Here is a 222,477-nt window from a genome sequence, read left to right on the forward strand (position 1 = left end):
TGTGGTGGAGCAGTCGTTCCAGCGCGCCGCCGAGCGCACCGGCGTCGCCGACCGCATGCCCTGGGACGACGCGCTCGCCTACGTGCGCGAGACCATGGGGCAGTCCAAGATCGACGTGTTCACGCACCTGTCCGGCGGAGATCGTGCCGCGGCGGAGCGAGCCACGGCGGCCTTCGAGGGCGCCTACGAGGAGATCATCGCCGAGCAGGGCGCCACCGAGATCCCTGGCGCGCGGGCGGCGATCGAGTCGCTGAAGGACGCCGGCCTGCAGGTCGCGCTCACCACCGGCTTCGCCCCGGTGACCCGTGACGCGATCATCGCCGCCCTCGGCTGGGCGGATCTCGTCGACATCGCGCTGTCGCCGGCGGATGCCGGACGCGGGCGCCCCGCACCCGACCTGGTGCTCACCGCGCTGCTCCGTGCGGGGGCATCCGACGTGCGCGCCGTCGCCGTCGCCGGCGACACCGCGAGCGACGTGCGCTCCGGCCGCAGCGCCGGCGCCGGGTTCGTCGCCGGCGTGCTGACCGGCGCGCACGACCGCGTCGCGCTGACGGATGCCGGAGCGGATGCTGTGCTCGCATCCGTCGTCGACCTGCAGCCCGCGCTCGCGGCGCAGGGCCTGCTGCCGCTCGCGGCCGTCGTGTGATGGGGCGCGGGAAGGTCGTGCTGCCCGCGAGTGCACCACTTGCCGACGAATGCACCGGCTGTCGACGTCGATGCGTGGTGCGGTCGGCGGCAAGCGGTGCTCTCGTCGGTCGCGGCAGGGGAGGGCACTGACATGCGGGCGACTCTGACCCGGCCTCCCGGTGTGCACCGCGACGTGGTGCTGCGCCCGCCCGCCGTGGCGATGGCGTTCCTCGGCGAAGGGCTGCCGCATGAGGCCGTCGCCGTACCCGGCGTCGCGCTCGGCGAACATGACGTGCTCGTCGCCGTCGAGCTGTCCACGGTGTGCGGCTCCGATGTGCACACCGTGCAGGGCCGGCGCTCGGCGGCGGTGCCGCTCGTGCTCGGGCACGAGAGCGTGGGGCGGGTCGTCGCCGTCGGCGACGGCGGGGTGCGCGACACCGAAGGTGCGGACCTGAGCGTGGGCGACCGCGTGGTGTGGTCGGTCACGGCCTCGTGCGGGGAGTGCGACCGCTGCACTGCCGGCTTCCCGCAGAAGTGCCGCTCACTGCTGAAGTACGGGCACGAGCGCATCGCCCCGCACCGGGAGCTGACCGGCGGGTTCGCCAGCCATGCGCAGCTCGGTGCAGGCACGACGATCGTGCGCGTGCCGGAGCAGCTTGCGGCGGCCGTCGCCGCCCCGGCATCCTGCGCCACGGCGACCGCCTGGGCTGCGGTCGCACGAGCGCGCGCGATCCGGCCTCTCGACGGCGTGCGCGTGCGCGTGCACGGTGCGGGGCTGGTCGGCATCTCGGTCGCGGCGATCGCTGCAGAGCACGGCGCCGTCGTCGATGTGCGCGATCCGGATGCCCGTCGCCAGGCACTCGCCGAGGAGTTCGGCGCGAGCGGCTTCGACGACGCTCCGGACATCGTCATCGAGTGCTCCGGGCACGCGGTGCAGACCGCCCTGGACGAGGTCGAGGTCGGGGGAGTGGTCGTGCTGGTGGGCAGCGTGTTCCCCGCGCCTCCGGTGCCGCTGGACGCGGAGAGCATCGTGCGCCGACTGATCACCGTCGCCGGCGTGCACAACTACACCGGTGCGGAGCTGGCCGAGGCGGTCGGATTCCTCAGCGGTGCGGGTCGGGCGTACCCGTTCGCCGGCGCGGTCGGCGCTGTGCATCCGTTGGCATCTCTGGACGAGGCGATCGCGGCCGCGGCCGCACCCGGCGCACCGCTGCGGATCGGCGTCGTGACGCGCTGACCGCATCGCGGATGCCGGTGCCGGGGCGGCATCGCGGTGTCACACTGGAATCAGGAAAGGAGGCGACCATGTCCGATCCTGAGATCCACACGTGGTGGCCGCACCTGCACGCTGCGACGAAGGACCTGCTCGACGACATCGGCGACGGCCCGCTGCCCGCGCACGTGCTCGATGAGATCGCCGAGATCACCGGTCAGCCCGTCGCGGAGGACTGTCATCTGACGCCGAGCGACCACGACTTCATCCGCACGCAGCGCGAAGAGGTCGACTGACCGCACCGATCAGTGGTGGTAGTCGGGACGATCCGGCTGCCGGTGCTGGTGCGTGCCCTCACCGCCTTCGCGCCCGCCGTACGGGCGGCCGTGATCGGCGAACTCGGCGCGCATGTACACGATCCGCCAGGGGCCCATCGTGAACCGCGCCCCGGTGCGCAGCACCTCGGTGCGGTCGTCCGAGCCCTCGATCGGTCGCGCGTTCATATCGCCCGGCCCGTGCATCGTCAGCAGGTACTCGTCCTTCTCGTCATGCCGGATCGTGGCGTGCAGCGGCTTCGTGCCCTCGAGCACGACGTGATTCCCGGCATCCGAGCCGATCGTGATGAGGTCTTCCTGGATGAGGAACACCCGCCGATCGTCCTCGCCGACGATGAGCAGGTGCGGTTCGCCCGCGCCGTACTCGGCATGCGTCGTCGTGGGTTGCGGCGGGTGCACGTCCTGTGTCTCGGTGAACATGGCGTCCTCCTCGGGCTCGCCGTCGGCGGCCCTTCGAGACCCGCTCCCGCCATGGGGGCGTGGCCGCCGACGGGTTCAACTCCGATGCTACGCCGCGGCGGGACGCCGGGCTCCGGTTCCGCGAAACACGGTGGTGTCGCGGGCGTAGCCTCGGGAGCATGACTGATCTGCGCGAACTGCTCGGCATCCGGCATCCGATCGTCCTGGCACCGTTCGGCGGGTTGTCGTCGGTGGCTCTGACCGCGGCGGTGAGCGAAGCGGGCGGACTCGGTTCGTATGGACTGTACGGGTACGACGGCGAGCGGATCGCGCGCACGGTGGCCGCGCTGCGGGAAGCCACGGACGCACCGTTCGCGCTGAACATCTGGCTGCCGACCGGCGACGAGATCGCTCCCGGTCCCGAGCACGACGGCTACGCGCAGGCGCTCGCGCCCTTCTATGCCGAAGTCGGCATGGATGCCCCGCCGCGGCCGGATCGGTACCTTCCGACGCTCGACGAGCAGCTCGACGCGATCTGGGATGCCGCGCCCGCGGCGCTCAGCGTCGTGTTCGGTGCGCCTTCCGCCGCGCTCGTCGAGGAGGCGCATCGGCGGGGCATCCGGGTGATCGGCACCGCGACCACCGTCGCCGAGGCGATCGCCCTCGAGCAGGGTGGCGTCGACGCGGTCGTGGCCACCGGGGCCGAGGCAGCCGGCCACCGGGTGTCGTTCCTGAAGCCGGCCGAGCAGTCGCTGGTCGGGCTGTTCTCGCTGCTGCCGCAGGTGGCGGATGCCGTGTCGGTGCCGGTGATCGCGGCCGGCGGCATCGCCGATCGCCGTGGAGTCGCCGCGGCCTTCGCCCTGGGCGCCGACGGCGTGCAGGTCGGCACCTCGTTCCTCGTCACCACGGAGTCCGCGGCCAACGACGCGCATCGCGCCGCGATCCGCAGCACCGCGGGGGACGAGAGCGTGCTCACGCGCGCGATGAGCGGGCGGCTGTCCCGCGGCGCCGCGAACCGAGTGGTCCGCGAGATCGAGGCATCCGGTGCCATCGCTCCGTTCCCCGCACAGAACTGGCTCACCGGGCGCTTCCGAGCGGTCGCGGGTGAGCGCGGCCTGGGCGAACTCCAGTCGCTGTGGCTCGGGCAGTCCGCGCCGCTCGCGCGCGGCACCGCGGCATCCGATGTGTTCGCAGAGCTGCTGGCGGGCGTTCCCGCCTAGAGGATGACGGTTGACTTCCCGTGCACGATCACGCGGTCCTCGGCATGCCACTTCACGGCGCGTGCCAGCACGAAGCGCTCCACGTCGGCACCGCGGCGCTGCAGCTCGGCGGCGGACTCCGCGTGGGTCACCCGGGTGACGTCCTGCTCGATGATCGGCCCCTCGTCGAGGTCGGCCGTGGCGTAGTGCGCGGTCGCGCCGATGAGCTTCACGCCGCGCTCCTTCGCCCGCGCGTACGGGTTCGCCCCGATGAAGGCGGGCAGGAACGAGTGGTGGATGTTGATCACCGGCGCCCCGAGCGACTCGATGAACGAGTCGGTGAGGATCTGCATGTACCGTGCCAGCACCACGAGATCGACGTTGCCGCGCAGCAGATCGAGCTGCCGCTGCTCCATCTCGGCCTTGTCGTCAGCGGGGATGTGCACGAAGGGCACGCCGAACGCCCGCACCGAGTCGGCCAGGTCGGGATGGTTGGACACCACCATCGTCACGTCGATGTCGAGCTCGCCGCGCTGCGTGCGCCAGAGCAGCTCGAGCAGGCAGTGGTCGTACTTCGACACGAAGATCGCGACGCGCTTGCGCAGCGACGCATCGTGCAGCGACCACTCCATGTCGAAGCGCTCCGCGACCGCGGCGATCGACGCCTCGAGCGCCGGCCGCTTCGCGGCCAGACCATCCAGGTGGATCACGGTGCGCTGGAAGAAGCGTCCGCCTGCGGCATCCGTCGAGTGCTGGTCGAGCGAGATGATGTTCGCGCCGTGCTCTGCGAGGGCGCCGGCCACGGCGGCGACGATTCCGGGCTGGTCGTCGCAGGCGATGAGGAGGCGGGCGGTGTCGGGCTGGGCCATGCATAGATTCTGCCGCGCCCTCGTCGCAGCCCGCTAATCATGACGTCCGGCGCGCACTACGCTGAGCGGGTGGAAGAGAGTGCCCTCGGACTTGTCCTGATCCCGCTGCTGGCCGTCATGGCCCCGCTGCTCGCACGACTGATCGGCCCCGTTCTCCGGATCCCGGTGGTCGTCTTCGAACTCATCCTCGGCATCCTCGTCGGACCGGCACTGCTCGGCTGGGTGCACCCGACGGAGATCCTGCACGCGCTCAGCGAGTTCGGACTCGCGATGCTCTTCTTCCTCGCCGGCACCGAGATCGACTTCGCGGGCATCGGACGCAAATCGCTCACCCGGGCGTCTTTGGGCTGGCTGTTCAGCATCGTCCTCGGGATCGGGGTCGGCTTCCTGATCGCGCCCGGTGATGGCATGATCGTCGTCGCGATCGCGCTCAGCTCGACCGCGCTCGGCACGCTGATGCCGATCCTGCGGGATGCCGGTGAGCTGGGCTCTCCGTTCGGCAAGGCGGTCACCGCGATCGGAACGGTCGGGGAGTTCCTGCCGCTGATCGCGATCTCGATCTTCCTCAGTGTGCGCTCCGCACCGCTCGCGACCGTCATCCTGCTGGTGTTCGTGGTCCTCGCGCTGCTCGCCGTGTACGCGGCTCGTCGCATCCCGCACGGCCGCTTCCACGCGTTCGTCAATGCGACGCTGCACACCTCCGCGCAGTTCGGCATCCGTTTCGTCCTGCTGCTCGTCGCGTCGCTCGTGGCGCTCAGCGTGGTCCTCGACCTGGACATGCTCCTCGGCGCATTCGTGGCGGGTGCCGTGTGGCGGATCGTGATGTCCAGCGCATCCAAGGAAGATGCCGAACAGGTCGAGAGCAAGCTCGAGGGCATCGCATTCGGCTTCCTGGTACCGATCTTCTTCATCTACACCGGGGTGACGTTCGACCTGAAGGCGCTGCTCGCCTCGCCGATGGCGATGGCGCTCGTCCCGCTGCTGCTCATCGCCCTCCTGGTGATCCGCGGCCTGGCCGCGCAGTTCTCGGCGACCGAGGGGATGAGCCGCCGCGACCGCTCTGCTCTGGCGCTGCTGGCAGCGACCGGCCTGCCGATCATCGTCGCGGTGACCGGGATCGGCGTGGACAACGGGATGCTGCAGTCCGACATCGCCGCCGCCCTGGTCGGCGCCGGAATGCTGTCGGTGCTGCTGTACCCGCTGATCGGCATGACGATCCGGGGTGAGCGCGCGGCCGTGCAGGCGAAGTCGTTGCAGGGAGAACTGTGACGACAGCCGCACTGCTCGCTGCGACCAGGGAGCGCCTTGCCGATGCGCCGATGCAGGGGCTCGGGGTTGCGAAGGTCTCGCGGTGGCGGGCGGCGCGCATCGTGCGTGCTGGGGAGGCCTGGCACTTGGGCGTGCTGCTTCTCACCCGCGGCGGCGTGCTCGCGACGGGCGAAGTGCTGCGTGCCGCCGAGGAGGTGCGCCGCGGCTACGCCGCGGAGTCGGCCAGGGCGCGCGCTGATCGGCGTGCGCAGGCGCGCCGCGGCGGGTTCGGCGAGGGCGAGGTCGTGCACGTCGGCTGGGCTGAGCTGGATGATGACGCGGTGGAGTCGGGTCCGCTGGTGACCGTCGACGGCGTGCCGATGGTGCGCTGGAGCGCAGGCGGGATCATGCCGCTCGAGGCCTACCTGGACGAGCAGATCGAGTTGCGGTACCCGGGGTACTGATCCTGGACGCGGGGTCGAGGGACTCGTCGCGCCGTAACGGGCAAGCGTTGTCCAATCGACTGAAATGGCATACCATTTCCGAAACACACCACCCGCTGACGAGCACGGAGCTCGTCGTCGAGTGTGCACGCCGGAGGTCCACTCTGCTTGCCTGCTCGCCTCGGACGTCTCCGGAAGGCTCGCCGGCATGAGCCGATCCGGTATGTCCGGAGGAAGCGAGCACTCATGGTCATCAGCACCAGTACGCCCGGGCGTGGCACTGTCTTCGTCGTCACCGAGAGCTTCGGCGACAAGATCGCCTTCGTCGACCTGGCCGAGTCGGATGCACCGGTCCAGTCTGAGACCGTCGTGGGTGCGGCGCCGTGGGCCGTCGCCGTCCACGAGGGAACCCGTCGCGCGTACGTGAGCACCGCGGTCGGTCTCGCCGTGGTCGATCTCGACTCACGCGAGCGACTCGCGCTCGTTCCGTACCTGGCGCAGCCGACCGTGATCGAGTACGGCGAGGAGCGCCCGGGTGGCACCGGTGTCGTCGTCACGCCGGACGGCGGATCGGTCTACGTCGCGATCACCCGTACAGGAGAGGACTCGGTCGTGGAGCGGTTCGATACCGCGACCGGTGTGTTCACCGACTCCGTCGAGGTGGGACTGCGTCCGTTCGACGTGCAGATTTCCCCTGATGGAGGGGAAATTTACACGATCGATCACGACTCGTTCACGTTGCACACGATCAGCGTTCCCGAGCATGTCGTGACCCGCGTCGAAGTGGCGCCGTTCGGCACCGAGGGCGGCCTGATGTCGCACTACAAGCCGCACTACGCTGCGGTCGCAGAGGACGGCACGCTGTACCTGCCGTACCAGGGGCAGGGGCTCGTGGTCTACTCGCCGAAGACACGGACCTACGTGACGCAGCCAATGACTGCGGACTCGCACCAGCACGGCGTGGGGCTCACTACGGACGGCCGGCTCCTGGTCGTCGGCGTCGGGGCGATCGGGGGCGCGACGAAGGGCCCGAGCCTCACGATCCGTGATCTCGAGTCGGGTGACGAACGGCTGCTGCCGCTCGAGAAGGGGCACGAGAACGTCATCGAGTGGCTGGATTCGCCCGACGGTCGACGCAAGGCGATCTTGACCGGAGGGACGACCAGCCGTGGCCCGTGGAACGGGCTCGCGATCGTCGACCTGGAGTCGCTCGAGCTCACCGAGATCAATGTCGCCGATCGGCCGCAGATGGGTGTGCTGCTCGCATCCTGACAGATTCTCGGCAGACGAGAATTACCCCTTGACAAACCGATTTACGGTATACCAAACTCGGGTAGCGAAGGTGATGTATTACATATTACTTTCGCTACCCGATCCGTTTTCCCCCGCGACTGCACCTGTTCTGCGGAGGACGAAAGGAACCCACAGAATGTCAACGAAGACACAGCGACGCGGGCGTCTCGCTCTCCTCGGCGCTGCCCTCGCGGTCGGCTCCCTGCTGCTGGCCGGCTGCATGGGCAACGCCGCCACGAACGGTGGAGGCGGAGGCACAGCCGACACCGAAGGCGCCGCAACGCTCGCGATGCCGACCGAACCGGCCAACATCGATCCGATCATGATGCGTTCGCTCTCGGCCTGGAACATGTACTACGCAGTGTTCGACGGACTCACCCGGATCGACGCGAAGGGCGAAGTCCAGCCCGGCCTCGCCACGGAGTGGACGTCGAACGACACCCAGGACGTCTGGACGTTCACGATCCGCGATGGTGTGAAGTTCCAGGACGGATCAGATCTGAAGGTCTCGGACATCGTCTACACCTATGAGAAGATCCTCGCCAGCGACACCTCCACGAACCGAGTGGCGATCGCGATGGTCGACAAGGTCGAGGCGGTCGATGACCACACGGTGAGGTTCACCCTCAAGAACCCGTTCAGCGCCTGGCTGAGCCAGGTGGCCACCATCGGCATCGTGCCGGAGAAGGTCTACGAGGCCGAGGGGCCGGAGAAGTTCCCGAACGCTCCCGTCGGCACCGGACCCTACTCGTTCGTCGAGTGGAAGCATGGCGTCGACTACAAGGTGACCCGCAACGACGACTACTGGGGCGACAAGGCGAAGATCAAGGACATCACCTTCGCGTTCGTCGGTGCCTCGGACTCGCGCGTCACCGGCGTGGAATCCGGATCCCTCGACACTGCGATCATCCCGTCCAACCAGGTGCCCGTGTTCGACGGGTCTGCGAACGCCAAGATCATCGAGGCCCCGACGAATCAGGTCACGTTCGTCGGCGTGAACACCACCGCCGGTGCGCTGAAGGATCTCAAGGTGCGGCAGGCGATCGCGGTGGCCATCGACCGGAAGTCGATCATCGACAACCTGCTGGACGGCTACGGAACGCCCACGGGACAGACCGTCGCGAAGGGCGTCACCGGCTACGTCGACGGATTCCCGACTCCGAAGCACGACCTCGAGGCAGCGAAGGAGCTCGTCGCAGAGTCCGGCTACAACGGCGAGGAGATCACCCTGCAGTACGCGAGCACCGGCGGGCTGCCCACCGACCCCGAGGTCGCGCAGGCGATCGCCGCCGATCTCGGCAAGGCGGGACTGAAGGTCAAGCTCGTCGGCTCCGAACAGTCCAGCCTGAGTCTGACGCTGGCGAACCACCAGGTCACCGGCCTCTACCTGGGATACTGGTCGCCCTCGAGCATGGACGGCGATGTCGTGGTGAGCCAGCTTCTCGCCGGCGGCCCGGAGGACTACGCACGCAGTCCGGAGATGGCCAAGGCTTACCTCGAGCAGCAGGCTGCGGCGCCGGACAAGCGCACCGACGTGTTCGAGCAGATCTGGGAGTGGAACGCGACCAACGTTTCCAACGTGCCGCTCTGGCAGAACACGAACACCTATGCGGCGGCGAGCACGATCGACTGGGCACCTGCGGTCGACGGCATCTACCGCGCAGCCGAGATCGGCCGTACGGCCAAATGACATCAGCGCGCGGGCCGGTCGCGGCCCGCGCGCTGATCCCATTGTTCTGGAGAACGCATGTCCTATGTGATCCGCCGCCTGCTGCAGGCTCTGGCCACGATGTTCGTCGCGATCACCATCGCGTTCGTGCTCGGCCGGGCCTCAGGCAAGCCTGCCGCTCTGATCCTCACCGAGGGTGCGACGGCGCAGCAGATCGACGAGCTGAACGGCAAACTCGGATTCAACGATCCCATCCTCGTGCAGTACGGCCGATACCTCGCCGGGCTGCTCCACGGCGACTTCGGGGTGTCCTACCGAAATCCCAGCCAGTCGGCGATCGGGATCATCCTGGACCGCCTCCCTGCCACTGTGACGCTTGCGCTCGCATCGTTCGCGATCGGACTGGTGCTCGCGGTCGTGGCGGCGGTGCTCATCCACATCACGGGCAGCCGTGCCCTGCGCGCGCTGTTCGTCTGGAGCGGCGCCCTGCGCCAGTCCGTGCCCGACTTCTTCTTCGGTGTGCTGCTGGTGCTGATCTTCTCGGTCGGACTCGGATGGCTGCCGAGCCTCGGCTACTCGGGCATCTCGTCGTTCGTCCTCCCCGTGGCCACCATCGCGACGGCGCAGTTCGTGCTCTACGTCCGTCTGCTGGACTCCTCGCTCAGCGAGCAGACGACGGCCGAGTACGTGCGCACTGCCTACGCCCGCGGGAAGAGCCATGGCGCCGTGGTGAGTACGGAGATGCTTCCGAACGCCTTCCTTCCGATCCTGACGGTGGCCGGTCTCAACCTCGCGGGCCTCCTCGGCGGCACGATCATCGTCGAGCAGGTCTTCTCGTGGCCCGGCGTCGGCGTCGCGCTGATCGGAGCCGTGAGCCAGCGCGACTTCGCGGTGGTGCAGGCCGGCCTCCTCGTCGTGGCGTTGATCTTCGTCGTGGTCAACGTCATCGTCGATCTCCTCTATTCGATCATCGACCCGAGGGTGAAACTCGCATGACTGACACAGTGGCAATGGCACGAGTGGACGCAGCCCTGTCCCTCCGCCGTCGTGCCAGGCTCCGCCCGGGGCAGGGACTCTGGCTTTCGACCATCGGCGGCGCAGTCGTCTTGCTCGTGATCATCGCGATCGTCGCGGTGCACTTCTGGCCCGGCTTCGACGCCTACACGCAGGACCTGGCAAGCACCAGGCTCGGCCCGTTCATCGATCCGGCGCATCCGCTCGGCACCGACGTCGTGGGTCGCGATCTGCTCAGCCGGATCGCCGCTGGCGGCCAGACCACCTTGCTGATCACAGCGGCGATCGTCGTCGTCAACTTCCTGGTCGGCACCGTGCTCGGGCTCTTCGCCGGCTTCTTCGGCGGCTGGGCCGACAATGTGATCGCTCTCGTCACCGACGTCAGCCTGGCGCTCCCCGCCGTGCTGCTGCTCATCGCATTGTCCGCGATCTTCGGGCCGAGCGCTCTGTTGATGATCCTCGTCCTCGGCTTCACCCACTGGATGAGCTTCGCCCGCCTCGCGCGCGCAACGGCGCTCTCGCTGCGCAACCGCGACTTCGTGATGGCGCCCCGGATGCTCGGGGCGTCCTCCGGCCGGATCATCTGGACCCACATCCTGCCGCACGTGCTGCCGCAGATGTTCATCGTCGCCGTGACCAGCATCGGATCCGTGATCTTGCTGCAAGCGGGCCTCGACTACCTCGGGCTCGGCATCCAGGCGCCCGCGCCGACCTGGGGCGGGATGATCCTGGAGGGTCAGAAGTTCATGCGCCTCTCCCCGTGGCAGGTCATACTTCCCGGTCTGGCGATCTTCCTGGTCGTCGGCGGCACCACATTCTTCAGCCAGCGGTTCACGGCTGAGAGCACTCAGCCCCTCCGGAAGGTGCGATGACATGCCTGCAGAGCTGATCACTACGCCACCACTCCTCGAGGTGCAGAACCTCGTGGTGACCACCACCGACGCCGAAGGCAAAGTCATCCGCCTGATCGACGACGTCTCGTTCACTGTCGGCGACGGTGAGGTCGTCGGGATCGTCGGTGAATCCGGTTCGGGCAAGAGTCTCACCGTCCTCGCCGTCATGGGCCTGCTGCCGTACGGTCTCAAGGTCGCACAAGGGGCGATCAGATGGCGCGGAAAGGACATCGTCGGGCTGCACGAGCGCGAGATGAAGCAGCTCCGCGGGCGGGAGATGGGGATGATCTTCCAGGATCCGATGACGGCACTCAATCCGCTCCGTCGAATCGGAGCCCAGCTGGCCGAGGCGATTCGGCTGCACCAGAACGTGTCGCGTTCCGACGCGCGCACGCGCGTGCGGGACCTGCTCAGCCGGGTCGGAGTGAAGGACGCGGCCACCCGGTCGCGCGCCTACCCGCACGAGTGGTCAGGCGGCATGCGTCAGCGCGCGGTCATTGCAATGGCGATGGCGAACGACCCCGCGCTGCTCATCGCCGATGAGCCGACCACGGCGCTCGACGTCACAGTGCAGGCGCAGGTCATGCGCAACCTTGAACAGGCGCGAGCCGAGCTCTCATCTGCGCTCATCCTCATCACGCATGACCTCGGCCTCGCCGCGCAGAATGCCTCGCGCATGCTCATCATGTACTCCGGCCGGATCGTGGAGAGCGGTGCCACGCGCGACATCTTCCTCTCGCCGACACATCCGTACACCCAAGGCCTGCTGAAGAGCCAGCTCACGGAGCGAGACGAGCGGGCCTACGCGATCCCTGGCAATCCGCCGTCGCCGCGATCCCGCCCTGTCGGATGCGCGTTCGCACCGCGCTGCGAGCTCTCTCGCGGACGGGAGATCTGCGTCGATGAGCGTCCAATGCTTGAGTTGCGAGTGAACGGCTCATGCTCCGCATGCCATTTCGCGGATGAGGTCGGCAAAGTCACGTCCGCGGAGCCCGTGGGATCGGAGAAGTGATGTCGCAACCGCTGATCGAGGTCACGGACCTCCATGTCACCTACGGTCGCCGTGGAGCGATTCGCCGCGGAGGAGGGGTGAAGGCCGTGCGGGGCGTGAGCTTCACGCTGACAGCCGGTCGAACGCTCGGTCTCGTGGGTGAGTCCGGATGCGGCAAGTCGACGCTGATCCGCTCGCTGTTCGGATTGAGCCCGGTCGTCTCGGGGAGCATCCATGCGTTCGGGCAGGACATCACCAGCATCCCTGCGCGCCATCGTCGCCACTTCGGCGGACGGATGCAGATGGTGTTCCAGGACCCCTATTCGGCGCTGGACCCGCGCATGACTGTGCACGAGATCGTCGCGGAGCCCCTGCGGATCACCGGCGGATACGACCGCAGGGCCGTCGACGAACTGCTGGACAGGGTCGGCGTGAGCGCGGAGATGGCCGCGCGTAAGCCCGGGGAGTTCTCCGGAGGGCAGCGGCAGCGCGTCGGCATCGCCAGGGCGCTGGCTCTGAACCCCGACGTGCTCGTGCTCGACGAGCCGGTCTCCGCCCTGGACGTCTCCATCCAGGCGCAGATCCTGAATCTGCTCGACGACCTTCAGTGCGAACTCGACCTCTCCTACCTGTTCGTCTCGCATGACTTGTCGGTGGTGAGGCACGTGGCCGATGACGTGGTCGTGATGCAGGCGGGGCAATTCGTCGAGGAGGGATCGATCGAGAAGGTGTTCGACCACCCGGAGCATCCGTACACGCGCACGCTGCTGGAGTCGATCCCGCACGTGGAGTTCGGCTGATCGATTCCGTTCAGCCGACGAGCGCCGCGAAGCGCCGGAGCAGGTCGGTGCCGGTCGGCGCGGTGGCGAGGATCTCGGCCTCGACGCGGTCGAACTCCTCGGGGTCGAAGTACCCGGTGCTGCGGTAGAAGTCCATCCGGTGAGCGAAGTCCTGCGGCGTCGGCTCGGGGTGGAACTGGGTCGCATAGAGCCGGTCGCCGACGCGGTAGGCCTGCACCGGGCAGTCGTCGTTGGTCGCGAGCAGCACCGCTCCGGCCGGGGGCTCGGACGAGCCCTCCTTATGGGCCGTGAGGACATCCATCTGCGGGGCGCTGGGCCCGAAGAGCGGATCGTGGGCGCCGGCGGCAGTGATGCGGATGCTCGTCTCGCGCGTGAACTCCGGAGTCGCGGTGCCGACCGTGCCGCCCAGCATCCGCGTGACGACGCCGATGCCGTAACAGGTGAACATTGCTGCCGGGCCGCCGTCGATCGCGGCACGCGCGATCTCCTCGAGATCGGCCTCGACGCGCAGCTGCTCGGGGGACTTCTCCTCGTCGCCGACGTTGAACGGTGATCCGCCGACGACGATGCCGTCGTAGGCCCGCCAGTCGATCTCGTCGAGTGGATGCCCGATCAGATCATGCCGGTCCAGCGTGTCCACGCCGAGGCCGCGCCGGAACGACAGGTGCTCGGCCGTCGCCGCGCCCTGCTCCGGACGCACGCAGACGTAGAGGAGAGAGACCACAGGGCGAGTTTAGTGCGGCCGGCGGGAATACCAGCACCGCGCCGATGTTGAACTTGACAGAAGTACACTCAACTTCTTCAGAATCTTCAGGAGGACATGATGCCCAGCGACATCAACGGCGCAGGATCTTTCGACGACTTCCTCGCCCGCTACCTCGCCGGGGAGCAGGCCCGGCAGGCGCGATCGATCGATCTCGGTCGCTTTCTCACTGCACGCACACAGCAGATCCTGCAGCGCGCGGGCCGCTTCGCGATCGAGCGCGGACAGATCGAACTCGACGCCCTGCACATCCTGCGCGTGATCGTCGACGACGACGCGGTCGCGAGCGCCGTGCGGCACATCGGCGTCGATCCGGCGACCCTCGTCGCGGCCGTCGACGCGCGGCTGCCCGAGCCCCGCGACGCCGGCGACGTGGATGCGGCGACGCTCACCCCGAGCGCTTCGCGCGCCCTGTTCCACGCCTACCAGGTCGCCCGTTCGTCGGGTTCGACCTACATCGACCCCGAACACCTCTTCTTCGCGCTGGTGCTCGGCCAGGACGTGCCCGCCGGACAGATCCTCGCGCAGGCCGGCGTCACCGCCGAGGCCCTGACGCAGGGACTGCGCGAGGGCGTGACCGCGCCGGCGGGGGCTCCCGCCGAGCAGGGGTCCGCGGATCCGGCATCCGAGACGCCGATGCTCGACCAGTACGGCCTGGACCTCACCGCTCGCGCCCGCGCGGGCGAACTTGACCCGGTGATCGGCCGTTCCGATGAGATCGAGCAGACCATCGAGATCCTGAGCCGCCGCACGAAGAACAACCCCGTGCTGATCGGTGAGGCCGGCGTCGGCAAGACGGCGATCGTGGAGGGCCTGGCCCGCGCGATCGTGGAGGGCGCGGTGCCCGAGCAGCTCAAGGACCGCCGCGTGGTGGCGCTGGACCTGCCCGGAATGCTCGCCGGAACCCGGTACCGCGGCGACTTCGAGGAGCGCCTCACCAAGACGATGGACGAGATCTCCGCCCACAAGGGTGAGACGATCGTGTTCATCGACGAGGTGCACACCGTGGTCGGCGCCGGAGGGTCCGGCGAGTCCGGCGGCATGGACGCCGGCAACATCCTCAAGCCGCGCCTGGCGCGCGGTGACCTGCACATGATCGGCGCGACCACGCTCGACGAGTACCGCCGCATCGAGAAGGACCCGGCGCTGGAGCGCCGCTTCCAGCCGGTGCGGGTCGGCGAGCCGTCGGTCGCCGACGCCGTGCGCATCCTCGAGGGCCTCAAGCCCGCCTACGAGGAGCACCACAGGGTCACGTTCACGGATGCCGCCATCCGCGCCGCCGTGCAGCTGAGCGACCGGTACCTGACCGACCGTGTGCTGCCCGACAAGGCGATCGACCTGATCGACCAGGCCGGTGCGCGGCTGCGCCTGCGGCTCGGCGTGCCCGTCGACGTCAGCGACCTGATGGCGCAGCTCGCCGACCTCGAGGCGCAGAAGAACGCCGCCGTCGAGGCCGAGCACTACGAGGAGGCCTCGCGCATCCGCGACGAGATCGCGGGCGTGCAGGAGAAGATCGAGTCCGCGTCGACGACCGTCGTCGGCAGCACGATCGTGGACGAGCCCGAGATCGCCGCCGTGATCTCGCGTGCCACAGGCATCCCCGTCAGCCGTCTGACCGAGGGCGAGCGCGAGCGTCTGCATGACCTGGAGACGGACCTGCACGCTCGGGTCATCGGTCAGCACGACGCCGTCGCGGCGGTCGCGCGCGCGGTGCGCCGCAACCGCACCGGCATGGGCGACGCTCGTCGTCCGGTGGGTTCGTTCCTGTTCCTCGGCCCGACCGGCGTCGGCAAGACCGAACTCGCCAAGGCCCTCGCGGCCCGGCTGTTCGACGACGAGGACGCGGTGATCCGCTTCGACATGAGCGAGTTCGGCGAGCGGCACACGGTGTCGCGCCTGGTGGGCGCCCCTCCGGGATACGTCGGCTACGACGAGGCCGGTCAGCTCACCGAGCGCGTGCGGCGCAACCCGTACTCGATCGTGCTGTTCGACGAGATCGAGAAGGCACACCCGGACGTGTTCAACCTGCTGCTTCAGGTGCTCGACGACGGCCGCCTCACCGACGGCCAGGGCCGCACGGTCGACTTCCGCAACACGGTGGTCGTGATGACCTCGAACATCGGCTCGGAGTTCCTGGCCTCGCGGTCGGGCGCGCTCGGCTTCGTGGCGTCCCGCGACGAGTCCGGGTTCTCCTCGCAGGAGGACCTGAAGGCACGTGTGATGGGCAAGCTTCGCGAGGCGATGCGCCCGGAGTTCCTGAACCGCATCGACGAGATCGTGATCTTCCAGAAGCTGTCGCTCGCGGAGATCTCGCAGATCGTGCGGCTGGTGCTCGGTGCGACCGCCGACCGGCTGTCGCTGCGTGACGTGACGCTCGACGTCACCGATGCCGCGGTGGTCTGGCTCGGCGAGCACGGTTACGAGCCGGAGTACGGGGCGCGTCCGCTGCGCCGCCTGATTCAGCGCGAGGTCGACGACCGCATCGCCGATCTGTTCGTCGCGGGCGATCTCGTCGACGGCGGACACGTCGTCGTGGATGCCGCGGATGGCGAGCTCACGGTGGGCGCGAAGCTGCCCGTCACGGTCTGACCCCCGCCTGGAACGGCCCGTCGCTCACGCGGCGGGCCGTTCTGCTGTGCTCAGGGGAGCGCAACCCGGGTGGGTGCCTCCCACGGGAGCCGAACGCTGTCCTGCGGGGCGGCTGGGCCACGTTTGGCTCCCATGGGGTGTCGCGCTGGGCGTCGGCGCCGGCTTGCGCGGCGCTCCCACGGCGGACCAGATCACTGACGCGCTGCCCCGGCTCCCCGGTCGCCCCGCGAGCGGAGCGAGACGAAACGCTCTCAGCAGGCCGAGTGTTCTCAGCGCGATGAGTTCGCGGTGCGGCCGCGCACGATGCCGACGAAGGCCTCGACGTCGGGGGTGGTGCGATCGCGCGGCCATGCCAGGGCTACGGTCGACGTCGGGCCGCCCTCGAGCAGTCGGTGATCGGCATCCTTGCGGTGGTGCAGGCGCGCGAGCGACATCGGCACCACGACCACGCCGATGCCCGTCGCGACGGTCGCGATGGCGTCCGCGGTCGTGGGGACCGGGGCGAACCGCGGCGCGACGGTCGGCAGGTCGAGCGGGCCGAGCACGTCGTCGAGCGGGGTGACCAGCACCTCGCCGTCGAGGTCGGCGGCGGAGAGGGTCTCGGCCGCCATGAGGTGCGATTCGGCGGATGCCACGACGACGGGCAGTTCGTCGTAGAGCCGGATCACGTGCAGGTCCCCGGACTGCTCGATCGGCAGACGCACCAGGGCGGCGTCGAGGTCGGCCAGGGCGGTGCGCTCGTCGGCGACCTCGATCGGCACCAGTTCGAGGGTGACGTGCGGCATCCGGTCCTTCCAGGCGTCGATCCACTTGCCCGGTGTCGCACCGGGGATCGCGCCGAGACGGAACGTGCGCGGAGTCTCGTCGACGACCTCGGCGGGTGCGACCTTCTTCTTGGGCTGCGGATGCTTCGCGGGCATGGACTTTTTGGCGGCAGGTCTGCCGCGGCCGCCGCTCGGCCGCTTGCCCGGGGCGGGTCGTCCGCTCTTCTTCGCCACGCACTCACGCTACCGTCTGGGCGGGCAGGGCGCGGCCGCTCCCTCGCTCGGCTAACGGGGAGGGCCGATGCCGGTGGGTCACGCCTCCCGCGTCACAGTCACGCAGCAGCGGCCTTCGGCGGGGTCGAGGCGCGCGCAGACGTGGTCGCAGCCGAGCCCGTCGACGACTCCCTCGACGTAGGCGTGGTTCATGCCGCAGACGAGGCCGGTGTGCTCGCGCGCGAGCGAGTCGAAGGGGCAGTTGGCGAGGATCAGTCCGTCATCCGTGCGGCGCGGCTCGTACCCCTGCGTGGCCAGGGCCGCGGCGGTGCGGTCGAGTTCGTCGCCGTCCGCGAGGGGCGCCGATTCGCCCAGCATCCGCCCCGCCTCCTGCGCCACGGCGTCGAGCGCAGTCGGCAGCGCCGTGCCGTCGGCGGTGCGCTCGATCGCGCCGGCGAGGAGGTGTCCCACGAGGTCGTACCGGCGCTCCGGCAGCGAGACCGCCACGGTGCCGGGTGCCCGCCGGTACAGCTTCGATGGCCGCCCGGCGCCGGGGCCCGTGCGCCCGCTGAGCCGGCGGAACTCCACCTCGAGCAGTCCCGCGTCGACGAGGCGGTCGAGCTGGAACCGTGCCACGTGCGGCGGCAGGTCGAGAGCGGATGCCGCCGCTTCGCGCCCGACGGCGTCGGGCTGCACGGCCACGTATTCGTACAGCGCCTGCCGCGTGGGATCGGCGAGTGCGCCGATCCGTCCTGCCTCTGCGCTGACGTCCATGCTCTAAGTGTAGCTTCCGTTGTATTTAGAAGCTCCAGAGCAACGGAGGCTCATCCGAGGTCAGGCCGCGAGCCAGAGTCCCTTGTAGTCGGTCGCGACCATCATGCCGGCGGCGACGGTCTCGTCGTCGCCGATCCGGGCCCCGCGGGCGATGCGTGCCCCCGCACCGATGTCGGTGCGGACGCCGATGTGCGCGCCGTCACCGATCACTGCGCCCTCGCCGACGTGCGCGTGCGCGTCGATGTAGGCGTTCTCGCCGATCACGGCATCGGGCTCGATCCAAGCGCCGCGCGAGATGTGCGCGCCGGCGCCCACCCGCGCTCGCGGTTCGATATAGGCGCCGGACTCGATCAGAGCCTTCGGGTGCACCTTCGCGCCGTGCGCGACGAGGCCCCGGCCGTTCGCGTGCTTGCGGTATCGCAGCGTCGCGCCCTGGTCGTCCTCGATATCGATGTAGTTCTTGCCCACGATTCCTCCCGTCCGGACACTGCCGGATATAGCAACAACCATGTGGTCGGCGGATATATTCCCGCATTCACCTCTGACAGCGCGGACACCAGAACGTGACGCGCTCGCGGGTCGGATCCGCGCCCTGCGCGCCGGTGAGGATGGTGACTCCGCAGCGTCGGCAGGGCCGTCCGGCGCGGCCGTACACCCAGGTGTCCTGCCCGCGTCGCGCGACTCCGGTGAAGGTGCGAACCGGGCGGTCGCGATTCATGCGGATCGTCCGCGCGCCGAGGTCGAGCAGCGCCGCAGCGTCGACGTCGGATGCCGGGGTGTCGGGCAGGATTCCGCGCAGGAACAGCAGTTCCGCCGCGTACTCGTTGCCGAAGCCGGCGACGTTGCGCTGATCGAGCAGGGCGACATGGATGCTGCGCTCGTCGGCCTGCACTCGTCGCGCGGCCTCGGCCGCATCCCAGGTCTCGGAGAGCGGATCGGGGCCGAGGTGACCGACGAGCTTCTGCTCGTCGCGGGTGGGCACGACGTCGATGTCGTGGATGTCGACGCCGATCGCCTCGGCGGCGGAGGTGCCCACGATCGCGCGCACCTTGAACGCCGGATGACGCCATTTCTCACCCGGTCGGTAGACGAACCAGGTGCCGTCCATGCGCAGATGGGAATGAACCGTGAACTCACCGATGCGCATCAGGATGTGCTTGCCGCGCGGAACGACCTCATGCACCGTCTCACCGGTCAGATCGACGGTCGCGGCCTGCGGAACGCGCAGATCGAATCGGGTGACCTGCTGACCGTGCAGTGCGGTGTCGAGGCGGTGCGCCGCCTGATAGACGGAGTCGCCCTCAGGCATCCGTCGTCTGCCGCTCGGTGAGCGCTCGCGCGAGCATGGTAGACCCCGCGACCGCGGCGGGCATCGTGATGATCGCGCCGAGCGGGATCATGAAGCAGAGCTGGGTGGCGACGCCGAAGCCGAGCACCCGGGCGCGGCCGGAGCCGAGCAGTCGTGATCTCGTCGCGGCGTCGAGACCGCGCGCGTCGAAGGCGCGGCCGGTGAGTTCGCGGGCCAGCAGGCGGCCCGACAGCACGACTCCGGTCACCGAGGCGATCACGCCGCCCACGACGGGGATGAAGCCGATCACGAGCGTCAGGAGCGCGACCAGGATGCCGAGCACGACAAGGCGCAGGCCCTCGCCGACCGTGGTCCAGAATCCGGTCTCACCGGTCGGCTCGTCACCGCCGAGCGACTGCTCGACGCCGCGCCAGATGCGCTGGTAGAACGGGTCGCCGATCGTGAGCGCGAGGGCGGTGAACACGAGGCCGGCGAGAACCGCCGCGGCGACGAACAGCACGATGCCGAGGGCGGTGCGCAGGGCGATCTGCCAGCCGGCGTCCCAGCCGTCGGCGAACGGCGTCATCCACGAGGTGATGCCGCCGAGCGAGAGGCCGAACGGGATGAGCAGTGCGGCGAGAACGATGAACGCCAGGGCCGCGGGGATCAGGCCGAGCGCGAGCAGCTTCGGATGGGTGCGCCACATGCCGAAGCCGCGCAGCAGCGTGCCGAACCCGGCGGCGAACTCGCGGATCATGTCACAAGGGTATTCGGCACCGCCCCGCGCCGGGTGTTCCGGTCGCACGAATGGCGCGTACCCAGGGGCGGGCCCGCGAACCGTGCGACCGGAGACGATCATCGACGCACGTCGAGACGGGTCCACCTTCGCCTGCCGGTGCGCAGGATGCTGCCGTCGCACACCGTCAGCACGGCATCCGGCGCGCTGACAGTGCGGCCGTCGAGCCGCACCGCTCCCTGCGCGAGGAGGCGACGCCGTGCCGAGCCGCTCAGGTCCGGGCGGGCTCGTTCCAGCAGCCCGAGGGCGGTGACGACCGGAGTGGTCAGCTGCACCGCATCCGTGGCCTCCGGCGTCGCGCCCTGCGAGAAGACGGCGAGGAACGCCTCCCGCTCACGCGCGGCCTCGACGGCACCGTGGTAGCGGGCGACGAGCGCCTCCGCCATTGCGAGCTTCGCGTCGCGGGCTTCACGGCCTCCATGTGCGGCGTCGGCTGCGAGATCCACCACGCGATCATCGTCGAGGGTCGTGTACGCGCTCGCCCACACGCCAGTGAGGTCGTCGGGAAGGCTCATCGCCTTGCCGAACTTGTCGGACGCCGTGTCGGTCAGCGCGATGTAGTTGCCGAGCGATTTCGACTGCTTCGGACCGCCGTCGAGGCCGGGCGTGATCACGGTCGTGATGAGCGACTGCGGGCGGGCGCCGAGACGCTGCTGGTACTGGCGGCCCATCATCTCGTTGAACAGCTGGTCGGAGCCGACGATCGTCAGGTCGCTCTCCATCGCGAAGCTGTCGTACCCCTGCAGCACCGGGTAGGTCAGCTCGTGCAGGGCGATCTCGCGACCCTGCGCGAGCCGATCGCGGAACATGTCGCGGGCCATGAGCTGTGCGTGCGTCGTCATGCTGAACAGGCTGAGCAGCTCGGACACGGGCATGCGGTCGAACCACTCCGAGTTGCGCCGCACCTCGAACGCCTCCGGCGAGGTGTCCAGCACCAGCGAGACCTGCGCGAGGAACGCACGCGCGTTGTCCTCGATCTGCGCGTCGGAGAGCACCGGACGCGTCTCGCTCTTGCCTGTCGGGTCGCCCACGCGGGTGGTGAGGTCTCCGAGCAGGAACACCACCCGGTGCCCGTGCTCCTGCAGGTGGCGCATCAGCCACAGGTTCACCGCGTGGCCCAGGTGCAGGTCGGGAGCGGTGAGGTCGACGCCGTACTTGATCCGCAGCTGCTCCCCGCTGTCGAGTCTGGCCCGCAGCGCCTCCTCATCGACGATCGTGTCGATCGTGCGCCGCATCGGCTTCAGGATGTCTTCTGCCGTCGTCATGGTGGTCCTCTCGTCGGGTCGAGAGGATGGCAGGGCCAGAGCCTCTCGCGGATACGCGAAAGGCAAGGACAGGTGTCCTTGCCTTGAGCTCTGGCCAGTGTGTGGGGCGCTACAGACCGCCGGCTCTGGCCAGAGCCGGGCGATACGAATACAGACGCGCCGTCATGTCGAGCACCGTATCACGCTGGATGCTCAGCCGTACGATGGCCGGGTGTGGTGGTCCGAAGCGGAGCAGGCGGCGCTGGCCGATCCGGCGACGTGCGGCATGTGCGCGGACGCGGATCTCGACGAGAACCCGCACAGTGTGCTGATCGCGTCGACGTCGACCACGCATCTGCGACTGGCGCGCAACCAGGCCCATCCCGGCTACTGTCTGGTGATCCTGCGCGAGCACGTCACTGATCTGGCTGATCTCGACGCCGGCGCGCTCGCCGCGTTCTGGACCGACGTGCAGCGTGCCGGGCGCGTGATCGGCGAAGTGCTCGACCCGCGCAAGGTCGACTATCTGGTGATGGGGCACCGGATGCCGCACCTGCACTGTCATCTGCTGCCGCAGCATGAGGACGACGACCCGTTGCGGAACGTGGACATCTCGGACGGGCCGGTGCTGCTGCCCGATGAGGAGCTGCGCGCACGGGCGGAAGCTCTCAGAGCGGTGTGGAATCGGTAGCTCCGGTCAGCCGGCGGCGAGCAGCGCGAGCTCCTCGTGCGAGGTCGATGAATAGATGATCCGGGGCGCATCGGGGCCGTCGGACCAGACCGACAGCTGCTGCTGCATCCGCTCGAGTTCGAGAGCCCCGCCCGCTTCTGCGAGCAGAGCCAGGATATGGCGATCGATGGAGCCGGGTGCGGAGCTCTGGGCCCGATCCTCGACCCGCCGCCAGCACTCCTCGGCGCCCTCGTGCAGAAGCGTGCGCACGACGCGTCCGCCGCTCGCGACGACGGCTTCCTCGAACGGAGCAGCCTCCTCCGGAGTGAAGAACAGCTGAGGGAAGAACACGTTCCCGCCGCGCCCGATCTGCTCGCGCAGCATGGCCAGAGCGAGCGGCTGCACCTCGGCGCCGGCCTGCACGAAGTCGATCGATGCGGTGCCCAGCAGGCCGCGCAGCAGGTCGACGTCGAGGTTGAGCCAGCCGCGGCGGGACTCCACGAACCTTCGCGCGAAGGTCGACTTGCCCGAGCCGGGGAGGCCGTTCACGAAGATGCAGGTTCCGCCGCCAGTCATCTCTGATCAGACCGCCTTTCGCAGTGCATATCCGCGCGGGGTGACCACGAAGCCGGCCTCCTGCAGGATGCGCGCGATGGCGGTGCCGTACACACCCTCGCCGTTGATCTTCTCGATCGTCAAGGTCTCGAGCCGGCGCAGCCGCGAGGTCGCCGCGAGGTCGGACACCGCGGCGCGCAGGGTCTCTTCGTCGTCGGTGAAGGCGAGCACGGTGCGACCGCCGCGCTCCAGGTAGAGCACGAGCGCACCGTCGACGATCACGACCAGGCCGCCGGCCTTGCGGCCCGGGCGGTGCGACACCTCGTCGACGCGCGGCCACGGCAGCGCCGCGCCGTACGGGTTGGCCGGGTCGGTTGCGGCGAGCGTGACCGCGACACGGGGCGGCGGATCGGCGAGGCCGGCGAAGGTGCGCAGCCGGTCGACGGTGGTGGATGCCGCGAACTGAGCGGCACCGAGACGCTCGATGACGTAGCCGCGGCGGGCATGCCCGGCTTCCTCGAATCCGGCGAGCACCCGGTAGGCCTGCGCGAAGCCGCCGGGTACGCCTTCGGCCTGCACCGCGCCGCGAGTGACGACGCCGTATCGATCGAGCAGCAGGCCGGCGGTGACGGTCGCGCGGCGCGCGGCATCCGGGTCCGTCTCGGGGAGCGCGGACCAGCGGCCACCGATCGTCGTGGGGCGAGCGCTCGCCGGGCGAGCGAGCGAGACGCCGCGATAGGTGCGGGTGCGCGGTGCGCGCCGCGTGGTCTTGTGCGCCTGCGACCCTCCGGCGATCAGCGCGCGCACCGGCGCGAAGGTGTCGTTGGTGATGTGTCCCTGCCAGGTGAGTGCCCAGAGCGCGTCGAGCACGGACTGCGGTTCCTGAGCCTGACGAAGGGCGTCGGCATCGGTCATCGCGCGCAGGGCGCCGGCGAACTGCGCGCCGCTGAGCCGCAGCGCGTCGAGCAGCTTCTCCTCGAGCGATCCTGGTGCAGGAGGCTCCTCCGGGAAGGGCAGTGTGAACGGCGCGAGATCCACCGGATGCAGCGACACCCAGCCGTCGCGGCCCGGCAGCGAGCCGTGCCCGGCCCAGACCACCTCGCCGGCGGCGGTGAGCTCGTCGAGCAGCGCGGGCGTGTAGTCGCGCACCCGGCTCGGCAGCACCAGCGACTCCCAGGCACTCGCCGGGATCGGCACTCCGGCGAACTGCTCCACCACCGAGAGCACGCCGTCGACGCCCTCGAGCGGACGGCTCAGGTGCTGCCAGTCGGGCAGGAACCGCGCGTACGCCTCGGCAGGGACGGGCTCGACCGAACCGCGGATCGCTGCGAGAGACCGCATCCGCAGTCGGCGCAGCACCTCGGCGTCGCACCACTCCTTCTCGTCGGATGCCGAACTCCCGGTCCCTGAGCCCGACGAAGGGTTCGCGGGAAGGAAGTATCCGCTGTTCAGCCGTCCGGCCGACTCGAGCCTCTGCAGGGTGTGCCGGGCGACGGCGCTGCCGAGCCCGAAGCGGGCCGCGACGGCATCTGTCGTGAACGGGCCGTGCGTGCGCGCATGCCGCGATACCAGGTCACCGAGCGGGTCGGCGACGGGTTCGAGGAACGCCACGGGGATCCCGACCGGCAGCGCGGTGCCCAGGCCGTCGCGCAGGCGCCCGGCATCCTCGATCGCGGCGAACCTGCGCATGCCGGCGATCGTCACCTCGATCGCGCGGTGCGCGGAGACCAGGTCGGCCAGATGCGCGGAGGCCTCGGCGTCGGATGCTGCGGCATCCGACGTTTCGTCTCGGTCGCTGGCGCTCCCTCGCTCAACGGGCGGGGAACCGGACTGCAGCCGGACGGCGACCTCCGCGGCATCCATCGGGCCGAGCATGCGCAGCAGGTCGGCGACGCCCTCCGATCCCCGTGCGCGACGCGACGGATCGAGCCGCTGCACCTCGAGCTCGAACTGGGCGATCACGTCGGGATCGAGCAGCTCCCGCATCTCGACCGTGCCGAGCAGCTCTCCGAGGAGCGCGGGGTCGACGGACAGGGCCGCCGCGCGGCGCTCGGCGAGCGGCGAGTCGCCCTCGTACATGAACGCGCCGACGTACCCGAACAACAGGTCGCGGGCGTACGGGGACGGCTGTGCGGGCTCGGTCTCGACCAGCCGCACGCGGCGCTCCGCGATGTCGGTCGCCAGACGCCGGAGCGAGGGCAGGTCGTAGACGTCCTGCAGCACCTCGCGCAGGGTCTCGAGGATGACGGGGAAGGTCGGATGCCGCCGCGCGACCTCGAGCAGCTGCGCCGATCGCTGCCGCTGCTGCCACAGCGGGGTGCGCTTGTTCGGGTTCATCCGCGGCATCAGCAGCGCCCGTGCCGCGCACTCCCGGAACCGCGACGCGAACAGCGCCGATCCGCCGACCTCGGCGGTGACGATCTGCTCGAGCTCGTCGGGGTCGAAGACGAACAGCTCGGCCCCCGGAGGCTCAGCATCGGCATCCGGCACGCGCACGATGATGCCGTCGTCGCTCGCGACGGCCGAGCCGTCGACGCCCAGGCGCTCGCGCACCCGTGCGCTGATCGCCAGAGCCCAGGGCGCATGGACCTTCATGCCGTACGGCGAGTGCAGGATGATGCGCCAGTCGCCGACCTCGTCGTGACCGCGCTCCACGGTGAGGGTGCGGTCGGTCGGCAGCGTGCCTGTGGCCTCGCGCTGCTCGTGCAGATACCCGAGCAGGTTGTCCCGCGCGCGCTCGTCGAGGCCCGCGTCGATGAGGCGCTGCTGCGCCTTGCCCGGCTCGGCGGTGGACACCTCGCGCGAGAACGCCCCGAGGGCCTCACCGAGCTCGAACGGTCGTCCGAGGCCGTCGCCATGCCAGAACGGCACCTTGCCCGGCTGCCCGAACGCGGGGATGACGTTCACCCGGTCGTGGGTGATCTCGGCGATCCGCCAGCTGGTGGTGCCGAGCGTGAACACATCGCCGACGCGGGACTCGTAGACCATCTCCTCATCGAGCTCGCCCACCCTGGCGCCGGTGGTCTCGCCGGCGACGAACACGCCGAAGAGACCGCGGTCGGGAATCGTGCCGCCACTGGTCACCGCGATGCGCTGCGCACCGGGCCGGCCGGTCAGCGTTCCGGCATCGCGATCCCACACCAGTCGCGGACGCAGCTCGGCGAACTCATCGGAGGGGTACTTGCCCGCCAGCAGATCGAGCGTCGCCTCGTACGCGGAGCGGGGGAGAGAGGCGAACGGCGCGCTGCGCCGCACCGTCTCGAACCAGTCCTCGACATCGAGCGGATCCAGCGCGCAGGCGGCCACGGTCTGCTGGGCGAGGATGTCGAGGGGGTTGCGCGGCACGGCGATCGCCTCGATCCTGCCGGCCAGCATCCGCTCCGTGACGATCGCGGTGTGCAGCACGTCACCGCGGTGCTTGGGGAACAGGTCGGCACGGCTGATCTCACCGACCTGGTGTCCTGCACGCCCCACCCGCTGCAGTCCGGATGCCGCGGACGGCGGCGCCTCGACCTGGATCACCAGGTCTACCGCGCCCATGTCGATGCCGAGCTCGAGGCTGCTCGTGGCCACAACGCAGCGCAGCACGCCCGACTTCAGCTCATCCTCGACCAGGGCCCGCTGCTCCTTCGACACCGAGCCGTGGTGCGCCTTGGCGAGGACAGGATCGGCGCCCGCGGTCGACCCGGCCTGGGCCATCATCGCCGCCGGCGGTCCGGAAGCGTCGGGCAGAGGCACGCCGATGCGCTCGGAGTAGATCTCGTTCAGCCGCCCGGTGAGCCGCTCGGCGAGGCGTCGCGAGTTGGCGAACACGATCGTGGAGTTGTTCTCGAGCACCCGGTCGACGATCGCCTCCTCGACGTGCGGCCACACCGAGCCGGTCACCTCGGTGTACTCGGCCGGCTCGTCGGTGGCTGCAGCTGCGCCCGGCGGCGGGGGAGGGTTGCGCATGTCGTCGATCGGGACGACGACGCCGAGCTCGAAGGTCTTCGTGGCGCGCGGCGCGACGATCTCGACCGGCGCCGAGCCGCCGAGGAAGCGCGCGACCTCGTCGATCGGACGAACGGTCGCGGACAACCCGATCCGCTGCGCAGGAGCATCCGCTCCCCGAGCCGCGCGCAGGGCATCGAGACGCTCCAGGCTCACCGCCAGATGCGCGCCGCGCTTGGTCGCGGCGACCGCGTGCACCTCGTCGATGATCACGGTGTGCACGCCGCGCAGAGTCTCGCCGGCGCGACTGGTCAGCATGAGGTAGAGCGACTCGGGCGTGGTGATGAGGATGTCGGGCGGATCGCTGACCAGCCTGCGGCGGTCGCTCGAGGTGGTGTCGCCGGACCGCACGCCCACCGTGATCTCGGGCACCGACACGCCCAGCCGCCGGGCGGACTGCCCGATCCCGACCAGCGGCGAACGCAGGTTGCGCTCGACGTCGACACCGAGCGCCTTCAGGGGTGAGATATAGAGGATGCGCGTGCGCGGCAGTCCCTCGTCCGCGGCATCCGCCGTCGCGGTCCGCTCGCGGAAGACACTGTCGATCGCCCAGAGGAACGCCGACAGCGTCTTGCCCGATCCCGTCGGGGCGACGACGAGGGCGTGCCTGCCCGCCGAGATCGCGTCCCACGCGCCCGCCTGCGCAGGCGTGGGCGCATCGAAGGCACCCCGGAACCAGTCCTGCGTGGCGGGGGTGAACCGATCGAGCACGCGGTGCGCTGAGCCTCTCGAAGCGTCGCTCATCCCTCCATCATGAAGCAGGCCCCGGACACTTCGACAGGCTCAGTGCATCGCACCCGGGCCCGGTAGCGTCGGATGCATGGACGACGCCGAGTTCACCCGTCTGTACGGAGCGTGGGAATCGCGCACTCCCGAAGACGTCCGCGCCCTCTTCGACGGATACCGCGGTGTGTGGTGGATCGCCGGCGGCTGGGCGCTGCAGGCCTTCACCGGCGTCGTTCGTGAGCACGACGACATCGACCCAGGCGTCCTCCGCGCCGACCTGCCGCTGCTGCGCGCACATGTCGCCGGCCGGCTCGATCTGTGGGGCGCCTCCTCAGGCGCGCTCAAGCCGGTGAGCTCCGACGATCCGGCGGACCTCATGGAGGGCTGCGGCCAGGCCTGGGCGCGCCGCAGCGCGGCCGACCCGTGGGAGTACGACATCCTGCTCGGCCCCGGCACGTCGGACGAGTGGCGCTACAAGCGCGACGAGTCGGTGCGGATGTCGATGAGCGAGGCCCTCTGGGCGCGTGACGGCATCCGGTATCTGCAGCCGGAGATCCAGCTGCTCTACAAGGCGAAGGGTCTGCGTCCGAAGGACGAGGCCGACTTCGCGACGACGCTGCCCTTTCTCGACGCACGGCGTCGCGACTGGCTGCGCGCGGCACTCGAGCACACGCTCCCCGGGCATCCCTGGGCCGCACGGTTGGACTGATCGGGCGCCGGTGTCGGTGGCCGGGTGCAAGCTGGGTTCATGGCCGACCACACCACGAACTACGTCTCGACGTTCATCGAGGTCGCCGAGGACTGCCCGGCGGATGCCGCGCAGGAGCCGCCCGCCGACAAGCCGACGATCGCCGCTCTGCATTACCGGCTGATAGCCGAAGAGCCGTACGGACGCACATCCGACGACGTGATCTTCCAGACCCAGGCGCTGCGCCAGGGCACCGAAGACACGGAGGACGCGAGGGAGGCCTTCTTCTCGAAGGGGCAGGCCTGCCTGCGGTCATCGCCGCTCGGCAAGCGCTACGGCTGGGGCATCCTCAGCGACGCCGAGGGCCGCGTGACGCTCGTGCCGCGCGAGTCGGAGGAGTACGCGCGCCTCGCCGCCGATCCGACGATCGGGCACACGAGAGCGATGCGCTCGAAGCGCGCCTGAGGCTCACTCCTCGTTCGGGATCACGATCCAGAGCAGGATGTAGGCCCAGATCGACAGGCCTGCGAGCAGGACGAGCAGCACGGTCAGCACGCGCACGGTGGTCGGCGTGAGGCCGAAGCGATGCGCGACGGCCGCACACACTCCAGCGATCCAGCGATCCTGGCGGGGACGGGCGAGAGCAGTCATGCTCCCATCCTCCCCGCCAGGCGCCCGGATGTCACCCGACCTCGGTCAGCTGCCCCTCGGAGTCGAGCTCCAGAGTGAGGTCCAGCCCGAGCCGTCCGAGGAACACGTCGTCGTGGCTCACGACGAGCACCGCCCCGCGGTAGGCCCGAAGGGCGTCGACGAGCTGGCCGACCGTGTCGAGGTCGAGGTTGTTCGTCGGCTCGTCGAGGATCACCAGGTGCGGTGCCGGATCGGCCAGCAGCAGCGTCGCCAGTGCGACGCGGAAGCGCTCGCCGCCGGACAGCGCACCCACCGGCCGGTCCGTCGCCGCCCCGCGGATCAGGAACCGGGCCAGCCGGTTCCGCAGCTCCTTCTCCGGCACGTGCGGTGCGGCCTTCGCCACGTTCTCCACCACGGATGCGGCATCGTCCAGACCGTCCACCCGCTGTGACAGGTAGCCGATCCGGTCGGTGTGCGCGTGCGCCGTGAGATCCGGGTTCAGCACGAAGTCGGATGCTGCGGCATCCTGCTCCTGCGCCGGCACGAGCTTCCGCAGCAGCGTGGTCTTGCCCACGCCGTTGCGTCCGATCAGCGCGACACGCTCCGGACCCTGGATCACCCAGGAGTGCGATGAGTCACCGAGCGTGGCGATGCGCCGCGCATTCGACACATCCGGATCCGGCAGGTCGATCTTCATCGACGCGTCGTCACGCACGCGGTGTCCGGCTGCGTCCATGGCCTCGCGGGCGTCCTGCTCCTTTCCGGCGACCTCGGTGCGCAGCCGTCCGGCGGAGACCTCAGCGGCCATCTTCCTGCCGTGCGCGACGATCTTCGGCACCCGCTTCTCGACTTCGGCCTTGTTGGCCATCCGCGCCCGGGTGGCCAGCTTCGCCTCGGCCTCGATGCGCTGCCGCTTCTCCTTCTTGAACGCCTGCTTGGCATCCTTCTCGGCCTGCCGTGCCGCGTCCTGTTCGGCGTCCAGCCAGGCGCGCCATTCCGAGTACGGACCGCCGAACACGCTCAGCGTGCTGCCGTACAGCTCGGCGGTATCGTCCATCAGCTCCAGCAGGGTGATGTCGTGGCTGACCACGATCAGGGTGCCGCGCCAGCCGCGCACCATCTCGCCGAGCCGCGCACGCGCGTCACGGTCGAGATTGTTGGTCGGCTCGTCGAGCAGCGTGATCGGCGCACGCCGCAGCCGGATGCCGGCCACCGCGACCAGCACGGCCTCGCCTCCGGACAGTTCCCCGACCGTGCGGTCGAGGAACGACGGGTCGAGTCCGGCGTCGGCGAGCGCGACCTGCGCGCGGGCCTCGACGTCCCAGTCGTCGCCGACCGCGTCGAAGTGCGCGGGGTCGACGTCACCGGCGGTGATCGCGCGCACGGCGTCGAGGGCATCCTGCACTCCGAGGAGCGCCGCGACCCTGGCATCCGTGTCGAGCGTGAGCTGTTGCGGCAGGTACGCGACGTCGCCCGTGATCGAGAGGGACCCCGATGTGGGGGTCAATCGGCCTGCGATCAGGCGCAGCAGAGTGGACTTGCCGGAACCGTTCCGGCCGACGAGACCGGTGCGCCCGGTGCCGAAGGCGCCGGAGACCGAGTCGAGGGCGACGGAACCGTCTGGCCAGGCGAAGGTGAGTCGGTCGAGCACGACCGAGGAGGTGATTGTGGGGGTTGACATGAGCGGCTCCCGAGAGTGTGCGGGTGCGCTGAACAACGGTTGTTCCCGAGAGGACTCGAGGGAACGGATGCCTGCGGGCAGGAAGGATCGTCAGATCAGCGCGTTGGTGATTTACGCGGAGAGGCGACGATTCAGATCAAAGGACTTCCAGACACGGCGGACAGGACTCGTCGAGGTTACCGGTCTCGGATCGATCGCGCAACCCGGGCGTGTCGTGACATCGGCGTACTGTTGAGCTCATGGAACAGCGGCAGCCGAGCTCTCACGAGATGCGCGCCCGGATGGGGTTCGCGGGGAGCATCGTGATCGGTCTCGGCATCGCGGCGGCGCTCTGGTCGGCCACGCACAACATGGGCGTGACGGTGGGCGTCGCGGTCGCGATCACGATCGCGCTGATGGTCGCGTTCACCGGAGCGTTCCGGAAGCGGGGGCCGAGGCCGCCGCACGACGACGCTCAGGACGCTGAGGACCCGGGCCCTTCGGCCTGACCCGCGGCATCCCGCCAGGTCGTGAGGAACACTCCCACGTCGTTCAGCTCGGCCTCCGAGATCGAGTGCGTGAGGCCCTGATAGACCCGGCCGGACAGCTCGGAGTGATCGGGCAGCCACTGCGCGGTGTGGTCGATCAGATGCGGGGGGATGACGTCGTCGTGCGTTCCCCTGCCCCAGAAGACCCTCGGGCGCTCCTCCTGCAGCACAGGATCGTTCGGAAGCGCGCCCGGCGCGGCGTAGCCGCTCAGGGCGACGACCGCGTCGAACTGAGACGGATCCAGTCGCAGGGCCTGCAGTGAAACCGCGGCACCCTGTGAGAAGCCGAGGAGGGCGACGGACGCGGCATCCGCTGCCTCCTCGTCGAGCCAGCGCAGCAGCGCCTCGGCGGCCGTCGTGACGTGCGTCGCATCACGGGTCTGCAGATCGTCGATGGGGTACCACGAGCGGCCGGGCATGGGCCACGGCGGAGTGAGGGGAGCGGCGACCGCCGCTACGGCGACGCCCTCCGGGAGGTAGGGCGCCAGGCCGAAGAGGTCGTGCTCATCGGCGCCGTACCCGTGCAGCAGCACGAGCAGCGGCAGCCCGGCGCGGTCCGCGGTCGACCAGAGCGTGGCGTCGGCGTCGATCGTGAGGGTCATGCAGCCATCCTGCCAGCGGGCGCCGACGCGGACCTCCCGCGTTCGTGTGCCCCTGCTGGTAGAAAGGTCTCATGGCGGTGCGCACACCCGATCCCGACCCCGATGGCGACTTCGGTTTCGAGGGCGTGCCCCAGCCCGATTCCAATCCGGGCTGGCTGACCGAGATCGAGCTCGCAGAGGCACGACGCCGGCTGCCGATGCTCTACGTCGAGGCCGTCCCCGTGCGCACCGACGGCTCAGGGCAGGTCACCTCCCTCGGCGTGCTGCTGCGCTCCACACCGCTCGGCGAGATCACGCGCACCGTCGTCTCCGGGCGCGTGCGCTACGGCGAGACCATCCGTGACGCCCTGTTCCGGCACATCGAGAACGACCTCGGTCCGATGGCGTTCCCGCTGCTGCCGCCCTCGCCCGACCCGTTCACCGTGGCGGAGTACTTCCCGATCCCCGGAGTCAGCGCCTACAGCGATGACCGCCAGCATGCCGTGTCGCTGGCCTTCGTGGTGCCGGTGACCGGCACCTGCGAGCCCCGGCAGGACGCCCTCGAAGTGACCTGGTTCACGCCGGAGGAGGCTGCGTCCGATGCGGTCTGGGCCGAGATGGAGGGCGGCCGAGGCACCCTCATCCGGCAGGCGCTCGCGCACCTCGGCCTGCTCCGCTGAGCTGCGTCGACACCCGGGTCTAGGCTCGTTCGGGTGACCGAACCCATCGCCTTCCCGACCACGTCCGCCGACTGGCTCACCTTCGCCGGCACCCGATCCGATGACAGGCTCGCGCACGCCGATGAGCTCGTCGCCGTCCTCAAGGACGGCGCCCAGCGCACGACGCTCGAGACGCTGGCGATCTGGAACGACATCCGGCTCGACGTGCACCGCGTGCTCGCCGAGGCCGAGGTGCTCAGCGAGGTTCACCCCGACCGTGAGGTGCGAGAGGCCGCCGAGGCCCGCGTCGCCGCGGGTGAGGCGAAGAGCGCGGAGTTGATGGCGGATGCCGAGCTGGCCGCGATCTTCGCCGCGACCGATCCCGAGGGGCTCGACGCAGGTGCCGCGCGCGTGCGCGACCACCTGCTGCGCGACTTCCGTCGTGGCGGCGCCGACCGCGCCGAGGCGACTCGCGAGAAGGCACGGGAGCTCGCCGCGCGCGACAGCGACCTCAGCCTCGCGTTCTCGCGCAACATCCGTGAGGGCCGCCGCGAGATCCGCGTCGCACCAGAGGGGCTCGCGGGCATGCCGGAGGACTTCGTGGCGCAGCATCCGGTCGGCGACGACGGACTCGTGGTGCTGTCCACCGACGCGACCGACGTGATGCCGGTCAGCAACTACGCCTCCGATCGCGCGACCCGCATCGCCCTGACAGCGGCGCGCGCCGACCTGGCCTGGCCTGAGAACGACGCCGTGCTCCCCGAGCTGCTCGATGTGCGCCAGCAGCGCGCCGACCTGCTCGGCTACGGCAACTGGTCCGACTACGAGACCGAGGACCGGATGGCGGGCTCCAGCGCCCGCGTCGCGTCGTTCCTCGACGAGGTCGACGAGGCCTCGGCCGCGGCATCCGCCCGGGAGTACGACCTCCTCCTCGCGCGCCTGCGCGAGGAGGAACCGGATGCCGAGGCCGTGACCGCCGCCGACCAGCTGTACCTGCTGACCCGGATGCACGCCGAGCGCTTCGCCGTCGACTCGCAGGAGGTGCGCTCGTACCTCGCCTTCGATCGCGTGCTGGGCGGCCTGCTCGCCACCACCGCACGGCTGTTCGGCATCGTCTACGTGCCCGTCGACGTGCCGACCTGGCACGAGGACGTCCGCTCCTACGACGTGCTGCGCGACGGCGCCAGGATCGGCCGGATCCACCTCGATCTGCACCCGCGCGAGGGCAAGTTCAACCACGCGGCCTGCTTCGGCCTCGCACCCGGCCTGCGCGGACGGGTGCTGCCGGAGGCTGGTCTCGTGTGCAACTTCCCGACCGGGCTGATGGAGCACCGCCAGGTGCAGACCTTCTTCCACGAGTTCGGGCATCTCGTGCACGAGATCCTCGGCGGCGACCAGGAGTGGGTCGCCTTCTCGGGCGTGGCCACCGAGTGGGACTTCGTCGAGGCGCCCAGCCAGATGCTCGAGGAGTGGGTCTGGGATGCCGAGGTGCTGCAGGCCTTCGCCCTGAACGACGCCGGTGAACCGATTCCCGGCGGGCTGGTCGAGCGGATGCGCGAGGCCGATGCCTTCGGACGCGCTCTGCTCGTGCGCACCCAGCTGGGGCACGCGCGCGTCTCGTACCACCTGCACGTCGACCGCCCGGCGGACCTCGCCGCGGCGACCGATCACTGGTACGAGGTCTCCACCCCGGTGACCAGGCTTCCCGGCACGCACCACTACGCCGGGTTCGGGCACCTGACCGGCTACGGCTCCTGCTACTACACGTACCAGTGGAGTCTCGTGATCGCCCGCGACCTGCTGACCGGATTCACCGGTCTGCTCGACCCCGGGTCGGCCGCACGCTACCGTCGCGAGATCCTCGAGCCGGGCGGCAGCAGGGATGCCGCGGATCTGGTCGAGTCCTTCCTGGGCCGCCCGTTCACCGTCGACGCCTACCGGGAGTACCTGTCCGGCCGCTGAGCCGCCGGCTGCGCCTCGGTGGTCCAGGCGGGTCTGCGTCAGGCGCCGGCGATCATGGCGACGGCGACCACGACGGCCAGCACGATGTCGAGTGCTGCGCAGAACAGCGCGTAGGAGCGCATCACGACGGCGTCGAGGTGATGATGCCAGAGGTCCCATGCGCCGTGCGCGAGCAGGGCGATGACCGTGACGACGCCGGCCCATGGCGCGGCTCCGGCGGCCGCGGCGACGGCGAGCGCGCTGAACAGCACGGCGCCCACCAGCTGCAGGAGGTTGATCCTGGTCCGCCAGACACCACGCACCAGGCCGACGATCACGAGCGCGATCTGGATCGCGCCGAGGGCGATGATCGGGATCCACGGGTCGTGGAGCACGAACCCCGGAGCGAGCACGAGGAACGAGATGGCGAAGCCCGCCCACGAGGCCCATCGGCGTCCGATCGCGGCGGCGAACAGGTAGATCGCCGCGCACACCATGATCACAGGGGCGACGCCGGTCTGCGATCCTATGGCGAAGGCCGCGATCACGCCGGCGGCGAGGGGGAGGACGACGCCGAGGATGACGCGTGAGCGGCGGGGTGCCACCACCGGGGTGCTCATGGCCGCCTCCATTCCCATACACGAGTGTTCGGGTTACAAGGGGAGAATAACTCGTACACTGGCGTACGACAAGAGGAGTCGTGATGACGGACGAGAGCCCTCCGCGTGCCCGCCGCGCGGACGCGCAGCGCAACATCACGGCGATCGTCGACGCCGCGATCCGTGTCTTCTCCACTGCTCCGGATGCCCGGATGGCGGACGTCGCCGCGGCGGCCGGTGTCGGCCGTGTCACCGTGTACGCCCACTTCCCCTCCCGGCCGGACCTGCTGCGAGCGGTCGTGGCGCGGGCGATGGCGGAGGGGGACGAGGCGCTCTCGGCGGTCGACACGTCCGGTGATCCCCGCGATGCGCTGGGGCGGCTCATCGCAGCGAGCTGGCAGCAGATCGGCCGCATCGGCGCCGTCGCCACGGCTGCCCTCGACGTGCTCGACGACGACGAGCTGCGCCGGCTGCACGAGGCTCCGGCGGCGCGGGTGCTGGCACTGGTGCGTCGCGGACGCAGCGAAGGCGTGTTCCGCACCGACCTGCCGGAGGACTGGCTGGTCGCGGTGCTCCGCATGATCATGCAGGGAGCCTCGGTCGAAGTAGAGTCCGGGCGGCTCCGTGCGGAGGACGCGGCCGACACGATCACCGCGACCGTGCTCGGGGCCTACACCGCGCGCTGAGCGTCCGGCATCGGCCCAGGCTCCGCTCTCAGAGCGAGACCCCGGTCCGCGCGTGCGCGGGCCGGGGTCTCGATGACAGGGGATGCTCGGCTCAGGCCGTGGTCAGGCGCCCCAGCTCCGCGACGAACGCGTCGACATCGGACTCCTGGGTGTCGAAGCTGCACATCCAGCGCACCTCGCGCTTGGCGGCATCCCAGTCGTAGAAGCGGAAGCTCTTGCGCAGCTCGTCGGCGACGCCCTCGGGCAGCACGGCGAAGACGCCGTTGGACTGCGTGGGCTGCGAGAACGAGACGCCGCGCACCGTGCCGTCGGCGAGGCCCGCCTCGACCTCGGAACGCAGGCGCTGAGCCATCGCGTTCGAGTGCCGCGCGTTGCGCAGCCACAGGTCGCCCTCGAGCAGCGCGATCAGCTGCGCCGAGACGAACCGCATCTTCGAGGCCAGCTGCATGTTGAACTTGCGGCCGAAGATCAGCCCGTCGGACGCTTCGGGGTTCAGCACCACGACGGCCTCGCCCAGCATCGCGCCGTTCTTGGTGCCGCCGAAGCTGAGCACATCGACGCCGGCGTCGCGGGTGAAGGCCCGCAGCGGCAGGTCGAGGGCGGCCGCTGCGTTCGAGATGCGGGCACCGTCCATGTGCAGCTTCATGCCGTGGCCGTGCGCGTGGTCGGCCAGGGCGCGGATCTCGTCGGCGGTGTAGAGCGTGCCCAGCTCGGTGGACTGCGTGATCGACACGACCAGCGGCTGTGCGCGGTGCTCGTCGCCCCACCCCCAGGCCTCGCGATCGACCAGCTCGGGGGTGAGCTTGCCGTCGTCGGTGGGCACGGTCAGCAGCTTGAAGCCGCCGACCTTCTCGGGTGCGCCCGCCTCGTCGACGTTGATGTGCGCGGTGGATGCCGCGATCACGGCGCCCCAGCGCGGCAGCATCGACTGCAGCCCCGTGACGTTGGCCCCCGTGCCGTTGAACACCGGGAAGGCCTGCACACCGTCACCGAAGTGGCCGCGGAAGACCTCCTGCAGGTGCTCGGTGTACTGATCCTCGCCATAGGCGATCTGGTGGCCGGCGTTGGCCTCCGCGATCGCCTGGAGCACCTCGGGGTGGATGCCGGAGTAGTTGTCGGATGCGAAGCCGCGCACGGCGGTGTCATGCAGAACGCTCACCGGACAAGCCTACTTCTCAGCGGATGTGCATCGCGTAGTCGCCGGAAGCGCAGCCGGTCAATATCCATCCGCCGTCGACCTGTTCTGAGGCGACGTTCGTGAGGCCGGTGGACTCCGTGACCTGCGGCTTCGCGGCGCCGGGAACCCACACGCGCAGCCCGCATCCGCGCTCGGCCGTCGTGCCGGCCAGCGCGAGCCGGCCGTCTGCGCCGGTCTCGGCGGATGCCAGCGACGAGATCCGCCCCGGAGCCGACTGCGGGTACGCGCGGCTGAGCAGGCGCAGCAGAGCCTCGTTGCCCGGGGCGTCCTCGCCGGTCTCGCAGTCCTCCGGCACCAGCGCCAGGCCGAGCGGACCGATGCCGTTCTGCGGGTCGCCGCAGGACTGCTTCCAGACCCAGTACGCGCTGCCCAGCATCCGCCGGTCCTCCTCGGCCGCATAGCGGGTCATCCGCTCCTCGATCGACCCGTCGTCGCCCCAGTAGCCGTACTCGCCCGACCACAGGATCATGGCGTGCTCTTCGGCGACCCGCTGTGCGGCCTCGAACTGGCGCTCGATGCCGACGATTGTGGGCAGGCCGAGAGAGTGGTCCATCGTGATCGACTCGGCGTACAGGTGCGGCGAGAAGGCCACGTTCGGGTCTTCCGTGAAGCCGAGTGCCGGGCCACTGTCGATGCCCAGACCCGACCACAGGATGCTGGGCTCGACGAACACGATCTGGGGTGCGCCGGCGTCGCGGATCGCGTCGATCGTGCGTGACCAGAACCGGCCGAGCCTCGCCGAGGTGGTCACCGGCGCGGTCTCACCGAAGCCGGGCTCATTCAGCAGGTCGAATCCGGCGACGGCGGGCTCGTCGGCGAAGACGCCCGCCAGCTCGCCCCAGGTGCGTACCAGTGCGGACTGCACGCCGTCGGTGTCGAACCAGAAGTGCTCGAAGGCGCGGTCACCGGCGGGGGAGATGTCACGCCCGGTGAAGGAGCAGCGCGGAGTGCCGTCGAACTGCGTCGCCCACTCGGGCGCCCCGTCGTAGCCCCACATCGGATCCGTGCCGGGCCGGCACACGTCGCCGGGCTGCGTCGGGGCGTTCGACCAGCCGTCCTGGTGCATGTCCAGCACCGTGCGGATGCCGTGCGCCTTGCCCCAGGCCACGGCCTCTTCGATCTTGCCGAGGTAACCAGGGTCGAGCCTGCCCTGCTCCGGTTCCAGCGTCGACCACGAGATGTTCAGTCGCACGACGTCGAAGCCGAGCGCGGCCATGTCGGTGTAGTCCTGCTCGGTGAGCGGACGAGTGGCCGGCACCTCGGGGCGCGCCTGGTAGAAGTCGGCCAGCTGATTGACGTTCACACCGCGCAGCAGCACCTGGTTGCCCTCGCCGTCGGCGATGCGCCCGTCCTGGACGCGCAGGAAGCCGGCGGGCACATCCGCGGCCTCGGCGCGCGTGATCGGAGCGTTCAGCAGCGCGCCGACGGTGGTCGCCACCGCCAGTACCGCGACGCCCGCGAGCACAGGGACAGGGCGGATGCCGGGGCGCCGTGCGTCTCCCGCGGGCTCGTGCTCTTCGTGCGGAGCATGCGATCCGCACGAGGCGCTCTCGTCCGCGACGCCGGCACGGCGCGCGGCGACTCGATCGGCGAGCAGCGCGACGAGGGCCGCGATCCAGCCCGCGCCCGCACCGAACGACAGGCCGTCGGCGATGAGGATGTAGGTGTTCAGCAGCGGGGCGAGGTCGCCGGTGAACCCGTTGTCGACGAAGAGTGCGATCAGGGCGAGCGCGAGACCGAACAGTCCGCCTCCGACCATCGCGCCCAGCCAGGTGCCCAGGAATCCCGGCACTCGCCGGCGGCCCCAGCGGATGCCGAGCCAGGCACCCGCGCAGAGAAGCAGGACACCGACCGCCATGAGCCCGCCCCCGTGCTCGACGCGCGGTACCGGCAGAAGTGGGGCGTAGGCGCCGCCCGTCCACCACGAGCCCGCCAGAATCGGCGCGAGCGCGGCGATCACGATTGCGGCCGGCCACGCCGTGACGGCCGATGGCCGCGTCGCTCCGGTCGGGGCGGATGCGGGGTGTTCAGTGTCTCCGGGCCGTCCGCCGGCGAGCCGGGTGACGGCCGCGATGATCAGGGCAGCCGGCACAGCCTTGGCCGTCACGTAGCCCGCCGACCAACCGGCGAGCAGCGGGTCGCCTGTCATCGCGAGCACGGTCGCGGCCTGCGCGATCAGCACGGAGAGGGTTGCGACGGCGGTCATCGTCCAGAAGCGTCCGCCGGTGCGGACGGCGCCCCACCACAGCATCCCGAGCATCACGGGCACGAAGACGACGTACCGCGCGATCGGCCACCAGAGGTCCACTCGCGGCGTGCCGCCGGGCCAGCCCACCAGGGCGAGCAGCCCGGTCGGATCGGTGATGGCTTCCAGCGCGATCAGTACGGCGGCCGTCAGGGCGGCGGCCAGGGGGCGGCGGATCCGCATGCGGCACTCCTTCGTGTGGCATCGACTCCCACCGATCCTAGGACTGAATACCAAATTGCGTACGGTTCGAAGCCGGATGTCGGTGTTCCCGCCTACCCTCGACCCATGCGCACTTTCCTGCAGGTGCTGGTGAACACGATGGTGGCGAACGTCACCACCAGCTTCCTGTGGTTCGCGCTGACCTTCTGGGTGTACCTCGAGACCAGGAACGTCATGGCGACCGGCATCGTCGGCGGCGCCTACATGCTGCTGATCGCGGTGTTCTCGATCGTGTTCGGCACCTTCGTCGACCGGCACCGCAAACGCGCGGTGTTCGTCTTCTCGAGCGCGGTCACCGCCGTCGCGTTCGTCGCCGCCGGTGTCGTCTATCTCTGGCAGCCCGAGAGCGCCCTGATCGATTTCGGCGGCCCCTGGTTCTGGGTGTTCTGCGGCTTCATCCTGTTCGGGGCCGTGGTCGAGCAGATGCGCAACATCGCGCTGTCCACCACCGTCACTCTGCTGGTGCCGGTCGAGCGCCATGCCAACGCGAACGGCATGGTCGGCACGGTGCAGGGCCTCGCCTTCCTCGTCACCAGCGTGTTCAGCGGGCTTGCGGTCGGCTTCCTCGGCATGGGCGGCACCCTCGTGATCGCCGTCGGCCTGACGGTGGTCTCGCTCGTGCACATCCTGTTCGTGCAGATTCCGGAGGAGAAACCGACCATCGATCCGGACGCCCCTTCGGCGATGGATGTGCGTGGCAGCATCCGCTCGATCCGCGCCGTGCCCGGACTGTTCGTGCTGCTGTTCTTCTCGATGTTCAACAACCTCATCGGCGGCGTCTATATGGCGCTGATGGACCCCTACGGGCTCGAGCTGATGTCGGTGCAGCTGTGGGGCATCGCGCTCGCCGTGGCATCCACCGGCTTCCTGGTCGGCGGCGCCATCGTCGCGGCCAAGGGCCTGGGGCGCAACCCGATCCGCACCATGCTGGTGCTCGTCATCGGCATGGGCGCGCTCGGCGCGGTCTTCACCATCCGGGACTGGTGGCCGCTGTACGTGGTCGGCATCTGGGTGTACATGGCGCTGATTCCCGCGGTCGAGGCCTCCGAGCAGACCGTCATCCAGAAAGTCGTCCCCTTCGAGCGGCAGGGGCGCGTGTTCGGGTTCGCCTCGGCGATGGAGGCGGCGGCGGCGCCGATCACGGCATTCCTCATCGCCCCGATCGCGCAGTACGCGATCATCCCGTTCGTCGAGTCCGAGCAGGGGCAGCAGACCTGGGGCTGGCTGGTCGGCGACGGCCGGGCGCGCGGCATCGCGCTGATCTTCTTCTTCGCGGGACTGGCGACGATCGCGCTCGCCCTGTTCGCGTTCACGACCCGCGCCTATCGCCGCCTGAGCGCGTCCTACGCGGAGGAATCCGACGACGGCGACATGCCCGCACCGGGCGCGGGCGCCGATGAGGTCGCGGCTGATGGCACTCCGCTGACCGCCCGCGGCGGTCTGGTCGACCCCGCTGCGCCGGCCGGGCACCCCGAACGCGGTGGCGCGGATGCTTGAGGCGTGCGCGCGCCGTCCTTGACGGCGCTTGAATGGCGCGAGAGCATTCCCGGGTGACCGAGACCGACGCCCCGCGTACGCTGCTGCCCGCCGATCGGCTGAAGGCCTTCACCGACGGGGTCGTCGCGATCGCGATGACTCTGCTGATCCTGCCCCTCATGGAGGGTGTGATCGACCTCGGCCGCGAAGGGCATACCGTGCTCGAGTTCCTGCAGGAGGACACCGGTCAGCTGATCAGCTTCGCCATGAGCTTCGTGCTGATCGCGTCGTTCTGGGTGACGCACCATCGCATCTACGACCGCGTCGAGCGCACTTCGCCGGTGCTGATCTGGATCACGATCGCCTGGATGTTCACGATCGTCTGGACGCCGGTGCCCACAGCGATGATCGGGTCCATGCCCGATGACGCCGCACAGAAGTCGCTGTACGTCGGCACGCTCATGGTCACGTCGCTGGTGCTGATGATCACCAGGATGTACCTGCTGCGGCATCCGGAGCTGCACGGCATCTCCGGGGAGAACCTGCGGGCCGGGATCGTCTCGGAGATCGTCGTCGTCGTCCTGTTCGCGATCGCCCTGACCGTCGCGATCGGCGTGCCGTCGATCGGCTACCTCGCAATGTTCCTGCTGGTGCTCACCGCGCCCGCGATCCGCCTGGTCAGGCGGCTGGGCCGAGGTCGACGATCCGATCGTTGAGATCCTCGGCGGGGGTGTCCCACATTCCGACGACAGCGGACGCCAACAGGCCCGGCTCCAAGGCGCCCTTGGCGCGGAACACGACGGATGCCGCGCGCAGCGGCTCCCCGGCATCCCGCGCGGCCTTCGAGAGTCCCTGTGCGACCGCCCGCGCCCATGTCTCGCTCGCGGCCTTGACGCTCGCGTAGTTCGCTCCGCCGGCCAGGGGGCGGGCGACGGCCGTGGAGGACACGATGGCGAAGCGACCGGCATCCGACGCCCGAAGCGCCGCGTCGAAGGCGCGGCTCGTCGCGCGCACGGCCGCGAACGCCGGCAGCAGTGCCGCGAGGTCGTCGTCGCTCTGCCCGGCGAGTCCGCCACCGCCGCGCCAGCCGCCCACCAGCGGCAGCACGCCGTCGACGGGGCCGAGACGCGCGGCGAGCTCGGTCATCTCCTCGAGGGAGGTCGCGTCAGAGATCTCGGTCTGCGCTCCGGCATCCGCCAGAGGTGCGAGCCGCTCGGCCGAACGGCCGGTGGCGAACACGCGCGCGCCCGAACCGATCAGCGCCTGCGTGACGGCGAGGCCGGCGGCGCTCGTCGCGCCTGCGATGAGAACGGACTTTCCTGATGCAGTCACGGGAGCACTCCTTCTGATGGCGGACGGAACGACGAATGGCGGGAGGTCATCGGTCTGCTCTCCCGCCAAACGTATCGCTCGATGTCAGTCGTCAGTGCCGCGGATACCCACGGTGGACTCGATGACCGGCTTCATCTTCTTGTCGAGGGTCTCGAAGAACATCGACAGAGGGAACTCGTCGTCCATCACCGCGTCGGTGTAGCCCTTCGGGGCGCCGGCGAGGATCTCGTCGGACAGTCCGCGGGCCCACTGCGACGCGGGGTGCGGCGTGAGCGTGCCGCGGACCAGGTCGTACGCGGCCAGCCAGTGCGCGACCTTGGGGCGGTCGATCGAGTGCCAGTACAGGTCGTCGATCGCGTCGCCGAGCGCGACCACCGCGTCGGGGACGTTCTCCCAGTCGAATGCGAGGGCCGTGTCGGTCCAGTGCAGTACGCCGTGCTGGTGCAGCCAGGCGAACAGCAGCTGACCGCCGACGGCGTCGTAGTTGCGCACCCGGGTGCCGGTGATCGCGAACCGGAAGATGCGGTCGAAGATCACCGCGTACTGAACGAGACCCGCGTAGTCGTGCATCTCGAGTTCGCTCGGGGTCAGCTGCTCGCCGGCCTCGATGCGGGCGCCGAGCGCGCGCTCGATCTTCACGGCCTCGCGGAACGCCGTCATGTCGCAGCGCATCTCCTCGAGGGAGTACAGGAAGAACGGCATCCGCTGCTTGATCATGAACGGATCGAACGGCAGGTCGCCGCGCATGTGGGTGCGGTCGTGGATGATGTCCCACATCACGAACGTCTTCTCGGTGCGGGCCTGGTCGTCGAGCATCGCGGCCGCGCGCTCGGGCAGGTCGAGGTTCGTGATCGCGGTCGCCGCGCGCACGACGCGGCGGTAGCGGGCGGCCTCGCGGTCCTGGAAGATCGCGCCCCACGTGAACGACGGGATCTCGCGCATCGCGACGGTCTCGGGGAACAGCACGGCCGAGTTGGTGTCGTAACCGGGCGTGAAGTCGATCAGGCGCAGCGAGACGAACAGCTTGTTGCCGTAGTCGCCCGCCTCGAGGTCGGCGATGAACTCCGGCCAGATCGTCTCGACGATGAGCGCCTCGACGAGGCGGTCGCTCGAGCCGTTCTGGGTGTACATCGGGAAGATCACCAGGTGACGGATGCCGTCGACGCGGTGCTGCTGGGGCTGGAAGGCCATCAGCGAGTCGAGGAAGTCGGGCACGCCGAAGCCCTCGTCGGCCCAGCGGTCGAAGTCCTTGACGGATGCCGCGAGGTACTCGGCCTCGTGCGGGAAGGCGGGGGAGAGCGCGCGGATGCCGGCGGTGATGACCGAGACGAGTTCCTTTGCCGTCTCACGATCGGCGGCCTCGGGGATCGAGCCGTCCTTGATCTGCAGCGTGCGCATCGCGATCGCGGCGTCCTTCAGCTGCAGCCAGGCGGTGCTGGTCTCGGCGACAGCGGCATCCTCGACGACCCCTTCGGCTCGCTTCGCTCGCTCAGGGCGGCGCTCGGCCTTATCGCCGATGATGGCGTGAGTGGTGGGAGTGAGAGTGGACATCGGGACCTCCGATCGTCGATGAGGCGGAAATTTTCCGGCAAGGGCCGGTATCTACCGCTATTATTCCACGTATGGATGATGCCGTCGACCGTGCGATCGTTGCTGAGGTCTCCGCTGACGGCCGGGTCACTCTGGCCCAGCTCTCCGAGTCGGTGGGGCTGTCGACCTCGGCCGTGCAGGCGCGCCTGAAGCGCTTGGAGTCCCGCGGCGTGATCACCGGGTACCGGGCGCTGCTCGACGCCGAGCAGGTCGGCAAGCCGCTCTCGGCGTTCATCGAGATCACACCTCTCGACCCGGCGCAGCCCGACAATTCGCCGGAGATGCTCGAGCACCTCGACGCCATCGAGGCGTGCCACTCGATCGCCGGCGACGCCGCCTACATGCTCTTCGTGCGGGTGTCGTCACCGCGGGCGCTGGAGCAACTCGTCCGCGACATCCGGCTCGCGGCGAACGTCAGCACGCGCACGACCGTCGTGCTGCAGACCTTCTACGAGAACAGGCCCATCGTCCCCGCGGGGGACTGAGCGTCAGGCCTGCGGGGTCCGTGCACCGAAGAGCCGCTGGCCGACGCGCACCACGGTCGACCCCTCCTCGATGGCGGCCTGATAGTCGCCGGACATGCCCATCGACAGCTCGCCGGGGCCGACCAGGTCGCGCTCGCGGGCACGATCGCGCACGTCGCGAAGGATGCGGAAGCACTCGCGCACCCGTTCGGTCTCGTTCGTGAACAGGGCCAGGGTCATCAGGCCCTGCACGCGCAGGCTGTCGCGGTGCTTCAGCTCCTCGAGGAAGGCGAGTGCCTCCTCCGGCTCGATGCCGGACTTCTGCTCCTCGGCTGACGTGTTCACCTGCACGAAGACGTCGAGCGACCGGCCGGCGGCCTGCAGACGCTTGTCCAGCGCGTCGGCGAGGCGGATGCTGTCCAGCGCCTGGAACTCGTCGGCGAAGGCCGCGACATCCTTGGCCTTGTTGGTCTGGAGGTGTCCGATCACCGACCAGCGCAGGTCGAGGTCAGCGAGGTTCTCGGCCTTGCGCTTCGCCTCCTGAACCTTGTTCTCGCCCAGGTCGGTCGCACCCGCCGCGACGGCCAGGCGCAGGCGTTCCTCGGGGACTGTCTTGCTCACGGCCAGCAGGCGGATGCCGGAGGCGTCGCGCCCCGCACGCTCTGCGGCGGCGGCGATGTTCGCCCGCACCTCGGTGAGGTTCTGCGCGAACTCCGCCACGGAGGTCGCCTGCGGATAGAGGGGGCGCGCGGGCTGATCGGTCACCCTTCGAGGGTACCCGTCGCGCGGATCGGGACGGGGGCTTCCGCCTCAATGCCGAACACCGATAGCATTCGAATACCGAACGTTGTTTTGTTTTCCGAACCTGCCGTATCGAAGGAGATACCATGCCCGACCTGTCCCGCCGCACCGCTCTCATCTCGCTCGGGGCTGCCGCCCTCACCGGTGCTGTCGTCACCGGAACAGCGGCCTCGGCGAGTGCCGCCACGGCCCCGACCTCGCAGCCGAATCGCACCGTCACCGTCCACCTCGTGCGGCACGGCCAGACCTGGATGAACCGCGCCGGCCGCATCCAGGGCTGGGCCGACTCGCCGCTCACCGAGGCAGGCGTCGATGTCGCACGGAAGGTCGGTCGCAATCTCGCCGCCGAGATCGGCGGGTTCGACGCCGCATACTCCGCCGACATGACACGCCACTTCGACACGGCCTCCGGGATCCTCTCCGCAGCAGGCTCCCCGCACACCGCGACTCGCATCGCGGGGCTGCGCGAGGTCGCCTACGGCGGGTGGGAGGGCGAGAAGCAGTCGACCGCCTACCCGACCCTGTTCGGCGCGGTGAAGGGCGACACCCTCGCCGACCTCATCGACGCCTTCGGCACGACCAACCCCGTTCCCTCGGCGGCCACGGAGAGCTGGCAGGAGGTCGCCGATCGCATGAACGCCGCGCTCACGTCCGCCGTGACCGACCGCCGACTGCCGATGCGCCACGGCGGCAGCATCCTCGCCGTGTCCAGCGGGATGTCGATCATGTGCCTGCTGGAGTCGCTGGGCGCCGAGGTGCCCGAGCCTCTCGAGAACGGTGCGGTCAGCCGCATCGTGTACGCGCGGGGCGTGTGGAGTGTCGAGAAGGTCGGCGACACGAGCTACGCCGAGTGACCAGGCGTCGAGCGGGGGCTCCGGCACCCGCTCGATGGGGAGCCATTGACGGAGTCAGTAGGATTCGGGACGTGGCATCCGGCAAGAGCAGCAAGAGCAAGAAGAGCGGCACCAGCGGAAACCCGGCCAAGCGTCCGGTGATCGAGCAGGGACCCGTCCGCGTCGGCGACTGGATCGGCGCGGCTCGACTGCGCACTCTGCCGCTGGCGGTCGCGCCGGTCGTGATCGGCACCGGCGCCGCGCAGACCGTGGACCACCATTTCCACTGGGTGATCGCTCTGGCCTGCCTCGCCGTCGCCGTGCTGCTGCAGATCGGCGTGAACTTCGCCAACGACTACAGCGACGGCATCCGCGGCACGGACGCGCACCGGGTGGGACCGGCGCGGCTCACCGCCTCGGGCCGGGTGACGGCGAAGCGCGTGCTCCTGGTCGCGCTGGTGTTCTTCGCGCTCGCCGCGCTGGTCGGCCTCGCGATCGTCATCCGCACGCAGCAGTGGTGGATGCTGGCGGTCGGTGCCGTCAGCATCGTCGCCGCCTGGTTCTACACGGGCGGCAAGCGCCCCTACGGCTACAACGCGATGGGCGAGCTGTTCGTCTTCGTGTTCTTCGGTCTGGTCGCGACGCTCGGCACCACGTGGGTGCAGGTGTACACCCTGCCGCTGGAGGCCTGGATCGGCGCGGTCGGCGCCGGACTGTTCGCCTGCGCCGTGCTGCTGGCCAACAACCTGCGCGACATCGACCAGGACCGCGAGGTGGGTAAGCGCACACTCACCGTGCTGATCGGCAAGGCGGCGACGCGCGTGATCTACACGCTCTTCGTCCTCATGCCGTTCGTGTTCTCGGTGCTCTACGCGCTGCTGTATCCGATCGCGTGGATCTCGCTGCTGGTGCTGCTGGCGGTGCTGCCGGCGATCCTCATCGTGTGGACCTACCGGCAGGCCCGCGAGCTGATCATCGCCCTGAGCCTCACCTCGCTGTCGTCTCTGGCCTGGGCCGGTCTCATCTATTGGGCCCTGGTCGGCTGAGAGGCAGGCGCCGGCTGATGGACCTCTTCGCTCTTCCCGCCGAACCCGGCCGCGAGAGCGAGGACGCCTGCGCGATCGGCGACGGCATCGCCGTCGTCGTCGACGGCGCGGGGCTCCCCAAGACGATGCGGCAGGGCTGCGGCCACTCGGTCGCCTGGTACGCCCGGACGCTGGCCGAGGCCCTCCGCGTACGCCTGGAGGACTCCACCGCAGTCATGACGGATGCCCTTGCCGGTGCGATCGCCGAGGTCACCGCCGCGCACCGCGGCACCTGCGATCTGGATGCCGGCTCGCCGAGCGCCACGGTCGCGGCCTGGCGCATCGACGGTGACGATGTGGAGCATCTCGTGCTCTGCGACGCCTCGGTCGTGCTCGCTCACCGCGACGGCACTGCCATGGAGGTCACCGACGACCGCATCAACCTGGCGGTCGCTCGCCGCGCCGCCGAGCTGCTCGGCGATGGCGCGCACACACACGCCGACATCGCCGCGGCCCGGTTCCGCGCGCTCGACGAGACGCGCAACGTCGAGGGCGGTTTCTGGTGCGCGCAGACCGATCCCGATGCCGCGCAGCACGCCCTCACCGGACGTACGCCGATCGCGGAGCTCGCTGCGATCGTGGCGTCCTCCGATGGAGGCACCCGGGGCTTCCAGCTGGTCGGCGCGCACTCGCTCGAGCGGTTCGCCGAACTGGCGATCGCCGGTCGGCTGGCCGAGATCGCGGGGGAGATCCGCGCTGCGGAGGATGCGAAGCACGACTGGGTCTTCGCCAAGCCGCACGACGACATCGCGCTCGTGGCTCAGCGCTTCGCTCCGGAGCGCTGAGCGCTCAGAGCCCCGCGCCGACAAGACCCTCGCCGAGCGGGGTGCGCAGATGCAGCATGCGGTTCCCCTCGCGGGAGCTGGTGAGCAGACCGGCGTCGCGCAGCACCGTCAGGTGATGGGATGCGGTGGATACGGCGATTCCGGCATCCGCGGCGACCTGCGAGGTGGTGCGCGGGACGTGCGCCTGCAGCAGGATGCCGGCGCGCACCGGCCCGACCAGGGCACCGAGGGACTGCGCCAGGTCGGCGGAGTCCCTCGCCCAGCCGGCGGTGACGCCCCTGGCGGGATAGAACAGCGTGGGCTGCGCGGGCGGCTCCGTCAGAACCATGCACCCCCATGACGACATCACCGACGGCACCAGGACGAGCCCGCTGCCGCGGCAGTCGACGTCCTCGCTGTGCCTGCGCAGCTGCACCCGCACCGCACCGTCGCTCCAGCGCACCGAGCGGTGCAGCTCCCCGGCCATGGCGGCGAGGCCGTCGGCGGTGACGGTCCTGGCGCGCACGGCGATGTCGGCGCGCAGCATCCGCTCCAGCTGCGGCCAGACCGGGGCGAGGGCGGCATCCCACACCTGCTCCCAGGCGTCCGCGATCAGGGCGCGTGCGCGCTCCGGGTCGGCCCGCATGCGACGAAGCGCCTGCTGCCGCTCGCCCGATGAGCGCTGGATCATCTTGCCGAGGTCGACGAGGATGCCGGGCAAAGGCGCCACCCGCAGAGCGGCGACCTCGTCGGCGGGCGTCAGATCCCAGCGGGCGTCGGTGGTGAGGAAGTCCGGCATGTATCCGTCGGCGCCGATCACCTGAGCGAGCAGGCTGAACGGTTCGCGGGGAACCGAATCGCGCACCTGTTTCAGCCATCCCCACTGCAGCGGATGCTCCGCGGGCCGCAGCAGCACACGAACGGCGTGCGCGAACTCGTGCCCAGGCGAGACTCCGAACCGCACCGCCTGGATGTCGCCTGGGCTCAGCCGGAAGTCGACCCGGTGATCCGGGCTCTCGACGCCCTCGCGTGGGCGGGTGTTTCGATCCACATCGAAACTCTAGGGGCTCTTCTCCACGGGCGAAAGAGTGGAACCACCGCAAGAGAAGGAGCACATCATGGTCGAGACACTCGCCGTTCCCACCCTCGTCGCGCCGGATGAGATCCGGCTCGGCACGGGGAGCAGCCGTCGGTTCCCGGGCAGCGAGCACGGGGCAGGCATCTCGTACTTCTACATCGACAATCAGCCGGGCCAGGGCGCCTCGCTGCACTGGCACCCGTACCCCGAGACCTGGGTCGTGCTCGAGGGCGACGTGACGTTCGTCGTCGGCGACGAGCAGATCCTCGCGACCGCCGGCGACACCGTCACCGGCCCGGCCTACGTGCCGCACAAGTTCACCAACACCGGTACCGGCACGATGCGCCTCATAGGCATCCACGCCTCTGCCATCATCATCCAGACAGACCTCGATCCTTCGTCAGGCTCAGGAACCGAATAGGAGTCAGATGTCCTTCCAGGCATACCTCGACAACATCGAGACCAAGACCGGTCTCACCCCGCGCGAGTTCATCGAACTGGCATCCGACAAGGGCTTCGGGCCTGGCACGAAGGCCACCCCGATCCTTGAGTGGCTGAAGGCCGACTACGACCTGTCCCGCGGCTACGGGATGGCGCTCGTGCACGTGATCACCAAGGGGCCGCAGATCAGCACCAAGCACGTCGGCACCGACGGCACGCACGCGGATGCCTCCGACACGCTCTGGCTGGACGGCGCAGCCAGCAACCCCGCGAACGCCTGAAAGGAACACGATGACCGTACGAGTCGATTTGAACATCTCACTGGACGGGTATGCCACCACCACCGACCAGACGCCGGAGAACCCCTTCGGCGAGGACTGGGGTCGCCTGGTCGCGGCCTACACCGCGACCCGCACCATGCAGCAGCGCGTGTTCGGCGACACCTCGGGCGCGGGCACCACCGGCGTCGATGAGAAGTACGCCGCCGCCTACTTCGAGGGCATCGGCGCCGAGATCATGGGCGCGGGCATGTTCGGCCTGCACGACCACGGCGACGACCCGGGCTGGCGCGGCTGGTGGGGTGAGGAGCCGCCGTTCCACGCACCCGTCTTCGTGCTCACACACACCCCGAGACCGTCGATCTCCTTCGAGAACGGCACCGAGTTCCACTTCATCGAGGCCACGCCCGACGAGGCGCTGCGGCGGGCCACCGAGGCGGCCGCAGGCAAGGACGTGCGCATCGGCGGCGGCATCGAGACGGTCAGGCAGTTCCTGGTCGCGGGGCTCGTCGACCGGCTGCACGTCGGGATCGCGCCGATCCTGCTGGGCCGCGGCGCAAACCTCTGGCAGGACCTGCGCGGGCTGGAGGACAGCTGCGAGGTGACCAGCGAAGTCGCCGAGAGCGGTGTGATCCACGTCACGTTCCGCAGGCGCTGAAAGAGAGGAGCGGATGCCGAGAACCGGCATCCGCTCTGTCATCGTCAGTTCTCGGAGGGCCTCTCCGACGCTTCGGGAGTCGCGTCGTCTTCGACGTCCTCGTCGGTCGGCTTCTCGGAGTTGCGCGCAGCGCGACGCTCGTAGATGTCACGCGAGGTGGCCGACAGCGGCGTGCGCAGGAACAGCAGCGAGATGCTCATGCCGATGAGCGCGGCGAACAGGGCCGCCAGCCACCAGAACTCCTGGAAGATCGGGAAGAAGAAGTACAGGATCGCCAGCGGCACCAGGAACGCCAGGAGACGCAGCACGGTGTACACGAGGAGGGGCGGCAACTTCTTCACCCGAACAGCTTAGGCGGGGCGCTTAGGACTGGGCTGGGCGCCGGATTCCGCGCCTACACTGGAGACATGGCGCGGGTTCTCATCGTCGGCGGTTTTCTCGCCGTCGTGTTCTGGGTGTTCAGCATCGTCGACTGCGCAGCGCAGCCGGCGACGCGGCACCGTGGTGTGTCGAAGGGCGCCTGGGTCGCGATCGTCGTCCTGATCCCGGTGATCGGCGGCATCCTCTGGTTCCTGCTCGGGCGGCGACGCAAGGGCGACCGCTCGGACACCCGACCGTACGCACCGGACGACGACTCCGAGTTCCTGCGCGGCATCAACCGCAAGGAGCAGGACGCACGCATCCGCGAGCTCGAAGAGGAGCTCGCCCGGCTCGACGACGACGGCGACCACCCGGACCCTCGGTCGTGACGACGGATGCCGGGTCGCCGGCGAGCGCGGCCGCGGTCGATCTGCTCGCCGAGTTGATCGCGCACGGCGTGCGCGATCTCGTGCTCTCGCCGGGCTCCCGTTCGCAGGCCCTCGCGCTGGCCGCGACAGCGCTCGACCGCGCCGGGCAGCTGCGCGTGCACGTGCGCATCGACGAGCGCGTCGCCGGATTCACCGCCCTCGGCATCGCGCGCGAGACGCGCGTGCCGGTCGCCGTGGTCTGCACCTCGGGCACCGCGGCGGGCAACCTGCTGCCGGCCACGATGGAGGCCTTCCACTCCGGCGTGCCCCTGCTGCTGCTGACGGCCGACCGCCCGCCCGAGCTGCGCGGGGTGGGCGCCAACCAGGCCACCGTGCAGCCGGGCATCTTCGGACCGTTCGTGCGCTGGGCGGTGGACGCCCCGGTGCCGGGCGCGGCGCCGGTGCCGGTGCCCGCGTCGGATAACACGGACGAGATTCCGTCCGCCCGGCATGCCGACGGCCAACACGCCGTCCAGGTGCCGGACCGTCTGTCGATTCCGACGGCGGAGGCCGTGGACGTCCGGATGGCCGGCCGCGCGCCGGCGCCGGATGCCACGGATGAAGCGCGTGCGGCACGGCACGGCGCCGCCGGACACGCCGGGCATCGCGCGGATCGCCTGTGGGTTCCCACGGCGGATGCCGTAACCGCCTGGTCCGGTCTCGGTACCGAGGCCGTCCGGGCCGCCATGGGCATCGCCGGCACCGGCCTTCCGGGCGTCGCCGGCCCCGTGCATCTGAACCTCCCGGCCCGCGAGCCGCTCTCCGCGGCGATCGACGTGGACGCCGTCGCCGGACCGGCTCCGCAGCTCCCGGCACCTGAGCCGCTCGTGCTCCCGCGCGGTCCGCGCACCGTCGTGATCGCCGGTGCCGATGCGGGCGCCGACGCGGAGGAGGTCGCCTACGCCGGCGGATGGCCGCTGATCGCCGAGATCGTGAGCGGGGCGCGCTACGGACGGCTGGTCGTGCACGGCTATCGCGGGCTGCTCCGCGACGAGAGCCTCGGCGGCCGCGTCGAGCGCGCTGTCGTCCTCGGGCATCCGACTCTCAGCCGAGAGGTGACCGCGCTGCTGTCGCGCGACGACGTCGAGGTGGTCGCGGTGCACGGCGGGGGAGAGCCGCTCGATCTCAACGGCCGGACGACGGCGGCATCCGCCGTGTCCGTCGAGCCGGGCGCGACCGACCGGCAGTGGCTGGGCGCCTGGATGACGGTGTCGCAGGCCTCTGTCGTCGACCTCTCCGAGGCCGCGCCCGACCAGGCCGGCCTCTATTCCGACGATCATGCCGCTCGGCTCGGCGCGGTGAAGGCCGAACTCGACGCCGTGCGCCGCCCCGTCGACCGTGCGCTGCTCGCCGACGCCGTCTGGCGGGCGACCTGGCCGCACGACCGTCTCGTCTTCGGGTCCTCACGGCTGGTGCGCGTGGCCGATCAGGTGCTCGGCGGCAAGAAGGTGCCCGTGCACGCCAACCGCGGACTGGCCGGCATCGACGGGACGATCGCCACGGCGATCGGTATCGCCATCGCCAGCCAGGACGACGGCGCCCCCGGTGTGACCCGCGTGCTGCTCGGCGACCTCGCCGCACTGCACGACGTCGGCGCACTGCTGCTGCCCGCAGGCGAGACGGCGCCCCGCATCCAGGTCGTGGTCGGCAACGACGGCGGCGGCACGATCTTCGACGGACTCGAGGTCGCGGCATCCGCACCGCAGGAAGACCTGGACCGCGCCTTCTACACGCCGCAGGCGGCGCGCTTCGCCGACCTCGCGGCGGCCTACGGGTGGGAGTACCAGCGGGTCTCGACCCGCTCGGCCCTCGACCAGGCTCTCACCTCGCCGGTGACCGGGCCGCAGCTCATCGAGGTGCCGCTCGAACGCTAGGCTCGACCGGATGGATCAGGACACAGAGCGATTCGCCGCCTGGAGCGACGAACTCCGCCGGGTGCACGCCCGCCTGCGTGAGGCCCTGCGCGTGACCCGCGAGACGCTCGCCGCGGGCGAGCAGGCGGCGCCGGCGACCCGCGACCTGCTGCTGTACTGCCGTGGATTCTGCAGCGCGCTCGACGCGCACCATCGTGGCGAGGACCGGTCGCTGTTCCCCGCGATCGAGCGGGAGCATCCGGACCTGGCGCCGGTGCTGCGCAAGCTCGAGCAGGACCACTCGATGATGGCGCACCTGATCGGCGGCCTGCAGTCGGCCGTCGACTCGGATGCCGCGCCGGCCGATCTGGCCGGCCACCTGGACGGTCTCGGCGCGATCATGGAGAGCCACTTCCGGTACGAGGAGCGGCAGCTGCTGACCGTGCTGGAGACCCTCGCGGAGGATGCCGCGCCGCGCGACGCGCTCGGCACGCTCTGACGCGCTTCCGCATGCGGCAGGATGTCACCATGGCGAAGCAGCTGTGGCAGGAGCATCCTTCCGAGATCCTGCGCGTGGGCGAGGGATTCCGCCTCGCCGACGTCGATCCGGAGTCGACGCCTGGCTTCCCGCACGGGAAGTCGCACGGCGAGAGGGAGCTGGAGAAGCGCCGCGAGGCTCTCGGGGACCTGCAGGAGCGGCTCTTCGCCGCCAGCCGCGTCGGCAGCGACACGGATGCCGTGCTGCTGGTGCTTCAGGCGATGGATTCCGCCGGCAAGGGCGGCATCGTGCGGCACGTCGTCGGCGGCGTCGACCCGCAGGGTGTGGAGCTGGCCGCCTTCAAGGCGCCCACCGCGGAGGAGCGCGCCCACGACTTCCTCTGGCGTGTGGAGAAGCGGCTCCCGCAGCGCGGGTTCATCGGCGTCTTCGACCGTTCGCACTACGAGGATGTGCTGATCGGGCGGGTGCGCTCTCTCGCCCCCGGCACCGAGATCGAACGCCGGTACGGCGCGATCCGCGAGTTCGAGCAGCAGGTCGCGGCATCGGACACTCGCATCGTGAAGGTCATGCTGCACATCTCGCCCGACGAGCAGAAGGCCCGACTCATGGAGCGGCTCGACCGCCCCGACAAGCACTGGAAGTACAACCCCGGCGACGTCGACGAGCGGATGCTCTGGGGCGACTACATGGACGCCTACCAGACCGTCTTCGACCGAACCTCGACGGCGGATGCCCCGTGGCACGTCGTCCCCGCGAACCACAAGTGGTACGCGCGGCTGGCCGTGCAGGAGCTGCTCATCGCGGCGCTGGAGGACATCGACCCGCAATGGCCCGCGGCCGACTTCGACGTGCCGACCGAGAAGAGGCGCCTCGCGGAGAGCTGAGGAACGGCACGCGTCCGAGGCCGCGGATGGATTTCGCATGCTCGCGCGCGCCTTGCGAGGCGTTTTCCATCCGCTCGTCTGCGGCGCGGATGGATTTGGCCGCTGCAGGCGCCTGCTGAGCGGCGTTTTCCATCCGCGTGCGCTCGAACAGAGGCTGCCTCAGCGAAGACTGACCCCGAGCGTCCCCCGAATCTCAGGCCAGCGCGTCGACGATCGGGCGGAACTTCACCCGGGTCTCGAGCAGTTCGGTCTCGGGATCGCTGCCCGCGACGATGCCGGCGCCGGCGTAGGCGGTGACCGGGATCGTGTCGGTGCGGGTGCCGTCCTCATCCGGTGCGCCGCCGCCGAACTGCGCACAGCGCAGGGCGACCGCCCACTCGCCGTTGCCCGTGGCATCCACCCAGCCCACCGGTCCGGCGTACCGGCCGCGGTCGAAGGGCTCCAGACGCCGGATCGCTTGCACCGCGAGGTCCGTCGGCGTGCCGCCGACCGCAGCGGTGGGATGCAGCACGCCGACCAGGTCGAGCGCGGAGGCGCCGTTCGACAGCTCCGCCTCCACGTCGGTCGCGAGGTGGAACAGGTTGGGCAGCTTCAGGATGAACGGCTCGTCGGCCGCTGCGAGGGCGCGCACGTGCGGTCGCAGCGAGGCGAGCAGGCTCTGCACCGCGTACTCGTGCTCGTCGAGGTCCTTCGTGCTGGAGGCGAGGTAGGCGGATGCCGCGGTGTCGGCGTCCGCGTCGGCGCCGCGGCCGATCGTGCCGGCGAGCACCCGCGCGGTGACGGTGCCGCCCTGCACGGTGACGAGCGTCTCCGGGCACGCGCCGATGAACCCGTCGACCGAGTAGGTCCAGGTGTCGGGGTAGCCGGTCGCCAGGGCACGGACGAGCCGGCGCAGGTCGGAGCCCACGGGGACGGTGCCGGTGAGGTCGCGGGCCAGTACGACCTTCTCGTAGTCGCCCGCGGTGATCTCGGCGACGGCGCGGCGCACCGAGTCCTGGTAGCCCTCCGGCGTCTGCGCGCCGGGGCCGAGGGTGCCCGCCCAGTGCGGGCCGTACTCGCGCGGTGCGACATCCGCCGGCGCGTCGTCCTCCGCACCGCGGATGCGGGTGATCCAGCCGCGACCGTCGCGGCGGCCGATGATCGTCGCGGGCACGATCAGCACGGCGTCTCGTGCGGAGCCCTCGTCGAAGGTGAGGGTGCTGAAGCCCACCAGGCCGGTGCCGGGCAGCTTCACCTCGTCGTCGATCTTCGCGGCGGATGCCAGGTCGCGCCACGCATCCGCGATCATCGCGGCGCGCAGCGGTCCTGCGCCGGCAGGCACGCGGATCGTGATCACGTGCTGGTCTCCGGCGGCGACCATGCCGTCGCCGCGGCGCAGCCAGGCGACCGGATCGTCGGGGTCCGCGTACACCAGCAGATCCTCGACCGGGTCGATCTCACGGGTCTCCACGACCAGTCGGGTAGTCACCGGATCAGTCTATTCGCGCGAATTCAACGCAGTGGGCGGTCCAGCCCCAGAGCGACGAGCCTGTCGATCCAGGCATCCGCCGTGGCGTCGTCGAACGGCGCCTGCTGCGCGCGCACCTGCGTCTCGAGCTCGGCCGCGCGGGCCTCGAGCTGGGCCATGATGTCGGCGGGGTAGCCGAACTGCGCGCTGTGCTCCTGCCACTCGTCCTGGTCCACGGTGCGGGTGCCGCGCTCGTCGAGGTGCCGCACCACGTCGAGATCCATGTCGATCGCGGTCGCGAGCAGCGGGTCGTCCTCCGACCAGCGCACGTCCCAGGCGAGGTCGATGTAGATGCGCATCGCCCGCGGATGCCCGCGGTGCACGGTGAGCGCGTAGTCGGAGGCATCCCGCGGCACGAGCGTGACGTTCGGGCTCTCCGCCACGAACGACCTGCCGGGGCGGGAACTGGTCCAGCCGACCGGCTGGCCGATCCAGTCGCCCCACTGGTCCGCGCCGAGGTACACGCCCTCGCCGCCCCAGTGCTCTGAGCCGTCCCACTTGCGCCACTGGAAGATCATCGTCTGGCCGGGTTCAGGACGCTGTGCACTCACTCGGCCGAGTCTACGACCGCCGTGATGCCGCCCCGTAGTATCGAAGGATGACCGCAGAGCCCAACCGCGCCGACCTCGGCAAGGACCCGGCCCGCGTCAGCGGGATGTTCGACCAGGTCGCCGCCGGATACGACCGCACCAACACGGTGATGACCGTCGGCAACGACGCGCTCTGGCGCGCGGCGACCACGCGGGCCGTCGCGCCCCGGCGCGGCGAACGGATCCTCGACCTGGGTGCGGGCACGGCATCCTCCTCGGCCTCGCTCGCGGAGAGCGGCGCCGACGTCGTCGCCGCAGACTTCTCGCCCGGGATGCTGGCCGAGGGCGAGCGCCGGCACGGCGATCTGCCGAACCTCAGCTTCGTCGAGGCGGATGCCACCGATCTGCCCTTCGGGGACGCCGAGTTCGATGCGGTGACGATGTCGTACAGCCTGCGCAACGTGCAGGACCCGAAGAAGGCGATCGCCGAGCTGTTCCGCGTGACCAAGCCCGGCGGGCGCCTCGTGATCAACGAGTTCTCCACGCCGCCGTCGCCGATCTTCCGCGCGTTCTTCGGCTTCTACAACTCGCAGGTGCTGCCGCGCGTGGCTCGGGTGGCAGGAACGAACGGCGAGGCATACGACTATCTGAACGAGTCGATCCGGGAGTGGCCCGACCAGAAGACGCTCGCCGCCTGGCTGCGCGAGGCGGGCTGGATCGACGTCGCCTGGCGCAACCTCTCCTTCGGCATCGTGGCACTGCACCGGGCTCGCAAGCCGGTCGCCTGATCGCAGGTAGGCTGGATGCGTGACTTCGAGCCCCGACGCCCCGGGCACGCGCCTTGCGAGCCTGCTGGGCTTCAGCGACCGCCTGTTCCTCGGGCCTTCAGCGCGCCGTCTGTCGCGTGAGGTCGAGGCAGGCCTCGAACTCGTCGAGTCCGGCCTCGCCGAAGACCTCAAGGCCACGGACTCGGTCGCCGATGCCGCCAGCCGCTATCTGTACGAAGCGGGCGGCAAGCGCATCCGACCGATCCTCACCCTGCTGACCGCACAGCTCGGCGACGGCAACATCCCCGCCGTGATCGACATCGCCAAGGCGCTCGAGCTCACACACCTCGGCTCGCTGTACCACGACGACGTCATGGACGGCGCGGACAAGCGCCGCGGTGTCCCCTCCGCCCACGAGGTGTGGGGCAACAATGTCGCCATCCTCACCGGCGACATCCTGTTCTCGCGCGCCAGCCAGCTCATGTCGCACCACGGCGATCGCGCCATCCGACTGCAGTCCGACACCTTCGAGCGGCTCGTTCTCGGCCAGCTGCACGAGACCGTGGGGGCGCAGCCGGGCGACGACCCGATCGAGTTCTACCTGCAGGTGCTCTCCGACAAGACCGGTTCGCTGATCGCCGCCGCCACACAGGGTGGTGTGATCTTCTCGAACGCTCCGGCCGAGTACGAGGAGCCCATGCGCATCTTCGGCGAGAAGATCGGCGTCGCCTTCCAGCTGCTCGACGACGTGATCGACCTGTCTGCGAACCCGGCAGACACGGGCAAGGTGCCTGGCACCGACCTGCGCGCCGGCGTGCCGACCATGCCGCTCCTGCTGCTCCAGCAGGAGGACTCCGGCGATCTCGCGCACCGCATCGACGAGGGCGTCTCCCGCATCGCCGACGGCGAGGACGCCGCGCTGCTGGACGGCCCGCTCGCCGAGCTGCGCGACCACCCGGCCACGCAGCGCACTCGCGAGCTCGCGCACTCCTGGACGAAGGAGGCGATCGCCGCTCTCGGCGTGCTGCCGAAGGGCTCCGTCCGGGAGGCGCTCACCCGATTCGCGGAGAGCCTCGAGGAACGCTCGCGCTGAGCGGCGTCCTGCTCGCAGGCCTCTGATACCGACCTCACGGAAGGACACTCATGACCAAGCTCAGGCTGGCTATCGTCGGCGCAGGCCCGGCAGGCATCTACGCCGCCGACCTCCTGCTGAAGGCGGAGCGCAAGTTCGACGTGTCGATCGACCTGTTCGAGCAGCTGCCGGCGCCGTACGGCCTGGTGCGCTACGGCGTCGCCCCCGACCACCCGCGCATCAAAGGCATCATCAACGCACTGCGCGACGTGCTCGACCGCGGCGACATCCGCCTGTTCGGCAACGTGCGCTTCGGCGAGGACATCACGCTCGAAGACCTGAAGCGGCACTACAACGCGGTGATCTTCGCCACCGGCGCGGTCCGCGACACCTCGCTCGACATCCCCGGAATCGACGCGCTCGGCTCCTACGGCGCTGCCGACTACGTGAGCTGGTTCGATGGGCACCCGGACGTCCCGCGGGAGTGGCCGCTGGTTGCGGCATCGGTCGGCGTGATCGGCAACGGCAACGTCGCACTCGACGTGTCGCGCATGCTCGCCAAGCATGCCGAGGACCTGCTGGTCACCGAGGTTCCGCGCAACGTCTACGAGGGCATGAAGGGCAGCGCCGTCACCGACGTGCACGTCTTCGGCCGTCGCGGCCCCGCGCAGGTGAAGTTCACGCCGCTCGAACTGCGCGAGCTCGGCGAGCTGCGCGATGTCGACATGGTCGTCTACGACGAGGACTTCGACTACGACGAGGCCTCGAAGGACGCCGTGGCCAGCAACAAGCAGGTCATGGTGATCGACCGCATCCTGCAGTCCTGGCGCAAGCTCGACTCGGTGAACAACGCGGGCGGCACGGCGTCGCGCCGGCTGCACCTGCACTTCTGGGCCCGGCCCGTCGAGGTGCGCAAGGACGAGCAGGGACGCGTCGCGGCGCTGGTCTACGAGCGCACCAAGTCGGACGGTGCGGGTGGTGCGGTGGGCACCGGCGAGATGCGCGAGGTGCCGATGCAGGCGCTTTACCGCGCGATCGGCTACTTCGGCTCGCCGCTGCCTGACGTGCCCTTCGACAAGAAGCACGGTGTCATCCCGAACCGCGAGGGCCAGGTGCTGGAGAACAAGTCCAACCAGCGCGTGCCCGGCATCTACGCCACGGGGTGGATCAAGCGCGGTCCGGTCGGCCTGATCGGGCACACCAAGTCCGACGCGATGGAGACCGTGCGGCACCTCATCAACGACCAGGGGTCGTGGTGGCAGCCCGAGGTCCCCGGCGAGGACGCGATCCCGGCCCTGCTGCAGGAGCGCGGCGTGCTGTGGACCGATCTGGACGGCTGGCACCGTCTGGACGCGCACGAGATCGCACTGGGTGAGCCCGAGGGACGTGCCCGTGTGAAGGTCGTTCCCCGCGACGAGATGGTCCGCGTCTCGCGCGACTGACGCGTCCGGTCCCAGCGCCTTCGTCTCGTCGCTTCGCTCCTCGCTCAGGATCCGCGGAGCGAGACGAAAGGCGGATACGCTGACCCCATGGGGGAGTGGACGCCGGACGTGCTGGGCGACGAGTTCGTCCAGCAGACCCTGCCGCTCGGTCACGACGACGAGGGCGAGGTCGTCGCCACGCTGGTGCGCGCCCTGCCGGATGCGCCCGAGCCCGTGCCCGCGCCGACGTTCTGGCAGCGGCTGCGCGGCATCCGTCCCATGCCGGCCCCGGTGCCACCGTTGGCCGACGTCGACGTGCTCTACGTGCATGGCTGGTCGGACTACTTCTTCCAGAAGAGGCTCGCCCGTTTCTGGACCGCGCGCGGAGCGCGCTTCTTCGCGCTCGACCTGCGCAAGTACGGCCGCAGCCTGCGACCGGGCCAGACGCCCGGCTACATCGACGACCTCGCGACCTACGACGAGGACATCGCTGCAGCGCTCGCGGTGATCAGAGAGGGACAGGATGCCGAGCATCGGCGCCTCATGCTCTTCGGACACTCGACCGGGGGACTGATCCTCAGCCTGTGGGCCGACCGGCATCCGGGTGAGGCCGCCGGGATGGTGCTGAACAGCCCCTGGCTGGAGTTCCAGCTGCCTCGCTTCCAGCGGGAGACGATCGCGCCACTGGTGGGGATGCAGGCGAAGTACTGGCCTCTGGAGAAGGCGCCGCAGGTGGATCTCGGGTTCTACACGCGCGCCCAGAACGCGGTCGCCGACCCCACCGACCCGATGGACGTGAACCTGGACTGGCGTCCGGAGCAGACGATGACGGTCTACGCCGGCTGGCTCAACGCGATCCTCACCGGGCATCGGCAGATCGCCGCCGGCGTGCGGATCGATGCACCGGTTCTCGTCCTGCTGTCCGCGCGCACGGCCATGCCGACGGCATGGTCGGAGGCACTCACGAGCGCCGACACCGTGCTCTGGGTCGACGACATCGCCAGGGCTGCGCTGAAGCTCGGTCCGTCGGTGACCGTGGCGCGCATCGACGGCGCCCTGCACGACGTGTTCCTGTCGCGCCACGAGGCGCGGGAGGACGCCTATGCGCGCCTGGCGCAGTGGGTCACGGGATGGGATGCCGCGACGCGGCAGCGCTGACTGTCAGAGCGAGCCGCTCTGGTTGTTCCGCACCCCGGCGTCGCCGGTCCAGGGCGGAGCGCCCTCGATCGTTCCTGATCCGGAGCGGCGCACGCCCAGCGCGATGGCGACGCCGACGAGTACGGTGACAGCGACTCCGATGATGACCCCCGGCAGGAGGTCCTGGAGGAGGAAGCCGAGCGCGAGCCCCGCGGCCGCGCCGATCGCCAGTGCGAGAAGCCAGGCGCCGATGAGATAGCCGCGGCCGGCTCGAGGAATGCGCGTCTCGTCCATGGCGGGAGAGTATCGGTCGCCGTGGGAAAGCGCCAGAGGTCCGCCGCCGGTGGCCGCTGAACCGTCGGTGATCACGCCTGCTCCGGCTGCTCCTCGACCCCATCGACCTCATCGACCTCATCGACGAGCTGGATTCCGCCCGTCGTGTTCGCGGAGTGCATCAGCCGCTCGATCCAGGCGGCGTTGAGTTCCGGCGGCTGCGCATCATCGAACACGAAGCGCAGCGGGATCGAGGGATGCAGCCAGATCGTCGTCCTGCCCACGGGCTGACCGTCGGCATGCCGCCAGCTCAGTGTGAAGCTCTCCTGCCGGCGCAGCTTGGTTGAGATCACGACCTTCAGATGAGCGAGTGTCCGGTCCTCGATGAAGATCGGGTGTTCGGAGTCGTCGTAGATGAGCGCGCCCATCCTCCGACGCTACGCGCAGTCCGCGCCCGGCGGCACCCCGAATCGAGTGCGTGCACCGGGCGCGGGAGCGATGATCAGCGGTAGTTGATGAACTGCAGATCGATGTCGAGGTCGCTGCCCTTGAGCAGCGCGATGACGGCCTGCAGATCGTCGCGGCTCTTGGACTGCACGCGCAGCTCGTCGCCCTGGATCTGGCTCTTCACGCCCTTGGGGCCCTCGTCGCGGATGATCTTGCCGATCTTCTTCGCGTTCTCGCTCGAGATGCCGTCCTTGAGCGAGGAGACGATGCGGTACTCCTTGCCGCTGGCGAAGGGGTCGCCGGAGTCGAGGCTCTTCAGCGAGATGCCGCGCTTGATGAGCTTGGACTGCAGCACGTCGAGGACCGCCTTCGCGCGCTCCTCGGAGTTCGCCTTGATCAGGATCTGCTCGCCGCTCCACGCGACAGAGGCGTCGGTGCCCTTGAAGTCGTAGCGCTGCTCGATCTCCTTGCGGGCCTGGTTCACGGCGTTTTCGGCCTCCTGGTGATCAACCTTGGAGACGATGTCGAATGAAGAGTCAGCCATGCCGCCAAGTGTAACGAGTGCGGCCCCGAGGCATCCGATATGGAAGCGCTTCCATGAAGTGGAACCCAGCGACTGTAAGGTCACAGCTAGATATCACCGCTCCGGGGCATTGCGCGGGGCGGCTTCTTCCATGCATACTGTAAGCGCTTGCAGTTTTGCAGGCCACACGCATCGAGAGAGGCACACCACCAATGAAGGTGAACAAGAGGAGCATCGCGGCCTTCGGCGCGATCACCGTTCTGACCTCGCTGGCGCTCGCCGGCTGCAGCAGCGGTTCCACGGACGACAAGGGCTCGGACGCGGGCGCGAAGAGCGGCAAGCTGACCGTCTGGGTCGACGCCGAGCGCGTCGACGCCCTCACCGGCGCCGCCAAGGCCTACGAGAAGAAGACCGGCGTCGAGGTCGACATCGTCGGCAAGGACGTCGACACCATCAAGGACGACTTCATCCAGCAGGTGCCGACCGGCAAGGGCCCTGACATCACCATGGGTGCGCACGACTGGCTCGGCGAGCTCTCCACGAACGGCGTCGTCGCGCCGATCGAGCTCGGCGACTCCTCGAAGGACTACCTCCCCGTCGCGCTGCAGGCGTCGACCTACGAGGGCACCACCTACATGCTCCCCTACGCGGTCGAGAACATCGCCGTGCTGCGCAACGCCGACCTCATCAAGGAGCCGGCGACCAGCTTCGACGACATGATCGCGAAGGGCAAGGCCGCCGGCCTCGCCCAGCCGTTCGTCGTCGAGCAGGGCAAGGAGGGCAACCCCTACCACCTGTACCCGTTCCAGACCGCGTTCGGCGCCCCGGTGTTCGGCACCGACGACACCGGCTCCTACGACCCGACCGACCTGCAGCTCGGCAGCGCCGGCGGCTTCGAGTTCGCGAACTGGCTGTCCGCTCAGGGCAAGGCCGGCACGCTGAACACCGACATCGACGGTGAGATCGCCAAGCAGCAGTTCATCGACGGCAAGGCCGCCTTCTGGCTGACCGGTCCGTGGAACGTCGGCGCCGCGAAGGACGCCGGCATCAACCTGGCGATCGACCAGATCCCCAGCCCGACCTCCGAGGTCGCCTCGCCGTTCGCCGGCGTGAAGGGCTTCTTCGTCAGCGCCGAGTCGAAGAACAAGGTCGCCGCGAACGACTTCCTGGTCAACTACATCGGCACCGAGGACGTCCAGCTCGAGCTGTTCAAGGCCGGCAACATCCTGCCCGCCCTGACCGCGGCTGCCGACACCGCGGCATCCGACCCGATCATCGCGGGCTTCCAGAAGGTCGGCGCGGACGCCGTGCCGATGCCCGCGATCCCCGCGATGGGCTCCGTGTGGCAGTACTGGGGCATCGCCGAGGCCGCCATCATCAACGGCGCCGACCCGAAGACGACGTGGCAGAAGCTCGTCGACGACGTGACGGCCGCGATCAAGTAATTCGAGTCCACCTCTGCCGGGGCGGAGCATCCGCTCCGCCCCGGCAGCCGTGCACGACGGGGTGAGGGATGAGCCAGACCACGACTGAGCAGGGGGCGCCGCAGGCGCCGCCCACGAAGAAGCAGCGCCAGGCTGCGCGGATCGCGGAGGCGGCATCCGGCAGCATGCGCTGGATGCTGCTGAAGATCCTGCTGCTGGCGATCGTCGACGCGATCGCGCTCTATGCGGCGTTCGTCCTGGTCTCGCACCGGGAATGGCTGGTGCTCGGCGTTGTCGTCGTCGTCGCGGTGCTGGTCAACTGGATCTACTTCAGTCGCAAGCGCATCGCGGCGAAGTACCTCACGCCCGGTGTGATCTTCCTCATCCTGTTCCAGGTGTTCACGCTGCTGTACACGGGCTACATCGGCTTCACCAACTACGGCACCGGACACAACGGCAGCAAGGACCAGGCGATCTCGTCGCTGATGGCCTCGGCGCAGGAGCGCGTCGAGGATTCGCCCACGTTCCCGGTCACCGTCGTCGAGAGGCTGGGCACGCTCGGCCTGCTGGTCACCGATCCCGAGGACGGAGAGGCGAGCGTCGGCACCGACGAGCAGCCGCTGCAGGATGCTCCGGACGCGACCATGGAGGGCGGCAAGGCCGTCGCGGTCGACGGCTGGACCACCCTGAGCTTCGCGCAGGTCATCCAGCGCTCGAGCGAGATCGAGAAGCTCTCGGTGCCGTTCAGCGACGATCCCAACGACGGCGCGATCCGCACCCCCGACGGGCAGAACGGCTACCTCTACGTTTCCACCCTCGTCTATGACGCGGGCGCCGACACCATGACCGACACCCGCACCGGCGCGGTCTACAGTGACACGGGCGTCGGCGCGTTCACCGCCGAGAACGGCGACCAGCTGATGCCGGGCTGGCAGATCACGGTCGGCTTCGACAACTTCGTCCGCGCCATCACGGACGCGTCGATCCGCGGCCCGCTGATCTCGGTCACCATCTGGACGTTCGTGTTCGCCCTCATCTCCGTGGCATCCACGTTCTTCCTCGGCCTGCTGCTGGCGCTGGTGTTCAACAACACCCGGATGCGGTTCCGCAACGGCTACCGCATCCTGCTGATCCTGCCCTACGCGTTCCCGGCCTTCCTGTCGGCGCTGGTGTGGGCGGGCATGATGAACGAGAGCTTCGGCTTCATCAACCAGGTGATCTTCGGCGGAGCATCCATCCCGTGGCTCACCGACCCGACGCTCGCCAAGGTGTCGGTGCTGATCGTGAACCTGTGGCTGGGCTTCCCGTACATGTTCCTGGTCTGCATGGGCGCCCTGCAGGGCATTCCGGACGACGTGAACGAGGCCGCCGCGATGGACGGCGCCAACCCGTGGCAGATCTTCCGGCGCATCAAGCTGCCGCTGCTGCTGGTGACCGTGGCCCCGCTGCTGATCTCGTCGTTCGCGTTCAACTTCAACAACTTCAACCTGATCTACATGCTCACCGGCGGCGGCCCGCGCTTCGAGGACGTGTCGATCCCGGTCGGGCACACCGACATCCTGATCTCGATGGTCTACAAGGTGGCCTTCACCGGGCAGACCCGCGACTACGGTCTGGCCTCGGCCTTCACCATCCTGATCTTCATCGTCGTCGCGGTGATCTCGATCGTGAGCTTCCGCAAGACCAAGGCCCTCGAGGAGCTGAACTGACATGAGCACCGCAGTCTCTTCCCGCCGCTCGATCGGCAAATGGTTCGCCGACACCGGATGGCGGCACGTGGTCGCCATCGTGGTGAGCGCCTTCGCGATCTTTCCGCTGCTGTACGTGGTGTCGGCCTCGCTGAATCCGAAGGGAACGCTGACCGGCTCGAACCAGCTGTTCTCCGCGATCGGCTTCGACAGCTACGTGCGCATCCTCACCGACCCGAAGAACCCGTACCCGCTGTGGTTCTGGAACACGCTGGTGATCGCCACGGTCACGGGCTTCGTGACGGTGTTCCTCGGTGCGCTCGCGGCCTATGCCTTCTCGCGCATGCGCTTCTCGGGCCGCCGCGTGGGCCTGGTGACCATCGTCGTCGTGCAGATGTTCCCGCAGCTGCTCGCCGTGGTCGCGATCTTCCTGCTGATGTCGACGATCGGGGACTGGTTCCCGGCGATCGGCCTGAACACGCACACCGGCCTGATCCTGGTGTATCTCGGCGGAGCGCTCGGCGTGAACACCTACCTGATGTACGGCTTCTTCAACACGTTGCCGATGGAGCTCGACGAGGCCGCCCGCATCGACGGCGCCGGCCACGCGCGCATCTTCTTCACCATGATCCTGCCGCTGGTCGCGCCGATCCTCGCGGTCGTCGCCCTGTTGTCGTTCATCGGCACGGTGAACGAGTACGTGATCGCGAGCGTCATGCTGATCGACCCCGACAAGCAGACGCTGGTGGTGGGCCTGACCAAGCTGGTGTCGAACCCGCGATACGCGGACTGGTCGGCGTTCTCCGCCGGCGCCGTGATGGCAGCAGTCCCGGTGATGGTCCTGTTCCTCTTCCTGCAGAAGTACATCGTCGGTGGTCTGACCGCCGGCGCCACGAAGGGCTGATCTCCTCTCCCGGGCGGCGGCCCGAAGTGTCTTGCGTCGCATGCTAGCTTGTGACGCATGACAGTCGACATCGGTGCGCAGATGCGCAAGGGCGTCGTCGAGTACTGCGTGCTCGGTCTGCTCGTACGCGAGCCGATGTACGGCTGGCAGCTGTCCGAGGCTCTGACCGAGTCCGGGCTCATCGCGAGCATCGGCACTCTGTATCCGCTGCTCGCGCGCCTGCGCGAGAACGGCTGGGTGTCGACGTTCGAGATGCCCGGCGAGTCAGGTCCGGTGCGCAAGTACTACCGGCTCACGGATGCCGGGATCGCGCAGCTCGCAGAGTTCCGCACGCACTGGATGCCGTTCGCCCGCACCGTGACGGGTCTCATCGGGGAGGACCGACCATGACCATCGACACCGCCGACTACCTTGCCAGGCTCGACGCCGCGCTGCGGGACGTGCCGCACGGGATCGCCTCTGACATCCGTGCCGGTATCGCGGAGGAACTCGCCGGGCTGGCGACGGATGCCGCGGCCGCGCGGATCGCGCAGCTCGGCGATCCCGAGACGATCGCGCGCGAGGCGCTGGAAGCCGGTGGCGCCCAGCGCACGGCGCCGGCAGTGCCCGAGGCTCCGCTGAAGCCCGTTGCGACGGGGACGAAGGGCTTCGCGATCACTGCAGCGCTCGTGCTGTCCTTCGGCGGCTTCGTCATCCCAGTCGTCGGCTGGTTGGTCGGAGCCGTGCTGGTGCTCATGTCCGGGCTGTGGCGCTCGTGGGAGAAGGCCGTCGCTCTCGCGGCCGTGCCGATCGCGGTCCTCGGATTCGGGCTCGCGTCCCTCCTCCCGCTCGCCGCGGTCGAGAGCTCAGGCGAGGACGCGGTGGCGAACCCTCTGCTGCCGATGGGCTTCAGTGCATGGCACCTCGCGTTCATCCTGGCGTTCGTCCTCATGCCGGCATCGGGCCTCTGGCTGCTCTGGCGCCTGCGCGGGAGGACCACGCCGTCGGCATCCTGATCCTGTCGATCGGCGGGCGTGTCGAGCGGGCAGGAGCGGCGGAAGCGGGCGTACGGTGGCGGCATGAGCGCTCGGGTGGGAGGGCGGAATCGGGCGATCGCCTGGATCGCCGGCTTCTTCTGCGCGTGCGTGGTCGCCGTGCTGCTGTGGCTGGCGCAACCGGCGGGCCCCGCTCTGATCCAGCTCATCGGCGACGGGCTGCGCAACTCGATGCCCTGACACGACGGCACGCCTCCTCGGGTCATCGTCCGCCGCGCGCTAATCTCGCACCGAACCCACCGATGAGAGGCGGCACCATGAGCGACCCCGAGGTTCCCCAGCCCGAGAAGCCCGGCGACGTCGACGACGTCGTGGACAGCGCCAAGGCCGGACTCGCAGACGCCGAGGCCGCTGCCGCAGGCGCCGCGGAGCCGAAGGGCGACGCGCTGGATGCTGCGGCCGAGGCCGCAGAGGATGCCGCGACCGCCGACGAGTCCGCTGCGGATGTCGCGGCCATCGACCCCGACGCCGCCGCCTTCGAAGAGGCGGAGAAGTCGTTCCCCGGCACCTTCACTTCGGCGGCCACCGCCGACGCGTCAGATGTCGCCGATGACCACGAGCCCCCGACCGCGATCACGTACTCCGCGACCGACGACGTCGCGACTGCGGCCTACGGCGCCTCGGCGACCGCCGCTGCCGCGGCCGCCGCGGAGACGCAGGTCGTCCCCACCGAGCCGGTGGTCGACGCTCCGCCGCCTCAGCCGCAGCCGATCTTCGTGCAGGCGCCCGAGCCACCCCGCCCGCTGGGCAACCGCGGCACGGCCGGCGCGATCGGCCTGCTCGCGACGCTCTGCTTCGCGATCCTGCTGCTGGGCGTGACCCTCGGGATCGGCGCCGCCGGCGGAAAGGTCACCGGCGAGAACATCGGTGACAAGGCACTCGCACCGCTGACGACCTGGGGGTTCTGGACTCCCGTCGTGGTCTTCTTCATCGCATTCTGGCTGCTCGGCGCGATCATCAACCGCGGCCGCTGGGGTCACTGGGTGATCTGGGGTCTGCTGGTCGGCGTCGCCGCCTGGGCCGGTCACCTGCTCGGCCAGCTGTTCGAGGCTCCGTTCTGGATGCTCTCCGCGCAGCAGGGCGTCGACCTGGTGCAGGACCAGCTGTTCGCCCCGCTGGCGATCGCCGCCTTCATCATCGGCCGCGAGCTGACGATCTGGTTCGGGGCGTGGGCCGCGCGTGCCGGCGCACGCAAGACCGAGCTGAACATCGAGGCGCAGCGCGAGTACGAGCGCACCCTCGAGGCCGGCCCGAGCCTGTCGAGGTAACCACGTCCACGACGCCGTCAGACCCCCGCGAGCCTCCGGCCGCGGGGGTCTCGGCCGTCCTGGCGACGGTGCTCGCGACGGTCCTGTTCTTCGGGCTCGTGATTCTCGGGCTCGGGATGCTGAGCTACTTCACCGACTCGGACATTCTCAGCGTCCCTGATCTCGGCCAGTACCCGGGCGTCGTGGGGATGGTCGCCGCGATCATCGGGTTCGTCGCGATCCTGGTGCCGTCGCTCCGCCTGCGCAGGCCGACGTACCCGGCATCCGTCCTGGTCGGGGTGGCGACCGCGCTCGCTCACCTGGCGGGCGTGTGGGTCGCAGCGCTGTTCGGCGGCGCCGGAGTGGCGGCGGCGACCGCAGCGGTGATGCAGCTGGTCGTCGGCGGGGCATCCATGGTGGTGGCGCTCGCGGCTCTGGCGGCCGCCTGGATCGGCGTCGCGCTGCGTCGCACCCGTTCGAGGAAGCCGCACTGGCCCTGGGAGGACCAGCCGCCGGAGGAGTGACGCCCTCACACCTGGCGACGACGCCACCGGACGGACCGGATTCCGCGCGGTTCCGCGCCCCTGCGGCATCCTCCGCTTACGCTTGTCCCGTGGAGCGCTCGCTGGAGACGCAGGTGGACCAGGCCGTCGAGGCCTGGTTGCGCTGGGTGCCGCGCTGGGAGCCGGCCACCCACCGCGGCCGAGTCGCGCCGTGCCGCCGTTGCCTCGGCTCGCCCGTGCTCTCCGCCGTAGGAATCGGCGGCAACGTGCCGCACGGTGTGCAGCACGGTCTGTCCACGCGCATCAAGACCATCGTCGATCGTGCCGTCGCCGAGTACACCGCCCGCAACCTGCCGATGCTGCAGCGCGAGCTCGACCAGCAGGCCGATCGCAACAGGTCGCGCAGTTACCGTCCGGGGGAGGACCTCGAGCCGGAGTACGACGGGATGCCGCTGGACCCCGACCCCGTGCCGGGCGCCCCCTTCCTGTTCACCGTCGCGGGGATGGCGGATGACGCCGCCGCCGACCTTCCCCCGCTCCCGCCGCTGAGCGAGGAGGCGAAGGCCGCGCTGCGGCAGGAGGTCTCGCTCGCCGACGAGTACGCGAACATGGTCGGCCGTGAGATCTGCGGCATCCTGCTTCGGCATCGCCTCGCCGTGCAGGCAGCCATCTCGCAGTACGTCGAGCCGCAGATCGAGGCGATGCTCGCCGAGCTGAGCGAGGCGCTGGACTCGCCGTTCGACCCCGACACGCTCTGACGGGCGCCCGCAGCGCTGTCGGCGATTGCGTTGCCGCCATCGCAACGGCTATCGTTTTTCGATAGATATACGCCGTCTATCGATAGGATGCCTCATGCAGCCCCGTGCCACTCTCGCTCTCAAGGCGATGATCATCGTCATGCTCGCGCTGCTGCTCGTGGCGCAGATCTTCATGATCCCCGGGGTTGCCGCCAGCACCGCGGAGCGGAACCCCGAGGTGGCGTTCCTCGAGATCCCGGGTGTCGTCGGTGCGGTGCTCTTCCTCGTGCTCATCGAGATCGTGCTGGTGTGCGTGTTCCAGCTGCTCGGGCTGGTGCGATCCGACCGCATCTTCAGCTCCGACGCCTTCCGCTACGTCGACGTCATCGCCATCACCATGCTGGCCTCCGCCCTGCTGATCGCGGTGAGTTACGGTGTCGTTTTCGCCGCCCGTGCGGCGAATCCCGGTATCACGATCCTGGCGCTGCTCGGGGTCACCGTCAGCATCGCATTGGCCCTTCTGGTTCGGGTCATGCGCGGACTGCTGCGCAAGGCGCTGCAGCTCGAGCAGGACCTGTCCGAGGTGGTCTGATGCCCATCGCCATCGACATCGACATCATGCTCGCCCGCCGGAAGATGAGCGTGCAGGACTTCGCCGACGCCATCGGCATCACGCCCGCCAACGTCGCTGTGCTGAAGAACGGGCGGGCCAAGGCGGTGCGGTTCACCACCCTCGACGCGATCTGCCGCGTGCTGGACTGCCAGCCCGGCGACATCCTGCGCTGGGTACCGGAGGGGGAGTGATGGGGAGTTCTCCACAGCGGGCCGTGGGGCTGTCGCCGCGGCCGTTAGCGTTCTGTCGGGCCCACGAGGGGGAGAAGCGATGAGCACCACGAACGAGCGCGGCATCGACTGGAGCGAGCGGGCCGCGGCGCACCTGCTCGACGCGAAGTCCTGCCCGGTCTGCGCGAGCGCGCAGCTGATCGCGGGCGTCTGCCCGCAGTGCGCCGTCGATCTCACCGGACAGACCGGAGCCGACCTCTGGGCGGCGTCCGTGGAGGCCGCTCGAGTGCTGCGCATCCGGGCGGACCTGCAGCGCCGTGCGCTGCTCACCGGCAGACCCGCGCAGGTCCGCACGCCCGCCCAGGTGCCGCAGGCCGGAGCCGCGCCGATCGCGGCCCCGGCACCGGATGCCGCGGTGGCGACGCATCCGGTGTCCGCCATGGCAGCTCCGGTCGCCGTCGCGCAGCCGCCGGCGCCCGTGGGGCCGCCGGCCTCCTCGTTCCCGCCGGCGAAGGGGGCGGGGGCGAATCCCGGCGCGAGCCTGCAGTCCGTGCTCGCCACCGCCGGCGCCGGACTGTTCGCCGTCGCCGCGATCGTGTTCACCTTCTTCAACGCCGACCTCGCCGATCGCACCGTGCGCAGCGTCATCATCGGGCTGGTCACCCTGGTGTTCCTCGGCGGTGCCTGGCTGCTCGCGCGCCGTCGGCTGCAGTCCTCCGCGGAGGCGGTCGGCGGGCTCGGGCTCGTGTTCGTGGGGCTGGACGTACAGGCCGTGGCCGGCGTCGCGCAGACCGATTCCGGAGCTTGGGCCGCCGGGGCGATCGCCACCGCCGTCGCAGGCGGGCTGATGCTCGTGGTGGCGCTGCGCGCCCGCATCCGCATCTGGCTGTGGGCTTCGCTTCCGGCGTTGAGCGCGGTGCCGGCCATGCTCGGCTTCGCCGCGGACGATGCACTTGTCGGTGCGCTGCTGCTCGCGGGTTCCGCGTTCGCGGGCATGGGACTGTGCGCGCTGCTTCCCCGCTTCGCGGTCCAGTTCCCGCCCAAGAAGACTGATGCCGCTGAGCAGTCGCCGGCGCCGACCGCGCGCTCGAGACGGCCGCTCGCGGCTGAAGCCGTGGTGCTCACGGCGGCTCAGCTCATCGCGACCGTCCTCGCCATCGCGCGCATCGGCTTCGCGGGGCGCGGGGAGATGCTCATCGCGCTGGTGCTCGCGGTGCTCGCCGTGCAGGCGGTTCTGGCTGCGCGGCATGCGATTCCGCGGATCTGGGCCTTCCTCGGCGGCATCCTCGGCGCTCTCGGCGGCACGTTCGCCGCGATGGGCCTGATGACCGACGGCGCGCTGGACTGGACGATTGCGGTGGCCGTCATCGGATCGACCGTCGTCCTCGTCTGCGCTGCCGTCGTGCCGCTGCCCTCGCGCACGCCGCGCTCCCTCCTCGCGGCCGGTGCGGCCGCGACGGTCGCCCTGATGAGCGTGCCCTCGGTGCTCGGAGGCCTGATCATCGGCTCGTCGCTGCTGCGCGATGTCGCAGACAGCTCCCAGCCGTACCCCCTCTCGGAGACGACGCTGCCTGCGGTCGTCGCACTCGGAGTCGTCGCGCTCGGCCTCGTCGCGTTCGGGCTGCTGGCAGTGGCCCGCCGCGACATCGCCCGACTCGCCGTGCCGGCTCACGCCACAGCGGTGCTGTACGGCACGGGCGCCGTCCTCGCCCTCGGCTGCTCGGGGCTGCTCGTATTGCCGCTGAGCATCGCCGTCGTCGTGCTGTCATCCGTCGCGGTCGGAGCGATCCTGCTCCGGGCCGGAGGGCGGGGTGCGAAGACGATCCGCCTGCTGCTCATCGTGGCCGTGCACGTCGCGCTGCTCGTCGCCGTGCTGCTCTCGTGGCAGGACCGGACGCTGGTGCCGCCGGCCGGAGTCGGGATCCTCGTCGCGCTCGCCGTGGCGGCCAGGACGCTCCCCGAAGAGGTCAGGTTCATCCACGTCGGAGCGGGGTGCGCCTACGCGCTCGCGCTGTTGGCCACCGCGCTGTCGCAGGTCGGGATCACCGGCATCGCGCAGTTCTCGCTGACCGCATCCGCTGGTCTGCTCGGAGCGATCGTGGCGACATTCCTGCCCGTGATCGGTGCTCGCAACTGGTATGCGGTGCTCGGCGTGGCGACGGTGCCCTTCGTGATCGGCATCGTCCAGGTGCTCGTCGAGCGCAGTGGCTGGACGGCGCTGTCGACGGGGGCCATGTTCGCCCTCGCACTGGTGCTGCTGCTGACGCGCAGGCCCGGTCTCACGGGGCCGGTGCGCATCGCCGCCGCCGGGCTCCTCGTGCCGACGCTCTCCGTGACCGTCGTCTGCTTGTGCGCGCAGCTGCTCGTGCAGAGCGGGTCGCCGGTGGCGCTGCCGATCGTCGCCGTGCTGGTGGCAGTGGCGTTGGCGTCCGGTCCGCTCATCACCGGCGTGCTCGTCACGCGCGGTCGCGACGAGAAGACCGCGGATGCGGCGCGCATCTCGATCGAGGCATCCGCGCTGCTGACCGGCGCGATCGCCGTGCTGCTCGCGCTCTCGCGCGAGGCCGCGGGGCCGGGCACCGCCTGCCTGGTGCTGATCGTGCTCGGTGTGGGCGCGGCCCTCGCATCCGTCGTCGCAGGGCGCCGTTACGGATGGTGGGTCTCGGCCGCGTCGTTCACCGGAGCACTGTGGTCGGCATGGGCGCTGGCCGGAGTGGTTCTGCCCGAGGCGTACCTGCTGCCGCCCGCCCTCGGAGCGGCGGTGGTCGGCATCATCCTGACGATGCGCGGGCGCTCCGCCGTCGGGCTGTTCGCCGCGGGGCTGGCCGTGGCGATCTTGCCGCTCGACGTGCTGCTCGCCGCTGCTCGCGGCTCGGCCGACACTCCCTGGCGCGCGTACGGGCTGCTCGCCGCCGGGTGGGCGCTGCTCGGTATGACCGCGCTGGTCGCGCGCTCCGCCGCGCCGCGTCCGCGCCGGCTGCGCGCGCTGCGCGAACCCGCGCTCGGTGTGGCCGCCGTCGCCATGATCGCCGGCACGATCCAGGCGGTGCGCTGGGCGTCGGGGCGGGATGCCGCACCGCTGGCGCACTCGGCGATCGGCGTGCTCCTGGTGTGCGCGGGCCTCAGCGCACTGGCCGCGCTCGGGATCGTCGTCGCCGTGCGGATGCTGCGGGGTGCTGCATCCGGACCCGCGCTCGTGCGGTTCACGACCTCCCGGTGGCGGTACGCGCCGGCCGTGCTCGCCCTCATGCTCGGCGTGTGGCCGGCGATCGAGGGGGACTGGGCGGTGATCTGGACGATGTGGGCGCTCATGCTGACGGTGCTCGTGCTGATGGTCTTCGCGGCATCCGATCGCGGCGGGATGCTGCCGCCGGTCTGGTTCCTGTTCGGCATCGCCTTCGTCACCGCTGTGGTCGCGTGGAGCCCGCGTGAACTGCGCGTGGAGTGGTTCTCGCTGCCGCTCGGCGCATTCCTGCTCTCGGCGGGTGCGCTCGGCCTGCGCGCCGGTGCGGCGGAGGCGGATGCCAGGTTCGTCGACTGGCCCCGCGGCTGGCGGGGATCGTGGCCGCTGCTCGCACCGGGCCTGATCGTCATGCTCTCGGCATCCGTCGTGTCGACGTTCACCGACCCGCTCACCTGGCGGGCGATCCTGGTGATGGTGCTCGCCCTCGCGGCGATCCTGATCGGCGCTGCGCGCAGGCTGTCCGCGCCTTTCATCCTCGGGCTGATCGTGCTGCCCGTGGAGAACGTGTTCGTCTTCGCCGTCCAGCTCGGCCGCGGCATAGAATCCATGCCGTGGTGGATCACCCTCGCCACGATCGGAGCAGTGCTTCTGATCATCGCGGTGGCAGGCGAACGGCGCGAGGGTGCGGGCAGGGGAGTGGTCGCCAGGATGCGCGATCTGCGCTGACCGGCGTGGCCTCCGCGATCATTTGACCGGGGGCGTTACGCCGGATTACACTTGGTCGAGTGTGCGCACTGCTGTGCGCTCACGTCAGGGCGTCGGCATTCGCCGATCCGCCCCCACGGCATACCCATCACACCAAAAGCGCGGCGGTTCCGTCACGCCGGTGGGTCATGATGTGAAACCCATCATGCTGTCACCGTGCAGCACTATTAGGAGAGAACGTGCCAACCATTCAGCAGTTGGTTCGCAAGGGACGTTCGCCGAAGGTCAACAAGACCAAGGCGCCCGCTCTGAAGTCGAACCCGCAGCAGGCCGGCGTGTGCACCCGTGTGTACACCACCACCCCGAAGAAGCCGAACTCGGCGATGCGCAAGGTCGCTCGTGTCAAGCTGCGCAACGGCACCGAGGTCACGGCCTACATCCCCGGTGAGGGCCACAACCTTCAGGAGCACTCGCTGGTGCTCGTCCGCGGCGGTCGTGTGAAGGACCTCCCCGGTGTCCGCTACAAGATCGTCCGTGGTGCGCTCGACACCCAGGCAGTCAAGAACCGTAAGCAGGCTCGTTCCCGCTACGGCGCGAAGAAGGGTTGAGTTAGATGCCTCGTAAGGGTCCCGCCCCCAAGCGCCCCGTCGTCAACGACCCGGTCTACGGCGCTCCGATCGTCACCTCGCTCGTGAACAAGATCCTCGTCGACGGCAAGAAGTCGCTCGCCGAGTCGATCGTGTACGGCGCGCTCGAGGGCGTCCACGCCAAGAACGGCGAGGACGCGGTCGCAACGCTCAAGAAGGCGCTCGACAACGTGCGCCCCACCCTCGAGGTCCGCAGCCGCCGCGTCGGCGGCTCGACCTACCAGGTTCCGGTCGAGGTCAAGCCGCACCGCGCGAACACCCTCGCGCTGCGCTGGCTCGTCAGCTACGCGAAGGGTCGTCGTGAGAAGACGATGACCGAGCGTCTGCAGAACGAGATCCTCGACGCCTCGAACGGCCTCGGTGCCGCGGTCAAGCGCCGCGAGGACACCCACAAGATGGCCGAGTCGAACCGCGCCTTCGCGCACTACCGCTGGTAAAAAGCGGCTTCGCCGGTCCCCGGCCATCCGCCGGGGACCGGCATCCACTCTTCGCAGTACCCCTGCTAGACAGATAAGGACACTCCTGTGGCACAAGAAGTGCTCACCGACCTGAGCAAGGTCCGCAACATCGGCATCATGGCGCACATCGATGCCGGCAAGACCACGACGACCGAGCGCATCCTGTTCTACACGGGTGTCAACCACAAGCTGGGCGAGACCCACGACGGCGCGTCGACGACCGACTGGATGGAGCAGGAGAAGGAGCGCGGCATCACGATCACGTCTGCCGCCGTGACCAGCTTCTGGAACAAGAACCAGATCAACATCATCGACACCCCCGGTCACGTGGACTTCACCGTCGAGGTGGAGCGCTCGCTCCGCGTGCTCGACGGTGCGGTCGCCGTCTTCGACGGCAAGGAGGGCGTCGAGCCCCAGTCCGAGACCGTGTGGCGTCAGGCCGACAAGTACGGCGTCCCGCGCATCTGCTTCGTCAACAAGATGGACAAGCTCGGTGCGGACTTCTACTACACCGTCGACACCATCATCAGCCGCCTGGGCGCCAAGCCGCTCGTGCTGCAGCTGCCGATCGGTGCCGAGAACGACTTCGTCGGCGTCGTCGACCTCATCGAGATGCGAGCCCTGGTCTGGCCGGGCGACGCCAAGGGTGACGTGACGATGGGTGCCTCCTACGAGATCCAGGAGATCCCCGCCGACCTCCAGGCCAAGGCCGAGGAGTACCGCCAGCAGCTGCTGGAGACCGTCGCCGAGACCGACGAGGAGCTTCTGGAGAAGTTCTTCGGCGGCGAGGAGCTGACCATCGCCGAGATCAAGGGCGCGATCCGCAAGCTCGTGATCGCCGACGAGATCTACCCGGTGCTCTGCGGCTCGGCGTTCAAGAACCGCGGTGTGCAGCCGATGCTGGACGCGGTCGTCGACTTCCTGCCGTCCCCGCTGGACGTGCCCGCCATCGAGGCGCACGACCCGAAGGACGAAGAGAAGGTCATCATCCGCCACCCCGACGCGAAGGACCCCTTCGCGGCGCTGGCCTTCAAGGTCGCCGTGCACCCGTTCTTCGGTCGCCTGACCTACGTGCGCGTGTACTCGGGTGAGCTCGAGTCGGGCTCGCAGGTCATCAACTCGACCAAGGGCAAGAAGGAGCGCATCGGAAAGATCTTCCAGATGCACGCCAACAAGGAGAACCCGGTCGACAAGCTGACCGCCGGCAACATCTACGCCGTCATCGGCCTGAAGGACACCACCACCGGTGACACCCTGGCCGACATCGCGCAGCCGGTCGTCCTCGAATCGATGACGTTCCCGGAGCCGGTGATCGAGGTCGCCATCGAGCCGAAGACCAAGGCCGACCAGGAGAAGCTGGGTGTCGCCATCCAGAAGCTCGCTGAGGAGGACCCGACCTTCCGCACCGAGCTCAACCCCGAGACCGGTCAGACGACCATCAAGGGCATGGGCGAGCTGCACCTCGACATCCTCGTGGACCGCATGAAGCGCGAGTTCAAGGTCGAGGCGAACGTCGGCAAGCCGCAGGTGGCGTACCGCGAGACGATCAAGAAGGCCGTCGAGAAGCACGACTACACCCACAAGAAGCAGACCGGTGGATCGGGTCAGTTCGCGAAGATCCAGTTCACGATCGAGCCTCTTGAGGTCACGGCCGACAAGACGTACGAGTTCGAGAACAAGGTCACCGGTGGCCGCATCCCGCGCGAGTACATCGAGCCGACCAACCAGGGCTTCCAGGACGCCATGGCGACCGGTGCGCTGGCGGGCTACCCGATGGTGGGCGTCAAGGCGATCCTGCTCGACGGTGCCTCGCACGACGTCGACTCCTCGGAGATGGCGTTCAAGATCGCGGGCTCGATGGGCTTCAAGGAGGCCATCAAGCGCGCGAACCCGGTGCTGCTCGAGCCGCTGATGGCCGTCGAGGTCCGTACTCCGGAGGAGTACATGGGCGACGTCATCGGCGACCTGAACTCGCGTCGTGGCCAGATCCAGTCCATGGAGGACGCCCAGGGCGTCAAGGTCATCCGTGCGTCGGTTCCGCTGTCCGAGATGTTCGGCTACATCGGCGACCTGCGCTCGAAGACCTCGGGCCGTGCGGTCTACTCGATGGAGTTCGACTCCTACGCCGAGGTGCCCCGCGCCGTGGCGGACGAGATCGTCCAGAAGACCAAGGGCGAGTAAGCCCTTGTCCGGGATGCCGCTTCGCAGCGGCATCCCGGACTCCCCACAACTTCACATTCCCTCTCTACTAAACTGAGAAACCGAAATCTGTAGGGAGCCGGTCACAATCCAGTGCCCGGCGATCTCTACACGAACGTCCTGAGGAGGACCAAGTGGCCAAGGCCAAGTTCGAGCGGACCAAGCCGCACGTCAACATCGGAACGATCGGTCACGTCGACCACGGCAAGACCACGCTCACCGCTGCGATCTCGAAGGTGCTCGCCGACAAGTACCCGTCCGACGTCAACGTCGTTCGTGACTTCTCGACCATCGACTCCGCTCCGGAGGAGCGTCAGCGCGGTATCACGATCAACATCTCGCACGTCGAGTACGAGACCCCCAAGCGTCACTACGCTCACGTCGACGCCCCGGGTCACGCCGACTACATCAAGAACATGATCACCGGTGCCGCTCAGATGGACGGCGCGATCCTCGTGGTCGCCGCCACCGACGGCATGATGGCGCAGACCAAGGAGCACATCCTGCTCGCCAAGCAGGTCGGCGTCCCCTACCTGCTGGTCGCGCTGAACAAGTCGGACATGGTCGACGACGAGGAGATCCTCGAGCTCGTCGAGATGGAGGTCCGCGAGGAGCTCTCCAAGAACGACTTCGACGGTGACAACGCTCCTGTCGTCCGCGTCTCGGGCCTGAAGGCTCTCGAGGGCGACGAGAAGTGGGTCGAGTCGATCGTCGAGCTGATGAACGCCGTCGACGAGCACGTTCCGGACCCGGTGCGTGACCGCGACAAGCCGTTCCTGATGCCGATCGAGGACGTCTTCACGATCACCGGTCGTGGCACCGTCGTCACCGGCCGCGCCGAGCGTGGCACCCTGGCGATCAACTCCGAGGTCGAGATCGTGGGTCTGCGCCCGACGCAGAAGACCACGGTCACCGGTATCGAGATGTTCCACAAGCAGCTCGACGAGGCATGGGCCGGCGAGAACTGCGGTCTGCTCCTCCGCGGCACCAAGCGCGAGGACGTCGAGCGCGGCCAGGTCGTCGTGAAGCCGGGTTCGATCACCCCGCACACGGAGTTCGAGGGCACTGCGTACATCCTCAACAAGAACGAGGGTGGCCGCCACAACCCCTTCTACACGAACTACCGCCCGCAGTTCTACTTCCGCACCACCGACGTCACCGGCGTCATCTCGCTGCCCGAGGGCACCGAGATGGTCATGCCCGGTGACACCACCGACATGTCGGTCGAGCTGATCCAGCCGATCGCCATGGAGGAGGGCCTCGGCTTCGCGATCCGTGAGGGTGGCCGCACCGTCGGCGCCGGCACGGTCACGAAGATCGTGAAGTAATCTCTCTCTGAGATCGGAGGGGTCGGACCTACGGGTCCGGCCCCTCTGTCGTATTCGGAGCTCTTCGTGCAGAATGGGTTCGCCGGCGACCCGCCGGTACAGAACAAGGGGGAAGGAACCCGCATGGGCATCGAGGACACGTTCAACGACGCGGTCAACAAGGGCAAGGAATTCTTCGAGCAGAACAAGGACAAGATCGAAGAGGCCCTGAAGAGCGACCAGGCCGAGGACATCAGTGACAAGGTGCTGGACGGCGCCGCCGACCTCGCGAAGAAGGTGGCCCCGGGCTCTGCCGAGCAGATCGACGGCGTGCGCGACAACGTCGACAAGGCCGTCGGCAACGAGTGATCTTCCAGAACGGCGGGATGCTGCGGCATCCCGCCGTTCTGCATGTCCGGGTGACGGAGATTAGACTGGGCACATGGCAGGGGACGAAGCGACGGGCGGCGTGCGCCGGCGCACCGTCATCAAGGGCGCTGCCTGGTCGGTTCCGGTCGCCGCTGTCGCGATCGCGGTCCCCGCACGTGCGGCGAGTGACGCGTGCACCGGGTACACCGTCACCCAGGAGATCCTGCCCGCGTCCGGAGCGTGGCAGTACGTCGACACGATCACGGTCTACAAGGACGGTGTGCCGGTCGACGTCAACGGGATCGTCGCGACGGTCACTTTCAACCCGCCGATCCCCAATCTGAACGCGACCGAGAGTCATAACTGCAGTGTCGCGATCACCGTTCCGCAGCAGGAAGTGGTCTTCACCGGGACGGGCGGCCTCAACATGTCCAGCACACTCCAGCTGGGCTCCGGCAACGTCGGACCTGATCGCGTGACGGGCGTGATCACTGTGAGCGCACCGCAATGCCCCGACCTCGTCGACATCACGGAGTTCGACATCCCGATCGTGAAGGCGGGCGGCTGAGAACCGCGGAACGACGCGCGACACGCCCGGGTTTGCAGTAGTCGAATCCGGCATGGCAGAATAGACAGGTTCCACATTCCTGCGCTCTGCGCGGGATCACTGCCAGGCAGTGCATAGACGGCATCCGATCTTCACGATTCGGCATGCAGGGATCTAGGCCGCGGGCAGCAGAACATCTCCTACTCGAAGACGCGGGCACCAGGGTGCCGGCGTCTTCCGTGTGAAAAGAGAACAGGGTGCGCAAGCGCCAGGCGCAACAGCGCCGACGTGCGTCCAATGCCCCCGGGTCACCCGGCCCGGAGAGGTAAGACGCCTTAAAGAGAGTGAGCAGACAAATGGCGGGACAGAAGATCCGCATTCGCCTGAAGTCGTATGACCACGAGGTGATCGACTCGTCGGCACGCAAGATCGTCGACACCGTGACCCGTGCGGGCGCGACCGTCGTGGGCCCCGTGCCCCTTCCGACGGAGAAGAACGTGATCGCTGTGATCCGTTCGCCGCACAAGTACAAGGACAGCCGCGAGCACTTCGAGATGCGCACCCACAAGCGTCTGATCGACATCATCGACCCGACGCCCAAGGCCGTCGACTCGCTGATGCGTCTCGACCTGCCGGCCGATGTCAACATCGAGATCAAGCTCTGAGGTTCGACATGGCTGACATCAACAACAAGGTTTCCAAGGCCCTGCTCGGCACCAAGCTCGGCATGACTCAGGTCTGGGATGAGAACGGCAAGCTCGTTCCCGTCACCGTGATCGAGATCGCCCCGAACGTGGTCACGCAGGTCCGCACGCCCGAGAAGGACGGCTACAACGCCGTTCAGATCGCCTACGGCCAGATCGACCCCCGTAAGGTCACCCAGCCGCTCGCGAAGCACTTCGAGGCGGCCGGCGTCACGCCGCGTCGCCACGTCACCGAGATCCGCACCGCGGATGCTGCTGACTACTCACTCGGTCAGGAGCTCACGGTCGACGGCACTTTCGAGGCCGGCCAGCTCGTCGACGTCGTCGGCACGAGCAAGGGCAAGGGCTTCGCCGGTGTCATGAAGCGCCACAACTTCAAGGGCGTCTCCGCCTCGCACGGTGCGCACCGCAACCACCGCAAGCCCGGTTCGATCGGCGCCTCGGCAACCCCGAGCCGCGTGTTCAAGGGCATGCGCATGGCCGGTCGCATGGGTGGCGAGCGCGTCACCGTCCTCAACCTGAAGGTGCACGCCATCGACGCCGAGAAGGGACTCATGCTCGTCAAGGGCGCCGTCCCCGGTGCTCGCGGCCGCATCGTCTACGTCCGCAACGCAGTGAAGGGTGCCTGAACATGGCTGACTCGACTCTCGCGCTCGACGTCCTGAAGGCAGACGGCAAGAAGGCCGGCTCGATCGAGCTGCCCGCCGCCCTGTTCGACGTCAAGACGAACATCCCGCTCATCCACCAGGTCGTCGTCGCGCAGCTCGCGGCGGCTCGCCAGGGCACCCACTCGACCAAGCGTCGCGGTGAGGTCTCCGGTGCCGGCCGCAAGCCCTTCAAGCAGAAGGGCACGGGTAACGCCCGTCAGGGTTCGATCCGCGCGCCCCACATGACCGGTGGTGGCATCGTCCACGGTCCGAAGCCGCGCGACTACTCGCAGCGCACCCCCAAGAAGATGATCGCCGCCGCCCTGCTGGGTGCGCTGAGCGACCGCTTCCGCGGTGAGCGTCTGCACGCCGTCGAGAACTTCGGCATCGAGGGCACGCCCTCGACCAAGGCCGCGGCCGCGCTGATCGCGCAGGTCTCGCCGTCGAAGAACGTCCTGATCGTCACCGAGCGCGGCGACGACCTGACGCTGCTCAGCGTGCGCAACCTCTCCGAGGTGCACGTGCTGACGTTCGACCAGCTGAACGCCTACGACGTGCTCGTCGCCGACGACATCGTCTTCACCCAGGCCGCTCTGGAGGGCTTCATCGCCTCGAAGACCGGCGCAACCGAGGAGGTCTCGGCATGACCGAGCAGGCATCCGCCCTCTCCGCGGCCTTCAACAAGGACCCGCGCGACATCATCCTGGGCCCGGTGGTCTCCGAGAAGAGCTACGGCCTGATCGACGAGGGCAAGTACACGTTCTACGTGGACACCCGCGCCTCGAAGACCGAGATCAAGCTCGCCATCGAGAAGATCTTCGGCGTCAAGGTCGCCGGCGTGAACACTCTCAACCGCGTCGGCAAGGCCCGCCGCACCCGCTTCGGCACCGGTAAGCGCAAGGACACCAAGCGCGCCATCGTCACGCTGAAGTCCGGCACCATCGACATCTTCACGGCAGTCGGCTGACCGGGGGATAAGGACTAAACATGGCTATTCGCAAGTACAAGCCCACGACCCCGGGTCGCCGCGGTTCGTCTGTGGCCGACTTCGCCGAGATCACCCGATCGACGCCCGAGAAGTCGCTGCTGCGTCCGCTCTCCAAGACCGGTGGTCGCAACAACCAGGGCCGCATCACCACCCGTCACATCGGTGGTGGCCACAAGCGTCAGTACCGCGTCATCGACTTCCGTCGCAATGACAAGGACGGCATCAACGCCAAGGTCGCCCACATCGAGTACGACCCCAACCGCACCGCGCGCATCGCGCTGCTGCACTACTTCGACGGCGAGAAGCGCTACATCATCGCGCCGAACAAGCTGAAGCAGGGCGACATCGTCGAGTCGGGTCCCTCGGCCGACATCAAGCCGGGCAACAACCTGCCGCTGAAGAACATCCCCACCGGTACCGTGATCCACGCGATCGAGCTGCGTCCCGGCGGCGGTGCGAAGATGGCCCGTTCGGCCGGCGCCTCCGTGCGTCTGGTCGCGAAGGACGGCCCCTACGCTCAGCTGCGTCTGCCCTCGGGCGAGATCCGCAATGTCGACGCGCGCTGCCGTGCGACGATCGGCGAGGTCGGCAACGCCGAGCAGTCGAACATCAACTGGGGCAAGGCTGGCCGCAACCGCTGGAAGGGCATCCGCCCGACCGTCCGCGGTGTCGCCATGAACCCGGTCGACCACCCGCACGGTGGTGGTGAGGGCAAGACCTCCGGTGGACGTCACCCCGTCTCCCCGTGGGGCCAGGCCGAGGGCCGCACCCGTCACGCCAACAAGGAAAGCGACAAGTACATCGTGCGTCGCCGTACCGCTGGCAAGAAGCGCAAGTAGGAGTAGAGGAAGATGCCACGCAGTCTGAAGAAGGGCCCCTTCGTCGACGAGCACCTGCTTCGCAAGGTGATCGGTCAGAACGAAGCCGGTACGAAGAACGTCATCAAGACCTGGTCGCGCCGGTCGATGATCATCCCCGCCATGCTGGGACACACCATCGCCGTCCACGACGGTCGCAAGCACATCCCCGTGTTCGTGACCGAGACCATGGTCGGCCACAAGCTGGGCGAGTTCGCGCCCACCCGCACCTTCCGCGGCCACGAGAAGGACGACAAGAAGGGCCGTCGCCGCTGACGCGGCGACTGTCTGAGAGACAGAGGAGAGAGAAATGGTGGAGTCCATCGCACGCGTGCGACACATCCGCGTGACCCCTCAGAAGGCTCGTCGTGTCGTCGCGCTCATCAAGGGCAAGCAGGCTCAGGAGGCCCTGGCCATCCTGAAGTTCGCTCCGCAGAGCGCCAGCGAGCCGATCTACAAGCTTGTCGCGTCGGCCATGGCCAACGCGCAGGTGAAGGCTGATCGTGACGGCGAGTACCTCGACGAGCAGGACCTGTACGTGAAGAACGCGTACGTCGACGAGGGCACGACGCTCAAGCGTTTCCAGCCCCGCGCCCAGGGTCGTGCTTTCCAGATCAAGAAGCGCACGAGCCACATCACGGTCGTGCTGGCGACCCCCGAGGTCGCTGAGGCGGCTCCGGCCGCCGAGACGAAGAAGGCGAGCAAGTAATGGGCCAGAAGGTCAACCCGTACGGCTTCCGCCTCGGCATCACGACCGACCACGTGTCGCGTTGGTTCTCGGACTCGACGAAGCCGGGCCAGCGTTACGCCGACTACGTCGCCGAGGACATCAAGATCCGCAAGCTGCTGCAGACGCAGCTCGACCGTGCCGGCGTGTCCGGCATCGAGATCGAGCGCACCCGTGACCGCGTGCGTGTGGACATCCACACCGCTCGTCCGGGTATCGTCATCGGCCGCCGCGGCGCCGAGGCCGAGCGCATCCGCGCCGACCTCGAGAAGCTCACCGGCAAGCAGATCCAGCTGAACATCCTCGAGGTCAAGAACCCCGAGGCCGACGCTCAGCTGGTCGCCCAGGGCATCGCCGAGCAGCTCTCGGCTCGCGTGGCGTTCCGCCGCGCGATGCGCAAGGGCCTGCAGGGCGCTCAGCGCGCCGGCGCCAAGGGCATCCGCATCCAGGTCTCCGGCCGCCTCGGCGGCGCGGAGATGAGCCGCTCCGAGTTCTACCGCGAGGGTCGTGTGCCGCTGCACACGCTGCGCGCGAACATCGACTACGGCTTCTACGAGGCCAAGACCACCTTCGGCCGCATCGGCGTGAAGGTCTGGATCTACAAGGGCGACCTCACCAACAAGGAGCTTGCTCGTGAGCAGGCCAACCAGAAGCCTTCGCGCGAGCGTGGCGACCGTCGTGGCCCCCGTGGCGACCGCGGTGACCGTCGCAACGAGGCTCCCGTCGCAGAAGGAGCGTCTGCCTGATGCTTATCCCTCGTAAGGTCAAGTACCGCAAGCAGCACCACCCGAAGCGCACGGGCCAGGCCACCGGCGGCACGAAGGTCTCCTTCGGCGAGTTCGGTATCCAGGCTCTGACCCCCGCTTACGTGACCAACCGTCAGATCGAGGCAGCTCGTATCGCGATGACCCGTCACATCAAGCGTGGTGGAAAGGTGTGGATCAACATCTACCCCGACCGTCCGCTCACCAAGAAGCCTGCTGAGACCCGCATGGGTTCCGGTAAGGGTTCCCCCGAGTGGTGGGTCGCCAATGTCAAGCCGGGTCGCGTCCTCTTCGAGGTCGCGGGCGTGAACGAGGAGCTCGCACGCGAGGCCCTCACCCGAGCAATCCACAAGCTGCCTCTCAAGGCACGCATCATCAAGCGCGAGGAGGGCGACGCGTAATGGCGATCGGCACCAAGGAGCTCGCTCCGGCAGAGCTCGACACGTTCGAAGACCAGCGCCTCGTCGAGGAGCTGCGCAAGGCCAAGGAGGAGCTGTTCAACCTCCGCTTCCAGTCGGCCACCGGCCAGCTGGAGAGCCACGGCCGCATCCGCACCGTGAAGCGCGACATCGCGCGCCTCTACACCGTCATCCGTGAGCGCGAGCTCGGCATCCGTGCGACGCCGGCTCCCGCTGCGGCGCCGGAGAAGAAGGCGTCCAAGGCGAAGGCGAAGAAGGCCGCAGAGGCTGAGGCGCCGAAGGAGGAGGCCGAGTAATGGCTGAGAAGAAGGCTGCTGAAGCCACCCCGGCCGTCGAGGCCGAGGCTCGTGGCTACCGCAAGGCGCGCCGCGGCTACGTCGTCAGCGACAAGATGGACAAGACCATCGTCGTCGAGGTCGAGGACCGCGTTAAGCACCCGCTGTACGGCAAGGTCATCCGCCGCACGTCGAAGGTCAAGGCGCACGACGAGAACAACACCGCCGGCATCGGCGACCTCGTCCTCATCAACGAGACCCGGCCGCTGAGCGCCACCAAGCGCTGGCGTCTGGTGGAGATTCTGGAGAAGGCCAAGTGATCCAGCAGGAGTCCCGCCTCAAGGTCGCCGACAACACCGGCGCGAAGGAGCTGCTCACCATCCGCGTTCTCGGTGGCTCGCGCCGCCGTTACGCCGGTCTCGGTGACACGATCGTCGCGACCGTCAAGGACGCGATCCCGGGCGGCAACGTCAAGAAGGGCGATGTGGTCAAGGCCGTCATCGTCCGCACCAAGAAGCAGACGCGTCGTGCAGACGGCTCGTACATCAAGTTCGACGAGAACGCCGCCGTGATCCTGAAGGCTGACGGGGAGCCCCGCGGCACCCGCATCTTCGGACCGGTCGGTCGTGAGCTTCGTGACAAGAAGTTCATGAAGATCGTCTCGCTCGCCCCGGAGGTCATCTGATCATGGCGAACATCAAGAAGGGCGACCTCGTCGAGGTCATCACCGGCCGCAAGCAGGACAAGGGCGGCGACCGCGGCAAGCAGGGCAAGGTCCTCGAGGTCCTCGTCGAGCAGAACCGCGTGGTCGTGGAGGGCGTGAACTACGTCACCAAGCACACGCGTGTCGGCCAGACGCAGCGTGGCACCAAGACCGGTGGCATCGAGACCGTCGAGGCGCCCATCCACATTTCCAACGTCGCACTCGTCGACCCCTCGACCAAGAAGCCGACCCGTGTCGGTCACCGCGTCGAGGAGCAGACGAAGGACGGCGTGAAGCGCACGGTCCGCGTGCGCTACGCGAAGAAGTCGGGTAAGGACATCTGATGAGCGACACCACTGCCGTGGAGGCTGGCAAGATCCAGCCCCGCCTCAAGCAGAAGTACAACACCGAGATCAAGAAGGCCCTGCAGGACGAGTTCGGCTACGTCAACGTCATGCAGATCCCCGGACTGGTCAAGGTTGTCGTCAACACCGGCGTCGGCGAGGCGGCTCGTGACTCCAAGGTGATCGATGGTGCGGTCGACGACCTCACCAAGATCACCGGTCAGAAGCCGATCGTCACCAAGGCACGCAAGTCGATCGCGCAGTTCAAGCTGCGCGAGGGCCAGGCCATCGGCGCGCACGTCACCCTCCGCGGTGACCGCGCCTGGGAGTTCCTGGACCGCCTGGTGAACCTCGCACTGCCCCGCATCCGCGACTTCCGCGGTCTGTCGGCCCAGCAGTTCGACGGCAACGGCAACTACACCTTCGGTCTCACGGAGCAGAGCGTGTTCCACGAGATCGATCAGGACAAGATCGACCGCGTCCGCGGATTCGACATCACCGTGGTGACGTCGGCCAAGACGGATGACGAGGGCCGTGCGCTGCTGCGCCACCTCGGCTTCCCGTTCAAGGCCGCCGACGCCGCGGCGTGAGTCCTCGGGTGGGTTCGATGACACTGGTCATCGGGCCCACCCGATTGCACGTACAATTGAAGATTGCGTGCTCATCGCAGGCCGTCTGTCGTGTAACGGCAGCCGGAACCTCAATGAACAAAGGAAAATCACAATGACAATGACAGACCCGGTCGCAGACATGCTGACCCGTCTGCGCAACGCGAACTCGGCGCACCACGACAGCGTGTCGCTTCCGTCGAGCAAGCTGAAGACGCACATCGCCGAGATCCTCCAGAAGGAGGGCTACATCGCCGGCTTCGAGGTGACCGACGCCCGCGTGGGCAAGACCCTCACCATGTCGCTCAAGTACGGCCCCAACCGTGAGCGCTCCATCGCCGGCATCAAGCGCGTGTCGAAGCCCGGCCTGCGCGTGTACGCCAAGTCCACGGAGCTTCCCAAGGTCCTCGGCGGCCTCGGCGTCGCCATCCTGTCCACCTCCTCCGGTCTCCTCACGGACCGTCAGGCCGAGCAGAAGGGCGTGGGCGGAGAAGTTCTCGCCTACGTGTGGTGACCTGATATGTCGCGTATTGGACGACTTCCCATCGAGATCCCCGCGGGCGTGACCGTTTCGGTCGACGGCCGTGAGGTCGCGGTGAAGGGCCCCAAGGGTGAGCTCACCCTGCAGGTGGCCAGCCCCATCGAGGTCGCGGTCGAGGAGAACCAGGTTCTGGTCTCCCGTCCCGACGACGAGCGCGAGTCGCGGTCGCTTCACGGCCTGACCCGCACGCTCATCAACAACAACATCATCGGCGTCACCCAGGGCTACACCAAGGGCCTCGAGGTCGTCGGCACCGGTTACCGCGTGCAGCAGAAGGGCAACTCGATCGAGTTCGCTCTCGGCTTCTCGCACCCCGTGCTGGTCGACCCGCCGGAGGGCATCACCTTCGCGGTGGAGGGCACCAACAAGGTGACCGTCAGCGGCATCTCCAAGCAGGCCGTCGGCGAGGCGGCTGCGAACATCCGCAAGATCCGCAAGCCGGAGCCGTACAAGGGCAAGGGTGTGCGCTACGCCGGCGAGGTCGTGCGTCGCAAGGCCGGAAAGGCTGGTAAGTAACCATGGCTGTGAAGTCGAAGTCCGACGCCCGCGCGCGTCGTCACGCCCGTCTTCGCAAGAAGATCGTCGGCACCGAGGCGCGTCCGCGCCTGGTCGTCACCCGTTCGGCCCGCCACGTCTTCGTGCAGCTGGTCGACGACAGCAAGGGCCACACCGTGGCATCCGCATCGACGCTCGAGACCGAGCTGCGCACCTTCGACGGTGACAAGACCGCCAAGGCCCGCAAGGTCGGCGAGCTCGTCGCCGAGCGTGCGAAGGCCGTCGGCGTCTCCGAGGTCGTGTTCGACCGCGGTGGCAACCGTTACGCCGGCCGCGTCGCGGCGATCGCAGACGGCGCCCGTGAAGGGGGGCTGGCACTGTGAGTGACAACAAGGAGAACGAAGTGACCGAGCAGCAGCCCGCTGCCGAGGCTCAGGCGACTGAGCCGGCTCGCGAGCAGCGCGACAACCGTCGCGGTGGCCGCGGTGACCGCAACCAGGGTCGCGACCGCAACTCGCGCGACCGTGGCGACAACCAGTTCCTGGAGCGCGTCGTCACCATCAACCGCGTCTCGAAGGTCGTGAAGGGTGGTCGTCGCTTCAGCTTCACCGCTCTCGTGGTCGTCGGTGACGGCAACGGTCTGGTGGGCGTCGGCTACGGCAAGGCCCGCGAGGTCCCCCTGGCGATCTCGAAGGGTGTCGAAGAGGCCAAGCGCAACTTCTTCCGCGTCCCGCGCGTCGGCTCGACCATCCCGCACCCGGTGCAGGGCGAGTCCGCCGCCGGTGTGGTGCTGCTGCGTCCGGCCGCTGCCGGTACCGGTGTCATCGCCGGTGGTCCGGTCCGCGCCGTGCTCGAGTGCGCCGGAATCCACGACGTCCTGTCGAAGTCGCTCGGCTCGTCGAACACGATCAACATCGTGCACGCGACCGTGACCGCGCTGAAGGCTCTTGAGGAGCCCCGCGCCGTGGCCGCTCGTCGTGGCCTCGACTACGACGCCGTCGTGCCGGAGATCATCATCCGCAACGAGGCGAAGGCCGCTGCGGCCGCCGCCGCACAGAAGGTGGGTGCCTGATGGCCGCTCGTCTGAAGGTGACCCAGGTCAAGTCCAAGGTGAGCGAGAAGCAGAACCAGCGCGACACGCTGCGTTCGCTCGGTCTCAAGAAGATCGGCGACTCGGTCGTCCGTCCGGATGACGCGCAGACGCGCGGCTACGTCCGGACCGTCGCTCACCTCGTCAAGGTTGAGGAGATCGACTAATGGCTGAGAAGAACGAAGCAGTCGAGGAGAAGGCACCCAAGAAGGCCGCTCCGAAGACCGCCGCCAAGAAGGCGCCCGCGAAGAAGGCTGAGACGAAGGATGCTCCGGCGTCGCGTCCCGGCGTTCTGAAGGTCCACCACCTGCGTCCGGTCCCCGGCGCCAACACCGCGAAGACCCGTGTCGGTCGCGGTGAGGGCTCCAAGGGCAAGACCGCCGGTCGCGGCACCAAGGGCACCAAGGCTCGCAACACCGTTCGCGTCGGATTCGAGGGTGGGCAGATGCCGCTGCACATGCGCACCCCGAAGCTGCGCGGCTTCAAGAACCCGTTCCGCGTCGAGTACCAGGTCGTGAACCTGAACAAGCTCGCCGAGCTGTACCCGACCGGTGGCGACGTCACCGTCAGCGACCTCGTCGCCAAGGGTGCCGTTCGCAAGAACGAGAAGGTCAAGGTCCTGGGTGACGGAGAGATCTCCGTCAAGCTCACGGTCTCGGTCGACAAGGTCTCGGGCAGCGCCGAGCAGAAGATCGTCGCCGCCGGCGGTTCCATCAAGTGACCGTCTGGTGACCAGCACCAGGAGGGGTCGGAGATTCTCCGGCCCCTCCTGTGCGTTACCCTGGACTTTCGGCCGCGAGATCTAGGCCGGCATCCCCACTCAGGAGGAAAACTCTTGTTCAGCGCTATCGCGCGGATCATCCGCACGCCCGACCTGCGGCGGAAGATCGGCTTCACCCTGGCGATCATCGCCCTCTACCGCCTGGGTTCCAACGTTCCCGCTCCGTTCGTGGACTTCCCCAACGTGGAGACCTGTCTCGCTGCCAGTGCCGGCACCGAGGGCCTCCTGGGGCTCGTCAACCTGTTCTCCGGCGGCGCCCTGCTCAAGCTGTCGATCTTCGCGCTCGGCGTCATGCCGTACATCACCGCGACGATCATCGTTCAGCTGCTGCGCGTCGTCATCCCGCACTTCGAGTCCCTCCACAAGGAGGGCCAGGCGGGCCAGGCGAAGCTCACGCAGTACACCCGTTACCTGACCATCGCGCTCGCGCTGCTGCAGTCGACCACGCTGGTCACCGTCGCGCGCAGCGGCCAGCTGTTCGGATCCGCGAGCGATCCGTCCTGCCAGGCGCTCCTCACCAACGACGTGTGGTGGGCGCAGCTGCTGATGATCTTCGCGCTGACCGCCGGTACCGGACTGATCATGTGGTTCGCCGAGCTCGTCACCGAGCGCGGCATCGGCAACGGCATGTCCCTGCTGATCTTCACGTCGATCGCCGCCACCTTCCCGGCCGCCATGTGGGCGATCTGGGAGGCGAAGGGCTTCGAGGTCTTCCTCATGGTCCTCATCGTCGGAATCATCGTGATGGCCCTCGTGGTCTTCGTCGAGCAGTCGCAGCGCCGTATCCCAGTGCAGTACGCGAAGCGCATGGTCGGACGCCGCACCTACGGCGGAACGAACACCTACATCCCGCTGAAGGTGAACATGGCGGGTGTGATCCCGATCATCTTCGCCTCGTCGCTGCTGTACATCCCGATGCTGATCGCGCAGTTCAACACCCCGACCGACGGCAGCGCGCCGCCCGAGTGGGTCACCTGGATCTCGCAGAACTTCACCACCGGCGACAGCCCGCTCTACATGCTGGTGTACTTCCTGCTGATCATCGGCTTCACCTACTTCTACGTGGCGATCACGTTCAACCCGGTCGAGGTCGCCGACAACATGAAGAAGTACGGCGGCTTCATCCCCGGCATCCGCGCCGGACGTCCGACCGCCGAGTATCTCGACTACGTGCTGACGCGCATCACGTTCCCCGGTTCTCTCTACATCGGTCTGATCGCGCTGATCCCGCTGATCGCGCTCTCGACCGTGCAGGCCAACCAGAACTTCCCGTTCGGCGGTGCCTCGATCCTCATCATCGTGGGTGTCGGGCTCGAGACCGTGAAGCAGATCGACGCGCAGCTGCAGCAGCGCCATTACGAAGGGCTCCTCCGATGACGGCATCCGCACAGTCCACCGCTCGCCTTCTGATCGTGGGCCCGCAGGGCTCCGGCAAGGGCACGCAGGGCGTGCGCATCGCCGCCGCGTACGGGATCCCCGTGGTCTCCACCGGCGACATCTTCCGCGCGAACATCAAGGCAGGAACCGAGCTGGGCCAGAAGGTCACCGCCATCCTGGATGCCGGCGACCTGGTGCCCGACGAGCTGACCAGTGAGATCGTGCGCGACCGCCTGTCGCAGGAGGACGCCGCGAACGGCTTCCTGCTCGACGGCTACCCGCGCAACACGCACCAGGTCGAGCACCTGGACGCGTTCCTGCAGGAGCACGGCCAGGCGCTCGACGCGGTCATCCTGCTGGACGTGCCGCGTGAGGAGAGCCTGACCCGCCTGCGCCTGCGCGCGACCGAGCAGGGCCGCTCCGATGACACCGACGAGGCCATCGCGCACCGCCTGGACATCTACGAGCACGAGACGGCCCCGATCATCTCGGTCTACGAGGCTCGTGGCATCGTCGACCGCATCGACGGCGTCGGCTCGCTCGACGACATCGCCGAGCGCATCGTCGCGGCGCTGGACGCCCGCGGCCTGCGCGTGCTGGTCTGACGTGTTCCGACGCTCGATCTACAAGTCGCCGGCGCAGCTCCGGTCGATGGTCGAGCCCGGCCTGATCACGGCCGCGGCACTCGACGAGGTGCGCACCCTGGTGCGCCCCGGCATCACGACCGGTGAGCTGGATGCCGCGGCGTCCCGCGTGATCACCGGACGCGGTGCCGAGTCGAACTTCCAGCTCGTCCGGGGGTACCGCCACACGACCTGCATCTCGGTCAACGACCAGGTCGTGCACGGCATCCCCGGTGAGCGCGTGCTGCAGCCCGGCGACATCGTCTCGATCGACTGCGGTGCGCAGTACCAGGGCTGGAACGGCGACAGCGCCATCACGATCGTCGTGCCGGATGCCGCGCAGCCCGAGCTCGTCGCGCGCCGTGAGGAGCTGTCCCGCGTGACCGAGGGATCGATGTGGGCGGGGATCGCCGCGATGGCGACTGCGACGCACATCGGGCAGCTCGGCGACGCGATCCAGACGTACATCGAGGCACAGGGACCTTCCTCGGTCTCAGGCGATGCCTACGGCATCCTGCGCGAGTACGTCGGGCACGGCATCGGCCGCAAGATGCACGAGGCGCCGAGCGTCTTCAATTACCGCACGCCGGATGCCGGTGCCGAGATCCGTCCGGGTCTCGTGCTGGCCATCGAGCCGATGGTCACAGCCGGGGGAGAGGCGACGTTCGTCGAGGACGATGACTGGACCGTCACGACGGTCGACGGCTCGGACGGCTCGCACTGGGAGCACAGCATCGCCCGCCACGAGGCCGGCATCTGGGTCCTCACCGCCGCCGACGGAGGCGCCGCCGGGCTCGCGCCCTTCGGCGTCGTCCCGGTCCCGATCCCGTAGCACGGCGCGCTGCGTGCCGCACCGCGCCGTGCTCACACGTTCCCCCGCGCGTTGACGGCGAGCTCTCGCGGGCGAGCCGCTCCATGCATTCACATGGAGCCCATAGTCAACGAATGGCACAATTGCGGGGATGCGGGCGTGCGGACGCCCCCTGCAGACAGAACGGAAAGCAATGGCCAACGCGCAGCGCAAGACCAACTGGTTCGCCATCGGAGTGTCCATCGCCGTCGTGGTGGTGCTCGTCGCCCTCGGCGGATTTGTGGTGTTCCTGAACAACCAGGCCACCGGCCCCGGCACGGCGCCCTCCAGCAACTCGTCGTTCGACGCGAAGACCGGCGGCATCTCGTTCGGCGAAGGCAAGGAGAAGGTCGACGTGTTCGTCGACTTCCAGTGCCCTGCCTGCAAGAGCTTCGAGGAGAGCTTCGGCCCCGCGCTCGAGAAGGCTGCGGACGACGGCAAGATCACCCTCACCTACCACCCGATCGCGATCCTCGACCGGTTCTCTCAGGGCACCGAGTACTCGTCCCGCTCGGCTGGCGCGGCCGTGTGCGTCGCATCCACTCAGCCCGACAAGTACCTCGCCTTCTCCAAGGCGCTGTTCGCGAGCCAGCCGGCGGAGAACACACCCGGCCTGAAGAACGAGCAGATCGCGTCGATCGCGAAGGAGGCGGGTGCCGACAAGGTCGAGTCCTGCATCATGGACGAGACGTACAAGAAGTTCGGCGCCTCGCAGGCGTCGGAGAACGGCATCAAGGGCACCCCGACGGTGAAGCTCAACGGCAAGGAGCTCAACCTGCAGGACGACGCCGACTTCAAGAAGCTCACCGACCTGGTCGGCTGATCCTCCCTGCGTGAACGCGGATGCGGGCGAAGGCTCCGCATCCGCGTTCTGCATTTGCCGGATGCGCCGGAGCGGACTATCATAGATCTTTGGTGCCTTGCGCCTAGATTCGGCGTGTCCCAGCACCACCCATCCATCCACCGCAGATCGACCGATCTGCAGAAGCGTCAGCGAGGCTATGGCTAAGAAAGACGGTGTCATCGAGATCGAAGGCGTTGTATCCGAGGCTCTGCCCAACGCGATGTTCCGCGTTGAGCTCAGCAACGGGCACAAGGTTCTTGCAACGATCTCCGGCAAGATGCGGCAGAACTACATCCGCATCATCCCCGAGGACCGCGTGGTCGTGGAGCTCTCGCCCTACGACCTGACCCGCGGCCGCATCGTCTACCGCTACCGCTGATCGGTCGAGAAGTAACACCCCAGGCGGTCACGCCTGCCCGGTGAGGACAGCGAACAGGAAGAAACATGAAGGTCAACCCCAGCGTCAAGCCCATCTGCGACCACTGCCGCGTGATCCGTCGTCACGGTCGCGTCATGGTGATCTGCAAGTCGAACCCGCGTCACAAGCAGCGCCAGGGCTGAGCGTCTTCGTCTCGGCTCCTGAGCGAGCGCCAGCGAGACGAAGGACACAACTCAATATCTGAACAGGCAGGTCGGATCCCGCGAAAGCGGGGGACACCCCGGGTAGGAGGCCCGGGAAAGGATTCTGCTCCACACCTCCACAACACTCCAGGAGTTACCGCATGGCACGTCTTGCCGGCGTCGACATCCCGCGCGACAAGCGCGTGGTGATCGCCCTCACGTACATCTACGGCATCGGCCGTACCCGTTCGGTCGAGATCCTCAAGGCCACCGAGATCGACGAGTCGATCCGCGTCAAGGACCTCACCGACGACCAGCTCGTCGCCCTCCGCGACCACATCGAGGGCAACTACAAGGTGGAGGGTGACCTTCGCCGCGAGGTTGCCGCAGACATCCGCCGCAAGGTCGAGATCGGCTCCTACGAGGGCATCCGCCACCGTCGTGGCCTCCCGGTCCGCGGTCAGCGCACCAAGACCAACGCCCGTACCCGCAAGGGCCCGAAGCGCACCGTCGCCGGTAAGAAGAAGGCCCGCTAAGCGGCCAGGGAATAGGAGAACACTTTCATGGCTGCACCCAAGGCCGCCGCGCGCAAGCCGCGCCGCAAGGAGAAGAAGAACATCGCGCTGGGCCAGGCCCACATCAAGTCGACGTTCAACAACACCATCGTCTCGATCACCGACCCGTCCGGAGCTGTCATCAGCTGGGCATCGTCGGGTGGCGTGGGCTTCAAGGGCTCGCGCAAGTCCACCCCGTACGCGGCCGGCATGGCCGCCGAGTCGGCCGCCCGTCAGGCCGCCGAGCACGGTGTGAAGAAGGTCGACGTCTTCGTGAAGGGTCCGGGCTCCGGCCGCGAGACCGCGATCCGCTCGCTGCAGGCCGCCGGCCTCGAGGTGGGGTCCATCCAGGACGTCACCCCGCAGGCGCACAACGGCTGCCGCCCGCCGAAGCGCCGCCGCGTCTGATCTCGGACAGGGATGCCGGAACCGATCCGTCGGGGCCGGCATCCCTTCCGCCGACTCTCGACAACTCAACACCTCACCCAACACATGTCATATAGCGGGCATGTGATCGAAAGGAACACATAGTGCTCATCGCACAGCGTCCCACCCTGAACGAGGAAAAGCTCGCCGACAACCGCAGCCGCTTCGTGATCGAGCCGCTCGAGCCCGGTTTCGGCTACACCATCGGCAACGCGCTGCGTCGCAGCCTCCTCTCGTCGATCCCCGGCGCCGCGGTCACCACGATCCGCATCGACGGCGTGCTGCACGAGTTCAGCACCATCCCGGGCGTGAAGGAGGATGTCACCGAGATCATCCTCAACATCAAGCAGCTGGTCGTCTCCTCGGAGCGCGACGAGCCGATCACCGCCTACCTGCGCAAGACCGGCGCCGGTGAGGTCACCGCTGCGGACATCTCCGCTCCGGCCGGCGTCGAGGTGCACAACCCCGACCTGGTGATCGCGACCCTGAACGACACCGCGAAGTTCGAGCTGGAGCTGACGATCGAGCGCGGTCGTGGCTACGTCTCCGCCTCGCAGAACCGCAACGAGTACGCAGAGGCCGGTCAGATCCCGGTCGACTCGATCTACTCGCCGGTCCTGAAGGTCAGCTACCGCGTCGACGCCACCCGTGCCGGTGAGCGCACCGACTTCGACAAGCTCGTGCTTGACGTCGAGACGAAGTCCGCGATCAGCCCGCGCGACGCCGTCGCTTCGGCTGCGAAGACCCTGACCGAGCTGTTCGGCCTCGCTCGCGAGCTGAACGTCGAGGCCGAGGGCATCGAGATCGGCCCGGCGCCGGTGGAGGCAGTGCTCTCCAGCGAGCTGTCCATGCCGATCGAGGACCTCGACCTGTCGGTCCGTTCCTACAACTGCCTCAAGCGTGAGGGCATCAACACCGTCGCGGAGCTGGTCGCCCTCTCCGAGACCCAGCTGATGAACATCCGCAACTTCGGGCAGAAGTCGGTCGACGAGGTGCGCGACAAGCTCATCTCGCTCGGTCTGTCGCTGAAGGACTCGGTGCCCGGTTTCGACGGCGCCCACTTCTACGGCGGCTCCGAAGACGAGTCCTTCTGATCCCCCCTTTTTCCCTGGAGTAAACGAATATGCCTAAGCCCACCAAGGGTCCCCGCCTCGGAGGCGGCCCCGCTCACGAGCGCCTGCTTCTCGCGAACCTGGCTGCGCAGCTGTTCGAGCACCGCTCGATCACGACCACCGAGACCAAGGCCAAGCGCCTGCGTCCGCTGGCCGAGCGCCTCGTCACGCTGGCCAAGCGCGGCGACCTGCACGCCCGTCGTCGTGCGATGACCGTGCTGCGCAGCAACAAGGACGCCGCGCACGTGCTGTTCACCGAGATCGCGCCGCTGGTCGCCGACCGTGAGGGCGGCTACACCCGCATCACCAAGGTCGGCAACCGCAAGGGTGACAACGCGCCTATGGCCGTGATCGAGCTCGTCCTCGAGCCCGTCGCCCCGAAGAAGAAGGCCGCCAAGAAGGCTGCCGCCCCGAAGGCCGAGAAGGTCGTCGAGGAGGCTCCTGCTGAGGAGGCCGCCGCTCCCGCCGCGCTCGTCGCCGGCGAGTTCGGTGAGGACTCGGCCGCTCCGCTCGAGGACGGCTCCGCTCCCGAGGGCTTCGACATCAAGGGCAACAAGGACTCGATGAAGTTCCACCGCCCCGACGGCCAGTGGTACGACGCGACCGTCGCCGAGGTGTGGTTCCGCACCGCCGAGGCCGCTGAGGCCGCAGGCTTCACCGAGGCCGGCAAGTAAGCCACATCATCACGAAGAAGCCCGCCGCCCCTCTCGGGGCGGCGGGCTTCTTCGTGTGCGGCGTCAGGCCCTGGCGCGCAGATCCTTGCGCAGGATCTTGCCGGCCGAGGACTTCGGGATGACGTCGATGAACTCCACCATGCGCACCTTCTCGTGCGGGGCGACGCGGCCGGCGACGAACGCCATCACGTCCTCCGCACTCAGCTCGGCCCCCTGCTGCAGCACGATGAACGCCTTGGGGACCTCCTGGCCATCGGCGTCGTTCGCGCCGATCACCGCGGCATCCGCGATCTGAGGATGCTCCAGCAGCAGCGCCTCGAGCACGGCGGGCGCCACCTGGTAGCCCTTGTACTTGATGAGCTCCTTCAGGCGGTCGACGATGCGGAAGATGCCGTCGGCGGTGACCGTGGCGACGTCCCCGGTGTGCAGCCAGCCGTCGGCGTCCAGCATCTCGGCGGTGGCCTCCGGGCGGTTCAGGTACCCGGTCATGATCTGCGGGCCGCGCAGCCACAGCTCGCCGGGCTCGCTCGCGCCTTCGGCCGGGGGCTCGATGTCCGCTCCGGTGTCGGGATCGACCAAGCGCGCCTCGGTGTTCGGCACCAGCGGGCCGATCGTGGAGCGGTCGATGTCGGTGCGGTCGACCGGGATGATGTTCGCCGCCGGGCTCGTCTCGGTCATGCCGTAGCCCTGCACGACGACGCAGCCGAGGCGATTCGCGACCGCTCCGGCGAGAGCGCCGTCCAACGGGGCTGCGCCCGAGAAGACGACCTTCACCGCGGAGAGGTCGTACTGGTCCACCACGGGATGCTTCGCCAGGGCGACCGCGATCGGGGGAGCGACGAACACCCAGGTCGTGCGGTGCTCCTGGATGATGCGCAGGAACTCGAGCAGGTCGAACTTCGGCATCGTCACCAGGCCCGCGCGCTGCTTGAGCGCGAAGTCCAGCAGCACGGTCATGCCGTAGATGTGGAAGAACGGCAGCACCGCGAGCAGCCGGTCGTTCACGCCGATGTCGGTGACGGGACGCACCTGCTCGACGTTCGCGACCAGGTTCCGGTGGGTGAGCATGACGCCCTTGGGGCGGCCGGTGGTGCCGGAGGAATACGGCAGCACGGCGAGGTGAGTGGCGGGGTCGAAGGCGACTTCCGGAGCAGCGTGGCCCTCGGAGAGCAGGTCGCGCAGCCCGGGGTGTCCGTCGGCGCCGTCGAGTACGACGAGGTGGTCGGCCGGGATGCCGCGGCGCGCGGCGGCGGCCTGCGCCTGCGGGAGCATCGGCGAGACCGTGAAGAGCCACTCGGCGCCGGCGTCCTCAAGCTGGTTGCCGACCTCCTCGGCCGTGTAGAGAGCGTTGATCGTGGTGGCGGTCGCGCCGGAGCGCAGCACGCCGTGGAACACCGTGGCGAACTCGGGGATGTTCGGGCACAGGATGCCGACGACGTCGCCCACGCCCACGCCCCGCGCGGCGAGGGCGCCGGCGAGCAGGTCGATCTGGCCGATCAGCCGGCGATACGTGGTCTCCGCACCCGACATCCCGTCGACGAGCGCGATCCGGTCGAGGTCGGCGTCGTCGAGGCCGGTGAAGAGGTACTCATAGATCGAGACGTTCGGGATTTCGAGCTCGGGGTACGGACTGCGGAACATGTGATCTCCTTCGATCATCCCGTCGGGTGTTTGTGATTCAGTGTCTCATGTAATGAGACGCAGTCTCAATGGATCCGGTTGCGGCGTCATTGATCCGATAACGGCTGCCCGGGCGTCCGCGGGTCGAGTAGTCGAGGGAGCGCACCGCGCGTCCTGTGCTCGAGAGGTGCTCGAGGTAGCGACGTGTGCTCACCCGCGAGATCTCCAGCACCTCGCCGAGCTCGGAGGCGGAGGAGTCCGGATGCTGCGCGAGTGCACCCGCCACCCGTTCCAGGGTCTCCGCGGACAGCCCCTTGGGCAGCCCTGCGCGCTGCCGGAACGCGATGATGGCGTCCGCGGCCTCCACTCGTGCCACGACGTCGTGCAGTTCGGTGTGGTCGCGCAGCAGCAGCGTCGCGTCCACCGCCGCGCTGCCGTCGCGGGCGCCCGTCGAACGGGCGACGAGCACGCGCGGCCCGAGGATCACCGGACGGCCGGCGTCCTCGCCCTCTCGCAGCACCTCGATGAGCTCCGGCCCGAGCACGTCCTCGGCGCGCGATCCGGTCAGCTCAGCGGCATCCGTGTCGAGGAGGCGGGCAGCCGCGTCGTTCGCCAGCGTGACCACGCCCGCGGCGTCGACCGTGATGACGCCCTCGCTGAGACCGTGCAGAGTGGTCTCCTGGTTGCGCACCAGGGCGCTGATCTCGTCGGGCTCCAGGCCCTGAATGCGGCGCCGGATCAGTGCGCCCACCCAGGCCGAGCCGAACAGGCCGAGCACCACGGCGGCGAGCATCGCGCCGATGATCCAGGCCAGATTGCCGAAGAACTCGGTGCGGCCCTGCGACTCCAGGATGCCGACCGATGCTGTGCCGATCACCTCGCCATCATGGAAGATCGGCACCTTCACGCGCCAGGTCGTGCCGAGGGTCCCGGTCTGCGTTCCGGTGTAGATCCTGCCGGACAGCGGCACGGAGGCATCCGTCGATACCGGGTGGCCGATCTTCTCGGGATCCGGGTGCGAGTAGCGGATGCCGTCGGGGTTGGCGACGACGACGTAGGTGAGATCCGACGCCCTGCGGATGGCCTCCGCGAGCGGCTGGATGGCCGCGGACGGATCGGCGTCGTCGAATGCGTCGATCACGGCGGGCATCGTGGCGATGGACTTCGACACGGCCATCATCCGGTCCTCATAGGCGTCGCGGATGGTGCCCCACTGCACGAACCCGGCGGTGATGCCCGCGATCAGGGTGACCAGGCACACGATCGCCGCCTGCAGCAGGAGCAGCTGCACGCGGAGCGTCATCTTCGACGCATGCGTCTTCGTCATCGAGGGCACACTCCATTGTCGCCGTGCGCGCGAGGGACCGCATCCAGGGCGAGAACCATCTCGCGACCAATACTTTCGGAACGCGACCAATGGTTTCGCAAGCGCGACGACGGCGATCCGGCCCCCTACGTTCGACAGCGTCCCTGAACGCTCGAGGAGGAGCGCAATGAACAGAACCCGAATCACTCTGATCGCCGTCGCGGCAGCGGCGGCGCTCGCCCTCACCGGATGCTCCGGGCAGGGCGGCACGGCAGAGAAGCCGGCCGCCGACGGCGGGAAGTCCAGCATCACCGACGTCTCGATCATCGTCCCCGCCGACCCGGGCGGCGGCTGGGATCAGACCGGACGCGCCATGGCGAAGGTGCTCGCCGAGGACAAGATCGTGAAGTCCGCGCCGGTCAGCAACGTCGGCGGCGCGGGCGGCACGATCGGTCTCGCCCAGCTGGCGAACGAGAAGGACCCGGGCACGCTGATGGTCAACGGCCTGGTGATGGTGGGCGCGATCGAGACCAACGACTCGAAGGTGCGCCTCGAGGACACCACGCCGATCGCCCGTCTGACCGACGAGCCGCTCGTGGTCGTCGTGCCCGCCGACTCGAAGTACAAGACCCTGAAGGACCTGGTGGACGACATCGTCGACAAGGGGCAGAAGGTCACCGTGACCGGCGGCTCGGCCGGCGGCGCGGACCACATCCTCGCCGGGCTCCTGCTCGAGGAGGCCGGGCTCAGCAGCGCGGAGATCCCGCAGAAGCTGAACTACACCCCGAACGCCGGCGGTGGTGAGGCCGTGTCGCTGATCCTCGGCGGCAAGGTCGGCGCCGGCATCTCGGGCGTCGGCGAATTCGTGCAGCACATCGAGTCGGGCAAGATGCGCGCGCTCGCCGTGTCGAGCGAGAAGCCCAGCTCGCAGCTGCCCGACGTGCCCACGATCACCGACGAGGGCTATGACGTGGTGCTCACCAACTGGCGCGGCGTGATCGCGCCCGGCGGCATCTCCGATGCCGACCGGGCCGAGCTCGAACGGATCGTCACCGAGATGCACGACTCGGATGCATGGAAGAGCGAGCTCGAGACCAAGGGCTGGGCGGATGCCTTCCTCACCGGTGACGACCTCGACGCCTTCGTCGAGCAGAACGTGTCCGATGTCACCGGCACGCTGAAGAACATCGGGCTGATCTGACATGAGCAGCACCCCGCTCGCGGGGGCCGACGGGCGGGCCGAGGACACTCGGCCCGCCTCTCGGGTTCCCGTCGGCGAACTCGTCTTCGCCCTGCTCATGCTCGCGCTGGGCATCGCCGCTCTGGCCGGTGCCTTCAGCATCCACGTACCCGTCGGAGTGACCGTCGGCCCGACCGTGTTCCCCATCGCCGTCTCGGTGCTGCTGATCGGATCCGCCGTCGCCGTGCTCGTCGGCGTGCTGCGCGGCCGCCGTGCGGAACTCGAAGAGGGCGAGGACATCGACCCCGACGCGAAGACCGACTGGCTGACGCTCGCCGAGATCGTGGGCGCTCTGGTCGCGCACCTGCTGCTGCTCGAGCTGATCGGATGGGCCCCTGCGGCCGCCGTGCTCTTCGGCATCGTCGCCTGGGCCCTCGGGGCCAAGCGCTGGTGGCTCGGGTTCGTCGTCGGACTCGCGGTCGCACTCGTCGTGCAGATCGTCTTCGCCGGGCTGCTCGGCCTCTCGCTGCCGTGGGGGCCAGTGTTCGGATGGCTGGGAGGGATGTTCTGATGGACAGCTGGGGACTCCTCCTGGACGGATTCGCCACCGCGCTGCAGCCGGAGTACCTGCTGTGGGCGTTCATCGGCGTCTTCATCGGCACCGCGGTCGGTGTGCTCCCCGGAGTCGGGCCGGCGATGACGGTGGCGCTGCTGCTGCCGCTCACCTACACGCTGGACGCCACCGCAGCGATGATCACGTTCGCCGGCATCTACTACGGCGGGATGTACGGCGGGTCGACCACCAGCATCCTGCTGAACACACCCGGTGAATCGGCGTCGATCGTCACAGCGATCGAGGGCAACAGGATGGCCAAGCTCGGTCGGGGTGCCGCGGCACTCGCGACCGCGGCGATCGGGTCGTTCGTCGCCGGTACGATCGCCACCGTCGGTCTCACCCTGCTCGCCCCGGTGCTCGCGCAGTTCGCCGTGAGCCTCGGCCCCGCCGACAAGTTCGCACTGATCGTCATCGCGTTCATCACGGTCGGCGCGCTGATGGGCAAGTCGGTCTCGCGCGGCCTCGTCTCGCTGGCGGTCGGGCTCTTCCTCGGCATGGTCGGCACCGATGTGCTCTCCGGCCAGCAGCGGTTCACGCTGGGGCTGCCGGAACTCGGCGACGGCATCAACGTGGTGCTCGTCGCCGTGGGGCTGTTCGCCGTGGGAGAGACGCTGTACGTGGCATCACGGCTGCGGCACGGCGGCATCGACGTGATCCCCGTGACGAAGGGATGGCGCAACTGGATGACCAGGGACGACTGGAAGCGCTCATGGAGGCCCTGGCTGCGCGGCACGGCGATCGGGTTCCCGATCGGCACCATCCCCGCAGGCGGCGCCGACGTCGCGACGTTCCTCTCGTATGCCACCGAGCGCAAGCTCTCCAAGCGCAAGGGCGAGTTCGGTCGCGGTGCGATCGAGGGCGTGGCAGGGCCGGAAGCGGCGAACAACGCCGCCGCAGCCGGCGTGCTGGTGCCCCTGCTCACCCTCGGTCTGCCGACCACGGCGACGGCCGCGATCATCCTCGTCGCGCTGCAGTCGTACGGCATCCAGCCGGGGCCGCAGCTGTTCACGAACCAGCCCGCCCTGGTGTGGGCACTCGTGGCGAGCCTGTATGTCGGGAACCTGCTGCTGATCGTGCTGAACCTGCCGCTGGTCGGCATGTGGGTCAAGCTGCTGCAGATCCCTCGGCCGTACCTCTACGCCGGCATCCTGATGTTCGCCGCGTTCGGCGCCTACGCGCTGAACTTCCTGATCAGCGACATCGTGATCCTCGTGATCATCGGGCTGCTCGGGTACTTCATGCGCAGATACGGGTACCCGGTGGCGCCGCTGGTGGTGGGCATGATCCTGGGCCCGATGGGCGAGGCGTTCATGCGGCAGGCGCTCCAGCTGAGCCAGGGCGACCTCTCGACACTGGTCCTGCAGCCGTTCGCCGCCACCGCGTATGCCTTCCTCGCGGTGCTCGTCGTCGGCGCGCTCTGGCTGCGTCGCCGCCAGGCGCGGTACGAGAAGCACCTCACCGAGTCGATCTCGGTGCCGATGCTCGCCGATCAGGAGATCTGAGCCCCTCGGCACCGTGCGCCCGCGACGAAACGCGGGCGTGCGGTGCCGAGACGCCGCAATAGGCTGGGCGGATGCACGACGAGCAGAACACCACGCGGGGCGCACGGGCGTACCTCTCCTACATCGGGATCGGACTCGCGGCCGGAGTGCTGTCCGGCCTGTTCGGCGTCGGCGGCGGCACGGTGATCGTGCCGCTGCTGGTGCTGCTGCTCGGTTTCGACCAGCGCCGTGCCGCCGGCACCTCGCTCGCCGCGATCGTGCCGATCGCGAGCGTCGGCGTCATCTCCTACGCGGTCTCGGGCTCCGTCGCCTGGATCCCTGCCCTGATCCTCGCGCTCGGCGCCGTGGTCGGTGCGCAGATCGGCACCAGGCTGCTGCCGCGGATGTCGCAGCGCACACTGCTCTGGGGCTTCGTGGCCTTCCTCGCCGTGGTCATCGTGAGCCTGTTCCTGATCGTCCCTTCGCGCGAGGCCGAACTCGATCTCACCTGGACGACGGGGCTGATCCTCGTCGGGGTGGGCGTGTGCACCGGCATCCTGGCGGGGCTCATCGGCGTCGGCGGCGGCATCATCGTCGTGCCCGCGCTCATGCTCGGCATGGGCGTCAGCGACCTCATCGCCAAGGGCACCTCGCTGCTCATGATGATCCCGACCGCGGTCTCCGGCACGGTCGGCAACCTGCGGCACAAGAACGTCGACCTCGTGGCCGCCGCACTCGTCGGCGTCTCGGCGTGCACCACGACCGCGCTCGGCGCCCTCTTCGCCGCGCACATCGACCCCTTCGTCGGCAACGTGCTGTTCGCCGTGTACCTGCTCTACATCGGGTACCAGATGGCCCGGAAGGCCATCCGCGCCAAGAACTAGCCGCCGCACGGCGAGGCGCCCCTCGGAGCGGATCCGAGGGGCGCCTGTGCTCAGTGCTTCAGCGGCTCATTCGCAGGTGAAGAGGGCGTCGCCCCAGACTCCGTGGGCGCCGTTGATGCTGCCCGGCGCCGTCACGTTGAGGTCGATGTACTGCACCCCGGTGACGTCCACGTCCACCTGCTCCGGGGCGAAGCCCGGTGTGAACGTGCGCGACTGGTAACGGTTCACTCCGTCGGTGTCGACCGTGAAGATCACGTTGCCGGCGAAGTTCTTCTCCAGCCCGACCGAGGCCGTGAACGAGGAGCACTTGCCGCCCAGGTAGTAGGTCACCTTCGACGCCGCGTGCACGCCGAGTCCCTTGGCGTAGGTCGGGCTCTTCCCGGTGGCCGGATCGACGTAGTTGATCGCCAGCGGCAGATCGGGCGAGTCCGCCGCATCCTTGTTGGCGACATCCTTGCCGATCACGCCCCAGCCGGTGGTGGCGCTGATCCAGTTCAGATCGGACGCGTAGACCTTGCCCGAGGGAGCCGGCGGCATCGGCTGGTCGACGACCTTCCAGTCGAAGATCTTCAGCCGGCTCTCGGTCGGGAGCACGACGTACGCGAGCTCCTTGGCAGGATTCAGCCGCACGAGGTTCGAGTACACCTGGTACTTGCCGGTGGGGTACTCGTACACGTTCGGGTTGTTGCCGTTGTTGCGCCCGAGGCTGGTGATCGCCACGCTCGCACCGCCCAGACCGGATGCCTGCGGCAGCCAGTTCGGGAAGAACACAGTCTGCTTCGAGACCGTGCCGTCGGCGTAGTGCAGCTCGAGCGAGGGGTTCACCCCACCGCCGGATGCCGCGGAGGCGAGCAGCGCGAGGTGCGTGCCCTTGCCCGTGAGTGCGATGGTCTGCCCGGCCGGGGAGACCGAGTCCTTCGTGCCGGACGGGTTCGGCCAGGTGTACGCGATCGCGGCGTCACCGGTCCCGACCGTGACGGTGGAACCGGGGGTGACTCCTGCCCGCGCCAGCGCCTCGGCCGAGAAGGTGGCACCGCCGCCGTCGAAGTCACCGGGCTTCGCCGTGGTGAGCGTGGTCACGGCGTCGGCGTTGTACGCCCCGGCCAGCGACCCGTAGGCCACGTAGAGCTGGTTCGCCCCTGACGTCTGCTGTGCGGTCTTCTGCGCGGTGTAGTCCGCGACCACCTTCACCGTCTGCAGGTCTGCGGCGGCGGCATCGGTGACCGTCACCTCGAAGGTCGCGGTGATCGATGCGCCGGGCTCGACCAGCGCGGCCTTGGCTCCCTCGGCCGAGACGAGGGTCCAGCCCTCGGGCAGCTGCGGGGTGAGGGAGACGTTCTCCTTCTTCTTCGTGCCGGTGTTGCGGAAGGTCGCCTCCACCGTGGTGGTGTCGCCCTGGAACACGCGGTCCTCGAGACCGACCGAGACGGATGCCGCGGTGAGGTCGGCATCCCGGCCGCCGACGGCGCTGGTGGCCGCGAGCACGACCTCGGCCTCGGCGGAGGAGGCGACGGCGGGCACCTTCACGCGGATGACACCGCCGGCGTCCTTCGCGTCGAAGAACCAGCCCGAGGATGCGGCATCCAGCGCCTCGAGGGACGCGGCCTGCTTCAGCCCCTTGCCGTCGACCGCGACGTTCTTCGGCGCCGAACCGGTGTGCGCCTCGATGACGTACGGCCGGGCGTCGGCCTTGCCGTCGTACGATCCGGCCCGCTTGCCGATGCCGATCGTGACGGAGCCCTTCTTACCGGCATCCGGAGCATCCACGGTGAACTTCTGGGTGCTGGAGGCACCGTCGGCGTAGGCGCGGGTGACCTGGTCGTCCTCGTAGAGCGAGAACGAGCTCTTGCCCTGCGGGAACAGCGACAGCGTGACGGGGGAGTCCGCCGGCACGAGCGACGCGTTGCGGGCGGTGATGCCCTGTGCCACCAGCGCGCCGGCGCGCACGAAGATCGGCAGCTTGTCGAGCGGAGCAGGGTGCCCGTTCAGCACCTGACCGCCCTCGTGCACCTCGCCGGTCCAGTAGTCCACCCACTGCGATCCGGCCGGCAGATAGATGCCGTTGCGCACCTCGGTCTTGGTGAAGACCGGTGCGACCAGGTAGTCGCTGCCGAGCAGGAACTCGTTGTTCGCCTCGACGCTGTACGAGCCGGCGTCCTTCGGGTACTCGAGCGCCAGCGAGCGCATCATCGGCAGGCCGCTGCGGTGGGACTCGGCGGCCAGGGTGTAGATGTACGGCATCAGGCGCTGGCGCAGCTGCAGGTAGCTGCGGTTGATCTTCGTCGCCTCGGCGCCGTACAGCCACGGACGCTTGTCGACCGAGGCCCAGCCGCTCATCGAGTACAGCGCCGGCGCGAAAGCCTTCCACTGCAGGTCGCGCACGTAGCTCTCCGGCGAGCCGCCGAAGATGCCGTCCACGTCGCCGGTCGAGAACGCCAGGCCGGAGTTGCCGGCGCCGGTCAGCGCGGAGATCTGCCAGCGCACGGCGTCGAGGTTGCCGGAGTGGTCGCCGGTCCACTGCATGCCGCAGCGCTGGGCACCGGCCCAGCCCTCCACCATGAGCGACGTGCCACGGGCATCCGAGTACTTCTCGATGCCGTCATGAGCGGCCTCGCAGCCGGTGAGGGCGAGGCGGTAGCCGCTGCCCACCCAGGCGACGTCGAGCTTGCGCAGCCGCACGCCGGCCTCGCCGACCTCGTACTCCTGCTTGTCCAGCGAGCGCTGGGTCCACAGGCCGGTCTTGAGGTCGGTCTGGTCCTCGATGGCCTTGATGGTCTCGGGCAGCTCCTGGTACTCGCAGCCGTAGCCGTCGTTGACCAGCATCCAGCCGGCGGGCATGTCGTTCTCGACGAAGCCCTTGGCGACGTCGAGCGCCTGCGGGGTGCGCAGCTTCGACGGCGTCTTGGTGCCGGTGTAGGTCGGGCTGGAGCGGTTGTAGCAGTCCGCGTCGCCGTACTCCAGGGCGTACACCGGCGGCATGATCGGCCGGCCGGTGAGCTGCGTGTACGACTCGAGCGACTGCTCGTAGTCACCGACGAAGTAGTACGCGTCGAAGCGGCGCTCCTGGTGCGTGGTGGTGTGCTTCGCGAAGTCGTAGGTGCCCTTCGCGAACGTGTTGCGCAGCACGCCGTAACCCTCGGAGGACATGTAGTACGGAACCGCGTTCGGGTAGCCGTCGTCGTCCCAGTCGAAGTTGTTGGCGATGTTGATGACCGATCCGGTGTGGATCGAGCGGCCGTTCTGCATGCCGCCGCCGAGGATCTGCTCGCCGGCCTGGCCCTTGAGGTGCTGGGTGGCGGAGTTCTTGCCGAACGTGATCGCGGCGGACTCGGCGAAGATCGTCGATCCGTCGGCGCGGGTGGCGGACACGGCACCGGTGCCGCGGTCGATCGAGATCGTGACGGTCTTCGACGCGATGCGGATCACGTCGCCCTCGGCGACCGAGACGTCGGCGCCGCCGAACGTCTTCGCGCCCACGACGATGTCGGCGGTGCGCGCTGCATCGCCCTGCGGCGTGTTCGCCGGGTCGGTGAACGATCCGCTCGGGTCGGCCTCGAGCCGGAAGGTGCCGTTCTCGAGGAAGGTCACGCGCATGGCACCGTGCTCGGCGGTCAGCGTGACGGATGCCCCGTCCTGCTTCACGCCGGTGATCGCCCCGATCGACGAGCCGGAGTCGTCGACGGGGACCTCGGGCGAGGCGGGCTTGGGGGTGATCGGGGTGGGCGCGGATGCCGCGGTCGTGGCCGCGGCTGCGGGCTCGGCGGTCTGCGCCGAGGCGAGCCCGAAGCCCGTCACCCCCAGCGCGATCGCGAGTCCCAGCGCGCCGAAGCGTCGCCGGCAGGATAGTGAGTTCAACGTCATCGTCTCCTCTGGGTGATTGTTTGTGCATCTGAGGTGCGCAAAGCAGTCATATCGAATCACTCTTTTGCACTGGCGGTCAAGGGTTACCTCTCTTTGGGCCTCGGTAGACTCGTGGGGTGGCAGTGAACCCAGAACTGGTCGGCCGGGAGTTCCCGCCGACGTCCCCCTACCTCGTCGGTCGTGAGAAGGTGCGCGAGTTCGCACGCGCGGTCTTCGCCGACGCCCCCGTGCACACCGACGTCGACGCCGCGCGGGCCGCCGGATACACCGACGTGGTCGCTCCGCCGACCTTCGCGATGGTCATCCAGGACCACACGCTGCAGCAGCTGCTCGCTCTCGAGGACTCCGGCATCGTGCTGGCGCGCACCATCCACGCCGAGCAGAAGTTCGCCTACACCCGGCCGATCGTCGCCGGCGACGAACTCACCGGACAGCTGCGCGTCACGGGCATCCGCACTCTCGGCGGCAACGCCATGATCACCAGCGAGGCCGAGATCGCCGATGCCGACGGCGCGCACGTCGTGACCGCGACCAGCGTGCTGCTGGTGGGCTCCGAAGGAGAGGGGGAGTGATGTCGTTCACCGTGGGAGACGTGATCGCCGAGCGCACCGTGCACCTCACCCGTGAGTCGCTCGTGCGCTACGCCGGGGCATCCGGCGACTTCAACCCCATTCACTACCGCGACGACGTCGCCGCAGAGGTCGGTCTGCCCGGAGTCCTCGCGCACGGGATGCTGACCATGGGTCTCGCCTCGTCGGTCGTGGTGTCCGCGCTGGGCGACGTGGCGAAGATCGTCGACTACGGCGTGCGCTTCACCAAGCCCGTGGTCGTCGACCCGGTCGAGGGTGCCGACGTCACCGTCGTCGCCAAGGTCGCGGCCGTCGACGACGAGACCGCGCGGATCGACCTGAAGGTCACGCACGGCGAGACCACCGTGCTGGCCAAGGCGCAGCTGCGCGTGGCGCTGTGACGCAGGTCGAGCCGATCCCGCTGCGCACGCTGACCACGCTGCGCACCGGCGGCGCTCCCGAGAGCATGCGCGAGGCCGCCACCACTGCCGAGCTGATCTCCGAGCTGCAGCAGGTCTGGGCCACCGGCGACGAGTGGTTCGTGCTGGGCGGCGGATCGAACCTGTTCGCCGGCGACGCCGCCTTCGAGGGCACCGTCGTCCGGATCCTCTCCCGCGGCATCGAAGAAGTTCCGTCGCCGCACGAGGGCCGAGTGCGGCTGCGCGTGCAGGCCGGGCACGACTGGGACGACCTCGTGGCCTACGCCGTCGAGCGCGGCTATGCCGGCATCGAGGCGATGAGCGGCATCCCCGGCACAGTCGGAGCCGCTCCCGTGCAGAACGTGGGCGCCTACGGGCAGGAGATCCAGGAGACGCTCGTCGAGGTCGAACTGCTCGACGAGCATGCCGCGGAGCCGGTCACCGTCCCGGCATCCGAGCTCGCCCTCGGCTTCCGCACCTCCGTGCTCAAGCACCACTACGGCGGGGTGCCGCAGCGTCGTGCCGTCATCCTCAGCGTCACGCTCGACCTCGCCGTCACCGACGGCACGCGCGTCGTTCGCGGCGAGCAGCTGCGTCGTGCGCTCGGCCTGGAGGACGATGCGGCCGTGCCGCTGGCCTGGGTGCGCTCCACCGTTCTCGAGACGCGCGCGAAGAAGGGGATGCTGCTGGACCCCGACGACCCGGACACGGCGAGCGCCGGATCGTTCTTCCAGAACGCGATCGTGCCGGAGTCCGTCGCGCGCACGCTGCCGCCGGAGTGCCCGCGCTGGCCCGTCACGCCCGACCTCGACGCGGTGACTGTGATCCCGCTGTCCGGCTTCACCGGCGCGGTGCCGCCGCTCGCGGACGCACCAGCCGACGTGAAGGTCAGCGCCGCGTGGCTGATCGAGCACTCCGGCATCCGCAAGGGATTCAAGCTGCCCCGCTCACGCGCGGGTGTCTCGACCAAGCACGCCCTCGCGCTCACCAACCGCGGCGGTGCGACCGCGGCGGAGGTGTCGGAGCTGGCACGGTTCATCCAGAACCGCGTGCACTCCGAGTTCGGTCTGCTGCTGCAGCCCGAGCCGGTGCTGGTGGAGGTCGAGCTCTGAACTCGTTCTAGGCTCGAAGGGTGCTCGACACTCTCACCGGATTCGCCGTCGTCGGACTGGCGATCGCGGTCGGGTACGTCATCGGCCGCATCGATCTGCTCGGCGCGCACGCACGTGAGGTGCTGAGCAGGCTGACGTTCTTCGTCCTTTCGCCGTTCCTGCTGTTCACCGTGCTGGCCCAGGCGGATGCCCGGGTGCTGTTCTCCTCACTGCTGCCGGTCTCTGCGATCGCGGCGGTCGTGGTGATCGGCCTGTACGTGCTGGTGGCGAAGCTGGTCTGGAAGCGCGGCGTCGGCGAGACCGTGATCGGCGCACTGTCGGCGGGTCAAGTGAACTCGAACAACATCGGCATCCCGCTGTCGCTGTACCTGCTGGGCAGCGCGGCGTACCCGGCACCGGTGATCCTCATGCAGCTGCTGGTGTTCACGCCGATCTCGCTGAGCATCCTCGATGCGGTGACCGGCGAGCGCCGGTCGTTCGGTCGTACCGTGCTGCGCACCGCGACCAACCCGATCATCCTCGGGTCGGCACTCGGCACGGTGGTCTCAGTGCTGGGGATAGAGCTGCCGCCGATCGTCATCGATCCGATCACCCTGCTTGCGAACGCCTGCGTGCCGGTGCTGCTGATCAGCTACGGCATCTCGCTGCACGGGCAGCGCGTGCTCGGCGCGGCCGGGCGTCGGCGCGACGTCCTGCTGGCGAGCACGCTGAAGCTGCTCGTCATGCCGGTGATCGCCTGGCTGGTCGCACAGTTCGTGTTCGGCCTGTCCGCGCATGAGGTGCTGATCGTCGTGGTGCTCGCTGCCCTGCCGACCGCGCAGAACGTGTTCAACTACTCGCAGCGGTACGACATCGGCGAGGCGATCTCGCGCGACACCGTGTTCCTCACGACGATCGGCTGCGTGCCGGTGCTGCTGGGCGCCGCGCTGCTGCTCGGGTGACGTCGGCGCCCGGGCGTACGCTCGCAGGATGACCGGACTCGTGCCCTACATCCTGTTCCCCGGAACCGCAGCCGAGGCGCTGCCGTTCTACCAGTCGGTGTTCGGGGGTGAGATCGCCCTGTTCACCTACGAGCAGTTCGAGCGCACGGACGGCCCCGGCGACCAGATCGCGCACGGCATGCTCACCGGCGGTCCGGTCGCGATCTCAGGAGCGGATGCCGGTGCCGATGACGACGCGGTGACGATGAACGGCATGTTCTTCTCCCTGCTCGGCACCGCCGACGCCGATACGCTGACGCGCTGGTTCGCGCAGCTTGGGGAGGGCGGTCGCATCATCGACCCGCTGCAGAAGCGACCCTGGGGCGATCACGACGGCACGCTCAGCGATCGCTACGGGGTGCGCTGGCTGATCGGCTTCCACCCGGAGGACTGAAACATGAACGCCGCCGCTCCCGAGAGGAGCGGCGGCGTTCACGTGGTTGCTGCGTCAGACGGCGAACAGGCGCTGCAGGCGCTGCACGCCCTCGAGCAGCGCGTCGTCACCGAGGGCGTAGGACATGCGGATGTAGCCGGAGGGGCCGAAGGCCTCTCCGGGCACCACCGCGACCTCGGCCTGGTCCAGGATGAAGTCGGCGAGCTCGAGCGACGTGGTCGGGGTCACGCTGCTCCCGTCCTTCGCCTGCCAGGTGCGGCCCAGCAGGCCCTGCACATCGGGGTACACGTAGAACGCGCCGGTGGGGTTCGGCACCACGAGGCCGTCGATCTTCGACAGCTCGGACACGATCAGGCGGCGACGGCGGTCGAACGCCTCGCGCATCTGCTCGGCTTCGGTCTGCGGGCCGTTCAGCGCGGCGATCGCCGCCTTCTGTGCGACGTTGTTCACGTTGCTGGTGAGGTGCGACTGCAGGTTGCCGGCGATCTTGATCGCGTCGGCGGGGCCGACCATCCAGCCCACGCGCCAGCCGGTCATCGCGTAGGTCTTGGCCACGCCGTTGACCAGGATGGTCTGACCCGCGACCTCGGGGAGCGCCTGCACGACCGAGGTGGCCTTCACACCGTCGTAGGTGAGGTTCTGGTAGATCTCGTCGGAGATGATCCAGATCCCGTGCTCGAGCGCCCACTCGGCGATCGCCTTCGTCTCCTCCGCGGAGTACACGGAGCCGGTCGGGTTCGACGGCGACACGAACACCAGCACCGTGGTGCGTGGGGTGCGGGCGGCCTCGAGCTGCTCGACGGTGACCTTGTACTCCTGATCGGCGCCGGCGAACACCTCGACCGGCACACCGTCGGCGAGGCGGATCGCCTCAGGGTAGGTGGTCCAGTACGGCGCGGGCAGCAGCACCTCGTCGCCCGGGTTCACCACGGCCTGGAACGCCTGGTAGACGGACTGCTTACCGCCGTTGGTGACGATGATCTGGCTCGGCGAGACCTCGAGGCCCGAGTCGCGCAGCGTCTTCGCGGCGATGGCCTCGCGCAGCGCCGGGAGGCCGGGCGCGGGGGTGTACCGGTAGTTCGCCGGGTCGGCCAGGGCCTCGGCCGCAGCATCCACGATGAACTGCGGAGTCGCGAAGTCGGGCTCGCCAGCGGCATAGGAGATGACGGGTTTGCCCTCGGCCTTGAGCGCTTTGGCCTTGGCATCCACCTTCAGCGTGGCGGACTCGGCGATGGCGGACAGCTTGCGGGAGAGAGGCGCGCGTTCGGTCACGATAACGAGGGTACTCGCGTCGCTGCCCGGGTGCAGACGCCGAGGGGCGTCAAGATCAGTGAATCTTGACGCCCGTCATCAAATCGATCAGGCGGCGAGCCCGTGCGCCTCGGCGACGGCAGGCAGCGTGATGCGTCCGCCGCGCACGTTCAGTCCCTTGGCCAGCGCCGCATCGTCCGCTGCCGCCCGGTCCCAGCCCTTGCCGGCGATCGCCGAGACGTAGGGGAGGGTCGCGTTGGTCAGCGCGCGCGTGGCGGTCTCGGGCACGGCACCCGGCATGTTCGCGACGCAGTAGTAGATCGAGTCGTGCACGGCGAAGGTCGGGTCGTCGTGCGTCGTCGGGTGCGAGCCCTCGAAGCATCCGCCCTGGTCGATCGCGATGTCGACCAGCACGGAGCCGGGCTTCATGTTCGCGACCATCTCGTCGGTGACGAGCTTCGGGGCGGCGGCGCCGGGGATGAGCACCGATCCGATCACGAGATCGGCGGTCTTGAGCTCCTCGGCGATGTCGTAGCGGTTCGATGCGCGGGTCTCGAGACCGGGGTACAGGTGCTCCAGCTCGCGCAGACGAGGCAGCGAGATGTCGATCACCGTCACCTGCGAGCCGAGGCCGAGTGCGTTCGCCGCCGCGTGCTCGCCGGCGACGCCGCCGCCGATGACGACGGTCTTCGCGCGCCGCGTGCCGGGGATGCCGCCGAGCAGCGTGCCCCGGCCACCGTTGGAGCGCATCAGCGAGTACGAGCCGACGGTCACCGACAGACGCCCGGCGATCTCGCTCATCGGCACCAGCAGCGGCAGGCTGCGGTCGGGCAGCTGCACGGTCTCGTAGGCGACGGCCGTGGTGCCGGCGCCGACGAGCGCCTCGGTGAGCGGGCGATCGGCGGCCAGGTGCAGATACGTGAACAGCGTGAGGTCGGAGCGCAGGAAGCCGTATTCCGGAGCGATCGGCTCCTTCACCTTGAGCAGCAGTTCGGCTTCGCTCCAGGCCTCCTCCGCCGAGGAGACGATCTCGGCGCCCGCGGCCCGGTACATGTCGTCGTCGATGCGCGAGCCGCGCCCGGCTCCGGACTGCACGAGCACGCGATGACCTTCGCGCACCAGCCGGTCGGCGCCGGCGGGGGTGAGGGCGACGCGGTTCTCGTTGTTCTTGACCTCGGTCGGGACGCCGATCTTCATTGATTCTCCTGGGATGGCGGGGATAGCAGAGCGTAGAGAAGAATCGCAGAAACATCGATGCCCTGGGTGCAATTTCGCAGAATCTTCGAGAATTGAGGTGACTGAGAAAGATCCAGTGCCGGATTCGGCATCCGAGGCGCTCAGCGCGGGCAGATCAGCGCGGCCAGCCGCGCGGCGGCCTCATCGACGAGGGCGTCATCGAGGTCGCCGTAGCCGAGGACCAGAGCCTCGGGTGCCGGCGATGCGATGACGTAGCGGGACAGCGCGGTGAGTGCGAGGTCGTCGGGTGCGGCTGTCACGAGGTCGGCCGCGACGGCGCCGAGCGGCAGCCCGAGCACCAGGTGCATGCCGGCGGCGATGCCGGACACCGGCAGCTCGGGCATGCGTTCGGTGAGGGCAGCGAGCAGGCGTTCCCGGCGGCGGCGGAAGCGCACGCGCGAGCCGCGCAGGTGCCGCTCGAGGTCTCCGCGGGAGATGAATCGGGCCAGCGCGACCTGGTCGATCGTCGACGGAGCGGGCGGAGCATCGGCGAGCGGGAGCCAGGACGGCAACACCGCCCAGCCGACGCCGAGCGCGGGCGTGACCGACTTCGAGAGCGAGCCGATCAGCGCGACCCGATCGGGTGCGAGGCGCTGCAGCGCGGCGATCGGCCGCCGGTCGTAGCGGAACTCCGCGTCGTAGTCGTCCTCGACGATCAGGCCGTCCACCTCGCGCGCCCACGCGACGAGGCGCTCGCGGCGGGCGGGGTGCAGGGCGGCGCCGAGCGGGAACTGGTGCGCGGGCGTCACCAGCGCGGCGCGCGCACCGGTGCGCGCGGCCTCGGTGACCAGGCGCTCCGTGTCGACTCCGTCGGCGTCCACCGGGACTGGTACCGGCTCCAGTCCGTGCCGCTGGGCGACCTCGCGCAGTCGCGGCCAGCTGGGGTCCTCCACCAGCACATGCGCGTGCCCGCGCTCGCGCAGCGCAGCGGCGATCAGCGCCATGCCGTCGGTCGCACCGTGCGTGATCACGACGCGGGCCGCCTCGACGTCGACCAGCCGGGAGCGGCCAAGGTAGCCGGCGACCGCTTCCGTCGCCAGCGGATGCCCGAGCGGGAAGGCGCTCGCGAGGTCGCGGTCGGGCAGTGCGGCGAGTCCGTCGCGCAGCGCCGCGGCCCAGCGCGAGCGCGGCACCGCGCGCAGGTCGGGGACTCCGGGGCGCAGGTCGAACCGCGGATGCCGCGGGCGAGCGGCCGGTGCGGCCGCCGCACCCGCTGCGGGGTCCTGGGCGACGTCCCGCGGCGGGACTGCCCGCGCAGCATCCGCCCATCCGGCGGAGACCCGCGTGGCCGAACCGGTCCGCGCCTCCAGCACGCCCTCGGCGACCAGGCGCCCGTACGTCTCGGTGACGACCCAGCGCGAGATGCCGAGCGCATCGGCGAGCACCCGGCTCGGCGGCAGCGCTGCGCCGGACGGAAGCCGCCCGTCGGCGATCGCATCGCGGAGCGCGTGCTCGAGCCGATCCCGCAGCGCGGGCAGACGACCGGGGTGAGCATCGCCCGCAGCGGAGGGGGCGAGATCGAGCAGAGTCTCCCACGCGAGAATTGGTCTGGTGTTCTGCATACTGATTGGAGTGTATGCCCGAACCGATCCTTTCCTAACGTTGAGCTCACCAACGAAAGGGAACCGAAATGCAGTACCGCACCATCTCTGACGGCCGCACCTCGTTCGACGTCTCCACGCTGTGCCTGGGCGCCATGAACTTCGGCACCCGCGTCGACGAGCCGACCTCGCGCGCCATCCTGGACCGTTTCGTCGAGGCCGGCGGCACCTTCATCGACACCGCGAACAACTACGCGATCTGGTCGGGCGGCACCGGCCGCGACAGCGAGGACCTCCTCGGCCGCTGGCTGAAGGACCGGGGCAATCGCGACAGCCTGCGGATCGCCACCAAGCTGGGCGCCGCTCCGCGCGACCCGAGCATCGCGCTCACCGAGGACAACTTCGAGGGCCTGTCCGCCCAGGTCATCGCCCGGCAGGCGCCGGAGAGCGCTCGCCACCTCGGCATCGATCACATCGACGTGCTGTACGGGCACGTCGACGACCGCGCCACCGACCCTGCCGAGACCGTCTCGGCCTTCGGGGAGCTGCAGCGCAGCGGACTGGTGGGCATCACCGGCATCTCGAACATCGCCACCTGGCGCCTTGTCGAGGCCCGGCAGGAGGCGCAGAGTCAGGGCGTAGCGCCCTACGGTCTGGTGCAGCAGCAGTACAGCTACCTGCACCCGGCGCCGAAGTACGGCCGGAACAACTTCGTGACCCCCGGCATGCTCGACTACGCGGCGTCCTCCGGCACGGCCGAGCGCCCGCCGTTGGCGATCACCGTGTACTCGCCGCTGCACCAGGGCGCGATCGCACGGCTGAACCAGCCGATGTGGGGCGGCGTCGACCACCCCACCAGCCACGCCCGCCGCACCCTGCTGCACGAGGTGGCCGCCGACATCGGCCGCACGCCGAACCAGGTCGCACTGGCCTGGCTGCTCGGCGGCGAGGTGCCGGTGATCCCGGTGGTCGGCGTTTCGAGCGTCGCCCAGCTGGACGAGGTGGTCGGCGCCGCCGACCTGGTGCTCGATGCCGAGGTGCGCGCGCTGCTGGACGCGGAGCCCGCAGACCCGCGCTGATCAGCAGAGCGGATGCCGGATGCCGCGGGCGTCCGGCATCCGTCCGTCACCGGGCGAACGCGCCGTCGCGGGTCGAGACGATCTCCTTGCCGAGCGGCATCAGCGAGATGGGGACGAGCTTGAAGTCCGCGATCGCCATCGGGATGCCGATGATCGTGATGCACAGCGCGATGCCGGAGACGATGTGGCCGAGTGCCAGCCACCAGCCCGCGAGGATCACCCAGATCACGTTCCCGAGGAACGAACCGACTCCCGCGGTGGGCTTCGCGATGATCGTGCGGCCGAACGGCCAGATCACGTAGCCGGCGGTGCGGAACGAGGCGATCGCCCACGGGATCGTGATGATCGGGATGCACAGCAGGATGCCCGCGAGCACGTAGCCGAGGAACAGGCCGAAGCCGGCGAAGATCAGCCAGATGATGTTGAGCAGGGTGCGCATGCATCCATTGTGGATGAGCCCGGCTGTGTCAGCGCTCGACGAGGACGCCGTCCTCGTCGGCGTACAGCCGTGCCCCCGGGCGGAACACGACGTCGCCGAACGTCACCACGACGTCGGCCTCGCCCGTGCCCGCCTTGCCGCTCTTGCGCGGGTTCGTGCCGATGGCCTTCACACCGAGCGGCATCCGTCCGATCGCGGCGCTGTCGCGCACGCAGCCGTTGATGACCACGCCTGCCCACCCGTTGTCGATCGCGAGTTGCGCGATCATGTCTCCCATCAGGGCGGTGGACAGGGAGCCTGCGCCGTCGACGACGAGCACCGCGCCGTCGCCGGGAGTGGAGAGGATGCTCTTCAGCAGTGCGTTGTCCTGGAAGCAGCGCACGGTGCGGATCGGTCCCTCGAAGCCGGTCACGCCGCCGAAGGAGCGCAGCTGCAGGGGGAGCGACTGAAGGGCGTCGCCGTGCTCGTCGTAGAGGTCTGCGGTGGAGGTCATGTTTACGTCCTATCAGGTCTGGGAGCAGATGAAGGGGTCGGATGCAGCGGCATCCGACCCCTTCGTCACGGTGATCAGCTGAACTGATTCATCGTGTTGTGCTGGCCGCCGGCCTTCAGAGCGGCGTCGCCGGCGAAGTACTCCTTGTGGTTGTCGCCCAGGTCGGAGCCGGCCATGTTCTGGTGCTTCACCGTGGCGATGCCTCCGCGGATCTCGCGACGCTGGACGCCCTTCACATAGGCCAGCATCCCCTCGTCGCCGAAGTAGCCCTTCGCCAGGTCATCGGTCGACAGCGCCGCCGTGTGGTACGTCGGCAGGGTGATCAGGTGGTGGAAGATGCCGGCGCGAGCAGATCCGTCGCGCTGGAAGGTGCGGATCTTCTCGTCGGCCTGGCGCGCCAGCTCGGTGTCGTCGTACTCGACGCTCATCAGCCCGTCGCGGTCGTAGCCCGACATGTCCTCGCCCAGCTCGGCGAGCGCGTCGTAGGCCTGCTGGCGGAAGTTCAGCGTCCAGTTGAACGAGGGGCTGTTGTTGTAGACCAGCTTCGCGTCCGGGATCTCGGCGCGGATCGCGTCGACCATGCCCGCGATCTGCTCGACGTGCGGCTTCTCGGTCTCGATCCAGAGCAGGTCGGCGCCGTTGCGCAGGGAGGTGATGCAGTCCAGCACGACGCGCTGCTCACCGGTGCCGGCGCGGAACCGGTACAGGTTGCTGGCCAGGCGCTTCGGCCGCAGCAGCTTCCCGTCCCGCTTGATGATCACGTCGCCGTTGCCGAGATCGCCCTCGGCGATCTCCTCGACGTCGAGGAACGAGTTGTACTGGTCGCCCAGGTCGCCCGGATGCTGCGTCACGGCGATCTTCTGGGTGAGGCCGGCCCCGAGCGAGTCGGTGCGCGCGACGATGATGCCGTTGTCGATGCCGAGCTCGAGGAAGGCGTAGCGGACCGCGTTGATCTTCGCGAGGAAGTCCTCGTGCGGCACGGTGACCTTGCCGTCCTGGTGGCCGCACTGCTTCTCGTCCGAGACCTGGTTCTCGATCTGGATGGCGCAGGCGCCGGCCTCGATCATCTTCTTCGCCAGCAGGTACGTGGCCTCGGGGTTGCCGAAGCCGGCGTCGATGTCGGCGATGATCGGCACGACGTGGGTCTCGTAGTCGTCGATCTGCGACTGGATGAACTCGGCCGCGGTCTCGTCACCGGCCGCACGGGCCGCGTCGAGTTGGGTGAACAGCAGGTCGAGCTCGCGGGCGTCGGCCTGGCGGAGGAACGTGTAGAGCTCCTCGATCAGGGCGGGCACGGCCGTCTTCTCGTGCATGGACTGGTCGGGCAGCGGACCGAACTCGGAGCGCAGGGCCGCGACCATCCAGCCGGAGAGGTACAGGTAGCGCTTGTTCGTCGACTTCAGGTGCTTCTTGATCGAGATCAGCTTCTGCTGCCCGATGAAGCCGTGCCAGACGCCGAGCGACTGGGTGTAGACCGACGAGTCGGCGTCGTACTCGGCCATGTCGCGGCGCATGATGTCGGCGGTGTACTGCGCGATCTCGAGCCCGGTGCGGAACCGGTTCTGCGCGCGCATCCGGGCAGCGGCCTCGGGGTCGATGGCGTGCCACGGCGAGCCGTTGCTGTCCTTCAGCGCCTGGATGGCCTCGATGTCGTCCTGGTAGCGGGTCATTTCTCTGTCCTTCGTTGGGGAGGCGGATGCTCGGGTGGTCAGGCGGTCTCGACGAGGAAGCGCGAGTACGCGGGCAGGGTCAGGAAGGCCGGGAACTCGGGCCGCAGCGCGACCTCTCGGAACACCTCTGCGGCGTCGTCGAAGCGGTTGCCCTCGGTGCGCCAGGTGGTGGAGAGCATCTCGGCGATCAGGCCCTCGACGTACTCGGCGGTGATGGGAGTCCCGTCCTCGACGGTCTGGCTCTGGTGGATCCACTGCCACACCTGGGAGCGGCTGATCTCGGCCGTCGCGGCATCCTCCATCAGGTTGTCGATGGCGACGGCGCCGATGCCCCGCAGCCAGGCCTCGATGTAGCGGATGGCCACCGAGACGTTGTCGCGCACGCCGTCGGCGGTGATCGGCCGGCCGATGCGCACGTCCAACAGCTCCTCGGCGCGCACCTGCACGTCGTCGCGCTGGCGGTCCAGCTGGTTCGGCCGGTCGCCCAGCACGGCGTCGAACTCTGCCCGCGCGGTGGGGATCAGGTCGGGGTGGGCGACCCAGGTGCCGTCGAAGCCGTCGCCGGCCTCGCGGCGCTTGTCCGCGGCGACCTTCTCGATGGCCCGTGCGGTCACCTCGGGGTCGCGGCGATTCGGGATGAAGGCGCTCATGCCGCCGATCGCGAAGGCTCCGCGGCGGTGGCAGGTCTTCACCAGCAGCTCGGTGTACGCCCGCATGAACGGCACGGTCATCGTGACCTCGCTGCGGTCCGGCAGCACGAAGCGGGCGCCGCGGCCGCGGTAGTTCTTGATGATCGAGAAGATGTAGTCCCAGCGGCCGGCGTTCAGGCCGGCGCAGTGGTCGCGCAGCTCGTAGAGAATCTCATCCATCTCGAATGCGGCCGGCAGGGTCTCGATCAGCACCGTGGCACGGATGGTGCCGTGCTCGATCCCGAGGTACTCCTCGCTGAACGAGAACACGTCGTTCCACAGTTTCGCCTCCTCGCTGGACTCGAGCTTGGCGATGTAGAAGTACGGGCCGCGACCGCCGTCGATCAGCGCCTGCGCGTTGTGGAAGAAGTACAGCCCGAAGTCGACCAGCGAGCCGGAGGCGTCCATCTGCCGGCCGGTGCGGTCGATGAAGCTCAGGTGCTTCTCGACCAGGTGCCAGCCGCGCGGGCGCATCACGATCGTGGGGGTCTGCTCGGCGGTGACCCGGTACACCTTGCCGTCGGAGCTGGTGTGCTCGAGGGTGCCCCGGATCGCGTCGTGCAGCGACAGCTGCCCGCCGATCACGTTGTCCCAGGTGGGGCTGGTGGCGTCCTCCTGGTCGGCCAACCAGACCTTCGCGCCGGAGTTGAGCGCGTTGACGGTCATCTTCGGGTCGGTCGGGCCGGTGATCTCGACGCGGCGGTCCTCCAGCCCGGGGCCGGCGCCGGCGACGCGCCAGTCGGCGTCGTCACGGATGTGCCGGGTGTCGGCGCGGAAGCGCGGGTCGTGGCCGTTGCCGATCTCGAAGCGGCGGCGCATCCGGTCGGCGAGGCGGTCGTGCCTGCGGCCTGCGAAGCGGTGGTGCAGCTCGGTGAGGAATGCCAGCGCGGCAGGTGTGAGGATCTCGTCGTACCGCTCGCGGACGGGACCTGCGACGACGATCGAAGGCCCCTGCTGGGTGGTCTGGATGGTGGGAGTGCTCATGACCGTGGTCCTCTCTGTGCTGCCGGGATGGCGTCTGCCGGGGTGGCTTGACATCCACTCTGGGAGAAGTTCCGGCATCCACCCGACCAAATCAGGGGAGAAATTTGGCCGGATTTCTTGTTTCGTGACAGAATCGCCGCCATGACCCTTCGTCAAGCTCAGGGACCGAGCCCTAGCTCGAAAGACAGCGATGCCCTCACGATCGGGAGGCGCATCCGTCAGCTGCGCACCGCCCGCGGGATGACGCTCGAAGAGCTGGCTTCAGCCGTCGACCGGGCACCCAGCCAGCTGTCCATGATCGAGACCGGCAAGCGCGAGCCGAAGCTCACCCAGCTGCAGACGATCGCCCGCGCGCTGGACACCACGATCGACGCGCTGCTCGAGGGCGAGCCGCTCGACGAGCGCAGCACGATGGAGATCGCCTTGGAGCGCGCCATGAAGGGGCAGACCTTCCGCGCCCTGGGCATCCCGTCATTCCGGATCGCGAAGTCGGTGCCGGACGACGCGCTCGCCGCGATGCTGGCCCTGCACGGCGAGATCGAGCGGCTGCGCGACGAGCGAGCGGCGACGCCGGAGGAGGCTCGTCGCGCCAACGTCGAGCTGCGGCACCTCATGCGCACGCAGGACAACTACTTCGAGGGCCTCGAGGCCGCGGCGCGCGAGATCCTCGATGCGGTCGGGCATCCCGGCGGGCCGCTCACGCAGCGCACAGCGTCCGAGATCGCCGCGCACCTCGGGTTCACCCTGCACTACGCGCCCGACCTGCCGCAGTCCACGCGCAGCGTGGCCGACCTCGCCAACGGGCGGCTGTACCTCTCCACCGGGGTGCAGGCGAAGGGCGACGCGCGCACCGCCGTGCTGCAGGCGCTGAGCAGCCGCATCCTCGGCCATGCCGAGCCGCGCAGCTATGCCGAGTTCCTGCGGCAGCGGGTGGAGACGAACTACCTGACCGGCGCCCTGCTGGTGCCGGAATCGCATGTCGTGCCGGTGCTGCAGGATGCCAAGGCGCGGCGCGCGATCTCGATCGAGGATCTCCGGGACACCTACTCGGTCTCCTACGAGACCGCCGCGCACAGGTTCACCAACCTCGCGACGCGGCACCTCGGCATCCCGGTGCACTTCCTGAAGGTGCACGAGTCCGGCACGATCACGAAGGCCTACGAGAACGACGACGTGAACTTCCCGACCGACAGGCTCGGCGCGATCGAGGGGCAGATGTGCTGCCGCCGGTGGACGAGCCGTGAGGTGTTCGAGGTCGAGGACCGGTTCAACCCGTACTACCAGTACACCGACACCGGCAACGGCACCTACTGGTGCACCGCACGTGTGGAGCCGTCCAGCGAGGGACTGCACTCGGTGAGCGTGGGGGTGCGGTTCGACGACACGAAGTGGTTCGTGGGGCGGGACACCCAGAACCGGGGCACGTCGCCGCATGCCACGGAGGTGTGCTGCCGTCGCGCGCCGGCCGAGCTCGAGGAGCGCTGGCGCACGCAGTCCTGGCCGAACGTGCGCACCCCGCGCACCCTGCTCGCGACCCTGCCGACCGGTGCGTTCCCTGGTGTCGACACGACCGACGTGTACGAGTTCCTGGAGGCGCACGCCCCGGCGTGACGTGACGCTCGCGGCTCAGACCCGCGGGCGCGCGATCGCGTCCAGCAGCATGTCGAGCCCGTACTCGAATGCCTCGTCGACGTCGCCGCCGAGGCGGAACGCGCCGGCCTGCTCCATGGTGCAGAAGCCGTAGATCCAGGCGGTGAAGGTGCGGGCCGCGGGCAGGGGATCGCCGGGAGTTGCGGCCGAGACGGCGTCGAGCAGCGGGCGCAGCAGCGGCTCGCCCGCCTCCGGGGAGGGCGCGGCGGCGGCCGACGGCGCGGCGAACAGCAGCCCGGAGACGCGGGGTGCTCGTGCGGCGAAGGCGCGCAGCGCGTGCGCCATCCGCCGCAGCCGGTCCGCGGGCCCATCGCCCGGGGTGTACGGCGCCGACGACATCTCGGTCACAAGCTCGCGAGCGGCGTCCTCCGCCGCGAGACGGAGCAGGCCGTGCCTGTCGGCTGCCCGCTTGTACAGACTCGGCGTGCGGACGCCGACGGCGGATGCCACCGAGCTCATGGTGACGGCGTCGATCCCGTCGTCCTCGGCGATCCGGCGGATCGCAGCGACGAGCTCCTCCTGACTGACGCGCTGTGGTGCAGGCATGCGGTCCCCTCCCGTCAATCGATCATAAGGCTATTGACATTAGCCTTCAAGGCTACTTAGTGTAGCCATCATGAACGCAGAGATCCTCCGCATCGGCGATGACCTGGTCGCGATGCACGCCGTCCTCACCGACACGGGCGTCACGCTCGTCGACGCCGGTCTTCCCGGTGACCGCAAGGCGCTCGAGAGCGCGCTGCGCGCCGCGGGGCGCGAGCTGTCCGACATCCGCGGCGTCGTGCTGACCCACGGCGACAGCGATCACATCGGCGTCGCCGAGTGGCTGCGCGCCGAGCACGGCGTGCCGGTCCACGTGCACGAGGCGGATGCCGCGCGGGCCAGGGGAGAGGCGAAGTCGCACGCCCCCGGCGGCGCGTGGAGGCTGGGCCCCGTGCTGCGCTTCCTCGGCAGCGGCGTCCGACGAGGTGCGCTGCGCACCGTGCGCATCGGTGAGGTGCGCACCTTCCGCGACGGCGACGTGCTCGACCTGCCCGGCGCCCCGGAGATCATCGGACTGCCCGGCCACTCGCCGGGGTCAGTCGCCATCCGCATCCCCTCCGCCGACGCGCTGTTCCTGGGCGACGCGGTCACCACGCGCAACGTCCTCACCGGCGTCGCCGCCGTCGGACTCGGCCCGTTCAGCGACGCGCCGGCTCAGACTCCGCAGAGCCTGGAACGGCTGCACGGGCTGCCCGAGACGAGGCTGTTCCCCGGCCACGGACCGGAGTTCTCCGGCACGGCGGATCAGCTGATCGCTGCGCTCGCGACCGACTGACGACGCCGATCGACCTCGCGTCTCGAAAATGCTCCGGCGTCCCGAGGGCAGGAGAACCTGCGAGGACAGGAAGAACTATCGAGAATGCTCCTTTTCTCGCCGGACCACCTGGTCTCGCACCGTGACGCACGTCCGGTGACGACCTCTCAGCGCGCCGCCTGCAGCACCGCCCACAGCTCGGCCCGGGCCGGGAAGGTCGCGAGGTCGGTCTGCAGGATGCCGGCGGCCTGCGCGATGCGCGCTCGCAGAGTGTGCCGGTGGATGCCGAGCGCAGCCGCCGCCTGCTCGATCCGTGCATCGTGCTCGAGCCACACCCGCAGCTGCTGCTCGAGCGCCGGATCTGCCTCGCGCAGACCGGCGATCCGGCTCTGCGCGGCCAGTCGCGCGTCGGAGCCGAGGGCATCCAGGATGCCGGACGGCGCGGCGTATCTGGTCACGCCTTCGCCCGAGCGCAGCAGCGCGGCCGCCGCCTGCGCCTCCAGGCGGGCGAGATCGGCGAGGGGGCCAGGTTCGGAGAGCCCCACGCCGGCGTCGAACGCGGCGGCGAAGGCGTCCACCGCACCGGCATCCGCCTCTGCCAGCACGACGATGCCGTCGGCGACCAGTGCGCCCGCCGCCTGCCGCCGCCACCAGTCCGGGTTCGGAGTGGCATCCGTCGCGGCGACGAGGACGGGCTCGGAGGGGAGCTCCCGCACACGCTGTGCGGCAGCGGTCTCGCCTTCCCGCAGCAGCGTGAGCACCGCGGCATCCAGTCGTCGCTCGCGCAGCGCGAGACGTTCGCTCTGCTCCAGAGCGAGGCCGGCCATCGCGATCACCGACGTGACCACGGTGCGCGTCTCGGGATCGAGTGCCGCGGCGCCCACGCCGATCACGCCGCGCAGCCGGCCGGTGCTGCCCAGCGTGAACAGCGTCGCACCGCTCTCGCCGTGCTCGATCGTCTCGCTGGCGGTCGCGCCGCGCGCCAGCAGTGCGGCCGCATGCGCGGACAGCTCGGCGGTCGCTGCCCCGGGCGGGTGCTCGTGCACCAGCCCGCCCGCGTCGTCGAACATCGTCACCCCGCAGCTCAGTCGTCGGGAGAGCTCGGTGAGCGCGGCATCCAGCCCCTGCGGGCGCAGCGACGCGATCGCGAGCGCGCGCTGCGCCTCGAGCGCCCAGGTGCGGCGGGCGTAGGTGCGCTCGGCGATGGCTTCGGCGTGCGCGCGGGCGACCGCGATGAACGGGGTGCCGTAGGGCACCTCGAAAAGGGGGATGCCGCGGGCCGCGCAGGCCTCGACCAACTCGTCCGGGACGCCGGCGCGGTGCACGTCCGAGCCGAAGCCCAGCCCGATCACCCCGCGCTGCGCGAGCCGGTCGACGTAGTCGCCCACGGTCACCCGCTCGAACTGCGTGCCGGTGGTCAGCAGCACGAGGTCGTCGGCGAGGAAGGGGGTCGGGTCGGCGAGGTCGCTGCTGTGCACCCAGCGCAGCGGCCGCTCCAGTGCCCCGCCGGGGAGCTCGGCCGGCAGCAGCCGCAGCTTCAGCGACGGCCGGGCGAGCAGCGTCCGCAGGGTGGGTGTCGTGGTGTCCATGGGCGTCCTTGTACGCTCTGGCGAATATCTGTGACAGATTGTACGCTCCGGCGAATGCATCCGGCATCGGGCGGTCCTAGCGTTGCAGTCATGACCCTCATCGACGAGCCCACCACTGTCCCCGTCGGCGGCCCCGCACTGCCCCAGGTGCGCCGCGTCGTCACCGAACTCCCCGGCCCGCGCTCCGCCGAGATCCTCGCGCGCAAGGCCGACGCCGTCTCCGCCGGCGTCTCGCACACCATCCCGGTCGCCGCGGTCGCGGCCGGTGGCGGTGTCGTGGTCGACGCCGACAGCAATTCGCTGATCGACCTGGGCTCCGGCATCGCCGTGACCTCGGTGGGCAACTCCCACCCGAAGGTCGCCGCGGCAGTCGCCGCGCAGGCCGCGCAGTTCACGCACACCTGCTTCATGATCTCGCCCTACGAGTCGTACATCGAGGTCGCCGAGGCGCTGAACCGGCTGACCCCCGGCGACTTCGCCAAGAAGAGCGCGCTGTTCAACTCCGGTGCCGAGGCCGTCGAGAACGCGATCAAGATCGCCCGCAAGCACACCGGCCGCCAGGCTGTCGTCGCCCTCGACCACGGCTACCACGGGCGCACCAACCTCACCATGGCGCTGACCGCGAAGTCGATGCCCTACAAGAGCGGCTTCGGCCCGTTCGCCCCCGAGGTGTACCGCGTGCCCGGCTCGTACCCGCTGCGCGACGGACTGACCGGCTCCGAGGCCGCGGCCCGTGCGATCACGCTGATCGAGAAGCAGGTCGGCGCCGACAACCTCGCCGCCATCATCATCGAGCCGATCCAGGGCGAGGGCGGCTTCATCGTCCCGGCCGACGGCTTCCTGAACGACGTCGTGGACTGGTGCCGCGCCAACGGCGTGGTCTTCATCGCCGACGAGGTGCAGACCGGCTTCGCCCGCACCGGCCGCATGTTCGCCAGCGAGATCTTCGGCATCGAGCCCGATCTGATCACCACTGCCAAGGGCATTGCCGCGGGCCTTCCGCTCGCCGGCGTCACCGGCCGCGCAGAGATCATGGATGCCGCGCACGCCGGCGGCCTGGGCGGCACCTACGGCGGCAACCCGATCGCCTGCGCCGCGGCCATCGCCGCGATCGACGCCTTCGAGAACGAGGGCCTCGTGCAGCGGGCGACCGAGATCGGCAGCATCCTGCTCGGTCGTCTCGCCGTCATGCAGGCCAGCGACCCGCGCATCGGCGACGTCCGCGGCCACGGCGCCATGATCGCCGCCGAGTTCGTCGACCCGGCCACGGGTGCTCCGGACGCTGCGCTGACCGCGAAGGTCGCGAAGGCCGCGATCGCCGAGGGTGTGATCGTGCTCACCTGCGGCACCTTCGGCAACGTCATCCGCTTCCTGCCGCCGCTCTCGATCGGCGACGACCTGCTGAACGAGGGTCTCGACGTCGTCGCGGCCGCCCTCGCCGCAGCCTGAGGCCACCGGCCGCGCGAAGGGTCGGGGGATCTCGGAGCGCGGCCGGTACACCCCATTTCGAACAGAAGGAACTGTGCAATGACGGACATCACCCGCGACGTGGTCATCATCGGAGCCGGCGCAGCCGGCACGACCGCTGCGAACAAGCTGCGCCAGGCGGGCCTGACGGTCGCTGTGCTCGAGGCCCGCGACCGCGTCGGTGGCCGCCTGTGGACCGACGTCATCGACGGCGCCATGCTCGAGCTCGGCGGCCAGTGGGTCTCGCCCGACCAGGACGCGCTCAAGGAGACCATCGAGGAGCTCGGGCTCGAGACCTTCAGCCGCTACCGCGAGGGCGACAACGTCTACGTCGGCCCCGACGGCACGCTGCACCGCTTCACCGGTGAGATGTTCCCGGTGTCGCCGGAGACTGAGGCGGTCATCGCCGAGATCACCGAGCGCCTCGACGCGATGGTCGCCGAGATCGACCCCGACCGTCCGTGGGAGCACCCGAACGCCGAGGAGTGGGACAAGGTCACCTGGGACGCCTGGCTCCGGGCGCAGACCGACGACGACGAGGCGATCCGCAACCTCGCCTTCGCCACCGGGTCGGCCATGCTCACCAAGCCCACCCACACGTTCTCGCTGCTGCAGTCGCTGCTGATGGCGGCATCCGCCGGCTCGTACTCGAACCTCGTCGACGCCGACTTCATCCTGGACAAGCGCGTCGTCGGCGGCCTGCAGCAGGTGCCGCAGGCCCTGGCCGCGCGTCTCGGTGACGACGTGTTCCTGAACAGCCCGGTGCGCTCCCTGGAGTGGGGCGATGACGGCGTCGTCGCGCACGCCGACGGAGATCTCACCGTCCGCGCGCGGTACGCGATCCTCGCGCACGCCCCTGTGCTCTACGACCGCATCTCGTTCGTGCCCTCACTGCCGCGCCGTCAGCACCAGCTGCACCAGCACCTGTCGATGGGCTTCGTGATCAAGGTGCACGCCGTCTACGACCGCCCGTTCTGGCGTGAGCAGGGCCTGTCCGGCACCGCGTTCAGCCCCTACGAGCTCTCGCACGAGGCGTACGACAACACCAACCACGGCGACGACCGAGGCACCCTGGTGGGCTTCGTGTCCGACCAGAACGCCGACGACCTCTTCACGCTGTCGGCGGAGGAGCGCAAGGAGCGCATCCTCGAGTCGCTGTCGCACTACTACGGTCCCGAGGCGAAGAACCCGGTCGTCTACTACGAGAGCGACTGGGGCACTGAGGAGTGGACCCGCGGTGCCTACGCCGCGAGCTTCGACATGGGCGGCCTGCACCGCTACGGCGCCGACCTGCGCGCCGCCGTCGGCCCGATCCACTTCGCCTGCAGCGACATGGCGGGCGCCGGCTACCAGCACGTGGACGGCGCGATCCGCATGGGTCGCCTCGCTGCGGCGAACATCCTCGCCGCGGACGGATCATGACCAGCCCGATCGTCGTCGGCTACACGGCCACGGCAGCGGGGGCAGACGCGCTCGCGCTCGGCATCCGGCTCGCGAAGGCGACGGATGCCCGGCTGCACGTCGTGATCGTGCTGCCCTTCGAGGGCACCCGCAGCAAGGCCGTCGCACCGGAGCGCGCCTATGAGGATCTGCTCCGCAACCAGGCACGCAGCTGGCTCGAGGACGCCGCGACCGCCATCCCCGCGGGGATGGCGCACAGCGCCCATGTGCGCTTCGCGGAATCCTTCGGCGAGGGCCTGCTGGCCGCCGCAGACGAGTTCGGTGCCGGTCTGCTCGTGCTCGGCGCCGCCAACGGCGGCGCGCTGCGCCGGCACAGGCTCGGCTCTGTGGCATCCGAGCTGCTGCACACCTCGACGGTGCCGGTCGCGCTCGCGCCGGCGGGACTGTCAGGAGAACCGGATGCCGGGCTGCCGCGCATCACCGTCGCGACCGGGACCCGTCCCGGAGCGGAGCGGCTGCTGGAGAGCGCCGTGCGCCTCTCCGCGGCATCCGGCGCGGCCGTGCGCCTCGTCTCACTGATGCCGCTGGACGTGCCCGCGGGGCTGAATACCGGCGCCATCACCCTGGTGCAGGATGCGCACGTCGATCAGGTCCTCGCCGCGGCGCGGGATCGCCTGCCCGCCGAGACCGAGGTCGAGGTGCTGCAGGCCGGCGGCGACAGCATCGAAGACGCAGTGGCGCAGTTGGACTGGCTGCCCGGCGAGCTCGTGCTGGTCGGCTCCAGCCGCCTGGCGCAGCCGCGCCGTCTGTTCCTCGGGTCGACCGCGGCGAAGATGCTCCGCGAACTGCCCGTCCCCATGATCGTGGTGCCGCGTACCGGCATCGAAGCAGGAGACCGCTGATGACCACCGCGAACCGGGCGACGGAGCCTGATTCCTCCGTGACCACCGGGATATCCCGCAAGGGCCTCAGCGTCGGGACCGTCGGCGTGCTCGGCGCCCTGGTGATGGGCATCTCGTGCATCGCCCCCGCATACACCTACACAGCCGGCATCGGCGGGGCGGTCGGCGCCGTCGGATTCCAGGTGCCGGCGATCCTGCTGCTCGGCTTCATCCCGATGCTGCTCGTCGCCTTCGGCTACCGCGAGCTCAACAAGGCCATGCCCGACTCGGGCACCTCGTTCACCTGGGCCACCCGCGCCTTCGGACCGTACGTCGGCTGGATGGCGGGCTGGGGCCTCATCGTCGCGACGATCCTGGTGCTGTCCAACCTCGCCGGCATCGCAGTGGACTTCCTGTTCCTGCTGATCGCGCAGATCTCGGGCAACGAGGCGATCGCCGAGATCACCAAGAATCCGTTCGTGAACGTCGCGGTGTGTCTCGCCTTCGTCGCCCTCGCCGCATGGGTGTCGTACCGCGACGTGTCGACCTCGCAGAAGATGCAGTACGGGCTCGTCGCGTTCCAGGTCGTGATCCTGGTGCTCTTCGCCGTGATGGCGATCGTCGAGACCGTGCAGGGCAACGCCTTCGAGCCGCATATGCCCGAACTGGCATGGTTCAATCCGTTCGCGATCCAGGGCGGTCTGTCCATGATCGTGATGGGCCTCTCGGCCTCGGTCTTCATGTTCTGGGGCTGGGACGTCACCCTCACCATGAATGAGGAGGCGAAGGATCCGGAGCGCACGCCGGGACGCGCGGCCATGCTCACCGTGGTGTCGATCATCGCGATCTACCTGCTGCTCACTGTCAGCAGCCTGATGTACTCCGGGATCGGCGACAAGGGTCTCGGGCTCAACAACGAGGACATCGGCGGCAACGTCTTCTTCGCGCTGTCGGGTCCGGTGATGGGCGGCCTGGCGTTCCTGCTCTCGCTGGCGGTGCTGACCTCGTCGGCGTCGTCCCTGCAGTCGACGTTCATCTCGCCTGCTCGCACGCTCCTCGCGATGGGGCACTACGGTGCGATGCCGAGGAGATTCTCCGGCGTCAGCCCGCGGTTCTTCACGCCCGGGTTCGCGACGATCGCCTCGGCCGTCGTGGCCGGCGGCTTCTACGCGGTGATGCGCTTCCTCAGCGAGGACGCGCTGTGGGACACCATCCTCGCCCTCGGCATGATGATCTGCTTCTACTACGGCATCACCGCACTGTCGTGCGTCTGGTACTTCCGGCACCAGTGGTTCGACTCGGGCAAGGACTTCTTCCTCAAGTTCGCCAGCCCGCTCGTCGGCGGCATCATCCTGCTGGTGCTGTTCGTGATCACCGCGGTGGACAGCCTCGCGCCGGACTACGGATCGATCGCAATCGGCGCCGATGCGAAGGGCGAGGGCGGCATCGGCATCGTGTTCTTCATCGGCGTCGGCCTGCTCCTGTTCGGTGCGGTGCTGATGCTGATCCAGAGATTCGTCTCACCCGACTTCTTCCGCGGCAAGACGCTGAGCATGGATGCTCCGCCCAGCAACCGCCGCTGACCCACATCGACAGGAAAGAGAAACCATGAGCACTGCACTTGCACAGAACGAGCAGGACCTGCTCGCGCGCGTCCGGACGGGCCTCTACATCGGCGGCGAATGGACGGATGCCGAGGAGGGGCGCACGTTCGACGTGCACGACCCCGCCACCGGCGCCGTGATCCGCACGATCGCCGACGCCTCGCCGGCCGACGGCAAGCGCGCGCTCGACGCCGCCGTCGCAGCGCAGGACGCCTGGGCGGCCACCGCCCCTCGGACGCGCAGCGACATCCTGCGCCGTGCCTGGGAGCTGGTGCAGGAGCACAAGGAGGACCTGGCGTTGCTGATGACCCTCGAGATGGGCAAGCCGCTCGCCGAGTCGCGCGGCGAGGTCGCCTACGGCGGCGAGTTCCTGCGCTGGTTCAGCGAGGAGGCGGTGCGCATCACCGGCCGCTACGGTCTGAACCCCGAGGGCACCGGACGGATGGTCGTCTCGCAGCGCCCCGTCGGGCCGTCGTTCTTCATCACGCCGTGGAACTTCCCGTTCGCGATGGCGACCCGCAAGATCGCCCCCGCGCTCGCCGCCGGCTGCACGGTCGTGGTCAAGCCCGCCGCACTCACCCCGCTGACGACCATGTTCTTCATGAGCCTGCTCGAAGAGGCGGGCCTGCCCGCAGGTGTCGTGAACGTCGTGCAGACCACCCGCTCGGGTGCGCTGTCCGCACCGATCATCGCGGACCCGCGACTGCGCAAGCTGTCGTTCACCGGCTCCACCCCGGTCGGCCAGAAGCTCATCGAGCAGGCGGCACAGGGTGTGCTGCGGGTGTCGATGGAGCTCGGCGGCAACGCGCCCTTCGTCGTCTTCGAGGACGCCGACCTGGACAAGGCGGTCGAGGGAGCCCTGCTCGCCAAGTTCCGCAACATCGGCCAGGCCTGCACCGCGGCGAACCGCTTCATCGTGCACTCGTCCGTCGCGGAGGAGTTCGCGAACCGCGTCGCCGAGCGCGTGAAGGCGATGAAGATCGGTCGCGGCACCGAGGACGGCATCACGATCGGTCCGCTGATCGACGAGAAGGCCGTCGCGAAGGCCGGCGAGCTGGTCCAGGATGCTGTGGACCGCGGCGCGCGGGTGCTCGCAGGCGGCCACGCCGTCGAGAGCGAGGGCACGTTCTACGAGCCGACCGTCGTCACCGAGGTGGCTGCGGGCAGCGACATCCTGCGCGAGGAGATCTTCGGACCGGTGCTCGCGATCGCGACCTTCGACACCGAGGACGAGGGCGTGCGTCTGGCCAACGACACCGAGTACGGCCTTGTGTCGTACGTGTTCACCGAGGACCTGGCTCGCGGTCACCGCATGATCGACGCGCTGGAGACCGGCATGATGGGTCTGAACGTCGGGGTCGTCTCGAATGCCGCCGCTCCGTTCGGCGGCGTCAAGCAGTCCGGCATCGGCCGCGAGGGCGGGTTCGAGGGCATCCACGAGTACCTGTCCACCAAGTACACGCTCATCCCCAACGACTGAGAGGAAGCACCATGACCGACTACGCCGTCGTCAACCCGGCAACCGGGCAGACCCTCGCCTCATTCGAGACGCTCACCGATGAGCAGGTCGAGCAGGCCGTGGCATCCGCCGCCGAGGCGCACCGCACCTGGTCGCGCACGTCGACCGTCGCCGAGCGCGCCGAGCTGATCCGCCGGATGGCGCAGCTGCACCGCGAGCGGCGCGAGGAGCTGGCCGACATCTTCGTGCGCGAGATGGGCAAGCCCCGCGAGGCCGCCCTCGGAGAGGTGGACTTCGCCGCCGACATCGCCGAGTATTACGCCGACCAGGCCGAGGCCATCATGGCCGACCAGCCGATCGCGATCCTGGGGGAGGGGTCGGCGATCATCCGTCGCTCCTCGCTGGGGCCGCTGATCGGCATCATGCCGTGGAACTTCCCGGCCTATCAGATCGTGCGCTTCGCGGCGCCGAACCTGATCGTCGGCAACACGATCCTGCTGAAGCCCGCACCGCAGTGCCCGGAGTCGTCGACAGCGATCGCCGAGATCTACCGCGATGCCGGCTTCCCCGAGGGGGCGTACCAGAACATCCTGGCCACCAACGAGCAGATCGCCGGCATGATCGCCGATCCGCGCATCGCGGGTGTCTCGTTGACCGGCTCCGAGCGCGCCGGCGCGGCCGTCGCCGAGGTCGCCGGCCGCAACCTGAAGAAGGTCGCGCTGGAGCTGGGCGGGTCCGACCCGTTCATCGTGCTGTCGACCGATGACCTGGATGCCACGGTGCAGGCGGGCGTCGACGCACGCCTGGACAACAACGGCCAGGCCTGCAACGGGGCGAAGCGCTTCATCATCGTGGACGGCCTGTACGAGGAGTTCACCGAGAAGTTCACGGCGGCGATGGCCGCGGTCACCGCGACCGACCCGATGCAGGACGACACTGTGCTCGGCCCGGTGTCGTCGGAGGCCGCCGCGGAGCGTCTGCAGGAGCAGATCGACGGCGCGGTCGCGCAGGGCGCGACGCTGCTGACCGGCGGCACCCGCGAGGGCGCGTTCTTCGCGCCGACCGTGCTCGCCGACGTCACGCCCGAGATGGACGTGTACCGCGAGGAGCTGTTCGGCCCGGCCGCGGTGGTCTACCGCGTCTCCGACGAGGACGCCGCCGTCGCCCTGGCGAACGACACCTCGTTCGGTCTCGGTTCGTACGTGTTCACGACGGATGCCGCACAGGCGGAGCGCGTGGCCGACAAGATCGAGGCCGGCATGGTCTACGTCAACCTCGTGCTGGCGGACAGCCCCGAGCTGCCCTTCGGCGGCATCAAGCGCAGCGGCACCGCCCGCGAGCTGGGCCACCTGGCCGCTGACGAGTTCGTGAACAAGAAGCTCATCCGCGTGGCCTGAGCCTTCTGATCGCACGACGCCCCGCCCGTTCGGGCGGGGCGTCGTGCGTTCCGGCTTCTGCACGCGGCATCCCATTCGGTACGGATGCCAGGGCGAAAGGACGGATGCAGGGCGAAAAGACGTATGCCGGTGGATTCGGCGGCGTGTCCGCCTGCAGATGTCCGGACGCCCTGCATCCGTACCGAGTCACTCCTCCGGGCTGAGCGCGGGCAGCAGCACGCCGGCGATGCCGGCGGCGACACGACGCGGTGCGGCTACGTCGTCCCTGCCCTCGAATGCGGCCAGGAACCCCTGGTGGAAGGCGGCGCCGACCAGGGTGCGCGCCGCGGCGGTGGTGTCGGCGTCGCGGCGGATGCGGCCGGCCCTGCGCTCGGCCTCGAGGTAGCGGCGCACCTCGGTCACGGCCTCAGCCGGGCCCTTGCCATGAGCGGTGACGCCGTCGCGGTGCTGCGCGAGCAGCTCCGGCGTGCCGAAGACCGATGCGGCGAGCGGGAAGGAGCGGGTGAAGAAGGCCATCAGCTGCTCCACCAGGGTCATGATCGACTCGAAGAGATCCTCCGACCCTGCTGCGTCGGGATCGAAGCGCACCCGCGGAGTGCGCTCCTCGAGCACGCACAGGAACAGGTGCTGCTTGTCGTCGAAGTTCTTGTACAGCAGCGCCTCCGACAACCCGGCCCGCTGCGCGATGAGCTTGGTCGTGGTGTTCGCGATGCCGCGCTCGCGCATGACGAGCAGCGCGGCGTCGAGGAAGCGTTCGCGGGCGGGGGGAGCGGATTCGGCCATGGGTCTATGCTAGTGAGTAAGTGTTCACTCACCCCTAGGAGAATCGCATGCGCATCGTCATCATCGGAGCGTCCGGTCGGTCGGGGCGGCGGGCCGTGGTCCACGCCCTCGCGGCGGGGCACGAGGTCGTGTCGGTGGTGCGCACGCCGTCCTCCGCGCCGGAGTCGACGCAGGTGGCGCAGGCCGATGCCCGCGACGTCGACGCCCTCGCCGTGGCGATGACCGGCGCGGATGCGGTGATCTCGATGCTCGGCTTCGTCAAGGGCGACGCCGACACCCGCATCCTCCGCGACGGCATGGCGGCCACCCTGCAGGCGATGCAGCGCACCGACATCCGTCGCCTGATCGCGATCTCGGCCGCTGCGCCCTACGTCGCCGGCGACGACCCGCTCGCGCGGTTCATTGCGAAGCCGATCCTGCGGCGGGTGCTGCGCGCCAACAACGAGGACACCATGGCGATGGATGCCGCGATGACGGCCTCCGGGGTCGACTGGACCAGCATCCGCCCCGGTCGTCTCATCCAGGGCACGGGAGCGACGGACTACCGCGCCCGGATCGACCTCTCCGTGCGCTGGCACTACAGCACGACCTTCGACACGGTGGGTCATGCCGCCGTCGACGCCCTGACGAATCCGGAATGGATCGGCCACGCGGTGTACATCACGGAGTAGCGTCGGAGGCGTCCTGTCCCTTCATGAGAGGCCGTCATGACCACTGTCGCCGAGAACATCGTCCATACCCTGCACGCGAACGGGGTGCAGCGCGTCTACGGCATCCCGGGGGACTCGCTCAACGGGTTCACCGACGCACTCCGCAAAGACGGCACGATCCGCTGGGTGCATGTGCGGCACGAGGAGACCGCGGCCTTCGCCGCCGCCGCCGACGCGGCGCTGACCGGCGACCTCGCGGTGGTCGCGGGCTCGTGCGGTCCGGGCAACCTGCACCTGATCAACGGTCTCTACGACGCCAATCGCTCCCGGGTGCCGGTGCTCGCGATCGCCGCGCACATCCCGACCAGCGAGATCGGCACCGGCTACTTCCAGGAGACGCACCCGCAGGAGCTGTTCCGCGAGTCCAGCGTGTACGTCGAGTACGTCGCCGACCCCAGCCAGATGCCGCGCGTGCTCGAGATCGCGATGCGCGCGGCGATCGAGCAGCGCGGCGTCGCGGTCGTCGTCATCCCCGGCGATGTCGCACTGGCGGACGCCCGTGACACCCGCACGACGGTGATCGAGCGCACCCGCCCTGTGGTGGTGCCCAGCCCCGCCGAACTGGAGGAGGCGGCGACGATCCTGAACGGCTGCGATCGGGTGACGATCCTCGCCGGCGCGGGCGTCGAGGGCGCCCATGACGAGGTGATCGCGCTCGCCGACCGGCTCGGCGCCCCGATCGTGCACGCGCTGCGCGGCAAGGAGTTCATCGAGTACGACAACCCCTACGACGTCGGCATGACGGGTCTGCTCGGCTTCGCGTCCGGCTACCGGGCGATGGATGCCGCCGACGCACTGCTGCTGCTCGGCACCGACTTCCCGTACACGCAGTTCTATCCGGACGGCGTGACCACGATCCAGGTCGACATCCGCGGATCGCAGCTCGGGAAGCGGCATCCGCTCGACCTCGGCCTCGTGGGCGATGTGAAGGCGACCGCCGAGGCGCTGCTGCCGAGGTTGAAGCGGAAGGAGGACCGCGCGCACCTCGACGACGCGACCGCGCACTACCGCAAGACCCGTGCGAAGCTCGACGAGTTGGCGGTGCCGTCTCGCGGCAAGGCACCCATCCACCCGCAGTACCTGGCGAGCCTGCTCGACGATGCGGCATCCTCCGACGCCGTCTTCACCGCGGATGTCGGCTCACCGACGGTCTGGGCGGCGCGATACTTCACGATGACCGAGGGACGCCGCCTGATCGGGTCGTTCAACCACGGCTCTATGGCCAACGCGCTGCTGCACGGCATCGGCGCGCAGGTCGCGTATCCCGACCGGCAAGTGGTCGCGCTCGCCGGCGACGGCGGCCTGTCCATGATGCTCGGCGAGTTGATCTCGCTCACCCAGAACAAGCTGCCCGTCAAGGTCGTCGTGGTGAACAACTCCTCGCTGAACTTCGTCGAGCTCGAGATGAAGGCTGCCGGGTTCGTGACCTACGGCACCGATCTGGAGAACCCCGACTTCGCCGCGGTCGCGCAGGCGCTCGGCATCTTCGCCCGGCGCGTGGAGCGGTCGGAGGACCTGCTCGACGCTGTCGCAGAGGTGCTCGCGCATGACGGCCCCGCGCTGCTCGACGTGGTCACCGAGCGGCAGGAGCTGTCGATGCCGCCGGCGATCAAGGCGGACCAGGTGAAGGGTTTCGCACTGTACGCGCTGCGCACGGTGATGTCGGGCCGTGGCGACGAACTGCTCGATCTGGCGAAGGCGAACTGGCGGCAGCTGTTCTGACCGCTATTCCACGGTCTCGGGCTCGTGCACGAGCGGCACGTCCGTGCCCGGGGTGCGCGGGTGCGGGAAGAGCAGCACAGCCAGGGTGATGCCCACGCCGGTGCCGATCAGCTGGGCGAGCAGGAACGGCAGGAAGGATGCCGGTGCGATGCCTCCCGCCGAGTCGGTGAGGAGCCGTCCCACGGTCACCGCCGGGTTGGCGAACGCTGTCGAGCTGGTGAACCAGAACGCCGCACCGATGTACGCGCCGACAGCCGTCGCGATGACCATGATGCTGCGACCGGCGCGCACCAGACCGACGATGAGCAGCACGAGGCCCGCTGTCGCGACGACCTCGCCGACCAGTGCGGGGAGGGTCGCCCGCTGCACAGTGCCCAGCCCCGCAGGCACCTCGAACATCACGTTCACCAGCAGCGCGCCGAGAACCGCGCCGATCACCTGGGCGAGCACGTAGACGCCCAGTTCACCGGGACGCAGGCCCTTTCCGCTGCCGCGCCTGCTCAGCACCGCGTCCGTCAGCGACACGGCGGGGTTGAAGTGCCCACCTGAGACCGGACCGAACAGCAGGATGAGGGCGCCGAGCCCGAGCATGGTCGCCAGCGACCCCTCGAGCAGGCGCAGCCCGGCATCCGTCGAGAGCTTCTGCGCCATCGCCGCAGAGCCGAGCGTGACCGCGGTCAGCAGCGCGGTGCCGAGCAGCTCGGCGCCGGCGCGCCGCAGCAGGGGGACAGGTTCCATAGAAGGCCAATTCTGCCCTGTCCGAGGCAGCGGATGCGTCGGATCAGGCCTCCGCGATCGCCCGGGCCTCGGCGGCCTCGCCGCTGCGGCCGAGCGCCTCGAGCACGTCGCCCAGTTCCAGCGCAGCGACCTGGCGCAGCGGCGGGATCTGCTCGGCGCGCTCGATCGCGCTGCGGAACAGCGGAACGGCGTCGTCGCGGCGGCCGGCCTCGGTGAGCACGCGGGCGGCGAAAAGCTCAGATCCGCCGGCGGATCCGGCATCGCCCAGCTCGGCGAATCCGTCGGCGGCGGTCAGCGCCGCAGCCACGGCCTCGTCGACCCGCCCGAGCTCCGCGAACGCCCGGCCGCGCGAGTCCGTCACATCGGCGATCAGCCACGCGGCTTCGTTCTCGGCGGCGACCCGGGCGACCTCGTCGAACAGGGCGAAGGCGCGCTCGTCCTTCTGCGCGCCGTAGCCCTGACCGAGTTCGTGCAGCACCTGGGTGATCGCTCCGGCGGCCTCGGTGGGGCGCACCAGCTCCGCTGCCTCCTCGAGCGTCTCGATCGCTTCCGCCATCTCACCGAAGCGGGCCAGGATGCGAGCCTGCTCGAGCATCGCGAGTGCCTGCTCGGCGGGCTCCTCGGCCTCGGCGTGCAGGCCGGCCTGGTAGCCGAACGCCCCGACGGCCTGGCCGAACTCGCCCGAGCCCGCGAGCGCGCGGGCGAGCAGTCCGACGGTGATCGCGCGCGATCCCGCCGGCGCCTCTGCGTTCTCCTCGCGCTGCAGCACGTCGCTGAGCAGCTCGGCCGCCTCGGCAGCGTCGCCGGCGGCCAGCATCGCCCGTGCCTGCCGGAACTCCACGCCCTCACGGTCTCCGCCGTGCTCGGACACGAGTCGCGCCGCGAGGCGGTATCGGACGACGGCCCGGTCGGGCTCGCCGGCATCCTCCCAGAGCGCACCGGCCAACAGCTGGGCATTCGCGAGGGCGCGCTCAGCACCGAGTGCGGCGAGCAGTCCGGTCGCGCGATCGGCGTCGGCCGCCCCGGCGGCGAACTCGCCGATGCCGCCGCGCACCCGGGCGCGCAGGTCGAGCGCCCTGGCGCGGTGGCCGTCGTCGACGTGCTCGCCGTCGGCGACCCGGTCCAGCAGTTCTGCTGCCTCCACGGTCCGCTCGGCGCGCAGCAGCGTGACCGCAGCGGTCAGCGTCGCCGTGGTGGCCAGCCGGGCCTCGCCGACCTCCGCATAGATCTGCTCCGCCTGGGCGGCCAGCTCCAGTGCGGAGGGGGCACCCTCGCCGGCGCGCACCGATGCCAGGGTCAGGGCCAGGTCAGCGCGCGGACGCGCCGGCAGCGCCGCGGCATCCGTCCATTCGCGCTCCAGCTCGGCGATGTCCTCGGGGGTGCTGCGGCCGAAGATCGCCAGACCGAGGCGCTCCTCGAGCGCGGCCTGGTCGTCCTGCCCGGATGCGCGCAGCTCCACGAGTCGCGGGGGGAGCAGAGCGGATGCCTCGTCGAACTTCTCCAGCGCCACCAGGGCGCCGATGCGCAGCCCCAGCATCCGCGCGCGCTTCTCCGGGTCCGAGAGCCCCGCCGACTCGGCGCGGTCGGCGGCCGCCAGCGCATCCTGCTCGGAGCCGTAGCTGCCGATGGCGACCGCTCGGTCGTACCAGCCGTCGGCGTCCACGGGATCGGCCGTCGGCGCGGGCGCGAAGACATCCGAGCGGATCGGCACGTCGTAGTGCTCTTCGGCCAGCTGCTGCATGCGCGCCCGGCGCTGCGCGTGCCCGTCGGTGCCGTCCCGCTCATCGAACGCGGCGCCGATACGGTCTGCCGCCGCCCAGGCCGAGGCCGCCAGCTGCTCGGCGGTCCAGACGCCGTCGTGCTCGCCGAAGAACGGCACAAGCACCGCGGCATCCGCACCGCGCACCGGCGTGCCGCCGTGGCCGGCGGCCGTGACGCGGTCCAGCGCGAAGGCGATCGTGCTGAGGGCGGCGTGGTGCCCGTCGACGTTGAGCTGGTCGTGCGCGAGCCACGGCAGGTGCCGCTCGATCATCGTCAGGGCGCGCGCCTCGTTGCCGGTGAGTGCGGCGAAGTCGATGTTGTTCGCGACGATGACCAGGTTGTCGGGGTTGTCCTTCGCGAGGCGGTAGCTGCGCAGATGCGCGGCCTTCGCCTCCTCGAACCGACCGAGGTGCAGGTAGGGGATCAGGGCGCGCGAGAGCGCGTGCTCGGGCTCCTCGCCGCAGGAGAAGCCGCCCTCGATCATCTCCTCGACCAGTCGCACCGCCTCCTCCTCGCGGTCGGTCGCGGCGAAGAAGCCGGCGATCTGACTGCGGCCGCAGGCGTCGCAGTGGCTGTAGTCGTCGCGCGGGGTCGCCTCCAGGCGCACGCGCAGCTCCTCGGCCTCGTCCATCCGACCCGCGTCCCAGGCGTCCTCGAAGCGGGCGGTGAGCACGCCGCTCATCCCGATGCCGGCGGTGCGGTAGTGCGACTCCATGTCGTCGAGCACGGCCGCGATCTGCTCCTGCGAGAACGCCGGCGAGGAGCGCAGCGACGCCGCCATCCACTTGAACTGCCACATCAGGTCGGCGCCGCCGTTCTCGATGTCTGCGGGGAAGCGCGCCGGATCGGCGTCGTGCCGCGCCAGGCACCACGCGAAGGAGTTCAGCATCACGTCGGTGGCGCCGCCCATGTTCGCCGACGCGGTCTGCCGCATCCGCGCACGGTATTCGAGCTGCTCGTCGCCGATCTCCACCGCGAGGGCGACGGCCTCGGCCGTCAGCGCCTGTTCGGCTGGTCCCCACGGAGTGCGGTCGATCTCCTCGAGCAGCTGTTCGAAACGCGTGGTCGGCTGGGGCATGGTGCTCCTTCTGAGGGCGGGGCGGTGCGCCGGGTCAGCGCAGGTCGTCGAAGGGGAAGACATCGGCCTCGAGGCCGGCGGACAGGGTCACGAGATCGGCCAGTGCCGTGGTCATCAGCGTTCGGTCGGCGTCGGACAGCGGATGATGCCCGGCGAGCAGCGACTGGATGTACAGCAGCTGCACGGTGCGGGCGAACACGGCGTCGTCCTGCACGCCGACGAGGGCGCGCACCACCCGGTTGCTCCAGTTCAGGCAGAGCCGAGCGGCGAGGTCGTCGTCGCGGGCGGCGCCGACCTGGTCGTCGATGCGCGAGAGCACGCCGCCCCAGAGCGAGCCGGTGATGCCCTTCGTGCGCGTGCGATCCATCGCGCGCAGCACGTCGGGGTCGGCGACGTACAGTCCGGTCAGTTCCGGCCGGTCGATCGTGCGCACCACGACCGCGCAGCCGGATGCTGCGAGCACGGCGCTCGCGCGCTCCTCCAGCGCCACGGCGGCGTCGCGGTCGTCCAGCGGCGGCGGGTCGAGGCGGTCCAGCTCGCCGGTGACGTCGACCTTCTCGACGGTGACGCCCGGGTACAGCTCCGGCAGCATTCGCACCAGGTCGGCGTCGTACAGGTACCCACCGTTGACGAGCACCTCGCCGGGGCGCGCGATGCCCGCGACCTGGCGGAACTCGTCGACGGACGCCGCATACCGCACCAGGGAGAAGCGCTCGGCGAGATCGCCGAGGCGCATCGTGCCGTGCGTGGTCTCGACGGTCAGCCACCGCGTGATGAAGCGGGCGAGCTCCTCGTCGTGCCGCACCAGCGACTTCAGGCCGATCTCGTGCACCGCCACGAACTGCGCAAGGCGGTGCGGCTCACGCAGCCCCAGCTCGAGCACCCAGCGGCGGATGCCGGCGCCGAGCTGCTCGCGGGCGTGCTCGAGCGCCGGGTCCTCGACCAGCGACTCGCGGCTGGCCGTGGGGGACAGGCCGGTGGAGTCGACCACGGCCCGGACGAAGAACGCCCAGTCCGGCAGCACATCAGGGGTGTGCTCCGAGAGCAGCATCCGGCCGAGGTACATCCGGGTCGCCTGTCGGGCGCCGGGAGGCGGGGCGTAGGGCAGCACGTAGGCGAGTCCCCGGGTGCCGGTGCCCGGCTCCGCGATCTCGATGACGTCGAGCGGAGCGGCGCCGACGAGGTCGCGGCCGTAGGCGCGTGCGGCGTCGGCCCACGCGGCATCCGTCATCGCGCCGTCCAGGAACGGAGCGGGGCGCGTGACGTCGACGTCTCCCGCCGGGGTGTCGAGCACCACGCGCACCGGAAGGAACTCGGCGAAGGTCTGCGCGAGCTCGCGCACGGCGGGGCCGCGCAGCAGGTCGCCCGCGTCGAACCTCGGCACCAGGTGCACGCTGGTGCCGATCGGAAGCTGCTCGTCGAGCTCGGCGACCACGAAGGTGCCGTCGGCGTTGCCCGTCCACTCCACGGATGCTCCGCCGCGGGCGCTCCTGGACCGGATCACGATGCTGTCGGCGACCATGAAGCAGCTCAGCAGGCCGATGCCGAACTGGCCGAGGAAGTCGCTGCGGGGCAGGTCGAAGATGTCGCGCTTGGAGCTGCGGCCCACGGTGGCGAGCAGTTCGGCTACCTCCGCGGCCGTGAGCCCGACGCCGTCGTCGCGCAGGACGAACTCGGCGCTGTGCTCGGAGAGCGGCGTGATCCGGATGGTCCCGCCGCCGCCGTCCACGTCGCGACGCGCCGTGATCGCATCCCTGGCGTTCTGCAGGAGTTCCCGCAGATACACCCGCGGACTCGAGTAGATGTGGCGACTCAGAAGGTCGACGACACCCCGCAGATCCACCTGGAACTGCTGCATCTCCTCGGTCACGTGACCCCTCCCGTCGGCAGCCGCTCGCAGAGCCTAACAGGGGGCGCGTGCCGGCCCCCGATCGGGCCCCCGTTCCTGCCCCGGTTCGGAGGAGGGTCTCGGATGTCGTACACTGGTGGGGCAGTTGTCTGCATTCTTTCGCCGTGCCCCTGGTCGGTGCGGGGATGCGGATCCCAGGGGCCTCCGGGTCTCTAGGGCGGTAGCTCAATTGGCAGAGCAGCGGTCTCCAAAACCGCAGGTTGCAGGTTCGATTCCTGTCCGCCCTGCGCGTCAGCGCGACGCTGACCACGAAAGGTACGTGCAGGATGGATCAGGACGAACCGCGCGGCGAGGTCGCAGCGTTCGGCGGTACCGCCACCCGCGACAAGAAGCTGGGCTTCTTCGGTCGAATCGCTTTGTTCTTCCGGCAGGTGATCGCCGAGCTTCGCAAGGTCGTCACGCCGACCCGCAAGGAACTGGTGAAGTTCACGCTGGTCGTACTCGTGTTCGTGCTGATCGTGATGGGCGTCGTGTACGGCCTGGACACGCTCTTCGGATACCTCACGCACGTGGTGTTCGGAGTCCCGGCCTAAGGACGCCCCTGCGGCATCCGTCGCAGCGAATGGAAAGAAGCACAGTGTCTGAACGATATTCCGACGACGCCGACTGGGCGACCGCGGCCGAGCAGTCGAGCGAGGAGGACGAGTCCCAGGAGGGGAACGTCCTCGCCGCTGAAGAGCTCTCCGCGACCTCGGCCGAGCATGTCGCCGTGCACATCGAGGGCGACGAGGAATTCGACGAGACCGATGACGACACTGATGACATCGACGACCCGGAGGCGGACGCGATCGTGAACGACGCTCTCAACCTGGACGAGACGGCCGAGACCGAGGCCGCCGCAGAGGTTCTGACTGATTCGGCTGCCGAAGAGGCCGCTGAGCTGGAAGCCGAGGAGGCGGCCGAGGTCGCTCCCTACGACGGCCCCGAGCTCGGCGACTCCGACGACGCCGACGACGAGCAGGCCGAGGAGGACCCGTACGAGGCCTTCCGCCTCGACCTGCGCATGCTCCCCGGCAAGTGGTACGTCATCCACTCCTACGCCGGCTTCGAGCGCAAGGTGAAGGCCAACATCGAGCAGCGCAAGTCGACGCTCGAGGTCGAGGACGACATCTACCAGGTCGAGGTCCCGATGGAGGACGTCGTCGAGATCAAGAACGGCCAGCGCAAGATGGTCACCCGCGTGCGCATCCCCGGCTACGTGCTGGTGCGCATGGAGCTCAACGAGGACACCTGGTCCGTCGTCCGCCACACGCCCGGTGTCACCGGCTTCGTGGGCAACGCGCACAACCCGACTCCCCTTCGCTTCGAAGAGGCCTTCAACATGCTGAAGTCCCTCGTCGAGGTCAAGGACGTTCCGACTGCGAAGTCCATCGCCGCCAAGGGCGGCACGGCTGTGGCCCGTCCGGTCGCCGCCGAGGTCGACTTCGAGATCGGCGAGACGATCACCATCAAAGAGGGCTCGTTCGCCGGCCTTCCCGGTTCGATCAGCGAGATCAAGCCCGAGAGCGGCAAGCTCACCGTGCTGGTGTCGCTCTTCGAGCGCGAGACCCCGGTCGAGCTGTCGTTCGACCAGGTCACCAAGATGATCTGACATCGGGCGCTGAGCCTGACGAAGTGCACGAAAGCGGCCGTCCCCTCGGGGGCGGCCGCTTTCGCGTTCGGCGGGGGTCAGGCGTGCTGCGACGCCCAGTGCGGGCTCTGGATCAGGCCGACCAGGTTGCCGAACGGGTCACTGACGGATGCCGAGAACCACCCCTCTCCGCGCTGGGTCACCGGGTCGAACGGGGCGGCGCCGAGTGCGATCAGACGATCGAAGGACGCCTGGATGTCGTCGACGTGCATGCTGACCAGGGCGCCGCCGGGCTGGGGGAGCGCGGGTCGGAACCTGGCGTCCATCAGGGCGAACTCGTCGTCGTCATCGCCGAAGCGCCACTCGGCGTACTGCGCGGGGCCCTGACCGGCGTCGGGCTCGGGGCGGACGAAGTAGGGGGCCGAGTCGAACACCTGCGTGTACCAGTCGACGGCGGCGGTCATGTCGTCGGCGACGAGGTTGAGGTTGGCGAGGCCACGGAACATGTCGTTTCTCCTTCGGTTGAACTGCTGATACTTCTATGCTCGAAGGTGAAGTGCTCATCCTCTGATCACTTAAAAAACTTCTCGGAAAGATCTCTCGGAATGCGCGCCGATCGACTGATTCAGGCCCTCCTGCTGCTGCAGGGGCGCCCGCAGATCACCGCTGCAGAGCTCGCGGAGGAGCTCGAGGTGTCGGTGCCCACCGCGCGTCGCGATCTCGAGGCGCTGGCGATGTCGGGTGTTCCGATCTATCCGACTCGGGGCAGAGGCGGGGGCTGGCGGCTGGTCGGTGGCGCGCGCACCGACCTCACAGGGTTGACAGAGGGCGAGGTCACCTCGCTGCTGATCGGGCTGAGCCAGAGCGGACATGCCGATCCCGAGCGCATCGCCGCGGTGCGCAAGCTGGTGCGCGCCATGCCGGCACCGTTCCGCGAAGGCGCGCAGCGCGTGGCCGCCTCCACCGTGCGGGACGCGCCGTGGGGCGAGGTCGCGGATGAGGCGACCTCGACGACCGTCGCGGCCCTGCAGCGAGCGATCGCCGGTCAGCGCCGGGTGCATGTCGACTACGAGGGCTCCCTCGGCCGGGTCGGGATCGAGCTGGTGCCGCTCGTGATCGGCAATCGCGGCAGCAGGCAGTATCTTCTCGGCGCGCCGGTCCAGGACGGGACGGATGCCGCGGATGTGGAGCGGCTGCGGATGTACCGGATCGATCGCGTCCGTGAGCTGAGGCTGCTGCCGGAGCCGGGACGGGCGCCGGACGGATTCGACGTCGCTGCGGCCTGGGCCCGGATGGTCGCGCGCGTCGAGGATCTCCGTGGCGCCGCCCGTGCTCTTGTGCGCGTGGAGCCGTGGGCGGTCCGGGCTCTCCAGGACCGGTTCGGAGCGCAGGCGTTCGTGCTCGAGGCCGAGCCCGATGACGACGGTCGTGCTCTCATGGAGGTGCGCGCGCACCGCGTGGACGCGCTCGCCGAGCAGCTGGCCGGCTGGGCCGGCGTCGCCGAGGCCGTCGGTCCTCCGGAGGTGCGCGCGGCGCTGCGCGAGCTCGGCGAGCGGATCATCGCGCTCTACCAGAGCGACGGGGCACCGCGCACGCGGCATCCGCTCTGATCGGGTAGACTTGTCTGGTTTGTGCGCCGCCTCAGCGTGCGCGCATTCAGCACCGCGCTCCGGAGATGCCGGATCCGCGGGAGAGGGATGCCCCCGGGCATCCGCTCGAGAAAGGAATCACAATGGCACCTAAGAAGAAGGTGACCGGCCTGATCAAGCTTCAGATCAACGCCGGTGCAGCCAACCCGGCGCCGCCGATCGGCCCCGCGCTCGGTCAGCACGGCGTCAACATCATGGAGTTCTGCAAGGCGTACAACGCCGCGACCGAGTCGCAGCGCGGCAACGTCATCCCCGTGGAGATCACCGTCTACGAGGACCGCAGCTTCACGTTCATCCTGAAGACCCCGCCGGCAGCTGAGCTGATCAAGAAGGCCGCTGGTGTGCCCAAGGGCTCCGCCACGCCGCACACCGTCAAGGTCGCGAAGATCACCAAGGACCAGGTCCGTCAGATCGCCGAGACCAAGCAGGCCGACCTGAACGCGAACGACATCGAGGCCGCGTCGAAGATCATCGCCGGTACCGCCCGTTCCATGGGCATCACGGTCGAGGGCTGAGGAGAATAATCATGGCTAAGTCCAAGGCTTACAACGCCGCCCTCGCCAAGATCGAGGCAGACCGCTTCTACACGCCCACCGAGGCTGTCGTCCTGGCCAAGGAGACCGGCTCGGCGAAGTTCGACTCGACCGTCGAGGTCGCGCTGAAGCTCTCGGTCGACCCCCGCAAGGCCGACCAGATGGTGCGCGGCACCGTCATCCTCCCGCACGGCACCGGCAAGACCGCCCGCGTCATCGTGTTCGCCAACGGCCCGGCTGCTGAGGCCGCCATCGCCGCTGGCGCCGACGAGGTCGGTGGCACCGAGCTGATCGAGAAGGTCGCCGCCGGCTGGACCGACTTCGACGCCGCCGTCGCGACCCCTGAGCTCATGGGCCAGGTCGGCCGTCTGGGTAAGGTGCTGGGCCCCCGCGGTCTGATGCCGAACCCGAAGACCGGCACTGTGACCCCGAACACGGCCAAGGCCGTCGAGGAGATCAAGGGCGGAAAGATCGAGTTCCGCGTCGACAAGCACGCCAACGTGCACTTCGTCGTCGGCAAGGCCTCGTTCTCGGCCGAGCAGCTCGACGAGAACATGAAGGCCGCGCTCGAGGAGATCGTGCGCCTCAAGCCGTCCAGCTCGAAGGGCCGTTACATCCAGAAGGGCGCCGTGTCGACCACGTTCGGCCCCGGCATCCCGCTGGACGTCAACGCCATCTGAGTCTGACGCTCATCACGAAGACCCTCGCCCCTCGGGGCGGGGGTCTTCTGCGTTCCCGGCGTCCGCCGTTCTCGATCGAGAAAGCAATACCTCCAGGTGGAGGTATTCTGCTACTCTCATCCGCAGGGCCGTTCGGCGCCCGCACACATGAACAAGGAAGGTCGACGTGGCCCTGCCAGAAACCTCGGTACAGCTGTACACCCTCGCCGCGGAGTTCACCGCGGACATGGAGGGATCGCTCGACAGACTCGCCGCCATCGGACTCCGCAGCGTCGAGGCGTTCGACTTCGTCAGTCGTCCCGATCGGATCCGGGCGGCACTCGACGCCTCCGGCCTCGCGTCGCCGACCGGCCACGCGCCGCTGCTGAGCGACGAGCTGTGGACTCCGGACGGCTCGATCCCCACTCCCGAGCCCGAGGCGGTCTTCGAGGCGGCCGCGAAGATCGGGATGAAGACGGTCATCGACCCGTTCGTCGAGCCCGCGCGCTGGCTGACCCTCGATGGCGTCACCGACATCGCCGACCGCCTCAACAGCCTCGCCGACACCGCCGCATCCTTCGGCCTCGAGGTCGGGTACCACAACCACGCGCAGGAGTTCATCGCCGAGTTCGACGGCGAGAGCGCATACGAGCGATTCGTCGCCCTGACCGACGAGCGAGTCATCATCGAGCTCGACCTGTACTGGGCGCTCGTGGGCGGACAGGATGTGCCGGCGCTGGTCTCCCGGCTCGGCGACCGCCTGGTGGCCGCGCACGTCAAGGACGGCATCGCTCCCGCGGTCAATCCGTTCGGGCCGGATGCCGGGGAGCTCGGCTCCGCTGCACTGGACCAGCGGCACGCGGGAACCGGAGAGGTCCCGCTCGCCGATGCGCTGCGCGCGGCATCCGCCCTGCAGTACGCGATCATCGAGTACGACAACCCGCCAGGGGATGTCTTCACCGACATCGCCGCCAGCTACGCGTTCCTCACCGACGGCGGGTTCTCCCGGTGAGCGCCATCGGGATCGGCGTCATCGGCGCCGGTGTGATCAGCGACACCTACCTCCAGAACCTCGGCAGCTTCCCCGACGCCGAGGTGCACATCGTCGGCGATCTGCTGCGGGACCGCGCGCAGGCGCAGGCGGAGAAGCACGGTGTGCCGGCATCCGGCTCGGCCGAGGACGTGCTCGCCCACCCGGATGTCGACCTGGTCGTGAACCTCACCGTTCCCGCGGCGCACGTCGAGGTCTCCCGCGCGGCCATCGCGGCGGGCAAGCACGTCTGGACCGAGAAGCCGCTCGGTCTCGATCGCAACGGCGCCGCCCTGCTGCTGCGCGAGGCGGCGGATGCCGGGCTGCGCGTGGGCTCGGCGCCCGATACGCTGCTCGGCCCGGGTTTCCAGGCCGCGCGGCGCGCGATCGACGGCGGCGTGATCGGGCGTCCTCTCTTCGCGCAGACCGCGTTTCAGACGCAGGGGCCCGACCTGTGGCACCCGAACCCGGGGTTCCTGTTCGCCAAGGGGGCCGGTCCGCTGCTCGACATGGGCCCGTACTACTTCTCGGCGTTGGTGAGCCTGTTCGGCCCGGTCGCCAGCGTCGCGGCCGTCGGGACGAAGGCGCGTGCGGAGCGGGAGATCCGCACCGGACCTCACGCCGGCGACACCTTCCCCGTCGAGGTGCCCTCGACGATGCAGATCGTGACCGCCTTCGAGCAGGGCGCGGCCGCGCAGAGCGTGCTGAGCTTCGACTCGGCACTCGAGCGCCATGGAGTCGTCGAGATCCACGGCACCGAGGGCAGCATCGTGATCCCTGATCCGAACTTCTTCGTCGGGCCGATCGCCTACGTCAAGCCCCTCGGGGTGCTCCGCGACGGCATGTCCGTCGAGCAGGAATGGATCGAGATCGAGCACGAGGACATCGTGATCGGCCGCGGCATGGGCGCTCTCGACATGGCCCGAGCGATCGCGGCGGGGCGCCCGCACGTCGCGTCGGGTGAGCTCGGATTCCACATCCTCGACACGCTGCTGTCGGCTGAGGAGTCCGCGGCGACGGGCCAGACTGTCGTCGTGAACAGCACCGTCGCACCGGTGCCGCTGCTTCCGGACGGTTTCGACCCCTTCGCAGCCACGCTGTGACGCGCGCCGCAGGTCCGGTCCGCCGGACCTGCGGTCACCGGATCAGTCCGGCGCGCCTGATCCCTCGGCAGCGTCAGTGCGCAGCAGGCGGTCCAGGAGCTCGAGCGCGGCCTCGTGATTCACGGTGTCGTCGAGCAGCCACTGCGTCTGCAGCCCGTCGGACGCCGCGATGACCAGGGCGGCGACGAGCGCGGGATCCAGGTCGGCGCGAAGCCGCCCGGCATCCTGCAGGCCGCGCACCTGACCGGAGATCTCCGCCCGCAGTCGCGCGAAGCGCGCCGAGATGAACTCCTGCGCGACCGGACGGTCGTCCTCGAGCGCCGTCGCCGTGAGCGTCGAGTAGAGCTGGACCATGCCGGGGATCCGCCGGTTCTGCTCGGCCGACAGTCGCATCGCCATGGCGGGGCTGGCGTCCGGGCCGAGGCCGGGATCGCCGTCGGACTGGCGCTCCGACTCGCGGTACACCTCGACCAGAAGTTCCTCGAGAGAGCCGAAGTAGTGCGTCAACGCGGCATGTGTGACGCCCACTTCCTGCGCGATGGCCCGCAGCGACGTCTTCTGCGATCCGCGCCGCGCGAACACCTCGATCGCCTTGTCCAGGATCTCCTGCCGGCGCGCGATCCCCTTCGCGTATCGCCCCTTGGCCCGCGGCGCGGGCTCGTCCTGAGGCGCCTCGGCGGGGGAGTCGGTCATGACCCGATGATATCGAGCGCCGTCGATGCCAGGATGGGCGCATGGGCACCGTCGATGACTACCTCTCAGGGCTGGAGCCGGCCGACCGGGCGGTGATCGCGCACGTCTACGAGATCGCCCGCGCTGCGGCGAGCGAGACCGAGCAGGGCACGAGCTACGGGATGCCCGCACTGATGCACCGCGGCAAAGCGCTGATCTCGGTGATGCGCACCAAGAAGCACATCGCCGTGTACCCGTTCAGCGGGCGGGTGCCTGAAGTCGTCGCCGATGCCCTGCAGGGATTCGACCACGACAAGGGGACCATCAGGTTCCAGCCGGAGCATCCGCTGCCCGACGACGCGATCCGGGCGATCGTCGCGGCCCGTATAGCCGAGATCGACGACCCGTCACTGCGTCGGGGCTGACCCCGGCTCCGTGCTCAGCCGGTGAAGACCGGGACCACCAGTGCGATGCCCATCGTGACCAGAAGCACGGCGATCGCGGTGTCGAGGATGCGCCAGGCGCGTGGCGTGCGCAGCCAGCGGCCGAGGTAGCGCGCGCCGTAGCCGAGCGCGAAGAACCAGGTGATGCTGCCGACGATCGCCCCGGCGGCGAACAGCCAGCGCTGGTCGCCGTGCGTGGCGGCGATTCCGCCGATCAGCAGGACGGTGTCCAGGTACACGTTCGGGTTCAGCCAGGTGAACGCCAGCGTGGCGAGGATCACGGGAGCGAGTCGAGTGGCGGTCCTCACCCCTCCGTCGCCGGAGGCCATGCCCGCGGCATCCGCCTCGGTGTCGGCGACGAGCGTCTCGCCCGTCGCCGCCCACGCACGGCGAGCGGCGAAGATCCCGTACGCGACCAGCGAGATCCCGCCCGCCCAGCGGGCGACCACGATCAGCCAGGGGGCGGAGTTCACGAGGTAGCCGAGTCCCGCGGTGCCGGCCAGCACCAGCAGGGCATCGGATGCGGCGCAGATCAGCACGACCGGCAGCACGTGCTCTCGACGCATGCCCTGGCGCAGCACGAAGACGTTCTGCGCGCCGACGGCGATGATCAGCGAGTACATGAGGCCGAGGCCGGACAGGAGGGTGAGCACGGATCAACGCTAGGCGCGTGGTCGCATGAACTCCAGCGAAGAGAACTGCATGAGCATTAGCATCGCTTATGTGCAGATCGATGCCCAGCTCGCCGCCACCGTCGCCGCCGTGATCGACGAAGGCAGCTTCGACGCGGCCGCACGACGACTGCACGTGACGCCGTCCGCGGTCAGTCAGCGGATCAAGGCCCTCGAGCAGCAGCTCGGCAGGGTCGTCGTCGTGCGGTCCAAGCCGGTGCGCGCCACCGAGGCCGGCGAGGCGCTGGTGCGACTGGCGCGGCAGGTGGCGCTGCTCGAGCACGACACGATCACCGCCTTCGGGCTGTCGCCGGACCAAGCGGGGGAGACGCGGGTGCGCGTGCCGCTGGCGGTGAACGCCGACTCGATGGCGACCTGGTTCCTCGCGCCGATCGCGCGGGTCGCGCGACAGCACGACATCGACGTGGACCTGCACCGAGACGACCAGAATTACACCGCCCGCCTGCTGGAGTCGGGCGAGGTGATGGCGGCGGTCACCTCGGAGAGCACCCCGGTCGGCGGATGCCGCGTCGAGCCGCTCGGCGTGCTCGAGTACCGACCGATGGCGACAGCCGCGTACCTCGAGCGGTGGATGCCGGGCGGCGTGACGGCCGAGGCACTGGCGAGCGCGCCCTTCGTCGACTTCGACCGGCGTGACGAGCTGCAGCACGACTGGCTGCGGGCGCACGGGGTCGATCCGTGGTCGGTGCCGCGGCACTACGTTCCCGCGTCCTACGACTTCGCGCAGGCGGTGCGGCTCGGGCTGGGCTGGGCGCTCATCCCCCTCGTGCAGGGGGTGGAAGGCCTGGTCGATCTGGGCGGCCCGGCGACCCGCACCCCGTTGTACTGGCAGCAGTGGAACCTGCGCTCCCCGCTGCTCGACGCGATCGCCGCGGAGGTCGCCGCCGAGGCGAGCAGCGCGCTCGCGCCGCTGCGCTGACCCTGCCGTTGCCGGCGAGTGCACCCCTTGCCGCTGAGTGAACCCCTTGCCGGCGAGTGCACCCCTTGCCGACGTCGATAAGTGGTTCGGTCGTAGCGAAGTGGTTCAGTCGCGGATGCCGCATCACGGCGCTCGCACGCCGAACGCGGCCAAGCGCTGTCCGAGTGTGCGCGCGGTGAGGATATGCGGCGACTTCCACCTGACGAACCCACGGCCCGTCGTCCCTCGGATCCAGTCCTCGCGCTCCTTCTCGTCGATCAGAACGTCGTCGATGGACTTGCCGTTGCGCTTCGCCTTGTCGCGGTACTTGGTCTCGCCGTCGAATTCTCCGAAGCTGTCTGCGTCGTCCAGCCCGAAGTCGACGAAGAAGGTATTGCCGTGTGGACCTGGGACAGGCACCTGCAGTCGCGGAGGGGCGAACCCGAGCCGATGCAGTTGCAGTCGACTCACGCTTTCGCCCGGCAGCTGCGCTCGCCCGTCGGCGAATTCCGCCACCCAACGTGCCTGCGCGATGCCGCGGATGCCCGGCCGTTCCGCGATGCGCTCGGCCAGCCCCATGCGCCAGGACTCGACGGCATCGAGGTCCCACTCGCGGCCGCGCTGCGCCATCTGCCTCTCCGCGGCATCCGCAACGGCGACCGCTGCCTCCAGCGGCAGCACCCGGATGAGGTCGAAGACCGTGCGGGACAGGGTCGTGCACCGTATCCCGTCGATGATCTCCGTGTCGAACGGGCCGAGAGGCTCTGGATGCCGTTTCACATCGCCGCGGCTGGAATTCCGGCTGTCGGGGCCGCAGATGAAGTGCACCCATCGCGGGTCGAGGTGGTAGAACGGCAGATCGAACAGGACTGCGGCCGAAGTGCGACAGACCGGCGCGTCCGTCCGCGCATCCCGAGTGGCCGCGATGACCAGCGCGCGGTGCCGTTCTTCAGGCCAGAACCCATTCCATTCCTCACCCTCGATGTACCATCCGCGACGGACGACGTGCAGCCTCTTCGTCTTCACCGCGCTCTGCAGGGTGCGTTCGGTCCAGCCGTCAGTCAGCATCATGCGACGGGAACGGATCAGCGGAGCGAGTTCGGCGACGGACTTGCGCATCCAGACATCCTGGGGCCCGGGGACGGCTCTTACTCCACGGATCTTCCCGCCCTGTGGAGCGCCCATGCGGTTGCTCGATCTGTGGAGCACGTGTGCCGCACCGCCGAGTGCACCCCTTGCCGACGAGTGCACCGGTTATCGACGTCGATAGGTGGTTCGGTCGAAGCGAAGTGGTTCGGTCGAAGCGAAGTGGTTCGGTCGCCGCCAAGTGGTTCAGTCGCGGATGCGGATGCGGATGCCGGATGCCGGATGCCGTGCGTCAGTCGCTGAGCGCCAGGGCGCGGAACATGTCGCGCTCACGCAGCGCCTCGCGGCCGCTGGCGGCGATGGGCGCCTGCTGGGGAGGGCGCTGCCCGGTGGTGCGGTGGTACAGCTCGTCGATGAGGCGCGTGGCGAGGCCGACGAGGCGACCGATCTCGCGGTCGTCGCGATCGATCCACACCGACTTCGGCTCGTCGTGGATCGGGCGGAAGTCGTCGTGCTCCTCCCACACGAACAGCGTGCGCTCGGCGCCGAGCACGTGCTGCTGCCACCACACCTGACGCAGGTAGGTGCGGGGGATGGAGCGCCACGACTTGTTCGTGGTCTTGATCTCGGCGAGCAGCACGCGGCCGTCCGCCTCCTGCACGATCCCGTCGGGGGTGGCCAGGTGCCGCTTCTCGACCTCTGCGCAGAACAGCGCGGACGACGGCAGGATGCCGTGGGTCGCGGCCACCCAGGCGGCGATCTCGGGCTCGCGCCTGCGGCCGTGGTCGGTGTAGGCGTTGCCGCCGAAGCGGGGGCCGGCACCGAGCTTGGAGTCGGCGGCGCGTGCGATGGACGCCTCGCTGGAGAGCCCCGCGACATCCGTCGCCGTGATGCCTCGCGCCCGGGCGCGGAGCCAGGTGACCCGATCGCGGGAGTCCGCGACGATACGCGCTTCGAGTTCCGGGGTCACCTCACGAGGCTACCCCTGCCCTCCGGCATCCGCCTCCGCACACGCCGCCGGTGTGGTCAGGAGCGGCGCAGGCTGTCGCGGATGCGCACCCAGAGCGGATCCTGCTCGGCGACGCCGGAGACCAGGTGCATGACGCCGCCCATCTGCCCGGCGGCGGTCAGGAAGCAGGCCGCGCCCCACAGGACGAGCGTGGTGTAGAGGGAGGGCGCCTGGGAGAAGCCGGGGTACGCGATGATGCCGAGGCCGATGAGGCCGGTGAGGCCCAGGAGCGACGAGGTGATGATGCGGGTGAGGACGGGCGGTTCGAAGTTCACCGTGCGGGCGTTCACCCAGCCGGCGGCGGTGCGGGGGAGTGCACCGCTGCGGTACGGCTCCCGAAGCAGACGCGAGAGCGCGACCAGGATCCGACGGCCGCTCCTGTGCAGCCGGATGAGGATCCAGACGCCGACGATCAGCGCGATCGCACCGATGACGGCCATGGCGATGTCGAACGGTGTCAGGCGGCCGCCCATCAACGGCACGCCGATCGTCGCGACGAGGCCGAACGGGACGAGGGCGAGTATGGCGAGGGCGCCCATGCCGACGCGCGACATGCGGTCGTAATCGCGTCGGAGCTGGCGGATCGGGTCTCCGGGAGTGCGCCCGTCTCCGTCGGTCGGCCCCGCGAGGAGGGGCCGGGAGTCAGGCAGCACGAAGTGGAAACTCATGCAATCGATTCTGCCTCGACGTCACCTGCAGCCGGTGACGGACGTTCTCCGTCGGGAACGAGCTGCGTGGTCGCGAGAGCGAACGCCGCGTGCAGCCCGATGTAGTCCCGTTGGTCGGGGTCGGTGCAGAGGCCGAGCACGAGGACGTCACCCCGGTCGTCCGGAAGGGCGATCTCGCCCACGGCCACGATGACCGGAGTCCCGCCCTCTCGCACCATCGCCGTCGTGACGGTCCCCGTGCGGCCGTCCTCCGTCTGGAACGGCTCGGATCGCGGCTCCTCGCCGAACTTCAGGGCCGGGAACAGGACGTGCAGTCCGCGAGCGCGCCTCCTGGCCTCTGCGCTCGTCGCGGGCATGACCCTCGTGCACATCACAGCGACGAACGGCGACTCGCCGAGGGCGATCGCGATACCGGCGAAATCGAAATCCTTGTCCCGGAAGAACTCGCATCCTGCCTGGTATCCCGCGGTCAGGGCTTCCCGGGCGTCGTCCGGCAGCCACCCCTCGCCGCTGCGCAGGTAGTCCTCCCACCAGGATGCCTGCGCATCGGCGCCCTGCGCGACGAACTCGATCCAGCCCTGAGGCATGGCCTGCCAGATGCGCTGCGGTGAAGTCGTGGTGCTCACGAGTGCTTCTCCACCTCGTCGTAGTAGCCGTTGACGTTGTCGTAGATGCTCTTGGTGCTGTCGACCAGCCAGTAGGCGTTCGCCATCATGGTCTTGAAGTTCAGCGAGAGCGAGCCGGCGAGGCTGCCCGCCGCAGATCCGCCGCCCGCCAGAGCGGGCATCATGCGGTTGAGGTTGATGGCGAACGGGATCTGGTTCCCGGCGCCGAAGGCGCTGCGGATGGCGGCGCCGCCGGCAGCGCCGACGGCGATCCCCAGCACGCCGATCGCGAAGTCGCCCCACGAACCGCGTCCGGTCAGGGCCTGGATGCCGTCGAACGCCACGAGCGCGAGCGCGATTCCGAAGGCGAGGGGAGCCAGGGCCGGGAAGAAGATCGCGGCGATCGAGATGATCGGGGCGATGAAGCGGAGCACATCCTCGAGGAAGGGTATGAGGTCGTCGAGGATGAACTCGCCCAGTCCCTCGGCCGCGTCCCCGAGGAAGCCCATGAAGGACGACCAGCCGCTCTCCTGGTATGCCTCGAGCGGCGATCGTGCGGCCACCAGCAGTCCGGCGGTCGTCGAGGCGTCGTCGTCCACCCTGCGCTTGAGATCCTGCGCCCGGCTGATGATCCCGTCCAGCTCTCCCTGCGCGAGTTCGAGCGCGCGAGACGCGTCGTCCGCGTCGCCGGCAGCATCCGGTGCGGCGTCATCGGCATCGGCGGCGGCCTTGGCCTGCGTCGCCGCCGTGGACTTGGTCGCGACGCTGGACTGCGCGCTCGCGGCCTCCTGCTCAAGCCGTCGGGCCTCGGACTGGTGGCCTGCGAGCTGCGTCGCCCAGGTCTGGAGCGCGTTGCGGGACAGGCGCAGTGCTTCGCCGGAGTCCCTGAGCTGAGGGTGGAAGTCCTCGGCGAGTGTCGAGCGGAATGCGTCGCCGGATTCGCCGATCCACCCGCTGTCGTCACCGCCGCTCATGACGGTCAGCGAGTCGTCGACGTCGTCGACGGCGCGCGTGAGCGTGTCGACCAGGCCCTCGATCGTCGTGAGGTCGCCGGGCGCCGGGTCGAATCCGAGAGCCGGGTACGAGGTCATGCGCTTCCCTCCTCGGACTCCATCGATGCCGCGATCTCCTCGTCGAGCGTGCGGAAGGCCTCCACGACGCCGTCCAGGCCGCCGGCAGCGTCCTTGGCGAAACCGGAGAGCTTGCGCAGGCTGTTCCCCCAGAAGTCACCCATGTCCTGCAGCCGATCACGCAGCTCCGCCTGTGCGACCGCGCCCGAGGGGACGTCGCTGACGGCGTCCGTCGACGAGGACAGCACGTCCCCGATGTCTCCGAGTGTGCGCCGTGTCGTCTCGACCTTGTCGTAATCGATGCTGACGTCGACCATGGGAGTCCTCCGATCCTCCGGGATGGGCGTCTGTCCACCGTAGGTGACGCCATACAGTCGGGCGATGGGCAGAACTACCCACCCGGCGGTCGCCTCGATTTGGGTGGTGACCCGGGATGCCTTAGAGTAGGAGCAACCGAAGACCGCCGGTCATCGTCGTGCGCGAAAGCGCGAGGCGATCGAAGCACTGCATCGCAGGGGCCCGCGCAGGTGTGCGAGATCAGATTTCAGAGCTCCGTGCGCTTGCGCCGGAGCTTTCTTCATGCGGGCCGGAGTCAAGGTCGATGTCCCACCTCCGTGAGGCATCTCGTACACATCAAGGAGTGACCATGGCGCAGAAGGATGCATCGGTCGCAGAGCTCACGAAGTCATTCGAGGACTCTAACGCCGTTCTGCTGACCGAGTACCGCGGTCTGACGGTTGCCCAGCTCAAGGAGCTGCGCAACAGCATCCGTCAGAACGCTGAGTACGCCGTGGTGAAGAACACGCTGACCAAGATCGCCGCGAACAACGCGGGGATCAGCGCTCTGGACGACGACCTCAAGGGTCCGTCGGCCATCGCGTTCGTGCACGGCGACTTCGTCGCCACCGCGAAGGCCCTGCGTGACTTCGCCAAGGCCAACCCGCTTCTCGTGATCAAGGGCGGCATCTTCGAGGGCAACGCCCTCGACGCCGCCGAGGTCGACAAGTACGCCTCGCTGGAGAGCCGTGAGGTTCTGCTGGCGAAGGCCGCGGGCATGATGAAGGCGACGATGGGCAAGGCTGCCGCCACCATCGACGCGCTTCGCGAAAAGCTGGAGACCGCCGAAGCCGCGTGAGCGGCCTGGTGATCTTTTACCCCAAAACCCCATCAATCTAGGAGATACATCATGGCTAAGCTCACCACTGAGGAGCTGCTCGAGCAGTTCGCCGGCCTGACCCTCGTCGAGCTCAACGACTTCGTCAAGGCGTTCGAGGAGAAGTTCGAGGTCACCGCTGCTGCTCCGGTCGCCGTCGCCGGTGCTGCCGGTGGCGCTGCCGGCGCCGAGGCCGAGGAGGAGAAGGACGAGTTCGACGTCATCCTCGAGGCCGCCGGTGACAAGAAGATCCAGGTCATCAAGACCGTCCGCGAGCTGACCTCGCTGGGCCTCGGCGAGGCCAAGGCTCTCGTCGACGGCGCTCCGAAGCCCGTTCTCGAGGGTGCGAACAAGGAGGCCGCTGAGGCCGCCAAGACCGCCCTCGAGGAGGCCGGCGCCACGGTGACCCTGAAGTAATTCCGCTTCACCGCGCTTTCGAAGGCCCCGGGAGAGATCCCGGGGCCTTCTTGCGTCCCAGGAGCCTGTCGGCGGGCTCAGCGGCGCTGAGGTCAGCGAAGCCCCGTCGTCGACGATCGCGCCACCAGTTCGATCGGCAGGTTCGTCTGCCGGGCAGCGGCATCCGGATGATCCATCCGCTCGCGCAACAGCCGCACCGCAGCTGCGCCCTGCTCCCGCGGATGCTGCCGGACGGTGGTCAGCGAGAACATCTCGGCGTGCTCGTGATCGTCGATCCCGATCACACTCAGCTCGGCGGGCACGGCGATGCCGAGCCGTCGGGCGGCGACGATGCCGCCGATCGCGGCTTCGTCGCAGATGCCGACGAAGGCGGTCGGCCTGTTGCGCCGGTCGCCGAGCACCCGCACTGCGGCCTCGTAGCCACCCGGCATGGTGGGTGGGCCGGATGCCTGTCTGACATGCTGCTCCAGGCCCGCGGCGACCATCGCGGCGCGGTAGCCGTCGAAGCGCCGCTTGTCGCCGACGGCATGCGTCGCGGCATCCGCCCGCCCGCCTAGCAGCACGATGTCGCGATGCCCGACGTCGATGAGATGCTCGGTCGCGATGCGCGCGGCCACTGCGTCGTCGATCGAGACGGCGCTGGTGCCCTCGCTGTACGGTCCGACGCTGACGACGGGGGAGGAGACCTGCAGCAGCCGTTCCAGCTCGTGCGCGCTGGGCTGGATGCCGACGGCGACGATGCCGTCGAACCTGCGGCGCGGCAGGATGTGCTCGAAGAGCCGTGCGCGCTCGGCCGATCCCTCCCTGACGCCGTAGAGCACCAGGTCGTATCCCTCGGCGAACAGCGCGTCCTGGATGCCGGCGAGGAGCTCGGCGAAGAACCACCGGTCCAGTGAGGGCATGATCACGCCGACCGACAGCGAGCGGCCGGTCGCCAGGCTCATCGCCGAGGAGTGGGCGACGTAGGACAGGTCCTCCGCGGCAGCCCGTACGCGGTCGCGGGACTCCTCCGAGACGTAGCCGTTCCCGCTCAGGGCGCGGCTCGCCGTCGCCTTGGAGACCCCTGCGCGGGCGGCGACATCGGCGATGGTGCTCATGGTTCCTCCGGTCCGCACACGGCTCGGCCACAGCGTATCGGAACACGTGCACATGCGGAACCGGTTCCATGGGTTAGGCTGTGGGAGCGCTCCCACGACGGGAGCAGATGGTTGCCCTGTTGTAATCGTTCCGCCATTGTGCCGGTGTACCGACGCCGGATAAGTTGGGCTGGAATCGGTTCCTGAACGGATGCCGCATGGCGACCGTCGAGCAATCGACAAGCACTCGAAGAGGAGAAATCACATGGCTTTGTCACAGCGATACCGCCTTCTCGCTCCCCTCGCCCTGGTCGGCGCGGCCGCATTGGTCCTGTCCGGCTGCGCGGAGGCAGGACCGGGCGATGGTGGCTCCGGCGACGGCAAGGGCGCGACCGTCAAGATCGCCGGCGGCATCACCGGCGGCGAGGCGGATGCCCTCAACCAGTCGTTCGAGCAGTTCACCAAGGACACCGGCATCAAGGTCGAGTACACCGGCGACAAGAGCTTCGAGGGCAACATCGTCACCAAGGTGACCGGTGGCTCCGCCCCCGACGTCGCGATCGTGCCGCAGCCCGGCCTGCTGCAGTCGCTCATCGAGACCGGCGAGGTCCAGAAGGGCACCGACACCGTCTCGAAGAACGTCGACGAGTACTGGGACGAGGCCTGGAAGTCCTACGGCAGCGCCGACGGCACCTTCTACGCCGCGCCGATGCTCGCGAACGTCAAGGGCTACGTCTGGTATCAGCCCGCGAGCTTCAAGGAGTGGGGCGTCGAGGTTCCGAAGACGTGGGACGAGCTGCTCACTCTGACCAAGACGATCCAGGAGAAGACCGGTAAGGCACCGTGGTGCGCAGGCTTCGCCTCCGACGCCGCGTCCGGATGGCCGGGCACCGACTGGATCGAGGACATGGTGCTGCGCACCGCCGGCCCCGAGACCTACGACGACTGGGTGGCCAACAAGGTGCCGTTCACCGACTCGAAGATCAAGACGGCCTTCGATGAGACCGGCAAGATCCTGCTCGACCCGAAGTACGTCAACGCGGGCTTCGGCGACGTGAAGAGCATCAACGCGACGGCCTTCGGCGACGTCGCGGCGAAGGTCGCCGACGGCACCTGCGCCCTCACGCACCAGGCCTCGTTCCTGAGCGCGAACTTCCTGCAGGTGAAGACCAAGGACGGCAAGACGCCCGAGGTCGCCCCCGACGGCGACGTGTACGCGTTCGTGCTCCCCGGCATGACCGAGGGCGAGCAGTCGATCGAGGGCGGCGGCGAGTTCGTCACGCGCTTCTCCGACAACGAGGCGACCAAGAAGGTCGTCGAGTACATGTCCACTCCGGAGTGGGCCGATGCGCGCGTCAAGCTCGGCGGCGTGATCTCGGCCAACAAGGGAGCCGACCCCGAACTGGCCTCGAGCGAGTTCCTCGTCGACGCCATGAAGCTGCTCCAGGACAAGACGACCACGTTCCGCTTCGACGGCTCGGACATGATGCCGGCCACGGTCGGCTCCGGTTCGTTCTGGAAGGGCATGGTCAACTGGATCGACGGACGTCCGACCGACCAGGTCCTGAAGGACATCCAGGCGGGGTACGAGAACTAGTCACGACGGGCTCGAGTCCGGCAGGATGGGGCCGTCCGCTCTTCGCGGGCGGCCCCATCCAGAGCCCGACGCCGTGCTCAGAAAGGCAGGGTCATGTCTGACACCCGCACGCTCATCACCCCGAAGAAGTCGAGTGCACCGCCCCCGCCGCACACGAAGGAGGGAAGGCACTCCTCCCGCGTCACCGGTCTGGTCGCCCTGATCGTCGGTGTGCTCATCGTCGCGCTGTTCCTGTTCATGGTCACGCGCACGCCGCTGGAGGACCCGAAGCCCACGTCGCTCGGCTTCTCGCTGAACAGCTTCTTCGTCTGGATCGGCGGCATGAACCCGCTGGTGCAGATCCCCATCGTCATCGCCGTCTTCGGCCTCGTCGTCGCACTGATCCTGGTGCTGATCGAGTACGCGCCACGAGCAGGCAAGGGCTACACGATCCTGCGCGTGGCAGCATGCTTCATCATCCCGTTCATCGCGTTCATGATGATGCGGCCCTATCAGGGCGCCGTGGTCTACGTGGTCGCGATCGCGCTGCTCGCAGGGGCGCTGCTGTTCTTCGCGGACTACCGCGCCAGGGCAGGGGCCGGATACCTGTTTCAGCTGATCATCTTCCTCGCCCCGGCGGCGATCCTGCTGCTCGTGGGACTGATCTACCCGGCGATCTCGACCTTCTTCCAGTCGTTCTTCGACAAGAGCGGCAAGGACTTCGTCGGACTGGACAACTACGTCTGGACGTTCACCCAGCCCGAAGGGCTGTGGTCGGTGGTGAACACCCTGATCTGGGCGCTTCTGGCGCCGACGATCTCGACCATCATCGGGCTGGCATATGCGGTCTTCATCGACCGCGCCCGCGGTGAGAAGGTGCTCAAGGTCCTCGTGTTCATGCCCGTGGCGATCTCATTCGTCGGCGCGGGCATCATCTGGAAGTTCGTCTACGACTACCGCGAGGGTGACCAGATCGGCATCCTGAACGCCGTCATCACCTGGTTCGGCGGACAGCCGGTCGCCTGGCTCGACACCACGCCGTTCATCAACACGTTCTGCCTGCTGGCGGTGTTCATCTGGAGCCAGACCGGCTTCGCGATGGTGTTCCTCTCCGCCGCGATCAAGGGTGTGCCGTCCGAGCAGCTCGAGGCGGCCGAGCTCGACGGCGCCAACGCCTGGGAGCGCTTCCGGAGCGTCACGGTGCCCGGCATCCGCTCCTCGATCATCGTCGTGCTCACCACCATCACGATCGCTTCGCTGAAGGTCTACGACATCGTCGCGAACATGACCGGCGGCCGGTCCAACACCTCGGTGCTGGGCTTCGAGATGGTCAACCAGCAGCAGCGGTTCCAGAGCTATGGACACTCCTCGGCGCTGGCCGTGGTGCTGTTCCTGTTCATGGTTCCGCTGATCGTCTACAACGTGCGCAGTCTGCGCAAGCAGAGGGAGGAGCGCTGATGGCCACCGTGGACACCACTCCGCGTTTCGACGCCAAGGAGGCCAGGCGCGTCGCCAGGCAGACGCGCAAGCTCGAGAACGAGGCGCACAAGAAGCTCACCTCGAAGACGGCGACGATCGTCGCGATCGCCATCGCCGTGGTCTGGACGATCCCGACGCTCGGTCTGTTCGTCACCTCGTTCCGTCCGGGTGCGGACTCGTCGGTGACCGGATGGTGGACCGTCTTCGTCGACCCGAACTTCACGCTCTCGAACTATGCGACGGCGCTGACCTCGGGCGGCACGGCGCTGACGCTCGCCGACTCGTTCATCAACTCGCTGGCGATCACGATCCCGGTGACCGTGTTCGCAGTGGCGGTCGCCGCACTCGGGGCGTACGCGTTCGCGTGGATCCCGTTCAAGGGCAGGGGGTTCCTGTTCGTCGCGGTGTTCGCGCTGCAGATCGTGCCGATCCAGATGACGCTGGTGCCGCTGCTCAGCCTGTTCTCGCGCGGCCTCACCATCAACGGAGTGGCGATCTTCCCGGGGCTCGCGATGCGCGACGTCGACCACAGTTTCGCGACGGTCTGGATCGCGCACACGATCTTCGCCATCCCGCTGGCCATCTTCCTGCTGCACAACTTCATGGCCGAGCTGCCCAGCGAGCTCATGGAGGCGGCGCGGGTCGACGGTGCGGGGCACGGGCAGATCTTCTTCCGCATCATCCTGCCGCTGTCGATGCCGGTGATCGCGTCGTACGTGATCTTCCAGTTCATCTGGGTCTGGAACGACCTGCTGGTCGCGACGATCTTCGCGCCATCGAGTTCGCTGCCACTGATGCAGACGCTGAACTCGCTGTCCGGGTCGTGGGGTGACCAGTGGTTCCTGCAGTCCGCCGGAACGTTCATCTCGATCGTCGTGCCGCTGATCGTGTTCTTCGCACTGCAGCGGTTCTTCGTGCGCGGCCTGCTGGCCGGCGCGACGAAGGGCTGAGCTCGACGCGCAAGGCCGCCGGGGACCGTCTGAGACGGGCCCCGGCGGTCATCGCGTGCGCGGGATGCCGGATAGACTGAGGGCTTTCTCGAATCGATTCGACTTCCTCCCGAAAGAACGCAGTGGCACACGACCGCACCCCGACCGGCAGTATCCGCGCCATCACCGGCAGCATCCGCACCTCGACCGCCACCGGCGCGATCCGCACCCTGGGGCCGGACCCGGCGACCGCGCCGGTCATGCTGCACCCGGGCGACGCGATCCCGTCCGGGCGCCGGGTGCTGTACATCGTCCTGCTCGGTGCGCTCACTGCGCTCGGCCCGTTCACCATCGATCTGTATCTGCCGGCGTTCCCGATGCTGGAGAGCGACTTCCAGACCTCGGCGGCGATGATCCAACTCACGCTGACCGGCACCATGATCGGCTTCGCCGTCGGCCAGCTGGTGGTGGGTCCGCTCAGCGACAAGGTCGGACGCCGCGTGCCGCTGATCGCGGTGACGGCACTGCACGTCCTGGCCAGCGTGGCCGCAGCTCTCGCGCCGAGCCTGCTGCTGCTCGGTGGCGCACGCGTGCTGATGGGCGTCGGCGCCGCAGCGGGCGGCGTCGTGGCGATGGCGATCGTGCGCGACCTGTTCGGCGGCAGGCGGCTGGTGGTCATGCTGTCGCGGCTCGCCCTGGTCTCCGGCGTCGCGCCCGTGGTCGCGCCGCTGATCGGGTCGTGGCTGCTGACGGTCATGTCGTGGCACGGAATCTTCGTGGTGCTCGCCTGCTACGGCGCGGTCATGCTCGTGACCACGGCGATCTTCATCCCGGAGACGCTGCCGAAGGAGCGCCGTCAGGAGCGAGGCACCGGCACCGCACTGCAGCGCTACCGCAGTGTGCTCACCGACCGCGTCTTCCTCGGCGTGCTGGTCATCGGTGGCATGACCTTCTCCGGTCTGTTCTCGTACCTGTCGGCCTCGCCGTTCCTGTTCCAGCAGACCCACGGACTCGATCCGCAGCAGTACGGGCTGCTGTTCGCCGTGAACTCGCTCGGCGTGGTGCTGGGTGTGCAGACAGCGGCACGCCTGGCCGCCCGGTTCGGGCCGCAGTGGGTGCTCGCCGTCTCGACCGCCATGCTGCTGATCTCGGGCGCGGCGATCATCGTGTTCGATCAGCTCGGTCTCGGCTTGTGGGGCACCGTGATCCCGCTGTTCGTGTTCATGACCTCGTGCGGCTTCAGCTTCCCGTGCGTGCAGGTGCTCGCGCTCGATCGGCACGGCAAGGCCGCCGGCACCGCGGCGTCCATCCTCGGCGCGAGCAACAACGGCATCGCCGCGCTCATCTCGCCGGTGGTCGGCTGGATCGCGCGGGATGCCGGGGTCACCGCCACCACGATGGCCTCCGTCATGGCCGGGTGCGCCGTGGTGGCGATTCTGTCGCTGTGGCTGATCGTGCGCCCGCGCACGGTCGCGATGCTGTCGCCCTGAGCCTCCGTCGGAAGCTCAGGCGAGCGCAGCACCCGCGCACCGGGCAGAATGGCACGATGGGCAGGCGCACGGCGGGGATCATGGGCGGGGTCCTCGTGGCGGCCGCAGTACTGCTCGGGATGCTGGTGACGTGGGTGCCGGCCGCGCAGCTGCCCGACAGCGCCTGGAACTCCCTCATGGGCGACCTGCGTCGCCCCTGGCTCGTCGACGCCGCGCTCTTCTTCAACTGGATCGGCGGCGGGTGGCGGGCGGTGCTGCTCGTGCCGCTCGGGATCGCCGCCATCCTGCTGATGCTCCGGCGCTGGTATGAGGCCCTGTTCGCGCTCGTCGCGTTCGCCGCGAGCGCCGGAGGCGTACAGCTCCTCAAGCATGTGTTCGCCCGGGACCGGCCCCAGGATCTGCTCGTGCCCTCCGATTTCGGTTCATTCCCCTCCGGGCATACCGCCAATGCGGTGACGATCGCCGTGGTGCTGTGGTTGATCGCACCGCGGGTGTGGGTCGCGGTGCTCGGAGCGCTGTGGACCGCCGCCATGGCGCTCTCACGCACCCTGCTGAGCGTGCACTGGCTGACCGACACGGTCGGCGGCATCCTCATCGGCGCCGGCGCGAGTCTGCTGGTCGCCGCGCTGCTGTGGGGCTGGCTACGCTGGGAACGGCGCCCGCCGCGGGCGGAGCGCGCTGCCTGACCCAGGAGGACTCCGTGCCGCAGATCCGCCCCTATCGCCCTGCCGACCGCGACGGTCTCTACGACGTGTGCGTCAAGACGGCCGACTCCGGCAAGGACGCCAGGGGCGTCCTCTCGGACGACCGGCTCTGGGGCGACATCTGGGCGGTGCCCTACGCGGAGCGGCATCCCGACCTGTGCTGGGTCGTCGAGTCGGATGACGCGCGGGTGATCGGCTACATCGTCGCGACCGACGACACCCTGTCGTTCGAGCGCTGGTTCCATGACGAATGGTGGCCGACGCGCGTCGGCCAGTACCCCGTGCCGCCGGTTCCCGGTCACGGGCGGCAGACCTGGGTGATGTCGTACGCCGCCGCGCGTGGCGGGAACGAGGAGCCCAACGCCGCCGAGTACCCGGCGCACCTGCACATCGACCTGCTGCCCGAGACCCAGGGGATGGGTCTGGGGCGTCGCCTCACCGAACTGCTGTTCGCCGAGCTCGCGGATCGCGGCGTGGGCGGGCTGCACCTGGGCATGAACCCGGACAACACCGGGGCGGGTGCGTTCTACGAACGGCTCGGCATGCAGGTGCTCCCGTCGGACGAGGGAGTGCGCGTGTACGGCGTTCGGTTCGGGGCACCCCCGGCGATCGGATAGACTGTTCAGGTTGTTCCTTGGTGACGTGTCCGAGCGGCCGAAGGAGCACGCTTGGAAAGCGTGTGTTGTGCAAGCAACCGCGGGTTCGAATCCCGCCGTCACCGCCAAAGACCCGAGCCCCCAGGACGAAGTCCCGGGGGCTCGGGTCTTTTCCGATGACGGTTGGCACATCGAACAACAGGGCCCCCACGCGGCGAGGAGTGGCCGCGAGGGACTCGAATCCCGTTCCGCGAGGGACTCGAATCCCCCGCGGCTCCCTCCCGCCCCGGTAACCTGACGACCGTGACGACGCCCTGGATCGACGGAACCCACAACTCGCGTGACACCGGCGGGATGCCGCTCCGGCACGGAGGTGCGACGAGGTCGGGGGTGCTGTACCGCTCGGATGCGCTCGTCGGGGCCACCGAGGCGGGTCTCGCGACACTCGCGCAGAGCCCGATCGGCGTCATCGTCGACTTCCGCACCGACATCGAGCGCGCGCAGGCGCCGGACCGGTTGCCCGTCGTCCGCGACATCCGTGTCGTCCAGCTGTCGATTCTCGAGGCTGCGCTGGCGATGCCCGCCGAGCTGAAGCTGGACGAGGCGGCGACGAAGACGCTGCTCTCCCGCATCCCCACGCTGTCGGACCTGTACCTCGGGATGCTGCAGCACAGCCCTTTGGCCTTCGCGGAGGTCGCACGCCTGATCGTGAGCCCGCCGGATGCCGCGCACCCCGCGGTTCTGGTGCACTGCACGGCGGGCAAGGACCGCACCGGGATGTCCACGGCGCTGCTGCTCGACGCGGTCGGGGTCGAGCGCGCTGCGATCGTCGCCGACTACGCATCGAGCCAGGTGAACCTCGCCGGCGAATGGTCGGACGGGATGCTGGCGAGGATGACCGCGATGGGCGTGCCTGCACTGCCTGCGATCATCGAGGTCGTCACCGGGACACCGCCGTCCGCGATCGAGGCAGCGCTGGCCTGGCTGGACGACCGTGGCGGCAGCGCGGAGTACCTGCTGAGCGGCGGACTCACCCAGGGCGAGCTCGACGGCCTGCGCGAGCGCCTCTCGGCCTGAGGGGCCTGCCCAGCCCGGCATCCTAAGATCTTCTGGTGCCCACCCCGAAGATCGTGCTGTTCTATGCCTTCGCGCCGCTCGCCGACCCCGAGGCGATCCGGCTCTGGCAGCGCGATGTATGCGAGCTGCTCGGCCTGCGCGGCCGTATACTCATCTCCACGCAGGGCATCAACGGCACGCTGGGCGGAGATCTGCCGAACGTGAAGAAGTGGCTGCGCCGGTTCCGCGAGCATCCCGCGTTCAAGACCGCCGACATCAAGTGGAGCGAGGGCACAGGGCTCGACGCCGACGGACGGAGCGTCGACTTCCCGAAGCTCAGTGTGAAGGTGCGCGACGAGATCGTGTCCTTCGGGGCGCCGGGTGAGCTCACGGTCGACGAGCACGGCGTCGTCGGCGGAGGCGCACGGCTGACGCCCGATGCCCTGCACGAGCTGATGTCCGAGCGCGGTGATGAGGTCGTCTTCTTCGACGGTCGCAACGCGCTCGAGGCCGAGATCGGTCGGTTCAGGAACGCGATCGTGCCCGACACCGAGACCACGCGCGACTTCGTCGGCCTGCTCGACAGCGGCGCCTACGATCACCTCAAGGGCAAGCCCGTCGTGACGTACTGCACCGGCGGCATCCGCTGCGAGGTGCTCTCCAGCCTGATGACCGCACGCGGATTCGGTGAGGTGTATCAGCTCGAGGGCGGCATCGTGCGCTACGGCGAGCGGTTCGGCGACGACGGACTCTGGGAGGGCTCGCTGTACGTCTTCGACAAGCGCGGCTCGGTCGACTTCTCCGACCACGCCGCAGTGATCGGCACCTGCGCGGGATGCGGCGAGCCGACCAGGCGCACCGCGAACTGCCCCGATCCCTCCTGCCGCAGGCAGTTCGTGGTCTGCGAGACCTGCGATGCAGTGCCCTGCGAGGGGCACGCGGCGCGTTCTACTTCCCGGTGACGACCGCCGCGCCGTCCCGGCGGCGCGGCAGCAGCGACCGCGGCACCAGGCGGGCACCGAGCCGCGCCGGCACGCTCGACGACGCGCGCAGCGCGCGGTCGACCCGCGTCAGCGTCCCGCCGAGGCCGGATGCCGGATCCGACGTCTCCGCGTACGCCGCACGCTCAGCGGCACGGACGAGGGCCGTCACGTCCGCGGCATCCGCCTTCGTCTCGGCCACGATCCAGTCGCCGCGACTGCGCGCGGTGTCGGCATCCGACACCGGCATGCGCAGATCTACCATGGTCGCCTGCAGCTCGCGCCACGCGACCAGTGCATCGCCGCGCGAGGCGCGGCGCAGACGAACGAACTGCAGAACGAGGCGGATCAGCGCGGGCAGCAGCAGCGCCACGAGCAGCCCGAGCATCGTCCACAGGAACGGTGCGGGGTTCGCGACCTGCCTGCCGCCGATGCCACCGCCCTGGGCGCCGGGATCCCTCAGATCGTCTGTCGCCGCCGGGGAGGGGGCGGTGGTCGGCGCGGTGGTCGGGGTCGGTGCCTCGGGAGCCTCGCCGTTGCCGCCGCCGGCCGCGGCGAACTCGGTCGGCACGCCCAGCGTCGCGGTGGGCTCGAACGGCACCCAGCCGATGCCCTCGAAGAACACCTCGGGCCAGGAGTGCAGCTGGTCGCTGTCCACCTGGTAGATCGGCCGGTCATCGCGCTGCTGATCGGTCGCGCGGCCGGGCAGGTACCCGACCACGATGCGCACCGGCATGCCCATGCTGTGCGCCATCAGTGCGAAGGCGCCGGCGAAGTGGATGCAGTACCCCGAGCGCACGCTGAGGAACGAGACCACGGCTTCGGCGCCGGTGCCGTCGAAGTCCTGGTCGACGGGCGTCTCCAGCGAGTAGGTGAACTGGCTGCGGAACCAGCTCTGCAGGGCGATCAGGCGGTCGTAGTCGTTCGTCGCTCCCGCCGTCACCTCCTTGGCGGTCTCGGCGATCACCGGCGGCAGTTCGCCGACGACATCCCCGACGTCGGCGCCCCGGGCGCGGGCGGCGCGGATCTGCTCGAGCGAGGGTTGCACCTCGATCGAGGTCACGGTGTAGTCGGAGCCGTCCGCGTTGCGCGTGTCCGACGAGGCGGTGCGGTTGCCGGGCATCGCCTCCCAGCCGCTGTCGAGCCCGGAGATCTTCTCGGCGGCGTAGGGGAGCGGCAGTCGCGCGCTCGACATGCCGTTGACGCGGATCGAGGTGCGCTGGTCGTCGGTCTTCACCTCGGGAGACCAGTCCGGAACGCCGAAGCCGTCGTCGATCGGCTGCCGCGCGGGCCGGTCCGGGCGCCAGATCTCTCCGTCGAAGCGTGAGAGCGTGGCCAGCCGGAGGTACGGGGCGCTCGCCGCGCTGGTCACCACCGACATCACCGGCACGCCCTCGGGGCGACGCAGATCGTCGCCGAGGCGCAGGGACGCATCGACGCGCACCGTCGGCCCTGTGCCGGGAAGCGTCGCCGACACGGGCAGCCCGGGGGCGATCACCAGAGCGGCGACCACGGCGACGGCGCCGACGGCGGTCGCCACCGAACCCGAGCTGCGACGCGGTGCGCGGTCGTCGTGCCGCGCTCCGTACCGGAACAGCACCAGCACGAGCACGGCGAGGAGTACGAACCAGACCACGTTCGCACCGCCGCTGACGATGACCATCGGCACCGCACCCACGACCGCGACCACCAGTGCGGTGGCGATCACCCAGCGCAGCGCGACGAGCTGATCGATCAGCACTGCCAGCAGTCCGAAGGTGCAGCCGAGCAGGACGGCCATCCCCGTGGTGGCCTCGATCGGTGCGACGCCGTTCAGCACCTCCTGGAACGCGTTGCCGAGGTGCGCTGCTGCGAGCCGCAGCGCGGCCGGGGTGGGGATGAGGCCGAACCAGGCCGCCTCGCGCACCAGCATCGTCGTCAGCACGACGCAGACCACCACCAGCTGGGCGGCGAGCGTCGTCCATGCGCGCGCGGAGGCGCTGCGGCGGGAGAGCAGCCTCCGCATCAGGACGCCGGTGACCGCCGTGGCGATGATGACCACGAGCACGACCATCGTCCAGGCGCCCGGCTGCACGGCCGAGGTGTATGGCCACACGGCGACAGCGGTCGCGGCGGCGGCGAGCAGCGCCGGGGCGATCGGAGCGGGACGCGCGTCGGGGTTGCGCACGCCCCAGGCGCTCTGCGGTGCGGCGGCGGTGGACGGATCAGCCATGCAGCGCTCCCGGCATCGGGATGACGTCCTGCCAGGCATCCGCCAGGTCGGTGTCTTCGGAGATCTCGGCGGTGCGCCAGCCGTGTGCGGCCGCGGCGGGCAGTGCGCCGTCGGCCGGTCCGGCGGCGAACAGGATCGGCGCGGCCGCACCTGCGGGGCGCATCCGGTCAGCGTCCACATCGCCGATCGCGCCGGTGATGACCACGAGCGGGCCCGGGGCCGACCCGCCCACCAGCGCGGCGATGTCGCGCGACTCACCGCGCGGCGAGACCGTGGCGAGGGCCACCAGCAGGCCGTCGCGGTCGTCCTCGTGGCCGTGCAGCGATCCGAGCAGCTGCCCGGCGCTGTCGATCACGTTGACGCCGTAGCCGTCCTGCACCAGGCGCACGGCGACGGAGGCGCACAGCGAGACGGCGGTCTCGAACAGAGGGTCGGGAGCGATGCCGGGGCGCGCCCAGCGCGAGGCGGCGCGATCGAGCACCACGACGGCGTCGGGGCTCGCCTCCTCTTCCTCTTGCCGCACCATGAGGTCGCCGCGGTGCGCGGTGGCGCGCCAGTGGATGCGGCGCATCGAGTCGCCCGGAACGTAGTGCCGCGGGGTCAGGTTGTCGCTGCCAGGACCGAGTCTGCTGGACCGGGAGTGCGCGCTGCCCCCGGAGGCGCCGACGCGCACGGGCAGCGGCTCCAGGGCGACCACCTGCGGCACCACGGTGATCATGCTGGTGTCGCCGAACTGCTGCTCGCGCTGCGCGAGGCCGAACGGGTCGACGGTGCGCAGCAGGAGCGGGCCGAGCGCGGAGACGCCGCGTCGCGCGCCCGTGACCTGGTAGCGCAGCGAGGTGCTGCCGCGCTCGTACTCTCCTGATGCGTCGCCGGTGACCGCGGCGGGCAGCTCGTCGCGCCACAGACCGTAGGGGGCGCGCAGCGCCCGCAGGTCGAAGCGGACCGTCACCCGCGAGGTCTCGCCGACCGTCAGCAGGTCGGTCGAGATCACCCGCGACACCGTGCCGCTGCGATGCGGCAGGTGCACGGCGACAGCGGCGACCACGGGCAGCGCGAACAGCAGCACGGCCAGGTAGATCAGCACGGGCGCCGCGATGAGGTTCGCCGCGATCACGAGCAGGACGCCGCACAGCAGGCACCCCACGCCGCGCAGGGTGAGCGGACGCCGGTGCATGATCAGAGCCGCGCGGCGAGCGGCACGCGCACCCGGTCGAGGATCTGCGCCAGCGCCGCCTCGACGGGCTGGGCACCGGCGCGGTGCGCTCCGCGGGCCGGCAGCAGACGGTGCGCGAACACGGGGGACAGCAGTTCGGCGAGATCGTCGGGGATGACGTAGTCGCGGCCGTCCAGCGCAGCATGAACCTTCGCGGAGCGCACGAGCTGCAGGGTGGCACGGGGGCTCGCGCCCAGGTGCAGGCTGGGGTCCATCCGCGTGGCCTGCGCCAGGGCGACGGCGTACTCCTCGACGGCCTCGGCGACGTGCACCTTCCTGGCGTGCGCGATGAGGGAGCGCACCGACGCGGCGTCCGCCACCGGGGTGACGGCGGAGAGCGGGTTGACGGTGTCGCGCTGGCGCAGCATGAGCGCCTCGGCCGCGGCATCCGGGTACCCCATCGAGATGCGCATCATGAAGCGGTCGCGCTGGGCCTCGGGCAGCGGGTAGGTGCCCTCCATCTCGAGCGGGTTCTGGGTCGCGACGACGAGGAACGGGTCGGGCAGCGGATGCGTGGCCCCGTCGACGGTGACCTGGCCCTCCTCCATGGCCTCGAGCAGCGCGGACTGCGTCTTCGGCGAGGCGCGGTTGATCTCGTCGGCGATCACGATGTGCGCGAAGATCGCGCCCGGCTTGAATACGAATTCGCGGTCGACCGGGTCGTAGACCGAGACGCCGGTGACGTCGCCCGGCAGCAGGTCGGGGGTGAACTGGATGCGCCGCACCGTCGCATCCACGCTCGCGGCGAGTGCGCGGGCGAGCATCGTCTTGCCCACGCCGGGCACATCCTCGATGAGCAGGTGCCCCTGCGCGAGCAGGCAGACCAGGGCGCTGCGCACGGCATCCGGTTTGCCGTCGATGACGGCGCTGACCGAGGCGATGATCCGGGAGGTCTGCGCGGCGAACTGCTCGGCCGTGATCGAGGGTGCGTCGTCGGTCATGGAGTCCCTTTCGCCCGTCTGTGCGCGTTGCCTTGATCGTAGTCCGCTCGCGGGCGTCTCGGACCTCCTCGGATGTCCGTTAGACTGTTCAACGGCTCTCCGCGTGACGACACCCAGGCCAATTCCCCCAGGACGGAAACGTAGCAAGGGTAACCGGGCTCTGTCGGGTGCGCGGAGGGTCTTTTCTTTGCCTTCTCCGCTTCGTTCACAGCGGATGCTGGCACGATGGCGATCGTGCACGCCACCAGTCGAGCGGCCGCCGCCCGGCGCCGGAGCAGCGAGCGCCGCCTGCGCGGCATCGCGATCGGTGCGCTGGTGGTGGCCGTGGCGACGCTGCTGGTGGTGGTGCCGATGCGGATGACGGAGCAGCGGCCGTTCTGCGCGGCCGACCCGGCATCCTTCCCGGCGAAGGGCGTCGCCGGCTGGCAGGGCGACCAGCTCGAGAACGCGGCCGTGATCGTGCGGACGGCGCGGACGCTGGGCTTCGCGCGCGACGGTCAGATCCTCGGCGTGATGACGGCGATGGGTGAGAGCAGCCTGCACAACATCGACTACGGCGACTGGGAGACGCGCGGGTTCACCAATCCCGACGGCAGCCGGACGACCAGCATCGGCCTGTTCCAGCAGCAGGACTGGTGGGGGAGCGTCGAGACCCGGATGGATCCCGCCGGTGCCGCCCGGCTGTTCTACGCGAAGCTCGCGAAACTGGACGGCTGGCAGAGGATGCCGCCGTCGCGGGCGATCCACCGCGTGCAGGTGAACACCGACCGGGACTACTACGCGCAGTTCCACGACGACGCGACGGCCGTGGTGGATGCGCTGGCGGGGGAGTGCTCCTGACGGGTTTCCCCGTCCGGACCGATGGCAGCGCGTCAGCGCCCCGGCATAGGCTGGCCCCGTGGCGCAGAGCATCTACATCACGTCCGCCGAGGGGCACACCGGCAAGTCCACGATCGCGCTCGGGGTGCTCGACGCGCTGATGCGCGTCTCGCCGCGCGTCGGGGTGTTCCGGCCGATCGCGCGGTCGACGACCGAGCGCGACGACATCCTCGAGCTGCTGATCGCGCACGACGGTGTGCAGCTCGACTACGACGAATGCGTGGGCGTCACCTACGACGACGTGCGCGCCGACCCCGATGCCGCCCTCGCCACCATCGTCGCGCGCTTCAAGGCCGTCGAGGCGCGGTGTGACGCGGTCGTGGTGCTCGGCAGCGACTACACCGACGTCGCCAGCCCGGCAGAGCTGGGGTACAACGCCCGCGTGGCCGCCAACCTCGGCGCGCCGGTGCTGCTGGTGCTCTCCGGCCGCGACCAGCAGACCCAGGCCGAGCGGCTCGGCACCACCACGGCCCGCACACCGGCCCAGGTCGGCCAGATGGCCTCTCTCGCGCTCGCCGAGCTCGCCGCGGAGCGCGCAGAACTGTTCGCCGTCATCGTCAACCGCGCCGATCCGGATGCTCTGGCGCAGACCGTCGAGGTCGTCGAGGCCGTCCCGCATCGGCGTACGCCGGTCTGGGCGATCCCGGAGGACCGCGCGCTCGTCGCGCCCTCCATGCGCGGCGTCCTGCGCGCCGTCGACGGCCGCCTTCTGAAGGGTGATCCGGCGCTGCTCGACCGCGAGGCCCTCGACGTCGTCATCTCCGGCATGTCGATGGTGAACGTGCTCCCGCGCATCACCGAGAGCGCCGTCGTGGTGATCGCCGCCGATCGCACAGAGGTGCTGCTCGCCGCGCTCCTGGCATCCGCCTCCGGCACCTTCCCGCAGATCGCGGGAATCGTGCTGAACGGCCCGTTCGACCTGCCCGAGCCCATCGAGCAGCTGCTGGAGGGGTTCGAGATCGGCGTGCCGATCGTCGCGACCGACCTCGGCACCTTCGACACCGCCACCCGCATCATGAACACCCGCGGCAGGCTCAGCGTGCAGTCCGGCCAGCGCTACGACAGGGCGCTCGCCCTGTTCCAGCTGCACGTCGACCTCACCGAGCTCACGATCGAGCTCGGCCTTGCCGAATCCTCCGTCGTCACTCCGCTGATGTTCGAGTACGGGCTGATCGAGCGCGCCCGCGCCGACCGCAGGCGCATCGTGCTGCCCGAGGGCGGCGACGACCGCATCCTGCGCGCCGCCGCGATCCTGCTGGCCAGGGATGTCGCCGACCTGACCATCCTCGGCGACGAGACCGACATCCGCACCAGAGCGACGTCGCTCGGCCTCGACCTCGCCGCCGCCCAGATCCTCAGCCCGACCGATCCCGCGCTCGTGGAGCGCTTCGCCGCGGAGTACGCGCGCCTGCGCGCGCACAAGGGCGTCACGCTGCAGCAGGCATCCGACACGGTCACCGACGTCTCGTACTTCGGCACGATGATGGTGCACCTGGGGCTCGCGGACGGCATGGTCTCGGGCGCCGCGCACACCACCGCGCACACCATCCGTCCCGCGTTCGAGATCATCAAGACCCGCCCCGGCGTCGAGGTCGTCTCGAGCGTCTTCCTGATGGCGCTCGCCGACCGGGTGCTCGTCTACGGTGACTGCGCCGTGATCCCCGAGCCGACCAGCGTGCAGCTTGCCGACATCGCGGTCTCCTCCGCCGCGACCGCGCGGCAGTTCGCCATCGAGCCGCGGGTGGCGATGCTGTCGTACTCGACGGGGGAGTCCGGGTCCGGCGCCGAGGTCGACAAGGTGCGTGCGGCCACCGCGCTGGTCCGCGAGCGCGCGCCCGAGCTGCCCGTCGAGGGACCGATCCAGTACGACGCCGCGGCCGACGCGGCCGTCGCCAGGGCCAAGCTGCCCGACTCCGCTGTGGCGGGCCGTGCGACGGTGTTCGTCTTCCCCGACCTGAACACCGGCAACAACACGTACAAGGCGGTCCAGCGATCGGCCGGCGCCGTGGCGATGGGCCCCGTGCTGCAGGGCCTCAACAAACCGATCAACGACCTCAGCCGTGGCGCCCTCGTGGACGACATCGTGAACACCGTCGCGATCACCGCGATCCAGGCCCAGGGAGAGAACCGATGACCGCCGTCCTCGTGATCAACAGCGGCTCCTCGTCGCTGAAGTACAGCCTGCTCGACATGGACCGCGAGACCGAGCTGGCCAGCGGCCTGATCGAGCGGATCGGCCAGTCCACCGGCATCGTCTCGCACACGATCCGCCGGACGGCGGAGCCCGGCGAACCCGCGCCGACGATGCTGGATGCCACGACGAAGACCGAGCGACCCGTGGCCGACCACGACGTCGCGTTCGCCGTGATGCTGGAGCAGTTCGCCGAGCACGGCCCCTCGCTCGCCGAGCATCCGCCGGTCGCGGTCGGACACCGCGTCGTGCACGGCGGCGCGCGGTTCTTCGAACCCACCGTGATCACGCCGCTGGTCGAGATCAACATCGAGGATCTCGCGGTGCTCGCCCCGCTGCACAACCCCGCCAACGTCGCCGGCATCCGCTCCGCGCGCAAGGCGTTCCCCGCCGTGCCGCACGTGGCCGTGTTCGACACGGCGTTCCATCAGACACTGCCGCCCGCCGCGTACACCTACGCGATCGACGCGGAGCTCGCGCACGCACACCGCGTGCGCAGGTACGGATTCCACGGCACCAGCCACAAGTACGTCAGCGAGCAGGCGGCCGCGTTCCTCGACCGCGACCTCGCGGATCTGCGCCAGATCGTGTTCCACCTCGGCAACGGGGCATCCGTCACCGCCATCCGCGGAGGTGAGTCCGTCGAGACCTCGATGGGGCTCACGCCGCTCGAAGGGCTGGTGATGGGCACGCGCTCCGGCGACATCGACGCCGCGGCCCTGCTGCACCTGGCCCGCCGCGCGGGCATGGGAACCTCCGACCTGGACACCCTGTTGAACAAGCGCAGCGGTCTGCTCGGACTGGCCGGGCACAGCGACATGCGCGACATCCTCGCGGGGCGCGAGGCCGGAGAGGATGCCGCGACCCTGGCCTACGACGTCTACATCCACCGCCTCCGCGCCTATGCCGGCGCGTACATCGCCCAGCTCGGCGGCGTCGACGTGATCTCATTCACCGCCGGCGTCGGCGAGAACGCCGCGCCGGTGCGTGCAGACGCGCTGTCGACGCTGCGTTTCCTCGGTCTGCGGATCGACCCCGAGCGGAACGCCCAGCGGGGCGGCATCCGCCGAATCTCCGCAGACGACTCGACGGTCGAGGTGCTCGTGGTGCCGACGGACGAGGAACTGGAGATCGCCCGGCAGACGCTCGCCGTGGTCTGAGGGCGCGGACCCCGTTACGCTGGAACCGGTCCCATTCCGATCGACGACAAGGGAGCACTGTGCCCGAGTCCCTGCCCGACCTGCGTGCCGCCGCCGGAGTCCTCTTCGACCTCGACGGCGTACTCACGCCCACGGCCGAGGTGCACATGCGCGCCTGGCAGGCGGTGTTCGACGACGTGTTCGCGCACTGGGGGATCACGCCTCCGTATACGGATGTCGACTACTACGCGCACGTCGACGGCAAGAAGCGCTACGACGGCGTCGCGGCCGTCATGCGCAGCCGCAACGTCGAGATCCCGTGGGGGCACGTCGACGACGCCCCGACCGAGGACACGATCTGCGGCATCGGCAACCGCAAGAACGACGCCTTCGCCGCCGAGCTGCGCGCGCACGGCATCGCCCCGTTCCCCGGATCGCTCGCACTGATCGAGCAGCTGCGGGATGCCGGGATTCCGATGGGCGTCGTGTCGAGCTCGAAGAACGCCGAGGAGGTGCTCGGCTCCGCCGGCATCCGCTCCTTCTTCACCGTCGTCGTCGACGGGGTCGTCGCCGAGCGCGACCACCTCGCCTCGAAGCCGGCGCCCGACATGTTCCGGGCCGGGGCCGTCGCGCTGGGCGTCGCGCCCGCCGAGGCCGTCGCCGTCGAGGACGCGGTCTCGGGCGCGGCATCCGCGGCATCGGCCGGGTACGGCGTCGTGATCGGCGTCGACCGCGGCGCAGGCGCGCAGGCCCTGCGCGATGCGGGCGCGACGAGTATCGTCGATGATCTCGCCCGCCTGCTGGCATCCTGATCCCTTCTTCCGAATCCCGATCCACGGAGACCGCATGTTCGACAGCGACCGCTACTCGTCCGATCCCTGGCGTCTCGTCGAGAGCCGCTACGACGCGGAGGGGCTGCCCGAGACCCTGTTCGCGGTGGGCAACGGCTACCTCGGCCTGCGCGGCAACCACATCGAGGGGCGCAGCGCGCACGAGCACGGCACATTCATCAACGGCCTGCACGAGACGTGGCCGATCCGTCACGCCGAGCAGGCGTACGGGTTCGCCGAGGTCGGCCAGACGATCGTCAACGCGCCTGATGCCAAGATCATGCGCGTCTACGTCGACGACGAGCCGCTCTCCTTCGACGAGGCCGACGTGCGCGAGTACTCGCGCACACTCGACATGCGCACCGGCGTGCTGCACCGCGACGTGCTGTGGGTCACCCCCTCGGGCAAGCGGGTGCGGCTGCGCGACGAGCGGATGGTGAGCTTCGACGAGCGGCATCTCGCTGTGATGCGGCTCGAGCTCGTGGTCGAGAACGCGGACGCCCCGGTGACGATCAGCTGCCAGCTGCTGAACCGTCAGGACGGCGGCACCGTCTACACCGGTACGCCCGAGGCTGCGCAGAAGGCCGCGGCGGGCAAGGCGGGGTTCGATCCGCGCAAGGCCGAGAAGATCACCGAGCGGGTGCTGCAGCCGGCCGAGTACTGGCAGGACGGGCTGCGCTCCGCGCTGTCGTACCAGGTGACGGATTCGGGGATGACGCTCGCGGTCGTCGCCGACCACGTCATCGAGACCGAGAACGACTACAGCGCCCGCACCCTGATCGAGCCCGACATCGCGAAGAACGTGTTCCGCGTGCAGGCCAGGGCCGGCGTCCCGATCCGGCTGACCAAGCTGGTCAGCTATCACACCTCGCGGGGCGTGCCGGCGCGCGAGCTTGTCGACCGCTGCCGGCGCACGCTCGATCGGGCCTCGGTCGAGGGCGTGGCGGCTCTGTTCGCACGTCAGGCGGAGTGGCTGGACGCGTTCTGGGAGCGCAGCGACGTCATCATCGCCGGGCACGACGATCTGCAGCAGGCGGTGCGGTGGTGCCTGTTCCAGCTGGCACAGGCATCCGCTCGCGCGGACGGGGCGGGGGTTCCGGCGAAGGGACTCAGTGGTTCGGGTTACAGCGGGCACTACTTCTGGGACACCGAGATCTACGTGCTGCCGTTCCTCACGTACACGTCACCGCAGTGGGCGCGCAACGCGCTGCGCGCGCGAGTGCTCATGCTGCCGGCCGCGCGGCGGCGGGCGGCGCAGCTGAACGAGGCGGGTGCGCTGTTCCCGTGGCGCACGATCAACGGCGAGGAGGCCTCGGCGTACTACGCGGCGGGCACCGCGCAGTACCACATCAACGCGGACGTCAGCTTCGCGCTGGGCAAGTACGTGTACGCGACGGGCGACGTGGAGTTCCTGCGCAGCGAAGCCGCCGACATCGCGGTCGAGACGGCGCGGCTGTGGGCGACGCTCGGGTTCTGGCGCGGAACGAACGGCGACTCGACCTTCCACATCCACGGCGTCACCGGGCCGGACGAGTACACGACGGTGGTCAACGACAACCTGTTCACGAACGTGATGGCGCGGCACAACCTGCGTCTGGCGACGCGAGTGGTGCGCGAGATGGCCCGGAACGCGCCGGAGGCCTACGCCGCGCTGGTCGCGCGCACCGGGCTGGATGCCGGGGAGCCGGACGGCTGGGAGCGCGCAGCCGAGGCGCTGCACATCCCATACAGCGAAGGACTCGGCATCCACCCGCAGGACTCGCTGTTCCTGGAGCGCGAGGTCTGGGACCTGGCGAACACCCCCGACGAGCAGCGTCCGCTGCTGCTGCACTTCCACCCGCTGGTGATCTACCGGTTCCAGGTGCTGAAGCAGGCGGATGTCGTGCTCGCGCTGTTCCTGCAGGGCAGCCATTTCACCGACGAGGAGAAGCTGGCCGACTTCGACTACTACGATCCGCTGACCACCGGCGACTCCACGCTGTCTGCGGTGGTGCAGTCGATCCTCGCCGCTGAGGTGGGCTACCAGGATCTCGCCCTGGAGTACTTCCGCGAGGCGCTCTACGTCGACCTGCACGACCTGCACAACAACGCCACCGACGGCGTGCACGTCGCGTCGGCGGGCGGCGTGTGGTCGGCGCTGGTCAACGGCTTCGGAGGCATGCGCGACTATTCGGGCGAGCTCAGCTTCGACCCGCGGCTGCCGGCCGACTGGCCGTCGCTGGAGTTCCCTCTGCAGTGGCGCGGGTCGTCGCTGCGCGTGAAGGTCACGCGCGGTGAGCTGCGGATGACGGTGCTGTCGGGTGAACCCGTGTCGTTCACCGTGCGGGGCGCGGCGCACACCGCGTCGGTGGGGTCGGACGCCGTGGTGATGCTCGCGGGTCAGGGCCCCGTGCGCCCCGGCCGTCCGACGCTGCGCCAGTTCGCCGACGCCCGCCGCGAGGACGGCACGCTGATGTCGCCGACGGTCCCCGTGACCACGACGATCCCGGTGCTCGAGGTGGACTGAGCGGATGCTGGAAGTCCGACTGATCAGGAACCTGGGTCCCTGAGCCTGTCGAAGGGCCGCCCTCCGGTCGTTGAGCGAGCGCAGCGAGACGAAACGTGCATTCTCCTCTTGCATCCGACCTCCCGACCCGGTACTTGTTGATCCACGCCTGCGGGTCCCGCCGACGGCATCCTGATTGAGACGTATGCGAGGGAGGCCATCGCATCATGGAACCCGATTCTCTGCGCGCTGACCGCCGCCATGACGGGGCCCGGCGCGTGCTCGGCCTGGCGTCGGCTTTCGGCATCTTGTCTCTCGCCGGGATCGCTGCCGCGTGGTGCGGTCGGAAGCGCCGCGATCTGTCGTTGACAGGGTCGGAGGGCGGGAACCGGGAGGAACCCGTCAACATCGCGCTCACCGGCGACGAGGCGCTCGTCCTGTTCGAGTGGGTCTCTCGAACCAACGAGGAGCAGATCGAAGTGCCCCTGCGCGAGGCCGAGCGAAGGGTCCTCTGGAATGTCGAGGCACATCTCGAGAGTGTTCTCGTCGCGCCGTTCGACCATCGCTACGACAGGCTGCTCGACGAGGCGCGGGCGCGGATCGTGGCACCCGATGAGCGCGCGACGTCGTGAACGAGACGGCTGTGCTGCTGGAACATGGTGAGTACCTGGCAGTCATCGAGCTCATCCGAAGCCTGCAGGGCGAAGTCCCGGATTCGGAGATCGCGGCGGGGATGCTGCCTGGGTTCGACCCGTGGGTTGTCGGGGCGATCCGTGCGGAGGAGAACGACGCGGATGCCGTGGTTCTTCTGGCGGAGGAATATAACAGGCACGGCGGCCACGAGCTTCTCGCGGCCGCGATGTTCAAGTTTGCGGCCGATCGCGGATCCTCGGATGCGCTGGAGTACGTCGGAAACCTGCTCGATTGGCTGGGTGCTTATGAGCAAGCGATCCCCTATCTTCGGAGGGCACGAGAGCTTGACCTGACTGATCCCGCGATGGTGGCAGGATGCCTGGGACACGCGCTGCGCGAAACCGGGCATTCCGGTCCGGAAGTCGAGGACCTGTTGCGCGAGGGCGCTGAAGTCCATGACGACTTCGGCATCGATTTCGCTGACGTGCTCATCGAGAACGAGGCACTCCGCGAAGCCGCGGCGCTGCTCAAGCGACTCACGGCCTCCAGTGTCTACGGAGCGGCGATCAAGTACGGGAATCTTCTCGACGATGAACTGGATGAGCCGGAACTGGCCATCGAGGCGTACCTGACGGGTATCGAGCAGGGAGATGGCCACTCCGCCTACAACCTGGCTTTGCTCTACGACGATCAGGGCGATGACCGATTGTCAGCGAAGTATCTTGCTCTCGCTCGGAAGATGGGCGACATGACCGCGTGGCCGCGGTGAGCACGGAGAATGGGCGGCTGCTGCTCCGGGCAGTGGGTCGCCCGCTCTGGAGAGAGCTGCGCGAAAGGCTTCCGCAGTGGCCGGTACGCGACGACGCCGACCTGAATATGGCCGAACCGAGTGTCCGAGCCACACCGTAGGCTGTTCTGGTGACCACAGCCCTCTATCGCCGCTACCGGCCCGAGAACTTCGGGGAGATGATCGGTCAGTCCCAGGTGACCGACCCGCTCATGACCGCACTCCGCGGTGACAGGGTGGGTCACGCCTATCTGTTCTCCGGTCCTCGCGGGTGCGGGAAGACCACGTCTGCCCGCATCCTCGCGCGCTGCCTGAACTGTGCCGAGGGCCCGACCGACACCCCCTGCGGCGTGTGCCCGAGCTGTGTCGAGCTCTCGCGCAACGGCGGCGGCTCGCTCGACGTCGTCGAGATCGACGCCGCCAGCCACAACGGCGTCGACGACGCCCGCGATCTGCGCGAGCGCGCGACCTTCGCGCCCAGCCGCGACCGGTTCAAGATCTTCATCCTCGACGAGGCGCACATGGTCACGCCGCAGGGTTTCAACGCCCTGCTCAAACTCGTCGAGGAGCCGCCGGAGCACGTGAAGTTCATCTTCGCGACCACCGAGCCCGAGAAGGTGCTCGGCACCATCCGCTCCCGCACGCACCACTACCCGTTCCGGCTGGTGCCGCCTGCGGCCATGCTCGAGTACGTCGAGAAGCTCTGCGCTGAGGAGGGCGTGCAGGTCGAGGAAGGTGTGCTCGCGCTCGCTGTCCGCGCCGGCGGCGGGTCGCCGCGTGACACGCTGTCGCTGCTCGACCAGCTGATCGCGGGCTCCGAGGACGGCAACGTCACCTACGCGCGCGCAGTGGCGCTGCTCGGCTACACGCACGCCGAACTTCTCGACGAGATCGTCGACGCGCTCGCCGCGGGCGACGCGGCGGCCGCGTTCCCCGCCGTCGATCGCGTCGTGCAGACCGGACAGGACCCTCGGCGCTTCGTCGACGACCTGCTCGAGCGGCTCCGCGACCTCATCGTGATCGCCGCCGTCGGCGACGGCGCCTCCGCCGTGCTGCGCGGCATCCCGGCCGACGAACTGCAGCGGATGCAGGCGCAGGCCCTCGCCTTCGGCTCGACGCGCCTCTCCCGCACGGCGGACGTCGTCAGTCAGGCGCTCGACGACATGACCGGCGCGACCTCGCCGCGCCTGCATCTCGAACTGATGGTCGCCCGCGTGCTCGCCAGCGCCGGCGAGGGGGCAGTCGTCGCGCCCGCTGCCGCTCCGGCACCTGTCGCGGCTGCGCCAGCTCCCGCTGCGGCTCCGCAGGCACCCGTCGCAGCGCCCGCTGCTGCACCAGTCGCTGAGAGAGCGACGAAGGATCGAGACGAAACGTCCTCAACTCCGACGGCGTCGGCGCCCAAGCCGACGGCTGCAGAGACGTCGGCTCCCGAGGTCTCATCTGCGCCTCGCTCCGCGGCTCCGCTCGGCGAACAGCAGAAGGATGCAGCTCCGGTGATCGAGCGACCGACGAAGGAGCGAGACGAAACGCCTTCCGTCTCCTCGGAGCCCGCAGCACCCGCTCCGGCCGACCCCGGCCCTGTCACCTTCGAGCGCATCACGGCGGAGTGGCCCGCGGTCCTCGACAGGCTCGCGACGATCAACCGCAACGCCTGGCTGCTCGTCACCGGTGTGCAGCCGCTGGCTTACGCCGATGAGGTGCTCACCCTCGGCTTCGCGGCGCCGTCCGACGTCACGAGGTTCAAGGGACCGACCCCCGGCCCCGGCCCTTCCGATCATCTGCGCACCGCGATCGAGCAGCAGCTCGGAGTGCGCGTGAAGTACCGTCCGGCTCCGCTCCCCGCAGGCAACAGCAACCCCGGCGGGGGAGCGCGCTCCCCGCAGGACGGTCCGGCTCAGGGCGGAGCATCCGCTCCCGCCGAGCCGGCTCCCGCCGACCCTGCGCCGGCGCGCGACGAACGCCGGGGCGACACCGCGCCCGCTTCCGGCTGGGCGACGCCCGGGGTGCCGCAGGCCGGCGCGCCCGAGCCGGTCGCCGTGCCCACCGCGGCACCGCAGCCCGGGCCCGCGGCACCGCAGCAGACTGCTCCCGCGGCACCGCAGCAGACCGCTCCCGCAGCGCCCGCCAAGCAGTCCCGCCCATCGGCATCCGCGGCCGCGCCTGTCACGGAGTGGGCGGTCGCACCGATCCCCGCCTCGCGCGAGGAGCCGGTGCAGCCGCAGTTCGCGGTCGATGAGGAGCCCGCCGAGGTCGAATCCGCGGCATCCGCACCGGTTCCGCCGGTCGACGGCACGATCGACCACGACGAGCCGCCGCTGCCCGGCGACGACGAGGCCCCCGACATCGATGAGCCGCCGTACGACCCGCACTACGACGCGGCGCCGCCGGACAACGGAAATCGGATGCCGGTCGCCCAGGCGCCGGTGCGTCCGGCCCCACAGGCCTCTGCACCGCAGACAGCACCGGCGAACGTGCGCCAGGCACCGCAGGCATCCGCCCCGCAGCGGTCCGCGCCGCAGGCCGCCGCGCCGATCGTCACCAGCCGCTCCTCCGCGCCCGACGGCGTGGAGCGCCGCGGCGAGGCCGTGATCCGCCAGGTGCTCGGCGCGACGTTCATCCGCGAAGAGCCCTACGAGCCCCAGACGAGGTTCAACTGATGTACGACGGCATCGTCCAGGAGCTGATCGACGAGTTCGGCCGGCTGCCGGGCATCGGCCCGAAGTCCGCCCAGCGGATCGCATTCCACATCCTGCAGACCCCGTCCTTCGACGTGGCCCGCCTGGCCGAACTGCTCACCGAGGTGCGCGCCAGGGTGCGGTTCTGCGAGGTGTGCGGCAACGTCTCAGAGCAGGATCGCTGTGCGATCTGCCGCGACCCGCGCCGCAACGCCGCGCTCATCTGCGTGGTCGAGGACGCCAAGGACGTCGCGGCGATCGAGCGCACCCGCGAGTTCCGCGGGCTGTACCACGTGCTCGGCGGCGCGATCAGCCCGATCGCCGGCGTCGGACCCGACGACCTGCGCATCGCGCAGCTGATGACCCGCCTCGCCGACGGCACCGTGCAGGAAGTGATCCTCGCGACCAATCCCAACCTCGAGGGCGAAGCGACGGCGAGCTACCTCAGCCGTCTGCTGACCACCATGGAGATCACGGTCTCTCGCCTGGCATCCGGTCTGCCCGTCGGCGGAGATCTCGAGTACGCCGACGAGGTCACCCTCGGCCGGGCGTTCGAAGGCCGGCGCCGTCTGTGAGCCCGCAGGGCGGGTTCACCCGCAAGGGCTGGATCCTCTTCGCGATCATGTCGATCGTGTGGGGGATCACCTACCTCTTCATCAAAGAGGCGGTGGAATCGTTCTCGCCCCCGGCAGTCGTCTCCGCCCGCACCCTGCTCGGCGCGCTCGTGCTGCTGCCCTTCGCGATCCGCTCCGGTGCGCTGAAGTCAGCGCTCAAGGTGTGGCCGTGGGTGCTCGCTTTCGGCGCCGTGGAGATGGCGGGGCCGTTCCTGCTGCTCAGCCACGCCGAGACCCAGCTGCCCTCGGGCCTCACCGGGCTGCTGGTCTCGACGGTCCCGCTGTTCGCCGTGGTCATCGCCCTGATGCGAGGCGACCGCTCCGTGCTCGCGCCGACCCGCCTCGGCGGACTGCTGGTCGGCTTCGTCGGCGTCGCGATCGTCGTCGCCGGCCCCGGTCTGTTCGCCCACGGCACCGCGAGCTACATCGCGATCGGCGAGATCCTGCTCACCGCCGTGCTCTACGCGATCGCGCCGTTCATCATCGCGCACAAGCTCTCCGACGTGCCCTCGATCGGCACCATCACGCTCGCGCTCACTGTCGTCGGCCTCGCCTACCTGCCGGCAGGACTGCTCACCCAGCATGAGGTCCCGACCATCCGCTCGACCGTGTCGCTGGTGCTGCTCGGCGTGATCTGCACCGCGCTCGCATTCGTGTTCTTCTTCGCGCTGATCCGCGAGGTCGGCCCGGTGCGCGCGCCGCTGTTCACCTACATCAACCCGGTGGTCGCGATCATCCTCGGCACGATCCTGGTCGGAGAGCCGATCACGATCGGCCTGATCATCGGTTTCCCCATCATCCTGATCGGATGCTGGTTCGCCGCCACCGGCGGCAGGCTGAAGCCTGGGGAGTCCGATCTCACGACCGGACCGGTGACGACCGCCGAGACCGCCGAGGCGATCTGCGACGGCCCGCCGCCGAAGGACTAGCTCCGCCGGATCGCCTTCCACAGCATCAGGAGCAGCAGCACGAACCCGGCGCCGATCAGGATGTGGCCGAGGCCTGCGATGCCCGAGATCGCCGCGGACGCCTTGACGCCCAGAACCTGCAGCGTGCCGTGCCAGACCATCATCGCCGAGGTCAGAACGACGCCGGCGTTGTAGATCCAGAAGAACCAGCCGAACAGCCGGCTCTCCGACAGCCGGAACGACTTCTCCAGCGCCAGCACGATCAACGGCACGATCATGCCCAGCACGAGCAGATGCGTGTGCGTGACCGCGAGCTGGCCCGAGAACCCCTCCGGGTGCCCGTTCGCCTTCGTGAACTCGCGATAGAACAAGCCGGCCGCCAGGCCCAGAACGGTGTAGACGGCGGTGGCGATGAAGAGCTTGGTCAGCGCCGAGCGCTGGGTGCGGACATCAACGGATGCATCGGTCATGGCACCAGTCTCTTCCCCGGGGCGCGCGAGCGCATCCATCGAAGGATCGACAGTCCGCCGTGCACGGTTCGGCCGAACGCGCGAGAATCGGAGGATGTCCGCCGCCGCATCCGTCTCGAGCCGCCATCGGATGCTGCGCACGGCACGCCTCGCGCTGCACCTGATCGCGGTCCTGCTCGCCGTGGTGACGACGCTCCGCGCGATCGCCGCCGGGCTCGCACCGCTGCCCGCGATCCTCGCCGCGATCGCGTTCCTCGGCTGGTACGGCGCCGGCGCCATCCTCATCCAGGGCCGTGGCGCGCGCTGGTGGCTGGGAGGGCTCACGGTGCTCTGGGGCGGGATGCTGGTGCTCTCACCCGAGTTCGTCTGGCTGGCCTTTCCGCTGCTGCTGCTCGCCGGGCACCTGATCCGCGGCCGCGCGGCATGGATCTATGCGGTGATCGTGATGGCCGGCGCAGTCGTCGCACCCCTGCTGCACCACACCGAGCTCACCTTCGCGCACATCGCCGGTCCCGTTCTCGGCGGCGGCTTCGCCCTCGCGATCTCGCTCGGCTACGACACGCTGCTGCGCGATGCGGGCGAGCGTGAGCGTCTGATCGCGTCGCTGCTGCAGGCGCAGGACGAGACCGCGGCACTGCAGGACGAGCTCGCCCGCACCCAGCACGAGGCCGGCGCCGCCAAGGAGCGCACCCGGCTCGCCCGCGACCTGCACGACACGATCGCGCAGGAGCTCAGCTCGGTCTCGCTGCTGGCCCGCACCGGCGAGACCGAGCGGATGCCGCAGATCGACGCCCTCGCGCAGCACTCCCTCGTCGAGCTTCGCCGCATCGTCGCATCCCTCGCGCCCGCCGAGCTGGAGGACTCCGCACTTGCCGGCGCGCTGGGCAGGATGCTCGACACGCTGCGTGCGGATGCCGCGATCGAGACCTTCCTGGAAGTCGCCGAGCCCATGCCGGCTCTGCCCACCGCCGTCGAGGTCGCCTTCCTGCGCGTGGCGCAGTCCGCGCTCGCGAACGTGCGTCAGCACTCCGGCGCGGCGCGCGTCGAGGTCGGGCTCCGCGCGGTGGACGGCTCCGTTCGTCTGGAGATCACGGATGACGGCCGCGGCTTCGACGCGGCATCCGACGGCAGGCCGGGGTCGTCCTACGGTCTGATCGCGATGCGCTCTCGGCTCGAGGAGCTCGGCGGCGAGCTCGTCATCGACAGCACGCCCGGCGAGGGCACCCGGCTGATCGCGTCCGTCCCGCTCACAGGCTCGGGGGAGCGGGAGTCATGAGCATCCGCATCCTTCTCGTCGACGACCATCCGATCGTGCGCGCGGGTCTGCGCGCGGTGATCGAGAGCCGCGGGTTCGAGGTCGTCGGCGAGGCGGCCACTGGCGAGGAGGCTCTCGTCGTGGCATCCGATCTGCGCCCCGACGTCGTGCTCTGCGATCTGCGACTGGGGGAGGGGATCGACGGGGTCGCCGTCACCGCGGCGCTGCAGGCGGCGCCCGAGCCGCCCGCCGTCATCATCCTCACCACCTTCGATCACGATGCGCAGATCGTCCGTGCCATCGAGGCCGGCGCCGCCGGCTACCTGCTCAAGGACGTCGACACCGACACGATCGCGAAGGCGATCACGGATGCCGCATCCGGCGGGCTCGTGGGAGGCCTGATCGACGACCGCCTGATCGGCGCGCTCCGCGCGCCGCGCGTCACACTGACCGCCCGCGAGCGGGAGGTGCTCGAACTCATCGACCAGGGCGCCGCGAACCGCGAGATCGCGACGAGGCTGTTCATCACCGAGGCCACCGTGAAGACGCACGTGGTGCACCTGCTCGAGAAGCTCGGGGTGTCCAGCCGCACCGCAGCCGCCGCCGAGGCCCGCCGACGCGGGCTGATCTGACACATACGTAATGAGGCATGAACCCGCTCCGTAGAATGTGCGTGGGCTGATCGCCCGCAATCCCAGGGAGTGAACGTGGCCCTCATCGTGCAGAAGTACGGCGGTTCGTCCGTCGCCGACGCCGACAGCATCAAGCGCGTAGCCAAGCGCATCGTCGACACCCGGCGTGCCGGGCACGACGTCGTCGTCGCCGTCAGCGCCATGGGCGACACCACCGACGAGCTTCTCGACCTCGCCCACGAGGTCGCCCCGATTCCCGCACCGCGCGAGCTCGACATGCTGCTGTCCAGCGGTGAGCGCATCTCGATGGCGCTGCTCGCGATGACCATCCACTCGATGGGCTTCGAGGCGCGGTCGTTCACCGGCAGCCAGGCCGGGATGATGACCGACTCGCACCACGGCAAGGCGCGCATCGTCGACGTCACGCCCGTGCGCGTGCGCGAGGCGCTCGACGAGGGCGCCATCGTCATCGTCGCCGGTTTCCAGGGCATCAACCGCGACACCCTCGACATCACCACGCTCGGCCGTGGCGGCTCCGACACGACCGCCGTCGCGCTCGCCGCCGCGCTGAGTGCCGACGTCTGCGAGATCTACAGCGACGTGGACGGCATCTTCACCGCCGACCCGCGCGTCATCCCCCAGGCGCGCAAGCTCGATCACGTCTCCAGCGAGGAGATGCTCGAGCTGGCCGCCAACGGCGCCAAGGTGCTGTACATCCGAGCCGTCGAGTACGCTCGGCGGCACCGCGTCCTGATCCACGCCCGTTCGACGTTCTCGACGGCCGAGGGCACCTACGTTCTGGGCGAGGGCATGAAGAACCCCCGCGAATCCGAGGGAGCAGCCATGGAAGAACCCATCGTCGCCGGCGTCGCCACCGACCTCAGCCAGGCCAAGATCACCGTATCCGGCGTTCCGGACGTGCCCGGCAAGGCCGCCGAGATCTTCACCGTCGTGGCCAAGTCGGGCGCGAACGTCGACATGATCGTGCAGAACGTGTCCGCGGCATCCACCGGCCGCACCGACATCTCGTTCACGCTCCCCAAGGCGGATGCCGCGGCGGCGCTGAAGGCGCTCGCCGCCGAGCGCCCAGTCATCGGCTTCGAGTCGCTGCAGCACGACGACCAGATCGGCAAGCTCTCGGTCGTCGGCGCTGGCATGCGCACCCACTCGGGCGTCTCCGCCATCCTGTTCGAGGCGCTCTCGACGGCCGGCATCAACATCGAGATGATCTCGACCTCCGAGATCCGCATCTCGGTCGTGCTGCGCGCCGACGAGCTCGCCGGTGCGGCCCGCGCGGTGCACACGGCCTACGGTCTCGACAGCGAGATCGAGGCCGTCGTGCACGCCGGCACCGGTCGCTGACCCGGGACGTCATCGACGGATCCCTGCCCGCGCGGGGCAGGGTAGACTCACCGCAACCCTGACATCGGCGCCGGGCGAAGCATCCGCGACCCGGGGCTGAGCCTGGCGTACCCGTCTCAACGCCAAGGACCCCCAGTAATGACCCGCATCTCCGATTCCGGATACTCCGTCGCCGTCGTCGGCGCCACCGGCCAGGTCGGCCGTGTGATGCGCGAGATCCTCGCCGAGCGCTCGTTCCCGATCCGCGAGCTGCGCCTGTTCGCCTCCGCCCGCTCCGCGGGCACCGCCATCGACTTCGGCGGCGTCGACGTCATCGTCGAGGACGTCGAGAAGGCGGATGCCACGGGCATCGACATCGCCCTGTTCTCGGCCGGCGCGACCGCCAGCCGCGCGTTCGCGCCGAAGTTCGCGGCATCCGGCGCGGTCGTCATCGACAACTCCAGTGCCTGGCGCAACGACCCCGAGGTTCCGCTGGTGGTCAGCGAAGTGAACCCGCACGCGATCGACGATCGCCCGCGCGGCATCATCGCCAACCCGAACTGCACCACGATGGCCGCCATGCCGGTGCTGAAGGCGCTGCACGCCGAGGCCGGCCTCGAGCGCCTGATCGTCTCCACCTACCAGGCGGTCTCCGGCTCGGGCATCGCCGGGGCCGAGGAACTGCTCGGCCAGGTGCAGGGCGTGCTCGCCCAGGGCGACACCCTGCGTCTGGTGCACGACGGCTCGGCCGTCGACTTCCCGCAGCCGGAGAAGTACATCGCCCCGATCGCGTTCGACGTCATCCCGTTCGCGGGCAACCTGGTCGACGACGGCGACAACGAGACCGACGAGGAGAAGAAGCTCCGCAACGAGAGCCGCAAGATCCTCGAACTGCCCGACCTCCGTGTCGCGGGCACCTGCGTGCGCGTGCCGGTCTTCACCGGGCACTCGCTGTCGATCCACGCCGAGTTCGGCGCCGACATCACGCCCGACCGTGCGCGTGAGGTGCTGGCATCCGCTCCCGGTGTATCTCTCGAAGAGGTGCCGACCCCGCTGCAGGCGGCGGGCAAGGACGACAGCTTCGTGGGTCGCATCCGCGCCGATCAGTCCGCTCCCGAGGGCAAGGGACTCGTGCTGTTCATCAGCAACGACAACCTGCGCAAGGGCGCCGCGCTGAACGCCGTGCAGATCGCCGAGCTGGTCGCCGAGCGCCTGGGCGCCCCGGTCGCCTGACCCTGTTCACGGAACGGCGAGCCCGCTCCGAGACATGGGGCCGTACGCCCCGTCTCGGCGCGGACTCGCCGATTCGAGCCCTGCGCGGGAGAAGCCTAGACTGGTTCGGTGACTGAATCCGTCGACGTCGTCCTGATCGGTGGTGGCATCATGAGTGCCACCCTGGGTACCCTGCTGCACGAGCTGCAGCCGGACTGGAAGATCGTCGCGTTCGAACGCCTCAGTGACGTCGCCGAGGAGAGCTCGAACGCCTGGAACAACGCCGGCACCGGTCACTCCGCGCTCTGCGAGCTGAACTACACGCCCCGCGGTGAGGACCGCCTGCTCGACTCGAGCAAGGCCATCAACATCAACGAGCAGTTCCAGCTCAGCCGTGAGCTGTGGTCGTCGTGGGTCAAGCGCGGCATCCTGGACGGGCCGAAGACGTTCATCAACTCGACCCCGCACATGACCTTCGTGCGCGGCGAGAACGACGTGCAGTACCTGCGTGAGCGCTACGCCCTGCTCAAGGACGAGCCGCTGTTCGCTGGCATGGAGTACAGCGAGGACTCCCGCGTCATCAACCAGTGGGCTCCGCTGCTGATGCAGCAGCGCCGCAAGGGCGAGCCGTTCGCCGCCACCCGCAGCGCCGCCGGTACCGACGTCGACTTCGGCGCGCTCACCCGTCAGCTCTTCGACCACCTCGAGGAGAGCGGCGTCGACGTCCGCACCAACACCGAGGTGCGCAAGCTGAAGCGCGAGAAGGACGGCTCCTGGCGCATCAAGTACCGCCGCACGCTCGGCCGCACCCCCGGCGACATCAAGGCGCGCTTCGTCTTCGTCGGCGCCGGCGGCTGGGCACTCAAGCTGCTGCAGGGCTCGGGCATCCCCGAGATCCGCGGCTACGGATGCTTCCCGATCGGCGGTCAGTGGCTGAAGACCTCCGACCCGAAGATCGTCGCCCAGCACAAGGCCAAGGTCTACTCACAGGCGCCCGTCGGTGCCCCGCCGATGTCGGTGCCGCACCTGGACACCCGCGTCGTCGACGGCGAGAGCAGCCTGCTGTTCGGCCCGTTCGCGACGTTCAGCCCGAAGTTCCTCAAGAACGGCGGCATGCTCGACATCGTCACCCAGGTGCGTCCGCACAACCTCGGCAGCATGCTCAAGGTGGCGTTCACCAACTTCGACCTGATCACCTACCTGGTCAGCGAGCTGCTGAAGACCCCGAAGAAGAAGGTCGCCACCCTGCGGCAGTTCATGCCGACCGCCGCCGACGGCGACTGGGAGCTGCTGCAGGCCGGGCAGCGCGCGCAGGTCATGCGCGACGGCAAACTGCAGTTCGGCACCGAGATCGTCGCCGCCGAAGACGGCTCGATCGCCGGGCTCCTCGGCGCCTCGCCGGGCGCATCGACGGCGCCGCCGATCATGCTGCAGCTGCTCAAGCGCTGCTTCCCGGAGCAGTACGCCGGATGGGAGCCGCAGCTGCGCGAGCTGGTGCCCACCCTGGGCACGAAGCTGAATGACGATCGCGAGACCGCCGACATGGCGATGAGCGCGACCGCGGCGGCACTCGACCTCACGGCCTGACCCGCGACCGTGGCGAAGCTCTACTTCCGCTACGGCGCGATGAACTCGGGCAAGTCGACGGCCCTGCTGCAGGCGGCGTACAACTACGAGGAGCGCGGCCAGCACGTGCTGCTCGCGAAGCCCGCGATCGACACCAAGGGCGCCTCGCAGATCGAGAGCAGGCTCGGCGTCACGCGCGAGGTCGACTTCCTGATCGGCGCGGATGACGACGCCCGTGCGCTGTTCGCCTGCGAACGGGAGCGGATCAGGCAGCAGGACGCCGCGACCCTGCTGCCGCAGCAGGTCGACGTGGCGTGCCTGCTGATCGACGAGGCGCAGTTCCTCTCGCCGGAGCAGATCGACGACCTGTTCCGGATCGCGGTGCTGGACGGCATCCCGGTGATGGCCTACGGCATCCGCAATGACTTCCTCACCCATGCGTTCCCCGGCTCCGCCCGGCTGCTCGCAATCGCGCACTCCCTGGAGGAGCTGAAGACGATCTGCCGCTGTGGACGCAAGGCCGTGTTCAACGGTCGCCTCGTCGACGGCCGCTTCGTGTTCGACGGCGACCAGGTGGCGATCGACGGCGCCGCCGTGACGTACGAGTCGCTGTGCGGCAACTGCTACCTCGAGGAGTCCGGGGGAGTGCTCGGCTAGCGCATGGGGAGCAAGTGCCCTCGACATGGCCGGGGCGCGCTATGGAGCGTTCCCTGTGCTCGCAACCCTTCGCCTCGCTGGCGCTCGCTCAGGACCCGCGGCCCATGCCGCTCCCGCTTCGCGGGTCCCTCCCCGATGCTCGTTCCGGGAACGCTCCTCCGCGCTCTGTGCGTGATCGGGTGCGCGTGCCGAGGAGTGAGGGTGCAGGGGAGGCTCATGCGCAGAGGTTGCGTGGTCTGACCACAGGGGATAGCCTGTGGTCAGACCACAGGAGGACGGATGCCGGAGCCCACTGCCGCGCGCGAATCGCAGCGCGCCTGGCGCACGGTGCTCGAGCGCGTCGAGCGCGACCTCGTCGAGGGGCGCCTCGGACCCGGCGACCGCCTGCCCTCGGAGCGCGACCTGTCGGCCGACCTCGGCGTCGGGCGCTCCAGCGTGCGCGAGGCGCTGCGTGTGCTCGAGGTGATGGGACTCATCCGCACGGCGACAGGCTCCGGCCCCCACGCCGGCGCGATCGTCATCGCCGCGCCCGCCGGGGGACTGCAGCAGCTGCTGCGGCTGCAGGTGGCCGCCCAGGGCTTCCCGATCGCCGACGTGGTGCAGACCCGCCTCGTGCTCGAGGGCGCCGTGGCGGCATCCCTCGCCGCATCCGACGCCCGCGACACGGCCGACGCGCACGCGCTGCTGGACGCGATGGACGACGAGGCGCTGCCCGCGCCGGAGTTCCTCGCGCTCGACGCGCAGCTGCACCTGTCCCTCGCCGAGGCATCCGGCAACGCGGTCATCGCGGCCATGATGGCGGGGCTGCGCACCGCCATCGAGTCGTACGTGCTGGAGGGTTCCGCTCGCATCGACGACTGGACAGGCATGGCTCAGCGCCTGCGCGACGAGCACCGCGCTCTGGTCGCGGCGATCGACGGCGGCGACACCGAGAGCGCTCGCATCCTCGTGCACGACCACATCATCGGCTACTACATCGCGGCGGGGCTCGTCCCCGACACCGCCCTCTGAAGGAGAACACCATGGTTCAGCGCCAGCTGCCCAAGCCTGCGGAGCTCTTCGAGCTGATGCAGTTCAAGAAGCCCGAGCTCGATGCCCGCAAGCGCCGCCTCGAGGCCGCGCTCACGATCTACGACCTGCGCACGATCGCCAAGCGCCGCACGCCGAAGGCCGCCTTCGACTACACCGACGGCGCCGCCGAGGGCGAGCTGTCGCTGGCCAGGGCCCGTCAGGCCTTCGAGGACGTGGAGTTCCACCCCGGCATCCTGAAGCCGGCGCCCGCGGTCGACACGAGCGTCGAGATCCTGGGCGGCCCGAGCGCTCTGCCGTTCGGCATCGCGCCGACTGGCTTCACCCGTCTCATGCAGACCGAGGGCGAGACCGCCGGTGCGGGCGCCGCCGCGGCTGCCGGCATCCCGTTCACCCTCTCCACGCTCGGCACGACCTCGATCGAGGGCGTGAAGGCGGCCAACCCGAAGGGTCGCAACTGGTTCCAGCTGTACGTCATGCGTGACCGTGAGATCTCCTACGAGCTCACCCGCCGCGCCGCCGCGGCCGGCTTCGACACGCTGCACTTCACCGTCGACACCCCGGTCGCCGGCGCACGTCTGCGCGACAAGCGCAACGGGTTCAGCATCCCGCCGCAGCTGACGCTGGGCACCGTGATCAACGCGATCCCGCGGCCGTGGTGGTGGATCGACTTCCTCACCACTCCGAAACTCGAGTTCGCGTCGCTCTCGACGACCGGTGGCACCGTCGGCGAGCTGCTGGATGCCGCGATGGACCCGACCATCAGCTACGCCGATCTGGATGTCATCCGTGATCTGTGGCCCGGCAAGATCGTCGTCAAGGGCGTGCAGAACGTCGAGGACTCGGTGCGGCTGAAGGACGCCGGGGTCGACGGCATCGTGCTCTCGAACCACGGCGGCCGGCAGCTCGACCGCGCGCCGATCCCGTTCCACCTGCTGCCGCAGGTGCGCAAGGCCGTCGGCGACGACTTCACGGTCATGGTCGACACCGGCATCATGAACGGCGCCGACATCGTCGCATCCGTCGCGCTGGGCGCCGATTTCACGCTGATCGGCCGTGCCTACCTGTACGGACTGATGGCCGGCGGACGGCAGGGCGTCGATCGCACGATCGCGATCCTGCGCACCGAGATCGAGCGCACGATGCGTCTGCTCGGCGTCTCGTCGCTCGCCGAGCTCGAGCCCTCGCACGTGACGCAGCTGACCCGGATGGTGCCGGTCTCACCGGCGGTCAACGCGCCGGTTCGCTGAGCGAGCGTCCTTCGTCACTTCGTCTCGCTTCGCTCGCTCAGTACGGCGCTCGTCGCTGCGCTCCTCGCTCGGGAACCGGACTGTCCGGACCCTGAGCGAGCGGAGCGAGACGAAGGGCGCGTCCGCTACAGCGTCTCGAGCAGTTCGTCGAGCTTCTCGGCGGTGTCCTCCCAGCCTTCCACGGCCACGCAGGGCACGCCGATCGCGAGCACGGGGTAGTCGTTGCCGCCCACGTCGAGGCGGTCGCCGTAGAACAGCATGTCGGTGAGCGGGATGCCGGTCAGCTCGGCCAGCTGGTTCATGCCGTAGGCCTTGTCGATGCCGGCGCGCGTGATGTCGATCGAGGTCGACCCTCCGGAGCGGACCTCCAGACCGGGCAGGCGCGCGGCGACAGCGTTGCGCAGAGCAGCGCGCTTGGCGCCATCCGGATCCCAGGCCGTCTTCGCGTCGCGCGGCGCGCGCTGACCGAGGGCGGAGAAGGTGATCTGCGAACCGCGGTCCTCGAGGATGTCGCCCCACGGCTCGGGCTCCCAGAGACTGAGGCGCTCGGCCTCCTCACGAAGCGCCAGCAGCGCGGCATCCCGCTCGTCGGCGCTCAGGTCATGCGCGTAGACCGGGGCGAAGTCGTCGCCGTCGTGGCGCAGGTAACGGGTGCCGCAGGTGGGCAGCAGGTGCAGCCGTGCCAGGTCCGCGGCATCCGTCTCGCCGAGCTGGGCGATCACCTGGGAGCGGAACTGCTCCTCGTTGCCGCCCGAGATGATGGCGACGTCGACGCGGTGCATCAGTGCGCGCAGGAGCGCGGCGATTCGGGGATCGATCGCGCCCTTCGAAGGGGCCAGCGTGTCGTCGAGGTCGAAGGCGACAAGGCGGGGCGTGGTCATCCCTCCAGCCTAGACGAGGGGGTCTGTCGCGGCCTGCGCAGGGCCCTCACGCCGAGCGTGACTGCCGCGCCGATCGTGGCGCCGAGGGAGTTCAGCACGAAGTCGCTGAGCGTCGCGGAGCGATGCGAGAGCGCCAGTCCCTGGACGATCTCGATGACCGCGGAGAGCGCAGGGCCGACGAGCAGCGCGATCGGCCAGCGAGGCAGCGGGACGAGCACAGCGGTGAGTACACCCACGGGGATGAATACCAGCACGTTCGCGATCTTCTCGAGCGCGGTGAAGTCGAGCCAGGTCCATCCGAGCGTGTGCCGTCCGAAGCGCAGCACCTCGTCCAGGGCGACCGGGAACCGGTCCTGCAACGGCCGCGGCGAGATCGTCAGCACCAGCAGGGCGACGACGAACACGATGCCGATGACGAGGACTGTCGTGACGGCTCGGCGGGACATGTGTCGAGCGTAGAGGGAAACGAAAAAGACCCGCCATCCGGCGGGTCTTTCTCAGTGCTGGTCGGGGTGACAGGATTTGAACCTGCGACCTCGTCGTCCCGAACGACGCGCGCTACCAAACTGCGCCACACCCCGTTTTTGCAACTGTTCGAGTCTACATGGAACCGGCGCTGTTACCGAATCGAGGGCGGGCGACCAGTGTCAGCAGCGAGGCCTCCGGCCGGCAGGCGAAGCGCACGGGCGCGTAGATCGACGTGCCGCATCCGGCGCTGACGTTCAGCGGCACCGAGCGACCGCCGTGCGACCACGTGCTCAGGCCCTTGGCCTGCTTCAGCGGGATGTCGCAGTTGGCGACGATCGTGCCGTAGCCGGGCAGGCATACCTGGCCGCCGTGCGTGTGGCCTGCGATCAGCATGTCCGCGCCCAGGTCGATGAACTCGTTCAGAACGCGCTGGTACGGCGCGTGCGCCACCCCGAGGACGGATGCGCCCGCATCCCGCGGCCCGAGGGCCGAGATCTTCTCCGGCAGCTCGTCCAGACGATCCCAGCCGCGGTGCGGGTCGTCGACGCCGAAGAAGTCGACGCTCTGACCAGCGACCGTCAGACGGGCCGCGGCGTTGTTGAGATCGGTCCAGCCCAGCTCGTCCGTGAAGAAGGCGTCCATGGCCGCAGTGTCGAGCAGCGGCGCCTTCGTGTGCCGCTTCGACGGACCCGTGAAGTACTTGAACGGGTTGCGCGGCGACGGCACATGCACGTCGTTCGAACCGTGCACGAAGACGCCCGGGATGCCCGCGAGCGGCGCGAACGCGTGGCGGATGCCGGTGAGACCGTCGACGTGCCCGAGGTTGTCGCCCGTGTTCACGACGAGGTCGGGCTCGAGCGCGGCGAGCGAGGCCAGCCACTGCTGCTTTCGGTGCTGCCACGGCGCCATGTGCGCATCCGACAGGTGCAGCACGCGGATCGGCGCGGAGCCGGGGGAGAGCACGGGCACGGTCGCGGTGCGCACCGTGAACAGGTAGCGCTCGATGCCGATGCCCCAGGTCGCCGCCGCGACGCCGACGGCCCCCACCGCGCCGAGCGCGATGAGGGCCGGGTGGGTGCTACGAGTGGTCAACGTCCGTTGCCCTTGTCGCACTGCAGCTTGATCCGCTGGTCGGGCTGCGCGGTCGATCCGCCCGGCGGATCCGTGTCGGAGACCTGCGAGTCGGGTTGGCACTTGCCGCCGCCCCAGTCGATGTTCGTGAAGCCGGCCTGGTTGAGCTCGATGATCGCCTCGGCGGCGGACTTGCCCTTCACATCCGGCACCTTCATGCCGGTCTGCGCCTGCTTGCCGGTGCTGGGCGAGATCGTCACCGTGGTCCCGGCTGCTACCTGGCCTGCACCGGGAGCCTGCGTCGCCACGACGCCGGCGGGCTGGTCGCTGTCCACGGCCGGACCCACGCTCACCCGGAATCCGGCATCCTCCAGCGTCTTCTTCGCGGTGTCGACCGGCATGCCGACGACGCTGGGCAGATCCTTGAGCACCTTGCGCGTGAGGTTCTGGTCAGGCTTCGGGAAGGCATCGCCGCCGTAGATCTCGTTGGCCGCGCCCTGGATCGCCCGTGCCATCGGGAATCGGATGTTGCTGAGCTGAGTGCCCTTCCACGAGTAGTTCCGCAGCGACTTGTCGCCGGTCACGTTTCCGACCCAGACGACGGTCGCGACCTTGGTGCTCGCCTCGGCGAGCATGGTGTGCGCCTTCTCGGCGGTACCGGTCTTGCCGATCAGCTGGGTGCCGTCATTCGGGTTGGCGTTGGAACCGGTGCCGTGGTCCATGACGCCGCGCAGGGCGTAGGCAGCGGTCGCGGCGATCTCGGGCGCGATCACCTGCGTGCAGGACTCCTTCGGCGGAGCGATCTCCTTGCCGTCCTGGCCGATCACCTTGTCGATCGCGCGGGGCTCGCAGAACTTGCCCTTGTTCGCGACGGTCGCGTAGGCGCCGGCGATCTGAAGCGGGGCGATGTTCTTCGAACCGAGCACCGAGGGGAACGGGTCGTTGGCACCGGGATTCTTCGCGTTGTCTTCCTTCGTCACGTCCCACCCGCTGCCGAGGTGCACGCCCATGCGCTTCGCGACGTTGTTGATATCGCAGAGGTTCAGCTGCTGCGCCATCGCCAGGAACCCGGTGTTCAGCGACGCGGCGGTGAAGCGCATCACGCTGCCGACGTAGCCGCCGAACTTGCCGGAGTTGTTGATCTTCTCCTTCTGCACGTACGGACCGCCACAGCCGTCGCGGTTGAAGGTGCCGAAGACGCGTGCCCGGCCGTCGAGGACCTCGTTGACGGAGTGGCCCTTCTCGAGCCAGTCGATCAGAGTGAAGAGCTTGTACGTCGAACCGACCTGGAAGCCGTTGCCGCCGCCATGCTTCTTGTCCGCCGCGAAGACCAGAGACGACTGGCCCTTGGCGAGTGAGGCATCCGCCGACTCGCTGAAGGTCGTGTTCTGCGCCATCGCGAGGATGCGCCCGGTGCTCGCCTCGACCGAGACGCCGGCTCCGCCGACGGTGATGCCGCCCATCGTCGGCGGCACGCGGTCGTGCACGGCCTGGATGGCGGCGCCCTGGAGGCGCATGTCGAGCGTGGTGTAGACCTTCATGCCGCCGCGCTTCAGGTTCGAGGCTCGCTCCTCCGGCGTGGCGCCGAAGGCGGGGTCGTCCTTGAGGATGGACTGCACGTACTTGCAGAAGTAGGCGTTGTTGCCCGCGGTACCGCAGCCCTGGGCGGTGTTCGAGAGCTTCGGCGTGACCGGTGTCGCCTTGGCGGCGTCGTACTGCGCCTTGGTGATCTGGCCGTTCTTGTACATGTTGCCGAGCACGTAGTCGCGACGGGTCTTCGTCGTCTGATAGCCGTCCTCGGCGCTGTTGTGCGCCTTGCCGTCCTTGTCGGTCCAGGTGCCCTTGGGGCGGTCGATGCGCAGCGAGTTCGGCTCCTGCACCATGCCGGCCAGCGTCGCCGCCTGCTCCAGAGTGACCTTCGACGCCGACGTGCTGAAGTAGCGCTGCGCCGCGGCCTCGATGCCGTAGGTGGTGCCGCCGAAGTTCGACACGTTCAGGTACCCGAGCAGGATGTCGTTCTTCGAGTAGTCCTTCTCGACCTGCAGCGCGTAGCGCATCTCCTGCAGCTTGCGCTCGATGCCCGCCGAGCCCTTCGCCGTCGCGGCCTCGTTGTAGCAGGCCAGCATCTTGGCCTCATACTGCTTGTCGTCCGAGGGAACGTCCTGCTCGCACTGCTGGATGAGCACGTTCTTGACGTACTGCTGGGTGATCGTCGAAGCACCGCGCGACGAGGTGCCCTTGAAGTTGTCGACCGCGGCCTTCACCGTCGACAGCAGGTTCACGCCGCCGTGCTCGTAGAAGTTCTTGTCCTCACTGGACAGCAGCGCGTCCACCAGCGTCGGTGAGAGCTGGCTGAACGTGACCGGTACGCGGTTCTGCTCGTAGAACGTGGCCAGCTTCGACGGTCGGCCGTTCGTGCCGGTGGCGTAGATCGTCGTGGGAGCCATCGGGTCGGACGGCTTCAGATAGCTCGGCAGCTCTTCGAAAAGGGTCAGCGCCTGCGAGCCGGTGTAACCGGCCATGGCGATGGCAGGGGTGACCGTCGCAGTGACCAGGAGGCCGGCGACCGCGCTCAGGCCGACCAGGCCGAGCAGTCCGCCGAGCACACCCTTCACCGTGCGTTTCGTTTGGGGCATACGCTTGATCGTAGGGGAGTTCCCTGAATAACAGCCCGAATGCCAGGCCGCTGCAGGCCTGCTGACGCACAGGAGTGCCATGACGACGTGGGAGTATCTGACCACCCCGCTGCTGATCCACAACACGGCGGCGATCCTGAACAACTGGGGCAAGCAGGGCTGGGAACTCGTGCAGGTCGTCACCGGCCCCGAGGGCGGTCTGGTGGCCTACTTCAAGCGCCCCGTCCAGGAGGCCGCGACCGAGAACGCAGGCCTCGCAGCCGCGGCCGAGGCCGCCCGCCAGTTCGAAGGGAACTGATCCGATGAGCACCACCGCACGCCTCGCCGAGCTCGGTATCGAGCTGCCGGCCGTCGCCGCGCCCGTTGCCGCCTACGTGCCCGCCACTGTGCACGGCGATGTCGTCTACACCTCGGGCCAGCTGCCGTTCGAGAACGGCGCGCTCCCCGCCACCGGCAAGGTCGGCGCCGGCGTCGACGCCGAGGATGCCAAGCGCTACGCCCGCACGTGCGCGCTCAACGCTCTCGCCGCTGCTGCAGCCGCCGTCGGCGGTGCCGACCGGATCATCGGCGTGCTGCGCGTGGGTGCGTTCGTGGCATCCGATCCGTCCTTCACCGGACAGCCCGGTGTCGCGAACGGCGCCAGTGAGGTGCTGGGCGAGATCTTCGGCGATGCGGGCGTGCACGTCCGCGCCGCCGTCGGAGTCTCGGTGCTGCCGCTGGACGCGCCGGTCGAGGTCGAGGTCGCATTCCTGCTCGGCTGAACACTCCAGAGATGGAAAAGGCTGGTCCCGGATGCCGGGGACCAGCCTTTTCCATCTCTGTGATGAAGCTCCGGCCTACTTGACCTGTGCCGAGATGATGCTCATCACCGCGGTGTCGGCCAGCGTCGTGGTGTCGCCGACCTCGCGGCCCTCGGCGACGTCGCGCAGCAGACGGCGCATGATCTTGCCGGAGCGCGTCTTCGGCAGCTCGCCGACGATGTAGACGTCCCGCGGTCGGGCGATCGGGCCGATCTGCTCTCCGACCCAGCCGCGCAGCTGCGTGGCGAGGCCCTCGGGAGTGTGCTCCGCGAGGAAGCTCTCCTTGAGGATCACGAACGCGACCACGGCCTGGCCGGTGGTCTCGTCCGAGGCGCCGACGACGGCGGCCTCGGCCGTGGCCTCGTGGGCGACCAGCGACGACTCGATCTCGGCGGTGGAGAGGCGGTGACCCGAGACGTTCATGACGTCGTCGACTCGGCCCAGCAGCCACAGGTCGCCGTCCTCGTCGAGGCGGGCGCCGTCACCGGCGAAGTAGAAGCCCTGCTCCTCGAACTTCTCCCAGTAGGTCTCCTTGAAGCGCTCCGGGTCGCCCCAGACGCCGCGCAGCATGGCCGGCCACGGCTTGGTGATCGCGAGCAGGCCTCCGTTGCCGGACTCGACCTCCTTGCCCTGCTCGTCGACGACGTCGATCGAGATGCCGGGCAGCGGAACCTGGGCCGAGCCGGGCTTCGCCGCGGTGATGCCCGGCAGCGGGGACACCATGATGCCGCCGGTCTCGGTCTGCCACCAGGTGTCGACGATCGGGGCCTTGCCACCGCCGATGACCTCGCGATACCACATCCACGCCTCCGGGTTGATGGGCTCGCCGACCGAGCCGAGCAGGCGCAGGCTGGACAGGTCGAACTCGTTCGGCACCTGACGGCCGATCTTCATGAAGGAGCGGATGGCGGTCGGCGCCGTGTACAGGATGGTGACGCCGTACTTCTGGACGAGCTCCCACCAGCGCCCGGGGTGCGGGGTCTCCGGGGTGCCCTCGTACATGAGCTGGGTGGCGCCGTTGGCGAGCGGGCCGTAGGTGACGTAGGAGTGGCCGGTGATCCAGCCGATGTCGGCGGTGCACCAGTACACGTCGGTCTCGGGGTGCAGGTCGAACACGTACTTGTGGGTGTACGCGGCCTGGGTCAGATAGCCGCCCGAGGTGTGCAGGATGCCCTTCGGCTTCCCCGTCGTCCCCGAGGTGTAGAGGATGAAGAGGGGCGTCTCGGCCTCGAACGCCTGCGCCTCGTGGTCGGCGGATGCCGCGGGCACCACGTCGTGCCACCAGATGTCGCGGCCCTCGACCCAGTCGACCTCGTTGCCGCCGCGCTTGACGACCAGCACGTGCTCGACGGTCTGCTGCTCGCCCTCGCCGTTGCGGTCGGCCAGAGACAGGTCCACGGCCGGCTTCAGAGCCGACACCTTGCCCTTGCGGTAGCCGCCGTCCGCGGTGATGACGAGCTTCGCGCCGGCGTCGTCGATGCGAGACCGCAGGCTGTCGGCGCTGAATCCGCCGAAGACGACGGAGTGGATGGCGCCGAGACGGGCGACGGCCAGCATCGAGATGACGGCCTCGGGGATCATCGGCAGGTAGATCGCGACGCGATCGCCGTGCCCCACTCCGAGGTCGGCCAGCACGTTCGCCGTGCGCTTGACCTCATCGGTCAGCTCGGCGTAGGTGATGCTGCGGGAATCGCCCGGCTCGCCTTCCCAGTGGATGGCGACGCGGTCGCCGATGCCCGCCTCGACGTGACGGTCCAGGCAGTTGTACGCGACGTTGAGCTCGCCGTCATCGAACCACTTCGCGAACGGCGGGTTGGTCCAGTCCAGAACCTCGGTGAAGGGCTTGTGCCAGTGCAGCAGCTCTCGGGCCTGCTCGCCCCAGAATCCCTCGCGGTCCGCGGCCGCACGCTCGTACAGGGCGGGGTCGTCGATGCTCTGTGCGACGAACTCGGGCGAGGGCGGGAACTGCCGGGACTCGTTGAGAAGATGATCGATCTGGCTGCTCATGGGCGCTCGCTCCTTTGCGCGGATGGGGGCCATGCAGGGACATGACCGTGACACGGCGAATCTATCCTCGGCGTCCGGCCGGGCATACTGCCGAAAGTCAGTAGTGCGTGTGCGTTTTGTGAGGACGCCTACCTTGCGTACACTCTTGCTCAGCCGTAATCGTATTCCGGCTTTCGCGCGCCCGACACCCCCCGATTCGGTGGCGCGCGCTGGGCGGCATCTCATTCCCCCCGTGAGATGCCGCCCACTTTTTGGGAGCGCTCCCGCGCTGGTCGCGACAGCGGTTCTCCACAATCGTGTTCTGCGATCTCTTCTGCACAGGGCGTGTGTTCGCGGCGCTCCGCCCCTCGGCCCGCCTTCTAGCGTCGGGGCATGACCGATCCGTTCGTGCTCCGTCCCCGCCGCGCGCCGGACACCGCAGAGGACCGCAGCACGCCGCTGCAGGTGGACCCGGCTTTCGGCGCGCTGGCCGAGCACTGTGCCGACGAGAGGGTCACCGACATCTTCGTGAACGGTGCCGGCGGGCTCTTCGTCGACCGTGGTCACGGCACGGAGCGCGTGCCGGAGTGGAGGGCGTCCGAGCGCGAGGTGCGCGATCTGGCCGTCGCGCTGGTCGGTCTCGGAGGTCGTCACCTGGACGATCGAGCACCCTGCGTCGACGTGCGCCTCGACTCCGGCATCCGTGTGCATGCCGTGCTCGCACCCGTGTCGACCTCGGGCACCGCGCTCTCGATCCGCGTGCCGAGGGTGCGCGCGGCCGACCTGGGTGCACTCGCGACGCTGGGTGCGTTCGACGCCGCGCAGCACGCCTGGCTGCGGACGCTCGTCGCGGAGCGCGCCAACGTGCTCATCACCGGCGGCACGGGCACGGGCAAGACGACCCTGCTTTCGGCGATGCTGGCCGCCGTCCCCGACGGCGAGCGCATCGTGACGATCGAGGACGTCGCCGAGCTGCGGCCGCCGCATCCGCACCACGTCGCGCTGGAGGCGCGGCAGGCGAATCTCGAGGGAGCCGGGCGGATCACCCTCGCGATGCTGGTACGCGAATCGCTGCGGATGCGGCCGGACCGGCTCGTCGTGGGGGAGTGCCGCGGTGAGGAGGTCCGCGATCTGCTCACCGCCCTGAACACCGGTCACGACGGCGGCGCCGGCACCCTGCATGCGAGCGGCCTCGCCGACGTGCCGGCCCGGCTGGAGGCGCTCGGCGCGCTCGCCGGGATGGATGCCCCGGCGCTGGCGCGCCAGGTCGTCAGCGCCTTCACCGTGGTGGTGCATCTCGCGCGGCGTCCGGACGGCACCAGGCAGATCGTGCAGACGGGCCGGTTCGTTCTCGACGGCGAACGGCTCGGTATCGAGGAGGTGCAGCCGTGGTGAGCCTACGGCGCGGGTCGCACGCGAAGGCGGATGCCGGAGTCGAGGCGGCTCAGGCGGCCGCCGCCGTGCGCACTCTGGCGGTGCTGCTGCAGGCCGGTGCCCGTCCGATGACGGCATGGCGGCACCTGGCCGAGTCGGGGGACCCCCATGCCGAGCGCGTCGTGGCGGGCTGCGATCAGGGCGGCGAGCTGGTGACCGAGATCGCCGCACAGGGCGGTGCCTGGGCTGACGTGGCCGCCGCGTGGGAGATCGCCACGACGGTGGGGGCGCCCCTGGCCGACGTGCTGAGGTCGCTGGCAGAGTCGCTGCAGGATGCCGCCACAGCGGCCGACGACGTGCGGATCGCGCTCGCCGAGCCCACCGGCACCGCGCGGCTGCTGCTCTGGCTGCCGTTCGCCGGCCTGCTGCTCGGGTTCGCGCTCGGCTTCGACACGCTCGGCGTGCTGGTGACGAACCCGTTCGGTGCGGGGTGCGTGATCGCCGGGGTGCTGCTGGTCCTGGCCGCGCGAGGGTGGACGTCCGCACTCGTACGAAGGGCGCAGCCGGCTGCCGGCACACCGGGGATGCACGCCGAACTGATGTCGGTCGCCCTCGCGGGCGGCGCGGCGATCCCGCGCGCTCTGCAGCTGGTGGAGCGCAGCCCCGCCTCCCTCGGCGACGACGCCGATCGCACAGCCTCGGTGCTGGAGCTGTCCCGCTCGGCCGGCGTGCCCGCCGGAGAGTTGCTGCGGGCGTCCGCCTCCCAGCAGCGGCAGGAGGCCCGCGTGCAGGGCCGACTGCGCGCTGCGCGACTGTCGTCACGCCTGTTGCTGCCCCTGGGCGCCTGCACGCTGCCCGCGTTCCTGCTGCTCGGGGTCGCTCCGCTCATGCTCAGTGTGCTCGCCTCGACGCCGCTGCCGATCTGAACGTGCGGGCGCATCCGATGCCCGCCAGGAGAGAGAAGAAGGAAATGAACGAGAACCCGATTCCCGAACTGACCCGGCGCCGGGCCGCGTCGCTGTTCACCGACGAGTCCGGCGCGGCGACCGCGGAGTACGCGATCACCACGATGGCCGCCGTGGCCTTCGCCGGCCTGCTGGTCGTCATCATGAAATCCGACGAGGTGCGCGGCATCCTCACCGATCTCGTCCGCCGGGCGCTCACGGTGTCGTGATGCGATCGCGCGGGCGGCGGAGGTCGGACGAGACGGGATCGGTGGCGGCGGAGCTCGCCGTCGCCGTCCCCGCCGTGCTCCTGGTCATGATGCTGGGCGTCGGCGCGCTCGCCGCCGCCGCCCGCCAGGTCTCGCTGCAGGATGCCGCGGCCGATGCCGCACGGCTGCTCGGCCGCGGCGAGAGCACCGATCGCGCCTTCGGCACCGTCAGTGCCGCCGTCGACGGTGCGGGGGCGGCATCCGAGCAGCGCGGCGACCTGATCTGCGTGACGGCGACCGCGGAGCTCTCGGTCGGCCGAGTGATCTCGGTGCCGCTGCGCGCCTCGAGCTGCGCGCTCTCGGGCGGGCTGTGAAGAAGGGACACGACCATGGCAGGAACGGCCTTCGCGACCGGGGTGCTCGCGGTCACCGCGACACTCGCCCTCGGCCTCGCAGCCGTGGGCGGAGCATCCGTCACCGCACAGCGGACCGCGGCCGCCGCGGACGCCGCTGCGCTCGCCGCCGCCGACACCGCATCCGGCGCCGTGCCCTCCGCCGACGACCCCTGCGTCGTCGCGGAGCGGGTGGCCGCGGCGGCTGGTGCTTCTCTCACAGAGTGCTCGGTCGACGGGCTGGTGGCGACGGTCCAGGTCCGGGCGGCGTACGCTGGTCTCGCCGCCGTCTCCCGGGCCCGCGCAGGGCCACCCGACGGGACGTGACTGCGGAACATCCCCTCATCGACGCTGTGTTCACGACACGAACGCGGTGTGTATGGTGTGCTTCGAAGAAAGGACGCACCCTTGGCTGAAGGCAAGAAGCTCGTCATCGTCGAGTCCCCGACGAAGATGCGGTCTATTCAGGGATACCTCGGCGACGGCTACGAGGTGCTCAGCTCGGTGGGTCACATCCGCGACCTCGCCGACAAGAAGGACATCCCGGCTGCGGACAAGCAGGCGTACGGAAAGTACTCGATCGACGTCGACCACGGCTTCGACCCGTACTACGTCGTCTCGGATCGCAAGACCAAGACCGTGGCCGAGCTCAAGCGCGCCCTGAAGTCCGCGGACGAGCTCCTGCTCGCCACTGATGAGGACCGCGAGGGCGAGGCCATCGCGTGGCACCTGCTCGAGACTCTCAAGCCCAAGGTGCCCGTCAAGCGGATGGTCTTCCACGAGATCACCAAGGACGCCATCCAGGCCGCCGTCGGCAAGACGCGTGAGCTCGATCTCGCGCTCGTCGACGCCCAGGAGACCCGTCGCATCCTCGACCGTCTGTACGGTTGGGACGTCTCGCCGGTGCTCTGGTACAAGGTCAAGACGGGCCTGTCGGCCGGCCGGGTGCAGTCCGCCGCCACCCGCATGATCGTCGACCGGGAACGCGAGCGCATGGCGTTCACCTCCGCCGAGTACTGGGACGTCGAGTCGACCGCATTCGTGTCGGTCCCTGAGCGAGCGCAGCGAGACGAAGGGTTCCGCGTGCGCCTGGTGCGCGTCGACGGCGGCCAGCTCGCCCGCGGCACTGATTTCGACGACACCGGAAAGCTGAAGAAGGCGGTCGTCGTCCTCAGCGAGAAGCAGGCCGCCGAGATCGCCGCCGCCGTGGACGCCGCGGCCCGCGCGACCGTCACCAAGGTCGAGGCCAAGCCCGGCACCCGCAGCCCGTACGCCCCGTTCACCACCTCCACCATGCAGCAGGAGGCCGGACGCAAGCTCTCGATGAGCGCGAAGCAGGCGATGAGCACAGCCCAGCGTCTGTACGAGAAGGGCTACATCACCTATATGCGCACCGACTCGGTCGCGCTGAGCACGCAGGCCATCCAGGCCGCGCGCAACCAGGCCGTCGCGCTGTACGGCGACGCCGCAGTGCCGCTGAAGCCGCGCGTGTACAAGTCGAAGAGCAAGAACGCGCAGGAGGCGCACGAGGCGATCCGCCCCTCCGGCGAGACGTTCCGCACACCGGCATCCGTCTCCTCGCAGCTGGATCGCGACGAGCAGCGACTCTACGACCTGATCTGGAAGCGCACCGTCGCCAGCCAGATGTCCGATGCGAAGTACGAGACGACCACGGTCACACTCGAGGCCGATGCCGCCGGCAAGCGCGTCGAGTTCACCGCATCCGGCACGGTCTACACCTTCAAGGGCTTCCTCGAGGCCTACGAGGAGGGCCGCGACGAGAAGCGCAACTCGCAGGACGCCGCCGAGAACCAGTCGTTGCCGGCCGTGGCCGTCGGCGACGCACTCGGCATGGCTGAGTCCGAGGCCAAGGGCCACCGCACCAGCCCCAAGCCGCGCTACACCGAGGCATCCCTCGTGAAGGCGCTCGAGGAGCACGGCATCGGCCGCCCGTCGACGTTCGCCAGCATCATCGGCACCGTCATCGACCGCGGCTACGCGACCAAGCGCGGACAGGCTCTCGTGCCGACCTGGATGGCGTTCAGCGTGGTGCGACTGCTCGAGCAGCACTTCGCCGAGCTGATCGACTACGACTTCACCGCGGCCCTCGAGGACGACCTCGACGCGATCGCCCGCGGCGAGCAGAACCGCAACGAGTGGCTGAACTCGTTCTACTTCGGCTCGGACGCACATGTCGGCCTCCGGCAGGTCGTCGACAACCTCGGCGAGATCGACGCGCGTGCGCTGAACTCCACGCCGATCGCCGAGAACGTCACGCTGCGGTTCGGCAAGTACGGGCCCTACCTCGAGGTCGCAGACCCAGCGAACCCGGAGGCGAAGCCGCGCATCGTGAACGTCCCGGAGGATCTCGCACCGGACGAGCTCACCGCCGCGAAGGCGAAGGAACTCGTGGATGCGCCGGTCGCGGGCGACCGCGTACTGGGGGAGAACCCCGAGAACGGCAAGATCATCGTCGTCAAGGACGGCCGGTTCGGTCCTTACGTGCAGGAGAACGACCCGGTCACCGAGGATGCCGCGGTCGACGCCGCCACGGGCGAGGTCGTCGAAGTGAAGCCGAAGAAGAAGGCCAAGAAGGATGCCGCGCCGAAGCCGCGCACCGGGTCGCTGTTCCGGTCCATGTCGGTCGACACCATCGACCTCGACACCGCGCTGAAGCTGCTGAGCCTGCCGCGCGTCGTCGGTGTCGACGCCGAATCCGGAGAAGAGATCACGGCCCAGAACGGCCGCTACGGCCCGTACCTGAAGAAGGGTGCCGACTCGCGCTCGCTGGAGAACGAGCAGCAGATCTTCGATATCACCCTGGATCAGGCGCTGGCGATCTACGCGCAGCCGAAGTACGGTGCCGGTTCACGCCGTGCGTCCAGCGCGATCGCCGAGTTCGAGGCCGACCCGGTCAGCGGCAAGCCGATCCGCATCCGCGACGGCCGGTTCGGCCCGTACGTCACCGACGGCGAGACGAACGTCACGATCCCGCGCGGCCAGCAGCCGACCGACATCACGTTCGAGACCGCCGTGCAGATGCTCGCCGACAAGCGCGCCAAGGGGCCGGCCCCGAAGCGCGGTGCGAAGAAGGCCCCGGCGAAGAAGGCGCCCGCGAAGAAGCCTGCTGCGAAGAAGGCGCCCGCCAAGCGCCGTATTGAGCGAGCGGAGCGAGACGAAGTGACGGATGCCGAGAAGGCGGCGGCCCGCTCGGCGGCGGCCAAGAAAGCCGCTGCGACGCGCGCCGCGAACGCGGCGAAGAAGAAGGCAGGTTCGTGACCTCCGGACTCTGGATCACGTTCGAGGGCGGCGACGGCTCGGGGAAGACCACCCAGTCCGAACTGCTGTCGACCTGGCTCGGCGCGGGCGGACGCAGCGTGCTGCACACCCGCGAGCCCGGCGGTTCCGAGGTGGGCCGGCTGATCCGCGACATCGTGCTGCACCACCGCGGCGACATCGCCCCGCGTGCCGAGGCGCTGCTGTATGCGGCCGACCGCGCGCACCACGTCGCGACGGTCGTCCGCCCGGCGCTGGCTCGCGGCGAGGTCGTCATCCAGGATCGGTACCTCGACTCCTCCGTCGCCTACCAGGGCGCCGGCCGGGTGCTCGACGGCACCGAGGTGCGCGACCTGTCGCTGTGGGCGGCCGAGGGCGCACTGCCCGACCTCACCGTGCTGCTCGACCTCGACCCGGCCGCTGCCCGCCTGCGGCTGGACGCCGACGACAAGCCGTTCGACCGGCTGGAGGCGGAGAAAGAGGAGTTCCACGCCCGGGTGCGCGAGGCGTACCTGAGCCTTGCCGCGGCCGAGCCGGAGCGCTTCCTCGTGGTCGATGCGGCGCTTCCCGCGCACGAGATCGCCGCGCAGGTCCGCGACCGCGTCGAGCCCCTGCTCTGAGCGGCGGGCGTCGGACCCTCCGATTAGGCTGGAGCGCATGACCCTCACGACCACCGCCCCGTTCCCGTGGACGGATGTCTGGGGGCAGGACGCCGCGGTCGAGACGCTGCGTCAGGCAGCATCCGATCCCGCCGCGCTGTCGCACGCCTGGCTGCTCACAGGGCCGCCGGGATCGGGCCGTTCCACCCTCGCCTACGCCTTCGCCGCGGCCCTCATCGCGGACAGCCCCGACGACGAGAACACCATGCGTCAGGTGCTCGCCGGCACCCATCCCGACGTCACCGTGCTGCGCACCGAGAAGGTCCTGATCACCATCAGGGAGGCGCGCGACCTCGTCGCCCGCTCTTATTTCGCACCCTCCGCCGGCCGGTACCGTGTGATCGTCGTGGAGGACGCCGACCGCATGGTCGAGCGCACCTCGAACGTGCTGCTGAAGGCCCTCGAAGAGCCACCGGAGCGGACCGTGTGGGTGCTCTGCGCGCCCAGCGAGGCCGACCTGCTGCCCACCATCCGCTCCCGGGTGCGCGCCCTGCGCCTTCGCGAGCCGGATGCCGCCGACGTCGCACGCCTGATCGTGGAGCGCACCGGGGTGGACGAGCAGATCGCCGAGCAGGCCGCCCGGCACGCGCAGCGGCACATCGGCATGGCGCAGCGCCTCGCCACCGACGAGGCGGCACGGCGGCGTCGTGACGAGACCCTGCGCGCCGTGCTCGGCGTCGGCGGAGTCCGCGATGCGGTCGACGTCGCGGGTCGCGTCATCCAGGCAGCCACCGACGACGCCAAGTCGCTCACCGCAGAGCGGGATGCCGCGGAGCGCGCCGCCCTGCTGCGCACCGTCGGCATCGCCGAGGGGCAGGCGGTGCCGCCTGCGCTGCGCACCCAGATCTCGGCGCTCGAGGACGACCAGAAGAAGCGCGCCACCCGTAGTCTGCGCGACGGCATCGACCGCGTGCTCACCGACCTTCAGTCGATGTACCGCGACCTGATCATGCTGCAGTACGGCCGCGGTGACGATCTGATCAACCGCGAGCTCGAGGGAGAGCTGCGCGCCCTCGCCGAATCCTGGCCGATCGAGCGCACGCTGATCGTGCTCGACCACCTTGCCGACACCCGCGAGTCGCTGGAGCGCAACGTCGCTCCGCTGCTCGCCCTGGAGAGCCTTCTCGTGACAGTCACGAGCGGAAGGACACCGTGAAGAACCGATCGACCTCCCGGCTGCGCCGGATCGGCGCCGTCGTCGCCGGTGCCGCCGCTGCGGCACTCGTGCTGAGCGGATGCCTGTACTCGATGATCCCCGCCGAGTCGCCGCCCGCGGCCACGAAGGCTCCCGACACCTCGGGCGTCGCGGAGGATTTGCTGCCGTTCTACGACCAGCAGCTCGACTGGAGCGGCTGCGGCCCCTCCTTCGACTGCACCGACGTGAAAGCTCCGCTGGACTGGGAGAACCCGGGCAAGGGCGAGATCGAGCTGGCGATCGTGCGGCACCGGGCGAGCGGCACTGCGAAGGGCTCGCTGCTGGTGAATCCCGGCGGCCCCGGTGCGAGCGGCAAGAGCTTCGTGCAGAGCAGCCTGGACTACGCGGTCGGCAAAGACCTGGAGAAGTCCTTCGACGTGATCGGCTTCGACCCGCGCGGTGTGGGCGACTCGACCGCCGTGAAGTGCTTCGACGCGAAGCGGATGGACCAGTACCTCTACGGCATCCCGAAGTCCCCGCGGAACACCCCCGCGTGGGAGGCCGAGCTCAACGCCCGCAACAAGGCGTTCGGCGCCGCATGCGACGAGAACTCCGCGGGCATCCTGCCGTTCGTCACGACCGTGAACGCGGCCCGCGACATGGATCTGCTGCGCGCGGTGCTGGGCGACAAAGAGCTCAACTACCTGGGCTACTCCTACGGCACGTTCCTCGGCGCCACGTACGCGAAGCTGTACCCCGAGAGGGCAACGCACCTGGTGCTCGACGGTGCGATCGATCCGTCGGTGCCCGGCCTCGAGGTCGGCACGACTCAGGCCCTCGGGTTCGAGTCGGCGCTGACCGCCTACCTCGAGGACTGCGTGAAGAGCAAGGGCTGTCCGTTCAACGGAACGGTCGACGAGGCGCGCGCCGACCTCTCCGCACTCCTCGCCGCGGTCGACCGTAACCCCCTCGAGGGCGGCGACGGCCGGATGATGGGCGCCGACTCGATGCTCACCGGCATCATCCAGGCCCTGTACTCGGAGGACTACTGGGAGTACCTCAGCCAGGCACTGGAGGGCGCGCTGCAGGGCGACCCGACACAGATGTTCTTCCTCGCCGACAACTACAACGGCCGGGGCGAGGACGGCACGTACGCCGACAACCAGACCGAGGCGTTCTCGGCGTACAACTGCATGGACTACCCGGTCGACACGAACCCCGCCGACGAGAAGGCCGCGCGTGCGAAGGTCGAGAAGGGGGCGCCGACTCTGGCGCCGTACTGGAACGCTCCCGACCCGTGCCTGCAGTGGCCGTATCCGGCCACCGGGAAGCGCGAGAAGATCGTCGCGCCGGGCTCCGGTCCGATCCTCGTGGTCGGCACCACCAACGACCCGGCGACCCCGTACGAGTGGTCCGTGTCGCTGGCCGACCAACTCGAGAACGGCGTCCTGATCACGCGCGTCGGCGAGGGGCACACCGGCTACAACAAGGGCAACTCCTGCGTCGACGACGCCGTGAACTCGTTCTTCCTCGACGACACCGTGCCGAAGGACGGCCTGCGCTGCGGGTGATCGAGACCTCGGTTTCGCAGCACGGCCTCTGACAGGGTAGGATCGTTGATCGTGCCGCGGTTCGCGGTGCAGGCCACCTTAGCTCAGGGGTAGAGCAGTTCCCTCGTAAAGAACAGGTCGTCAGTTCAAATCTGACAGGTGGCTCCACAGAAGGCCCGGGATGCAGCATCCCGGGCCTTCGCCGTCCCCCGGATGCCGCCGCGGCGTAGGCTCGAGCCATGGCCAGAGCACTACTCATCGTCGATGTGCAGAACGACTTCACCGAGGGCGGAGCCCTCGCGGTGCAGGGCGGCGACGCCGTGGCATCCGGTGTCTCGCGCCTGCTCGCCGCACAGGCCGGCGACTACGACGTGATCGTCGCCTCGCGCGACTGGCACGACGCCGAGGGGGACAACGGCGGGCACTTCGCCGCGGAGCCCGACTTCGTGGACAGCTGGCCCGTGCACTGCGTCGCAGGCACGGCCGGCGCCGACTACGACCCGCTGCTGGAGACGGCGGCCATCACCCACCACGTACGCAAGGGGCAGGGGCGCCCGGCGTACTCGATGTTCGAGGGCACGGCCGAGGACGGCGACACCGTCGCCGAGATCCTCACTGCGCACGGCGTCGTCGAGGCCGACGTGGTCGGCATCGCGACGGATCACTGCGTCAGGGCATCCGCTCTCGATGCGGTCGCGCACGGCGTGCACGTGCGCATCCTGACCGACCTCGTCGCGGGTGTGGGGGAGGACTCCAGCGCCGTCGCGCTGGCCGAACTCGCGCATGCCGGCGCCGAGCTCGCCGAGAGCGGCGCGTGACCGAGCGCTGCGCACTGCTGTTGCGTGCGGTGAACGTCGGCGGCCGCAACAGGGTGCCCATGGCCGAGCTGCGTGCGGTGCTCGCCGATCGGCTGGGGCTGCAGAACGTGACCACCTACATCGCCAGCGGCAACGTGTTCTGCGATCTGCCGGCTGATCCTGCTGCGGTGCGCGCGCTGATCGCGGAGGAGTTCGGCGTCGACACCCCGGTGGTGCAGCGCAGTCACGAAGAGCTGGTCGCGGCGTTGGCCGAGAACCCGTTCCCGGATGCCGTGGCCGACAAGATGCTGCACGCGATGTTCCTCGAGGGGCCGGCGGATCCTGGCGCGGTGGAGGCGCTCATGCCCCGCCTGCAACCGTGGGAACGGGTCCAGCTCGTCGGACGGGAGTTGTGGATCGACTACGGTGACGGCGGCGTGCAGTCCACGAAGCTCACCGGTCCGGTGCTCGACCGGGCTCTCGGCGTGGCCGGCACCTCGCGCAACCTTCGCACTGTGAGAATCCTGGTCGAGCTGACGGAGCCTGTCGTTTAGTCGTCGAGGTCGACCCCGACCACCGTGGTGTCTGCGGCGAGTAGGATCTCGGCGTCGCGTCCGTCGTTCGCGCGCACGTCGATCTCGTAGACGGCACCGGACCGCGAGGTCGTCGACACCTTCTCGACGGTTCCGTTCGCGGCCTGGACGGCAGCGCCGGTCAGTGCGGGAAGGCGACCCAGATCGATGAGAGCGTCGTCAGTCCTGTCGTCGCCCTGGTCGTCGGTCACACGCACCGCGCCGTCGGAGGTGACGAACGCGTCGATCTCGGAGCCGTCGGTGCGCCGCAGCTCCACCTCGTAGCCGCCGTGCTCGGCCTCGATCGACGTCGCACCCTGCGCACCGGTCTCGGCGAGGGCGCTTTCGGCCGCCGCCCGCAGCGATGCGGCATCCGAGGGCGCCTGCGTGCCGGTTCGACGGTCGTCGGCCGCGTCGTCGTCGTCGGCGTCCTCGGCGTCGACGTCGTGCCGCCCGCCGTCCCGGTGCGCGTCGTCAGCACCGTCATGGTCGTCAGCGGAGGCGCCCTGCGACCCGCGGTCGTCGTCGAAGCCTCCGGTGACTGCGTAGGCACCGCCTCCGGCCGCCACCAGAGCCACGGCCGCGGCCGTCGCGATCAGCGCGATCCGGCCCGGTCGTCTCATCGGCCTGCGCTCCGACTCGGTCGTCTTCGCGGCATCCGCCTGCTGCTCAGGCATCCGGGCGGTCACGGTGTCGTCCTGCGGGGTGTTCTTCTCGGTATCCATGACTTCAGCCTGTCCGAGCAGGGGTGAACCGCTCCTGAAGCATCCTGAAGAATCCTTCAGGCAGCGGGCAGGTCGACGGTGAAGAGGGCGCCGCCGTCTGCGGCATCCGTCACCGTCACCGTCCCGCCGTGCGCGCCGACGACCTCGGCGACGATCGCCAGCCCGAGGCCGCTGCCGCCCGCGTCACGGGCGCGCCCCTCGTCCAGTCGCACGAAGCGGTCGAACACGCGCTCGCGATCCGCAGGCGGGATGCCGCTGCCGTCGTCCTGCATCTGCAGCAGCGCCCGGCCGTCGAGGGCGGTCACCCGGATCACGACCTTCGTGCGCGCATGACGCGCGGCGTTGTCGGCGAGGTTGCGCACGACGCGGCCGAGCAGGGCCGGGTCTCCGGTCACCCGCCCTGGCCCGATCCCGCTCGCATCCACGGTGACACCCGTCCCGCGCAGCCGACGGGTCTCTGCGAGCGCGAGGTCGTCGAGGTCGACGGACGTGGAGGCGCGCTCGCGCCGTTCATCCAGGTGCGCGAGCAGCAGCAGACCGTCGACGAGCTCCTGCATCCGCAGCCCCTCTGCGAGCACGACGTCGCTCAGGGCCGGGAGCGATGTCGCCTCCGGGTGCGCCTCGGCGAGCTCGGCATGCTGCCGCATCGTCGCCAGCGGAGATCGCAGCTCGTGCGAGGCGTCGCTCACGAACCGGCGCTGCGTGAGCTGCGCGGCCTGGATGCGGTCCAGCAGGCCGTTCATGGTGCCCGCGAGTGCGCCGAGCTCGTCACCCCGCCCGGCATCGACGCGCTGATCGAGGTCGGTCGCGTCGATGCCGTCGACCTGCTTGCGCAGCCGTTCGACGGGGGCGAGTGCGCGTCCGGTGACCACCCACAGCACGCCGCCGATCAGCAGCAGCACAAGAGGCACCGCCACCAGGAGCAGGCCGGTCGCGGTGGACACGGCGTCGTCGACATGCTCGAGCGGCTGCGCGACGGTCAGCAGGCCGGCATCCGTCTCCTCGGAAGCCACGAGATACGGCTCCCCGTCGATGATGACCCGCACGGGGTCGGACTCCGCGGCGGTGGGCAGACCGACGGCGTCGTCGTCGTTGGTCTCGTCATCCTCGTCATCGTCGTCGGACCCCTGGCCGCCCTTGTCGCCTGCGGGGTCGAGACGCACGAGCACATCGCTGTCGAGGTCCTTGACCGCGGACGGGTTCCGATCGACCTGATCGGCGATCGTCTTCAGGTTCTGGTCCAGCGCGACCGAGACGCCCTCGGTGAGCGACCCGTCCATGATGCGCACGGCGACGACCGAGCCGATGCCGAGTGCGAGCGCGACCACGATCAGTGCGCCGAGCGTGATCCGCGCGCGGATCGATCGCGTGATCCGCACCTTCCGAGCAGCCACCTCAGCCGCCCGTCGCGGCGAGCCGGTACCCGGCACCGCGCACGGTCTCGATGGAGGAGCGGTCGAACGGGCGGTCGACCTTGCCTCGCAGGTGCCCGATGTACACCTCGACGATGTTGGCGTCGCCGTCGAAGTCGTCGCCCCAGACGTTCGCGATGATCTCGCGCTTGGTGACGACCTCGCCGCGACGACGCAGCAGGAAGTCCAGCACCGCGAGCTCGCGGGCGGTGAGAGTCACTTCCTCGTCGCCCCGGAACGCGCGGCGGGCGGCGGGATCCAGTCTCAGATCGCCGGCTTCGAGCACGGCGGGTCGCTCCCGCCCGCCCCGGCGCACGAGCGCGCGCAGCCTCGCCACCAGCACGGGATACGAGAACGGCTTGGTCAGCCAGTCGTCGCCGCCGGTGTCCAGCCCCTCCACCTCGTCCCACTCGCCGTCCTTCGCGGTGAGGAAGAGCACCGGAGTCCAGTCGCCCTCGGCGCGCAGCGTCTGGCAGACCCGATAGCCGCTCATGCCCGGCATCATCACGTCCAGCACGATCGCGTCGTAGTCGCCGTCACGGGCGGCGTCGAGGCCAGTGATCCCGTCATGGGCGACGCGGACCACCATGCCTTCGGCCTCCAGGCCGCGGCGGATGCCGTCGGCGAGCCGCACCTCGTCATCGACCAGCAGGATCCGCATCCGACCAGTCTCGCCGTTGCAGGCTGAAGCGCAACTGAAATCGGTCAGGCCGCGGCCAGGCGCTGCTTCTCGCGCGCATTGACGGCGGCGAACAGCCTGTTGCGCTTCGTGTTCTGGAAGGCCGCGCACCGCCACCGGTCGCCTTCGCGCACGAGCACGTAGGTCTGCACCTTGTCGTGTCTGATGTCGCCGTCGCGCCGGATGCCGCGCCCGTTGCCGATCCCGCCCTCGGTGACGACCACGGCGGCGTCCTCGCCCAGCATCCGCACATCAAGGACCTTCATCGACATGCGGCTGCCGCGCTGCCAGCGCTCGAACACCGGCACGTGGTCGGCGCGGATCTCGTCGCGCCCGGTGCTGATCAGGCCGGCGAAGATCACGTAGCTGGCGTCGTCGGTGAACTCCTCGGAGTATGCGGTGGCGTCGCCGGCATCCCAGGCGCGGCGGATGCGGTCGAGCGTCTCGTCGATTCCTACGGGGTGGTCGGCCATCTCTCTCATCTCCTCTTAGTGCAAGTTGCAGTAAGAATAGTGCAGGATGCACTAAGTGGCTGTCAAGCCCTAGACTCGCAGAGATGACCGAGTCGAACCGTCCGCTGACACGCGCAGAGCGTGATCTGCCGGCGCTCACGGTGCTCGCGCTGCTGACGGTCGGGCCGCGGCATCCGTACGACATCCATCGCTTCGTGGTCGGGACGCGCAAGGACTTCGTCAGCGGCGCCCCGCGCAGCATCTATCACGCGGTGCAGCGTCTCGAAGCCGCGCATCTCATCGAGCCGATCGGTTCGGAGCAGGCCGGCGGGCGCCCGGAGCGCACGGTGTTCGCCCTCACCGAGGCCGGCCGCGCGGAGGCGAGGCGGCGGGTGTTCGCCCTGCTCGCGACGCCGCAGGCCGACCGCACCGTCACCGTCGCGGCGCTGTCGTTCCTCGGCATCCTCGGCCGGGATGACGCGGTGGTCGCGCTGCACGCGCGCGTCGCCGCGCTGGACGCGGCGATCGCGCTCGCCGCCGCGGATCTCGCCGCGGCATCCGAGGTGCCCCCGATCCTGCTCATCGAGGCGGAGTACGACAGGAATCAGCTCGCCGCCGAGCGGGAGTGGTTCGCCGGCACCGCCGCGCGGCTGGACTCGGGCGAGCTGGGCTGGCTGCCGACGTGACCGACTATCCGGCGACGATCGCCGCAGCGGTCGACCACGAGCTCGTCATCAAGAAGTCCCGCTTCCTCGCGCATGTGGCGCCCGTCTCCTCGCCCGAGGAGGCCGACGAGGTCATCGCCGCGATCAAGAAGAAGTACTGGGATGCCCGGCACAACTGCTCTGCGCAGGTCACGGGACTGCGCGGCGACCGCGCGCGATCTTCGGACGACGGCGAGCCGTCCGGCACTGCCGGCATGCCGATGCTCGAGGTGCTGCGCCGCCGCGAACTGACCGATGTCGTCGCGGTCGTGACGCGCTACTTCGGCGGCATCAAGCTCGGTGCCGGGGGACTGGTGCGCGCGTACTCCTCCGCGGTCTCGGAGGCGCTCGACCTCGCCGCGCTGCAGGATCGGATGCTGCTGGCGCAGGCAACCGTCGCGGTGCCGCACGCCGAGGCGGGCCGTATCGACAACGCACTGCGCGAGTGGGTCGGCGTGCACGGGGCGGTGCTCGGGGAGACTTCCTACGGGGCGGATGCCGTGTTCGAGGTGTGGGCTCCGGCGGGTGAGCTTCCGGCGCTCGAGGCCGATGTCGCGGCGTGGTCGGCCGGAGCGTGGCATCCGCTCGTCAGCGGCGCCTCGCGCGTGATCGACGTCCCGCGCTGACGCGGGGCTCAGAGGGCCGGCGGAGGTGGCGCGGTCCGGCTCATCGCCGTCGGCGGCTGCCCCCACGATGGTGACAGGTCGACGCGCCGCATCCCGCAGTCCGCGCATCGCACGTAGACGATCACGCCCTCGGACGTGCTGTGCCGGGACTCGGTCACCCAGCCGTGCTCATGCGCGGCGGGAGCGGCGAGAACGAGTGGGGGCAGGGGGCGGGATGCGGTCATCTCTCCACGATGATGTAATGCTCTTATGCATCTCAACCCTTACGGCGAGTACGCCGTGCTGCTCGCGGCGTCGCTGGCCGACGACTGGCCGGAGACGAGAGAGGGGATCGAGGCGCGCACCCGTGACTTCGGGATGACGATGGTCTTTGCAGCCTCCGCGGACGATCATGCCGCCACCCGTGCGGTGCTCGACGAGTGGCTGCGTGTCGTGGATGCCGACACCCCCGCCGAACGTGCGCGGCTTCTGAACGCGCAGATGGCCGCGCGAGGCGCCTACCCGCAGCTCATCGACCACGACGGAGAGGGATGGCACCTGCACTACCGCGACGACACGGCGAGGCTGCCGCTCGTGCTCGGTGCGGTGTTCAGCGTCGGCACCGCTCTGCATCTGGCGGGCCGCGGGATGGGACGGCTCGGCCGCTGCGCCTCCTCGCCCTGCCGCAAGGTCGTCGTCGACGTCACCCGCAACGGCAGGCAGCGCTACTGCTCGGTGCGGTGCGCGAACAGGGATGCCGTGCGACGACACAGGGCGCGGCGGGGCTGATCGCCGGCGCTCAGCCCAGCCAGCCACGCTCCTCAGCGATGCGTGCGGCGTCGGCGCGCGTGCGGGCCTCGAGCTTCTGCATACCGGAAGAGAGATAGTTGCGCGTGGTGCCCTCGGACAGGTGCAGCTCGGCGGCGATGTCGGCGATCGTGCCGCCGCGCCGTGCCGCGGACAGCACGTCCGTCTCTCGCGGCGTCAGTGGCGACTGCCCCGCGGTGAGCGCATCGGTCGCCAGCGCGGCATCGATCACGCGTTCGCCGCGCATCACGCGCCGCACGACGTCGGCGAGCTCGGCCGAGGGGGTGTCCTTCACGACGTAGCCGGTCACACCTGCGGCGAGGGCCCGGGACAGGTACCCGGCTCGCCCGAAGGTGGTGACGATCACGACGCGGATGCCGGGATGCTCCTGCTTCAGCAGCCCTGCGGCGGTCAGACCGTCCACGCCGGGCATCTCCACGTCGAGCAGTGCGACGTCGGGGAGATGCTCGCGCGCGGCATCCAGCACCTCGTCGCCGCGGCCCACCTGAGCGACCACCTCGAGGTCGTCCTCGAGTGAGAGCAGGGTCGCCAGAGCGCCTCGGACCAGGGCCTGGTCATCGGCGACGAGGATCCGCACGGTCATGCCGTCACCTCCAGCAGGAACCCGCCACGGCGGGAGCGGCCGACGCGCAGCGCGCCGCCGGCATCCTGCACTCGCTCCGCCAGCCCGCGCAGGCCGGTGCCTGCGCCGGAGTCCTCCGACACGGGGCCGACGCCGTCGTCCTCCACGGTGATCCGGTGCGGGGTGAGCGTGACCCAGCACTGCCGGGCCTGTGCGTGCCGGATGACGTTGGTGGCCGCCTCGCGCAGCACCCAGCCGAACAGCTCGCGGTTCTGCTCGGGCACCTCGTCGGTCGTCGATGGCAGGTGGGCGGTCAGCCCGGATGCCGGCAGCAGCGTGCGCAGCGAGGCGAGCTCGCTCGCCACCCGCACCTGCCGGTAGCCGGAGACCACAGCGCGCATGTCGCCGAGCGTCGATCGCGCGAGGGTCTGCACCTCGCGGATCTCGCGGGCCGCCGCCTGCGGGTCGCGCTCGGACAGCGCAGCGGCGAGGTCCGCCTTCACCGCGATCGCCGACAGCGAGTGCCCGAGGATGTCGTGCATGTCGCGACCCACTCGGTTGCGCTCCTCCTCGACGGCGACGGCGGCGAGTTCATTCCGCGTGGCATGGAGCAGACGCACTGTCGCGATGTTTCGCGCGAACGCGACCATGAGCACTCCCGTGGAGAGGATGATCAGCGGCATCGCCCAGGCGGGCAGGTCGCCGAGCGGCTTCCAGAGGGCCAGGCCGAAGGCGGCGACGGCGAGCCCGATCACGATCAGCAGCGACTCGCGCGGGCGCATCAGCGAGATCGCATAGGACACGGCCACGTAGGCCCAGAGCCCGGTGAATCCCGAGTCCAGTTCGAGGGCGAACACCGTCGAGAGCAGCAGCAGCGCGGTCGCCGGCGCCCACCGCCAGCGGGCCGGCATCGCCATCGCGATCGGGGCGGACGCCAGGAACAGCACGATGAACACCAGGAGCGCGACGGTCCAGAGCACCGCGGTCGGCGCGGGCTCGCCCTGGATCATCGGGAGCAGGAAGAACAGGATCGTGAAGCCGATGCTGATCGCTGCCCCCGAGTACCAGCGGCGGGCGCCGCGGGCGAGCAGCGCGTCGCGCAGCCAGGCCAGGCCGCGTGCGAACGCGGAGCCGCCCCGGGCGGGGCGAACGGTGCTGCCGTCCGACGGCGAGGGGATCCAGTCCGCGCTGCGGACGGCGCGATCGACATCGCGATGCAGCGCGGCCCGTTCGTCGTCGCGGTTCTGGCTCATCCCCTCATCCTCTCGTGTCCGCTCGGGCGCCGGTACCGCACGCCCGCGCCGGGTCGGTGGCGTGGCGGCCACATCTCGGCGCGGGCGTGCTGTCCGACGATCAGACGCGCTTCGTGTCGCGGCGGAACATCAGCACGGCGAATCCGGTGAAGAGCAGGAACCAGACGACCAGGTTGGGGATCGCCCAGACGTCGGGCGCGGTGCCGATGATCGCCGACTGCGAGAGGTTCGCGATGCCCCACACCGGCGTGAACTTCGCCGCGATCTGCACGCCATCCGGCATCAGCGCGAGCGGGAAGAAGAGCCCGCCCATGAAGCTGAGGATCGGCAGGATCGGGCCGAGGTAGCGCATCGCGTTCTGCGCTGGGAAGGCGTAGCCGACGGCGAGTCCCAGGCTCGTCATCATGAGCGAGCTCAGCCAGGCGAGCAGGCCGGCGAGGACGAGGTTGCCGACCGGAGCGGTGATGCCCAGTGCGGAGCCGAGGATGAGCGTGATCAGCACGGCGATACCGCCGAGCACCAGCCCGCAGAGCACCTTCACCAGGATGTAGACGACGGGGTTCAGCGGCGTCAGCCGCAGCTGCCTGCTCCAGCCCTGGGTGCGCTCGGCGGCGACCGTGACACCGGTCATCGTGCTCGCGACCATGGCGCCGTAGACGGCCATGGAGATCATGATCGGCACGGCCGCCGACATCCCGCCCTGCGCCACGGGCACGTCGCTGATGGGCACGTTCTTGTTCGGCAGGCCGACCATGATCAGCATCGCGACAGGGAAGATGAGCGTGAAGATCACGACGCTGGAGTTGCGGAACAGGCGCTTGAGCTCGACGGAGAGGAAGGTCCAACTGAAGCCTCCGTAGCGGGGCGCGCGCCGGGCGGCCGGATCGATCGCGTCGAGGCGCCCGAGGGTTGCGGTGGTCATGTCATGCTCCTTCGGAGATCTCGGCGTCGGAATCGTCGCCGGTCAGGCGCAGGAACGCCTGCTCGAGGTTCTGGCTGGTGATGGTGATGTCGTGGGCGTCGGTCTGGCCGAGCAGGTGGCGGGCCACGGCATCCGAGTCGCCGGAGCGCACGATCACGCGCGTCCCGCGCACCTCGACCGAGTCGACGCCCGGCAGGCGCAGGAGGGCGGCCTGGTCGGCGTCCGCCCACTCCGCCTCGATCGTGCGCCCTGAGGCCATCGCCTTGATCTCGGCGGTGGTGCCGTTCGCGACGATCCGGCCCTTGCGGATCAGCAGGATGCGGTCGGCGTACTGGTCGGCCTCCTCGAGGTAGTGCGTGGCGAAGAGCACCGTGCGGCCGCGCTGCGCGTCGGCGTGGATGGCCTGCCAGAACGAATGGCGCCCCTCGACGTCCATGCCGGTGGTGGGCTCGTCGAGCACGATCAGGCCGGGGTCCGAGACCAGGGCCATCGCGAAGCGCAGACGCTGCTGCTGGCCGCCGGAGCACTTCGACACACGCCGGTCGGCGATGTCGAGGATGCCGGCACGCTCGAGCGCCGCGTCGATGCCGGTCGTCTGTGCGAACAGCGACGCGGTGAGCTTCATCGTGTCGCGCACCGTGATGTCGCTGAGCAGGCCGCCGGTCTGCATCACCGCCGAGACGAGGCCGCGGCTGATCGCCTGCCGTGGAGTGAGACCGAACAGGCTGACATCGCCGCGGTCGGGCTGCGAGAGTCCGAGCAGCATGTCGATCGTGGTGGTCTTGCCGGCGCCGTTCGGCCCGAGGAACGCGACGACCTCGCCCTGGCGGACCCGCAGGTCGACGCCGTCCACGGCGGTGACGCCCCGGAACGCCTTGGTGAGGCCGGTCGCCTCGATCGCGGGGAGCGTCCGCCGGTCGGCGGGTGCCTGCGGCGCGGCGCTCATGATGGTGGCTGTCTCTGTCATGACTCCAGTCTTCGACGGCGAGGTCGCAGCGCGTCATGAACGATGTCACCGATCGGCCATGACATCCGTCATGCCCGGGCGCGACGGATGCGGCGGTCCGCTCTCGCGAACCGCCGCATCCGTGTCCCGCTCTCAGCCGGCTGCTTCCACCGCCGGGTCGGCGGCCGGCGCCGCCGCCGGCGTGCGCCGGAAGAAGGCCAGCGCGAGCACTCCGCCGACCAGCGCGACCGCCGCTGAGCCGAGGAACGCCGCCGAGTATCCGTCGGTGAGCGCCGGCAGGTCGCCGAGCTGCTCCGCGCCGAAGGAGGCCGCGAGAGCGGTCATCGCGGCGAGACCGAGGGCCGATCCGACCTGATAGCTGGTGTTCACGATGCCCGAGGCCAGTCCGCCCTCGTCGGGACGGGCGGCCGAGATGGCCGTGCCGAGGGAGGGGATGAAGGCCAGCGACATCCCGAGCGCGGCGACCAGTGAGCCGGGCAGCACGTCGACGAGGAAGTTCCCGTCCGGGCGCACCAGCGACAGCCATCCGAGTCCGGCCGCGAGCAGCACGAGGCCGGCGACGATCGGCGTCTTCATACCGAATCGGGCGATCACGCGCGGTGCCAGCACGATCATGCCGACCATGATCAGGGCAGTCATGGGCAGCAGCGCGGCGCCGCTGGGGAACGCGCTGTAGCCGAGCACCTGCTGCAGGTAGAGGTTCAGGAAGAACCACATCGGGATCCACGCGCCACCGAGGAAGAACTGCGCGAGGTTCGCGGCGCCGAGTCGCGGCGCGCGGAAGATCGACAGCGGCATCAGCGGGCTTCGCGAGCGCGCCTGGATCACCAGGAACAGGGCCAGCAGCACCACGCCGCCGCCGATCGCGATCAGCGTCTCGGTCGCCGCCCAGCCCGCCTCCGGGGCACGGACGATGCCGTAGACCAGGGCGCCGAGCCCCAGCGTCGCGGTGAGTGCGCCGAGCAGGTCGACACCGCCGCGGGTGCCGGATGCTCCGCCGGGAAGCAGCGGGCGGGCGGCGAGGACGGCGATGAGCGCGATCGGGATGTTGATGTAGAACACCCACGGCCAGGACGCGTA

The 222,477-nt window shown here is 69.4% G+C and carries 230 protein-coding genes, 4 tRNA genes and 1 other RNA gene (2 of these 235 running past the window's edge); 162 read left to right on the top strand and 73 right to left on the bottom strand.

What is annotated here, in order from left to right:
• The 3 genes from ACFVAE_RS14865 to ACFVAE_RS14875 form a co-directional block, all read left to right on the top strand.
• Positions 1–646, top strand: the 3' portion of a protein-coding gene (locus tag ACFVAE_RS14865; RefSeq protein WP_378893761.1) for a phosphonatase-like hydrolase. Its footprint begins 59 nt before the window's first position; the window shows 646 of its 705 coding nt (coding positions 60–705); the start codon falls outside the window, past its left edge; its stop codon occupies positions 644–646.
• Positions 647–778: 132 nt separating this feature from the next.
• Complete coding sequence (locus tag ACFVAE_RS14870; RefSeq protein WP_378893763.1) at positions 779–1,864, top strand: alcohol dehydrogenase catalytic domain-containing protein; 1,086 nt, start codon at positions 779–781, stop codon at positions 1,862–1,864.
• Positions 1,865–1,932: 68 nt separating this feature from the next.
• Positions 1,933–2,136, top strand: a complete 204-nt coding sequence (locus ACFVAE_RS14875) for a hypothetical protein (protein ID WP_378893766.1) — start codon at positions 1,933–1,935, stop codon at positions 2,134–2,136.
• A gap of 9 nt (positions 2,137–2,145) precedes the next feature.
• Here ACFVAE_RS14875 and ACFVAE_RS14880 read toward each other — a convergent pair whose 3' ends face one another.
• Positions 2,146–2,595: a hypothetical protein gene (locus ACFVAE_RS14880; protein WP_378893768.1), complete on the bottom strand. Its 450-nt coding sequence runs from the start codon at positions 2,593–2,595 to the stop codon at positions 2,146–2,148.
• A gap of 158 nt (positions 2,596–2,753) precedes the next feature.
• Here ACFVAE_RS14880 and ACFVAE_RS14885 point away from each other — a divergent pair, with 158 nt between their 5' ends.
• On the top strand, positions 2,754–3,794 hold the full coding sequence (locus ACFVAE_RS14885) for an NAD(P)H-dependent flavin oxidoreductase (protein ID WP_378893770.1): 1,041 nt from the start codon (positions 2,754–2,756) through the stop codon (positions 3,792–3,794).
• Here the strand turns inward: ACFVAE_RS14885 and purU are convergent.
• Positions 3,791–4,642 (bottom strand): formyltetrahydrofolate deformylase, encoded by an 852-nt coding sequence (gene purU / locus ACFVAE_RS14890; protein WP_378893772.1) that lies wholly within the window; start codon positions 4,640–4,642, stop codon positions 3,791–3,793. The genes ACFVAE_RS14885 and purU overlap by 4 nt on opposite strands.
• A gap of 69 nt (positions 4,643–4,711) precedes the next feature.
• On the opposite strand from purU, the gene ACFVAE_RS14895 reads away from it, so the two are divergent.
• From ACFVAE_RS14895 to ACFVAE_RS14930, 8 genes are all read left to right on the top strand, one after another.
• On the top strand, positions 4,712–5,911 hold the full coding sequence (locus ACFVAE_RS14895; RefSeq protein WP_378893774.1) for a cation:proton antiporter: 1,200 nt from the start codon (positions 4,712–4,714) through the stop codon (positions 5,909–5,911).
• Positions 5,908–6,354 (top strand): glutaminase, encoded by a 447-nt coding sequence (locus tag ACFVAE_RS14900; RefSeq protein WP_378893777.1) that lies wholly within the window; start codon positions 5,908–5,910, stop codon positions 6,352–6,354. Before ACFVAE_RS14895 ends, ACFVAE_RS14900 begins: the two co-directional genes overlap by 4 nt.
• Before the next feature lie 225 nt (positions 6,355–6,579).
• Positions 6,580–7,605 carry a YncE family protein gene (locus tag ACFVAE_RS14905; protein WP_378893780.1) on the top strand — a complete coding sequence of 342 codons (1,026 nt, stop codon included), beginning with the start codon at positions 6,580–6,582 and terminating at the stop codon, positions 7,603–7,605.
• 157 nt (positions 7,606–7,762) lie between these two features.
• On the top strand, positions 7,763–9,316 hold the full coding sequence (locus tag ACFVAE_RS14910) for an ABC transporter substrate-binding protein (RefSeq protein WP_378893782.1): 1,554 nt from the start codon (positions 7,763–7,765) through the stop codon (positions 9,314–9,316).
• Between the two features lie 57 nt (positions 9,317–9,373).
• Entirely contained in the window at positions 9,374–10,291 is a 918-nt protein-coding gene (locus tag ACFVAE_RS14915; protein WP_378893785.1) for an ABC transporter permease, read from the top strand.
• Positions 10,288–11,181 (top strand): ABC transporter permease, encoded by an 894-nt coding sequence (locus tag ACFVAE_RS14920; protein ID WP_378893787.1) that lies wholly within the window; start codon positions 10,288–10,290, stop codon positions 11,179–11,181. The genes ACFVAE_RS14915 and ACFVAE_RS14920 overlap by 4 nt, the downstream gene beginning before the upstream one ends.
• Position 11,182: 1 nt before the next feature.
• Positions 11,183–12,214, top strand: coding sequence for an ABC transporter ATP-binding protein (locus ACFVAE_RS14925; RefSeq protein WP_378893789.1), 1,032 nt, complete (start codon positions 11,183–11,185; stop codon positions 12,212–12,214).
• Positions 12,214–12,993: an ATP-binding cassette domain-containing protein gene (locus ACFVAE_RS14930; protein WP_378893791.1), complete on the top strand. Its 780-nt coding sequence runs from the start codon at positions 12,214–12,216 to the stop codon at positions 12,991–12,993. Before ACFVAE_RS14925 ends, ACFVAE_RS14930 begins: the two co-directional genes overlap by 1 nt.
• 10 nt (positions 12,994–13,003) lie before the next feature.
• Here the strand turns inward: ACFVAE_RS14930 and ACFVAE_RS14935 are convergent, their stop codons facing one another.
• On the bottom strand, positions 13,004–13,717 hold the full coding sequence (locus ACFVAE_RS14935) for a GMP synthase (protein WP_378893793.1): 714 nt from the start codon (positions 13,715–13,717) through the stop codon (positions 13,004–13,006).
• Positions 13,718–13,816: 99 nt separating this feature from the next.
• Here ACFVAE_RS14935 and ACFVAE_RS14940 point away from each other — a divergent pair, with 99 nt between their 5' ends.
• Positions 13,817–16,345 (top strand): ATP-dependent Clp protease ATP-binding subunit, encoded by a 2,529-nt coding sequence (locus tag ACFVAE_RS14940; RefSeq protein ID WP_378893796.1) that lies wholly within the window; start codon positions 13,817–13,819, stop codon positions 16,343–16,345.
• A gap of 269 nt (positions 16,346–16,614) precedes the next feature.
• Here ACFVAE_RS14940 and ACFVAE_RS14945 read toward each other — a convergent pair whose 3' ends face one another.
• The 6 genes from ACFVAE_RS14945 to tyrS form a co-directional block, all read right to left on the bottom strand.
• Positions 16,615–17,343: a LysR substrate-binding domain-containing protein gene (locus ACFVAE_RS14945; RefSeq protein WP_378893797.1), complete on the bottom strand. Its 729-nt coding sequence runs from the start codon at positions 17,341–17,343 to the stop codon at positions 16,615–16,617.
• A 78-nt stretch (positions 17,344–17,421) separates the two neighbouring features.
• A complete protein-coding gene (locus tag ACFVAE_RS14950) occupies positions 17,422–18,096 on the bottom strand; it encodes a helix-turn-helix transcriptional regulator (RefSeq protein ID WP_378893800.1) in 675 nt (224 codons plus the stop codon).
• Between the two features lie 60 nt (positions 18,097–18,156).
• Positions 18,157–18,564, bottom strand: a complete 408-nt coding sequence (locus tag ACFVAE_RS14955) for a DapH/DapD/GlmU-related protein (RefSeq protein ID WP_378893803.1) — start codon at positions 18,562–18,564, stop codon at positions 18,157–18,159.
• 67 nt (positions 18,565–18,631) lie between these two features.
• Positions 18,632–19,405 carry a DNA-formamidopyrimidine glycosylase family protein gene (locus ACFVAE_RS14960; RefSeq protein ID WP_378893805.1) on the bottom strand — a complete coding sequence of 258 codons (774 nt, stop codon included), beginning with the start codon at positions 19,403–19,405 and terminating at the stop codon, positions 18,632–18,634.
• The gene (locus ACFVAE_RS14965; RefSeq protein ID WP_378893809.1) at positions 19,398–20,141 is read right to left on the bottom strand and encodes an EI24 domain-containing protein; all 744 of its coding nucleotides are present in this window, start codon (positions 20,139–20,141) and stop codon (positions 19,398–19,400) included. The genes ACFVAE_RS14960 and ACFVAE_RS14965 overlap by 8 nt, the downstream gene beginning before the upstream one ends.
• Positions 20,142–20,239: 98 nt before the next feature.
• The gene (tyrS, locus tag ACFVAE_RS14970) at positions 20,240–21,445 is read right to left on the bottom strand and encodes a tyrosine--tRNA ligase (protein ID WP_378893812.1); all 1,206 of its coding nucleotides are present in this window, start codon (positions 21,443–21,445) and stop codon (positions 20,240–20,242) included.
• Between the two features lie 211 nt (positions 21,446–21,656).
• On the opposite strand from tyrS, the gene ACFVAE_RS14975 reads away from it, so the two are divergent.
• Positions 21,657–22,115, top strand: a complete 459-nt coding sequence (locus ACFVAE_RS14975; RefSeq protein ID WP_378893815.1) for an HIT family protein — start codon at positions 21,657–21,659, stop codon at positions 22,113–22,115.
• A 6-nt stretch (positions 22,116–22,121) separates the two neighbouring features.
• Here the strand turns inward: ACFVAE_RS14975 and ACFVAE_RS14980 are convergent, their stop codons facing one another.
• Both ACFVAE_RS14980 and ACFVAE_RS14985 read right to left on the bottom strand, forming a co-directional pair.
• Positions 22,122–22,670 carry an AAA family ATPase gene (locus ACFVAE_RS14980; RefSeq protein WP_378893818.1) on the bottom strand — a complete coding sequence of 183 codons (549 nt, stop codon included), beginning with the start codon at positions 22,668–22,670 and terminating at the stop codon, positions 22,122–22,124.
• 6 nt (positions 22,671–22,676) lie between these two features.
• Positions 22,677–27,383, bottom strand: coding sequence for an ATP-dependent helicase (locus tag ACFVAE_RS14985; RefSeq protein ID WP_378893821.1), 4,707 nt, complete (start codon positions 27,381–27,383; stop codon positions 22,677–22,679).
• 76 nt (positions 27,384–27,459) lie between these two features.
• Between ACFVAE_RS14985 and ACFVAE_RS14990 the strand changes: the two genes are divergently transcribed.
• Both ACFVAE_RS14990 and ACFVAE_RS14995 read left to right on the top strand, forming a co-directional pair.
• Positions 27,460–28,074, top strand: coding sequence for a hypothetical protein (locus ACFVAE_RS14990; protein ID WP_378893824.1), 615 nt, complete (start codon positions 27,460–27,462; stop codon positions 28,072–28,074).
• A gap of 39 nt (positions 28,075–28,113) precedes the next feature.
• Complete coding sequence (locus ACFVAE_RS14995) at positions 28,114–28,518, top strand: DUF6157 family protein (RefSeq protein WP_378893827.1); 405 nt, start codon at positions 28,114–28,116, stop codon at positions 28,516–28,518.
• A gap of 3 nt (positions 28,519–28,521) precedes the next feature.
• Here ACFVAE_RS14995 and ACFVAE_RS15000 read toward each other — a convergent pair whose 3' ends face one another.
• Both ACFVAE_RS15000 and ACFVAE_RS15005 read right to left on the bottom strand, forming a co-directional pair.
• A complete protein-coding gene (locus tag ACFVAE_RS15000) occupies positions 28,522–28,704 on the bottom strand; it encodes a PspC domain-containing protein (protein ID WP_378856587.1) in 183 nt (60 codons plus the stop codon).
• 31 nt (positions 28,705–28,735) lie between these two features.
• Positions 28,736–30,364 (bottom strand): ABC-F family ATP-binding cassette domain-containing protein, encoded by a 1,629-nt coding sequence (locus ACFVAE_RS15005; protein WP_378893829.1) that lies wholly within the window; start codon positions 30,362–30,364, stop codon positions 28,736–28,738.
• Positions 30,365–30,603: 239 nt separating this feature from the next.
• On the opposite strand from ACFVAE_RS15005, the gene ACFVAE_RS15010 reads away from it, so the two are divergent.
• Positions 30,604–30,852: a hypothetical protein gene (locus tag ACFVAE_RS15010; RefSeq protein ID WP_378893831.1), complete on the top strand. Its 249-nt coding sequence runs from the start codon at positions 30,604–30,606 to the stop codon at positions 30,850–30,852.
• Here the strand turns inward: ACFVAE_RS15010 and ACFVAE_RS15015 are convergent.
• Entirely contained in the window at positions 30,819–31,493 is a 675-nt protein-coding gene (locus tag ACFVAE_RS15015) for an alpha/beta hydrolase (protein WP_378893833.1), read from the bottom strand. The two genes, ACFVAE_RS15010 and ACFVAE_RS15015, sit on opposite strands and share 34 nt — an antisense overlap.
• Before the next feature lie 71 nt (positions 31,494–31,564).
• Here ACFVAE_RS15015 and ACFVAE_RS15020 point away from each other — a divergent pair, with 71 nt between their 5' ends.
• Both ACFVAE_RS15020 and ACFVAE_RS15025 read left to right on the top strand, forming a co-directional pair.
• Positions 31,565–32,152 (top strand): NUDIX hydrolase family protein, encoded by a 588-nt coding sequence (locus ACFVAE_RS15020; protein ID WP_378893835.1) that lies wholly within the window; start codon positions 31,565–31,567, stop codon positions 32,150–32,152.
• A 33-nt stretch (positions 32,153–32,185) separates the two neighbouring features.
• Entirely contained in the window at positions 32,186–34,093 is a 1,908-nt protein-coding gene (locus tag ACFVAE_RS15025) for a M3 family metallopeptidase (protein ID WP_378893838.1), read from the top strand.
• A 38-nt stretch (positions 34,094–34,131) separates the two neighbouring features.
• On the opposite strand, the gene ACFVAE_RS15030 is transcribed toward ACFVAE_RS15025, so the two are convergent.
• Positions 34,132–34,692 carry a hypothetical protein gene (locus tag ACFVAE_RS15030; protein ID WP_378893840.1) on the bottom strand — a complete coding sequence of 187 codons (561 nt, stop codon included), beginning with the start codon at positions 34,690–34,692 and terminating at the stop codon, positions 34,132–34,134.
• A gap of 83 nt (positions 34,693–34,775) precedes the next feature.
• On the opposite strand from ACFVAE_RS15030, the gene ACFVAE_RS15035 reads away from it, so the two are divergent.
• Complete coding sequence (locus ACFVAE_RS15035; protein WP_378893842.1) at positions 34,776–35,357, top strand: TetR/AcrR family transcriptional regulator; 582 nt, start codon at positions 34,776–34,778, stop codon at positions 35,355–35,357.
• 91 nt (positions 35,358–35,448) lie between these two features.
• On the opposite strand, the gene ACFVAE_RS15040 is transcribed toward ACFVAE_RS15035, so the two are convergent.
• Together ACFVAE_RS15040 and ACFVAE_RS15045 are read right to left on the bottom strand one after the other, a co-directional pair.
• The gene (locus ACFVAE_RS15040; protein WP_378893845.1) at positions 35,449–36,516 is read right to left on the bottom strand and encodes a threonine aldolase family protein; all 1,068 of its coding nucleotides are present in this window, start codon (positions 36,514–36,516) and stop codon (positions 35,449–35,451) included.
• A 16-nt stretch (positions 36,517–36,532) separates the two neighbouring features.
• Entirely contained in the window at positions 36,533–38,983 is a 2,451-nt protein-coding gene (locus tag ACFVAE_RS15045) for a cellulase family glycosylhydrolase (RefSeq protein WP_378893848.1), read from the bottom strand.
• 105 nt (positions 38,984–39,088) lie between these two features.
• On the opposite strand from ACFVAE_RS15045, the gene ACFVAE_RS15050 reads away from it, so the two are divergent.
• Both ACFVAE_RS15050 and ACFVAE_RS15055 read left to right on the top strand, forming a co-directional pair.
• Positions 39,089–40,519: an MFS transporter gene (locus ACFVAE_RS15050; protein ID WP_378893850.1), complete on the top strand. Its 1,431-nt coding sequence runs from the start codon at positions 39,089–39,091 to the stop codon at positions 40,517–40,519.
• Positions 40,520–40,572: 53 nt separating this feature from the next.
• The gene (locus tag ACFVAE_RS15055; protein ID WP_378893853.1) at positions 40,573–41,214 is read left to right on the top strand and encodes a TMEM175 family protein; all 642 of its coding nucleotides are present in this window, start codon (positions 40,573–40,575) and stop codon (positions 41,212–41,214) included.
• On the opposite strand, the gene ACFVAE_RS15060 is transcribed toward ACFVAE_RS15055, so the two are convergent.
• Together ACFVAE_RS15060 and ACFVAE_RS15065 are read right to left on the bottom strand one after the other, a co-directional pair.
• Positions 41,177–41,830, bottom strand: a complete 654-nt coding sequence (locus ACFVAE_RS15060) for an SDR family NAD(P)-dependent oxidoreductase (protein WP_378893855.1) — start codon at positions 41,828–41,830, stop codon at positions 41,177–41,179. The genes ACFVAE_RS15055 and ACFVAE_RS15060 overlap by 38 nt on opposite strands.
• A gap of 84 nt (positions 41,831–41,914) precedes the next feature.
• On the bottom strand, positions 41,915–43,381 hold the full coding sequence (locus tag ACFVAE_RS15065) for a DUF6421 family protein (RefSeq protein WP_378893858.1): 1,467 nt from the start codon (positions 43,379–43,381) through the stop codon (positions 41,915–41,917).
• Positions 43,382–43,452: 71 nt separating this feature from the next.
• Here ACFVAE_RS15065 and ACFVAE_RS15070 point away from each other — a divergent pair, with 71 nt between their 5' ends.
• A complete protein-coding gene (locus tag ACFVAE_RS15070) occupies positions 43,453–43,905 on the top strand; it encodes an Lrp/AsnC family transcriptional regulator (RefSeq protein ID WP_378893860.1) in 453 nt (150 codons plus the stop codon).
• A gap of 3 nt (positions 43,906–43,908) precedes the next feature.
• Here ACFVAE_RS15070 and ACFVAE_RS15075 read toward each other — a convergent pair whose 3' ends face one another.
• Positions 43,909–44,649 carry a YggS family pyridoxal phosphate-dependent enzyme gene (locus ACFVAE_RS15075; RefSeq protein ID WP_378893863.1) on the bottom strand — a complete coding sequence of 247 codons (741 nt, stop codon included), beginning with the start codon at positions 44,647–44,649 and terminating at the stop codon, positions 43,909–43,911.
• A 122-nt stretch (positions 44,650–44,771) separates the two neighbouring features.
• Here ACFVAE_RS15075 and ACFVAE_RS15080 point away from each other — a divergent pair, with 122 nt between their 5' ends.
• The 3 genes from ACFVAE_RS15080 to ACFVAE_RS15090 all read left to right on the top strand — a co-directional run bounded on the left by ACFVAE_RS15080 (position 44,772) and on the right by ACFVAE_RS15090 (position 47,388).
• On the top strand, positions 44,772–45,539 hold the full coding sequence (locus ACFVAE_RS15080) for a histidine phosphatase family protein (RefSeq protein ID WP_378893865.1): 768 nt from the start codon (positions 44,772–44,774) through the stop codon (positions 45,537–45,539).
• Between the two features lie 71 nt (positions 45,540–45,610).
• Positions 45,611–46,564 (top strand): 1,4-dihydroxy-2-naphthoate polyprenyltransferase, encoded by a 954-nt coding sequence (locus tag ACFVAE_RS15085; RefSeq protein WP_378893867.1) that lies wholly within the window; start codon positions 45,611–45,613, stop codon positions 46,562–46,564.
• A 17-nt stretch (positions 46,565–46,581) separates the two neighbouring features.
• The gene (locus tag ACFVAE_RS15090) at positions 46,582–47,388 is read left to right on the top strand and encodes a hypothetical protein (protein ID WP_378893870.1); all 807 of its coding nucleotides are present in this window, start codon (positions 46,582–46,584) and stop codon (positions 47,386–47,388) included.
• 4 nt (positions 47,389–47,392) lie between these two features.
• Here ACFVAE_RS15090 and ACFVAE_RS15095 read toward each other — a convergent pair whose 3' ends face one another.
• A complete protein-coding gene (locus ACFVAE_RS15095; RefSeq protein WP_378893873.1) occupies positions 47,393–48,418 on the bottom strand; it encodes a DUF5937 family protein in 1,026 nt (341 codons plus the stop codon).
• A 67-nt stretch (positions 48,419–48,485) separates the two neighbouring features.
• Between ACFVAE_RS15095 and ACFVAE_RS15100 the strand changes: the two genes are divergently transcribed.
• The 3 genes from ACFVAE_RS15100 to ACFVAE_RS15110 are packed head-to-tail and all read left to right on the top strand — an operon-like array spanning position 48,486 to position 49,822.
• Positions 48,486–48,866 carry a cupin domain-containing protein gene (locus tag ACFVAE_RS15100; RefSeq protein ID WP_378893875.1) on the top strand — a complete coding sequence of 127 codons (381 nt, stop codon included), beginning with the start codon at positions 48,486–48,488 and terminating at the stop codon, positions 48,864–48,866.
• 7 nt (positions 48,867–48,873) lie between these two features.
• On the top strand, positions 48,874–49,167 hold the full coding sequence (locus tag ACFVAE_RS15105) for a DUF4287 domain-containing protein (protein ID WP_378893878.1): 294 nt from the start codon (positions 48,874–48,876) through the stop codon (positions 49,165–49,167).
• A gap of 10 nt (positions 49,168–49,177) precedes the next feature.
• Positions 49,178–49,822 carry a dihydrofolate reductase family protein gene (locus ACFVAE_RS15110; protein WP_378893881.1) on the top strand — a complete coding sequence of 215 codons (645 nt, stop codon included), beginning with the start codon at positions 49,178–49,180 and terminating at the stop codon, positions 49,820–49,822.
• A gap of 44 nt (positions 49,823–49,866) precedes the next feature.
• Here the strand turns inward: ACFVAE_RS15110 and ACFVAE_RS15115 are convergent, their stop codons facing one another.
• Positions 49,867–50,163, bottom strand: a complete 297-nt coding sequence (locus ACFVAE_RS15115) for a DUF4229 domain-containing protein (protein ID WP_378893883.1) — start codon at positions 50,161–50,163, stop codon at positions 49,867–49,869.
• Positions 50,164–50,229: 66 nt separating this feature from the next.
• Here ACFVAE_RS15115 and ACFVAE_RS15120 point away from each other — a divergent pair, with 66 nt between their 5' ends.
• Genes ACFVAE_RS15120 through ACFVAE_RS15135 form a run of 4 tightly spaced genes read left to right on the top strand, consistent with a single transcriptional unit; the run spans position 50,230 to position 53,846 of the window.
• The gene (locus tag ACFVAE_RS15120) at positions 50,230–50,571 is read left to right on the top strand and encodes a PLD nuclease N-terminal domain-containing protein (RefSeq protein WP_378893886.1); all 342 of its coding nucleotides are present in this window, start codon (positions 50,230–50,232) and stop codon (positions 50,569–50,571) included.
• On the top strand, positions 50,568–52,484 hold the full coding sequence (locus ACFVAE_RS15125) for a thiamine pyrophosphate-binding protein (protein ID WP_378893889.1): 1,917 nt from the start codon (positions 50,568–50,570) through the stop codon (positions 52,482–52,484). The genes ACFVAE_RS15120 and ACFVAE_RS15125 overlap by 4 nt, the downstream gene beginning before the upstream one ends.
• 10 nt (positions 52,485–52,494) lie before the next feature.
• Entirely contained in the window at positions 52,495–52,962 is a 468-nt protein-coding gene (locus tag ACFVAE_RS15130; RefSeq protein WP_378893892.1) for a hemerythrin domain-containing protein, read from the top strand.
• Positions 52,963–52,991: 29 nt separating this feature from the next.
• Positions 52,992–53,846, top strand: a complete 855-nt coding sequence (locus tag ACFVAE_RS15135; RefSeq protein WP_378893894.1) for a PPK2 family polyphosphate kinase — start codon at positions 52,992–52,994, stop codon at positions 53,844–53,846.
• 193 nt (positions 53,847–54,039) lie between these two features.
• Here the strand turns inward: ACFVAE_RS15135 and ACFVAE_RS15140 are convergent, their stop codons facing one another.
• Positions 54,040–55,314, bottom strand: coding sequence for an isochorismate synthase MenF (locus ACFVAE_RS15140; RefSeq protein ID WP_378893897.1), 1,275 nt, complete (start codon positions 55,312–55,314; stop codon positions 54,040–54,042).
• Positions 55,315–55,337: 23 nt separating this feature from the next.
• The gene (locus ACFVAE_RS15145) at positions 55,338–55,904 is read right to left on the bottom strand and encodes a DUF402 domain-containing protein (RefSeq protein ID WP_378893899.1); all 567 of its coding nucleotides are present in this window, start codon (positions 55,902–55,904) and stop codon (positions 55,338–55,340) included.
• Between the two features lie 47 nt (positions 55,905–55,951).
• Between ACFVAE_RS15145 and ACFVAE_RS15150 the strand changes: the two genes are divergently transcribed.
• The 4 genes from ACFVAE_RS15150 (at position 55,952) to ACFVAE_RS15165 (ending at position 60,301) form a co-directional block, all read left to right on the top strand.
• Complete coding sequence (locus tag ACFVAE_RS15150; protein ID WP_378893901.1) at positions 55,952–56,671, top strand: class I SAM-dependent methyltransferase; 720 nt, start codon at positions 55,952–55,954, stop codon at positions 56,669–56,671.
• A 19-nt stretch (positions 56,672–56,690) separates the two neighbouring features.
• Positions 56,691–57,743: a polyprenyl synthetase family protein gene (locus ACFVAE_RS15155; RefSeq protein WP_378893904.1), complete on the top strand. Its 1,053-nt coding sequence runs from the start codon at positions 56,691–56,693 to the stop codon at positions 57,741–57,743.
• 50 nt (positions 57,744–57,793) lie between these two features.
• On the top strand, positions 57,794–59,164 hold the full coding sequence (locus ACFVAE_RS15160; RefSeq protein ID WP_378893906.1) for an FAD-dependent oxidoreductase: 1,371 nt from the start codon (positions 57,794–57,796) through the stop codon (positions 59,162–59,164).
• Positions 59,165–59,251: 87 nt separating this feature from the next.
• Positions 59,252–60,301, top strand: a complete 1,050-nt coding sequence (locus ACFVAE_RS15165) for an alpha/beta hydrolase (RefSeq protein WP_378893909.1) — start codon at positions 59,252–59,254, stop codon at positions 60,299–60,301.
• Positions 60,302–60,304: 3 nt separating this feature from the next.
• Here ACFVAE_RS15165 and ACFVAE_RS15170 read toward each other — a convergent pair whose 3' ends face one another.
• The 3 genes from ACFVAE_RS15170 to ACFVAE_RS15180 form a co-directional block, all read right to left on the bottom strand.
• Positions 60,305–60,574: a hypothetical protein gene (locus tag ACFVAE_RS15170; protein ID WP_378893911.1), complete on the bottom strand. Its 270-nt coding sequence runs from the start codon at positions 60,572–60,574 to the stop codon at positions 60,305–60,307.
• A gap of 71 nt (positions 60,575–60,645) precedes the next feature.
• A complete protein-coding gene (locus tag ACFVAE_RS15175) occupies positions 60,646–60,981 on the bottom strand; it encodes a hypothetical protein (RefSeq protein WP_378893914.1) in 336 nt (111 codons plus the stop codon).
• Between the two features lie 74 nt (positions 60,982–61,055).
• Entirely contained in the window at positions 61,056–61,544 is a 489-nt protein-coding gene (locus ACFVAE_RS15180) for a YajQ family cyclic di-GMP-binding protein (protein WP_157310480.1), read from the bottom strand.
• Between the two features lie 191 nt (positions 61,545–61,735).
• On the opposite strand from ACFVAE_RS15180, the gene ACFVAE_RS15185 reads away from it, so the two are divergent.
• From ACFVAE_RS15185 to rplQ, 48 genes are all read left to right on the top strand, one after another.
• Complete coding sequence (locus ACFVAE_RS15185) at positions 61,736–62,968, top strand: extracellular solute-binding protein (protein ID WP_378893916.1); 1,233 nt, start codon at positions 61,736–61,738, stop codon at positions 62,966–62,968.
• Positions 62,969–63,036: 68 nt separating this feature from the next.
• Positions 63,037–64,656, top strand: coding sequence for an ABC transporter permease subunit (locus tag ACFVAE_RS15190; protein WP_378893918.1), 1,620 nt, complete (start codon positions 63,037–63,039; stop codon positions 64,654–64,656).
• A gap of 1 nt (position 64,657) precedes the next feature.
• Positions 64,658–65,539, top strand: coding sequence for a sugar ABC transporter permease (locus ACFVAE_RS15195; RefSeq protein WP_378893921.1), 882 nt, complete (start codon positions 64,658–64,660; stop codon positions 65,537–65,539).
• Positions 65,540–65,596: 57 nt separating this feature from the next.
• A complete protein-coding gene (locus tag ACFVAE_RS15200; protein ID WP_378893924.1) occupies positions 65,597–65,929 on the top strand; it encodes a PadR family transcriptional regulator in 333 nt (110 codons plus the stop codon).
• Positions 65,926–66,534 carry an HAAS signaling domain-containing protein gene (locus ACFVAE_RS15205; protein ID WP_378893927.1) on the top strand — a complete coding sequence of 203 codons (609 nt, stop codon included), beginning with the start codon at positions 65,926–65,928 and terminating at the stop codon, positions 66,532–66,534. Before ACFVAE_RS15200 ends, ACFVAE_RS15205 begins: the two co-directional genes overlap by 4 nt.
• A gap of 63 nt (positions 66,535–66,597) precedes the next feature.
• Complete coding sequence (locus ACFVAE_RS15210) at positions 66,598–66,753, top strand: hypothetical protein (protein ID WP_378893930.1); 156 nt, start codon at positions 66,598–66,600, stop codon at positions 66,751–66,753.
• Positions 66,754–66,830: 77 nt separating this feature from the next.
• Positions 66,831–67,841, top strand: coding sequence for an ABC transporter (locus ACFVAE_RS15215; RefSeq protein ID WP_378893932.1), 1,011 nt, complete (start codon positions 66,831–66,833; stop codon positions 67,839–67,841).
• Between the two features lie 68 nt (positions 67,842–67,909).
• The gene (locus tag ACFVAE_RS15220; protein WP_378893934.1) at positions 67,910–68,344 is read left to right on the top strand and encodes a DUF6121 family protein; all 435 of its coding nucleotides are present in this window, start codon (positions 67,910–67,912) and stop codon (positions 68,342–68,344) included.
• Positions 68,345–68,433: 89 nt separating this feature from the next.
• Entirely contained in the window at positions 68,434–69,081 is a 648-nt protein-coding gene (locus tag ACFVAE_RS15225) for a spermidine/putrescine ABC transporter substrate-binding protein (RefSeq protein WP_378893936.1), read from the top strand.
• A 94-nt stretch (positions 69,082–69,175) separates the two neighbouring features.
• Positions 69,176–69,652, top strand: coding sequence for a DUF2975 domain-containing protein (locus ACFVAE_RS15230; protein WP_378893939.1), 477 nt, complete (start codon positions 69,176–69,178; stop codon positions 69,650–69,652).
• A complete protein-coding gene (locus ACFVAE_RS15235) occupies positions 69,652–69,864 on the top strand; it encodes a helix-turn-helix domain-containing protein (RefSeq protein ID WP_378893942.1) in 213 nt (70 codons plus the stop codon). The genes ACFVAE_RS15230 and ACFVAE_RS15235 overlap by 1 nt, the downstream gene beginning before the upstream one ends.
• Before the next feature lie 79 nt (positions 69,865–69,943).
• Complete coding sequence (locus tag ACFVAE_RS15240) at positions 69,944–73,753, top strand: SCO7613 C-terminal domain-containing membrane protein (protein ID WP_378893944.1); 3,810 nt, start codon at positions 69,944–69,946, stop codon at positions 73,751–73,753.
• Positions 73,754–73,971: 218 nt separating this feature from the next.
• Positions 73,972–74,340, top strand: coding sequence for a 30S ribosomal protein S12 (gene rpsL / locus ACFVAE_RS15245; RefSeq protein ID WP_116241735.1), 369 nt, complete (start codon positions 73,972–73,974; stop codon positions 74,338–74,340).
• A gap of 5 nt (positions 74,341–74,345) precedes the next feature.
• Positions 74,346–74,816, top strand: a complete 471-nt coding sequence (rpsG, locus tag ACFVAE_RS15250) for a 30S ribosomal protein S7 (protein ID WP_116241736.1) — start codon at positions 74,346–74,348, stop codon at positions 74,814–74,816.
• Between the two features lie 87 nt (positions 74,817–74,903).
• Positions 74,904–77,018, top strand: coding sequence for an elongation factor G (fusA, locus tag ACFVAE_RS15255; protein WP_378893946.1), 2,115 nt, complete (start codon positions 74,904–74,906; stop codon positions 77,016–77,018).
• A gap of 152 nt (positions 77,019–77,170) precedes the next feature.
• Positions 77,171–78,364, top strand: coding sequence for an elongation factor Tu (gene tuf / locus ACFVAE_RS15260; RefSeq protein WP_332837053.1), 1,194 nt, complete (start codon positions 77,171–77,173; stop codon positions 78,362–78,364).
• Positions 78,365–78,487: 123 nt separating this feature from the next.
• Positions 78,488–78,712, top strand: coding sequence for a hypothetical protein (locus ACFVAE_RS15265; RefSeq protein WP_378893949.1), 225 nt, complete (start codon positions 78,488–78,490; stop codon positions 78,710–78,712).
• Positions 78,713–78,785: 73 nt separating this feature from the next.
• On the top strand, positions 78,786–79,280 hold the full coding sequence (locus ACFVAE_RS15270; protein ID WP_378893952.1) for a hypothetical protein: 495 nt from the start codon (positions 78,786–78,788) through the stop codon (positions 79,278–79,280).
• A gap of 335 nt (positions 79,281–79,615) precedes the next feature.
• Positions 79,616–79,924, top strand: a complete 309-nt coding sequence (gene rpsJ, locus ACFVAE_RS15275) for a 30S ribosomal protein S10 (protein WP_018171443.1) — start codon at positions 79,616–79,618, stop codon at positions 79,922–79,924.
• Between the two features lie 8 nt (positions 79,925–79,932).
• On the top strand, positions 79,933–80,592 hold the full coding sequence (gene rplC / locus ACFVAE_RS15280; protein WP_378893954.1) for a 50S ribosomal protein L3: 660 nt from the start codon (positions 79,933–79,935) through the stop codon (positions 80,590–80,592).
• Positions 80,593–80,594: 2 nt separating this feature from the next.
• Entirely contained in the window at positions 80,595–81,257 is a 663-nt protein-coding gene (rplD, locus tag ACFVAE_RS15285) for a 50S ribosomal protein L4 (protein WP_157310492.1), read from the top strand.
• Positions 81,254–81,577, top strand: coding sequence for a 50S ribosomal protein L23 (rplW, locus tag ACFVAE_RS15290; RefSeq protein WP_378856470.1), 324 nt, complete (start codon positions 81,254–81,256; stop codon positions 81,575–81,577). The genes rplD and rplW overlap by 4 nt, the downstream gene beginning before the upstream one ends.
• A gap of 20 nt (positions 81,578–81,597) precedes the next feature.
• A complete protein-coding gene (rplB, locus tag ACFVAE_RS15295) occupies positions 81,598–82,437 on the top strand; it encodes a 50S ribosomal protein L2 (protein WP_157310493.1) in 840 nt (279 codons plus the stop codon).
• Positions 82,438–82,449: 12 nt separating this feature from the next.
• A complete protein-coding gene (gene rpsS, locus ACFVAE_RS15300; protein ID WP_116241743.1) occupies positions 82,450–82,731 on the top strand; it encodes a 30S ribosomal protein S19 in 282 nt (93 codons plus the stop codon).
• A 34-nt stretch (positions 82,732–82,765) separates the two neighbouring features.
• Complete coding sequence (gene rplV / locus ACFVAE_RS15305) at positions 82,766–83,164, top strand: 50S ribosomal protein L22 (protein WP_116241744.1); 399 nt, start codon at positions 82,766–82,768, stop codon at positions 83,162–83,164.
• Entirely contained in the window at positions 83,164–83,928 is a 765-nt protein-coding gene (gene rpsC, locus ACFVAE_RS15310; RefSeq protein WP_116241745.1) for a 30S ribosomal protein S3, read from the top strand. Before rplV ends, rpsC begins: the two co-directional genes overlap by 1 nt.
• Positions 83,928–84,347, top strand: a complete 420-nt coding sequence (rplP, locus tag ACFVAE_RS15315) for a 50S ribosomal protein L16 (RefSeq protein ID WP_157310494.1) — start codon at positions 83,928–83,930, stop codon at positions 84,345–84,347. Before rpsC ends, rplP begins: the two co-directional genes overlap by 1 nt.
• The gene (gene rpmC / locus ACFVAE_RS15320; protein ID WP_378893956.1) at positions 84,347–84,661 is read left to right on the top strand and encodes a 50S ribosomal protein L29; all 315 of its coding nucleotides are present in this window, start codon (positions 84,347–84,349) and stop codon (positions 84,659–84,661) included. Before rplP ends, rpmC begins: the two co-directional genes overlap by 1 nt.
• On the top strand, positions 84,661–84,960 hold the full coding sequence (gene rpsQ, locus ACFVAE_RS15325) for a 30S ribosomal protein S17 (RefSeq protein WP_157310495.1): 300 nt from the start codon (positions 84,661–84,663) through the stop codon (positions 84,958–84,960). Before rpmC ends, rpsQ begins: the two co-directional genes overlap by 1 nt.
• Positions 84,957–85,325 (top strand): 50S ribosomal protein L14, encoded by a 369-nt coding sequence (rplN, locus tag ACFVAE_RS15330; protein WP_116241749.1) that lies wholly within the window; start codon positions 84,957–84,959, stop codon positions 85,323–85,325. Before rpsQ ends, rplN begins: the two co-directional genes overlap by 4 nt.
• 2 nt (positions 85,326–85,327) lie before the next feature.
• Entirely contained in the window at positions 85,328–85,687 is a 360-nt protein-coding gene (gene rplX / locus ACFVAE_RS15335) for a 50S ribosomal protein L24 (protein ID WP_116241750.1), read from the top strand.
• The gene (gene rplE, locus ACFVAE_RS15340; RefSeq protein ID WP_116241751.1) at positions 85,687–86,277 is read left to right on the top strand and encodes a 50S ribosomal protein L5; all 591 of its coding nucleotides are present in this window, start codon (positions 85,687–85,689) and stop codon (positions 86,275–86,277) included. The genes rplX and rplE overlap by 1 nt, the downstream gene beginning before the upstream one ends.
• A 133-nt stretch (positions 86,278–86,410) precedes the next feature.
• A complete protein-coding gene (gene rpsH / locus ACFVAE_RS15345; RefSeq protein WP_116241752.1) occupies positions 86,411–86,809 on the top strand; it encodes a 30S ribosomal protein S8 in 399 nt (132 codons plus the stop codon).
• Positions 86,810–86,815: 6 nt separating this feature from the next.
• Positions 86,816–87,352, top strand: a complete 537-nt coding sequence (gene rplF, locus ACFVAE_RS15350) for a 50S ribosomal protein L6 (protein ID WP_157310496.1) — start codon at positions 86,816–86,818, stop codon at positions 87,350–87,352.
• A gap of 2 nt (positions 87,353–87,354) precedes the next feature.
• Positions 87,355–87,714 (top strand): 50S ribosomal protein L18, encoded by a 360-nt coding sequence (rplR, locus tag ACFVAE_RS15355; RefSeq protein ID WP_116241754.1) that lies wholly within the window; start codon positions 87,355–87,357, stop codon positions 87,712–87,714.
• A complete protein-coding gene (gene rpsE, locus ACFVAE_RS15360) occupies positions 87,711–88,403 on the top strand; it encodes a 30S ribosomal protein S5 (protein ID WP_116241755.1) in 693 nt (230 codons plus the stop codon). Before rplR ends, rpsE begins: the two co-directional genes overlap by 4 nt.
• Positions 88,403–88,588: a 50S ribosomal protein L30 gene (rpmD, locus tag ACFVAE_RS15365; protein ID WP_157310497.1), complete on the top strand. Its 186-nt coding sequence runs from the start codon at positions 88,403–88,405 to the stop codon at positions 88,586–88,588. Before rpsE ends, rpmD begins: the two co-directional genes overlap by 1 nt.
• Positions 88,588–89,142, top strand: coding sequence for a 50S ribosomal protein L15 (gene rplO / locus ACFVAE_RS15370; RefSeq protein ID WP_378856454.1), 555 nt, complete (start codon positions 88,588–88,590; stop codon positions 89,140–89,142). The genes rpmD and rplO overlap by 1 nt, the downstream gene beginning before the upstream one ends.
• 114 nt (positions 89,143–89,256) lie before the next feature.
• Positions 89,257–90,579: a preprotein translocase subunit SecY gene (secY, locus tag ACFVAE_RS15375; protein ID WP_378893959.1), complete on the top strand. Its 1,323-nt coding sequence runs from the start codon at positions 89,257–89,259 to the stop codon at positions 90,577–90,579.
• Entirely contained in the window at positions 90,576–91,184 is a 609-nt protein-coding gene (locus ACFVAE_RS15380; protein WP_378893962.1) for an adenylate kinase, read from the top strand. The genes secY and ACFVAE_RS15380 overlap by 4 nt, the downstream gene beginning before the upstream one ends.
• 1 nt (position 91,185) lies before the next feature.
• A complete protein-coding gene (gene map / locus ACFVAE_RS15385; protein ID WP_378893964.1) occupies positions 91,186–92,034 on the top strand; it encodes a type I methionyl aminopeptidase in 849 nt (282 codons plus the stop codon).
• Positions 92,035–92,206: 172 nt separating this feature from the next.
• Positions 92,207–92,875 (top strand): DsbA family protein, encoded by a 669-nt coding sequence (locus ACFVAE_RS15390; protein ID WP_378893966.1) that lies wholly within the window; start codon positions 92,207–92,209, stop codon positions 92,873–92,875.
• 178 nt (positions 92,876–93,053) lie between these two features.
• On the top strand, positions 93,054–93,275 hold the full coding sequence (gene infA, locus ACFVAE_RS15395) for a translation initiation factor IF-1 (protein WP_018171468.1): 222 nt from the start codon (positions 93,054–93,056) through the stop codon (positions 93,273–93,275).
• Between the two features lie 65 nt (positions 93,276–93,340).
• Entirely contained in the window at positions 93,341–93,457 is a 117-nt protein-coding gene (gene rpmJ / locus ACFVAE_RS15400; RefSeq protein WP_071644008.1) for a 50S ribosomal protein L36, read from the top strand.
• Positions 93,458–93,618: 161 nt separating this feature from the next.
• Positions 93,619–93,993, top strand: coding sequence for a 30S ribosomal protein S13 (gene rpsM / locus ACFVAE_RS15405; RefSeq protein ID WP_116241763.1), 375 nt, complete (start codon positions 93,619–93,621; stop codon positions 93,991–93,993).
• 27 nt (positions 93,994–94,020) lie between these two features.
• The gene (gene rpsK / locus ACFVAE_RS15410; protein WP_071644012.1) at positions 94,021–94,419 is read left to right on the top strand and encodes a 30S ribosomal protein S11; all 399 of its coding nucleotides are present in this window, start codon (positions 94,021–94,023) and stop codon (positions 94,417–94,419) included.
• A 122-nt stretch (positions 94,420–94,541) separates the two neighbouring features.
• Positions 94,542–95,531, top strand: coding sequence for a DNA-directed RNA polymerase subunit alpha (locus ACFVAE_RS15415; RefSeq protein WP_378860120.1), 990 nt, complete (start codon positions 94,542–94,544; stop codon positions 95,529–95,531).
• A gap of 29 nt (positions 95,532–95,560) precedes the next feature.
• Positions 95,561–96,223, top strand: coding sequence for a 50S ribosomal protein L17 (gene rplQ / locus ACFVAE_RS15420; protein WP_378893969.1), 663 nt, complete (start codon positions 95,561–95,563; stop codon positions 96,221–96,223).
• A gap of 63 nt (positions 96,224–96,286) precedes the next feature.
• Here the strand turns inward: rplQ and ACFVAE_RS15425 are convergent, their stop codons facing one another.
• Both ACFVAE_RS15425 and ACFVAE_RS15430 read right to left on the bottom strand, forming a co-directional pair.
• Positions 96,287–97,864 (bottom strand): AMP-binding protein, encoded by a 1,578-nt coding sequence (locus tag ACFVAE_RS15425; protein ID WP_378893972.1) that lies wholly within the window; start codon positions 97,862–97,864, stop codon positions 96,287–96,289.
• Positions 97,865–97,901: 37 nt separating this feature from the next.
• Positions 97,902–99,170 (bottom strand): PAS domain-containing protein, encoded by a 1,269-nt coding sequence (locus ACFVAE_RS15430; protein ID WP_378893974.1) that lies wholly within the window; start codon positions 99,168–99,170, stop codon positions 97,902–97,904.
• Positions 99,171–99,336: 166 nt separating this feature from the next.
• On the opposite strand from ACFVAE_RS15430, the gene ACFVAE_RS15435 reads away from it, so the two are divergent.
• From ACFVAE_RS15435 to ACFVAE_RS15450, 4 genes are all read left to right on the top strand, one after another.
• The gene (locus ACFVAE_RS15435; RefSeq protein ID WP_378893977.1) at positions 99,337–100,350 is read left to right on the top strand and encodes a Bug family tripartite tricarboxylate transporter substrate binding protein; all 1,014 of its coding nucleotides are present in this window, start codon (positions 99,337–99,339) and stop codon (positions 100,348–100,350) included.
• A gap of 1 nt (position 100,351) precedes the next feature.
• Positions 100,352–100,900, top strand: a complete 549-nt coding sequence (locus ACFVAE_RS15440; protein ID WP_378893979.1) for a tripartite tricarboxylate transporter TctB family protein — start codon at positions 100,352–100,354, stop codon at positions 100,898–100,900.
• The gene (locus ACFVAE_RS15445; protein ID WP_378893981.1) at positions 100,900–102,447 is read left to right on the top strand and encodes a tripartite tricarboxylate transporter permease; all 1,548 of its coding nucleotides are present in this window, start codon (positions 100,900–100,902) and stop codon (positions 102,445–102,447) included. Before ACFVAE_RS15440 ends, ACFVAE_RS15445 begins: the two co-directional genes overlap by 1 nt.
• Positions 102,448–102,518: 71 nt before the next feature.
• Complete coding sequence (locus ACFVAE_RS15450) at positions 102,519–103,310, top strand: sulfite exporter TauE/SafE family protein (protein ID WP_378893983.1); 792 nt, start codon at positions 102,519–102,521, stop codon at positions 103,308–103,310.
• A gap of 66 nt (positions 103,311–103,376) precedes the next feature.
• Here the strand turns inward: ACFVAE_RS15450 and ACFVAE_RS15455 are convergent, their stop codons facing one another.
• Positions 103,377–107,165, bottom strand: a complete 3,789-nt coding sequence (locus ACFVAE_RS15455; protein WP_378893985.1) for an NPCBM/NEW2 domain-containing protein — start codon at positions 107,163–107,165, stop codon at positions 103,377–103,379.
• A gap of 122 nt (positions 107,166–107,287) precedes the next feature.
• Between ACFVAE_RS15455 and ACFVAE_RS15460 the strand changes: the two genes are divergently transcribed.
• Genes ACFVAE_RS15460 through ACFVAE_RS15480 form a run of 5 tightly spaced genes read left to right on the top strand, consistent with a single transcriptional unit; the run spans position 107,288 to position 110,645 of the window.
• Positions 107,288–107,743 (top strand): MaoC family dehydratase N-terminal domain-containing protein, encoded by a 456-nt coding sequence (locus ACFVAE_RS15460; protein WP_378893987.1) that lies wholly within the window; start codon positions 107,288–107,290, stop codon positions 107,741–107,743.
• A complete protein-coding gene (locus ACFVAE_RS15465; RefSeq protein ID WP_378893989.1) occupies positions 107,743–108,141 on the top strand; it encodes a MaoC/PaaZ C-terminal domain-containing protein in 399 nt (132 codons plus the stop codon). Before ACFVAE_RS15460 ends, ACFVAE_RS15465 begins: the two co-directional genes overlap by 1 nt.
• Positions 108,138–109,271, top strand: a complete 1,134-nt coding sequence (locus tag ACFVAE_RS15470) for a UDP-N-acetylmuramate dehydrogenase (protein ID WP_378893991.1) — start codon at positions 108,138–108,140, stop codon at positions 109,269–109,271. Before ACFVAE_RS15465 ends, ACFVAE_RS15470 begins: the two co-directional genes overlap by 4 nt.
• Positions 109,272–109,291: 20 nt before the next feature.
• Positions 109,292–110,212: an AEC family transporter gene (locus ACFVAE_RS15475; RefSeq protein WP_378893993.1), complete on the top strand. Its 921-nt coding sequence runs from the start codon at positions 109,292–109,294 to the stop codon at positions 110,210–110,212.
• Positions 110,213–110,240: 28 nt separating this feature from the next.
• On the top strand, positions 110,241–110,645 hold the full coding sequence (locus ACFVAE_RS15480; RefSeq protein WP_378893996.1) for a VOC family protein: 405 nt from the start codon (positions 110,241–110,243) through the stop codon (positions 110,643–110,645).
• 54 nt (positions 110,646–110,699) lie between these two features.
• Here ACFVAE_RS15480 and ACFVAE_RS15485 read toward each other — a convergent pair whose 3' ends face one another.
• From ACFVAE_RS15485 to ACFVAE_RS15495, 3 genes are all read right to left on the bottom strand, one after another.
• A complete protein-coding gene (locus ACFVAE_RS15485; RefSeq protein WP_378893999.1) occupies positions 110,700–111,917 on the bottom strand; it encodes a pyridoxal phosphate-dependent aminotransferase in 1,218 nt (405 codons plus the stop codon).
• Positions 111,918–112,004: 87 nt separating this feature from the next.
• Positions 112,005–113,093 (bottom strand): alanine dehydrogenase, encoded by a 1,089-nt coding sequence (ald, locus tag ACFVAE_RS15490; protein ID WP_378894001.1) that lies wholly within the window; start codon positions 113,091–113,093, stop codon positions 112,005–112,007.
• A 140-nt stretch (positions 113,094–113,233) separates the two neighbouring features.
• Positions 113,234–114,694, bottom strand: a complete 1,461-nt coding sequence (locus ACFVAE_RS15495) for a PLP-dependent aminotransferase family protein (protein WP_378894004.1) — start codon at positions 114,692–114,694, stop codon at positions 113,234–113,236.
• A 68-nt stretch (positions 114,695–114,762) separates the two neighbouring features.
• Between ACFVAE_RS15495 and ACFVAE_RS15500 the strand changes: the two genes are divergently transcribed.
• Complete coding sequence (locus ACFVAE_RS15500; RefSeq protein WP_378894007.1) at positions 114,763–115,752, top strand: aldo/keto reductase; 990 nt, start codon at positions 114,763–114,765, stop codon at positions 115,750–115,752.
• 46 nt (positions 115,753–115,798) lie between these two features.
• Here ACFVAE_RS15500 and ACFVAE_RS15505 read toward each other — a convergent pair whose 3' ends face one another.
• From ACFVAE_RS15505 to aceB, 4 genes are all read right to left on the bottom strand, one after another.
• A complete protein-coding gene (locus ACFVAE_RS15505; RefSeq protein WP_378894010.1) occupies positions 115,799–116,191 on the bottom strand; it encodes a YccF domain-containing protein in 393 nt (130 codons plus the stop codon).
• Positions 116,192–116,219: 28 nt separating this feature from the next.
• Positions 116,220–116,684: a ribonuclease E activity regulator RraA gene (rraA, locus tag ACFVAE_RS15510; protein ID WP_378894013.1), complete on the bottom strand. Its 465-nt coding sequence runs from the start codon at positions 116,682–116,684 to the stop codon at positions 116,220–116,222.
• A gap of 74 nt (positions 116,685–116,758) precedes the next feature.
• On the bottom strand, positions 116,759–118,354 hold the full coding sequence (locus tag ACFVAE_RS15515; RefSeq protein ID WP_378894016.1) for an isocitrate lyase: 1,596 nt from the start codon (positions 118,352–118,354) through the stop codon (positions 116,759–116,761).
• Positions 118,355–118,392: 38 nt separating this feature from the next.
• Positions 118,393–120,027, bottom strand: a complete 1,635-nt coding sequence (aceB, locus tag ACFVAE_RS15520; RefSeq protein WP_378894018.1) for a malate synthase A — start codon at positions 120,025–120,027, stop codon at positions 118,393–118,395.
• Between the two features lie 141 nt (positions 120,028–120,168).
• Between aceB and ACFVAE_RS15525 the strand changes: the two genes are divergently transcribed.
• Positions 120,169–121,638 carry a helix-turn-helix domain-containing protein gene (locus tag ACFVAE_RS15525; RefSeq protein WP_378894020.1) on the top strand — a complete coding sequence of 490 codons (1,470 nt, stop codon included), beginning with the start codon at positions 120,169–120,171 and terminating at the stop codon, positions 121,636–121,638.
• Positions 121,639–121,653: 15 nt separating this feature from the next.
• Here the strand turns inward: ACFVAE_RS15525 and ACFVAE_RS15530 are convergent, their stop codons facing one another.
• Positions 121,654–122,223: a TetR/AcrR family transcriptional regulator gene (locus tag ACFVAE_RS15530; protein WP_378894022.1), complete on the bottom strand. Its 570-nt coding sequence runs from the start codon at positions 122,221–122,223 to the stop codon at positions 121,654–121,656.
• Positions 122,224–122,293: 70 nt separating this feature from the next.
• Here ACFVAE_RS15530 and ACFVAE_RS15535 point away from each other — a divergent pair, with 70 nt between their 5' ends.
• Positions 122,294–122,995, top strand: coding sequence for an MBL fold metallo-hydrolase (locus tag ACFVAE_RS15535; RefSeq protein ID WP_378894025.1), 702 nt, complete (start codon positions 122,294–122,296; stop codon positions 122,993–122,995).
• Between the two features lie 146 nt (positions 122,996–123,141).
• Here ACFVAE_RS15535 and ACFVAE_RS15540 read toward each other — a convergent pair whose 3' ends face one another.
• On the bottom strand, positions 123,142–124,563 hold the full coding sequence (locus tag ACFVAE_RS15540; protein ID WP_378894027.1) for a PucR family transcriptional regulator: 1,422 nt from the start codon (positions 124,561–124,563) through the stop codon (positions 123,142–123,144).
• A gap of 90 nt (positions 124,564–124,653) precedes the next feature.
• Between ACFVAE_RS15540 and gabT the strand changes: the two genes are divergently transcribed.
• From gabT to ACFVAE_RS15570, 6 genes are all read left to right on the top strand, one after another.
• Positions 124,654–126,012, top strand: coding sequence for a 4-aminobutyrate--2-oxoglutarate transaminase (gabT, locus tag ACFVAE_RS15545; RefSeq protein WP_378894030.1), 1,359 nt, complete (start codon positions 124,654–124,656; stop codon positions 126,010–126,012).
• 78 nt (positions 126,013–126,090) lie between these two features.
• Positions 126,091–127,452: a flavin monoamine oxidase family protein gene (locus ACFVAE_RS15550; RefSeq protein WP_378894032.1), complete on the top strand. Its 1,362-nt coding sequence runs from the start codon at positions 126,091–126,093 to the stop codon at positions 127,450–127,452.
• On the top strand, positions 127,449–128,333 hold the full coding sequence (locus ACFVAE_RS15555) for a universal stress protein (RefSeq protein ID WP_378894035.1): 885 nt from the start codon (positions 127,449–127,451) through the stop codon (positions 128,331–128,333). Before ACFVAE_RS15550 ends, ACFVAE_RS15555 begins: the two co-directional genes overlap by 4 nt.
• Positions 128,333–129,895, top strand: a complete 1,563-nt coding sequence (locus tag ACFVAE_RS15560; protein ID WP_378894038.1) for an APC family permease — start codon at positions 128,333–128,335, stop codon at positions 129,893–129,895. Before ACFVAE_RS15555 ends, ACFVAE_RS15560 begins: the two co-directional genes overlap by 1 nt.
• 25 nt (positions 129,896–129,920) lie before the next feature.
• On the top strand, positions 129,921–131,396 hold the full coding sequence (locus ACFVAE_RS15565; protein ID WP_378894041.1) for an NAD-dependent succinate-semialdehyde dehydrogenase: 1,476 nt from the start codon (positions 129,921–129,923) through the stop codon (positions 131,394–131,396).
• Positions 131,397–131,407: 11 nt separating this feature from the next.
• On the top strand, positions 131,408–132,772 hold the full coding sequence (locus ACFVAE_RS15570) for an NAD-dependent succinate-semialdehyde dehydrogenase (RefSeq protein ID WP_378894044.1): 1,365 nt from the start codon (positions 131,408–131,410) through the stop codon (positions 132,770–132,772).
• Positions 132,773–132,958: 186 nt separating this feature from the next.
• On the opposite strand, the gene ACFVAE_RS15575 is transcribed toward ACFVAE_RS15570, so the two are convergent.
• A complete protein-coding gene (locus tag ACFVAE_RS15575; protein WP_378894047.1) occupies positions 132,959–133,555 on the bottom strand; it encodes a TetR/AcrR family transcriptional regulator in 597 nt (198 codons plus the stop codon).
• A gap of 47 nt (positions 133,556–133,602) precedes the next feature.
• Here ACFVAE_RS15575 and ACFVAE_RS15580 point away from each other — a divergent pair, with 47 nt between their 5' ends.
• Both ACFVAE_RS15580 and poxB read left to right on the top strand, forming a co-directional pair.
• On the top strand, positions 133,603–134,226 hold the full coding sequence (locus tag ACFVAE_RS15580) for an NAD(P)-dependent oxidoreductase (RefSeq protein WP_378894050.1): 624 nt from the start codon (positions 133,603–133,605) through the stop codon (positions 134,224–134,226).
• A gap of 36 nt (positions 134,227–134,262) precedes the next feature.
• A complete protein-coding gene (gene poxB, locus ACFVAE_RS15585) occupies positions 134,263–135,987 on the top strand; it encodes a ubiquinone-dependent pyruvate dehydrogenase (protein ID WP_378894053.1) in 1,725 nt (574 codons plus the stop codon).
• A 3-nt stretch (positions 135,988–135,990) separates the two neighbouring features.
• On the opposite strand, the gene ACFVAE_RS15590 is transcribed toward poxB, so the two are convergent.
• From ACFVAE_RS15590 to ACFVAE_RS15600, 3 genes are read right to left on the bottom strand one after another with little or no spacing between them, the layout of a single operon-like run.
• Positions 135,991–136,725 carry an aquaporin gene (locus ACFVAE_RS15590; RefSeq protein WP_378894056.1) on the bottom strand — a complete coding sequence of 245 codons (735 nt, stop codon included), beginning with the start codon at positions 136,723–136,725 and terminating at the stop codon, positions 135,991–135,993.
• A 43-nt stretch (positions 136,726–136,768) separates the two neighbouring features.
• Positions 136,769–139,564, bottom strand: coding sequence for a hypothetical protein (locus ACFVAE_RS15595; protein WP_378894059.1), 2,796 nt, complete (start codon positions 139,562–139,564; stop codon positions 136,769–136,771).
• A gap of 34 nt (positions 139,565–139,598) precedes the next feature.
• Entirely contained in the window at positions 139,599–141,422 is a 1,824-nt protein-coding gene (locus ACFVAE_RS15600) for an HSP90 family protein (protein ID WP_378894425.1), read from the bottom strand.
• A 205-nt stretch (positions 141,423–141,627) separates the two neighbouring features.
• On the opposite strand from ACFVAE_RS15600, the gene ACFVAE_RS15605 reads away from it, so the two are divergent.
• The 3 genes from ACFVAE_RS15605 to nusG all read left to right on the top strand — a co-directional run bounded on the left by ACFVAE_RS15605 (position 141,628) and on the right by nusG (position 143,064).
• A tRNA-Trp gene (locus ACFVAE_RS15605) sits at positions 141,628–141,700 on the top strand.
• Between the two features lie 39 nt (positions 141,701–141,739).
• Positions 141,740–142,006, top strand: a complete 267-nt coding sequence (gene secE / locus ACFVAE_RS15610) for a preprotein translocase subunit SecE (RefSeq protein ID WP_378894061.1) — start codon at positions 141,740–141,742, stop codon at positions 142,004–142,006.
• Positions 142,007–142,050: 44 nt separating this feature from the next.
• Positions 142,051–143,064, top strand: a complete 1,014-nt coding sequence (gene nusG, locus ACFVAE_RS15615) for a transcription termination/antitermination protein NusG (protein ID WP_378894063.1) — start codon at positions 142,051–142,053, stop codon at positions 143,062–143,064.
• A 77-nt stretch (positions 143,065–143,141) separates the two neighbouring features.
• Here the strand turns inward: nusG and ACFVAE_RS15620 are convergent, their stop codons facing one another.
• Positions 143,142–143,549, bottom strand: coding sequence for a VOC family protein (locus tag ACFVAE_RS15620; protein WP_378894066.1), 408 nt, complete (start codon positions 143,547–143,549; stop codon positions 143,142–143,144).
• Positions 143,550–143,648: 99 nt separating this feature from the next.
• On the opposite strand from ACFVAE_RS15620, the gene ACFVAE_RS15625 reads away from it, so the two are divergent.
• The 5 genes from ACFVAE_RS15625 to ACFVAE_RS15645 all read left to right on the top strand — a co-directional run bounded on the left by ACFVAE_RS15625 (position 143,649) and on the right by ACFVAE_RS15645 (position 148,017).
• A complete protein-coding gene (locus ACFVAE_RS15625) occupies positions 143,649–144,653 on the top strand; it encodes a helix-turn-helix transcriptional regulator (RefSeq protein ID WP_378894069.1) in 1,005 nt (334 codons plus the stop codon).
• 122 nt (positions 144,654–144,775) lie between these two features.
• Positions 144,776–145,207, top strand: coding sequence for a 50S ribosomal protein L11 (gene rplK, locus ACFVAE_RS15630; RefSeq protein ID WP_056312763.1), 432 nt, complete (start codon positions 144,776–144,778; stop codon positions 145,205–145,207).
• An 8-nt stretch (positions 145,208–145,215) separates the two neighbouring features.
• A complete protein-coding gene (gene rplA, locus ACFVAE_RS15635) occupies positions 145,216–145,905 on the top strand; it encodes a 50S ribosomal protein L1 (RefSeq protein ID WP_236126782.1) in 690 nt (229 codons plus the stop codon).
• Positions 145,906–146,071: 166 nt separating this feature from the next.
• Positions 146,072–146,896, top strand: a complete 825-nt coding sequence (locus ACFVAE_RS15640; RefSeq protein ID WP_378894072.1) for a sugar phosphate isomerase/epimerase family protein — start codon at positions 146,072–146,074, stop codon at positions 146,894–146,896.
• The gene (locus ACFVAE_RS15645) at positions 146,893–148,017 is read left to right on the top strand and encodes a Gfo/Idh/MocA family protein (RefSeq protein ID WP_378894075.1); all 1,125 of its coding nucleotides are present in this window, start codon (positions 146,893–146,895) and stop codon (positions 148,015–148,017) included. Before ACFVAE_RS15640 ends, ACFVAE_RS15645 begins: the two co-directional genes overlap by 4 nt.
• A gap of 42 nt (positions 148,018–148,059) precedes the next feature.
• On the opposite strand, the gene ACFVAE_RS15650 is transcribed toward ACFVAE_RS15645, so the two are convergent.
• Entirely contained in the window at positions 148,060–148,710 is a 651-nt protein-coding gene (locus ACFVAE_RS15650; protein ID WP_378894078.1) for a TetR/AcrR family transcriptional regulator, read from the bottom strand.
• Between the two features lie 41 nt (positions 148,711–148,751).
• On the opposite strand from ACFVAE_RS15650, the gene ACFVAE_RS15655 reads away from it, so the two are divergent.
• Positions 148,752–149,114 (top strand): iron chaperone, encoded by a 363-nt coding sequence (locus ACFVAE_RS15655; RefSeq protein ID WP_378894081.1) that lies wholly within the window; start codon positions 148,752–148,754, stop codon positions 149,112–149,114.
• 14 nt (positions 149,115–149,128) lie between these two features.
• Here the strand turns inward: ACFVAE_RS15655 and ACFVAE_RS15660 are convergent, their stop codons facing one another.
• Complete coding sequence (locus tag ACFVAE_RS15660) at positions 149,129–149,785, bottom strand: LysE/ArgO family amino acid transporter (RefSeq protein WP_378894083.1); 657 nt, start codon at positions 149,783–149,785, stop codon at positions 149,129–149,131.
• A gap of 70 nt (positions 149,786–149,855) precedes the next feature.
• Here ACFVAE_RS15660 and ACFVAE_RS15665 point away from each other — a divergent pair, with 70 nt between their 5' ends.
• Positions 149,856–150,743 carry a LysR family transcriptional regulator ArgP gene (locus ACFVAE_RS15665; protein WP_378894086.1) on the top strand — a complete coding sequence of 296 codons (888 nt, stop codon included), beginning with the start codon at positions 149,856–149,858 and terminating at the stop codon, positions 150,741–150,743.
• A 123-nt stretch (positions 150,744–150,866) separates the two neighbouring features.
• On the opposite strand, the gene ACFVAE_RS15670 is transcribed toward ACFVAE_RS15665, so the two are convergent.
• The 6 genes from ACFVAE_RS15670 to ACFVAE_RS15695 form a co-directional block, all read right to left on the bottom strand.
• Positions 150,867–151,841, bottom strand: a complete 975-nt coding sequence (locus ACFVAE_RS15670; RefSeq protein WP_378894089.1) for a hypothetical protein — start codon at positions 151,839–151,841, stop codon at positions 150,867–150,869.
• 259 nt (positions 151,842–152,100) lie between these two features.
• A complete protein-coding gene (locus ACFVAE_RS15675) occupies positions 152,101–152,778 on the bottom strand; it encodes a YqaJ viral recombinase family protein (RefSeq protein WP_378894091.1) in 678 nt (225 codons plus the stop codon).
• Between the two features lie 56 nt (positions 152,779–152,834).
• On the bottom strand, positions 152,835–153,485 hold the full coding sequence (locus ACFVAE_RS15680; protein WP_378894092.1) for a hypothetical protein: 651 nt from the start codon (positions 153,483–153,485) through the stop codon (positions 152,835–152,837).
• Positions 153,482–154,111, bottom strand: coding sequence for a hypothetical protein (locus ACFVAE_RS15685; RefSeq protein ID WP_378894094.1), 630 nt, complete (start codon positions 154,109–154,111; stop codon positions 153,482–153,484). The genes ACFVAE_RS15680 and ACFVAE_RS15685 overlap by 4 nt, the downstream gene beginning before the upstream one ends.
• The gene (locus ACFVAE_RS15690; protein WP_378894096.1) at positions 154,108–155,181 is read right to left on the bottom strand and encodes a hypothetical protein; all 1,074 of its coding nucleotides are present in this window, start codon (positions 155,179–155,181) and stop codon (positions 154,108–154,110) included. The genes ACFVAE_RS15685 and ACFVAE_RS15690 overlap by 4 nt, the downstream gene beginning before the upstream one ends.
• Entirely contained in the window at positions 155,178–155,477 is a 300-nt protein-coding gene (locus ACFVAE_RS15695; RefSeq protein WP_378894098.1) for a hypothetical protein, read from the bottom strand. Before ACFVAE_RS15695 ends, ACFVAE_RS15690 begins: the two co-directional genes overlap by 4 nt.
• A gap of 329 nt (positions 155,478–155,806) precedes the next feature.
• On the opposite strand from ACFVAE_RS15695, the gene rplJ reads away from it, so the two are divergent.
• Positions 155,807–156,295, top strand: a complete 489-nt coding sequence (rplJ, locus tag ACFVAE_RS15700; protein WP_116241817.1) for a 50S ribosomal protein L10 — start codon at positions 155,807–155,809, stop codon at positions 156,293–156,295.
• A gap of 51 nt (positions 156,296–156,346) precedes the next feature.
• Positions 156,347–156,730: a 50S ribosomal protein L7/L12 gene (gene rplL, locus ACFVAE_RS15705; protein ID WP_157310551.1), complete on the top strand. Its 384-nt coding sequence runs from the start codon at positions 156,347–156,349 to the stop codon at positions 156,728–156,730.
• A 92-nt stretch (positions 156,731–156,822) separates the two neighbouring features.
• Here the strand turns inward: rplL and ACFVAE_RS15710 are convergent, their stop codons facing one another.
• Entirely contained in the window at positions 156,823–157,827 is a 1,005-nt protein-coding gene (locus ACFVAE_RS15710) for a LacI family DNA-binding transcriptional regulator (protein ID WP_378894101.1), read from the bottom strand.
• A 244-nt stretch (positions 157,828–158,071) separates the two neighbouring features.
• Between ACFVAE_RS15710 and ACFVAE_RS15715 the strand changes: the two genes are divergently transcribed.
• The 9 genes from ACFVAE_RS15715 (at position 158,072) to ACFVAE_RS15755 (ending at position 166,598) form a co-directional block, all read left to right on the top strand.
• Complete coding sequence (locus ACFVAE_RS15715; RefSeq protein WP_378894104.1) at positions 158,072–159,403, top strand: ABC transporter substrate-binding protein; 1,332 nt, start codon at positions 158,072–158,074, stop codon at positions 159,401–159,403.
• Positions 159,404–159,496: 93 nt separating this feature from the next.
• Positions 159,497–160,840: a carbohydrate ABC transporter permease gene (locus tag ACFVAE_RS15720; RefSeq protein WP_378894107.1), complete on the top strand. Its 1,344-nt coding sequence runs from the start codon at positions 159,497–159,499 to the stop codon at positions 160,838–160,840.
• Positions 160,840–161,811 carry a carbohydrate ABC transporter permease gene (locus ACFVAE_RS15725; RefSeq protein ID WP_378894109.1) on the top strand — a complete coding sequence of 324 codons (972 nt, stop codon included), beginning with the start codon at positions 160,840–160,842 and terminating at the stop codon, positions 161,809–161,811. Before ACFVAE_RS15720 ends, ACFVAE_RS15725 begins: the two co-directional genes overlap by 1 nt.
• Positions 161,812–162,050: 239 nt before the next feature.
• The gene (locus tag ACFVAE_RS15730) at positions 162,051–163,280 is read left to right on the top strand and encodes a multidrug effflux MFS transporter (protein ID WP_378894428.1); all 1,230 of its coding nucleotides are present in this window, start codon (positions 162,051–162,053) and stop codon (positions 163,278–163,280) included.
• Between the two features lie 56 nt (positions 163,281–163,336).
• On the top strand, positions 163,337–163,966 hold the full coding sequence (locus ACFVAE_RS15735) for a phosphatase PAP2 family protein (RefSeq protein WP_378894112.1): 630 nt from the start codon (positions 163,337–163,339) through the stop codon (positions 163,964–163,966).
• 14 nt (positions 163,967–163,980) lie between these two features.
• On the top strand, positions 163,981–164,601 hold the full coding sequence (locus ACFVAE_RS15740) for a GNAT family N-acetyltransferase (RefSeq protein ID WP_378894115.1): 621 nt from the start codon (positions 163,981–163,983) through the stop codon (positions 164,599–164,601).
• Positions 164,602–164,620: 19 nt separating this feature from the next.
• A tRNA-Ser gene (locus ACFVAE_RS15745) sits at positions 164,621–164,708 on the top strand.
• 175 nt (positions 164,709–164,883) lie between these two features.
• Complete coding sequence (locus tag ACFVAE_RS15750; protein WP_378894118.1) at positions 164,884–165,657, top strand: tyrosine-protein phosphatase; 774 nt, start codon at positions 164,884–164,886, stop codon at positions 165,655–165,657.
• A 35-nt stretch (positions 165,658–165,692) separates the two neighbouring features.
• Positions 165,693–166,598 (top strand): rhodanese-related sulfurtransferase, encoded by a 906-nt coding sequence (locus tag ACFVAE_RS15755; RefSeq protein WP_378894121.1) that lies wholly within the window; start codon positions 165,693–165,695, stop codon positions 166,596–166,598.
• Here the strand turns inward: ACFVAE_RS15755 and ACFVAE_RS15760 are convergent.
• Genes ACFVAE_RS15760 through ACFVAE_RS15770 form a run of 3 tightly spaced genes read right to left on the bottom strand, consistent with a single transcriptional unit; the run spans position 166,585 to position 170,985 of the window.
• Positions 166,585–168,828, bottom strand: coding sequence for a transglutaminaseTgpA domain-containing protein (locus ACFVAE_RS15760; protein ID WP_378894123.1), 2,244 nt, complete (start codon positions 168,826–168,828; stop codon positions 166,585–166,587). The genes ACFVAE_RS15755 and ACFVAE_RS15760 overlap by 14 nt on opposite strands.
• A complete protein-coding gene (locus tag ACFVAE_RS15765; RefSeq protein WP_378894125.1) occupies positions 168,821–170,005 on the bottom strand; it encodes a DUF58 domain-containing protein in 1,185 nt (394 codons plus the stop codon). Before ACFVAE_RS15765 ends, ACFVAE_RS15760 begins: the two co-directional genes overlap by 8 nt.
• 2 nt (positions 170,006–170,007) lie before the next feature.
• Complete coding sequence (locus ACFVAE_RS15770; RefSeq protein ID WP_378894127.1) at positions 170,008–170,985, bottom strand: AAA family ATPase; 978 nt, start codon at positions 170,983–170,985, stop codon at positions 170,008–170,010.
• Between the two features lie 90 nt (positions 170,986–171,075).
• Between ACFVAE_RS15770 and ffs the strand changes: the two genes are divergently transcribed.
• The 11 genes from ffs (at position 171,076) to ACFVAE_RS15825 (ending at position 184,147) form a co-directional block, all read left to right on the top strand.
• Positions 171,076–171,172: signal recognition particle sRNA small type (gene ffs / locus ACFVAE_RS15775), an RNA gene on the top strand.
• A 38-nt stretch (positions 171,173–171,210) separates the two neighbouring features.
• Complete coding sequence (locus ACFVAE_RS15780; RefSeq protein ID WP_378894130.1) at positions 171,211–171,825, top strand: hypothetical protein; 615 nt, start codon at positions 171,211–171,213, stop codon at positions 171,823–171,825.
• A gap of 58 nt (positions 171,826–171,883) precedes the next feature.
• Complete coding sequence (gene pta, locus ACFVAE_RS15785) at positions 171,884–173,998, top strand: phosphate acetyltransferase (RefSeq protein ID WP_378894132.1); 2,115 nt, start codon at positions 171,884–171,886, stop codon at positions 173,996–173,998.
• Complete coding sequence (locus ACFVAE_RS15790; protein ID WP_378894135.1) at positions 173,995–175,215, top strand: acetate/propionate family kinase; 1,221 nt, start codon at positions 173,995–173,997, stop codon at positions 175,213–175,215. The genes pta and ACFVAE_RS15790 overlap by 4 nt, the downstream gene beginning before the upstream one ends.
• A 59-nt stretch (positions 175,216–175,274) precedes the next feature.
• Positions 175,275–176,006 (top strand): HAD family hydrolase, encoded by a 732-nt coding sequence (locus ACFVAE_RS15795; RefSeq protein ID WP_378894137.1) that lies wholly within the window; start codon positions 175,275–175,277, stop codon positions 176,004–176,006.
• Between the two features lie 34 nt (positions 176,007–176,040).
• Positions 176,041–178,530, top strand: a complete 2,490-nt coding sequence (locus tag ACFVAE_RS15800) for a glycoside hydrolase family 65 protein (RefSeq protein WP_378894140.1) — start codon at positions 176,041–176,043, stop codon at positions 178,528–178,530.
• A gap of 206 nt (positions 178,531–178,736) precedes the next feature.
• A complete protein-coding gene (locus ACFVAE_RS15805) occupies positions 178,737–179,141 on the top strand; it encodes a hypothetical protein (protein WP_378894143.1) in 405 nt (134 codons plus the stop codon).
• Between the two features lie 11 nt (positions 179,142–179,152).
• On the top strand, positions 179,153–179,911 hold the full coding sequence (locus ACFVAE_RS15810; RefSeq protein WP_378894146.1) for a hypothetical protein: 759 nt from the start codon (positions 179,153–179,155) through the stop codon (positions 179,909–179,911).
• Between the two features lie 149 nt (positions 179,912–180,060).
• Positions 180,061–182,586, top strand: coding sequence for a DNA polymerase III subunit gamma and tau (locus tag ACFVAE_RS15815; RefSeq protein WP_378894148.1), 2,526 nt, complete (start codon positions 180,061–180,063; stop codon positions 182,584–182,586).
• Complete coding sequence (gene recR / locus ACFVAE_RS15820) at positions 182,586–183,179, top strand: recombination mediator RecR (RefSeq protein WP_378894151.1); 594 nt, start codon at positions 182,586–182,588, stop codon at positions 183,177–183,179. The genes ACFVAE_RS15815 and recR overlap by 1 nt, the downstream gene beginning before the upstream one ends.
• Positions 183,176–184,147, top strand: a complete 972-nt coding sequence (locus ACFVAE_RS15825) for a DMT family transporter (protein WP_378894153.1) — start codon at positions 183,176–183,178, stop codon at positions 184,145–184,147. The genes recR and ACFVAE_RS15825 overlap by 4 nt, the downstream gene beginning before the upstream one ends.
• Here the strand turns inward: ACFVAE_RS15825 and ACFVAE_RS15830 are convergent.
• On the bottom strand, positions 184,144–184,596 hold the full coding sequence (locus ACFVAE_RS15830) for a DUF2871 domain-containing protein (RefSeq protein ID WP_378894156.1): 453 nt from the start codon (positions 184,594–184,596) through the stop codon (positions 184,144–184,146). The genes ACFVAE_RS15825 and ACFVAE_RS15830 overlap by 4 nt on opposite strands.
• A 94-nt stretch (positions 184,597–184,690) precedes the next feature.
• On the opposite strand from ACFVAE_RS15830, the gene ACFVAE_RS15835 reads away from it, so the two are divergent.
• The 8 genes from ACFVAE_RS15835 (at position 184,691) to ACFVAE_RS15870 (ending at position 193,538) form a co-directional block, all read left to right on the top strand.
• Complete coding sequence (locus ACFVAE_RS15835; RefSeq protein WP_378894158.1) at positions 184,691–185,872, top strand: sensor histidine kinase; 1,182 nt, start codon at positions 184,691–184,693, stop codon at positions 185,870–185,872.
• The gene (locus ACFVAE_RS15840) at positions 185,869–186,483 is read left to right on the top strand and encodes a response regulator (protein ID WP_378859527.1); all 615 of its coding nucleotides are present in this window, start codon (positions 185,869–185,871) and stop codon (positions 186,481–186,483) included. Before ACFVAE_RS15835 ends, ACFVAE_RS15840 begins: the two co-directional genes overlap by 4 nt.
• Before the next feature lie 75 nt (positions 186,484–186,558).
• The gene (locus ACFVAE_RS15845) at positions 186,559–187,845 is read left to right on the top strand and encodes an aspartate kinase (RefSeq protein WP_378894161.1); all 1,287 of its coding nucleotides are present in this window, start codon (positions 186,559–186,561) and stop codon (positions 187,843–187,845) included.
• A 138-nt stretch (positions 187,846–187,983) separates the two neighbouring features.
• A complete protein-coding gene (locus ACFVAE_RS15850; RefSeq protein ID WP_378894163.1) occupies positions 187,984–189,057 on the top strand; it encodes an aspartate-semialdehyde dehydrogenase in 1,074 nt (357 codons plus the stop codon).
• Between the two features lie 108 nt (positions 189,058–189,165).
• Positions 189,166–190,623 carry a malate dehydrogenase (quinone) gene (mqo, locus tag ACFVAE_RS15855; protein ID WP_378894165.1) on the top strand — a complete coding sequence of 486 codons (1,458 nt, stop codon included), beginning with the start codon at positions 189,166–189,168 and terminating at the stop codon, positions 190,621–190,623.
• Between the two features lie 9 nt (positions 190,624–190,632).
• Positions 190,633–191,259, top strand: a complete 627-nt coding sequence (locus ACFVAE_RS15860; protein WP_378894167.1) for a thymidine kinase — start codon at positions 190,633–190,635, stop codon at positions 191,257–191,259.
• Between the two features lie 279 nt (positions 191,260–191,538).
• Positions 191,539–192,270 carry a FadR/GntR family transcriptional regulator gene (locus ACFVAE_RS15865; RefSeq protein ID WP_378894169.1) on the top strand — a complete coding sequence of 244 codons (732 nt, stop codon included), beginning with the start codon at positions 191,539–191,541 and terminating at the stop codon, positions 192,268–192,270.
• A gap of 11 nt (positions 192,271–192,281) precedes the next feature.
• Positions 192,282–193,538: an alpha-hydroxy-acid oxidizing protein gene (locus tag ACFVAE_RS15870; protein WP_378894171.1), complete on the top strand. Its 1,257-nt coding sequence runs from the start codon at positions 192,282–192,284 to the stop codon at positions 193,536–193,538.
• A gap of 125 nt (positions 193,539–193,663) precedes the next feature.
• Here ACFVAE_RS15870 and ACFVAE_RS15875 read toward each other — a convergent pair whose 3' ends face one another.
• The 5 genes from ACFVAE_RS15875 to ACFVAE_RS15895 all read right to left on the bottom strand — a co-directional run bounded on the left by ACFVAE_RS15875 (position 193,664) and on the right by ACFVAE_RS15895 (position 198,594).
• Positions 193,664–194,419 carry an HAD-IIB family hydrolase gene (locus tag ACFVAE_RS15875; RefSeq protein WP_378894173.1) on the bottom strand — a complete coding sequence of 252 codons (756 nt, stop codon included), beginning with the start codon at positions 194,417–194,419 and terminating at the stop codon, positions 193,664–193,666.
• Positions 194,416–194,865: a VanZ family protein gene (locus ACFVAE_RS15880; protein ID WP_378894176.1), complete on the bottom strand. Its 450-nt coding sequence runs from the start codon at positions 194,863–194,865 to the stop codon at positions 194,416–194,418. The genes ACFVAE_RS15875 and ACFVAE_RS15880 overlap by 4 nt, the downstream gene beginning before the upstream one ends.
• Before the next feature lie 58 nt (positions 194,866–194,923).
• Positions 194,924–195,000, bottom strand: a tRNA-Pro gene (locus ACFVAE_RS15885).
• Between the two features lie 19 nt (positions 195,001–195,019).
• Positions 195,020–195,979, bottom strand: a complete 960-nt coding sequence (locus ACFVAE_RS15890) for a metallophosphoesterase (RefSeq protein ID WP_378894179.1) — start codon at positions 195,977–195,979, stop codon at positions 195,020–195,022.
• Positions 195,976–198,594 (bottom strand): transglycosylase domain-containing protein, encoded by a 2,619-nt coding sequence (locus tag ACFVAE_RS15895; RefSeq protein WP_378894182.1) that lies wholly within the window; start codon positions 198,592–198,594, stop codon positions 195,976–195,978. Before ACFVAE_RS15895 ends, ACFVAE_RS15890 begins: the two co-directional genes overlap by 4 nt.
• A gap of 79 nt (positions 198,595–198,673) precedes the next feature.
• On the opposite strand from ACFVAE_RS15895, the gene ACFVAE_RS15900 reads away from it, so the two are divergent.
• Together ACFVAE_RS15900 and ACFVAE_RS15905 are read left to right on the top strand one after the other, a co-directional pair.
• A complete protein-coding gene (locus ACFVAE_RS15900; RefSeq protein WP_378894185.1) occupies positions 198,674–198,892 on the top strand; it encodes a hypothetical protein in 219 nt (72 codons plus the stop codon).
• Positions 198,893–198,896: 4 nt separating this feature from the next.
• Complete coding sequence (locus tag ACFVAE_RS15905; protein ID WP_378894188.1) at positions 198,897–199,355, top strand: RidA family protein; 459 nt, start codon at positions 198,897–198,899, stop codon at positions 199,353–199,355.
• Between the two features lie 75 nt (positions 199,356–199,430).
• Here the strand turns inward: ACFVAE_RS15905 and acs are convergent, their stop codons facing one another.
• Positions 199,431–201,401, bottom strand: a complete 1,971-nt coding sequence (gene acs, locus ACFVAE_RS15910; protein WP_378894190.1) for an acetate--CoA ligase — start codon at positions 201,399–201,401, stop codon at positions 199,431–199,433.
• Between the two features lie 372 nt (positions 201,402–201,773).
• Here acs and ACFVAE_RS15915 point away from each other — a divergent pair, with 372 nt between their 5' ends.
• The 12 genes from ACFVAE_RS15915 to ACFVAE_RS15970 all read left to right on the top strand — a co-directional run bounded on the left by ACFVAE_RS15915 (position 201,774) and on the right by ACFVAE_RS15970 (position 212,270).
• On the top strand, positions 201,774–202,775 hold the full coding sequence (locus ACFVAE_RS15915) for a TadA family conjugal transfer-associated ATPase (protein WP_378894192.1): 1,002 nt from the start codon (positions 201,774–201,776) through the stop codon (positions 202,773–202,775).
• Positions 202,772–203,680 carry a type II secretion system F family protein gene (locus tag ACFVAE_RS15920; protein ID WP_378894195.1) on the top strand — a complete coding sequence of 303 codons (909 nt, stop codon included), beginning with the start codon at positions 202,772–202,774 and terminating at the stop codon, positions 203,678–203,680. Before ACFVAE_RS15915 ends, ACFVAE_RS15920 begins: the two co-directional genes overlap by 4 nt.
• Before the next feature lie 44 nt (positions 203,681–203,724).
• A complete protein-coding gene (locus ACFVAE_RS15925; RefSeq protein WP_378894198.1) occupies positions 203,725–203,928 on the top strand; it encodes a DUF4244 domain-containing protein in 204 nt (67 codons plus the stop codon).
• Positions 203,929–203,969: 41 nt separating this feature from the next.
• A complete protein-coding gene (locus ACFVAE_RS15930; RefSeq protein WP_378894201.1) occupies positions 203,970–204,281 on the top strand; it encodes a TadE family type IV pilus minor pilin in 312 nt (103 codons plus the stop codon).
• Between the two features lie 15 nt (positions 204,282–204,296).
• Positions 204,297–204,626, top strand: coding sequence for a helicase (locus ACFVAE_RS15935; RefSeq protein WP_378894204.1), 330 nt, complete (start codon positions 204,297–204,299; stop codon positions 204,624–204,626).
• Positions 204,627–204,707: 81 nt separating this feature from the next.
• Positions 204,708–207,578, top strand: coding sequence for a type I DNA topoisomerase (gene topA, locus ACFVAE_RS15940; RefSeq protein ID WP_378894207.1), 2,871 nt, complete (start codon positions 204,708–204,710; stop codon positions 207,576–207,578).
• Positions 207,575–208,195: a dTMP kinase gene (tmk, locus tag ACFVAE_RS15945; protein ID WP_378894209.1), complete on the top strand. Its 621-nt coding sequence runs from the start codon at positions 207,575–207,577 to the stop codon at positions 208,193–208,195. The genes topA and tmk overlap by 4 nt, the downstream gene beginning before the upstream one ends.
• 37 nt (positions 208,196–208,232) lie before the next feature.
• Entirely contained in the window at positions 208,233–209,390 is a 1,158-nt protein-coding gene (locus tag ACFVAE_RS15950; protein WP_378894211.1) for a DNA polymerase III subunit delta', read from the top strand.
• Positions 209,387–210,940 carry an alpha/beta hydrolase gene (locus tag ACFVAE_RS15955; protein ID WP_378894214.1) on the top strand — a complete coding sequence of 518 codons (1,554 nt, stop codon included), beginning with the start codon at positions 209,387–209,389 and terminating at the stop codon, positions 210,938–210,940. The genes ACFVAE_RS15950 and ACFVAE_RS15955 overlap by 4 nt, the downstream gene beginning before the upstream one ends.
• A gap of 72 nt (positions 210,941–211,012) precedes the next feature.
• A tRNA-Thr gene (locus tag ACFVAE_RS15960) sits at positions 211,013–211,087 on the top strand.
• Positions 211,088–211,158: 71 nt separating this feature from the next.
• Positions 211,159–211,737, top strand: a complete 579-nt coding sequence (locus ACFVAE_RS15965; RefSeq protein ID WP_378894217.1) for an isochorismatase family protein — start codon at positions 211,159–211,161, stop codon at positions 211,735–211,737.
• Positions 211,734–212,270 (top strand): DUF1697 domain-containing protein, encoded by a 537-nt coding sequence (locus ACFVAE_RS15970; protein WP_378894220.1) that lies wholly within the window; start codon positions 211,734–211,736, stop codon positions 212,268–212,270. The genes ACFVAE_RS15965 and ACFVAE_RS15970 overlap by 4 nt, the downstream gene beginning before the upstream one ends.
• On the opposite strand, the gene ACFVAE_RS15975 is transcribed toward ACFVAE_RS15970, so the two are convergent.
• From ACFVAE_RS15975 to ACFVAE_RS15990, 4 genes are read right to left on the bottom strand one after another with little or no spacing between them, the layout of a single operon-like run.
• Complete coding sequence (locus tag ACFVAE_RS15975) at positions 212,267–213,013, bottom strand: hypothetical protein (protein WP_378894222.1); 747 nt, start codon at positions 213,011–213,013, stop codon at positions 212,267–212,269. The genes ACFVAE_RS15970 and ACFVAE_RS15975 overlap by 4 nt on opposite strands.
• Before the next feature lie 56 nt (positions 213,014–213,069).
• A complete protein-coding gene (locus tag ACFVAE_RS15980) occupies positions 213,070–214,407 on the bottom strand; it encodes a sensor histidine kinase (protein WP_378894224.1) in 1,338 nt (445 codons plus the stop codon).
• A 1-nt stretch (position 214,408) separates the two neighbouring features.
• A complete protein-coding gene (locus tag ACFVAE_RS15985; RefSeq protein ID WP_378894227.1) occupies positions 214,409–215,086 on the bottom strand; it encodes a response regulator transcription factor in 678 nt (225 codons plus the stop codon).
• Between the two features lie 44 nt (positions 215,087–215,130).
• Positions 215,131–215,577 carry an SgcJ/EcaC family oxidoreductase gene (locus ACFVAE_RS15990; RefSeq protein ID WP_378894230.1) on the bottom strand — a complete coding sequence of 149 codons (447 nt, stop codon included), beginning with the start codon at positions 215,575–215,577 and terminating at the stop codon, positions 215,131–215,133.
• An 83-nt stretch (positions 215,578–215,660) separates the two neighbouring features.
• Here ACFVAE_RS15990 and ACFVAE_RS15995 point away from each other — a divergent pair, with 83 nt between their 5' ends.
• Both ACFVAE_RS15995 and ACFVAE_RS16000 read left to right on the top strand, forming a co-directional pair.
• Entirely contained in the window at positions 215,661–216,242 is a 582-nt protein-coding gene (locus tag ACFVAE_RS15995; protein WP_378894233.1) for a PadR family transcriptional regulator, read from the top strand.
• Positions 216,239–216,886 (top strand): YigZ family protein, encoded by a 648-nt coding sequence (locus tag ACFVAE_RS16000; protein WP_378894236.1) that lies wholly within the window; start codon positions 216,239–216,241, stop codon positions 216,884–216,886. Before ACFVAE_RS15995 ends, ACFVAE_RS16000 begins: the two co-directional genes overlap by 4 nt.
• 8 nt (positions 216,887–216,894) lie before the next feature.
• Here ACFVAE_RS16000 and ACFVAE_RS16005 read toward each other — a convergent pair whose 3' ends face one another.
• Positions 216,895–217,110, bottom strand: a complete 216-nt coding sequence (locus tag ACFVAE_RS16005; RefSeq protein WP_378894239.1) for a hypothetical protein — start codon at positions 217,108–217,110, stop codon at positions 216,895–216,897.
• 25 nt (positions 217,111–217,135) lie between these two features.
• On the opposite strand from ACFVAE_RS16005, the gene ACFVAE_RS16010 reads away from it, so the two are divergent.
• Positions 217,136–217,654 carry a CGNR zinc finger domain-containing protein gene (locus ACFVAE_RS16010; RefSeq protein ID WP_378894242.1) on the top strand — a complete coding sequence of 173 codons (519 nt, stop codon included), beginning with the start codon at positions 217,136–217,138 and terminating at the stop codon, positions 217,652–217,654.
• 10 nt (positions 217,655–217,664) lie between these two features.
• Here the strand turns inward: ACFVAE_RS16010 and ACFVAE_RS16015 are convergent, their stop codons facing one another.
• The 5 genes from ACFVAE_RS16015 to ACFVAE_RS16035 form a co-directional block, all read right to left on the bottom strand.
• On the bottom strand, positions 217,665–218,276 hold the full coding sequence (locus ACFVAE_RS16015; protein WP_378894245.1) for a response regulator transcription factor: 612 nt from the start codon (positions 218,274–218,276) through the stop codon (positions 217,665–217,667).
• Positions 218,273–219,508: a sensor histidine kinase gene (locus tag ACFVAE_RS16020; RefSeq protein ID WP_378894247.1), complete on the bottom strand. Its 1,236-nt coding sequence runs from the start codon at positions 219,506–219,508 to the stop codon at positions 218,273–218,275. Before ACFVAE_RS16020 ends, ACFVAE_RS16015 begins: the two co-directional genes overlap by 4 nt.
• Before the next feature lie 100 nt (positions 219,509–219,608).
• Positions 219,609–220,430 carry an ABC transporter permease gene (locus ACFVAE_RS16025; protein WP_378894250.1) on the bottom strand — a complete coding sequence of 274 codons (822 nt, stop codon included), beginning with the start codon at positions 220,428–220,430 and terminating at the stop codon, positions 219,609–219,611.
• A 1-nt stretch (position 220,431) separates the two neighbouring features.
• Entirely contained in the window at positions 220,432–221,397 is a 966-nt protein-coding gene (locus ACFVAE_RS16030) for an ABC transporter ATP-binding protein (RefSeq protein ID WP_378894252.1), read from the bottom strand.
• 132 nt (positions 221,398–221,529) lie between these two features.
• Positions 221,530–222,477: the 3' portion of an MFS transporter gene (locus ACFVAE_RS16035; protein WP_378894255.1), read on the bottom strand. It continues 492 nt past the right edge of the window; only the last 948 of its 1,440 coding nucleotides appear in the window; the start codon falls outside the window, past its right edge; its stop codon occupies positions 221,530–221,532.

This window comes from Microbacterium sp. NPDC057659 (genome assembly GCF_042799915.1).
Taxonomy (GTDB): Bacteria; Actinomycetota; Actinomycetes; order Actinomycetales; family Microbacteriaceae; genus Microbacterium.

Coding starts and splice junctions, on each gene's coding strand:
- ACFVAE_RS15270 (WP_378893952.1), top strand. CDS start 78,786: ATGGCAGGGGACGAAGCGACGGGCGGCGTGCGCCGGCGCACCGTCATC.
- ACFVAE_RS15840 (WP_378859527.1), top strand. CDS start 185,869: ATGAGCATCCGCATCCTTCTCGTCGACGACCATCCGATCGTGCGCGCG.
- ACFVAE_RS14910 (WP_378893782.1), top strand. CDS start 7,763: ATGTCAACGAAGACACAGCGACGCGGGCGTCTCGCTCTCCTCGGCGCT.
- ACFVAE_RS15710 (WP_378894101.1), bottom strand. CDS start 157,827: ATGAGCACCATCGCCGATGTCGCCGCCCGCGCAGGGGTCTCCAAGGCG.
- rpsC (WP_116241745.1), top strand. CDS start 83,164: ATGGGCCAGAAGGTCAACCCGTACGGCTTCCGCCTCGGCATCACGACC.
- ACFVAE_RS15170 (WP_378893911.1), bottom strand. CDS start 60,574: ATGGACGAGACGCGCATTCCTCGAGCCGGCCGCGGCTATCTCATCGGC.
- ACFVAE_RS15650 (WP_378894078.1), bottom strand. CDS start 148,710: ATGACCGACTCCCCCGCCGAGGCGCCTCAGGACGAGCCCGCGCCGCGG.
- ACFVAE_RS15090 (WP_378893870.1), top strand. CDS start 46,582: ATGGACCTCTTCGCTCTTCCCGCCGAACCCGGCCGCGAGAGCGAGGAC.
- ACFVAE_RS15625 (WP_378894069.1), top strand. CDS start 143,649: ATGCGCGCCGATCGACTGATTCAGGCCCTCCTGCTGCTGCAGGGGCGC.
- ACFVAE_RS14930 (WP_378893791.1), top strand. CDS start 12,214: ATGTCGCAACCGCTGATCGAGGTCACGGACCTCCATGTCACCTACGGT.
- ACFVAE_RS15015 (WP_378893833.1), bottom strand. CDS start 31,493: ATGACCCTCACGATCGACGCCGACGCCACGCTCTGGTCGACCGCGGAC.
- ACFVAE_RS14960 (WP_378893805.1), bottom strand. CDS start 19,405: ATGCCTGAGGGCGACTCCGTCTATCAGGCGGCGCACCGCCTCGACACC.
- rplQ (WP_378893969.1), top strand. CDS start 95,561: ATGCCTAAGCCCACCAAGGGTCCCCGCCTCGGAGGCGGCCCCGCTCAC.
- ACFVAE_RS14905 (WP_378893780.1), top strand. CDS start 6,580: ATGGTCATCAGCACCAGTACGCCCGGGCGTGGCACTGTCTTCGTCGTC.
- ACFVAE_RS14880 (WP_378893768.1), bottom strand. CDS start 2,595: ATGTTCACCGAGACACAGGACGTGCACCCGCCGCAACCCACGACGACG.
- ACFVAE_RS15570 (WP_378894044.1), top strand. CDS start 131,408: ATGACCGACTACGCCGTCGTCAACCCGGCAACCGGGCAGACCCTCGCC.
- ACFVAE_RS15915 (WP_378894192.1), top strand. CDS start 201,774: ATGACCGATCCGTTCGTGCTCCGTCCCCGCCGCGCGCCGGACACCGCA.
- ACFVAE_RS15430 (WP_378893974.1), bottom strand. CDS start 99,170: ATGACGAAGACGCATGCGTCGAAGATGACGCTCCGCGTGCAGCTGCTC.
- ACFVAE_RS15975 (WP_378894222.1), bottom strand. CDS start 213,013: ATGGATACCGAGAAGAACACCCCGCAGGACGACACCGTGACCGCCCGG.
- ACFVAE_RS15895 (WP_378894182.1), bottom strand. CDS start 198,594: ATGCCCCAAACGAAACGCACGGTGAAGGGTGTGCTCGGCGGACTGCTC.
- ACFVAE_RS15925 (WP_378894198.1), top strand. CDS start 203,725: ATGAACGAGAACCCGATTCCCGAACTGACCCGGCGCCGGGCCGCGTCG.
- ACFVAE_RS14885 (WP_378893770.1), top strand. CDS start 2,754: ATGACTGATCTGCGCGAACTGCTCGGCATCCGGCATCCGATCGTCCTG.
- rplL (WP_157310551.1), top strand. CDS start 156,347: ATGGCTAAGCTCACCACTGAGGAGCTGCTCGAGCAGTTCGCCGGCCTG.
- ACFVAE_RS15680 (WP_378894092.1), bottom strand. CDS start 153,485: ATGAGTTTCCACTTCGTGCTGCCTGACTCCCGGCCCCTCCTCGCGGGG.
- ACFVAE_RS14985 (WP_378893821.1), bottom strand. CDS start 27,383: ATGAGCGACGCTTCGAGAGGCTCAGCGCACCGCGTGCTCGATCGGTTC.
- ACFVAE_RS15160 (WP_378893906.1), top strand. CDS start 57,794: ATGACCAAGCTCAGGCTGGCTATCGTCGGCGCAGGCCCGGCAGGCATC.
- acs (WP_378894190.1), bottom strand. CDS start 201,401: ATGAGCAGCCAGATCGATCATCTTCTCAACGAGTCCCGGCAGTTCCCG.
- ACFVAE_RS15450 (WP_378893983.1), top strand. CDS start 102,519: ATGCACGACGAGCAGAACACCACGCGGGGCGCACGGGCGTACCTCTCC.
- ACFVAE_RS15870 (WP_378894171.1), top strand. CDS start 192,282: ATGGTTCAGCGCCAGCTGCCCAAGCCTGCGGAGCTCTTCGAGCTGATG.
- ACFVAE_RS15435 (WP_378893977.1), top strand. CDS start 99,337: ATGAACAGAACCCGAATCACTCTGATCGCCGTCGCGGCAGCGGCGGCG.
- ACFVAE_RS15765 (WP_378894125.1), bottom strand. CDS start 170,005: ATGCACCGGCGTCCGCTCACCCTGCGCGGCGTGGGGTGCCTGCTGTGC.
- ACFVAE_RS15990 (WP_378894230.1), bottom strand. CDS start 215,577: ATGGCCGACCACCCCGTAGGAATCGACGAGACGCTCGACCGCATCCGC.
- ACFVAE_RS14915 (WP_378893785.1), top strand. CDS start 9,374: ATGTCCTATGTGATCCGCCGCCTGCTGCAGGCTCTGGCCACGATGTTC.
- ACFVAE_RS15670 (WP_378894089.1), bottom strand. CDS start 151,841: ATGCGCAAGTCCGTCGCCGAACTCGCTCCGCTGATCCGTTCCCGTCGC.
- ACFVAE_RS14995 (WP_378893827.1), top strand. CDS start 28,114: ATGGCCGACCACACCACGAACTACGTCTCGACGTTCATCGAGGTCGCC.
- ACFVAE_RS15465 (WP_378893989.1), top strand. CDS start 107,743: ATGTCGTTCACCGTGGGAGACGTGATCGCCGAGCGCACCGTGCACCTC.
- rplD (WP_157310492.1), top strand. CDS start 80,595: ATGGCTGACTCGACTCTCGCGCTCGACGTCCTGAAGGCAGACGGCAAG.
- ACFVAE_RS15850 (WP_378894163.1), top strand. CDS start 187,984: ATGACCCGCATCTCCGATTCCGGATACTCCGTCGCCGTCGTCGGCGCC.
- rplC (WP_378893954.1), top strand. CDS start 79,933: ATGGCTGACATCAACAACAAGGTTTCCAAGGCCCTGCTCGGCACCAAG.
- ACFVAE_RS15130 (WP_378893892.1), top strand. CDS start 52,495: ATGGATCAGGACACAGAGCGATTCGCCGCCTGGAGCGACGAACTCCGC.
- ACFVAE_RS15715 (WP_378894104.1), top strand. CDS start 158,072: ATGGCTTTGTCACAGCGATACCGCCTTCTCGCTCCCCTCGCCCTGGTC.
- ACFVAE_RS15100 (WP_378893875.1), top strand. CDS start 48,486: ATGGTCGAGACACTCGCCGTTCCCACCCTCGTCGCGCCGGATGAGATC.
- rraA (WP_378894013.1), bottom strand. CDS start 116,684: ATGACCTCCACCGCAGACCTCTACGACGAGCACGGCGACGCCCTTCAG.
- rpsK (WP_071644012.1), top strand. CDS start 94,021: ATGGCTGCACCCAAGGCCGCCGCGCGCAAGCCGCGCCGCAAGGAGAAG.
- ACFVAE_RS15180 (WP_157310480.1), bottom strand. CDS start 61,544: ATGGCTGACTCTTCATTCGACATCGTCTCCAAGGTTGATCACCAGGAG.
- ACFVAE_RS15010 (WP_378893831.1), top strand. CDS start 30,604: ATGGAACAGCGGCAGCCGAGCTCTCACGAGATGCGCGCCCGGATGGGG.
- rplF (WP_157310496.1), top strand. CDS start 86,816: ATGTCGCGTATTGGACGACTTCCCATCGAGATCCCCGCGGGCGTGACC.
- ACFVAE_RS16020 (WP_378894247.1), bottom strand. CDS start 219,508: ATGAGCCAGAACCGCGACGACGAACGGGCCGCGCTGCATCGCGATGTC.
- ACFVAE_RS16030 (WP_378894252.1), bottom strand. CDS start 221,397: ATGACAGAGACAGCCACCATCATGAGCGCCGCGCCGCAGGCACCCGCC.
- ACFVAE_RS15150 (WP_378893901.1), top strand. CDS start 55,952: ATGACCGCAGAGCCCAACCGCGCCGACCTCGGCAAGGACCCGGCCCGC.
- ACFVAE_RS14965 (WP_378893809.1), bottom strand. CDS start 20,141: ATGATCCGCGAGTTCGCCGCCGGGTTCGGCACGCTGCTGCGCGGCTTC.
- ACFVAE_RS15540 (WP_378894027.1), bottom strand. CDS start 124,563: ATGGACACCACGACACCCACCCTGCGGACGCTGCTCGCCCGGCCGTCG.
- ACFVAE_RS15505 (WP_378894010.1), bottom strand. CDS start 116,191: ATGCGCACCCTGCTCAACATCATCTGGCTGATCTTCGCCGGCTTCGGC.
- ACFVAE_RS14990 (WP_378893824.1), top strand. CDS start 27,460: ATGGACGACGCCGAGTTCACCCGTCTGTACGGAGCGTGGGAATCGCGC.
- ACFVAE_RS15120 (WP_378893886.1), top strand. CDS start 50,230: ATGGCGCGGGTTCTCATCGTCGGCGGTTTTCTCGCCGTCGTGTTCTGG.
- ACFVAE_RS15020 (WP_378893835.1), top strand. CDS start 31,565: ATGGCGGTGCGCACACCCGATCCCGACCCCGATGGCGACTTCGGTTTC.
- ACFVAE_RS15495 (WP_378894004.1), bottom strand. CDS start 114,694: ATGCAGAACACCAGACCAATTCTCGCGTGGGAGACTCTGCTCGATCTC.
- ACFVAE_RS15695 (WP_378894098.1), bottom strand. CDS start 155,477: ATGGTCGACGTCAGCATCGATTACGACAAGGTCGAGACGACACGGCGC.
- ACFVAE_RS15985 (WP_378894227.1), bottom strand. CDS start 215,086: ATGCGGATCCTGCTGGTCGATGACGAGGTGCGGCTCGCCGACGGCATC.
- ACFVAE_RS15935 (WP_378894204.1), top strand. CDS start 204,297: ATGGCAGGAACGGCCTTCGCGACCGGGGTGCTCGCGGTCACCGCGACA.
- rplB (WP_157310493.1), top strand. CDS start 81,598: ATGGCTATTCGCAAGTACAAGCCCACGACCCCGGGTCGCCGCGGTTCG.
- ACFVAE_RS15080 (WP_378893865.1), top strand. CDS start 44,772: ATGCCCGACCTGTCCCGCCGCACCGCTCTCATCTCGCTCGGGGCTGCC.
- secE (WP_378894061.1), top strand. CDS start 141,740: ATGGATCAGGACGAACCGCGCGGCGAGGTCGCAGCGTTCGGCGGTACC.
- ACFVAE_RS15380 (WP_378893962.1), top strand. CDS start 90,576: ATGACGGCATCCGCACAGTCCACCGCTCGCCTTCTGATCGTGGGCCCG.
- ACFVAE_RS15590 (WP_378894056.1), bottom strand. CDS start 136,725: ATGGAACCTGTCCCCCTGCTGCGGCGCGCCGGCGCCGAGCTGCTCGGC.
- ACFVAE_RS15065 (WP_378893858.1), bottom strand. CDS start 43,381: ATGTCCACTCTCACTCCCACCACTCACGCCATCATCGGCGATAAGGCC.
- ACFVAE_RS15175 (WP_378893914.1), bottom strand. CDS start 60,981: ATGGGCGCGCTCATCTACGACGACTCCGAACACCCGATCTTCATCGAG.
- rpsG (WP_116241736.1), top strand. CDS start 74,346: ATGCCTCGTAAGGGTCCCGCCCCCAAGCGCCCCGTCGTCAACGACCCG.
- rplV (WP_116241744.1), top strand. CDS start 82,766: ATGGTGGAGTCCATCGCACGCGTGCGACACATCCGCGTGACCCCTCAG.
- rplR (WP_116241754.1), top strand. CDS start 87,355: ATGGCTGTGAAGTCGAAGTCCGACGCCCGCGCGCGTCGTCACGCCCGT.
- ACFVAE_RS15600 (WP_378894425.1), bottom strand. CDS start 141,422: ATGCAGCAGTTCCAGGTGGATCTGCGGGGTGTCGTCGACCTTCTGAGT.
- ACFVAE_RS15210 (WP_378893930.1), top strand. CDS start 66,598: ATGAGCGCTCGGGTGGGAGGGCGGAATCGGGCGATCGCCTGGATCGCC.
- rpmD (WP_157310497.1), top strand. CDS start 88,403: ATGGCCGCTCGTCTGAAGGTGACCCAGGTCAAGTCCAAGGTGAGCGAG.
- rplK (WP_056312763.1), top strand. CDS start 144,776: ATGGCACCTAAGAAGAAGGTGACCGGCCTGATCAAGCTTCAGATCAAC.
- ACFVAE_RS15530 (WP_378894022.1), bottom strand. CDS start 122,223: ATGCCTGCACCACAGCGCGTCAGTCAGGAGGAGCTCGTCGCTGCGATC.
- ACFVAE_RS15560 (WP_378894038.1), top strand. CDS start 128,333: ATGACCACCGCGAACCGGGCGACGGAGCCTGATTCCTCCGTGACCACC.
- gabT (WP_378894030.1), top strand. CDS start 124,654: ATGACCCTCATCGACGAGCCCACCACTGTCCCCGTCGGCGGCCCCGCA.
- rplJ (WP_116241817.1), top strand. CDS start 155,807: ATGGCGCAGAAGGATGCATCGGTCGCAGAGCTCACGAAGTCATTCGAG.
- rplO (WP_378856454.1), top strand. CDS start 88,588: ATGGCTGAGAAGAACGAAGCAGTCGAGGAGAAGGCACCCAAGAAGGCC.
- rplP (WP_157310494.1), top strand. CDS start 83,928: ATGCTTATCCCTCGTAAGGTCAAGTACCGCAAGCAGCACCACCCGAAG.
- ACFVAE_RS15770 (WP_378894127.1), bottom strand. CDS start 170,985: ATGACCGACGACGCACCCTCGATCACGGCCGAGCAGTTCGCCGCGCAG.
- ACFVAE_RS15045 (WP_378893848.1), bottom strand. CDS start 38,983: ATGCGGATCCGCCGCCCCCTGGCCGCCGCCCTGACGGCCGCCGTACTG.
- rpsH (WP_116241752.1), top strand. CDS start 86,411: ATGACAATGACAGACCCGGTCGCAGACATGCTGACCCGTCTGCGCAAC.
- ACFVAE_RS15135 (WP_378893894.1), top strand. CDS start 52,992: ATGGCGAAGCAGCTGTGGCAGGAGCATCCTTCCGAGATCCTGCGCGTG.
- ACFVAE_RS15240 (WP_378893944.1), top strand. CDS start 69,944: ATGAGCACCACGAACGAGCGCGGCATCGACTGGAGCGAGCGGGCCGCG.
- ACFVAE_RS15390 (WP_378893966.1), top strand. CDS start 92,207: ATGGCCAACGCGCAGCGCAAGACCAACTGGTTCGCCATCGGAGTGTCC.
- purU (WP_378893772.1), bottom strand. CDS start 4,642: ATGGCCCAGCCCGACACCGCCCGCCTCCTCATCGCCTGCGACGACCAG.
- ACFVAE_RS15865 (WP_378894169.1), top strand. CDS start 191,539: ATGCCGGAGCCCACTGCCGCGCGCGAATCGCAGCGCGCCTGGCGCACG.
- rpmJ (WP_071644008.1), top strand. CDS start 93,341: ATGAAGGTCAACCCCAGCGTCAAGCCCATCTGCGACCACTGCCGCGTG.
- rpsM (WP_116241763.1), top strand. CDS start 93,619: ATGGCACGTCTTGCCGGCGTCGACATCCCGCGCGACAAGCGCGTGGTG.
- ACFVAE_RS15905 (WP_378894188.1), top strand. CDS start 198,897: ATGAGCACCACCGCACGCCTCGCCGAGCTCGGTATCGAGCTGCCGGCC.
- ACFVAE_RS15800 (WP_378894140.1), top strand. CDS start 176,041: ATGTTCGACAGCGACCGCTACTCGTCCGATCCCTGGCGTCTCGTCGAG.
- ACFVAE_RS15445 (WP_378893981.1), top strand. CDS start 100,900: ATGGACAGCTGGGGACTCCTCCTGGACGGATTCGCCACCGCGCTGCAG.
- ACFVAE_RS14875 (WP_378893766.1), top strand. CDS start 1,933: ATGTCCGATCCTGAGATCCACACGTGGTGGCCGCACCTGCACGCTGCG.
- ACFVAE_RS15835 (WP_378894158.1), top strand. CDS start 184,691: ATGTCCGCCGCCGCATCCGTCTCGAGCCGCCATCGGATGCTGCGCACG.
- ACFVAE_RS15525 (WP_378894020.1), top strand. CDS start 120,169: ATGACCCTTCGTCAAGCTCAGGGACCGAGCCCTAGCTCGAAAGACAGC.
- ACFVAE_RS15500 (WP_378894007.1), top strand. CDS start 114,763: ATGCAGTACCGCACCATCTCTGACGGCCGCACCTCGTTCGACGTCTCC.
- aceB (WP_378894018.1), bottom strand. CDS start 120,027: ATGAGCACTCCCACCATCCAGACCACCCAGCAGGGGCCTTCGATCGTC.
- ACFVAE_RS15230 (WP_378893939.1), top strand. CDS start 69,176: ATGCAGCCCCGTGCCACTCTCGCTCTCAAGGCGATGATCATCGTCATG.
- ACFVAE_RS15690 (WP_378894096.1), bottom strand. CDS start 155,181: ATGACCTCGTACCCGGCTCTCGGATTCGACCCGGCGCCCGGCGACCTC.
- ACFVAE_RS15875 (WP_378894173.1), bottom strand. CDS start 194,419: ATGACCACGCCCCGCCTTGTCGCCTTCGACCTCGACGACACGCTGGCC.
- ACFVAE_RS15480 (WP_378893996.1), top strand. CDS start 110,241: ATGACCGGACTCGTGCCCTACATCCTGTTCCCCGGAACCGCAGCCGAG.
- rpmC (WP_378893956.1), top strand. CDS start 84,347: ATGGCGATCGGCACCAAGGAGCTCGCTCCGGCAGAGCTCGACACGTTC.
- ACFVAE_RS14870 (WP_378893763.1), top strand. CDS start 779: ATGCGGGCGACTCTGACCCGGCCTCCCGGTGTGCACCGCGACGTGGTG.
- ACFVAE_RS15725 (WP_378894109.1), top strand. CDS start 160,840: ATGGCCACCGTGGACACCACTCCGCGTTTCGACGCCAAGGAGGCCAGG.
- ACFVAE_RS15880 (WP_378894176.1), bottom strand. CDS start 194,865: ATGTCCCGCCGAGCCGTCACGACAGTCCTCGTCATCGGCATCGTGTTC.
- ACFVAE_RS15780 (WP_378894130.1), top strand. CDS start 171,211: ATGGCGATCGTGCACGCCACCAGTCGAGCGGCCGCCGCCCGGCGCCGG.
- ACFVAE_RS15735 (WP_378894112.1), top strand. CDS start 163,337: ATGGGCAGGCGCACGGCGGGGATCATGGGCGGGGTCCTCGTGGCGGCC.
- ACFVAE_RS16010 (WP_378894242.1), top strand. CDS start 217,136: ATGCATCTCAACCCTTACGGCGAGTACGCCGTGCTGCTCGCGGCGTCG.
- ald (WP_378894001.1), bottom strand. CDS start 113,093: ATGAAGATCGGCGTCCCGACCGAGGTCAAGAACAACGAGAACCGCGTC.
- ACFVAE_RS15595 (WP_378894059.1), bottom strand. CDS start 139,564: ATGCCCCAGCCGACCACGCGTTTCGAACAGCTGCTCGAGGAGATCGAC.
- ACFVAE_RS14940 (WP_378893796.1), top strand. CDS start 13,817: ATGCCCAGCGACATCAACGGCGCAGGATCTTTCGACGACTTCCTCGCC.
- rpsQ (WP_157310495.1), top strand. CDS start 84,661: ATGGCTGAGAAGAAGGCTGCTGAAGCCACCCCGGCCGTCGAGGCCGAG.
- ACFVAE_RS15805 (WP_378894143.1), top strand. CDS start 178,737: ATGGAACCCGATTCTCTGCGCGCTGACCGCCGCCATGACGGGGCCCGG.
- ACFVAE_RS15515 (WP_378894016.1), bottom strand. CDS start 118,354: ATGACCCGCTACCAGGACGACATCGAGGCCATCCAGGCGCTGAAGGAC.
- ACFVAE_RS15730 (WP_378894428.1), top strand. CDS start 162,051: ATGCTGCACCCGGGCGACGCGATCCCGTCCGGGCGCCGGGTGCTGTAC.
- ACFVAE_RS15195 (WP_378893921.1), top strand. CDS start 64,658: ATGAGCACCGCAGTCTCTTCCCGCCGCTCGATCGGCAAATGGTTCGCC.
- ACFVAE_RS16005 (WP_378894239.1), bottom strand. CDS start 217,110: ATGACCGCATCCCGCCCCCTGCCCCCACTCGTTCTCGCCGCTCCCGCC.
- ACFVAE_RS15760 (WP_378894123.1), bottom strand. CDS start 168,828: ATGGCTGATCCGTCCACCGCCGCCGCACCGCAGAGCGCCTGGGGCGTG.
- ACFVAE_RS15200 (WP_378893924.1), top strand. CDS start 65,597: ATGACAGTCGACATCGGTGCGCAGATGCGCAAGGGCGTCGTCGAGTAC.
- ACFVAE_RS15205 (WP_378893927.1), top strand. CDS start 65,926: ATGACCATCGACACCGCCGACTACCTTGCCAGGCTCGACGCCGCGCTG.
- ACFVAE_RS15105 (WP_378893878.1), top strand. CDS start 48,874: ATGTCCTTCCAGGCATACCTCGACAACATCGAGACCAAGACCGGTCTC.
- ACFVAE_RS15070 (WP_378893860.1), top strand. CDS start 43,453: ATGGATGATGCCGTCGACCGTGCGATCGTTGCTGAGGTCTCCGCTGAC.
- ACFVAE_RS15440 (WP_378893979.1), top strand. CDS start 100,352: ATGAGCAGCACCCCGCTCGCGGGGGCCGACGGGCGGGCCGAGGACACT.
- infA (WP_018171468.1), top strand. CDS start 93,054: ATGGCTAAGAAAGACGGTGTCATCGAGATCGAAGGCGTTGTATCCGAG.
- ACFVAE_RS15655 (WP_378894081.1), top strand. CDS start 148,752: ATGGGCACCGTCGATGACTACCTCTCAGGGCTGGAGCCGGCCGACCGG.
- ACFVAE_RS16015 (WP_378894245.1), bottom strand. CDS start 218,276: ATGACCGTGCGGATCCTCGTCGCCGATGACCAGGCCCTGGTCCGAGGC.
- ACFVAE_RS16025 (WP_378894250.1), bottom strand. CDS start 220,430: ATGACCACCGCAACCCTCGGGCGCCTCGACGCGATCGATCCGGCCGCC.
- ACFVAE_RS15575 (WP_378894047.1), bottom strand. CDS start 133,555: ATGGCCGAATCCGCTCCCCCCGCCCGCGAACGCTTCCTCGACGCCGCG.
- rpsS (WP_116241743.1), top strand. CDS start 82,450: ATGCCACGCAGTCTGAAGAAGGGCCCCTTCGTCGACGAGCACCTGCTT.
- rplW (WP_378856470.1), top strand. CDS start 81,254: ATGACCGAGCAGGCATCCGCCCTCTCCGCGGCCTTCAACAAGGACCCG.
- ACFVAE_RS15050 (WP_378893850.1), top strand. CDS start 39,089: ATGCGCACTTTCCTGCAGGTGCTGGTGAACACGATGGTGGCGAACGTC.
- ACFVAE_RS15555 (WP_378894035.1), top strand. CDS start 127,449: ATGACCAGCCCGATCGTCGTCGGCTACACGGCCACGGCAGCGGGGGCA.
- ACFVAE_RS15110 (WP_378893881.1), top strand. CDS start 49,178: ATGACCGTACGAGTCGATTTGAACATCTCACTGGACGGGTATGCCACC.
- recR (WP_378894151.1), top strand. CDS start 182,586: ATGTACGACGGCATCGTCCAGGAGCTGATCGACGAGTTCGGCCGGCTG.
- ACFVAE_RS15185 (WP_378893916.1), top strand. CDS start 61,736: ATGAAGGTGAACAAGAGGAGCATCGCGGCCTTCGGCGCGATCACCGTT.
- ACFVAE_RS15265 (WP_378893949.1), top strand. CDS start 78,488: ATGGGCATCGAGGACACGTTCAACGACGCGGTCAACAAGGGCAAGGAA.
- rpsJ (WP_018171443.1), top strand. CDS start 79,616: ATGGCGGGACAGAAGATCCGCATTCGCCTGAAGTCGTATGACCACGAG.
- tyrS (WP_378893812.1), bottom strand. CDS start 21,445: ATGACGACGGCAGAAGACATCCTGAAGCCGATGCGGCGCACGATCGAC.
- ACFVAE_RS14920 (WP_378893787.1), top strand. CDS start 10,288: ATGACTGACACAGTGGCAATGGCACGAGTGGACGCAGCCCTGTCCCTC.
- ACFVAE_RS15005 (WP_378893829.1), bottom strand. CDS start 30,364: ATGTCAACCCCCACAATCACCTCCTCGGTCGTGCTCGACCGACTCACC.
- rplX (WP_116241750.1), top strand. CDS start 85,328: ATGGCGAACATCAAGAAGGGCGACCTCGTCGAGGTCATCACCGGCCGC.
- ACFVAE_RS15620 (WP_378894066.1), bottom strand. CDS start 143,549: ATGTTCCGTGGCCTCGCCAACCTCAACCTCGTCGCCGACGACATGACC.
- ACFVAE_RS15235 (WP_378893942.1), top strand. CDS start 69,652: ATGCCCATCGCCATCGACATCGACATCATGCTCGCCCGCCGGAAGATG.
- ACFVAE_RS15995 (WP_378894233.1), top strand. CDS start 215,661: ATGACCGAGTCGAACCGTCCGCTGACACGCGCAGAGCGTGATCTGCCG.
- ACFVAE_RS15830 (WP_378894156.1), bottom strand. CDS start 184,596: ATGACCGATGCATCCGTTGATGTCCGCACCCAGCGCTCGGCGCTGACC.
- ACFVAE_RS15565 (WP_378894041.1), top strand. CDS start 129,921: ATGAGCACTGCACTTGCACAGAACGAGCAGGACCTGCTCGCGCGCGTC.
- ACFVAE_RS14950 (WP_378893800.1), bottom strand. CDS start 18,096: ATGGACGTCAGCGCAGAGGCAGGACGGATCGGCGCACTCGCCGATCCC.
- ACFVAE_RS15965 (WP_378894217.1), top strand. CDS start 211,159: ATGGCCAGAGCACTACTCATCGTCGATGTGCAGAACGACTTCACCGAG.
- ACFVAE_RS14925 (WP_378893789.1), top strand. CDS start 11,183: ATGCCTGCAGAGCTGATCACTACGCCACCACTCCTCGAGGTGCAGAAC.
- ACFVAE_RS15550 (WP_378894032.1), top strand. CDS start 126,091: ATGACGGACATCACCCGCGACGTGGTCATCATCGGAGCCGGCGCAGCC.
- ACFVAE_RS15580 (WP_378894050.1), top strand. CDS start 133,603: ATGCGCATCGTCATCATCGGAGCGTCCGGTCGGTCGGGGCGGCGGGCC.
- ACFVAE_RS15165 (WP_378893909.1), top strand. CDS start 59,252: ATGGGGGAGTGGACGCCGGACGTGCTGGGCGACGAGTTCGTCCAGCAG.
- ACFVAE_RS15950 (WP_378894211.1), top strand. CDS start 208,233: ATGACCCTCACGACCACCGCCCCGTTCCCGTGGACGGATGTCTGGGGG.
- ACFVAE_RS15790 (WP_378894135.1), top strand. CDS start 173,995: ATGACCGCCGTCCTCGTGATCAACAGCGGCTCCTCGTCGCTGAAGTAC.
- ACFVAE_RS15030 (WP_378893840.1), bottom strand. CDS start 34,692: ATGAGCACCCCGGTGGTGGCACCCCGCCGCTCACGCGTCATCCTCGGC.
- ACFVAE_RS15215 (WP_378893932.1), top strand. CDS start 66,831: ATGAGCGACCCCGAGGTTCCCCAGCCCGAGAAGCCCGGCGACGTCGAC.
- ACFVAE_RS15425 (WP_378893972.1), bottom strand. CDS start 97,864: ATGTTCCGCAGTCCGTACCCCGAGCTCGAAATCCCGAACGTCTCGATC.
- ACFVAE_RS15535 (WP_378894025.1), top strand. CDS start 122,294: ATGAACGCAGAGATCCTCCGCATCGGCGATGACCTGGTCGCGATGCAC.
- ACFVAE_RS15190 (WP_378893918.1), top strand. CDS start 63,037: ATGAGCCAGACCACGACTGAGCAGGGGGCGCCGCAGGCGCCGCCCACG.
- poxB (WP_378894053.1), top strand. CDS start 134,263: ATGACCACTGTCGCCGAGAACATCGTCCATACCCTGCACGCGAACGGG.
- ACFVAE_RS14980 (WP_378893818.1), bottom strand. CDS start 22,670: ATGACTGGCGGCGGAACCTGCATCTTCGTGAACGGCCTCCCCGGCTCG.
- rplE (WP_116241751.1), top strand. CDS start 85,687: ATGAGCGACACCACTGCCGTGGAGGCTGGCAAGATCCAGCCCCGCCTC.
- ACFVAE_RS15900 (WP_378894185.1), top strand. CDS start 198,674: ATGACGACGTGGGAGTATCTGACCACCCCGCTGCTGATCCACAACACG.
- ACFVAE_RS15000 (WP_378856587.1), bottom strand. CDS start 28,704: ATGACTGCTCTCGCCCGTCCCCGCCAGGATCGCTGGATCGCTGGAGTG.
- ACFVAE_RS15720 (WP_378894107.1), top strand. CDS start 159,497: ATGTCTGACACCCGCACGCTCATCACCCCGAAGAAGTCGAGTGCACCG.
- ACFVAE_RS15035 (WP_378893842.1), top strand. CDS start 34,776: ATGACGGACGAGAGCCCTCCGCGTGCCCGCCGCGCGGACGCGCAGCGC.